Genomic DNA, 230,686 nt, shown 5'->3' with positions numbered 1-230,686 from the left:
TCGAGGACGTGCTCCGGGAGGGACGGTTCAGCGACGACCCGGCACGTGCCGAACGCGCCTGGCGGGTCGCCTCCGCCGGCTACTACGCCGAACAGGCCGGGCTGGTGGCCGCGGCGACGCTCGCCGCCGAGACCGAGGACGCGCCGCTACGGTTCAGCCTGGCTCTCGCCACCGCCGACGAGGCCCGGCACGCCGACGCCTTCTACCGGTACGCCAAGCTGGTCGGCGGTGAACCGGCCGACGCCCAGGAGACGATGCAGCCCCTCGACGACGGGCTGACCAGCCTGCCGTACATGGGACGGGCCCTGGTGCACACCATGCTGGAGGGGCTGGCGGCCGACGAGTTCATCCTGCTCGGCGAGGTCTTCGCGGGCGACCCGCTGGGGCGGCTGTACCACCACGTCCGCCGCGACGAGATCCGGCACATCGCGATCGGGCTGAACTTCCTGGCCCGGGAGACCCGCACCCCCCGGGGACGCGAGGAGTGGGCGGAACACGCCCAGGAGTGGCACGACATCGGCATCGGACTGACCGGCCTGAACGAGGTCGCGGTCGCCCTTGCCACCCACACCGGCCGGGAGCCCGCGAGCGTCCAGGCCTGGTTCCACCGGCGGCACCGGGCCCGGCTCGCCGCCGCCGGCATCCACATCGAGTTCCAGGAAGGGAGGTGATCTCCATGAAGATCACCGTCGTCAAGGTGAAGACGTCGACCCACGGCGTCTCCAAGCACTGCGTTCTCGCGCGGCGGGAGCAGGGCAACCCGGCCCCCGCCATCCGTTGACAGCGCTGCCCCAGGAAGGGAGGTGATTCCGATGAAGATCACGGTCGTCAAGGTGAAGGCGCCGACGCACGGCGTCTGCAAGTACCTGGTGCCGCTGAACCGGCCCCAGACCCAGAAGTGATCGAGTGGCCCGGGTGGAAGCCGGCCCACCCGGGCCCACCCGGCCGGCCCGAGAAAGGAGACGATGACGTGTCCGTTTGCCTGGTCGCGATGCCGTGGCAGTCGCTGGAGTCACCCTCGCTGCCGCTCGGTCTGCTCCGCGCCGCGGCGACCCGGGCTGGCCTGCCCGCCCCGGAGACGTACCATGCGAACCTGCGCTGGGCGGAGTTCCTGATGGCCCGTACCGGCGGCGACCTGGGTCCGCAGGAGTACACGGCGGTCGCCGAGGAGGGCCTCTTCGACGGGCTGGGCGACTGGGTCTTCACCGGCGCCCTGCACGACGACCCCGACTTCGGGGTGGAGACGTTGCAGGTCTACGCGGCGGAACGGGGCCTGGACATCGCACCGGTCAGCCGGATGCGCACGCACGCCGCCGACTTCGTCGAACTGGTCACCGACGAGGTGCTGGCGCGACACCCCCGCGTGGTCGGCTTCAGCACCACCTTCATGCAGAACGTGCCGAGCCTGGCCGTGGCCCGGCGCATCAAGGCCCGCCGACCGGACGTGACGATCGTCTTCGGCGGCGGCAACTGCGACGGGCCGATGGGCGTGGCGCTGCACCGCAACTACCCCTTCGTCGACCTCGTGTTGCGGGGCGAAGGAGAGAAGTCGTTTCCGGCGCTGCTGCGCGTCCTCGCCGACGGCGCCACGCCGGAGACCCTGCGCACCGTGCCCGGACTGTGCTGGCGGGACGACGCCGGGGTGGCACACCAGAACCCGCAGGCGTCGCCGCTGCCGATGACGCAGGTGCCGGTCCCCGACTTCGACGACTGGTTCACCCGGATGGAGATCTCCCCGGTCAACGCCCACATCGAGCCGAAGCTCGTGCTGGAGACCGCCCGGGGCTGCTGGTGGGGCGAGAAGCACCACTGCACCTTCTGCGGGCTCAACGGCACGCTGATGACCTTCCGGGCCAAGAGCCCGGAGGCCGTGATCCAGGAGATCGGCGAGCTGACCGGCCGGCACCGCACCCTCGACCTGATCATGGTCGACAACATCATCGCGAACAGCTTCTTCACCACGGTGCTGCCCCGGCTGGCCGAACTCGACTGGGACCTGCGACTGCACTACGAGGTGAAGTCCAACCTGAAGCCGGCCGAGATCGAGATCTTCCGGACGGCCCGGGTCAGTCACGTCCAGCCCGGCATCGAGAGCCTGGTGTCGCCGGTCCTCAAGATCATGGACAAGGGGGTGGCCGGGACGCGCAACGTCCGCACCCTGCGCGACTGCGAGTCCGCCGGCCTCACCGTCACCTGGAACTGGCTCTACGGCTTCCCGGAGGAACGCGCCGAGGACTACGAGCCCGTGCTGCGGCAGATCCCGGCGCTGATGCACCTGCAACCGCCGGCCGGGGCGTCCCGGATCCTGCTGGAACGGTTCAGCCCCTACTTCGAGAACCCCGCCCTGGGCTTCCCGAACCGGCGCACCGCGCAGGCGTACCGGCACGTGTACGCCCTGCCCGAGGCGGACCTGCACGACATGGTCTACCTCTTCGACACCGACCCGGCCGGCATCTCCGAGGCCGAGGCGAAGCGCCTGCGGGACCTGCTCGACGCGTGGAACACCGGATATCCGGACAGCACCCTGCTCCGGATCGAGGAACCGGACGCGACCGTCTTCGAGGACCGTCGGGTGGGGTGGCCCGCCACCGACCACCGGGTCACCGACCCGCTGCACCGGGCGGTGTACCGGGCGGCCGAGCCGGGCCGGACCCTGCCCGCGCTGCACCGGGAGGTGACCGCCGCCGGCTTCGCCGCCGACCAGGCCCAGGTGCGCGAGATCCTGGCCGGGTTCGTCACGCGAGGCCTGGTCTTCGTCGAGAACGGACAGTGGATCGGCCTCGCCACCAACGCCATTCCGATCAAGGTGGGGTGACCATGCCGACGACGAACCCGCCCGACACCGCCGCTGTCCGAGCTTCGGACCTCCCGCCGGTCACGCCGGAGCTCACCTACCGCACGGTGGACGCGGACACCGTGCTCCACTTCGGCCGGTCCCCGGCCGAGGACCTGGAGCTGCTGCGCTACCTGCGCGACGTCACCAGCCACGCGGTACGGCTGCGCTGGCGGCTCGCCGGACTGCCGTGCTTCCCGCTGCACACCCACGTGCACCTGGTCCCGCCCTCCGGCGGGGTGGACGCGGACAGCGCCGCCCACGCCAGGTCGTGGACCGCCGGCTACCGCTACGGCAGTTTCTTCTACCGGCGCGGCCCCGGCTTCGTCTCGATCAAGGACGTCCGCCCGGAGAGCGAGGACGCCCGGATCACCATCGACGAGGGCGCCGACCACTTCCTCGCCATGGCCGAGGCACGCACCGTGGACGACCTGGCGCCGGAGGCCCGGGAGCTGGTCGACACGGTCGCCGAGGCCGGGCTCCTGCTCCGGGTCGACCAGCGGCTGCTGGTCCTGCCCTACCGGCTGCGGCACTGGCCGGTGCCGTACCTGGCCATCTGACCGCCCGCCGCGTCGGCGTCGACCCGCGTCCGGCACGCGCGCGGACGAACCCGGAAGGAGCAGCGCGGTGCGTCCCACCGACCAGGCGCCCGACTACCCGTTCCTCGACTACGCCGAGCTCCGCATCAGCCCCCGGCTGGACGAGGCACGGCGCGGCGGCACGCTGATCCGGGTCCGGCTGCCGTACGCCGGCGAGGCGTGGCTGGCCACCCGCTACCGGGACGTCCGCAAGGTGCTGACCGACCCCCGCTTCAGCCGGGCCGCCGCGACGGCCCCGGACGTGCCCCGGCAGACCGCCGTCCCGCCCGTCGCCAGCACCATCATGGACGTGGACCGACCCGAGCACAGCCGGCTGCGCCGGCTGGTGGCGGTGGCCTTCACCGAACGACGGCTCGACGAGCTGCGGCCGTACGTACGCGAGGTGGCCGACCAGCTCGTCGACGACATGGTCCGGCAGGGACCGCCGGCCGACCTGACCCAGGCCCTCGCCCTGCCGTTGCCGATGACCGTGATCTGCCGGATGCTCGGCGTGCCGCTGGCCGACCGCACCGAGTTCCGCCGGTGGACCGAGTCCCTGGCCGCTCTGCGGAAGGTCACCGCCGAGGAGTTCCGGGCGGTGGTTGACGCGCTGGACACCTACCTCCGGGAGCTGATCCGGCAGCGCCGCGAGCAACCCGCCGACGACCTGCTCAGCGCGCTGGTGCAGGCCCGGGACGCGGGCAGCCGCCTCACCGAGCGGGAGCTGCTCGCCTTCGGGGCGACCCTGCTGGTCAACGGGTTCGAGACCGTCGCCGGTCACATCGCCTCCTCGACGTACCTGCTGCTGACCCGGCCCGACCTGTGGGCGACGCTGCGCGCGGAGCCGGCGCGGCTGCCGACCGTGGTCGAGGAACTGCTGCGGTTCGTCCCGCTCAGCGGCGGCACCGGGCTGGGCCGGGTGGCGATCGAGGACGTCCCGTTCGACGGGGTGACCGTCCGGGCCGGCGAGGCGGTCTTCGTCTCCACCATCTCGGCCAACCGGGACGAGGAGGCGTTCCCGGACGCGGACACCTTCCGGCTCGACCGAGACGATCCGGAACCTCACCTGGCGTTCGGGTGGGGGCCGCACCGCTGCCTCGGCGCGCGACTGGCCACGATGGAGCTGCAGGAGGTGATCGGCGTGTTGCGCGACCGGATGCCCACCCTCCGTCTGGCCGTACCGCCCGGTAGCGTGTCCTGGAAGACCGGCACCGTCCTGCGTGGGCCCCGCGAGCTGCCGGTCACCTGGTGACCGGGTCCACCGCCTCGGAAGGTCCGGTGCGCCCCGTGTCGACGGCTCCCTCCCCCGGCCGGTCCGCCCTCCGCCCGCTGGTGGTGGCGCAGCTCGTCAGCCTCACCGGCACCCACGTCACCGCGCTGGCGCTGCCCACCCTGGCCGTGCTGCTGCTGGACGCCGGGCCGGTCGCGGCGGCGCTGATCTTCGCCCTGGAGTACGGCGCCCGGGGACTGACCGCGCCGCTGGTCGGCGTCCTCATCGACAGCGTCCGCTCACCCCGCCGGCTGCTGGTCGCCAACGACCTGCTGCACGCGCTCGTCGTGGCGTCGGTGCCGGCGATGTACCTGCTCGACGTGCTCAGCCTGCCGTACCTGGTGGTGGTCGCGGCGTGCTCCGGCATCCTCTCCGGGGTCACCGACATCTCGATCAACGCGGTGCTGCCCCGGTTGGTGCCCGCCGACCGGCTGGTCGGTGCCAACGCCTCCCTCGCCGGGGCCCGCGCCGCCGGCCAGATCGCCGGGCCGGCGATCGGCGGGCTGCTCGTGCAGGCCCTCGGCGCGGCGCTCGCCATCGCCGTCGACACGGTGAGCTACCTCGCCTCCGCGGTCGTGTTCAGCCGGCTGCGGGGGGCCGACCGGAGCGCCCCCGAGCAGCCGGCGGTCACCGCGCCGGTGTCCCGGTGGGCCGCGCTGCGCCGCTCGGCGGCGGACCTGCGGACCTCACTGCGGAAGGGACTGGGCACCTTCCGGGAGATCCCGCTGCTGGGCCGGCTGGCCCTCGCCACCGCCGCGCTGAACGTCGGCGGCGCCGGCCTCGGCGCCCTCTACACCCTCTACGCCTACCGAACGCTGGAGCTGAGCCCGTTCCAGGTCGGGGCACTCTGGGGGGTGAACAGCGCCGCCGCGCTGGCCGCCGTGGCCACCGCCCGGCGGGTGGTCGGCCGGTTCGGGCTGGACCGCTCGATCGCCCTGTTCGCCCCGGTCGCGGCGGGCTCGCTGCTGCTCATCCCGGCCGCCTCCCTGGCCGCCCCGCTCCTGCTCTTCGTCGTCTACGAGCTGATCTTCGGGTACTGCGCGACGGTCTGGGCGGTGGCGTCGGCCACGCTCCAGCAACAACTGGTGCCCGCCGAGCGGCTCGGCCGGGTCATCGCGTTCAGCCGGACGGTGTCCATCCTGGCCGTACCGGTGGGGGCGCTCGTCGGTGGCGTCGCCGCCGACGTCTGGGGGCTGCCGGGGACCCTCACCGGCTTCGCTCTGCTCGCCCTCGCCGGCACGGCCACCGTCACCGGGCGGATCGGGCGTCGCCCGGACGCGAACCCACCCGACACCCGTTCCCAGCCCGGCCCTCCTGCCGGCCCAGCCGCCGGTGAGCCGACGGGCGGTGAGCCCACGGGCGACCGGGCCGCGCGGCACTGACCTGATCGTCTCAGCGCTCCACCTTGTGGGCGCGCAGCGCGGCCCGGAGCAGGTCGACCAGTTCCCCGCACTCGGCGCGGGAGAGGGTCAGCGGCGGCATCAGCGGCAGGAACCCCGGCGCGTAGCTGGTCAGCAGGCCGTGGTCGCGGCAGGTCAGCCGGAACCGGTTCACCTCCCGGACCGACCAGGGCGTGCCGTCGTCGTGGGCCAGTTCCAACCTCAGCATCATCCCCTCGCCCACCACCGGGCCCGCCCCCGGCTCGCCGGCCAGGCCGGTGAGCAGCTCGACCAGGTGCCGGCCGGTCTCCCGGATCCCCGCCAGGAACCCGGGCGCGGTGAGCACGTCCAGCACGGCGAGGCCGGCGGCCATCCCGATCGGGTGCCCGTCGGTGGTGGACCCGTTCGGGAAGCCCAGCCGCAACGGCGGGTCGGCGAGCGCGTCGAAGATCGGCGTGCCCACCACGAGCGCGGCCAGCGGGAAGTACCCGGCGCTCAGCCCCTTGCCGAGCACGACCATGTCCGGGGCGACCGCGAGCCGCTCGCTCACCGTCATGGTGCCGGTACGTCCGGCGCCGGTGGTCACCTCGTCCACGACGAGGTGGACGTCCCGGGCCCGGCACTCGGCGACCAGCGACTCCAGGAAGGGCAGCGAGACGGCCCCGATGTCGCTGCCGAGCACCGGCTCCACGACGACCGCGGTGACCCGCTCCACGCCGATCTCCTCGACGAGGGCGAGGATCTCCGGCAGTGTCGGCGCGGTGACGTGGCGGACGTACGCGTCCAGCGGGGCGGACCACTCGTGCAGGATCGGCTCGCCGGTCAGCGCGGTGGCCAGCGGCCCGGTGCCGTGGTAGCCGTTGTGGACGGCGACGACGTACCGCCGGTCCGGCTGCCCGGTCACCCGGCGGTGGAAGCGGGAGAGCATCGCCGCGGCCTCGGTCATCTGGCTGCCGGTGTTGCCGAACCGGACGTGCCGTAGCGGGGCCGGCATCAGCGCGGCCAGGCGGGCGGCGTACTCCACGGCCACCACGGGCGGCTGTTCGTACCGCATGACGGTGCCCGAGGGGAGCGTGTCCAACTGCCGGCGCATCGCCTCCTTCACCGGCTCGCAGGAGTGTCCCAGGGTCAGGTTCCACATGGACGACCGCGCGTCCAGGTAGCGGCGGCCGGCCGCGTCGATGACGTGGTTGCCGTCGCCCTCCACCAGGAACTGGCCCGGGTCCGCGTCGCGGAAGAAGTCCGTCATCGGCGACAGGCCGTGCCACACCGCGTAGTCCGCGGGAAAATCCGACGTCATCCTGTTCCTCCCAGTTGGTGCCGGTCCCGGCGGGCCGCCCGGCCCACGCCGGTCAGTGCGAGCCGGCGGTCGACGTCCCACCCGTGGCCGCGTACCGCCGCCGGGTGAGGGCGAGCGCTGACCCGACGACGTCGTCGACCGTCGGCAGCAGGGGCGCCAGCAGCACCGGGCTGGCGGGAGCGGGCACCGCCGCGCCGCACACGAAGGCCAGCCGGTCCGGTTCGACCGCCCCCACCTGGACCAGGTGCAGGCCGAGGTCGCAGAGCAGGGAGGAGGCGCGGGGTTCCTCGTCCACCAGCACCACCGGACCCGCCCCGGCCACCAGGCCGGCGGTGCCGTCCCGGTCCAGCGGCGCGGCGGTGCGCAGGTCGACCACCTGGCAGCGCAGTCCGTGGCCGGCGAGCCGACGGGCGGCGCGCAGGCACAGCGCGACCGTGTTGCCGATACCGACCAGGGTCAGGTCACGTCCGGCCAGGGCCCGGCCCGCCACCCCGAACGGCAGGGGCGCCGGGGTGGCCTCCGGTTCGGGCAGGTCCGCCCAGTCCGGCGTGTACAGACGCGGTGACTCCAGCACCACGACCGGGTCGGGGTGCCGCAGCGCGGTGGCGAGCAGCCCGGCTGCCGAGTTGGGCGAACTCGGCACGGCGACGACCAGGCCGGGGATCTGGCTGAGCATCGAGTGGGCGCTGTGCTCGTGCTGCGCGCCGAGGTGCTCGTCGCCCCGGGTCAGCCCCCGGATCACCAACGGCACGGAGAACTGCCCGTCGGACATGTACCGCCACTTGGTGGCCTGGTTGACCAGGGGGTCGAAGGCAGTGAAGAGGAAGGCGACGCGGGCGATGCTGACCAGGACGCGCCGCCCGACGAGCGCCATGCCGACGGCCATACCGACCATCGCGTTCTCGGCGATCGGCAGCCGGACCATCCGGTCGGGACCGAAGAGGTCGACCAGGTCGGGCTGCTGGTAGGTGCAGAACATGTGCAGGTCGGGTTGTTCGGTCAACGCCGACCGCACGGCCGTGCCCACCGGGTGACGCCGGGTCACCGGGTCACCGCCACGGGTTCCGTGGTGACGTTCCCGGCCGCCGTCGCCGGATCCGGTGGTGGGGCGGCCAGCGCGGCGGCGAAGACCTCGTCGATCTCGCGGACCGTCTCCGTGTGGAGCCCGGTCCGCCGGTCCTCGGTCAGGTCGGCGCGGGCGGCGGCGATGTCGAGCGGGTCACGTGCCAGCCAGTACGCGACCTCGTCAGCCGGCCGGTACTCGGCGGGGCGGGCACCACCGACCTGCGCGTGGTAGTGCCGCAGGTAGGTACGGGCCACCAGCACCTGGGGACGGCGGTCGCGCCGGCACCGGGCCAGCAACGTCCCGGCGGCCCGGTGGACCGCCTCGACGTCGTTGCCGTCGACCTCCACGTGGTCGATGCCGAGTCCGGCCACCAGTTCGGTCGGGGTCCGGTGCCGGACGAGGTCGCTGCGGGTGTGGTCCTGCCAGCCGTTGTCCTCGCAGACCAGCACGAGGGGCAGACCGAGGGTGGCCGCGATGGTGAGGGTCTCGAAACTGACGCCGGTGCCGAGCGCGCCGTCACCGCAGAAGACCACGGTGGCCCGGCCGGCGCCGGTGGTCTTCTCCGCCATCGCCACCCCGGCGGCGATGGAGAGCTGGCTGCCGACGATCGAGCTGGCACCGAGGAAGTGGCGGGACCGGTCGGCCAGGTGCATCGAGCCGCCCTTGCCCCCGCAGAGGCCGCCCGCGCGCCCGAGGATCTCCCGGACGATCCCGTCCAGCGGTAGGCCGGCGGCCACCGCGTGCCCGTGACAGCGGTAGAAGCTGACCACCCACTCGTCCGGACGGCGGGCCGCGAGCACCCCGGCCGCGACCGCCTCCTGCCCGGTGTACGGGTGCACGAAGCCCACGATCTCACCCCGGTTGGCGGACTCGATGATCCTCTCCTCGAGGACCCGGATCCGCAGCATCGTCCGGTACGCCGCTGTCACCTGCACAACCGTTCCCGCCTTCGCCGGACCGTCGGGTTTCCCCGGATGGTGGAGCCTGTTCGGCGTGGATCTGGCAATCTTGCCACGGCAGTGACACATGTCAATAGATCGACCGTTCGGCCGGGCGGCGGCGAGGGCGGATCGTCACGGAACTGTCATGGATCCGCGCGGAGGTCGCCAATCCCCGGCGGCAGGGTGGGGTGGTCGGTGCCCGCACCCCGATCCGGAGGAGACGACAGCAGGATGACCGTAGTGTCCGAAGACCGGCTGATGACTCTGATCTGCGACACCTGTGGCGAGTCCACCACCGGGCTCGCCTGCGTGCTGCCCGACGCCGAGGTCGTCTGGACGCTGGTCACCGACCTCGGCTGGACGGGTTCGCCGTTCGCCTCCGGGCCGCACCGCTGCCCGCACTGCAGCCTGCTGCCCGGGGCCGACGAGCGGACGGGCTGCGACGCCCACGGCCCCGGTGGCGTCCTGGGCATCGACCATGTCGAGGACGTCACGGTCGTCACCTCCACCGGCGACGTCGACCTGGACACCGGCGACACCCTCCGCGCCGCCCTGCGCCACGCCGCGGACATGGGCGGCGACGTGGTGGTGGACCTGAGTCGGGTGCACCTCGTCGACTCCACCGGCCTGGGCCTGCTGGTCCGGGCCCAACGGGAGGCCCGCGAGCGGGGTGCCACGCTCTGCCTCGCCGCCCCGTCGGCGTTCGTCCGCGCCGTCCTGCGCACCATGCGGCTGGACACCGTCGTCCCGACCTTCGCCAGCCGGGACGAGGCGGTGGCCCACCTGGCCGGCCTCCGGTCCACCTCCTCCCCCGCAGGGCGGGCGGCGGTGCCGTGCGGGCACCCCTGACCCGGACCGGCGGCAACCACCACCCGCCCGTCCCCACCCGTCCACAAGGAGCAGTCCCGTGGTCCTGCCCTGGCCGTTCCCCGACGACGACGCCCGTCCCTCCGAGCCGTCCCCGACGCCACCGGGGAACGACGACAGGCGCATCGCCGCCGAGGTGACGCAACGGCTCAACGGCAACCGGCTCACCCGCCGTCAGCGGATCGTCGTCGAGGTGCAGAACCGGGTGGTCATCCTCGGCGGCACCGTGGAGAGTCCGGACGTCCGGCTCACCGCCGGGGAACTGGCCTGGGGCGTCCACGGCGTCGCCGACGTCTGCAACACCCTCCGGCTCACCAACCGGCAGCGACCACGACGCTGACCGCGCCCCGGGTCACCCGTCGGCGGACGTCCGGTCACCCCGGCGACGGCGCAGCGTCACGACGGCCAGAATCGCCCCGAGCAGCGCCAGGCCGACCCCCGCCACACCCGGCCACCGGAACCCGCCCGACGTGCCTGCGGCAGGAGCGGCGGCGACGGCCGGGGCGGTGGCCGGGACACCGGCCGGCGTGGCACCGGGCACCGGCTCGCCCGGGTCGACCAGACGGCCGACCGTGGCGTTCCGGGGCAGCGAGAACCCCCAGTCGAGCAGCGCGGCCCCCTGCTGCCAGCCGCGCAGCGGCCGGGGCTCGGCCCCGAGCAACGTCACGACGAGCCGGCGACCGTCGCGCTCGGCCGCGCCGACGTAGGTGTGCCGGGCCAGGTCGGTGAAGCCGGTCTTGCCGCCGAGCGCCCCCGGATAGCGGTCCACGAGCGGGTTCTCGTTCTGGATCTGGAAGCCCCGCGCCAGCCGCCCCTGAGCCGGGACCTGGGCCTGCCGGGTGAGCGCGTACCGCCGGAACGTCGGGTCGGCGAAGCAGACCCGGGCGATCAGCGCCAGGTCGTACGCGCTGGTGAATTGGCCGGGGCCGTCCAGTCCGGACGGGGTCACCGCGCGGGTCTGGTACGCGCCGAGCCGGTGGGCCCGCTCGTTCATCGCGCGGACCCCGCCGGCCGCGCCCTGCGCGCCGCCGCCCAGCCGGGCGAGCACGTTGGCGGTGTCGTTGCCGGACTGGAGCAGCAGTCCGAGCCAGAGCAGTTCGACCGGGTAACGGCCGCCCTCGACCAGCCCGACCGCCGAACTGCCCGGCTCGATGTCGAGGTCGGCGCGGGTCACCGTGACCACCCGCCGCGGGTCCAGGCTGGGCAGCAGCGTGGCCGCGAGCAGCAGCTTCTGCACGCTCGCCGGGGTGCCCGGCTCGTGCGGGCCGCACCCGCCCAGCACCGCCCCGGTGTCCAGGTCCGCGACCAGCCAGGAGGTGGCGGTCACCCTCGGTGGCGGCGACGACCCGGCCGGTACGACCAGCCCGGAGGTGGCCAGCGCCGTCCCGCCCACGGCCCGCTCGGCCGGCGCGACCGGCGGCGGCACCGGTCGGGGTGGCCGGGAGACCGCCGGGGCGGGCTGCCTCGGGCACGGCACCGCTGGCGGCGGGGCTCCGGCCCCGACGGGCCGTCCGGTGGCGCTCGGCAGGGCGGCAGTCGGCGTGGAGGCCGCCCCGGCGGCGGGCACCGGGACCGCCGTGGCGACGCCGAGGACGAGGGCCCCGACGACGGCTGCCGCGCCCCGCGTCGCCGATCCGGTCATGGACCAGCAGGTTACCGGGACGTCGGCGGCCGGGAGCGGCTACCCGCCGGGCGACCGCGCCCCGGGTCGCCGCGCGGATGGCCTCGGCGGACGTCGCCGGTCGATCGGTTATGGTGGCCCGGCTCGTGGCGTGGACGAGGGGAGCGGACGATGCGTGGGGACCTGTCCCGTCGGGCGGCCGAGGAACGGGACGCGGCCGACGTCCTCGCCGGGTTGCGCGACCGCTTCGTGATCACCGACCCGGAGCTGGTCTACCTCGACGGCAACTCCCTGGGACGGCTCCCGGCGGCGACACCGGACGCCCTGGCCCGACTCGCCTGGCAGGACTGGGGCACGGAGTTGGTCCGCTCCTGGTCGACCTGGATCGACTGGGGTCGCCGGCTCGGCGACCGGCTCGCCGCGCACGTGCTCGGCGCGCGTCCCGGCGAGGTGGTCGTCTCCGACTCGACGTCGGTGAACCTCTACAAGCTCGCCGCCGCCGCGCTGGACGCCAACCCCGGCCGGCACACCATCCTGGTCGACGCCGAGGAGTTCCCCACCGACCGGTACCTCCTCCAGGGGCTCGCCGCGCAGCGGGGCCTCACCGTGCGGACCATCGCCTCGCACCTCGACGAGGGGCTCGACCCGGACGACGTCCGCCGGGCCCTGGACGACCAGGTGGCGCTGGTCGTGCTCTCGGCGGTCTCCTACCGCTCCGGCACCCTGCTCGACCTGGCCGCGGTGAACGCGGCGGCCCGCGAGGTCGGGGCGTACGTCCTGTGGGACCTGTCGCACGCGGCCGGGTCGGTGCCCGTCGATCTGACCGCCTCCGGCGCGGACCTCGCCGTCGGCTGCACCTACAAGTACCTCAACGGCGGCCCGGGCGCCCCGGCCTTCCTCTACGTCCGCGAGGAGTTGCAGGCCCGGCTGCGCCAGCCGATCTGGGGCTGGTTCGGCCAGCGCGACCAGTTCCGGATGGGAGCGGAGTACGACCCCGCCCCGGACATCGACCGGTTCCTGGTCGGCACCCCGCCGATCCTGTCGCTGGCCGCCCTCGACCCGGCGCTGGACGTGTTCGCCGAGGCGGGCATCGACCAGGTACGCGCCAAGGGCGTCGGCCTCGGCGAGTTGATGGTGGAGCTCGCCGACGCCTGGCTCACGCCGCTCGGTTTCACGCTGGCCTCGCCGCGCGACCCGCAGCGCCGGGGCAGCCACATCTGCCTGGCCCACCCGGACGCGCTGCGGATCTCCCAGGCACTCATCAGCGAGGCGAAGGTGGTGGGTGACTTCCGGGTGCCCGACCGTCTGCGGCTCGGCCCCGCCCCTCTCTACACCCGCTACGTCGACGTCTGGGACGGCATGGAACGGCTGCGCGACCTGGTGACGCGCGGCGGACACGAACACCTCCCGGTGGAGCCGCCACGGGTCACCTGACCTGCGACGACACCCCGACCATCCGAGCCGCCCGGCGTCCGCGCCGGGCGGCTCCTGCGTGTCGCACGGGTGTCGTCTGACTTTTGTCATGAGTACCCGTGCGCTGCGCACCCGGCGTCGTGACTAAGCGCACTGGAACCGACACTGTCCCGTCCACGAGACTCATTGCATCGCCGGAAACGAGGACCGGCCCGGGACACGGAAGGAGGTCAGACGGTGGACGAGCGCTACGACAGCTTCTGTGTCACGGACCGGTTGTTCTACGACTCCCTCGGCAACGCCACCGACGGGCACACCTTCGTGACCGGGCGTCCCACCCCGGACGGCTGGACCTCCGACGCCACCAGCGACTGGATGAACTACGCCCCGGAGGGCGGCTCGCTGCCCCCGCAGGGCTGGAAGATCCACGTCTCGGCCGGTGTCGACAACGCCGAGCGAGTGCTCGACGCGGTCTGGTCGTACTGCGTGCCGCGTGGCCTGGCGTTCAAGTTCCTCCGCAGCCCGCGCATCGTCCTGCTGCGCAACTCGAAGTACGCCCCCCGCGCCGCCAGCGGCAAGTTCGTCACCATCTACCCGCGTGACGAGGCGGAACTGGAACTGGCCTGCAAGGAGCTCGACGAGCTGCTCGTCGGCGAGACCGGCCCGTACATCCTCAGCGACCTGCGCTACGGCACCGGCCCGGTGTACGTCCGCTACGGCGGATTCACCGCCCGCTACTGCCTCACCCCGGACGGGCAGACCGTCCCGGCGATCGCCGACGACACCGGCACCCTGGTGCCGGACCGGCGCGACCCGGTCTTCCACGTGCCGTCCTGGGTGACCCTGCCCGACTTCCTCGCCCCGCACCTGGCCGCCCGGAGCGCGACCAGCACCAACGAGGTGCCCTACCGGATCGAGAAGGTCATCCACTTCTCCAACGGCGGCGGCCTCTACGTGGGGCGGGACACCCGCGACGACGCGCAGGTGGTGCTCAAGGAGGCCCGCCCCCTGGCCGGCCTGGACTCCGACGGAACCGACGCGGTCGCCCGGCTGGAGCGGGAGGCGGCGATGCTGCGCCGGCTCGCCGACCTGCCGCAGCTGCCCCGGCTGCACGACGAGTTCACCCTCGGCGAGCACCGGTTCCTCGCGCTGGAGTTCGTCGAGGGACGCCCGCTGAACAAGGTGCTCGCCAACCGGCACCCGCTGGTCGTCGCCGACGCCACCGAGGAGAAGCTGGCGGCGTACACCCGGTGGGCGCGGGACGTCTACACCCAGGTCGAGACCGCCGTGCAGGCGATCCACGACCGGGGCGTGGTCTACGGCGACCTGCACATGTCCAACATCATGGTGCGACCGGACGACCGGATCGCCCTCATCGACTTCGAGGTCGCCGCCGCCGAGGACGACAGCCACCGGCCGGGCCTGCGTAACCAGGGTTTCGCCGCGCCCCGCCACGTCCGGGGCAAGGCCGCCGACCGGTACGCCCTGGCCTGCCTCCGCCTGGCGCTGTTCCTCCCGTTGACCCAGCTGGTCCGGCTCTCCCCGGCGAAGGCCGCGCACCTGGCCGACGTCATCGCCGAGAACTTCCCGGTCCCCCGCTCCTTCCTCGACCCGGCGGTCGACGAGATCACCGCCGCGTTCGCCGCGGAGACCGGGTCCGACGCGACGGGTGCGACCGGCGCCGGCTCCGTACCGACCGGCGTGCCCGTGCCGGACCTGGCCGCCGACGACTGGCCGACCGTCCGGGACCGGCTCGCCCGGGCGATCCTCGCCAGCGCCACCCCGGACCGGAACGACCGGCTCTTCCCCGGTGACATCGAGCAGTTCCGCAGCGGCGGGCTCAACCTCGCGTACGGCGCGGCCGGGGTGCTGCACACCCTGGCGCAGACCGGGGCGGGCCGCCGGCCGGAACACGAGGAGTGGCTGGTCCGGCGGGCGAAGAACCCGGTCTCCGGCACCCGGCTCGGCTTCTACGACGGGCTGCACGGGGTCGCGTACGCGCTGGAGCGGCTAGGCCGCCGGCAGGACGCGCTGGACGTGGTCGAGATCTGCCTCCGGGAGCCCTGGGACCGGCTGGACCACAGCCTGCTCAGTGGCCTGTCAGGAGTGGCGCTCAACCTGGCCGACCTGGCCGGACGCACCGGGGAGTCCGGGCTGCGCGACGCCGCGTGGCAGGCCGCCGAACGGGTGGTCGACCGGCTCGCCGACGACCCCGGACCGGACATCAGCGGTGGTGTGCACCCGTACGCCGGGCTGCTGCGCGGTCGGAGCGGGCCGGCGCTGATGCTGGTGCGCCTGTACGAGCTGACCGGGGACGCGACGCTGCTGGAGCACGCCGCCACGGCCCTGCGCCAGGACCTGCGTCGGTGCGTGGTACGCCCGAACGGCGCCCTTGAGGTCAACGAGGGCTGGCGGACCATGCCCTACCTCGGACAGGGCGGCGTCGGTGTGGGGCTGGCCATCGACCAGTACCTGACGCACCGCCACGACGACGGGTTCGCCCGGGCGAGCGCTGCGGCGTACCAGGCGGCCCGGTCCCCGATGTACGCGCAGAGCGGCCTCTTCGCGGGCCGGGCGGGAATCGTCGCCTACCTCGCGGCGACCGCCCGCACGCCCGAGCAGCGGCAGGAACTCGACGCGCAGCTGCGGCGGCTGGCCTGGCACGCCATGCCGTACGCCGACGGGGTGGCCTTCCCCGGCGAGAAGCTGCTGCGGCTCTCGATGGACCTCGCCACCGGCACCGCCGGTGTGCTGTTCGCCCTGGGCGCGGCGCGGCACGACGAACCGCTGACGCTGCCCTTCCTCGCGCCGCTGGCCGGCGCACCCGAACTCCCCTCACCAACGGGGGCGAGCCTGACGACCGAGACCTCGGGGGGAGGTGATTTGACATGACGCTTCTGGACCTTCAGGGCATGGAGGCCGACCGCACCCACGGCGGCGGCGACACCAGTGGGCTGAGCCTGCTCCTCTGCGAGGGCAGCTCGCTGTCGGTCACGTCCTGCGACTGATCGAATCACCAAGCGAGCCCCGGGCGGGTAGACGTACCCGCCCGGGGCACACGCGTGTCGGGAGGACGAATGGGGACGCGGTCACCCGGGGACCGGTTGGTACGCCGGTCGGTGCGGCACGGCGGTGGCTGGACGATCGCCCTGGCCGGGGTCGCGCTGCTCGGCGCCGCCGCCCAACTGTTCCTGCCCACCGCTCTCGGTCACGCCGTGGACGCCGCGCTCGGCGACGGCTCCCGCTGGTGGCCGCTGGTCGCCGGTGTCCTGGTGGCGGTGCTGATCGCCACCGACACGCTCAGCGACCTGGCCACCGGGTACGGTGCGGCCCGGGCCACCGCCCGGCTGCGCGACCAGCTGACCCGCCACCTGTTCCGCCTGGACGTCCGGCAGGCGCGCCGGCACCCGGTGGGCGACCTGACCGCCCGGCTGGTCGCCCAGGCCGCCGACGCCGGGCAGGCCGGCAACGCGGTGGTCCTCGGCGCGGTCGCGGTGATCCCCCCGCTGGGCAGCGTCGTCGCGCTCACCCTGTTGGCGCCGGCGCTCGGCCTGACCCTGTTCGCGGGGTTGGTCCTGCTGACCGTGCTGCTGCGTGCCTTCGTCACCGATTCCTCCACGGTGATCACCGCCTACCAGCGGGTCCTCGGCGCGATCGCCGGGCGACTGTTGGAGTCGACGGGTGGGGCGCGCACCGTCGCCGCCGCCGGCACCGTCGACCAGGAGCGGGAACGGATCCTCGAACCCCTGCCCGAGCTGGCCGAACACGGCCGCCGCAGCTGGGAGCTGCTGGCCCGCGCGGGTGCCCGGACCGCCGCTGTGGCGCCGCTGCTGACCCTGGCCGTGATCGCCGTCGGCGGGTACGGGCTGACCGCCGGCTGGCTCACCCCCGGCGAGCTGGTGGCCGCCGTCCGGTACGCGACTCTCGGCGCGGGACTCGGCGCGGCGGTGGCCGCCCTCAACCGCCTGGTCCGGGTCCGCGCCGGCGCGCACCGTCTCGCCGAACCGCTGGCCCTTCCGGTGGCCCCGGTCGGCGACCGGTCCCTGCCCCGGGGGTGGGGTGAGTTGACGTTGCGCGAGGTCACCGTCCATGCCGACGACGGCCGTCCGATCCTCTCCGGGGTCGACCTGACCGTGCCCGCCGGTGGCACGGTCGCCGTGGTCGGCGTCTCCGGGTCGGGCAAGTCCACCCTCGCTGCGGTGGCCGGTCGGCTGCACGACCCGGACGCCGGTGAGGTGCTGCTCGACGGGGTGCCGCTGCACCGGCTCGACCCGGCGACGCTGCGCCGCGCGGTGGGGTACGCCTTCGAGCGGCCGGTCCTGGTCGGCGCGACCGTGCACGAGGCGGTCGGGCTGGCGTTGCCCGCCGACGCCGCGGTCCCACCACCGGACGCCCCGGCCACTCCCCCGGTGCTCGCCGCGACCCGCGCGGCGGCGGTGGACGACTGCGTGGGCCGCCTGCCGGAGGGCTTCCGCACCCCGCTGCACCGGGCGCCGCTCTCCGGAGGCGAGGCGCAGCGGCTGGGGCTGGCCCGCGCGCTCGCCGCCGAACGGCTGCTCGTCCTCGACGACGCGACGTCCAGCCTGGACACCGCCACCGAGCACCGGGTCTCCCGGGCAATCGCCGGGCGGGCCGGTGAGCGTACCCGCCTGGTGGTCACCCACCGGACGGCGACAGCGGCGGCGGCCGACCTGGTGGCCTGGCTCGACGGCGGACGGCTGCGGGCCCTCGCCCCACACCGTCTCCTCTGGTCGGACCCGGCCTACCGGGCGGTCTTCCAGGCCGGGGAGGGCACGCCGTGACCCACTCCCCTGCCCGGGACGACGCCCCGCCGACGACAGGTTCCCGACAGCCGCCCGCCGGGGTGCTCCGGGAGACCGGCCGGGCGCTGCGGGCCCGACGACGGGAACTCGGCCGGCTCGCCGGCTGGTCGGCCGCCGAGTCGGTGCCGGCGCTGCTCTCCGGTTTCCTGGTCGCCCGGGCGGTGGACCAGGGGTTCCTGGCCGGGCGGTTCGGCACCGGCCTGGTCTGGCTCGGCGTGCTGGCGGTGGCGATGCTGGTCGGCGCGGCAGCCACCGGCGGGGTGTACCGAGCGCTCGGGGCGGTGGTCGAGCCGTTCCGCGACGAACTGGCCGACCGGGTGGTGCGGAGCGCGCTGCGCGCGGCGACCACCGGCGGCATCGGGTCGGAGAGCGCGGCGGTGGCCCGGCTGACCCAGCAGGTCGAAGTGGTCCGGGACGCCTTCGGCGGGTTGCTGATGGTGGTGCGCGGTTTCCTCTTCGCCGCTGTCTCGGCGCTGCTCGGCCTGGTCGCGCTGGCCCCGCTGGTCGCCGGCCTGGTCGCCGTGCCCCTGCTGGCCGGGCTGGTGGTGTTCGTCGCCGGACTGCCGGCGATGGTCGCCCACCAACGCCGCTACGTGCGGGCCGGGGAGGCGCTCGGCGAGGCGGCGGCGACCGCGTTGGCCGGCCACCGGGACGTGCTCGCCTGCGGCGCGCAGGACCGGGTGGTCGCCGGAGTCGCGGCGCGGATCGCGACACAGGCCGACGCCGAGCGGACCGTCGCCCGGATGACCGCCCTGCGCAGCCTCAGCCTCGGCCTGGGCGGGTGGGCGCCGTTGGCGGTGCTGATGCTCGCCGCGTCGTGGCTGGTGGACCGGGGGGTGACCGCCGGGGCGGTGCTCGGCGCGCTGGTCTACGTCTCGACGGGGCTGCAACCGGCCCTGCGGGCCCTGGTGCAGGGGGTGGGCGGGGGCGGCCTGCGGTACGTGGTGGCCCTGGAGCGGATCCTGCGCACCAGCCCGCCCGGTCCCGCCGGAACCGTCCCGGCGCAGCACGGCGGCGCGACGCGGAACGGGGCATCCGCCACGGGCCCCGGGCGGAACGACGTGTTCACCACGGAACACGGCCCGGTGACCGGACGTCGGCCACCGGGGTCGGCGGACGGGACACGCCCGCCCGTGCCGGGCGGCACCCCGGCGTTGCACGTCCACCGGCTGACCTTCCGGTACGGCCCGCGCGCCCGCCCCGTGCTCGCGGATTTCTCGCTCACCCTCGCCCCCGGCGAGCACCTCGCGGTGGTCGGACCGAGCGGGGCGGGCAAGTCCACCCTGGCGGCCCTGGTCTCCGGTCTGGTGCGTCCCGAGGCGGGCTCGGTGGTGATCGCCGGTGCGCCGGTCGACACCGTTGACGCCGACCGGCTCGCCCGGTTGCGGGTGCTGGTGCCCCAGGAGGCGTACGTCTTCAGCGGCTCGCTCGCGGCGAACCTGCGCTACCTGCGTCCGGACGCGGACGACGCGGTCCTCACGGCGGCACTGGACGCGCTGGGTGCCCGGCCCCTGGCCGGCCGGCTGGGCGGGCTGGACGCGCCGGTGGTGCCGACGGCGCTCTCCGCCGGGGAGCGGCAGGTGATCGCGGCGGTGCGGGCCTGGCTTGCCCCCGCCCCACTGGCCATCCTGGACGAGGCGACCTGCCACCTGGATCCGGCCGCCGAGGCACTGGTCGAGGATGCCTTCGCCCGCCGGCCCGGCACCCTGGTCGTGGTCGCCCACCGGATCACGTCCGCGCTGCGGGCGCACCGGGTGCTGGTCCTGGACGGGGAGCTCCCGGTGCTCGGTGAGCACCGGGAGCTGCTCGCCCGGTCCGCCACCTACCGGGAACTGGTCGGGTACTGGGACGACCTGCCGGCGTCGTCACCGCCGGCCGGCTCACCCGCGCGGACCGGACCCGCCTGACGGGAAGCGCGCCAACGGCGTCCCGACCTGGTTCCGGACGCCCCCGGCCGGGACCGGGCACCGGCCGGATCGGGCCGGTGCCGTCCCGTCAGATCCACCCGGCGTCCTGGGCGACACGGACCGCCTCCACCCGGGTACGCGCGCCCGCCTTCCGGGCGATCCGGCCGAGGTGGTTGCGTACCGTCCCCGGCGAGAGGCCCAGTGAGCCGGCCACCTCCGCGACCGTCGCCCCCGCCGCGGTCAACTCCAGGATCTCGGTCTCCCGCCCGGTGAGCGGGCTGGTCGCGGTGAGCGCGGCGAGCACCAGCTCCGCGTCGACCACCGTCTCTCCCCGGGCGAGCCGGCGCACACCGTCGACCACCCGGTGAGGTGAGACGTCGTTGGCGAGAACGCCGACCGTCCGCCCGCCGGCGAGCACGTGGTGCAGTCCCCGGACCCGACGCCGGTCGGCCAGCACCAGCATCGGGCACGGTCCGACGGTGCCGGCCCCGCCGTCGTCGATCAGGTCGAGGTCGACCACCGCCACGTCGGGCAGCTTCGTCCAGAGCATGGGCTGGATCTCGTCGCCCCGATCCACCTCGGCCACCACGCTGATGTCCTGTTCGGCGGCGAGCACCAGGGCCAACGCACCGCGGATCAGCGTGCCGTCGAGGGCAAGCATGGTACGGATCACGAATTTCCTCCCGAATTGCCGGAAAGCATGGGAAGTTAACGTCGCATCACGCCGATGTAACGTCCGATCGGCATGACGAAACCCGTGGCGAAAAATGAGACTTTGACGGATTCCCCCGTACGGCCCCCCGTCCCTCCCGAATGGACAATACCGAATCAGATGTTCGGCCGGTACCGCTGTCCAGTCGGATGAGTTCCACGATGACCGATGAGGCCGGAAAGTCCTTTGCACGGGACTGAACGGCCTGGACATGCCACCGACGACTACACGCCATCGCCGTTCGGGTCCACCACGCACGGCGGCGGGCGCAACGGGGTCGCGAGGGAGTCCCGGCGGCGGGGTCAGTCGGCCCGACCCCACCACCGGCCCCGCTAGAGCCAGCCCTCGCGCTGGGCGCGGCGGATCGCCTCCATCCGGTTACGGGATCCGGTCTTGCGCAGGATCGCCGACAGATGATTCCGCACCGTCCCGTGCGCCAGGAAGAGCCGGCGGGCGATCTCCTTGAGCGGCAACCCCTCGGCAGCCGCACGCAGCACGTCCAGTTCCCGGGGGGTGAACGGACTCTTCGGCGGGCTCAGCACCGCCACCGCCGCCGTCGGGTCGATGACCCGCTCCCCGGCGGCGAGCGACCGGATCATCCGAACCAACTCCTCCAGCGGCCCGTCCTTGCCGATGAACCCCCGCGCCCCGGCGGACACCGCCGCCTCCAGCACGGAAGGACTCCACCGGTAGCTCATCGCCAGGACCGCCACCTTGGGCGCCTGGCCGGCGATCTCCTCGATCGTCCGGACCAGGCCGGGCGACTCGGGCGACTCCGGCAGCAGATCGAGCACGACGACGTCCGGCGTGGTGCGCCGCACCACGGCGGGCACCTCGCCGACGTCCGCGACCGCCGCCACCACCTCCATGTCCTCCTCGTGGGACAGCACGGCACAGAGCGCACCGCGCAGCAGCCCCATCTCCTCCACCACGACAACGCGGATCACCACGCACTCTCCGATCTCGGGTACGCGTCGCGACGGCCACCCGACCGACTCCCGGAACAGGGGGGCGGGGGCCGGTACGCACGCGGAAAAAGGGGTACGGCCCTCGGGCTCCGCCGCTTCCGAAGCGGACGAATGGAGCCCACGCGACCCGTCGTCGGCCGGACGGCTCCGGGAGCCGGGGCGGACGACGGGAGGGCGTACTCAGCCGGGGCGGGCGGCCACCGTGGGAGATCGGCCCCGGGCAGGTGCCGGCGGCACCTCGGCGAGAGCGTGCCGGACGGTACGGTCCGGGTGGGACGCCTCGGGTGGTAGGGACGCGCCGGCCCGGGGGCCGCTGTCACCGCTGACCCGGTCGTCGCCGGGCGCGACCGGCACATCGGACGAGTCGCCGGACGCCGAGCCGGAGTCCAGGGTCGGCGCGGCCGGCACCATCCGGTGGCCGGACCCGGAGCCGGGCACCCACAACGGGCTCCAGGACTCGCCGCTCCCCGCCGGACCCGACGGACCCGATACTCCATTGTGGACCCAGGGGGGCTGGACGAGCGGACCCGTGACCGGCGGACCATCCGTCGGACTGTCGGGCACGGGCACGGGCACGGGCACGGGCGCGTCGGGCACGGGTGCCGGCACCGGCGCGGCCGGCGGCGGCGATCCCGGTGGGAGCGGCGGGTCGCCGCCACCACCCGGCAGGTCGAGGATCGGAGCGAGCACCCCACCGAGGACGTCGGTGAGCAGATCGAGGATCGGCCGCAGCGCACCGTCCAGCACCCCGACCAGTCGGGGTGGCAGCGGGATCCGACCGGGAGGCGACGCGGGTTCCGGCGCGGACACGGCGGGCCCGTCCACCGGACCGGCCGGCCCGCCGTCCGGCGCCGGTCGGGGTGGCGCGACGGGAACCGGGGGCCGGGGCCGGGTGGTCACCGGCGTGGGTGCGGCTCCGTCCGGGGTGGCCGGCGGAGCGGACACGGGGGGCCGCACCGGCCCGTCGACCGGCGCGACCGGCGGCTCTGCCGGCGGCGCGGCGCGCGACGGCAGGATCCGGGAGACGATCCGGGGCACGACCGGCTCCGGCCGGGGCCGCGTTCCGGTCTCCCGGTCCGACCGGCGGGACAGTGGCGTCTCCCCGATTGCCGGCGACGTCGGGGCCGATCGGGCCGGGGCCACGGGAAGCCGCTTCCGGTCGTCGACAGCGGGCCGTCCGGCCCGCAGGGGAATCCCGGCCGGCGCGGCGGCGGGTTCACGGGACGGCACCGCGAGAATCTCGCCGCGCCCGAGCTGCCGAACGTGGGTCACCACCTCGGCGAGGCGCCCGGGCTCTCCACCAGCCTCGCCGGTCTCCGCGCGAGCCGGGGCAGCGGAGATCGCGACCGCGAGCAGGGCCGCGCCGACCCCGGTCACGACGAGGACAGCCGCGCGGGCGAGGCGGATCCACCCCGTCGAACCGGACGGGGCGTGACGCCCCTGACTCGGGGCCGAGGGGGAGGTGATCGCGGCACGGCGCAACGGGGGACGACCCTTCCGGCGGGAACGTCCGCACATCGTAGCCTCGTGTTCGGACGATCGCACTCAGCGACGTCGTAGGTGACGGAAAACCGACCGCCGCCTCCCCCGGGACATCAGATGCGGGTAATGGGCCCAGCGCGTGGACCCATGACGGCGCGGGCGTCCCGGTCCGGGACGCCCGCGCCGCCGCTCATTCGGCGGGGGTGATCCGCACGGCGGCTTCGAGGGCCGCCGCGATGCCGGCCTCCGCCGACGCCTTGTCGATCCCGAGGCGGGTGAGCACCCCGTCGCCGTCCTCCTGTTCGAGGAGGGCCAGCAGGATGTGCTCGGTGCCGATGTAGTTGTGCCCCAGCCGCAGCGCCTCCCGGAAGGTCAACTCCAGCGTCTTCTTGCCATCGGCGTTGTAGGGGATCAGGTCCGGCACCTCGGGCACCGCCGCCGGCAGCACGGCGGTCACCGCCTCGCGGACCGCCTCCGGGGTGACCCCCTGCGCGGTGATCACCCTGGCCGCCACCGCGTCCGGCTCGGCGAGCAGTCCGAGGACCAGGTGTTCCGGGCCGATCTGGGGATTGCCGGCGGCACGAGCCTCATTCTGCGAGGCCATCACGACGTTACGGGCACGTGGGGTGAACCGGCTGAAGCCCTCGCTCGGGTCCATCGGGGTCTCGCCCCCCTTCGGGACGAACCGCTTCTGGGCGGCCTGCTTGCTGACGCCCATGCTCCGGCCGATCTCGGTCCACGAGGCGCCCGACCGGCGGGCCTGGTCGACGAAGTGGCCGATCAGGTGGTCGGCGACCTCGCCCAGGTGGTCGGCGGCCACCACTGCGCTGGAGAGCTGGTCGAGGGTGTCGGGGTGCACGCGCTTGATCGCCTCGATCAGGTCGTCGAGGCGTACCTGGTTGCTCATCTGGACGGGATTCGTCATACGTCAACCATAGGTTGACGATCTAGCGAAGTCAACCTGCGGTTGACGGACCCCGGACGTCAGGTGTCCGCCGCCGGGTAGGCGCTGATCGCGGCCGGCTCGACGGCAGCCCAGACCGGCGCACCGGCGGTGAGGCGCAACCGGGCGGCGGCGGACGGGGGCACGTCGGCAGCCGCCGGGAGCGGACCGGCCAGGCGTACCCGGAGGTTGTCGCCGTGGCGCTCGACGTCGGCGACGCTGGCCGCCCAGGTGTTGCCCCGGCCCTTCCCCGGCGGCTCGGGGTGGAGCACGACCGCCGACGGCGGGAAGGCGACGAAGGCGTCCCCGTCGCCCCGGTCGGCGGTGGTCAGCGTCAGTCCCTCGCGCAGCCGGACCCGGTTACCGGCGGCGTGCCCGCGATGCAGGTTGAGTCCGACCAGCCGGGCGACGTAGTCGGTGCGGGGACGGGCGGTGACGGTGGCCGCGTCACCCTCCTGCACCACACTCCCCGCCTCGACGACGACCAGCCGGTCGGCGAGCACCAGGGCGTCCAGCGGATCGTGGGTGACCAGCAGGGTCGGCCCCGGGTGCGCGGCCAGGTGCCGCTGGAGTTCGGTCCGGGTGTCCAGACGGGTCCGGGCGTCGAGGGCGGCGAGCGGCTCGTCGAGCAGCAGCAGCGCCGGCCGGACCGCCAACGCCCGGGCCAGCGCGACCCGCTGCGCCTGCCCACCGGAGAGTTCCCGGGGCCGGCAGGCGGCGTGTCCGGCCAGACCGACCCGGTCGAGCCACTGCCGGGCCATGGCACGGGCCGCCCGCCGGTCGAGCCCCTGCCGGCGGGGCCCGAACGCCACGTTCTCCTCCGCGCTGAGGTGCGGAAAGAGCAGGTAGTCCTGGAACACCACGCCGACCCGGCGGCGCTCCGGCGGCGTCCACGACCCCTCGGCGGGACGGTCGAGGTCCCGGCCGTCGAGGGTGACGTGCCCGGCGGTCAGCGGTCGCAGCCCGGCAAGGGCCCGCAGGGCGGTGGTCTTGCCGGCCCCGTTCGGGCCCAGCAGCGCGACCACCTCACCGGAAGCGACCCGCAACCGCACGTCGAGACGGAACCCGCCCCGGTCGACGACAAGGTGGGCGTCCAGGCCGCCGCTCACCGGACGGCCCACCGGTCGCGCAACGCGGCGAGGATGGTGACCGAGACGACCAACAGCACCAGACTCAGCACGATCGCCGCCTCCAGGTCGGTCTCCAGCGCCAGGTAGACCGCCAACGGCATGGTCTGCGTGGTGCCCGGGAAGTTGCCGGCGAAGGTGATGGTCGCGCCGAACTCGCCGAGCGCACGGGCCCAGCAGAGCACCGCCCCAGCGGTCACCCCGGGCGCCACCAGCGGCAGGGTGACCCGGGTGAAGGTACTCCAGCGACCGGCGCCCAGGGTCGCGGCGGCCTCCTCGAAGCGGCGGTCCGCGCCGCGCAGGGCCCCCTCCACCGCGACGACCAGGAAGGGCATCGCCACGAACGCCTCGGCGAGCACCACCCCGGCGGTGGTGAACGGCAGCGTGACGCCGAACGTCTCGTCGAGCCAACCGCCGAGCAGGCCCCGCCGGCCGAAGACCAGCAGCAACGCCACCCCGCCCACCACCGGGGGCAACACCATCGGCACGGTGACCAGGGCGCGGACCACCCGCCGGCCGGGGAACTCGACCCGGGCCAGCAACCAGGCCAGCGGCACACCGAGCAGCAGGCACAGCAGCGTGGCCAGGGTCGCCGAGACCAGCGAGAGCCGCAGGGCGGTGAGCAGGCCGGGCTCGGTCAGCCGGCCCGGCAGGTCCGACCAGGGCGCCCGGACCAACAGTCCGACCAGCGGCAGCACCAGCAGGAGCAGGCCGAGGGCGGCCGGCACGAGCAGCCCGACCGGCACCTGCCACCGTACGGCCCGGGGGGCACGCAACCGCATCGGCGCTACGGGGACTGCAGGCCGGCGGCGGTGAGTGCCGTCCGGCCCCGCTCGGACCGTACGTGGTCGACGAAGGCGCGCGCCCCGGAGCGGTTCGGGGCGTCGGCGAGCACGACGATCGGATAGTCGTTGACCGCGCGGGCCGACTCGGGGAACTCGACGCCCTGCACGTCGTCCGAGCCCCGGACGTCACTGCGGTAGACCAGGGCGGCGTCCACCTCACCGAGGGTGACCTTGGACAGCGCGCCCCGGACGTCCTGTTCCAGGGTGACCGGGGTGAGCGCGACCCCGGCGGCGTCGAGCGCGGTGCGCGCCGCCGCACCGCAGGGCACCTGCTCGGCGCAGAGCGCGACCTTCGTCCCGGGTCTCGTCAGGTCGGCCAGCCCGGCGACCCCGGCCGGGTTGCCCTTCGGCACCGCGATGACCAACTGGTTGCGGGCGAAGACGACCGGCGTGCCGTCGCCGTTGCCCGCGTCGGTGACGGTCCGCATCGGGGCGGGCGCCGCCGAGGCGAACACGTCGGCCGGAGCCCCCTGGTTGATCTGCGTGGCCAGGGCCGAGCTGCCGGCGAAGGTCAGGCGCACCCGGGTGCCCGGCCGGTCGGCCTCGAAGTCCCCGGCGATCGTGGTGAACGCGTCGGTCAGGGACGCCGCCGCGAAGACGGTGACGGTCTCCCCGGGCGCGTCGGCGGGGTCACCGCCGCCACACCCGGCCAACACGGCCGACGCGACCACGCCGGCCAGGATGCCGCGCACCCTCACGATCCCGCCCTCCCCCGCGCCACCGACGGGCGTTCCACCACCACCGTGGTCGACTTGATCACCGCGACCGCCACCGCGCCGACCCGCAGGTCCAACTCGTCGACGGCCTCCCGGCTCATCAGCGACACGATCCGGAACGGGCCGGCCTGGATGTCGACCTGTGCCATCACCGCGTCCTTCGTCACGGCGGTGACGATGCCCCGCAACCGGTTGCGCGCCGAGGAGAACTCCGACCGGTCGTCGGGCTCGGCGGCCTGGGCCCGGACGAACGCGGCCAGCTCCACCCCGTCGATCACCCGGTGACCGTGTGTGTCCCGCCCGGCCGGCAACCGTCCCCCGTCGACCCAACGGCGAACGGTGTCGGCGCTCACGCCGAGCAGCTCGGCGGCCTCCCCGATCCGGTAGCTCGTCACCGGGACACTCTAACGCCCGCATCTGCCACCCGATGCACCTGACCACCCTTGCAGAAGTCAGCAATGAGCCCGCAAACCCCCGGCAGATGCTAGGCCGCCCGGCCCGGGTGGTAGCAGGGGTCCCCTGTTACCGCTTTCTGCCGAACAGGGGACCCCTGCTACCACAGCGAGGCACCGATGGCAGGCGGTGACAGGTCGCCACCGACCCGGGGTGCCGGAGGTCGAGGCGCAAGCCGTTCGGGATCCGTACGACCTGGGTCGACTGCTCCGGCTGCACCCCGGGGCGTCGAACCCACCCGAGCATCAGACGTTCTGCCGCTCGCACACCCTCACCGAATCGACCCGATGCTGACCACTGCGTTTCACGAACCAGAGGTAGGCCGCCACCAGAATCAGCAGAACCGACGACAGAACGAGAGAGACACCAGTCGCGACGGCCGGAACCTTCGGATCCTGGAACAGGCTGACGAAGACGTACACCTGGAACAACACGAGAGCAGCGACGCTTGCCGAGGCGTCCACCATTCTGGTCATCTGGTGCAGGCGATCGACACCCGGATGCTCGGTCGCATCGAGTCGCGTACGGCTGGCATGGGTCAGCATCGGTCCCCTCCAGGGGGTGAGCAAGGGAGACAGGCCGGACGCGTACCAGTTCGGAAGATGCCGCCTGACCACCTCCTCGAAGACCCGACGGTAGAAGGCGGACAGGCGCATGATGGCGACAGCGCGAAGCACCATCAGCATCATGGCGACCGGGACGACGAGCCGGAGCGGTGAGATGTCGTTGACCTTCATTCCCAGCAGTTCAGCTTCGAGAATCTTGCTGTGCGAAAGGAAGACGAACACCGCCGCGAGGGCGACTCCTCGGGAAATCGCTCTGGTCGCATCCCGCCCCTGGGCTTCCTGAATCTGCATGAGACGTGTCAGGAAGAGTCGTACATCCTCGTCGTCGACGTCATCGCCCTTGAGAAGCTTGCCTACCCGCTGCTCAATCGTCAGTCGATCCACAGGCATGCACGCTATCTCCCCGGCACAACGACGAATACGACGAGCCTATTTTGGTCCTGCGTGGCGGTTGGCCCGCACGACCGCGTGACGCGGGGCGGGCAGCATCGTCGACCGGCCGCGACGTCCACCCCGTCGATCATGGAGTTGTGGCGCACGATCAGCGGGCGCGCCCGTCGATCGGTCGGTCGTCGGCAGCGACGAAGGGCGAGGCGAAAATGACGTACGCCTCCGGCATGATCGCTCCCTGTGGCGAACTACACCGAACTTCTTGCGCGGATTGCCGACCGGGCTCGCGAGGACGAGCCGACGACACCGCTCACCGCCGGCCTGCCAGCCCCACTGTCCCCGGACCTGATCGACAGCGCGGAAGAGCGGCTGGGATTCCCGCTGCATCCCCTACTCGCGACGATCTACCGGGACTTCTCGAACGGTGGCTTCGGCCCCGGCGAACAGCTCTTCAGCCTGACGGACGGCCCGACCTCGGAGAAGGCGGTCGAATGCTACCTCCAGGCGCGGGCCCGGTACGCCGGCACCGAGTGGGCCTGGCCGGAAGGGGTCCTGCCGATCCTGACCTGGGGTTGCGGCATGTTCGCGTGTGTCGACTGCCGAAGCGAGCAGGGAACCGTTCTCCTGTTCGAACCCAATCCGGGGGATCCCGATGCGGCCTGGTGGATCGACTCCCCCAGCCTGGCGGCGTGGTTCGAACACTACGTCGACGACACGGGCTGGTGGGTCAAGGCCGAGGAAGGCGAGGACTTCGACGAGATGGCACCCTGGCCGGACGCACGGGAACGCGCGGCCACCTGACCGCCGAGGTCCGGTGGGCGGGCTGGACGATTCCCGAGCGAAAGGGAACGCGGCACCAGCGGAAAGCGACGGATAGTCGCTTCTCGATCGTGCAACGGTTAACGTGACGAAGCGGTGCCCCCGTGACAGGGCATCCGGGGATCGTGACGGCCAGAGAGGCAGCGACATGTCCGGCGCGCAGCTGTACGACACCATCGGAGCGACGTACACCGTGACGCGGCGCACCGAGCCGCGTATCGCCGCACGGGTCTGGGCTGCGCTCGGCGACGCGCGCACGGTGTTGAACGTCGGGGCCGGCACCGGCTCCTACGAGCCCACCGACCGGTACGTCCTCGCGGTGGAACCGTCGGCGCTCATGCGGTCGCAGCGTCTTCCGGGAGCGCCGCCGTGCCTGGTGGGATCGGCCGAACGCCTGCCGTTCGACGACCAGTCCTTCGACGCGGCGATGGCCTTCGCGACCGTCCACCACTGGCCGGACCTGATCGCGGGTCTGCGCGAGATGCAGCGCGTCGCCCGCCGCGTGGTGGTGTTCACGCACGACACCAGTGACGCCGGATGGCTCCGGCGCTTCTGGCTGACGCGCGACTACCTGCCCGAGGTCGCGGACCTCGTTGCCGGCCGACCCTCGCTGACCGAACTGGCCGACGCGATCGGGGCCCGCACGGAGCCGGTGCCCGTCCCGTGGGACTGCGTCGACGGCTTCTTCGAGGCCTACTGGCGGCGACCCAAGGCGTATCTCGACGAGAACGTCCGTCGCGGAGTGTCGGTCTGGACCAGGGTCGGTCCGGAGGCCGAGCAGCGGGCAGTGCACGACCTCCGGACCGACCTCGCCTCGGGCCGCTGGGCGGAACGCAACCGCGAACTCGTCGACCTCGACGCCGCCGAGCTCGGCCTTCGCCTGCTCGTCGCCTGATCCCGCCACGCCCGGGCACGACGTCAGCTCCCCCGCCACGGGCCCCTGGTCGCGCGTCCACGATCAGTGATTCGAGCATCTTCGGTACGGCCCGCTGCCACAATCTGCCCTGTGGTGGGTGAGGAGGACGGAACATCCGACGACAGGCCGGCGCGAGCGCCGCGCGGCGTTCGACCGCTCCGCGAGGGCGTCGGCGTAACCAGCGTGGAACTCTTCTTCGATCTGGTGTTCGTCCTCGCATTCATCCAGGTCGTCGAGTTGATGGACGACGACTTCACCGGTCACGGTGTGCTCAACGGGATGCTCGCGCTGGCCCTGCTGTGGTCGACGTGGTCCATCTATGCCTGGTTGGGCAACAGCCTCCAGACCCGGGTCGGGCTGATCCGGATCGCGCTGCTGTTCGTCACGGTGGTCACCCTGGTGATGGCGGTGGCGGTCCGGCAGGCGTTCACCGACCTCCGGGGCGCGGCAATCTCCGGTCCGGTGGTGTTCGTGGCGTGCTTCGTGGTCGTTCGGCTGGTGCACCTGGCGCTGCGTTGGTACGCCGTTCCCGACACGAGACCGCGCATCGTCCTGGTGATCGCCGCGCCGCTGTTCGTCGCTTCCGTCCTCCTGCTCTCCGCCGCCGTCGTGCCGCAGCGACTGTTCGACGACCCGTGGCTGGTCAGGGCCAGCCAGACCGGGCTCTGGGTGCTCGCCGTCATCATCGACTACGGCCGCGCGCTGGTGATGCGGTCGTGGGGGTGGCACATCATCTCGGCCCGGCACTGGGCGGAGCGGCACGGCCTCATCGTGCTCGTCGCCCTGGGCGAGACGCTCATCGCGGTTGGCCTGACCAGCAGCAGCGTGCCGATGACGGGATCGCTCATCGCGGCCCTCGTCTTCGCCATCGTCACCGCCGCCGCACTGGGCTGGACATACTTCGACGTCGTCGCGATCGCCGCCGAACGGACGCTGATCCAGAACCCCGTCCAGCGCCGGGTCGCCTACGCCCGCGACGCCTACAGCTACCTGCATCTGCCGATGATCGCCGGCATCATGCTGTTCGCCGTCGGACTGCACAAGGTAGTGGAGATCATCAAGGCCAACGAACTGGTCCGTTCGCCCGTGCAGCTGGAGGGCCTGGCCTCCTACGCCCTCTACGGTGGAGCAGCCCTGTTCCTGCTCTCCCACGTCGGCTTCCAACTGCGGATCACCCGCCTGCTCAAACGGGTCGTCTTGCCGCGACTCATCACCGCAGCGCTGCTCGTGGCGCTCGTCCCGGCCGCCGGCCAGCTGTCGGCGGTGGTGGCGCTCGGCCTGCTGGCGGCCATCTGTGTCAGCCTGGTCGTCACGGAGGTCCTCGTCGCCAGTCGGCAGCGCAGAGAACTGCGCGAGGCCGCTCTGGCCGGGGGCTTCCGGCCAGAGGGCCTCTAGATCGGACCGGCGTCGTCCGAACGGCCAGCTCGGGACCGTCGTGATCGGAATCTGGGGTCAGACGCCCGGTGTCGTCTCGGCCGGGTGGGGTGGCACTTCGCCTGCCGAAGTGCTTCGGCGGTGCGGAGAACGTCGCGGGCGGCGACGGGGAGATGAGCGACGACATGGAACGAGCCGACCCCGCCCGGGTCACGATGCTCTACGTCCTGCACGACACCCAGGAAACCCGCACCACCGCCGTCACCGAATACGAAGCCGGCGAAACCCTCGAAGCCGCCGCCACCCAGTTGGTCATCCACCTGTGGCCGTTCACCGGCCGGGAATCGCCAGATCGGCGGAGATCGCGTCGGCCAGCGCGGTCAACTGGGCGGACGGCTGCATGACACACATTGTCGGATACCGATTAAAGGGGAACCTGTGCCTGGCGGCCGTCACCGGGCTTGCCCTACCGTCGCCACATGGTCTCGCGTCGATCAATTCTGCGGTCGGTGCCACTCGCGGCCGCTGCCCTTACCGCCGCCCCAGGTCATCCCCGTCGGCCCGGCGCGCCGTCGACGGATACGGTACGCATACCCCCCGACCCCGCCACGATGCAGGCCGCCGCGGCCGCCGTACGCGGCTTCACAGCCGACCTCTACCGCACTCTGGCGTCGTCCCGCGCAGGCGGCAATGTGGTGTGCGCGCCGTACTCGGTCGGGCTCGCGCTCGCGATGACCAGGGCGGGCGCCGGCGCGACCACGGCGGACGAGATGGACACGGTGCTCCACGCGCCGTATCCGCGGCCCAGCGCGCTCGACAGCGGGTTCAACACCGTCGACCAGACGCTCACTGGCCGGTACCAAGACGGTGACGGAATCAAGCAGCCTCGGCTGACCACGGCCAACGCCCTGTGGACACGCCTCGACCTGGTCCTGCGGCCCGGGTTCCGGGACACCCTGGCCGGCTACTACGGTGCCGCGCCGCACCCGGTCGACTTCCGTGGCGCGCCGGAGGTGGCCCGCCAGGAGATCAACGCCTGGGTGTCCGATCGGACCAACGCGAAGATCCCGGAGTTGTTGAAGTCCGGCGTCGTGAGCGCCGACACCAGCCTGATGCTGACCAACACGACCTACCTCAGGGCGGCATGGAAGTACCCGTTCACCGTGACGGCCACGGCGGCGGGGCCGTTCACCCGGGATGACGGCACCGTTGTGGACGTTCCGGTCATGCGTGGGCCCTTCGACAGGATGGGGTACCTCGAAGGGGACGGGTGGCGTGCGGTCGACGTGCCGTACTCGGGCGACGGGCTTGCCATGGCGATCGTCATGCCGACCCGGGACGATCTCGCGGCGGTCGAGGCGAAGCTCGATGCGACATGGCTCGGCGCATTGCTGACCGGGTTCCGAACCACCGACGTCCAACTGCGCCTGCCCCGGTGGACGTTCCGCCTACCAGTCGAGCTGCGTGCCGCACTGGGCAGCCTCGGCATGCCCACGGCATTCACGTCACAGGCCGACTTCACCGCCATGAGCACCGAACCGGCCCTGCGCATCGACGACGTGGCGCACGAGACGTTCATCGCGGTGGACGAGAAGGGCACCGAGGCCGCAGCCGCGTCGGCCGTCATCATCCGGCCGCCGTCGATCCCGCAAGGGCCGCAGTTCTTCGTCAACCGGCCATTCCTGTACGTCGTCCACGACCGGCTCACCGGCGTACCACTGTTCCTCGGCCGGGTCCACGACCCGCTGGTCACCGGCCCCGCCTGACCGGACCGGAATCAGCCGACGCCGCCGGTTCATCCGCGCCGCGAGCCGGGGACACTCGTGACCCTCGGGACGAGCGGATCGCGGCAAGTCAGGATGTCGACGGTGGTTGGCGGTGATGACAAGGCCGAAGGTCAAGCATCAACGTAGCGCCCTGCCGGAACTCAGACAGCAGACGCTCGGGGCCAACGGCGTCTGTGATGATGCCGTGGGCAATGTGCACCGCGTCAGTGAAGCGCTCCGCCGAGACGGGCCGACCTCCCTCAACTAACCGGACATGAGGCGGCCGAAGAGCGCTGCCAGTCAAGGTCGCGAGTACATCCGTCACCCCGAAAAAGTCGGCCGTGGCATCCCGCCAGGTAGCTCTGGGCAGGATCGGAGTACGCGCCCAGTAGTCCAGGTGCCCTTGTCTTCGACGAATGGGTGAGAATCGGATCAGAGATCATAATGCTTCGTGGACATTACGGGCGAGCAGATCGGTGCTCGCTTCCGCATCTTCCTCAGGTCGGGTGGTCGGCGTTGTCCGGAGCTTGATCGCCGCGTATCCGGCGGCCACCAGGAGCGCGACTGACGGCAGCGCGATGCCCCAGCGGACACCAAGGTATTCGGCGATAGCACCCACGACGACGGCCCCGGGAGGGATGAACCCCATATACGCAGCGTTATAGGCAGCCAGCGCCGGTCCCTGCTCGCTGTCAGTGGCGCGGTGTTGGATGAAAACGACGACGGTCGTGGTGAAAAGGGAAAGCGCCATTCCAACGCCGGCCATCGCGGCACCAAACCAGACGGAATTAGTGGCCATCGCGGCGAACAGAGCCATAACTCCAAACGCAGTTGACCAGGTCACGTACTCGCCGGTGGTGGGTGCGGAACGCCGGGCCGAGACGACGCTACCAACGATCGCACCTACTGCAGTGCACATGCCGATCAACCCGTAGGTAACGGAGTCGTCATGCAAAACCGTGACAACCATCAACGGGCCGGTGATCTGGAACTGGTAGGCGAAACCGCCAAGCAGCAAGGTGAGCAGAAGCGCTGGACGGATCGCCTGGGGGATCCGGGTGAGCCGCGCCCCGCCGCTGGATCTTTGGCCGGTGACCGTCGCGCCACCGATCGAATCGCCACGCACGCGTCGCACGTAATTCAGAGAGAAGACCACCGCCAGGTACGACACGGCGTTGAGGAGAAACACCCACCCCTCGCCGATGCCGGCAATCAGGAATCCGGCCGCAGCCGGGCCGACGATACGGGCCCCGCCTACGGCCGTGGAGTAGGTGCCAACCGCACGACGCAACCGCTCAATACCGACGAGATCCTTCATGAACATTTGTCGCGCTGGAGAATCGACCACGTGGACACACCCGAGCAGCAAGGCCGTCGCGCCGATCCACCAGACACTAGCCCAGCCGAAGATGAGCAACGGCACCGCAAGCAGGACTGACACCGCCATCTGAGCAAACTGGGTGATAAGGAGCGTGCGGTGACGTGACATCCGACCGACCGCCCGCCCAACCGGTCGGCTCAACACCAGCATGGGCACGAACTGGACCGCCGCCACGAGGGACAGGACTAGAGCGTTTCCTTCCGCCACTCGGTTGACCAGCCAGTAGAGCGCGGTGTATTCCATGAACGTCCCGAAGCTCGACACCGCTTGGCCAGCGACATAGGCCCTAAAAGCCCTGTCACCTGCTAGCCCTCGGTGGGGGCTGTTCCCCGATGCTTCCATCCGCACTCCCACTGACAGCCAACCTCGGATATTTGTGATCGGAGGGTAGCAGAGAGTGTCGGCCGGCTGCGGATAGCCCGCCTGCGCCGAGCACATAGACGGAGAACTACTCGTTGCGCGCCACCCCGAGCGCCTTCCCCAGAGCGGTGTCGAAAAATGCGGCGTTCGCCAAAACGGGATCTGATCGCCCCCTTCCTGGTCCAACGACAGATCAAGTTATCGGCTCGACGCACTTCATGTAGCCCTCCGAAAGGCGCCGGGGCAGGGCCAGAAGCCCAGCCCCGGCACTCGTCATCAGACGCTCGAATGGTCGAGCAGCTGAGATGCTTTTCATAGGTCGGCGACCAGATAGAGATCTACATCCGGTGTCGTCCACCGTGACCCGGGACGCCCGCAAACGGCTCGACGATTCCCTCGGCCACCGACGTACTGCTGCACGAGCAGCAGAAAGGCCACCTCCTCGATCGGAAGTGGCCTTCGGCCTGCATGGGCGATACCGGGATCGACCCGGTGCCCCCTGTCTGCACGAACGGGTCAGCCGGTGGCCGCCGGTGCCGGGTGGGCGGTGTGAGCGAACGCGGCGACTTCGCCGATCACCGTGATGGCGGGTGGGCGCAGCCGGTGCGCGGCGGCGACCTCGGCGATCTCGTCCAGTCGGCCGGTGAGCACCCGCTGCGCCGGCGTGCCGCCGTTCTCGATGCTGGCCGCCGGGGTCGCCGGGTCCATGCCGTGGCCGATCAGCGCGGCGGTGACGTCGGGCAGGGTCTGCACCGCCATCAGCAGCACGATCGTGGTGTTGGCGCGGGCCACCCCGGCCCAGTCGACGGTGCTGCCCGGATCGCCCGGGGGCAGGTGGGCGGAGACGACGGTGAAGCCCTGCGTCAGTCCCCGGTGGGTGACCGGCACCCCGGCCAGCTCCGGTACGGAGATCGAGCTGGAGATGCCGGGCACCACCTCGACCGGGACGCCCGCCGCCTGGCAGGCCTGGACCTCCTCCATGCCCCGGCCGAAGACGAACGAGTCGCCGCCCTTGAGCCGGACCACCTGGTGGCCGGCGCGGGCCTCCTCGACGAGGATCTCGTTGATCCGCTCCTGCGGGACGAACGCGCCGCGGGGCACCTTGGACACGTCGATCACCCGCACGCCGGTCCGCAGTTCGCGCAGCAGCGCGTGCGGCACGAGCCGGTCGGCGACCACGACGTCGGCCTCGGCGAGGCGGTCGAGTCCGCGTCGGGTCATCAGGTCGGGGTCGCCGGGGCCGGCGCCGACCAGGGTCACCCGGCCGGTGGCCGGGGCGTCCGGGGTGGACGCGGGCACGTCCGACGTGGGCACCGGGACCACGGTGTCCTCCAAGGGGTGGCGCGGCACGGGGATCGACGTGCCGGTGCGGTGCCGGTGCGCGGCGGCGGCGAACCGGGCGGCCAACCGGGGGTGACCGGCCCAGTGCACGTGCAGGTAGGAGGCGTGCACACTGCCGTCGGAGCCGGTGACGAAGCCGTCCACCGCATGGCTGGTGGTGCCGTGGGCGACCGACGGGCGGGGCCGGAACCGCCAGGCGTGCGCCGGCTCGCCGACCGGGTCGACCCGGGTGCGGTGGAACTCGTGCCCGGTGACCAGGTCGTCGGCGTCGGTGAGCACGCCGGCGGTGACCGCGCGGGCCTCCCGGTAGCCGAGGACGAGCCGGTCGGTCATCCGGGCGGTGGCGTCGAGCACCCCGGTCATGGGCGCGCCGTCGAGTTCCCGGGCGAGGTAGAGCAGGCCGGCGCACTCGGCCACCACGGGCAGGCCGGCGGCGGCGCCGGCCGCCACCGCCGCGCGCATCGGCTGGTTGGCGGAGAGGTCGGCGGCGTACACCTCGGGGAAGCCGCCGCCCAGGTAGAGCCCGGCGCAGTCGGCGGGCAGCGCCTCGTCGCGCAGCGGGTCGACGGTCGCCAGGCGCAGGCCGGCGGCGGAGAGCAGTTCGTCGGTCTCGGCGTACCGGAAGGTGAACGCCGCGCCCGACGCGACCGCGACGGTCGCGTCGGCGGTGAACCCGCCGAGTTCGGCGACCGGGTCCCAGGCCGGGCCGGTCAGGGCGGGCGCGCGGCGGGCGACGGCGAGCACCGCGTCGAGGTCGACCCCGGCGGCGACGTGGGCGGCAAGCGCGTCCACGGTACGGCGGGCCGCGGCGGCCCGTTCGGCGACCGGCACCAGCCCGAGGTGTCGGCTGGGGGTGTCCAGGGCGGCGTCCCGGCGCAGCGCGCCGAGCACCGGCACGCCGGTGGAGACCAGCGCCTCGCGGATCTCCGCCTCGTGGGTGGCGGAGCCCACCTTGTTCAGGATCACCCCGGCGACGGTGAGCTGCGGGTCGAAGGTGGCGAAGCCGTGCACCAGCGCGGCGATGCTGCGGGACGTGCCGGAGACGTCGACGACCAGCAGCACCGGGGTGCGGGTGAGTCGGGCGACGTGGGCGGTGGAGGCGAAGCCGGCGCGGCCGACGGCCCCGTCGAGCAGGCCCATCACGCCCTCGATGACCGCGACGTCGGCGGGCGTGCCCACGGTCGCGCCGTGCAGCAGGAGCGGCACGATGCGCTGTTCGCCCTGGAGGAACGGGTCGAGGTTGCGGCCCCGGCGGCCGGTGGCGAGTTCGTGGTAGCTGGGGTCGATGTAGTCCGGGCCGACCTTGTGGCCGCTGACCGTCAGGCCACGCTGCCGCAGGGCCGCCATCAGGCCGGTGGCGACGGTGGTCTTGCCCTGTCCGGAAGCCGGGGCGGCGACCAGGATCCGGGGCGGCGCGGTCACCATTCGATCCCCCGCTGGCCCTTCTGACCCGAGTCCATCGGGTGCTTGATCTTGGTCATCTCGGTCACCAGGTCGGCGGCGGCGACCAGTCGCGGGTCCGCGTCGCGGCCGGTGATCACGACGTGCTGCCGGCCGGGACGCTCCGCGAGGGTGGCCACCACGTCGTCGACGTCGACCCAGCCCCACTTCATCGGGTAGGTGAACTCATCGAGCACGTACAGGTCGTGCTCGTCGGCGGCGATCCGGCGCTTGATCTCCGCCCAGCCCTCGGCGGCCTGGGCGGCGTGGTCGGCTTCGGTGCCCTGGGTGCGGCTCCAGCTCCAGCCGGCGCCCATCTTGTACCAGGACACCGGACCGCCCTGGCCGGTCTCCTCGTGCACCCGGCCGAGGGTGGTGAGGGCGTTCTCCTCCCCCACCGTCCACTTGGCGCTCTTGACGAACTGGAACACGGCGATCGACCAGCCCTGGTTCCAGCCGCGCAGGGCCAGCCCGAACGCGGCGGTCGACTTGCCCTTCATCGCACCGGTGTGGACGATCAGCAACGGCCGGTTGCGCCGCTGCCGGGTGGTGAGACCGTCGTCGGGGACGGCGACCGGTTGGCCCTGTGGCATCAGGCTGCCCCGCTTCCGTGTCGGGTGGCGGTGCGGGAGCGCACCGCCTGGGTGAGGGTGGGCGCGGCGACGTCGGACAGCGGCAGATGTTCACCGGCCAGGGTCGCGGCGAGTTCGGCGGCCAGCCGCATCCGGATGCGGCCCTGCTCGCAGTCGACCACCACGGCCGGTACGCCGTCGGCGGCGAGCAGCCGGGCGCTGCGCATGGCGCGCGACAGGGCCTCCGGGCCGGCGGTGGCCCGCCCGTCGGTGACCACGACGAGCAGCGGCCGGCGGCGCGGGTCCCGGATCGCCTCGACGCGCAGCACCTCGCGGGCGCGCAGCAGCCCCTCCGCCAGCGGGGTCCGCCCGCCGGTCGGCAGGGCCTCCAGGCGGGCCGCGGCCACGTCCACGCTGGACGTGGGGGGCAGGGTCAGTTCCGCGTCGGTCGCCCGGAAGGTGACCAGGCCCACCTTGTCGCGCCGCTGGTAGGCGTCGAGGAGGAGGGAGAGCACGGCGGCCTTGACCGCGCCGATGCGCTGCCGCGCCCCCATCGAGCCGGAGGCGTCCACGCAGAACAGGATCAGGTTGCTCTCCCGGCCCTGCCGGACCGGCAGGCGGACGTCCCCGGGCCGGACCAGGACGCCGGGGCCGCGCCGCCCCCGGGCCCGCTGGTGGGGCGCGGCAGCGCGCAGCGTCGCCACCAGGTGCGGGCGGCCGGAGGCGGGACCGTTGGGGCGTACCGTGCCGACGGTCCGGCCGACGGAGGTGACGGCGGCGGAGCGACGCCCGGCGGTGCCGGCTCCGGTGCCGGCCACGGTCAACAGCCGGGCCCGGTACGGGGCACCGGCCGGCGTCGGCGGCGTGTCGGCGGCCGGGCCGGAGCCGGACGGGGACGGCTCGCCGCCGGTGCGCTGGCCGTCCGGTGGGGTCTCGTCGCCGGTGGTGGAGTCGTCCGGGCCCGCTCCCCCGGGACCACCGGGATCCTCGGGGCCGTCCGGGTCGTCCGGTCCGCCCGGCCCGTCGGGGCCCTCCGGCGGTTCCGGGTCCTCCGGCGGTGGGGGCGGCTCGTCCAGGCCCGCCTCGTGCAGCGCGCGTTCGAGTTCGGCCTCGTCCTGCTGGGGCGGGTCGAACGGGTTACGACGGCGCCGGTGCGGCAGCGCCAATCGCGCCGCCACCCGCACGTCGCCCACCTGCACGTCGGTGCGTCCACACCAGGCGGCGTGCGCCATCGCGGTCCGGGCGATGACCAGGTCGGCGCGCATCCCGTCGACCTGGGCGGCGGCGCAGAGCGCGGCGATGCGCAGCACGGTGTCGTCGTCGAGTTCGACCTTCGGCAGCAGCGCCCGCGCCTCGGCGACCCGCTCGCCGAGGGCGGCGTCGGCGTCGGCGTACCGGGCGGCGAAGGCGTCCGGGTCGGCCTCGTACGCCAGCCGCCGCCGCATCACCTCGGCCCGCACCTGGGGGTCCCGGCTGGCCGCGACCTCGACGGTCAGGCCGAACCGGTCCAGCAGCTGCGGACGCAGCTCCCCCTCCTCGGGGTTCATCGTGCCGACCAGGACGAACCGGGCGGCGTGCGTCACCGACACGCCCTCCCGCTCCACCGTGGCGCGGCCCATCGCCGCCGCGTCGAGCAGCACGTCGACCAGGTGGTCGTGCAGCAGGTTGACCTCGTCGACGTAGAGCAGGCCCCGGTGCGCGCCGGCCAGCAGGCCCGGGTCGTAGGCGGTGACGCCCTCGCTGAGCGCGCGTTCCAGGTGCAGCGCGCCGAGGACCCGGTCCTCGCTGGCCCCCACCGGCAGCTCCACCAGCCGGGCGGGCCGCACCTGCGCGGCCACCGGCTCGGGGTGCGGGCCGTCCGGGCAGCGCGGGTCGGCCGCCGCCGGGTCGCAGGAGAACCGGCAGCCCGCCACCACCTCCACCGGGGGCAGCAGCGCGGTCAACGCCCGGACCGCGGTGGACTTGGCGGTGCCTTTCTCGCCCCGCACCAGCACCCCGCCGATCCCGGGCGAGACGGCGCAGAGACTGAGGGCCAACGCCATGTCGTCCATTCCGACGACGGCGGAGAACGGGTACGACCGCACGGTCAGCACCTTTCACCTCGCACGGGTCTCCTCGCCCGCGACCGGTCAACGACCGCGCCACCGCAAGGAGTCTCCGCCGGCGGCACGAGACGGCGAGGCGAGTGTCTGGCTCTCCGCCCGGCGACCCCGCCGGACGGATCACAGTGGCGGGACCGCCCCGGATTCGCCGACCCTCCGGGCCGACCCACCGGTGTTCCTCACCGTGCCGTCGCCGCAGATGATGTCACATCCACCCCCGCCACGACAGGTGCCGATCATCCTCGGCTACCGTTCGCCGCGTGAGCCTCTCGACAACCCTGGACCCGGTCACCGTGGTCGGCGTCGGCGCCGACGGCTGGACCGGCCTCGGCGCGGCCGGCCGGCGGGCGGTGACGGACGCCCAGGTCGTCGTCGGCGGCCGACGCCACCTCGACCTGCTCCCCGAGTCGGTCCGGGCCGAGCGGGTGCCCTGGCCGACGCCGCTGCTGCCCGCCCTGCCCGGCCTGCTCGCCGCCCACGCCGACCGGCGGATCTGCGTCCTGGCCAGCGGTGACCCGATGTGGTATGGCATCGGCACCCGCCTGGTGGGGCTGCTCGGACCGGACCGGGTGCGCACCGTGCCGCACCCGTCGGCGATCTCGCTGGCCTGTGCCCGGATGGGCTGGCCGGTGGAGCGGGTCACCGTGCACAGCGCCGTCGCGCGGGACCTGGACCGGGTCCGCCGTGACCTGGTCCCCGGCCGGCTGCTGCTGGTGCTCAGCAACGACGCGCACACCCCCGCCGCCCTGGCCCGGACGCTGACCGACGCCGGGTACGGCCCCAGCGAACTGACCGTCCTGGCCGCGCTCGGCGCGGACCGGGAGCAGCGCGTCGACGGCACGGCCGGCAAGTGGACGGCAGCCCCCGGCGACCCGCTCAACGTGGTCGCCGTCCGGGTGGTCGCCGCCGACGGCACGCGGCCCCTGTCGACGGTGCCGGGGCTGCCCGACGACGCGTTCGACCACGACGGGGCGTTGACCAAGCGGGAGGCCCGCGCGCTGGCCCTGTCCCGTCTCGCCCCCACCGGTGGTGAGCTGCTCTGGGACGTCGGCGCCGGCTGCGGCAGCATCGGCATCGAGTGGCTGCGGGCCGACCCGGCGTCGGCGGCGATCGCGGTGGAGGGGCGGCCGGAACGGGTCGCGCGGATCACCGCTAACGCCCGCACGCTCGGCGTGCCGCACCTGCGGGTGGTGCAGGGCCGGGCGCCGGAGGCGCTGGCCGACCTGCCCACCCCGGACGCGGTCTTCGTCGGTGGTGGACTCAGCGCGCCGGGGCTCTTCGACGTCGTGTGGGACGCGCTGCGCCCCGGCGGCCGGCTGGTCGCGCACGCGGTCACCCTGGAGGGTGAGCGGGAGCTCGGCGAACGGGCCGCCCGGCTCGGCGGCGACCTGACCCGTCTGGCGGTGGACCGGGCCGCGCCGCTGGGTGGGTTCACCGGCTGGAAACCGGCCCGGCCCCTGGTGCAGTGGGCGGTGGTACGGCCGTGACCGTGTACTTCATCGGCGCCGGACCGGGCGCCGCCGACCTGATCACCGTCCGGGGGCAGCGGATCCTGGCCCGCGCCCGGGTCTGCCTCTACGCGGGCAGCCTGGTCCCGGACGAGTTGCTCGCCGTCTGCCCGCCCGGGGCGCGGCTGGTCGACACCGCCGACCTGACCCTCGACGAGATCGTCGCGCAGATGACCTCGGCGCACGCCGCCGGGGAGGACGTCGCCCGCCTCTGCTCCGGTGACCCGGCCGTGTTCAGCGCCGTGGCCGAGCAGGTCCGCCGGCTCGACGCGGCCGGTGTGCCGTACGAGATCGTGCCCGGCGTGCCGTCGTACGCCGCCGCGGCGGCGTCGCTGGGCCGGGAGCTGACCGTGCCGACGGTCGGTCAGACGGTGATCCTCACCCGCACCCAGGCCCGGTCCACGCCGATGCCGCCCGGGGAGGACCTCGCCGAACTCGGCCGCAGCCGGGCCACCCTGGTGCTGCACCTGGCGGTCGCCCGGACCCGGGAGCTGGCCGCCCAGCTCGCCGTGCACTACGGCGCGGACTGCCCGGTCGCGGTGGTGGCCAACGCCAGCCGCCCGAACGAGGTGATCCTGCGCGGCACCCTGACCGACATCGCCGAGAAGGTCGAGCAGGCCGGGGTACGCCGGACCGCCGTGATCATCGTCGGTCGGGTGCTGGCCGCCGACGCGTTCCCGGACAGCTACCTCTACTCCCCGGACCGGGACCGGGCGGCGAAGCGTCGCCTGCCTGGGGCACACTGAGCGCCGTGCGGACAATCCTGATCATCGGTATCGGCGCGGGTGACCCGGGCCAGCTCACCCTGGCCGCGGCGGAGGCCCTGGGCCGGACGGATGTCTTCTTCGTCCTCGACAAGGGCGCGGAGAAGCACGACCTGATCGCCCTGCGGCAGGAGCTGATGCGTCGTTTCGCCCGGGACGACCACCGGGTGGTGGAGGTCCGCGACCCGGACCGGGACCGCACCGCCGAGGGGTACGTCCGGGCGGTGGACGACTGGCGGCGGGACCGGGCCGACCTGCTGGAGGCGGCGATGGCCGAGCACCTCGCCGACGGCGGCACCGGCGCGTTCCTGGTCTGGGGCGATCCGGCCCTCTACGACAGCACCCTCGCGGTGGTCGAGGAGATCGAGGCGCGGGGGAAGCTCGACGTCGACCACGTCGTCGTGCCGGGGGTGAGCAGCGTGTCCACGCTGGCCGCCCGGCACCGGATCGGGCTCAACCGGGTCGGTCGGCCGTTCCTGGTGACCACCGGCCGCCGGATCGCCGACGGGCTGCCGCCGGACGTGGACGACATCGTGGTGATGCTCGACGCCAACTGCACCTTTACCCGGCACGTCGGCGAGGACCTCGACATCTACTGGGGGGCGTACCTCGGCACGGCCGACGAGATCCTGGTCGCCGGACCGCTGGCCGAGGTGGCACCGGAGATCGTCGAGACCCGTCGGGCGGCCCGCGAGCGCAAGGGCTGGATCATGGACACCTACCTGCTGCGCCGCCGCGACCCGGTCACCGCCGGCTGACCGGGTCGCGCCCGGACCGCCGGGGAGCGCCCCGGCGGTCCGGCACGTGGCTCAGTCGGCCAGGCGGGTGGCCTCCCGGTCGCGCCACGCCGCCGCGAACTGGATCCGGCCACCGGTCTTCAGCAGCGACCCCTCGTAGATGCGGGCGCCGACGAACACCATCGCCACCGCGGTGACCGCGAGGATCGCCAACGACAGGAACGGCTCCCAGCCGGCCGCGTCGCCGGTGAACAGCCGCACCGGCATCGCGATCGGCGAGGACACCGGCAGGTACGACAGGATCGTCATGACGGTCGGGTTGTCCTGGAGGAACACCACCGCGAAGAACGGCAGCATCACCACCATCTGCATGGGCGTGGACGCGCCGCCGATGTCCTCCTGCCGGCTCACGAGCGCGCCGACGGCGGCCCACAACGCGGCCAGCATCACGAACCCGACCACGAAGAACGGCAGGAACCAGCCGATCGCCGGGCCGAGCAGCGACAGCACGTCGCCCGGCGCGCCGGCGATCGACGCCCCGACGTACGCGACGAGGGCGATCAGCGCGATCTGCCCGAAGGCGAGGAGGGTCCCGCCGGCCACCTTGCCGGCCAGCAACGCCCGGACCGGCACCGCCGCGACCAGGATCTCCACGATCCGGGTCTGCTTCTCCTCGGTGACGCTCTGCGCGATCTGCAACCCGAACGTCAGCGAGGTGATGAAGAAGACGAACGCGAACGCGTACGGGATGAGGAAGGCGAGCGCCGGGTCGACCGCGTTCGGGTCGAGCAGTTCGACGGCCGGGCGGACGCTGAGCGCGTCGACCACCTCCGACGGCTCGTCGTCCATGGCCAGCACCCGGGGGCCGGCGACCACCGCCGCGTCCACGTCGCCGTCACGCACCAGCCGCTCGGCCTCCGCGTCGTCGCCGACCGTACGGACGTCGAGTCCCGCGTCGGACAGGGCCGTGGCGGTCGCGCCCTGGACCACGGCCACCGACGACGGACCGCCGCCCAACATGCCCGGCAGGACCGTCGCGGCCACCGCGATCAGCAGGAAGACGACGGTGCTCCAGATGAACGTCTTGTCCCGCAGCTTGACCCGGATCTCCCGGGCCGCGACGATGCGGACGGCGTCGAACGTGGTCATCGCGTGACCTCCCGGAAGATCTCGGCCAGGGACGGGGTGAGGGGACGGAACGCGCGCACCGGTCCCCGGTCGAGCGCCGCGCGCAGCACCGACTGGTCGTCGACGCCGTCGGCCAGGTCGAAGACGGCGTGCGCGCCGTCCAGGTCGACCACGGTCACCCCCGGCTGGTCGCGCAGCCAGCCGGCGTCGCCGTCGACCCGGATCTCGTACCGGGGCAGGGCGTACGTCTGGCGCAGGCGCTCGCGTCCACCGGCGGCCCGCACCACGCCGTCGGCGATGATGACCAGGTCGTCGCAGAGCCGCTCGACCAGTTCCAGCTGGTGGCTGGAGAACAGCACCGCGACGCCGCGCTCGGTGTACTCGCGCAGCACCGTCAGCACCGTGTCGACGGCCAGCGGGTCGAGACCGGAGAACGGCTCGTCCAGCACCAGCAGGTCCGGCTCGTGCACCAGGGCGGCGGCGATCTGCGCCCGCTGCTGGTTGCCCAGCGACAGCTTCTCCAGCGTGTCGTCGGCCCGTTCGCCGAGACCGAGGCGGGTGAGCAGGGCGTCGACGTTGCTTGCGACCGCGTCCGCGCCGAGGCCGTGCAGCCGGCCCAGGTAGACCAACTGCTCGCGGACGGACATCTTCGGGTAGAGCCCGCGTTCCTCCGGCATGTAGCCGAAGCGGCGCCGGACGTCGCGGGTCAGTGGCGCGCCGCCCCAGGTCACCGTGCCGGAGTCGGCGGCGAGTGCGCCCAGGATGATGCGCATCGTGGTGGTCTTCCCCGCGCCGTTGGCGCCCACGAACCCGGTCAGGCGGCCCGGTGCCACGTCGAAGGTGACGTCCCGCAGCACCCGCCGGTCGCCGAAGTCGCGGTTCACCGCCTCGAGATGCAGAAGCGAAGTCATATCCACGACGGTAGGCAGGATCGCCCCCGGCAGCCTCCGTCGCACGATCGACCGTCGGGGTCCGTCGCGCGACGGATGATCAGGCTCCGGGGGTGACGACCCCGTGTTCGTACGCGTACACGACCGCCTGCGTCCGGTCACGCAGCCCGAGTTTGGCCAGCACCCGACTGACGTGGGTCTTCACGGTCGCCTCGCCGAGGAACAGGGCGGTCGCGATCTCCGCGTTGGTGGCCCCGCCGGCCAGCAGCACCAGCACCTCGTGCTCGCGCGGGGTCAGCTCGGACAGGCGGGCGCCGTCGGCCCGGCCGCCGGTCGGCGCGCCCGGCCGGGCGAACGTGGCGATGACCCGGCGGGTGATCTCGGGCGCGAGCAGCGCGTCGCCCCGGGCCACCACGCGCACCGCGTCGATCAGCGCCTCCGGCGTGCCGTTCTTGAGCAGGAAGCCGCTGGCGCCGGCCTGGAGGGCGGCGAACAGGTAGTCGTCCCGGTCGAACGTGGTGAGGATCAGCACGGCGGGTCCGGTGTCGGCCGCGACGATCCGCCGGGTCGCTTCCAGCCCGTCCGTGCCGGGCATCTCGACGTCCATCAGCACCACGTCGGGCCGCTGGCGGGCGGCCAGGTCGACCGCCTGCCGACCGTCGGAGGCCTCACCGACCACCTCGATGTCGTCCTCCGCCTCCAGGATGACCCGGAACCCGGTCCGCACCAGGTGGTGGTCGTCGGCGAGCAGCACCCGGATCGCGCTCACGCCGGCACCCGCACCAGGGGGAACCGGGCCCGGACGCGGAACCCGCCGCCGGGCCGCGAGTCGGCCGTCAGCGCGCCGTCGTGGGCGGTGACCCGCTCCCGCATGCCGATGAGGCCGAGCCCGACGCCGGCGGTGGCCCCCGGCGGCGCGCCGCGCCCGTTGTCGGCCACGTCGATCTCCAGTTCGGTGGCGTGGTAGCGGATCCGCACGTCGACCTCCGTGGCGCTCGCGTGCTTCAGCGTGTTGGTGATGGCCTCCTGGACGATCCGGTACGCCGCCTGCGAGAGGGACTCCGGGAGTGGCACCGGCTGACCGTACACGCCGAACCGGGCGTCGAGACCGGCGTCCCGGGCGTTGGTCACGAGTTCCTCGATCCGGTCGATCCCCACACCGCCCGGCCGCTCGTCCGAGCCGCTGGCGCGCAGCAGGTTGAGCATCCGGCGCAGCTCGTCGACGGCCGTCCGGGCGCTCTGCTCGACCGCTGCCAGCGCGGTGCGCGCCTTGTCCGGGTCCTTGTCCATCACCCGCCGGGTCGCCGAGGCCTGCACACCCATCACCGACACGTGGTGCGCCACCACGTCGTGCAGCTCACGCGCGATGCGTACCCGCTCCCCCATGACCGCGACCTGGGCGGCGTCGGCCTGCGACCGGCGGAGCTGGTCGGCCTGCACCTCCAGCTGGTGCTGCCGGCGGGCCGACGTCCACGCGGTGTCGCCGAAGAGGTACGCGAAGCCGAAGAAGAACACGTTGATCAGCACGCTGTTGACCAGGACCGCGAGCAGCGGCTCCAGTGGGCCGTTCGCGTCGGAGAACGCGTCCGGTGGGATGTCGGCCACGGTCAGCGCGACGGAGAGGGCGAGCCAGCCGAACATCGCGGCGATGATGCCGATCCGCACCCGGCGGGCCCACCCGCGGTCGGCGCTCCAGGCGCCGACCGTGTACACGGCCGCGTAGAGCGCTCCGTTGGAGACCTGCTGCTCGGGCGACTGGCGGAACTGGGCCGCGATGAACGCCACGGAGATCACGATCGCGACGGCGACCGGCCAGCGCCGGCGCACGACCAGCGGCACCGTGCAGGCCAGCGTCCAGAACACCTGCTCCGGCCAGGCGGGCGGCGGGCCGAGGACGAACTGGCCGGCGCTGTTGGCCAGGGTGAGGTTGAGCAGCGCGACCGCCGCCACGGCCACGCCGACCAGGACGTCGGTGCGCCGTTGCTCGGGCGACGGACCGGGCCGCCGCCAGGGCGTGGGATGCACTGTCATGCCGCGACGATGGCACATCGCGCCGGCCGACGGCGAACGGCCGCGGTCCGCCGGACACGGTGCGGCGACGGCCCCACGTTCGGGGGCCGGGGCGTTCCCGCCCGGCCCCGGTCGGCAGGTCGGGTCGGTGTTCCTGGCGCGGCGTGTTCCGCCTCACGTTCGGGGGCGCAGCCTGCGGGTCTTCCCAGGTCACCGAGTACCCTACTTGTCAGGTAGGGAAGATCGCCTATTCGCTCCGGGCTCCCCGGGCGACCCGATCCCCACCGGTCCGGCGACCCCGGCAGCACCCCTGACCCCGTTGGATTGACGAGGAACACCACCGTGATTCGCATCGAAGGTCTGCGGAAGACCTTCCCCACCCGGGGCGGCCCGGTCACCGCCGTGGACGGCGTCGACCTCACCGTCGCCGAGGGCCAGGTGTTCGGCGTCGTCGGCCGCAGCGGCGCGGGCAAGAGTACCCTGCTGCGCTGCGTCAACCTGCTGGAACGCCCCGACGAGGGCCGGGTGACCGTCGCCGGGGTGGAACTGACCGGGCTGCCGGAGCGCCACCTCCGGCGCGCCCGGCAGGACATCGGCATGATCCACCAGCACTTCGCCCTGCTGCACTCCCGTACGGCCGCCGGCAACGTGAGCTTCGCGCTGGAGGTGATGGGCGTGCCCCGCCGGAAGCGGGCCGCCCGCGTCGAGGAGCTGCTCGACCTGGTCGATCTCACCGACCGCGCGGACGCGTACCCCGCCCAGCTCTCCGGCGGGCAGAAGCAACGGGTCGGTATCGCCCGGGCCCTCGCCAGCCGCCCCCGACTGCTCCTGTCGGACGAGGCGACCTCGGCGCTCGACCCGGACACCACCGGAGCCATCCTCACCCTCCTGCGCGACCTCACCAGGCGGCTCGGCCTGACCATCCTGCTGATCACCCACGAGATGGACGTGGTCAAACGGCTCTGCGACGCGGTGGCGGTCATGCGGGACGGCCGGTTCGTCGAGTCCGGGCCGGTGGCCGACCTGGTCAACCGTCCCGACTCGCAGCTCGCCCGGGACCTCTTCCCGCTGGGCCCGGTGCCGACCATGCCCGACCACGTCCTCGTCGACGTGACGCTGACCGGGCGGGCCGGCGACGACGTCGTCGCCACCCTCGCCCGCCGGCACGACCTGGACGTCCGGATCGTGGCCGGCGCCGTCGAGCAGCTCGCCGCCACCCGGGCGGGCCGGCTGCGCCTCGCGCTCCCCGAGGCCGCGCCCGGACTGGCCGGCGCGCTGCACGACCTGCGCGGGGCCGGACTGACCGTGGAGGCCGCCCGATGATCGCCCCGGACCTGGTGGACCTGCTCCGGCAGGGCCTCACCGAGACCGCCTACATGGTCGGCGTCGCCACCCTGCTCTCCGGGATCGGCGGGCTGCTGGTCGGTGTCCTGCTGGTCCTCACCGACCGGGGCAACCTGCTGGCGGCCCCGGCGGTGAACGCCCTGCTCGGCCTCGTCGTCAACGTCGGCCGGTCCCTGCCCTTCATCATCCTGCTGGTGGCGATCATCCCGTTCACCCGGGCCGTCACCGGCACCACCATCGGCACCACCGCCGCCATCGTCCCGCTGACCGTCAGCGCCATCCCGTTCTACGCCCGGATCGTCGAGACCTCGATCCGGGAGGTGGGCCACGACGTGGTGAACGCGGCCCGGGCGATGGGCGCCTCCCGCTGGCAGATCATCGTCAAGGTCCTGCTCCGCGAGGCCAGGCCCGGCCTGGTGGCCGGGCTGACCATCACGGTCGTCGCGCTCGTCGGGTACTCCGCGATGGCGGGCGTGGTCGGCGGCGGGGGCCTCGGCGACCTCGCCCTGCGCTACGGCTACCAGCGGTTCGAGGACGACGTGATGATCGGCACCGTCGTGCTGCTGATCGTGCTCGTGCAGGCCGTCCAGATGCTCGGTGACCGGCTCGCCCGGCACCTGTCCCACCGATAGTCACCCACGTCGACCGCCCTGGACGACAGGGAGAAAGGCACCACCGTGCGACGCAGACTGCCCTCGCTGATCATCGCCACCCTCGTCCTGGCCCTCACCGCCTGCGGCTCCGGCACGGACGACACCGGCACCTCGACACCCACCGACGCCGCGCTCAAGGTCGGCGTCAGCCCGGTGCCGCACGGCGAGATCCTCACCTACGTCAAGGACAACCTGGCGGAGAAGGCCGGGCTGGAACTGGAGATCGTGGAGTTCACCGACTACGTGCAGCCGAACCGGGCGCTCGCCGACGGGCAACTCGACGCGAACTACTTCCAGCACGTCCCGTACCTGGACGAGGAGAAGGCCGCCAAGGGTTACCGCTTCACCGCCCTCAAGCCGGTGCACATCGAGCCGCTCGGGGTGTACTCGAAGAAGGTCGACAGCCTCACCGACCTGCCGGCCAAGGGCGTGGTCGCCCTCCCGAACGACCCGTCCAACTCGGGCCGGGCGCTCAACCTGCTCGCGGAGAACGGTGTGATCACACTCCGGGAGGGCGCCGGGGTGAAGGCCACCACCCGCGACATCGTCGACAACCCGAAGCAGTTGGAGTTCCGGGAGCTGGAGGCGGCGCAGCTGCCCCGCAGCCTCGACGACACCGCCGCAGCGGTGATCAACGGCAACTACGCCATCGACGCCGGCCTCACCCCGGCCACCGACGCGCTCGCACTGGAGAAGGGGGACGGCAACCCGTACGCGAACCTGCTGGTGGTCCGCGACGGCGGCGACAGCGACCCCCGGGTACGGAAGCTGGAGGAGCTGTTGCACTCCGCCGAGGTGAAGACGTTCATCGGCGAGCGCTACAAGGGCTCGGTGGCGACCGCCTTCTGAGCGCCCCACGCGCGGCCCACCGGGTGACGGCCCGGTGGGCCGCGCCGGCCCGATAGCGTCTGGGCGGTGCGCACCCCTTCCAAATCGACCGACCTGACCTCCGGCGAACGGGCGATCGACGCCCGCGTCCGCGCGGTCCTGGCCCGGCTGCCCCGGCGCGGGCCGCTCGCCTGGCTGACCGAGTTCCTGGCCTTCGGACTCAAGCAGGCCTGGGCGTGCGTGTTCGGCGGGGCGATGCTCGCGGTCATCATGGCGGCGCACCTGTGGTATCCGGAGGACGCGGCGCTCGCCCGCAACGACGCGTTGACCGTCGCCGCGGTCGCCATCCAGGTCGTGATGGTGGCCGGACGCCTGGAGACCCTGCGCGAGCTGCGGGTCGTGCTCCTGTTCCACCTCGTGGGCACCGCCATGGAGCTGTTCAAGACCGACGTCGGCTCGTGGTCCTACGCGCCCGACGGCGTCCTGCGGGTCGGCGCGGTGCCCCTCTTCACCGGTTTCATGTACGCCGCGGTGGGCTCCTACATGGTCCGGGTCCACCGGCTGTTCGACCTGCGTTTCGTCCGCTACCCGAAGCGGTGGGCGACGGCCGTCCTGGCCGTCGCCATCTACGTCAACTTCTTCACCAACCACTACGTCTGGGACGCCCGCTGGGTCCTCGTCGCACTCGTCGTGCTGGTGTTCGGGCGTTGTGTCATGCAGTTCCGCGTCTTCCGGCTCCGGTGGCGCATGCCGCTCCTGCTGGCCTTCCTCCTCGTCGCGTTCTTCATCTGGCTCGCGGAGAACATCGCCACCTGGTCGAACGCCTGGCTCTACCCCGGCCAGTTGGACGGTTGGCAACCCGTCTCCCCGGCGAAGCTCGCCTCCTGGTTCCTCCTCATGATCATCTCGGTCGTGCTGGTCACCTGGATCTCCCCGCCGGAGCCCCCCGACGAGGACCCGAGCCCGCGCCTCGCCGACGACGACCGGAGCCCGCGACCGCCGGACGACGTCACCGCCGTCGACCGGCGGGACGTCATCCCGGCCGCCCCGGTCCGCACCGACTGACGGACCCGGGGCTCCGGCGGCGGGGCCGAGGAGTCACGGTTCGATCGGACGGACCCGCTCGCGGTACCGCTCCTGGAGGGCCGCGTTGTGCGCGTCGCCCTGGGCGAGGTTCGCCGAGATGTAGACCGGCAGGTCGAGACCCCGGTCCAGGAGCCGGCGGCAGACCAGCTCGGTGAGCATCTGGGCGACGAAGACCCCGGTGAGCGACGACAGCGCCCCGATCCGGATTCCCGGGCTGATCTCCAGCGCCGCGTCCCCGGCCGGAGCGAGGTTGTCGATCACCACGTCCGCCAGGTCGGCCAGGTGCGGTCCGCCGGTCGCCCGTGCCCCGGCCGACCGGGTGTGGGTGAGCGAGGTGACGGCGATGATCGGGTGTCCCCGGTCCCGGGCCAGCGTCGCCATCTCGACCACGGCGGCGTTGATGCCGGAGTTGGAGACAATCAGGAAGGGGTCGTGCGCGGCGGGCGCGGCGAGCGCGTAGATCCGCTCGGCCAGGCCGGACTCCCGCTCGTACGTCGGGTCCAGGATCGGCCCCGGGTCGGCGCCGCCGAACATCACGAGGTCCTTGACCGCCAGCATGCTGACCGGGGCGAGGCCACCGGCACGCGCCGCGAGTTCGAGGGTGACGATCCGCGAGTGGCCGGTCCCGAAAGCCTGGAGCACACCACCGGCGGCGATCGAGTCGGCGACGAGCGTGGCCGCCGACTCGATCGCCGTGAGCTGGGTGGCGAGGATCTGGTCGAGCGCGGTCCGCGCGATGGCGGCGTAGGTAGGTTCAGGCACGGTTCCTCCTGGAACGACGGTCGCGGGCGGCCTCGCGGGCCGCCTCGACGGCGGTTTCGACGACGATCTCGCCGCTGCCGGCGCTGACCGGACTGGCGAAGGTTTCGTAGCAGGGCGGGGTGTCGCGGGCGGGCAGGTAGCCGAGGTAGCCGTTCGTGTAGCCGAGGACCACGACGCCACCCGCCCGGGTCCGGATCGCCTCCCCCAGCTCCAGGAACAGTTCGCCGGGCACGCCGACGACCGTCACACCGTCGAGGTCGACCGCCGCGATCTCGACCTCGTACGGTTCGCTGCGCTGGCGGGCGGCCTGTTCCCGCGCGATCCGCAGCCCCTGGTGCAGGACCCGGCGGATGCGCTCGTTCCGGACCTGGGGAATCGGGCGCGCGGACGCGTCGAGTTCCGCCGGCTGTTTGGGCCGCAGGCGCACGCTCCGCGAGACCGGCGGGCGCACCGGGGCGGCCGGACCGCCACCGACGGGTGCCGGCGGTGGCACGAACCGGTCGGCCACCCGGGCGCCGAGCCGGTCCACCTCGGGTGGTCCGTGCCCCTGGCGGGTGTGCCGGGTACTGATGTCGCCGGCGGCGCCGGTGGCGACGACCACCCACCGGTCGGGCGCGGACAGGGCCCGACGGATCCCTCCGGTCAGGTCCGCGCTCACGTGGTTGTTGGCGGCGGGGAGGATGGTCGGGTGGACCGGGGAGACCACGATCAGGCCGACCACGTCCGTACCCACGGTGACCGTGATCGTGTCGACCGGAATGTCCATCGGTGGCGGGTCCACGACGTTGCGGCGACCCGCGAGTCCGGAGACCAGGGTGCGGGTGGCGGTCAGCCGGGCTGCCCGCTCGGCCGCCACGGCCCCGCGCGCGGCCGCGAGCGACGCGGCCACGAGCCGGTCGCCGACGTGCGGTGGGGTGACCCCGCCGCCGGGGGCGCAACCCGCCTCCGGGCTCGCGTGGGTGTGCGTGGCCGCGACCCAGCAGGACGACACCCCGACGTCCCGCAGGGCGGCCCGGGTCCGCTCGACGACGTCGGTGTTCACACAGATCAGGTCCACCACCACCAGCGCGAACCGGTGACCGTCGTCAGCGAAGGTCACCACGTGCACCTCGAGCGGGTCGAGCACGTCCTGGACCCCCTGCGAGCGGTCGACGTACCCACCCATCGGTTCGCCGGGCACGACCGCGAGACACGCCGTCCCGTGTCCGACCCTCATGCGACACCGCCCGGACTCTGGTCTGCCAGCAGGCGGGCGTAGGGCCCGGTGCCGTCCAGCAGCGTGGGCCCGCCGTCGAGCGGTTCCGCCCGGGGAGCGACCAGCGGCAGCCCCCGGGCGGCGAGTTCCGCCGACAACGCCCGGTGCAGGACGTTCCCCGCAGCCAGGAGCCGTCCGCTGTACGACACCCGGCGCTCCGCCCCGTCGAGACCGAGCCGCGCGGTCGCCGCCTGCGCCGCGTCCGCGAGGTCGGTCGCCGCACCGGCGCAGATCCGGCCGGCCACCGGGTCGGCCCGGTCGGCGGCGTCGAGGACGTCGACGGCGAAGGCGGCGGTCCGGGGGACGAGATCCGGATCCCGGTAGTAGCGCTGGAGCGCCGCCAGGTCGCGGCCACCGAGCGCCGCGACGAGGCGGTCGGCCAGCTCGGTTCCCGGGCCGGTGCGGTCGTACGCGGCGGTGGCGGCGCGCATCCCGGCCAGCCCGACGGCGTACGCGCTGCCCCGGTCGCCGAGATGCGGGCCCCAGCCGTCCAGCCTGGCGTGGACGCCGTCGGCGGCCACCGCCAGGACCGTCGTCCCGGTGCCGACGCACAGGACCACGCCGGCACCGCCGAGGGCACCGGCGTGGGCGAGGACGCTGTCCTCGACGACCACGGCCGGGCCGCCGAGGAGCCCGGTGAGGGCGTGGGCGAGGCGTCGGCGCTCGGCGTCCTCGCCCGGTACGCCGGTCAGACCGGCGACCACACCCGCCACCCGCTCGGGAAGGGCGATGGTGGCCGCGGCGTCGCGGACGGCGGCCAGGATCCGGTCGACGCCGTCCTCGTGGGGCCGGTAGGAGAAGCCGGGCCCGACCCCGAGCTGACGGCCCGTGGGCGTGCGCAGCAGCATCCTGAGCTGCGACTTCCCGCCGTCGATGGTGATCGTCACGGTCATTTCGACATCCCGGCGGTCAGGCCGGCGACGATCTGCCGGGTGGCCAGCGCGAACACCACGGCCAACGGGACCAGCGCGATCACGAGCCCGGCGAACAGGGTGCCGCGATCGGCGGCGAACTCGCCGAAGAAGCGGGTCAGCCCGACCGGGATGGTGTACTTCTCGCTGCTGCGCAGCAGCACCAGCGGATAGAAGAAGTCGTTCCAGGTCGGCGCGAACTGGAAGACGGTCACCACCGCGAGCGCCGGACGCATCAGGGGCAGCACGATCGACACGAACAGGCGTCCCTCGTGCGCGCCGTCGATCCGCGCGGCCTCCTCCAGTTCCCCGGGGAGCCCCCGCATGAAGCCCATGATCACGAAGACGGAGAACGGGACGCCGCTGGCCGCGTAGAGCAGCACCAGCCCGATCCGGCTGTCGATCAGGTTCATCGACTGGAACATGTAGAACACCGGCAGCAGGCCGAGCTTCGCCGGGATCATCAGTCCCGACAGGAAGAACGCCGCCAGCAGGGCGCGCCCCCGGAACCGCCACCGGGACAGGGCGTAGGCGGCCAGCGCCGACACGCTTACGCACAGCACCACCGAGGCGGCCGTGACAGCCAGGGAGTTGAGGAAGTACGTCGAGATCGACGCGGTCTCCCAGGCACGGGTGTAGTTGCTGACGTCGAACGAGCTGGGCAGCCCGACCGGCGCGCGGAGGATGTCCGCGTTGGACCGGAACGAGCCGATCAGCACCAGCAGCAGCGGACCGAAGGCGACTGCCGCGTACGTCCAGAGCACGACCTGGACGCCGATGCTCCGGGTCAGCGACCGGGGGCGGGTGGCCCCCGGGCGTGGAGAGCCGCCGGTGGCCGGCGGCGTGCGACGGGGGGTGGTCAGCAGGGCGCTCACGTGACCTCCCGGCGACGGAGCACCCGCTCCAGGGCGACGGAGATCCCGAAGATGAGCACGAAGATGAGCATGGCCAACGCCGAGGACTCTCCGATCGCGTTGCTGCCGCCCTGGAAGGCGGTCCGGTAGTAGAGCAGGCCCAGCACGTCCATGGCGCCGCCGGGTCCGCCGTCGGATCCGCCCAGCGCGTAGACGAGGTCGAAGATGTTGAAGCAGCCGATGAAGGTCAGCACGGTGATCACCCCGACCGCCGGCATCAGCAGCGGGAACCGGACGCTCCAGAAGGTCCGGGTGGCCGACGCGCCGTCCATGGCGGCGGCCTCCTCCAGCTCGCGCGGGACACCGGCCAGGGCGGCGCCGAAGATGAGCATCGGCCCGCCGACCCACTGCCAGGCGTTGACCAGGATCAGCACCGGCAGCGCGGTGTCCGGCTCGCCGAGCCACGGACGTGCCCACGAGTCCAGGCCGACCCCCCTGAGCGCGACGTTGATCGGACCGAAGGTGGGGCTGAGCAGGAGCGACCAGATGTAGCCGACGATCAGCGGACTGATCAGGTAGGGCAGCGAGAAGAGGGTCTGGAACAACCGCTTCCCCCGGGGGCTGCGGTGCAGGAGCACGGCCAGGCCCAACCCGACGGTGTTCTGGATGGCCATGGTGCCGACGAAGAAGAGCACGTTGTGCCCGAGCGCGGCGGAGATCTGGTCGCTGAGCGGATAGCGGGTGAGGATCTCCTGGTAGTTGCCGATCCCGACGAACTCCCCCTGGCGGGTGCCCTCCCAGCGGAAGAAGCCGTAGTAGAAGGCGGTGAGCAGGGGCACCACGAGGAAGAGCCCGTAGAGGACGAAGGCCGGCAGGCAGAACGCCGCGATCCACCCCGGCGCGGTCCGTCCCACCTGGCGGCGACGCCGCCGGGTGGGACGGACGGTCAGTTCCTGGGCCGGAACCACTGGTCGACCCCCCGCTGGATGTGTCCGGCCGCGTCGGCGGCGGTGCGTCGCCCGAGCAGGTAGTCGGAGAACGCCGCCGAGGCGAGGTCCCACGCGGTCGGCGTTCCACCGGAGAAGTACGCGTAGGTGACGTACGGGCTCGGGTTCTCCTGGTACGTCCGCAACGCCTGGGCCAGGAGGTCGTCCTTCGGCTGGACGCCGGGCACCGCCGAGATCTGCCGCAGCTCGTCGGAGTACGCCCGGCCGAACTCCTCCGACGCCATCCACCGCACCAGGTCCAGCGCCGCCTCGCGCTTGGCGGACTTCGCCGAAACCCCGAACGACCCGTCGACGTAGCCGGGGACGAGGGTCTTGTCGACCGGCGCCCCGGGGGCGGGCGGCACGTTGAAGATGCCCATCTTCAGGTCGGGGTTGGCCTTCTGGAACACGGCGAGCTCCCAGATGCCGCCGGGGAACATCGCGGCCCGGCCGGCGGTGAAGAGCGCCTGCGCGTCGGCGTAGCTCATCCCGGACGACTGCGGCGCCCAGTACTTGTCGGTGCTCTTCCAGGTCTCGAGCGACTTCACCCAGGGCCCGTCGGTGAACTTCGCCCCGCCGGTGAGCATCTTGTCGAGGTAGTCGGGGCCGCCGTACGTGGTGGCCCCGAAGATCTCGTGCTGGATCGGCAGCATCCAGGTGTCGGTGACCGTGCTCGCCAGCGGGATGACCTTGGCGCTCTTCAGCTTGTCGAACGCCGCGATCATGTCCGCCCAGGTGGTGGGGGCGGTGATGCCGTTGTCCTCGAAGAGCTTCTGGTTGTAGATCACGTGCAGGGTCTGGAGGGCGAACGGGACGCCGTAGACCTTCTCGTCGCTCTCGCCCCGGGCGCCGTCGAGGACCGGTTCCGGGAAGCCGCCCAACTCCTTGACGTCGTCGAGGGGCACCAGGCCACCGGCGGCGACCAGCGGCTGGAGCAGGCCGTAGGAGCGCAGCTGCGCCACGTCCGGGCCGTTGGCGTCGGTCAGCCCGGTCTTGAGGATGGTGTCGTACTCGGTGTTCTTGTAGGGGACGTACTCCACTGTCACGCCGGGGTGGGCGTCCTCGTAGATCTGGAAGATCTTGTTGTACGCGGCGACGTCCTCCTGCCGCCATCCCCAGACCTTCAGGTTGACGGCGTCGCCGCCGTCCCCGCTGCCGGGCGCGCACGCGGCGAGGCTGACGGTGAGCACCGCCGCCGCTCCCCACACACCGTATTTCCTGGTCATCACGTCTCCGATCGTCGTCGCGACCACCCCGTCGGACCGGCGGGGAGCTCGACTGTAATACTGGTATAGACCGGCGGTCAACGGGTAGTCGGCCTCCCCCTGGGAACCACGAACTGCCCGTACGATGGCGTCAACAGCGGGGAAGGGAGAACCGAGTCGTGCCACGGACGCGACACGAGCCGAGCGACGGAACGCTCGAATCGTTGCTGGCGGAGCAGAACCGCGGCAAGGGCAAGCACATCACCGACGTGCTCACCGCCCTGGTCCTGGACTCCCGAGACGGCGCGCTCCTCCCCTCCGAACGGGTCCTCGCCGAGCGCTTCGCGGTGGCCCGGATGACCGTCCGGGGCGCCATCGACGCGTTGGAGAGCAAGGGGATGGTGCGCCGGGTGCCCGGACGCGGCACCTTCGTGCAGCACCCGACCCTGACCCACTCGGAGATCTTCCGCTCCTTCAGCGAGGACATGCGGATCCGCGGCATGACGCCGGGCGCCAAGAGCTACCGTGGCCGCACCCGCCCGGCCACCCGCACGGTCGCCGCCAACCTCGACATCGCTCCCGGCGAGCCGACCCACTACATCGAGCGGATCCGCACGGCCGACGGGATCCCGATGGCCCTGGAACGGACCAACCTCGCCGCCGCGCGCTTCCCCACCCTGCTCGACGTGCTGGGACGCGACGACTCGCTCTACGACGTCCTCGGCCGCGTCTTCGGGGTCCGGCTCGAATCCGCCCGGCAGGTCGTCACCATCGCGCGGCTGACCGCCACCGAGGCGAAGCGCCTCGAGGTCGCCGAGGACACCCCGGCCTTCCTGATCGAGCGCATCTCCGTCGACAACATGGGCAAGGTCGTGGAGTACGGGCGGTCGCTCTACCGCGGCGACCGCTACGCCATCCAGATGCACGTCAGCCCCCCGCCGCAGGGCGGCTGACGCGCATCTGGTGGGGATGGCTACCGCAGTCCGGCGAAGTAGTGCTTCTCGATCTCGGCCGCCGTCAGCGCGCGATCGTAGATCGCCGCCTCGTCGAGGTCGCCCTGGAGCCGCTGGAAGGTGTCGTCCCCGCGGCCACCGAGCTTGATGCTCGCCGTGCCGACGCCCGGGGCGACCGTCGTCGCGACGCTGTTGTCCGCGACGCCGTCGAGGTACACGGTCAGTCGCGACCCGTCGAACACGGCGGCGACGTGGTGCCAGCGGTCCGGCGTCAGCCGGGTGCGACCGGTCACGACGCCGTGCCCCTTGCCGGGAGCGCCGAGCGTCCACGCCTGCAGGACACCGTTCTCTGCCCGGAGGACGTACCCGTTGGTCGCCGGGGTGTGGTAGCTCTCGATGATCGCCTGCCCCGGCGTGGGCACGAGCAGGTCGAGCTTGACCCACGCCTCCAACGTGAACGGCCCGTTCAGGTTGGTCCGTGGGCCCCGGGGCACGTCGACGTAGCCGTCCCCGACGTCGGCCGCGCCGTCACCGGCGAGCACCCCCTCGACACCCGGCTCGGCACCCAGGTAGGTGCCGTCACGCCCGTCGGTGGCACTGTCGACGGCGGTCCGGGAACCGGCCGCGTCGCCCAACCTCCAGTAGCCGGCCGGGTCGGCCCCGGACACGAACTCCGGGTAGCTGCCGTCGCCCACGACGATCGGCAGCGACACCGTCACCGGTGTCGCGCCGTCCTTGTGGAACGTCACCGTCACCTGGTGACGCTCCTCGGCGGCGTCGGCCGGGACGGTGACGGCGACCGGCACGCTGGTGACGATGGTCCGCCCGTCCGGGCGGGCCCGGAGCACCTGCGTCGCCGGGGTGATGGTCCAGCCGTCCGGGCCGGCGGCGGTGACCCGTCCGCTCACCCCGTCCTCGGCGAACACCTCCAGCGCGACCTGGAACCGCTTGGTCGCCCCCGGTGCGACGAGCGCGCCCGACGGCTCGACCGAGAGTCGGCCACGGAGCACGTCGGAGTAGTGCGGGACGATCTCGTACACGCGCGGCGCGACGGTGCCGGGCGTCCACTGGATCCGTACCGCGCTGGCGGCCAGGTCCTTGGCGGGCACCTTGGTGAACCCCTCGGCGAGCGGCCCGAGGTTCACCCAGCTGCCGTCCACGAGCGCCTGGATCATGCCGTCCGCCGGGGCGGTCGCGTCCTGCACCACCGTCACCGCCGACAGCTTGTGCGGCTTGGTGATCGGGACCGTGACGGCGTCACCGGCCTGTGGTGCGCCGGCGGCGACATAGGCCGTGTCGTCCCGCCGGTCGGTGAGCAGCCCCAGCCCGGATCCGGCGGCGGCGGCCGGCGCGCCGGTGGGGGCGCCGAGGTCACCGAACCAGCGGTCGCCGACGTAGGCGTCGTTCTGCGCCGCCGCGAAGCTGAGCAGGTCGTCGACCGGCCCGGGGCTGATCTGGTGCCACGTGCGGTCGAGGATGCCACGGGCGGCTGCCTGGTCGCGCCGGGCCAGCCAGGCGGCTTCGCTGGCGCCCCGGTCCTGGGCCCGGAGGATGCGCACCGCCGCCCGTCCGGCCTGACCGGTCACGCCGACCCGGTCCAGCCAGGGCCCGATCTGCTTGAGCAGGAGCGGGTTGTCGAGCTTCGCCCGGAGCGCGGCGGGAAGTTCCTCCAGACGGCGCAGCTCACGGTCGACCCGGTCGAGCTGGGCGTCCACCGGTCGACCCGCCCGGTAGTCGGCGATGAGACGGTTGACGAGCGCGGCGAACTCCGGCCGCGCGCTCTGGTCGAGGACGCTGGCCCGGTTGTTGTCGGCGAAGAGCCGCAGCTCCTCGTACGCGTCGCCCCCGAGGTGTTGCAACGTGCGCGTCCACGAGCGGTCCGCGTCGTAGGCCCCCGGGTTCCAGGCGTAGTCGGCCTGGGTGCCTTGGGGGATCTGCGAGGCCTCCTGGAAGGTGACGAGCCCGTTGAAGGAGATGCCGATGACCTTGTCCGCCATGGTGGCGTCGCGGTTCTCCAGAGGGCCCAGCAGCAGCCGGTTGGGGCTGTAGTCGTTGACCGGGTAGTTGTCCCAGAGCATGATCCGGTGCCGCGACCACACGTCCTGGGCGGCCCGGAGGTCGGCTTCGGTGATGCTCGACGGGACCACGGCCGGCCCCGTCCAGTAGAGGTCGACGTCGGTGCTGACCAGCTCGTCGAAGCGGTTGGTGTACGCCGTCTTCGTCATGCCCCAGTACTCCGTCGGCACGGTCACCATGCGGCTGGCCCCGGGGCGCTTCTCGATGAACTCCTGCTGCACGAAGTTGGTGACCTCGGCCTGGGCCACCGCCAGCGGCGACGGGTCGCCCCCGTAGGCGTCCCGGTCCTCCTGACAGGCGAAGTTGCCCGACACGTCGTCCCAGGCGATGACGTAGCTGCGGACGCCGATCTCCCACATCTGGTCGAAGCGGGCCAGCAGCTTGGCCCGGTCGGTCCCGCGTACGTGGCAGATCCCCTTGTTGGGCGCCAGCGGCGCCTCCGGTGAGATCCGGTACACGAAGTCGACGTGGCGGGACTTCGCCAGGTCGACGATCTCCTTCAACCGGGCCAGTTCCGCCGCCTCGTACAACGAGTCCCAGTTCGACCCGGTACGCAGGTCGTCCGCCGGCCCGTAGAAGAACTGGTTCATCTTGTGGCGCGCCAGGAACTCGATCTGCGAACGCCGGTCCTCCTGCGACCACACCGGGCCGTAGAAGGACTCCATGCCGCCGCGGATCTTGTATCCCGGCCAGTCGCGGATCTGCACGCCGTCGACGGCTACCCGGGAGCCCTTCCGTTCGAGCAGTTGCCGGAGCGACTGCACGGCGTAGAACGTGCCGGCGGTATCCTTCCCGGACAGCACGATCCGCTGTCGGCCGTGTCCGTCGCGACCGGCGGCCAGCACGTACCCTTCACCGGGCAGCGCCTCCGGGCCGGTGACGCCGAGGGCGCGCAGCGCGTCCGCGCTCACCGGGGTCTCCCCCGGTCCGCCCAGAACGATCATCGGGCCGCGTGCCGACAGGTCTCCGTCGGGGACGACGCGGGCGGTGACGCCGTGCTCGGCGAGCAGTTCCACCAGCGCCGTCCGCGCCGCCGGGTCGGCGGACCCGCCCGCCACGACGTCGACGGCACCGGACAGCACCACGGTTCCCGGACGCGAGTCGATCTGCTGCGGCACCGGGAGGATCCGCGTCGCGCCGGTGGGAGCCGGTCGCTCGGCACCGGCCGGTAGGGGGCTCAGCACACCTGCGACGAGCGCGACCGAGACGGCGAACATGACAGGGCGGTGACGACGACCGCGAAAAGAGCGTGCCAGTAACACGCGACCTCCACTTGTCGGTCCAATAAGTGTTTTCCGCCGGTGGGGGTGCCGGCGCGGGACGCGGTGGTCTGGCCACCGCAGATCGCTGGCCGGCGCGGCCGCCGATCCGGTCGGGTCAGCAGGGGCGCGGATCGGCCGTCGGGCCCGGAGGCCTGGTAGGGGTTCTGAGGCATGGTCTATGCCAGTAACGAGAATCCCTGCCGCTCCTGGCTACGTCAAGGGCAGACCGGGGGGTCCAGAGCCCCCAAGGGCACCTTCCGCACCGCCGGAACCCTCGACGACAGCACTATTTACCCTGCTCAGGGTCGGTTTACGCGGCCCGCCACCCAGTCGGAAATACTGGTCTAGCCCTGATTACCACTCGACGCGCAGGCCGCCCTGTGGCCAGCGGACCCACGCTCCCGTCGAGCTCGTCCGCCGCCCCTCGGAACTCGACCACCCGTTGGAGCGACCTACCGTAGGGGCTCCGGTCACGGTGGGTGAGCCCGCGAGGCGAGGAGGGGACGATGAACGGTGGACCGGATCGCGGTGGCGGCCGGGTGCTCGACGTCGAGGTACGGGTACCCGTGGACCCCGAGAGGAAGCCGGGACCGGGGGCGACCTGCGGGCCAGCGGGTCGACCGCTGCCGCCGATGGTCGCGACCCTGTCGGTGGTGCTGGCCGGCTCGGTGGTGCTGGGCATCGCCCTGGGTCCGACCACCCTGCCGTTGCAGGACACGGTCCGTTACCTGGCAGCGGCGATCACCGGAGGGTCGATCCGCGCCGACGAGGTGGCCGCGTACTCCGTCGTCTGGGACGTCCGGGCACCCCGGGTGCTGCTCGCCGTGGTGGTGGGCGCCGGCCTGAGCCTGGTGGGGACGGCCACGCAGGCGATGGTCCGCAACGCGCTGGCCGACCCGTACGTGCTGGGCATCTCCTCCGGGGCCTCCGTCGGCGCCTGCCTGGTGGTGGTCTTCGGGATGTTCACCGCGTTGGGCGTCCACGCCCTGTCGGTGGCCGCCTTCGGCGGGGCCCTCGCCGCGTCGGCCCTGGTGTTCCTGGCGGCCCGCGGCACCGCCGGTCTCACCCCGTTGCGCCTCGTGCTGACCGGTATCGCGACGGCGTACGCCCTGCAGGCCGTGACCAGCCTGCTGGTCTTCCTCTCCCCCCGAGGAGACGCCGCGCGGACCGTCCTGTACTGGACCCTGGGGGGACTCGGCACCGCGAACTGGGCTTCGCTGCCGGTGGCCACCGTGGTCACCGGCGTCGCGTCCGTCCTGCTCTGGCGCAGCAGCCGGTCCCTGGACGTGTTGTCGATGGGGGACGAGACGTCGGCCAGCCTGGGCATCGACGGCACCGGCCTGCGACGGCGCCTGTTCGTCCTCACCGCCGGAGTCACCGGGGTGCTGGTGGCGGTCAGCGGGGTGATCGGCTTCGTGGGCCTGGTCGTCCCGCACATGGTCCGCATGGTGGTGGGCTCCGGCCACCGGCGGGTCCTTCTCGTCGCGCCGCTCGTCGGAGGCTGCTTCCTGGTCTGGGTGGACCTGCTCTGCCGGGTGGCCGTCGCGCCGCTGGAGCTGCCGGTCGGTGTGGTCACCGCGCTGGTGGGGGTGCCGGTCTTCATCACCCTGATGCGCCGTCGCGGCTACCTGTTCGGGGGGCGTTGATGGACCTGCTCCTCGAGAACCTGACGGTCCGCGTCGACGGGCGGGCGCTCGTGGCGGCCCTGCGGCTCACGGTCGGTCACGACGAGGTCGTCGGTCTGGTGGGCCCGAACGGCAGCGGCAAGTCCACCACCCTGCGCTGCGTGTACCGTGCCCTGGCCCCCGCCGCGGGTCGGATTTTGCTCGACGGCGCGGACCTGCACGGGATGCGCCGGCGCGACGCCGCCCGTCGGGTGGCCGCCCTGACCCAGGACCAGCGGGTGGAGCTCGACTTCACCGTCTTCGAGGTGGTCGCCATGGGGCGGGCGCCCCACCGCCGCGACCACGAGCGGTTGACCCGCGCCGAGCGGGAGCTCTGCCGGCGTGCCCTGGACCGGCTCGACGTCGCGCACCTCGCCGACCGGAGCGTGCTCACGCTCTCCGGCGGGGAGCGCCAGCGGGTGCTCATCGCCCGGGCCCTGGTGCAGGAACCGCGGGTGCTCGTCCTGGACGAACCCACCAACCACCTCGACATCCGTCACCAGCTCGCCCTGCTCGGTCTGCTGCGCCGGGCCGGGCTGACCACCCTCGTGGCGCTGCACGACCTGAACCTCGCCGCCACGGTCTGCGACCGGATCGCCGTGCTGCACGAGGGACGTCTGGTCGCGGTCGGTCCGCCGGTCGAGGTGCTCACCGCCGAACTGGTGCGGAGGGTCTTCGAGGTGGACGCCGTGGTGGTCAGGCATCCCCGGACGGGGGCGGCCCAACTGCTCTACGACGCGCCGGAGGGACCGGCGGGCGGGTGAACGTTCACCGGCCGACGGAGCGCAGGTACCCCGCGAGTTTCCGGGCCGAGGTCGCCGCCCGGGGGCCCGCCATCACGTCGGCGAACTCCAGGCGGAAGATCCTTCCCTCCCGCACGGCGGTCACGTTCCTCATCGCCGGGGTCCGCATCAGGGCGGCCCGTTTCTCCTCGTACGACACCCCGTAGTCCACGATGACGATGACCTCGGGGTCTGCGGCCACCACGGTCTCCCAGCCCACGCTGTCCCATGTCCGGTCGAGGTCGTCGGTGACGCTGCGGCCACCGGCCTGCTCGACGATCGCGGTGGCGACGCTGGCGGCGCCGGCCACGTAGGGCTTCTCCTCGTACACGTCGGACACCAGGATCCGGGCCGGGTCGGCCGGCTTCCCGGCCGAGGCGGCGGCGAAGTCCCGCCGCATGCCGGCGATCACCTCCTCGGCCCGTGCGGACACCCCGAAGATCCGGCCGAGGTTCCGGTAGTCGGTGTACACCCCGTCGAGGGGTGTCACGCGGTCGGCCGGGCCACCGGCTCCGCCGCAGGTCTCGGTGAGGACGTAACTGCCGATGCCGTGGCCGGCGAGGATCGCCGGGGTGATGCCCCGGGACTCCACGAAGCCCTGGTTGTGGCCGGCGAAGACCCAGTCGGCCCCGGCCCGGAGCACGATCTCCAGGCTGATCCGGCTGTCGCCCAGCCGGTCGACCCGCTCGAAGTCCCGCCGGTAGGCGGAGGTGTCGATGCCGCCGTAGACCCGGTTCGCCACCCAACCCCGGGTGCGGGGTGCCAGGCCCAACGAGAACATCATCTCGGACATGCCGACGTCGTACACGACCGCCCGCTCGGGGACGCCGCCGTAGGTCACCTCCCGGCCGCAGTTGACCACCGTGACCGGCGGGGCGGCCGAGCCGCGCGGGCGCTCCGGCTCGACCCGGGCACCACAGCCGGCGGCCACCAGGGTCAGCGCGACGACGAGCGCCGCGATCGTCCACCGTGGTCGGGTCATCGGGTTCCTCCGCCGCCTGTGCCGGTCCGACGGTCCGGACGGCTGTCGCGGACGCTGTCCCTCCAGTCGCTCGGCACGGCGGCCGGGTTCCCGGCGACGACGCGATTCCACCGAACGGTGGCCGTTCCCCCGCCTTCCGCAGGTGGTGACGGAGTCGTGCCCCGCTAGCCGGGCGGGCCGGCGGGACACGGTCCGGGCGACGGTCAGGCGGGCTTCTCGTAGACGGTGACGTGGGTGCCGCTGCCGAGGTAGGGCTCGCCGCGCCAGCCGCCCCAGCGATGACGGCGTTCGAGCCCGGCGAGGCGGGCCATCAGGTCGAGTTCCGAGGGCCAGGCGTACCGCATGGAGACCGGGGCGAGGCGGATCCCCTCGTCGCTGATCAGGATGTGCTGGCCGTCGAAGCGCTGGTCGACCGGGTCGTGCCGGACCGCGACCAGGCGTACGTGGTCCTGGTCGACCCGGTGGGCGTCGACGCTCTGGTTGCGCTGGTAACGGGCCATGTCCGGCACCAGGCACTCCAGGACGAACCGGCCACCGGGCACCAGTCGCCGGGCGACGTTGGCGAAGCAGCGGACCTGCTCCTCCTGGCTCATGAGGAAGAAGAAGGTGGTGAAGACGACGAAGATCATGGCGAACTGGTCGTCGGTCCCCGGGTCGACGTCGGCCATGTCGCCGATGGTGACCGGGATCCGATCGCCGCCGGGCTTGGCGCGCATGATGGCGACCATGGCCTCGGAGGCGTCGACGCCCCGCAGGTCGACTCCCCGCTCGGCCAGGGGTATGGTCACCCGGCCGGTGCCCACCGCCAGTTCGAGGACCGGTCCCGCCGGTCCCTCCTTGATCAACTCCTCCAGGCAGCGGACGGCGTCCGCCGGGTCGAGGTCGGCATGCCACTCGTCGTAGACGTCGGCGTTGGTCTCGCCGTAGGTGTCCGGTCCGTAGTTCCTCATGGTGCGCCTCCTGTCGGGGTCAGTCCAGCGGTCGCATGTCGTGGGTGACGGTGCCGGCGGCGGCCAGCGAGTGGTAGAGGCCCAGTTCGGCGGTGGCCCCCTCGGCCAACACGAGGGCGGTGCAGCCCCGCTGGTCGGCGAGGTGGACGATCCGGTCCCCGATCCGGGCGGTCGGATAGAACTCGGGCCGCCCGGGGAAGAGCCCGAGCCGTTCCGGCCCGCGCCAGCCGGCGAGGCGGCCCGGCGCCGGGGGGTGCAGGAAGGTCATGCCGTAGCCGGGTCCGGGAGACAGCGGTACGTCCAGCAGCCGGGGCCGGCGACCGAGGGCGGCGTCGATCACCGCGCGGTACACGTTGGTCCCCAGGGAGCGGCACATCATCTCCCCGATGACCGCCCCGGCGATCCGTCCGTTGACCTCCACCACCTCCGGGCCGTCCGGGGTGCGGGCGAACTCGGTGTGGGCGATCCCGGACGAGAACCCGACCGCGTCGAGGACCTTGCCGATCCAGGTCTTTAGGTGCGCGAACTCCTCGGCGGGGAAGGCCACCGGGAAGGCGACGGCCTCCTCGCGCCGGACCGGTTCCGGCGTGTGGATGTGCACCCCGACCCCGAGCAGCCTGGTGCGTCCCTCCCCGGTCACCGTCTCGGCGCTGTAGACGGGACCGGGGAAGTACGGTTCGGCGACGAGGTGCGAACCCATCAGGGTGGCGTCGGCGACCTGGCGGACGGCCCGGTCGCGTTCGTCGTCGTCGCGGATCAACCAGACCGAACGGGAGGAGGTGCCCGCCGAGTCCTTCACGATCACGGGGTGGCCGATCGCCGCGACCGCTGCGCTGACCGCCTCGGCCGTCGGCTCCACCCGGATCGCGCCGGCCCGGCTCAGTCCGGCCCGGTGCAGCAGGTTACGCACCTCGGCTTTGTCCCGCAGGGTACGGGCGGTGTCCAGGCCGAGGGTGGCCAGGCCGAACCGTTCGGCCAGCTCCGCCCCGGGCAGCATCCAGGTGTCGGTGGAGTTGACCAGCCCGGCCAGGTCGGGGATCCGGTCGAGGACCGCAGCGCAGGCCGCGACGTCGGTGGTGTCGACGTCGATCACCGTCAGGTCGTCCGGCCCCAGCCGGTCGAGTTCGTACGAGTACACCGCCCGGTTCCCGGTGAGCAGGCACAGCCGGTGTCCCTCCTCGGCGGCGGCGTCCCGCAGGTGGGCCAGTCCGAAGGTGAGGGCCTCGATGAGCGCGATGGTCACGGTGCCTCCTCGGCGTCCAGCGGGCGGATCGCCTCCACGACCAGTCGTTTCGCGTGGTTGTCGTACGGCTCTGCGGCGAACCCGCCGAAGCAGCGGATCCCGGTGAAGCCGGCGGCGGTCAGCATGGCGCGGATCTCGGCGGCGCTGTAGACGAACTGCTCGAAGAACCCGTGCCGGGCGGTGTCGCCCTGCACGAGGGTCCAGTCGCTGCGGAACCGGGTCCAGTCGTCCAGGATGGTGTCCCGCATGAACAGGGAACCGCCGTCGACGTCCACCACCTTCGGGACGCCGGCCCAGCGGGCGAATATCTCCTTGCTGAACAGGTCCAGCAGCAGGCGACCGCCGGGCACCAGGCTCCGCCGGGCGTGGTCCAGCACGCGCTGGTTCTGCGCCGGGTCGGCGAAGTAGCCGAAGGACGTGTACATGCTGATGACCAGGTCGTAGCAGTCCGGCTCGACGAACTCCCGCATGTCGGCGCGGACCAGGCGGACCTTCAGCCCGCCCGCCTCGGTCGCCTCCCGCGCGCGGTCCAGCATCGCCTGGCTGAGGTCCACCCCGGTGACCCGGGCGCCGCGTTCGGCGAGCGGGACGGCGTACGTCCCGGGGCCGCAGCCCAGGTCGAGCACCGCGGCGCCGGCCGGCAGGTCCAGCAGCGGTGAGGTCGCCACCCAGTTCGCCGCCTCCTGCCGGCGGGCGGGAGCGAACAGGGCTCCCGCGAAGTCCACCCAGAACGTGTCGTCTTCAAACCACTCCATCGGCAGCTCCGATTCGTACGGCGGCGGACGCACAACAGGTCGCACGACGGCGCGGAAAGCCCTCCACAGGAGGCCGGAATTCCGCAGCGGATGCCAATCTGAAGATCAATTCGATGGACGCACACTCATCCATACGAGTCTTAGCGTGACTGGCATGAATCCCCGTCGACTCGGAACCATACCATCACCCAGGGCACGGCATCCAATGGGCGAGGATTCAGGGTCCCGCTTCCACGAAATGCACACCTGATGTACCGCATGACGGAAAGACAGGCCACGTCCCTCCCATTATGTATCTGCTAGTGTAAATATAGTGTCTGCGCTCGCCCTAATCCGGGCACGATCGCGCCATCCACTGCTGCGGCCGCCCACCATCGCGGCCCGTCCCGACCGAGCACAGAGGAGTGATCCGTCATGCCCTTCAGCGGTGCTTCGACGAGTACGACGCTGCTGCACTCCCATGTCACCGACGCGGTCAAGGCACCGAGTTTCATCCGACTGTCCGGGAACGTGGTGCTCGCCCGTTCCGAGACCCTGAAGATCTACGCCGCGCTGGGAGCGGTACGCGCGTTGCTGAAGGCGGGGACCGTCCGCCCCGGTGACACCCTCGTCGACAGCTCCAGCGGCATCTACGCCCTCGCCCTGGCCATGGTCTGCCACCGCTACGGACTGCGCTGCCACATCGTGGCCTCGACGACGGTGACCCCGACCATCCGGGCGCAGTTGGAGATCCTCGGCGCCACCGTGGACCAGATGCCCCCCGAGCGTGACCTGCGGCTCGACCAGCACCGACGGGTGGCACGGGTGCAGGAACTCCTGCGCGTCAACCCCGGCATGCACTGGATGCGCCAGTACCACGACCCGGTCCACTACCGGGGCTACCGGGAGATGGCGGAGCTGGTGCGCCAGGCCCTGCCCGACGCGCCCCTGGCCGTGGTCGCCAGCGTCGGCACGGGCGCGTCGAGCGCCGGCCTGATCCAGCCGCTGCGGGAGCACGACCCCGCGACCCCGCTGATCGGCGTCCAGCCGTTCGGCAGCGTGAGTTTCGGCAGCGAACGCTTCCAGGACCCGGAGGCCATCATCGCCGGCATCGGCAGCGCCATCCCCTTCGACAACGTCCGTCACGAGCTCTACGACCGGGTGCACTGGATGAGCTTCCGGCACGCCATGGCCGGCACGGTGGCGCTGATGCGCGCGCACGCGGTCTTCGCCGGTCTCTCCACCGGCGCGGCGTACCTCACCGCCCTGTGGGAGGCGCGGCGCCGTCCGGAGCGGACCCACCTGCTGGTCGGGGCCGACACCGGACACCGTTACGTCGAGCAGGTGTTCGCCCGGCACCGGGAGGCCCCGGACCCCGGCACCCTCGAACCGGTCGAGATCGGCTCGCTCGACGAGCTGACCCCACCCTGGTCGACCATGCGGTGGGCACGACGTGGCCACCCGTCCCCGTCGGCGGTCGTCGTCGGGTCCCGCCGCCCCGGTCCGTCGGCGGGGAGACCGGCCGGGAGAGGGTGAGAGCCCGCCGGCAGCACGGGCGACCGCCGGGGCCGGACGCGGCCGTCCGGGCCACCGGACGCCCACGGTTCAGGCCCCCTCCCCCGTGCCGGGTGCGCGTCGGCACAGCCGGTGCGCACCCAGCACGAGCGGAGGGAGCAGGACGCACTGGGCGGCCACGACCAGCCAGAATCCCGGGAGGCGGCCCCCGCTCTCGAACAGCCCGTACACGTTGCCGCCGACCGCGCCGCTGAGGAAGGAGCCGACACCGACGGCCAGTCGTTGTTGGCCGAAGACCACGGTCGCGGACCGTCGGGACCTCGCCAACGCCTCGAGGTCGTTCTTGAGCAGCAGCACCGCGCTGCCGACGCTGATCGCGGCGACGCCGACCGCGATACCGACCTCGTCTCCGGCGGCGAAGGAGAGCATCCCCACCGCCAGGCAGCCGAACCCGATCGCCATCGCCACTGGATAGCTCGTCCGCTCGACCCGCTGCGCCACCAGCGGCTGCACGAGGACCAGGCCGAGTGAGTACCCCATCATGGTCGCGCCGAAGAACACCGTGGCCACCCGGCCCTGGGCGTAGCTCGACAGGTACTGGAAGAACTGCATGTGCACGTAGTAGGAGAGCGCGGTGACCACGAAGGGCAGCACCGCCAGGCCGGCCAGCATGCGCCGGAACGGCTCGACCGGCGGGGCGTCCTCGGTGCGTCCCTCCCGACGGAGGAAGAGATGGGCGACCGCCAGGCTGGTGTAGACGGCCGTGACGACGGCGAACATCCGGCCCGGGTGCTGGATGAGCAGAGCCCCCACCACCGGCCCGAGGGCGATACCGAGATTCCCCGCGGCGTTGCCGGCGGAGACCAACCGGGGCCGCTGCTCCGGGCTCGCCCCGTGCACGAGGTAGCTGCGGTAGGCGGGTGAGTAGAGCGAACCGCCACCGGAGACGAGGAACAGTCCCGCGATGGTGAGCGCCGGGCTGTCCGCCCCCGCGAGGAAGGCGCCACCGCCGAGGCTGTACATGACCAGGGCGCCGACCAGGGACCGTTGCAGGCCGAGCCGCTCGGCCAGCGCCGCGGTGGCCGGAGCGCTGGCGAACTGCACCAGGGTCGCCACGCCGAGCACGAGGCCGACCTGCGCCATGTCCGCGCCCATCCGCTCGCGCAGCAGTACGGCAAGGTACGGATAGACCGAGAACGAGCCGACGTTGACCAGGAAACCGCCCGTCAGCAGCGCGATCTGGGCACCGGTGAAGGAGCGACCGCGAGGCACCGGCGCCTGCCGGGGAGACCGGGGCCACGCCGTGGCCCCGGTCCGGTACCGGCCCACCGTCAGGACTCCGCAGCCGGTCCGGGCCCGGCGTCGGGGATCGGGGGGTCCTCGGGACCGGGCACGACCCCCAGACCCGGGGCGTCCCCGAGCACGATCCGCCCCTGGTCGAGCCCCAGACCCCGGAAGGGCGGATCGCGAAGGAGGAACTGGCTGTCGATGTCGATCCGGTCGGCGAGCGGAGCCAGCAGCGCAGCCTGGCTGAGCGCCAGCTCCGATTCGCAGTTGCAGCTGAGCATCACCGAGAGGCCGAGCCGCCGCGCGGCCTCCATCACCCGGCGGGTGGCCCGGACGCCGCCCGACTTGGCCAGCTTGACCACGACGCCGTCGGCGAGGCCACGAGCGGCATGGACGCTGGCGACGTCGGTGCAGCCCTCGTCGAGGAAGACCGGCAGCCGGTCGGGCAGGTCCCGGTAGCGGCGGTAGGTGTCGACCGCGTCCGTGGGGAAGGGCTGCTCGATGAGTTGGATGTCGAGGTCACGCAGGCGCGGGGTCAGGTCCCGGGCCGTCTCGAAGCTCCATGCCTCGTTGGCGTCGATCCGGATCGGACGGCTGGTCACCGCGCGGACGGCGGCCAACCGTTCGATATCCTCGGCGCTGCGCACCTTCATCTTGAACGCCCCCACGTCCGGAGCGTTCGCCACCACCTCCAGGGTCTCCGCCACGCTCGCGATACCGATCGTGTATCCCGTCGGCTGCGCGAGGGTGCGGGACAGGCCGAACAACCGCCAGGTCGGCTGTCCGGCCCTCCGGCCGAGCCAGTCGTGCACGGCGCCGTCGAGGGCCATCCGGGCACCGACGGGCGCCGCCCACTCCGCCACCCGGTCGAGCACCTCGTCAGGGTCGGACAGGTCGGGACCGAGGACCTTCGCGCCCTCCGCCGCGACCGCCTCGATGACCTCCTCGAGTGTCTCCCCGTGCGCCCAGGCCGGTGTGCCCTCCCCCTGACCCGCGACGCCGCCGTGGCCGATCGTCGCGATGCAGGTGTCGGTCGAGTCGTAGGCGAGACGTGAACTCCGGAACGTCGTGAGCAGACGCAGAGTCGTACGACGGACGCGTACTTCCATGCGGGCAACAATGCCACGAGTCAGCCAGTTAATCCATGCTCGACAATGTAATAATCTTGCCGTAATCGGGGTTCGCCGGGTCGCAGGAATGCCCGTGGCCCGTGCCGGCGCGGACGGTCGGGGCTCACGTGGACGGACGGGCGAAGCAGGTGGCCGCAACGCCGGAAAACAACTCCGGGGTTATCCCGATCGCGAAGTCCCGGGCGAGCACGTTGAACTCCAGGTAGGTCTTGGCGCGGCACTCTCGAAGTTCTTGTCGACGCCGGCGACGGTCGCGTGTCACCCGGCGGGCGCAGGATGCGGTGCCGTCGTCCGCGCGACGCCGAACGGGGCTTCCGTGGTCACGCAGGCGTGCGATCCTCTTCGATGGGTGACCACGAATCGTTCCGTCACGGGGAGACCAACTTGCCTTCATTCTCGCGAGCCCATCGCCGGACCACGGTGCTGGTCGTGGCATCGACGCTCAGCTGCGCACTGGCGGCGGGGCTGGCGGCGGTTCCGGCCGCCGCGGCGGTGACCGCGCCCACCGATCTGCGGACGGCCGACCAGCCCTGCGCCACGGCCGCGCCGGGACCGCACCTGAGCCCGAGCAGGCTCAACGACGCCCAGGCCGTCGTGCTGCGGGGCACCTTCAGCCGTACCAGCGAGGAAACCGGCCTGCAGGCCGAGTTCCAGGTGTGGGACACCACCACGCCCGAACAGCCGCAGCAGTGGCTCCGGAACGTCGGCGAGCAGAGCGACCAGGTCTACGTCCAACTCGAGGACGAGTCGAAGCAACTCGACGGTGTCACGTACGCGTGGCGGGTGCGCGTCCTCGACGGCACGGACGCGTCGCCGTGGAGCAGCACCTGCCACTTCACCGTCGACCGCACCGGTGGCCCGGCAGCGACCGTCACCTCCGCCGTGTATCCGGCGGGAAGCTGGGACGACGCCAGCGGCGCGATCGGCGTGCCGGGCGCGTTCACGCTCACCTCGGCCAGTGACGACACCGTCGGCTACCGCTACCGGTTCCACTCCGCCGAGCTCAGCGACGACTCCGACTACGCCCTGGTGGACACGGATGCCCTCGGCGGGCCGGCGACCATCGGGTGGACTCCCCGGGCGGCCGGCCACCACTCGCTGGCCGTCCACGCCGTCGACCGAGCCGGGAACTGGTCCGGGGCGGCCTACCACGAGTTCTACGTCAGGGAGACCCGCCCGGCGATCTTCTCGGCCGCGTACCCGGACTGGGGATCGAACCTCAACTACAACGTCGGGGTGCCCGGGGCGTTCGAGCTGACCGCCACCGTCACCGGCACGGCGTCGTTCGTCTGGCGGATCGACGAGGACGGGCCGTCGGGGACGGCGCCGCTCGGCGCCGACCGGACGGCGACGGTCATGATCGCCCCCACCCGCGCGGGCCGGCAGACCCTCCACGTCCACAGCGTCACCCACGACGGCACGGCACACGCTCCCCGCGCCTATGCGTTCACCGTCGACAACGGTCCCAGGCTCACCGGGGACACCGACCGGGGCGTGACGATCGGCTCGTCGCTCACGTTCCACCTCGCGCCCCGGGCACCCCAGGTCGAGGCGTACCTCTACTGGCCGCAGCACTCGGGCCTGACGGAACCGCCCGTCGAGAAGATCACCGTGCCGGCCCGCGCGGACGGCACCGCCGACCTCACCTGGACGGCCACCGGAACCAGTGTCATCGGCCTCCGCTTCCAGAGCCGGAGCACGGACGGCACCCTCTCCGAACCGCGCTGGACCTCCGTCTCGGTCGACGGAGCGGCGCCCACGGTGACCCGCACCGGCGGCACCGACGTGGGAACGCCGGCCACCTTCACGGCCCGCACCCGGATGGCGAACGTCGTCGAGTACGTGGCCACGCTCAACGGCGACGAGGCCACGAAGCAGGTCCTCGCACCGGCCGCCGACGGCAGCGTCACCTTCGGATTCACCTCGACCAAGGGTGGCTACCACTACGTCACCGTCGTCGCGCGCGACGCCGCCGGGGTGCGGACCGAGCAGGGCGGCACGTCCTGGTCGGTCGTGGACGGACCCCGGGTCACCTCGACCGACTTCCCGGCCACCGGCAGCGGCCCCCTCGCCACGGGCACGTTCAGCTTCACGCCGCGCCTGACCGGCACGACGGCGTACGAATACTCGATGAACTACGGCCCGTACGTCACGATCGCCGCCCAGCCCGACGGCACCGCCACGCTGACCTGGACGCCGACGGGAACCGGCACGAACCGACTGGCCGTTCGCAGCGTCACGGCCGCCGGCACCCGCTCCATGAGCACGCAGTACACCTTCACCGTCGAGGCCGGGGCCAACCGGGTCACCTCGACGGCACCGACTCCGCGGCCGAGGGGCGGCGTCCGGACGACCGCCGGCCACCGCTGACGAGAAGGGGCCCCGTCCTCCACCGGTGACGGCAGGACGGGGCCCCTTCGGCCAGCCTCAGAAGTCGTCGGGGGTGCGGATCCGGTCCCGGATCCAGGCGCCGGCCGGCTTGAGGCGGCTGGTGCCGCCGAACTGACCGCTGCCGCAGGTGCCGGTGGTGAAGACGGCACCGGAACGGAAGTCGTCGGAGAAGTTCCAGTTCGTCCAGCTGATCTTCTTGCTGGCCATCAGGTCGAGGTACCGCTGGGACATGGTGAAGTTGTTGGGGCCGTCACCGGTGTACTCCTGGGTGCCGAACTCGGTGACGAAGAGCGGCAGCCGGTCGGCGGCCTGGGCGAAGGTGTTGTAGTACAGGTCGCCGTGCGAGGCGGCGTAGAAGTGGAAGACGTACATCAGGTTGCCGCCGGTGACCGGGTTGGCCGCGATCGTGTCGACCCCGCCGCCGCTGCCGGAGACGCCGAGCGAGGACCAGTCCGGGGTGCCCACCAGGACCACGGCCTCCGGGTCACGGCTGCGGATCACCGGGATGACCTGCTCGGCGTAGCTCTTGATGCTGCTCCAGGAGACCCCGTTGGGCTCGTTGGCGATCTCGTAGAGCACGTTGACCTTGTCCTTGTGCCGCTCGGCGATCTCGGCGAAGAAGGTGCGCGCCCGGGTGAGGTTGTGGTTCGGGTCGCCGGGGCTGAGCATGTGCCAGTCGACGATGGCGTACATGCCCCGGGCGGTGGCCAGCTCGATGTAGTTGTGCACCATGTCGGTGAAGCGGCGGGGGTCGGTCTCGTAGCCACCCTCCTGGATGTACATCGAGATCCGCAGCACGTCGGCGTTCCACTCCCGGGCGAGCACGTCCAGCGAGGCAGGGGTGGCGCAGTTCGCGTACCACTGGATGCCGTGCGTGCTCATGCCGCGCAACTGGATCGCCTTGCCGTTGCGGTTGCAGAGCTGGCGACCGCAGACCCGGAGCTGGCCGTTGGCCGCGACCGGGGTGCCGGCGGTCGGCGGCGGTGTGGTCGGCGGGGCGGTGGTGGACGGCGGCGGCGTGGTCGGCGTGGTGCCGCCGCCGCAGGGCTGACCGTTGAGGGTGCAGCCGACCGGGGCGCCGGAGCCGTTGCCGACGAAGCCGAAGGTCACCGAGGCGCCCGGGGCGACCGTGCCGTTCCAGGACCGGTTGGTGAACGTGTGGTGCTGCCCGCTGCTGGTCAACAGCGCGTCCCAGTACGAGCCGACCGTGGTGCCGGCCGGCAGGTCGAACTCCAGCCGCCAGGAGGTGATCGAGGTGGTGCCGGAGTTGGTGATCGTGTAGCGACCCTCCCACCCGGCGCCCCAGTCGTTGACCTTGGTGAAACTCGCGGTCGGTGTCGTTGCCGCACCGGCGGTGGTGGACAGGGCGAGCGGCGCCAGCGCCACCGCCGCGATGAGGCCGGCCACCAGGATCGGTCTGCCGCGAAGTCGCACGAGCACCTCCAGGAACGATGACGGTATTTATTGCCATCGAACTATAAAGAAGGTTAAGTGTTACTGCAACGCGCGGAGCCCCGGCACGACCGTCCACCACCGCCGGAAGCGACGGCTCAGAGGACGATGGTGGGGTTGTAGTACCCGAGCCAGAGCGAGAGGTCGATGACCCGCTCCAGGCGCAGCCGGTGACCCCACCCGAGCTTCTCCGGCGGCACCTCCAGCGCGGGCCGGACGCCGTCGACGTCCACGATCTCGCGCAGCACGCTGTGCGGGTCCTTCAACGCGTCGGCGGCCTGCTGCTGGACCCCCCGGTTGTAGCGGACGTCGTGCGTGGAGGGGTAGTGGTTCTTCAGCCGGTCCAGCACCGACTGCGGCACCAGGCCGTGGGCGACCGACCGCAACAGGCTCTTCTCCCGCCCGTCGTACGTCTTCATCGCCCACGGCGCGTTGAAGACGTACTCGACGAGCCGGTGGTCGCAGTAGGGCACCCGGACCTCCAGACCCACCGCCATGCTGAGCCGGTCCTTGCGGTGCAGGAGCTGCCGCAGCCAGCGGGTGAGGCTCAGGTGCAGCAGTTCCCGGACGCGCCGCTCCTCCGGCGACTCCCCGTCGTGCACCGGGACCGCCGCGAGGGCGTCCCGGTAGGTGTCCGCCTGGAACTCGCGCAGCCGCAGCTTGGCGGAGAGGTCCGGGTGCAGCGGCATGGCCTGCCGGTCGTTGGTGACCAGCAGCCAGGGGAAGGTGTCGGCGGCGAGCGCCTGCGGCGAGTGGAACCAGGGGTATCCGCCGAAGACCTCGTCGGCCGCCTCCCCGGAGAGCGCGACGGTGGAGGTCCGCCTGATCTCACCGAAGAGCAGGTAGAGGGACGTGTCCATGTCGCCGACACCGATCGGCGAGTCCCGGGCGATCACGACGGCCTGCCGGTTCGCCGGGTCGAGGAGCCGGTCGGGGTCGAGCAGGATCGTGTGGTGGTCCGAGCCGATGAACTCGCCCGCCTCACGGGCGAACGGCGCGTCCGGGCTGGAACGCAGGACGTCGGCGGTGAACTGTTCCTGCTGGTCGTGGTAGTCCACGGCGAACGAACGGATGCGCTCTCCGGGACCCTCCCGGTGCTGGATCTCCCGGTTGAGCAGCGCGGTCAGGACGGTGGAGTCCAGACCGCCGGAGAGCAGGGTGCACCGGGGCACGTCCGCCTCGAGCTGCCGGTGGGCGCTGTCGACGAGCAGGTGCCGGACGTTCGCCAGGGTGGTCGGCAGGTCGTCGGTGTGCGGCCGGGCCTCGATCCGCCAGTACGTCCGCTCGGTCAGGCCCGACCGGTCGAACCGGACCACCGACCCCGGCAGCACCTCCCGGATGCCCGACCAGACCGACGGGCCGGTGTTGAACAGCAGGCTGTACGCCTCGCGGATGCCGTCCAGGTCCACCCGGGGCTCGACCTCCGGGTGGGCGAGGATCGCCTTCGGCTCCGAGCCGAACAGCACCCCGCCGGCGGCCTGGCTGTAGTACAGCGGCTTGATGCCCAGCCGGTCCCGCACCAGGATGAGCGACTGGCGGCGCTGGTCCCACACGGCGAAGGCGTACATGCCGTTGAGGCGGTGCACCACCTCCTCGCCCCATTCGAGGTAGGCACGGAGCAGCACCTCGGTGTCGCTCTGGGTGTGGAAGGGGTGGCCGAGGCGGCGCAGCTCATCGCGCAGCTCCACGAAGTTGTAGACCTCACCGCTGTAGGTGAGCACCACCTCGGCGCCGGCCGACTCGGCCACCATCGGCTGCTGCCCGCCGATGATGTCGATCACGGCGAGGCGGCGGTGCCCGATGGCCGCGTGCGCGTCGAGCCAGCGCCCGCCCGCGTCCGGACCCCGAGGGGTCATGGTCGCGACCATCGCCTCGATGACCTGGTGCTCCGACCGCAGGTCGCGGTCGAAGGAAGCCCAGCCGGTGATTCCGCACATGTCGTCCCCTCCACTCTCGGCGCGGCCCGGCATCGCGGGCGTACCGCATCGGACCGACGGCCCACGAACACCGCGAGCCGGCCGCGTGGGGTTGAAGGTAATCCCTATCGGCTTTGAAGGCATTAAGTCGATCTCCATGACCGAATCGCCCACCGGACCACGAGGTCCGGGCGCGCCGCCGGACACGGCACGGCGCGCGCCGGGCAACGTACCGCATTGACGCATGTCTTTGCTGGTGTCGGCTCCGCCCGGACCGGAGGAAACCGGCCTCCGACACGCGCCGCGAGACGGGGCGCATGGCGACGATCGGTCCGCACTGCGGCAATTGCGTGTTGCGAAAAAATGTCCGGGAACCATTCGGGCCGTCCTGGCGACCGGGCACGCCGGGCCGGCGGCGACCAGCACATGAGGGCCGACACCGGCGGAATCGCCGACGCGGCCGACTGCGAGCCACCTACCAAGGAATTGACATCTGTAACATTGTTTCCGGGAACCGCAGGCTGGCGCGGAGCGACCAGTAGCGTATGGGATTCGACGCGGAAGATGCTCGGGGCCGGGCGGTCGGCCATTCCGGGGCGACCACCCCGACGCGCGACAGGTGGCTGCTCGTCTACGCCGCCGGAGCGGTGGTGTTCGTCGCGATGCTCGAGACGAGCATCGTCAACGTGGCGCTTCCCGCCATCCGGGACGACCTCGGTGGCGACCCGGCGACCACCCAGTGGACGGTCCTGGCGTACCTGCTGCCGGTGGTGGCTCTGGTGCTACCCGCCGGGCGCTGGCTGGACCGGGTGGGCAAGCGCGCCGCCCTCGTCGCGTCGGTGGGTGGATTCGCCGTCGCCAGCACCGCGGCCGGACTCGCGCCGGGCGTCGGGTTCCTCGTGGCGGCCCGGGTGGCCCAGGGCGCCTGCGCCGCGGTGATGTTCGCCCTGATGCCGGTGCTGGCCACGGTCGCGGTCCGGCCCGAGGCACGCGGTCGGGCGATGAGCGTGCTGGCCACGCTCGGGCCGCTCGGCGCGGTCGCGGGTCCACCCCTCGGCGGGCTGCTGCTCGGGGTGGTCGGCTGGCGGCCGGTCTTCTTCGCGGTGGTCCCGGTCGCCGTCGGGATCGTCCTGGTCGGGCTCCTCGCCATGCCCGACGACGGTCCGCTCCGGGCCCCCGACCGCCGGTGGCTCGCCGAGGCGGCGCTGACGGCGCTGGGGCTCGGGGTGCTCCTGGTGGCGCTGACCAGGACGGCGGAGGCCGGCCCGGAGTGGCTGCTGCTGGTGCTTCCCGCCGTGGTGGTCCTCGGCGTCTGGTGGCGGCTGCCGGCCAGCCGGCCGGTGTTGGCCCTGCTGCGCGTGCCCGGCGTCCGCGCCGGTCACGTCGCCGTCCTGCTGCTCGCCCTCGGCTTCGCGGTGATGCAGTTCCTGCTGCCGTTCCACCTGGTCGACGTGGTCGATGTCAGCACGGAGGTCACCGGCCTGACCATGCTCGCCTTCGCCGCCGGCATGGGCCTGGCCGGCCCGGTCGGCGGGGTGCTGGCCGACCGGTGGGGCGCGGGGCGGACCGGCGCGCTCGGCGCGGTCGTGGTGACCGTCGGCCTGTTGCTGGTCCAACCGCTGCCGTCGGGGTGGGAGCCGCTCGACGTGGCGTGGCGGCTCGCCGTGGCCGGCGTCGGGATGGGCCTGTACGGCGGGCCGGTCCAGGCCATGGTGATGACCGCCGCGCCGCACGGCCTGACCGCGACGACCGGTGGGACCGTCCAACTCGCCCGGAACCTGGGGTTCGCCCTCGGCCCGGCCGTCGCCACCGCCGCCTGGGCCGCCGACGGTTACTCCGTCACCGGCATGCGGGGCGCGTTGGCCGCCGGGGTCCTCGCCGCGGCTCTCGGTGCGCTCGCGCTGGTCCGGCACGGTCGACGCGCCGGGCGCGCAGGCCCGGCCGGGACGGCCCGGACCCAGCCGGCGTCCGCCCCCGGCCAGACGGCCACCCGTTGACCGGGGACCGACGCCGGCGGACCTGTTGCCGGCCCGGCGTTGACCGGGCGACCGTCGGGCCGGTGTTGTGCAGACCTTTCCCGCGCTGCCTCCCGAATCGCGATCTGGGATGACGTTTCCGCTGGCAGCCCCTATGTGGGAAGTGCCGCTTCTGGCGTCAAGCTGTCGATCGAGGAAATCGTCGCGAGGGCGCTCGCGGAACGGGCGAAGATGCTCGGGCACGCCAACTCTCCCCCACCTCAGGAGGCGCGATGTCCGCATGGCGTAGCACCGTTTCCGCTCTCGCCGTCGCCCTGACCATGGTGCTCCTCGCACCCGCCGCCCCGGCCTCGGCCGCCGTCGGCTCCTACAGCGTCTCGCCGAGCGGAGGCTCGGTCTACCGCACCAACACGGTCTACTCCAGCGGGTTCGCCAGCAGCCCCGGCACGGTGCCCGCCGGCGCCACCGTCACCGGCGTCAGTTGGCAGTTCAACCTGTCCAGCTACCCGTCCAACCTCACCCGGCAGCTCTGCAACGTCCAGCGCTGCGAGACCCTGTGGACGTTCGGCGGGAACACCGGGACCTCGACGTACTTCACCGGGGACCCGGCCAACAACAGTTGGTACTTCCGGTTCGTCCTGGTGTTCGGATCAGGCTCCAGCGTGATCAATCCACCGGTGTACGCGTACACCCACAACGTGACCGTGACCTACCAGTACTGAGACGCCCACCCGTCGGGGTCGCCGCCACCCGGCGGCGACCCCGACCGTCTCTCGCGGGTCGGGTCGGGGTCAGCAGCTCCGCACCCGGGCGGCGCCGACCCGACCGTCGGTGCCGCCGGCGTCCCCGCGTCACCCCGCGCCAGCGGGTGAGGCGGCTCCAGCCCGGCGGGGACGGGAACGGACAAAGCTCGGGGTGTCGAGCGTGGCCCCGGTTACGCTCGGCGGATGAGCCGTCAGACCGTCGGCGTCACCAGGGTCCCCACGTTGGGTCTGGTGGTCCACCCCAGCCGGACGGTGGGCGAATCCGTCTCGACGATCCTCGGCTGGGCCCGTACCCACTCGGTCCGGGTCGTCGCGCGCGACCAGGACCGCGACCGGATCGTCCCGGAGGTCGAGACGGTGCCGGACCACCGGTTCGTCGCCCAGGTCGACGGGGTCGTCGCCCTGGGCGGTGACGGCACCATGCTCGGCGCGATGCGGCTGGTCGTCGGGCACCCGGTACCCGTGCTCGGCGTCAACCACGGCAACCTCGGCTTCCTCGTCGAGGTCACCCCCGACGCGCTGGAGGAGGCGCTGGCCCGCCTGGTCGGTGGCGACTTCACCGTCGAGTCGCACAGCTGTCTGGTCGCCGACCACACCGGTGGCACGCCGTTACGGACCGGCACCGGCTTCAACGACATCGTGCTAGCCCGGCACGGCCGGACCGGCACCGTCTCGGTCGACCTCACCGTCAACGACCAGCAGTACGGCTACTACCGGTGCGACGCGTTGGTCGTCGCCACACCCAGTGGCTCCACCGCCTACAACTACGCCGCCGGAGGGCCGGTCGTCTCGCCGTCGGCGCGCACGATGGTGATCACGCCGGTGGCGCCGATGGCGGGCATCGGCCGTTCCGTCGTGCTGGGTGCCGGTGACCAGGTGTCGTTGCGGGTCGCCCCGGACAGCGCCCCGGTCGCGGTCGACGTCGACGGCACCCCGTCGGCGGAGCTGAGTCCCGGCCGGACGCTGACCGTCCGGCTGCGCGAGGACGCCGGTCACGTCGTCCGATTCTCGGCCAGCCGGCACGTCAAGCGCAGCCAGCTCAAGCTCAGTCTGCTCGACCTGCCGCTGCGCCGTGACCAGCTTCTGGAGCTGATCCCCGAGCACCTCCGTCCGCCCTCGCCCGGCCCCGACGCGGGCTGACCCACGCTGCCGGTACGGTCGTGCCGAGCGTGGGAACGGAGCACCCCCACGTCGTGGGTCCGACCGATCCGGCACGCGCCGGTTGCATCCGAGGGAGCCAGCATGCCGCAGGTGTCGACCGGTCCGACCGCCACCACCTCGCGGTCGCCGGCCCCGGCGGCGCGGTGGTCCGCGTGGCGGGTCGTGGTCGGTTTCGGGACGGTCAGTCTGGCCGCCGACATGGTCTACGAGGGCGCACGGTCGATCACCGGCCCGCTGCTGGGCGCCCTGGGCGCGTCGGCCCTGGTCGTCGGCCTGGTGTCCGGGGCCGGCGAGGCCATGTCGCTGCTGCTGCGGCTGGCGTCCGGGCCGTTGGCCGACCGCACCGGCCGGTACTGGTCCCTGACCCTGGTCGGGTACGCGTTGACCGCCGTCTGCGTCCCCCTGTTGGCCGTGACGCCCTTCCTCGGTGGGGCCGGTCTGGCGGTCGCGGCGGTGCTGATCCTGACCGAACGCGCCGGCAAGGCCGTGCGCAGCCCGGCCAAGTCGGCGCTGCTGGCGCAGGCCGCCGGGGCGGTCGGTCGTGGTCGCGGTTTCGCGGTCCACAAGGCGCTGGACCAGGTCGGCGCCTTCGCCGGTCCCCTGCTGGTCGCGGCGGTCCTGGCGGCCACCGGCGTGATCTGGCCGGCCCTCGCCCTGCTCGCCGTCCCCGGGGCGCTGGCCATCGGCCTGCTGCTCCGGATCCGTCGGCGGGTGCCCGACCCGTCCGTCTTCGACACCGCCCCCGCGGAGCCCGCCACCTCCCGGCCCGACGGGGGCGGTCGCGCGCCGAGCGCGCTGGGCCGCTGGGTCGGGGCCGACCTGCCCCGTCGCTTCCTGCTGTTCGCCGCGGCGGCCGGAGCCGCCACCGCCGGGCTGGTCACCTTCGGGATCATCTCGTTCCACGCCAGCCGGACCGGCCTGATCGCCGTCGCGGGCATACCCCTGCTGTACGCCGCCGCGATGGCCGCCGCCGCCCTGGCCGCGCTGGTCAGTGGTCAGCTGTACGACCGGTGGCACGCGCGGGTGCTGTTCGCCCTGCCCCTGCTCGGTGCCGCCGTGCCGGCGCTGGCGCTCTCCGGCAGCCTCGTCGCCGTCGTGGCGGGGGCACTGCTGTGGGGCGCTGCCGTCGGGGTGCAGGACTCCACCGTCAAGGCCCTCGTGGCCGACCTCGTCCCCGCCGCCCGTCGGGCCACCGCCTACGGCGTCTTCGCCGCCGTCCAGGGTGGCGCGGCGCTGGCCGGCGGCGGCCTGGTCGGCGTCCTGTACGCCCGCTCGCTGCCGGCGCTGATCGCCGTCCTCGGCGCGACCCAGCTCCTCGCGCTGGGCCTGCTCGCCGCCAGTCTCGCCGGCCGTCGGCCGTCGGCGGCGCGGTAGCCGGCGTCCGCGACGGGAACCGCGCTGGCCCGCGCCCGCCGCCGGTCACGACGGGTCGCGGGCCCGCGCCGGTCAGCAGATGGGCACGCCCGGTAGCTGCGCGGCCGGGTGGTCGATGTAGATGTTGGTCATGTAGCCGTTCTGGTCCCGGAGCCGGGCCCACCAGTTGTTGGTGTAGCCGTCGGCGGTGACGGTGTCACCCTGCTTCTGGCAGAGCACGTACACCAGGGTGGGGCCGGGCAGGGTGGTGACCACCGGCGCCGAGAGCCGCACGTCGCTGCGGACCCGGATGCCGGAGCCCCAGGTCCAGAACGCGGTGCCGCCACCGCCGCAGCCGTTGTCGCTGGTCAGGTAGCGCTGGTGGTAGCCGCCCGGGTACGGGGCGAGCGAGGCCCCGTTGATCACGATGTTCTGGCCGACACCGTTGAAGAGCTGCTCGTAGTGGATGTGCGCCCCGGAGGAGTTGCCGGTGCTGCCGGTGGTGCCGATCTGCTGCCCCTGGTTGACCCACGCGCCACTGGCGACGGAGAACGCGGCGAGGTGGAAGTAGTAGGTCTTCCAGCCGCCGCCGTGGTCGATGACCACGTAGTTGCCGGCACCGCTGGCCTGGTAGTGGCGGGTCGCGGTGCCGGCGGCGGAGGCGAGGACCGGGGTGCCGGCGGTGCCACCACCGTCGGCGCGGACGAAGTCGAGGGCCAGGCGCACCTCGGCGCTGTGGTGACTGTAGGTCCACCGTTGTCCGCAGGGGTACGGCGCCTTGAACAGCGGGGCGGCCTGGGCGGGGGTGGCGACGACGAGAGTGGCGGTCAGGGCGGTGGCGAGGGCGGCCAGGAGCGTGGCGACGTACCTGATTGATCGCACGGTTCATCCTTGAGGCTTGGGATAGAACGCTGTCGATGCGCGCGCAGTATCGGAATCGTAGGCGCGACATCGATCAATGTAAATATCTATCCCGAGCTGCCACTCCTCGGTAGCTTTCCTGCGATCACCGCCTCCGGCCGCTCCCCGTCGCGCCTCAGGACGACGGTGGGCGCGCCATCGCCTCCCGCAGCTCACGCTTGCGCACCTTGTGACTCGGCCCGAGCGGCAGGCTGTCGACGTAGCGAACCACGCGGGGGTACTTGTGCCGCCCCAGGCGCTGCCGGCACCACTCGACCAGGTCCCGCTCCCCGGGGGGCGGCGGTCCGCTCGGGTCGGGCACCACCACCGCGCAGACCTCCTCGCCGTGCACCGGGTCGGGCAGGCCGACCACCGCCACCTGCCCGACCGCCGGGTGCCGGGCCAGCACCTCCTCCACCTCCCGGGGATAGACGTTGAACCCGCCCCGGATGATCACGTCCTTGGTCCGGTCGACGATCGTGACGAAGCCGTCGGCGTCCTTGCGGCCCAGGTCGCCGCTGCGGAACCAACCGTCCACGAGGGCCCGCGCGGTGGCCTCCGGTTGGTGCAGGTAACCGGCGAAGACGTTGTGCCCCCGGATGACGATCTCGCCGAGTTCCCCGGTGGGCAGCAGCTCGATCCGGTCGTCCAGCTCGGCACGGGCGATCTCCACCTCGACGCCCCAGACGGGATGTCCCACCGTCCCGGGCCGGGTGCCGAACGCCGGCTGGTTGGTGGTGGCCGTCGGGGAGGTCTCGGAGAGGCCGTACCCCTCGAAGACGGTGGTGTCGAAAGCGGCCTGGAAACGTTCCAGCACGGCCACCGGCAACGACGCCCCGCCGGAGACGCACAGCCGCAGCCGGGGCAGGGTGTCCCGCTCCCGGGCCGCGTCGAGCAGCGCGACGTACATGGTGGGCACGCCGTGGAAGACGTCCACCCCCTCGCGGAGCATGAGGTCGATCGCCGCCGGACCGGTGAAGCGGCTGAGCAGCACCAGGGTCGCGCCGACCCGGAAGGTGCCGTTCATCGCCACGGTCTGCCCGAAGCTGTGGAACAGCGGCAGGCAGCCGAGCACCACGTCGCCGCCGCGCGCGTCGTTGGCGTCGAAGACGTTGACCGTGGCGTTCATGACCAGGTTGAGGTGGGTGAGCAGGGCGCCCTTGGGCGCACCGGTCGTCCCGCTGGTGTAGAGGACCACCGCGACGTCCTCGGCCGACCGGGTCACGTACGACGGCAGCGGCGCCCGCGCCCCGCCGACGTCCTCCAGCCGGGGCGCGTCGACCCCCGGGGACGCCGGGCCCACCGTCACCACCGGGACACCGGCGCGGGCCGCCGCAGCCGTACCCGTCGCGAGCTGGGAGGTGTGGCAGACCAGCAGCTTCGCGCCGCTGTCCCGCAGCACGTACCCCATCTCGTCGGCGGTCATCAGCAGGTGCACCGGCACGAGCACCGCCCCGGCGGCGAGCACGCCGTAGTACACCCGGGGGAAGTCGACCACGTTGGGGGCGAGCAGGGCCACCGGGTCACCGGCCGCCACCCCCAGCTCCCGGAGGGCGGCGGCGTGGCTGCGGGCCTCCAACCACAGTTCGGCGTACGTCACCCGGACGTCGCCGTCGATCACGGCGACCGTGTCGGGGTGCCGGCGGGCGGCCTCGGCCAGCACCATGGCCAGGGACAGGGCGGTCACCCGTCCGCCCCGGGGTAGAGGCGGCTGACCGTCTCGGCGACGCAGACCGGCTTGCCGCCGGAGTCGCTGTGCACGGTGACCGAGACGACCACCTGCGCCCCACCCTCGACCGGGGACACCCCGACGATGGTGGCGGTGGCCCGCACCGCGCCTCCCACCCGCAGCGGGGCCGGGAAGCGGACCCGGTTGAGCCCGTAGTTCACGCCCATCCGCAGCCCCTCCACGTGGTACAGGCGGCCGACCAGCGCCGGCAGCAGGGCGAGGGTGAGGTAGCCGTGGGCGATGGTGCCGCCGAACGGGCCGGACGCCGCCCGCTCGGCGTCCACGTGGATCCACTGGTGGTCGTCGGTGGCGTCGGCGAAGAGGTCGACGCGGCGCTGGTCGACCGGCGTCCAGGGGCCCGGTCCGAGGGTCTCCCCCACGGCGGCGGCCAGGTCGTCGATGTCGGCGAAGATCCTCATGCCAGGTGTCCGCCGATCTTCGTGTAGCCGCGCAGCAGGTCACGGGAGATGATCAGTCGTTGCATCTCGTCGGTCCCCTCGAAGATCCGGTAGAGCCGTACCTGTCGGTACCAGCGTTCGATCGGCAGCTCGCGGGTGTAGCCCATGCCGCCGTGGATCTGGAGCGCCCGGTCCACCACCCGGTTGACCATGCCGGCGCCGTAGAGCTTGCCCATCGAGGAGGCGTGCCGGGGGTCCATGCCCTGGTCGACCGTCCAGGCGGAGCGCAGCACCAGCCAGCGGGCCGCCTCCAGTTCGGTCTCCGAGTCGGCGATCATCCACTGGATGGCCTGGTTGGTGCCGATCTTCGCGCCGAAGGTCTCCCGGGTGTTGGCGTGGTCGATCGCCATCTGGAGCACCCGTTCGGCGATGCCGATGGCGTGTGAGGGGATGGTGTAGCGCCCCTTGCCGATCCACCGCATGCCCAGCTCGAAGCCCTGGCCGACCTCGCCGAGGACGTTGCGGTGCGGCACCCGTACGCCGTCGAAGACCAGGGACGCCGGGCCGCCCTCCCCCATCGTCGGGATGAACTCCGAGCGCCAGCCCATCGCCCGGTCCACCAGGAAGGCGGTCGCGCCGCCGTGGCGGGCGCCCTTCTCCGGGTCGGTGACCGCGACGACGATGGCGAAGTCGGCGTCGTTGCCGTTGGTGATGAACGTCTTCTCGCCGTCGAGGATCCAGTCGTCGCCGTCGCGGCGGGCCCGGAACCGGATGTTGGCCGCGTCCGAGCCGGCACCGGGCTCGGTGATCGCGAAGCAGGAGACCCGCTCGCCCTCGATGGTGGGGACCAGGAACTCCGCCTTCTGTTCCGCAGTGGCCGCGAAGAGGATGTTGTCGGCCTCGCCGCCGAAGCGGAACGGCACGAAGGTGCGACCGATCTCGGTCCAGATCAGCGACTGGGTGACGGCGGGCAGGTCCATGCCGCCGTACTCCTGGGGGGTGTCCAGCCCCCAGAACCCGAACGCGCGCGCCTTGAGCTGCAACTCGCGCAGCTCGGTCCGGTCCAGTCCGGGACGGTGCGCCCGTTCCCGGCGCAGCACCTCCTGCTCCAGCGGCACGACCTCCCGGGTGATGAAGTCGCGGGCCGTGTCACGGATGGCCCGCTCCTCGTCGGAAAGCGCGAAGTCCATGTCTCCTCCGGGTCCTCGGGTTGGCGTGCGGCGGGTCAGCGGGCCCCGCCGTTGACGTACAGGGTCTGGCCGCTGACGTACGAGGCGTCGTCGCTGGCCAGGAAGGCGATCACCGAGGCGATCTCCGCCGGCTGGGCGACCCGCCGCAGCGGGGTCTGGTCGGCGACCATCCGCTGGTGCTCCTCGGGGCTGCTGCCGACCCGCTCGGCGGTGGCGGCGGTCATCGCGGTGGCCACGTAGCCGGGGGCGACGGCGTTGACCGTCACGCCGAACGGGCCCAGCTCGACCGCCAGGGTGGCGGTGAGCCCCTGCACGCCGGCCTTGGCCGCCGCGTAGTTGACCTGGCCCCGGTTGCCCAGCGCGGAGCGGCTGCTGAGGTTGACGATCCGGCCGTAGCGGGCTGCCACCATGTGCCGTTGGGCCGCCTGGCAGCAGAGGAACATGCTGGTCAGGTTGGTGGTCAGCACCGCCTCCCACTCCGGCAGCGCCATCTTGAACAGCAGGTTGTCCCGGGTGATCCCGGCGTTGTTCACCAGCACGTGCAGGCCGCCGTACGTCTCGACGACCCGGTCGGTCGTCGCGGCCACCGCGTCGGCGTCGGTCACGTCGCAGCCGAGGCCGACGGCCCGGCCGCCGGTGGCGACGATGTCCTCGGCGACGGCCCCGGCGCGCTCGGCGTCGAGGTCCACCACCGCGACGGTGGCTCCCTCGGCGGCGAGCCGGCGGGCGGTGGCCGCGCCGATGCCCTGGCCTGCGCCGGTGACGACGGCGATCCGGTCGGCGAATCTGGTCACGGTTCCCCCTGGCGGGTCTAGAAGGCGGCGACGCCGGTGAGCGCACGTCCGATGAGGAGTTGCTGGATCTGGCTGGTGCCCTCGTAGAGGGTGGCGACGCGGGCGTCGCGCAGGTACCTGCCGACCGGGTACTCGTCGACGTAGCCGTACCCGCCGAAGACCTGGACCGCGTCGTTGGCCGCGCGGACGGCGGCCTCGCTGGCGAAGAGCTTGGCCATGGACGCCTCGGTGGCGAACGGCTCGCCCCGCTCGATCAGGTCGGCGACCCGCCAGACCAGCAGCCGCGCGGCGGCGGTGTCCACCGCGATCCGGGCGAGCAGCTGCTGCACGAGCTGGTGCCCGGCGATGGGCTTGCCGAACTGGGTGCGCTGACCGGCGTACCCGACGGCCGCGTCCAGGCAGCCCTGGGCGATCCCGACGCAGCCGGCGGCCACCGACATCCGTCCCTTGGCCAGCGTGGCCATGGCCAGCCGGAAGCCCCGGCCCTCCTCGCCGAGGCGGGCGGAGTCGGGCACCCGGACGTCGTCGAGGACGAGTTCGGCGGTGGCCTGTCCGCGCAGGCCGAGCTTGCCGTGGATCTCCCGGCGGGAGAACCCGGAGGCGTCGGTGGGCACCAGGAAGGCGGTGATTCCCCGGTGGCCGTCGCCGCCGGTGCGGGCGAAGACCAGTGCCACGTCGGCGGTGGTGCCGTTGGTGATGAACACCTTCCGGCCGGTCAGCAGCCAGTCGGTGCCGGCCCGGCGGGCCCGGGTGGTCAGCGCGGCGGCGTCCGAGCCGCTGCCCGGTTCGGTCAGCGCGAAACAGCCGAGGGCGGCGCCGGCGCAGAGGCGGGGCAGCCACTCGGTCCGCTGGGCCGGGGTGCCGTGGCGGGCGATCGTGGTCGCGACCAGGCCGAGGGAGACCGAGACGATGCCGCGTACCGACGAGTCACCACGCCCGAGTTCCTCCAGGACGAGGCAGTAGGAGAGGTGGTCGCCGCCGGAGCCGCCGTGCTCCTCGGCGACGGTGAGACCGAGGAAGCCCAGCTCGCCGAGGCGGCGGACGACGCCCGGGTCGACCGACTCGCGGCGGTCCCACTCGGCGGCGTGCGGGGTCACCTCGCGCGCGACGAAGTCGGCGGCGAGCCGGCGGACCGCGGCCTGCTCGGCGGAGAGGTGAAGGTCCATGGCCAATCAAACTAGCGGTGGAAGTTTAATTGGTCCAGACCCGGCTGTGGCAGAGTTCTGCCCGGGTCGCCAGAGTCGGCGCCACCGAGCGCGAGGAGGAACGGATGCCCCGGCCACGGCAGCCCCTGCTCAGCCGGCAGCGGATCGTCGAGGCCGCCGCCGCGCTGATCGATTCGGACGGCCTGGCGGGGTTCTCCACCCGCCGGCTCGCCGCCGAACTCGGCGTCCGGGGCCCGTCGCTGTACAACCACTTCGCCACCAAGGACGAGATCCTCGACGCGGTCGCCGACAGCATCACCGCGCAGGTGGACGTGTCGTTCTTCGGCGCGCTCGACTGGCGGGAGGCGCTGCGCCGGTGGGGGCACTCGTACCGGGCCGCCCTGGCCGCCCACCCGCACATCGTGCCGTACCTCGCGCAGGGCCCGGGACGCCGTCCGGCCGCCCTGGCCATGGCCGACGCCGTCTACGGCGGACTCGTCGACGCCGGCTGGCCCCCGGCGCGGGCCACCCACATCGGGGCGCTCATGCGCTACTTCGTCGCCGGGTCGGCGCTGGGCTCGTTCGCCCGGGGCTTCGTCGAGGACCCGGTGCTGTACGCCGAGCAGTATCCGCACCTCACCCAGGCCCACCGGCTCGCCGAACACCAGCAGCGGGTGGACGAGGGCGCCTTCGCCCTGGGTCTCGACGCGCTCGTCGACGGCCTGGCCCGCACCTACGAGCGGACGATCGGTCCGCTGCCGCCCCTCCCGCCGACCGCCGACACGCACTAGAGTCCAAACTTGCACTGCTAGTTTGGCGACGTACGTGAGGGGCGCCATGGAGCTCGCACGGTCCGACTTCTACCTCGACGGCCACTGGGTCCCCGCCACCGGCGGCGAGACCATCCCGGTGTGGAACCCGACGACCGAGCAGGTCGTGGCGACCGTGCCGGCCGGCACGGCGGCCGACGTCGACCGGGCCGTCCGGGCCGCGCGGGCCGCGTTCGACGGCTGGGCCACGGCCGCGCCGGCCGACCGGGCGGCCTGCCTGGACCGGCTGCACGCCACGCTGACCGCCCGGGTCGAGGACATCGCCCGGACCGTCGCCCTGGAGTTGGGCACCCCGCTGAAGGTGGCCACCCGGGTGCAGGCCGGGCTCCCCCTCACCGTGCTGCACGGCTACGTCGACCTGGCCGCGCACCCGCCGGCCGAGCAGACCGTCGGCAACTCCCTGGTGGTCCGCGAACCGGTCGGCGTGGTCGGCGCGATCACCCCGTGGAACTACCCGCTGCACCAGGTCGTCGCCAAGCTCGCCCCGGCCCTCGCCGCCGGCTGCACGGTGGTCCTCAAGCCGAGCGAACTGACCCCGCTGACGGCGTACCTGCTCTTCGACGCGATCCACGCGGCCGGCTTCCCGCCCGGGGTGGTCAACCTGGTCACCGGCACCGGACCGGTGGTCGGCGAGGCCGTCGCCGCCCACGTTGGCGTCGACATGGTCTCCTTCACCGGCTCCACCGCCACCGGCCGGCGCATCTCCCACCTGGCCGCCGACCGGATCGCCAAGGTCGCGCTGGAACTCGGGGGCAAGTCGGCCAACGTGGTGCTCGACGACGCCGACCTGACCACCGCCGTCAAGGTGGGGGTGGCCAACGCCTTCCTCAACTCCGGGCAGACCTGCACCGCCTGGACCCGGATGCTGGTGCACCGGTCCCGCTACGACGAGGCGGTGGAGATCGCCGCGCAGGCCGCCGCAGGCTACCGGCTGGGCGACCCGTTCGACCCGGCCACCCGGCTCGGCCCGCTGGTCTCGGCGGCCCAGCGGCAGCGGGTGCGCGAGCACGTCGAGAAGGGACTCGTCGACGGGGGTCGGCTGGTCGCCGGTGGACCGGACGCCCCGGTGCCGGACCGGGGCTGGTTCGTCGCGCCGACGGTGATCGCCGACGTCGACCCGGACAGCGCGCTGGCCCAGGAGGAGGTCTTCGGGCCGGTGCTCGCGGTGATCCCGGTCGACGACGACGACCACGCCGTCGCGGTGGCCAACAACTCGCGCTACGGCCTGGCCGGCGCGGTCTGGTCCGGCGACGAGGACCGGGCGCTGCGGGTCGCCCGGCGGCTGCGCACCGGCGCGGTCGACGTCAACGGCGCGCCGTTCAACCCGCTCGCCCCGTTCGGCGGCTACAAGCAGTCCGGCCTCGGCCGGGAACTGGGCCGACACGGGTTGGAGGAGTTCTACGAGACGAAGGCGATCCAGCGGTGAGGGCACTGGTCGCCCGGGGCGTCGCGGAACCGCTGCGGGTGGAGGACATCGAACTGCCGCCCTGCGGCCCCGGCGAGGTCCGCGTCGAGATCCGGGCCGCCGGGGTCTGCCACTCCGACCTGTCGATGGTCGACGGCACCCTGGCCCCGCCGTACCCGCTGGTGCTCGGGCACGAGGCGGCGGGAGTGGTCGCCGAGGTCGGCGACGGCGTCGACCGGGTCGCACCCGGTGACCACGTGGTGCTCAACTGGGCTCCGCCGTGCCGCGACTGCTGGTACTGCGGACGCGGCGAGCCGTGGCTGTGCGAACGGACCGGCGCTCCCGCCACCGCCCGGGGACGCACCCCGGCCGGCGAGCCGCTGCACGTCACCCTCGGCCTGGGCGCTCTCGCCGAGCAGGTGGTGGTGCCGCAACGGGCGGTGATCCCGGTCCCGGCCGACCTGCCGGCGGAGTCGGCCGCGCTGCTGGGCTGCGCCGTGCTCACCGGCGTCGGCGCGGTCCGGCGTACCGCCGGGGTCGCCCCCGGCGAGGCGGTGGCCGTCGTCGGCCTCGGCGGGGTCGGGCTCTCGGTGGTCTCCGCCGCCCGCGCGGCCGGCGCGGGCCCGGTGCTCGCCGTGGACGTCTCCCCGGCCAAGGCGGAGCTGGCCGCCGCCGTGGGCGCCACCGACTTCCTGCTGGCCGACGACACCCTCAACCGGGAGATCCGGGCCCGCACCGGCGGGCGGGGCGTCGACCACGCCTTCGAGTGCGTCGGACGCAGCGCCACCATCCGCACCGCCTGGCGGGCCACCCGCCGGGGCGGCCAGGTGACCGTGGTGGGCATGGGCGCGAAGGACGACGTGGTGGGCCTGAGCGCCCTCGACATCTTCCACTCGGCGCGGACGCTGCGCTCCTCGGTCTACGGGTCGTCCGACCCGGACCGGGACGTTCCCGGCCTGGCCCGGGCCGTCCTCGACGGCGCCCTGGACCTGGGCCCGCTGATCACCGACCGGACCACCCTGGACGGCGCGCCGGAGGCGTTCGCCCGGATGGCCCGGGGCGAGGGCGCCCGTACCGTCGTCCTGCCCTGAGGAGTGGTAACGAGGACGACGTCCGCCCGCGCCCGTGCCCGGCTGCGGCGCCGGCCCGCAGAAGGGCGCGGCGGGCCAGGTAGCGCGAGGGTGGCGGACGGCCGCCGGTCAGCTGCCTGCTATCCGTGCGCTACCGCTGGGCGGCGGCCCGCTGACGTGCCGATTCGTACAGCACGACAGTCGCGGCGGTCGCCGCGTTCAGGGAGCTGGCGGACCCGGACATGGGGATCCGGACGAGCTGGTCGCATGCCTCGCGCCAGCCGGAGCTGAGGCCGGTGGTCTCGTTGCCGATCAACGTCAGGGTGGGTTGCGTGAAGTCGTACTGGGCGGCGTCCAGAATGCCGCGCTCATCGGTTCCCATGATGCTCATGTCGACGCCGTCGGCGCGGACGTCAGCGACCCAGGACAGAACGGCCTGGTGGGAGGGCACCCGGATCACGGGCAAGGCGAACAGCGAGCCGGTGCTCGCCCGGACCGCCTTCGGGTCGTACACATCGGCGGCGTGGCCGGTGACGATGACGCCGCTGGCGCCGAAGGCGTCCGCCGACCGAACAAGGGTCCCGATATTGCCGGGGCTGGTGGGCCGATCGAACACGACGGTGAGCATGGTCGGGCCGACCGGGATACGGCGCAGATCGTCCTCCGGCAACGCGACCACGGCCAGCAGTTCTGGCACGGTGTCTGCCTTACCTCCCAGTTCGTGGATCAGTTCACGCGAGACGGCGAACTTCTCGGCCCGGACTGTCTCCATGGCCTCGCGCGCCCAGCCGGACAGTTGAGCGCTGGTGTCGTAGAGCAGCTCCCGGATCTGCCAGCCGTGTTCGACCGCCATGGTGATGGGGCGCACGCCCTGCACGAGGAACTCACCGCGTCGCTGCCGCTTGGTCCGGTTGCCGAGGAGAGCTTTCCACTGCTGGAACCGCGCGTTGCGGCCACTCACTCGCAGAACCACTGCCACCTCCGCCGGTCGGTGCCGTCCCCGTCCGGACCGAGGGCGTCCTGTCCGAGACCCCGGCGGATCGCGATCTCTACGGGTGAGTACGCGCCGTCGGCCCGCTCCAGTTCGTACGGTGCGGCCGGCATCAGCGGCGGTTGGGCCATGAAGCGAGGCCGCGCTCCGTGGTGCGGTTGCGCCGCGTGCACCAGGAATGGGTGGCAGAGGAAGACGTCGCCGGGAGATCCGGTGGCGAGGGCGAGCGGCCGGTGCTCGGAGGCCGCCACCAGGTCGGGCGCAAGGGCCAGTCCGCTCGCTCCGTTCTCCCCGTACTTCTCCAGCACCTTCGGCACGTCGAGGTGTGAGCCGACCCGGATCCGGGTCGGGGCGTCCTTCTCCCCGACCTCACTGAACAGGAACAGCATCAGCAGTGCCCGGCCGCGGGAGCGCACATTGGTGAAGTACCAGCTCTCGCCCTCCGGTAGGTAGCTGCCCTCGATGTGCCAGCCCGCGTCGTCCGGCTCCTCTTCGTGCGGGAAGCGCAGCGGGAACGTGCCCAGCGAGTAGCGCGGCTCCCAGCGTCCCGCACCGACGAGCAGGTCGTACGCGCGGTGGAGGAACGGGGAGTTGGGAGCGGCGGCGAACGGTCCCTGCGCCATGCCGGGCACCCAGTGCACGGGCTGCGTCCACGTCGCTGGATCGTCCGGGTCGCAGCCCGTCTCCCGCCACAGCAGCCGCGCGCAGTCCGCTGCCACGCGCGGCGCGACGGCGCCCTCCAGCTTGACGAAGCCGTCGCGAAGAAAGCGGGACACCAAGGTCGTGTCATCCATGCCCCCATCGTGCGGCGGCGCCAGTCTCGATCACCCGACATTTTCCGCGCGGCTTCTGTCGCGTGCTGCCCGGTGCGCAGCGACCAAGGTTGACGTCGAACGGTGGCTTGATGACCTTGGCACTCGGTCTGACCGTCAGAGGGAGGGGAACACGTGGACGCCCGCATCGTCGACCATCCCGAGTTCCGGCTCGTGGGGCACGCGGCCCGCGTCCGGCTCGTCCACCAAGGCATCAACCCATACATCCAGCGGCACATCACCGCACTGCCGACCCAGGAGCACCTGCGCTTGAAGGCTCTCGGCAACACTGAGCCGAGCGGCCTGCTCGCGGTCAGCGACGACCTTCACCCCGACTACGCCGAGGGCAGCGAGCTGACCTACCTTCACGGGGTCGCCGTGTCCCCGGATACGCCGATCCCCGACGGTCTCGACATCATCGAAGTTCCGGCCGGCAAATGGGTGGTCATCCGGACCACGGGCCCGCATCCGCAGACCCTGCAGAAGGCCTGGGCCACGGCCGCAGCCGCGTGGTTCCCGTTCAACCCGTGGCGTCTGCGGCCGGGGCCGGAGATCGTCGCGGTGCGTGAGGCGATGAACGACCTCAGCACCGCGACCTGTGAACTCTGGCTGCCCGTCGAACCGGCATAACGATCTGGCGGACATCCAGACAGCATCTGAGCATGTCGGCGCCCGCCGGTACGCTGGCCCGGTGCCCCGGCTGATCCTGCTGAACGGGCCGCCGGGCTGCGGCAAGTCGACGCTGGCCCGCTGATACGCCGAGGACCACCCACTCACCCTCGACCTCGACATCGACCGGATCCGTGACCTGGTCGGGGGGGGTGGCGGGAGCAGGCCGGGACCGCCGGCCTGCTCGCCCGGGCCGCCGCGCTCGCCGCCGCCCGGGTGCACCTGTCGGCCGGACACGACGTGATCGTCCCGCAGTTCCTCGGCCGGATCGAGTTCGTCGACCAGGCCGAACGGGTGGCCCACGAGGTCGAGGCCGACTTCCACGAGGTCGTCCTGCTGGCGCCCCGGGACGAGGCGCTGCCGCGCTTCGTCGAACGCGGCCGGATCACCGGCGACCCGGCGCACCTCGACGCCGAGCGGATGCTGCGCCGGCACGGGGGCACCGCCGAACTGGCGGCGATGTACGACCGGCTCGCGGAGGTCGTCGCCGCCCGCCCCGCGACCCGGATCGTCCGCAGCGTGGACGGCGACGTGGACGGCACCTACCGCGACCTGCTCGCCTGCCTCGTCGCGCCACCCGGGCGGTAGGCCCTTGACCCTCACACCGTGTCAGGCGGTCGACTGGGAGACATCATGTTCACCATCGGAGAGTTCGCCCGGCACGGCCGCGTCTCGGTGCGGATGCTGCGCCACTACGACGCGACCGGCCTCCTGCGCCCGGCCCACGTCGACCCGCTCACCGGCTACCGCCGCTACAGCGCCGCCCAGCTCGCCCGCCTCAACCGGGTCGTCGCGCTCAAGGATCTCGGCTTCACGCTCCAGCAGGTCGCCGAGATTCTGGACGGCAGCCTCACCACCGAGGAACTGCGCGGCATGCTGCGACTGCGGCGGGCCGAGCTGGAGAGCGCGGTGGCCGTGGCGACCGCTCGGCTGGTCCAGGTCGAGGCGAGACTCCGAGCAATCGAGAGTGAGGGGCAGATGCCCACGAACGACGTCGTCGTCAAGAATCTCCCGGCGGTCCGGGTCGCCGAGCTGACCGCGACCGCCGCCAGCTTCGCGCCGGAGGACATCGGCCCGGTGATCGGGCCCCTGTACGACGAACTCTTCCGGCGCCTCGACGCGGCCGGGATCGTGCCGACCGGACCCGGGATCGCCTACTACGAGGACGAGCCGGACGGGACCGGCCGGATGATCGTGCACGCCGCCGTCCAGGTCTCCGCCCCCTGCCAGGACGGCACCGTCCGGGTGTGGGACCTGCCGTCGGTCGGCCCGGCGGCGACCGTGGTGCACCGGGGCCCGATGGACGCCGTCGTGCCCACCGTCCAGACCCTGGCCCGCTGGATCGACGGCAACGGGTACCGGGCCACCGGGTACCCCCGTGAAGTCAACCTGGAGTGCCCGGCGGACCGCGACGACTGGGTGACCGAACTCCAGGCGCCGGTGACCCGCGTCTGACCCACCGCACCGGCCCGGGTGTCAGAGCACCCGGGCCAACTGGGTGCGGGAACGGATGCCGAGCCGGTGGAAGATGTTGCGCAGGTGATGGTCGACCGTGCGGGTGGAGAGGAACATCCGGTCGGCGACCTCCCGGTTGGTGGCACCCTCCGCGACCAGCTGCGCGACCCGGAGCTGCTGGCCGGTCAGCAGCTGGGCCGCCGACCGGTCCGGACCGCCGACCGATTCCCCGGCGGCCCGCAGCTCCGCCGCCGCCTGCTCGGCCCAGGCAGCCACGCCCAGCCGGGTGAAGGTCTCGCAGGCGTCGTGGAGATACCGGCGGGCGTCGCGGGGGCGACGACTGCGGCGCAGTTCCCGGCCGAAGAGGAATTCGGTACGGGCCCGCTCGAACGCGCCGGCTCCCGGCGGGTGCCACCGCAGCGCGGCGCGGAAGCCCTCCTCCGCCGCCTGGCTGCCCCGGGGGGCGAGCAGCGCGTGACACCGCGCGGAGAGGGCCCGGCGGGACGGGCTGGCCGTGCTGTGGGCCCAGCGGTCGAAGACGGCGAGCGCGGCGACGGCCGCCGGCCGGTGCACCGACGCGGCGGCGGCCTCCACCAGGTACGGCGTGGCCATCACCTGCACCGTGACCTGCCCGCGTCCGGTGCCGGGGCAGGCCAGGGCCGCGAGCCGGGCGGCGGCGTCCTCGGGCCGCCCGTCGAGCAGGTCGAGCACCGCGAGGGCCCAGCGGGCCAGGGCGTCGGGACGGCTGCCGGGCGCCGGTTCCTCTCCGAGCTCCCGGATCAGCCGCAGACTGCTCGCCCGGTCGGCGCGGACGGCGGCCAGCACCGCCAGCATGCCCCGGTGGACCCCGGCCCAGGTGGTCTGGCCGGCGTCCCGGGCGGCGCGCAGCCCCTCCCGGGAGGTCTCCGCCGCCGTCTCGTGCCGACCCAGCCAGTACTCGGCGACCGCCCGCAGCTCCAGCGCCCGGGGCAGGTCGCAGACTTCCCTCCGCACGCGGGCCAGTGCCACCGCCCGGTCGGCGAGCCGGTGCGCCGGGCCGTCCTCGGCCACCAGCAGGGCGGCCACCGCCGCGCCGGTCAGGGCGGTCGGCGTGAGGTCCGGCCCGGTGAGACGGTCGCCGAGGACGACAGCCCGGCGCAACGTCGGCCCGGCCGCCTCGTGGTCGCCCCGCAGGGTCGCCGCCACACCGGCGAGGTGCGCGGTCACCAGTTCCGTCCGGGGTGACGCCCCGGTCTGGCACAGTGCCCGTGCCCGTCGTGCCACGTCGGCGTACCGGTACTGGTCACCGGCGAAGCAGACCGCCTCGCCAGCCCGCAGCAGTGCCTCCAGGGCCAGGTCCGGAGCGGTGCCGGCCCACGCGTCCGCGGCAGCGAGCAAGGCCGTCAGCGCGGCCGGGGTCCGCCCGCAGCGCAGTTCCATCTCGCCGCGCAACAGCTCCACCCGGCCGGTCACCGCCGGCCCCGGCAGGCCGGTGGGCAGGTGCTGGACGAGCAGCCGGGCCCGGTGCGGGCGCCCCGCCGACCAGGCGTGGTGGGCGGCTGCCACCAGTCGGGCGGCGGCACGGGCCGGGTCGACGCTGAGCTCGGCGGCGCGGTGCAGTGCCGTCGAGCGGGCGTCCGGGTCGCCGTCGTCGCGGGCCGCCGCCTCCAGTTCGGTCGCCAGGGCGGGATCGCGGCCCTCGGCGGCGGCGGCGAGGTGCAGGGCCCGGCGGAGCCGGTGGTCACCGTCGTCGAGCAGGGCGGCGAGCACCAGGTGCGCGGCGCGGCGCGCGGCAAGGGGCGCCGTGGCCACGACCATCGCCCGGACCAGGGGTTGCGGGAACGTCACGCCGTGCGCCTCGACGCGGACCAGGCCGGCGACCTCGGCCGGGGCGAGTGCCTCGATCGCCGTCCCGGTGGCGCGCGCGGCCCGGACGAGCGTCGCCGCGTCCACGTCGTGGTCGAGGGCGGCGAGCAGCAGCAGGTGCCGCGCGTCGTCGGTCAACCGGTCCAGCCGGGCCCGGTAGTCCCGGCCCAGGGCGCCGTCGGGCGGTGGCGTGGTGGGCAGGTTTTCCTCTCCCCGGCACTGGGCGGGAGTCAGGGCTTCGGCCAGGTCCACGAGGGCCTGCGGGTTGCCGGCGGCGACCGCGCCAAGGGTGGTGACGACCGGGTCGGAGGCGGGCACCGGCAGCCGGTCGGTGAGGACGGCGCGGCTGTCGTGCTCGTCGAGGGGACGGAGCCGGCGGGTGGGGATCCCGCCGGGAGCGGTGTCGACGGCTCCGGTGAGGAGGACGACGACCGGCAGGTGGCACAGGCGGCGCGCCACGAAGGCCAGTGCCTCGGCGGTCGGTCGGTCTCCGAGGTCGACGTCGTCCATGGTGCAGAGCAGGGGACGGTCCCGGGCGGTCACGGCGAGCAGCCCGAGCACGGCCATCGACAGGGTCAGCCGCTGGCCGGCGGGGCAGCCCGCACCGGCCAGGGCACGCCGCAGCACACGTCGTTGGGCGACGGGAAGCGCGCCGGCCCGGTCCCGCACCGGGTCGAGAAGGCGTTGCAGCCCGGCGTAGGGCAGCGCCGCCTCGTCGGTGAGCCCGGCTCCGGCGAGGATCGTCCGGTCAGCGGCGTGCCGGTGGGCGTAGCCGACCAGGGCGCTCCGACCCGACCCCGGCTCGCCCTGGAGCAGCAGCGCTCCCCCACCGGCGCCGTCGAGCAGGTCGCGGATCGCCCGGCGCTCGTCGTCCCGGCCCCGCAGCACGGTTATATGCACTGACGATGCAGTAACCATGTATTTAGTGTTACCTATCGGTAACGGGATGGAAAGAGGTGACGGTCAGCGGGCGGCAGGGTCGGCCAGCAGGGCGGCCACCGTACGGGCCATCACCGCACGGGCCTGGTCGACGCCCAGCCCGAGACCGTCGCGCAGCATCGACCAGGCCGGCCACATGCTCGCCGCCACCAGGGCGTGCACCAACTGGTCCCGGCCCGGCCCGGCCTGCGCCAACTCGGCGGCGAAGAGGTGCTCGACCTCGTCGCGGACCCGGTCGACGTGCTTGAGCCGGTTGCGGTGCAGTTGCTCGGAGACCGGCTCGCGCATCTGCGCGGCCCGGGCGGACGGTGCGATGAGCTGGAGCAGCCGAGCCCGCTGCCGGCAGAACGCGTCGACCCGTTTGGCCAGCGGCAGGGTGGCCGGAATCGGCCGGTAGGCGGCGTCCTGCTGGCGGAGCACCTCTTCACCGCTGGCTTCGAAGAGGGTCTCCATGTCCTTGAAGTTGGTCCAGAGGGTCCGCAGCGAGATGCCGGCCCGCTCGGCGATGCGTTCCCCGGTCGGCCGCAGGTCGCCCTCGGAGATGAGCGCCAGGTGCGCCTCGACGATGGCCGCCCGGGTGCGTTCGGCCCGGGCGGTGCGCCCGTCGACCCGCCCCGGTGCCTCGGCCCTGCCCATCCCGCCCGCTCCCTCCCTCACTGCCGGTCGCCCGCGAGTCTAGACGTGCGACATCCCGGGGTTTCGGGGCTGGTGGCGGCGCAGCTCCCGGCGGGCCAGCGACTGCCGGTGCACCTCGTCCGGCCCGTCGGCCAGGCGCAGGGCGCGGGCCCTGGTCCAGAGGCGGGCGAGTGGGGTGTCCTGGCTGACCCCGGCCGCGCCGTGGGCCTGGACGGCCCGGTCGATGATCCACTCGACGGTCTCCGGCACCACGATCTTGATGGCCTGGATCTCGGTGTGCGCCTGCCGGTTGCCGACCGTGTCCATCAGCCAGGCGGTCTTGAGCACCAGCAGCCGGGCCTGTTCGAGGCGGACCCGGGACTCGGCGATCCAGTCCCGGACGACGCCCTGCGCGGCCAACGGCCCGCCGAAGGCGTGCCGGTCGGCGACCCGCCGGCACATCAGTTCGAGCGCCCGCTCGGCCATGCCGACCAGGCGCATACAGTGGTGGATCCGGCCGGGGCCGAGCCGGGCCTGCGAGATGGCGAACCCGGAGCCCTCCTCGCCGACCAGGTTACCGACCGGCACCCAGACGTCCACGAAGTCGATCTCGGCGTGTCCGCCGTGGTCGCTGTCGTCGTACCCGAAGGTGCGCATGCCGCGCCGGACGTGGACGCCCGGGGTGCCCCGGGGGACGAGGATCTGGCTGTGCTGCCGGTGCCGTGCAGCGGTCGGGTCCGTCCGGCCCATCACCACGAAGAGTGCACAGCGCGGGTCCATCGCGCCGGTGACGAACCACTTCCGGCCGTTGATCACGTACTCGTCGCCGACGCGTTCGATCCGGGTGGCGATGTTGGTGGCGTCGGACGAGGCCACCGCCGGCTCGGTCATCGCGAACGCCGACCGGATCCGGGCCTCCAGCAGCGGGGTGAGCCAGCGCTCACGCTGCTCCGCCGTGCCGAACTCGGCCAGCAGCTCCATGTTGCCGGTGTCCGGTGCCGCGCAGTTGAGCGCCACCGGGGCCAGGCTCGGGGACCAGCCGGTGATCTCGGCGAGCGGAGCGTACCGGAGGTTGGTCAGGCCCGCGCCGTGCTCGCCGGGGAGGAAGAGGTTCCACAGGCCCCGTCGACGGGCCTCGGCCTGGAGCTCGGCGACGACCGGTGGGGCCGTCCACGGGTCGGTCCGGTCGAGGAGCTGCCGCTCGAAGACCGGTTCGGCCGGGTACACCCACCCGGTCACGAAGTCGGTCAGTCGTTCCCGCAGCCGTTCGGTCGTCTCGTCGTAGCCGAAGTCCATCAGCGCCTCCGTATCCTGGTCAGACCCTGGGCGACCAGCGGTGGCACCCGCGCGCCCACGTCGCCGAACCCGCTGCCCACGGTCTGCCCGCGCACCCAGCGGTAGTGCACGCCCTCGAGGATCACCGCGAGCTTGAACGCGGCGAAGGCGAGATACCAGTCGAGGTCGTCCACCCGCCGGCCGCTGCGGTCGGCGTACCGGGCGGCGAGCTCGTCGTCCCCGGGGCGGCCGGGCAGGTCGGTCCGGCCGGCGTAGACCAGGAAGAGCGCCAGGTCGGTGAGGGGGTCCCCCAGGGTGGACATCTCCCAGTCGAGGACCGCCCGCACCGTACGGTCGCCGCCGACGAGGACGTTGTCCAGGCGGAAGTCGCCGTGCAGGAGCACCCCGGTCCGGCTCTCGGGGACAGCCGCCGCGAGCCGGTCGTACAACTCCTCGACACCGGGCAGGTCCCGGCTGCGGGACGCGTCGAGCTGGCGCTTCCAGCGCCGCACCTGCCGACCGGTGAAGCCCTCCGGGCGCCCGAAGTCGGCCAGGCCCACCCCGGCCGGATCCACCGCGTGCAGCGCGGCGAGGACGTCCACCAGGGACAGGAACAGCGTCCGGACGCCCACCGGCCCCCATCCCACCAGCTCCGCCGGCTCCCGGTAGGCCCGTCCCGGCACGTGGCGCATCAGGTAGAAGGGCGCCCCGAGGACCGCCGGGTCCGGGCAGAGGTACACCGTCCCGGGCACCGGAACGGGCGTCCGGGCGAGGGCCCGCATCACCCGGTACTCGCGGCCCATGTCGTGCGCGGTCGCCAGCACGTGGCCCAGGGGTGGGCGGCGCACCACCCACCGGGACCGGCCGTCGGTCACCGCGTAGGTCAGGTTGGACCGTCCGCCGGTCAGCAGCTCGCCGCGCAGCTTCCCGGCGAGCAGACCGGGCACGGCCCGGTCCAGGTGATCGGCGAGCCGGTGCAGGTCCAGGCCGGGCAACTCAGCCATGCCGTTCGCGCTCCGCGTCGCGCTGGGTCCGGTTCATCGCCCGCAGCCAGCGGTCCGGGTCGTCGGCACGCCGGGCGTACCAGCCGGCGACCTGCGGGTGCGGCAGCACCAGGAAACGGTCGTCGGCCAGCGCCTCGACGACGCAGTCGGCCACCTGCTCGGGCGTGACCGCCGTGGCGTCCAGCAGGGCAGCGCTCAGCCCGTCGGCGTCGGCCAGCATCGGGGTGCGGACCCCCTGGGGGCAGAGGGCCTGGACGGTGACGCCCCGGTGGGCGTAACTGGCCCGCAGCCACTCGGCGAAGCCCACGGCCGCGTGCTTGGTCACCGAGTACGGGGCGTTGCCGAGCAGGGTGAGCAGGCCGGCGGCGGAGGCGGTGACCAGCATCCGGCCGCGCCCGGCGGCGAGCCAGTGCGGCAGCAGCGCGCGGGCGGCGTACACGTGGGACATCACGTTCACCCGCCAGGCGCGGGCCCACGTCTCGTCGGAGGCGTCGGGGCCGCCGCCGGACGCCACCCCGGCGTTGGCGCAGAACAGGTCGACCGCGCCGAACCGGTCCCGGGCGGCGTCCACCAGCGCGGTCACCCCGGCGGGATCGGCCGCGTCGGCGGGGTGGGCGTGCCCGCCGATCCGGGCCGCGACCGCCCGGGCCGCCGGGGCGTCGACGTCGTTGACCACCACCCGCGCGCCGGCGGCGGCGAACCGGGTGGCCAGCGCCGCGCCGATGCCGGACCCCGCTCCGGTCACCACCACGCCCGCCTCGGCGAGCGTCAGGCCGGTCATCAGGCCGGCCGACCGGTGAGGGTGAGTCCCCCGTCGAGGACGAGCGTCTGCCCGGTGATCCAGGCCGCCTCGTCGGAGGCGAGGAAGGCGACCGCCGCGGCGACGTCGCCGGGCTCCCCGAGCCGTCCCAGCGGGTACGCCCCGGCGACCTCGTCCTCCCGGTCCGCGTAGAGGGCCGCGGCGAACCGGGTCCGCACCACGGCCGGGGCGACCGCGTTGACGCGTACCGTCGGGGCGAGCTCGACGGCGAGGCAGGCGGTGAGGTGGTCGACGGCGGCCTTGCTCACGCCGTAGAAGGCGATGCCGGGCGACGGGGTGTGGCCGGCGATCGAGGAGACGTTGACGACGCAGCCGCCGCGCGCGGTCAGCCCGGCGGCGCAGACCTCCTGCGTCCAGCCGAGGGTGCCGAGCAGGTTGACGTCGAGGATCTTGCGCGCGGCGGCCAGGTCGAGGGTGGCCAGCGGCCCGTGGACGGGGTTGATGCCGACGTTGTTGACCAGGATGTCGACCGGCCCGAACGTCTCGGTGACCCGGCGGACGGTCTCGGCGCGGTGCGCCGGGTCGTCGGCCCGGCCGGCCACCCCCACGGCGTGCGCCGGCCCGCCGAGGGCGGCGACCGCCTCGGCCAGCGCCTCCGGGTGCCGGGCGGTGACGCCCACCCGGGCCCCGTCGGCGACCAGCCGCCGGGCGACGGCCAGCCCGATGCCACGGCTGGCTCCGGTGACGACGGCGACCCGCCCCGCGAGCGACCCTGAATTTGCATTCATAGTGCAGATACTAGGAGCGGGACGGATCGCACGTCAACGCCCGTCAGGAGCCCGTCGGCACACCGTTGGCCGGGGGCGTGACCGGCGGCGCGGTGTACTCCCTGACCGGACCGTCGCCCTCGTCGGTCTCGTACGTCGGACCGAAGTAGCTCTGCGTTCCCTCGCTGACCCGGTTCAGCCGCAGACCGCCGTAGCCGGAGTGGTCGGTGTCGGAGAAGCGCAGCGGGGCCAGCCCCGGGCCCGCGAAGCCGCCCCGGCCGACGGCGGCGAGCAGCGAGTCGCGGGTGAGGTCCTTCCCGGCGGCGGCGAGCGCCTGCACGAAGAGATAGCCGACCGCCATCCCGTAGACGGTGTTGCCGTCGAACGGCGCATCCCCGTTGTGCTCCTTGTTCACCTTGCTGAAGAGTTGGATCCACGGGTTCGCGGTGTCGTGCTGCATCGGCAGGTAGTTGGCGCCGATCATCCCCTCCAGCAGCGGCGTGGCGGCACCGAGTTGCTGGGCCAGGGTCGGATGGTCCCCGCCGACGTTGGAGACCAGCCACTGCGGGGCGAACCCGAGCCGCTTGGCGGTGCCGACGGCCAGCGCGGTGAACCCGGGCACGGTGGCGAGGATGACGACCTGGCAGCCGGCCGCCTTGAACGCGCCCACCTGGGGTGCGACGTTGGGGTTGCTGGTGACGTACGTCTGCCGGGAGACGACCGCCTCCGCGCCGAGGACCTTCTCCACGCCGACCAGGCTGTCCCGGCCGAAGTCGTCGTCCTGGCCGAGGAAGCAGACCTTCCGGCCGGGCAGCTCGGTCTTCACGTGGTGGGCCAAGATCTTGCCCTCCACGGTGTAGTCGGGGTTGAACCCGAACGTGCCCGGATACTTGTCCGGCTGGTCCCAGCTCCGGCTGCCGGAGGCGACGAAGAGGTCGGGCACCCGGTTGCTCTTGAGGAAGTCGAGCACCCCGGTGTGGGTGGGCGTGCCGAGCCCGTTGAGGAGGGCGAAGACCCGGTCCTGGAGGACCAGCTGGCGGACCACCTGCTGGGTGTTCGCCGGGTTGTAGCCGTCGTCCATCACCTTGTAGGTGATCTTCCGGCCGTGCACGCCGCCGTTGGCGTTGACGTAGTCGAAGTACGCCTTCGTGGCTGGGGCGATCTTGGAGTAGCCGGCCGCGGCGGGCCCGGTCAGGGGCATGTGGGTGCCGACCACGATCTCGGTGTCGGTGACGCCGGGCACCGACGCGCGGCCGGAGTCGGAGTCGCCGTCGCCGCATCCGGTGGCGACGAGCAGGCTCATGGAGGTGGCGATCGCGAGACCGCATCGGGTGAGGCGTCGCATCAGGACACCGGCCTTTCCTTGTCGGGGGGACGGGTGGGGTGGGGCGTCAGCCGCCGGGACGGCGTTCAGGACCGCCGCGAGGGCAACCGGGCGAGCAGCGGCCGGACCAGGCGGGAGAGGAGACCCTGCACGCCGCCGGGCGCGGCGATCATGACGACGACCAACGTGATCCCGAAGATCGCCAGCGGAAGGTTGCCCTCCAGCCGCTGGGCCATGGCCGGCGAGAGGGCGAGTCGCTCGGTGAGGGTGTGTGTCAGGTCCGGCAGGGCGACCAGCAGGACAGCGCCCCAGAACGCGCCGGCGAGGCTGCCCAGACCACCGACGACCACGGCCATCAGCAGGAAGAGCGAGAGCGTCAGGGAGAAGGCGCCGGGTGACGCGCTCTGGGCCAGCACCGCGAGCAGGGCCCCGCCGAGCCCGGCGCAGGCCGCGCTGACCACGAAGGCGAGGACCTGGGTACGCGCGACGTGGATGCCGGCCAGCCGGGCCGCCACCTCGTCGTCGCGGACCGCCCGGAACGTCCGGCCGAACCGGCTGCGCACCAGGTTGCCGAGCAGCAGCAGGGCGAGCAGGCTGGCCGACCCGGCGACCCAGAGCTGCCACCGTTCGTAGGGGAAGTCGAGGCCGAGCGCCGCCGGCGGCGGGTCGACCGGGACGGACAGCCCCTGCTCGCCGTTGAACACGCCGTCGAAGGTGACGGTCAGCGCCGGCACCACGACCGCGACGGCCAGGGTGACCCCGGCCAGGTACGGGCCCCGCAGCCGGGCCGCCGCCACCCCGACGACGGCGCCGACCGCGACCGTGGTCAGGATCGCCGCCCCCAGCGAGACCGGGAGCACCCAGCCGCCGGTGATCCCCCGGTCGAGAAAGGCGGTCTGGCAGAGGGCGACGGTGTAGGCGCCGGTGGCCATCAGCGCGCCGTGTCCGAGCGAGAGCTGCCCGTTGAGTCCGGTGAGCACGGTCAGCCCGGCGGTCGCGCAGAGGTAGGCGGCCACGGTGGCGAGCTGGAAGCTGCGGAACGGTTCCAGCTGGTAGCTGACGACCAGCAGGGCCAGCGCGCCGACCACGGTCCAGGTCAGGTGACGCAGCAGGGTCGAGCCACGGGGCCCGTCGGACGGCCGGACGCCCGGACCGGCCGGCGGGCGCGTCGGTGGGGCCGCCGCCCGGGTGGCGCTCACACCCGCCTCGCGGTGACCGGGGCGAAGAGACCGCCGGGACGGACCAGCAGCACCGCGAGCAGCAACCCGAGCACCGCGAGGGAGGTGACGTCGCCACCGGCGTAGCCGCTGACGTACGACAGCAGCAGCCCGACGACGAGACCACCGACGACCGCCCCGGGCGGACTGTCCAGCCCGCCGACCACGGCGGCGGTGAACGCCGAGACGAAGACCAGGTCCATCGCGTGCGGATGCAGGCCCAGCTCGGTCGGGATGACCAACATGCCGGCCAGGGCGCCGACCCCGGAGGCGAGCGCCCAGCCGAGGGTCAGCATGCCGCCGACGTTCACCCCGAGCAGGCGGGAGACCTCGGGGGCGAAGGCCGCCGCCCGCATCCGCAGGCCCACCGCGGTGCGGGTGAAGGTCCAGGCCAGCGCGACGACCACCACCGCGACCGCCAGGAACACGAACAGGTCGTACGGCGAGAGCAGGGCGAGCCCGCCGACGGTCAGCGCGCCCCGGTCGAACGGCGTCCCCACCGGGCGGAACTCGTTGCCGTAGAGCATGCCGAGGACGGCCTGGATCAGCAGGACCAGCCCCAGCGCGACGATCACCGGGTTGAGCGGGGAGCGGTGGTCGACGAAGCGCATGACGGCCACGTCGACGAGCGCGCCGAGGAGCAGTCCGGCGACCAGCGCGGCCAGGAAGCCAAGCCAGTAGGAGCCGGTGGCGGTGGAGACGCTGTAGGCCACGTAGGCGGCGGCCACCGCCATCGCTCCCTGGGCGAAGTTGACGATCCGGGCGGCCCGCCAGATCAGCACCAGGGACAGCGCGAACGCGGCGTAGACCGCGCCCCTCGACAGGCCGTCGAGGGTGAGGAAGAGGAAGCGGTCCAACGGTCCTCCCTCCGGGGGACACGGGTGGGTCAGAATCCGAGGTAGGCGTGGCGCAGCTCGGCGTCGTCCCGGAGTCGGGCGGCCGGCGCGGTGGTGACGACCCGGCCGAGGGCCATCACCACCCCCTGGTCGGCGATCCGGAGCGCGCTGCGCACGTTCTGCTCGACCAGGAGCACGGTCAGCCCGGTGTCGTCGCGGAGGCGCCGCAGCAGCGCCATGGTCTGGGCGACCACCCGGGGCGCCAGCCCGAGGGACGGCTCGTCCAGCAGGAGCAGCCGGGGACGGCCGACGAGCGCCCGGCCGAGGGCGAGCATCTGCCGTTCGCCGCCGGAGAGCTGATGGCCGAGGTGCCGACGGCGCCGCGCCAGGGGCGGGAAGAGCTGGTAGACCTCGTCGAGGGCTCGGGCGGCGTCGGCGCGGTCCCGGCGCCACAGCCCGCCGAGGCGCAGGTTCTCGTCCACGGTCAGCTCGCCGACCACGCCCCGTCCCTCCGGCACGTGCGCCATGCCGCGCCGGACGAGCTGCTCCACCGGCACGCCCCGCAGGTCCTCCCCGGCCAGGGTGATCCGACCGTCGCTCGGGCGGAGCATGCCGGAGAGGGCGCGCAGCAGGGTGGTCTTGCCGGCGCCGTTGGCGCCGACCACGGCGACGATGGTGCCCGGCGCCACCGTGAGGTCGACCGCGTGCAGCACCGGCGCGGCTCCGTAGCCGGCGACCAGACCATCGACCGCGAGCAGGGCGTCGGTGGTCATGTCGCGGATCCGTCGACGGCCGCGCCGAGGTACGCGTCGGTGACGGCCGGGTCGTCGCGGATCTGCTCGGGGGTGCCGCTGGCGATGACCTTGCCGAAGTCGAGCACGGTCACCTCGTCGCAGACCGCCATCACCAGGTCCATGTGGTGCTCGACCAGCAGAACCGCGCAGGGGTCCGGGTCGCGCCGGGGCAGTCCCCGGACCAGCTCCGCCAGGTCGTCGATGTCCTCGGCGCCGAGGCCCCCGGCGGGTTCGTCGAGCAGGAGCAGCCGGGGTCGGGCGGCGAGCGCGCGGGCCAGCGCGACCCGCTGCCGTACGGCGAAGGGCAGGGTCGCCGGCGCGGCGTCGGCGTGCCCGGCGATGCCCAGCTCGTCGAGGACGGCGAGGGCGTGCCGCCGCAGCCGGCGCTCGTCGCGGTCGCTGCGTGGCAGGCCGAACAGGGCCGACAGGAAGCCGGCGCGGGCGGTGTGCGTGGCGCCGGTCATCACGTTCTCCAGCACGGTGAGCCCGGGGAAGAGTCCGGTGCCCTGGAGCGTGCGGGCGATGCCGAGCCGGTTCAGCCGGTGCGGTCGCGGACGCAGCGGCCGACCGTCGAGCGTCAGCGAACCCGACTCCGGCGTCACGAATCCGCAGACCACGTTGAAGAGGGTGGTCTTGCCGGCCCCGTTCGGGCCGATCACGCCGAGGACACCGGTGGCGGGCACCCGGAGCGAGACGTCGTCGAGGGCGGTGAGGCCGCCGAAGCGCACCCTGACCTGGTGCAGTGCGAGCCCTTGCTCCATCACCCATCCCTCGGGTCGGCGGGAGACTATTTACACGGGGAGTGTACTTTTCTCGCGCTCCCCGTCAACACCTTCGATACGTCGTATTTCCGGACCGGAAACGGCCAACGGCCGACGGCCGTCCGCCGACGGAGGTCAGGGTCGGGGCGCACCGGGTGGTGGCGCGGGCAGGTCGGCCAGGTCGGTCAGGACCGCCCGGTGCCGGTCGGCGGCGCCGAAGGCGACCGCCGCGCTCCTCGCCCGCTTGAGCAACAGGTGCGCCGGATGTTCCCAGGTGAACCCGAGGCCACCGTGCGCCTGCACGCAGACCTCGGCGGCGGTCGTCGCGACCGTCCCGCAGTACGCCTGGGCCAGTGACGCGGCCAGGGCGGTGTCCGGGTCGCCGGTGGCGAGGCAGTCGGCGGCGTACCGGGCCACCGCCCGGGCCTGGGAGACCGCCACCCAGACGTCGGCCAGCCGGTGCTTGACCGCCTGGAACGAGCCGACCGGACGGCCGAACTGGTGCCGGGTCCGCACGTGCGCGACCGCCAGGTCGAGACAGCGCTGGGCCACGCCGACCTGCTCCGAGGCGAGCAACGCCGCGCCTGCGGTCAGCGCGTCGGTCACCGCCCCGGTGGCCGTCGCGCCGGCGGCGACCCGTCGGGCCGGCGCGTCGGCGAACCCGACGTCGGCCAGCGGGCGGGTGACGTCGAGGGAGACCACCGGGGTCCGGCGCACCCCCGGTCCCCGGGCGTCCACGGCGTACAGTCCGTCTCCGGCCGGCACCAACAGCACGTCGGCCGGGAGCGCGTCGACGACACCGGCCACCCGGCCGGTGAGAGCCGGACCGGTGGACACCGCGACCGGGTCCGGAGGTGTTCCGGGGGACGTGCCGAACGGAACCACCAGCGTCGCGACGCACCGCCCGGCGGCGAGCGGCCCGAGCAGCCGGGTCTCCCCACAGGCGAGCAGCGCCCGGGTGGCCAGCACGGCGCTGCCCAGGAACGGCACCGGCGCGACCGCCCGGCCCAACTCCTCCAGCACCACCGCCACCTCGCGGAAGCCGACGCCCGCGCCGCCGTGCTCCTCGGGCACCGGCAGGCCGGCGACCCCGAGCTCACCGACCAGCCGCGCCCAGAGCGCCGGGTCGTACGCCTCGCCGCCGTCCACCCGGGTCAGGGTCCGCTGCCACGGGGCGTGTGTCGTCAGCAGCGCCCGGACGCTGTCCCGGAGCGCCTCCTCGACGTCGTCGTAACACAGGTCGGTCATCGGTCCGCCCCGGGCTCGCCCGGCGGTCGGTCCGGCCCGGGCTCCGACGGCGGTCGGTCCGGCCTCGGCCCGGGCGGCGGTCGGTCCGGCCCGGACTCCGACGGCGGTCGGTCCACGCGGGGCTCGGGCGGCAGGCCGAGGACCCGCTCGGCGATGACGGTGCGCAGGATCTCCGAGGTCCCACCCTCGATCGAGTTTCCCCGGGCCCGCAGGTAGCGGTACGCGGCGGTGCGGCCGAGCAGGTCCGGCTCCTCCGGACGGCGCATCGTCCAGTCGTCGTACCGCAGCCCCTCGTCGCCGAGCAGGTCCAGCTCCAACGCGCTGATCCGCTGGGCCAGCTCGGCGAAGGTGAGCTTCACCGCCGACCCCTCCGGCCCCGGCTCGCCGGCGGCGAGCTGTTGGCGCAGCCGCAGGGCGGTCAACCGGGCGGCCTCGGCCTCCACCCAGGCGCGTAGGAGGTCGGCGTGCAGGCCGTGTGTGCGCAGCTCGGGTCGCGCGCGCCAGGCGCGCGCCAGCAGGCCGATCATGCCCCCCTCGCGGGGCAGCGGTCGCCCACCGATCGCGACCCGCTCGTTCATCAGGGTGGTCCGGGCCACCCGCCAGCCGTCGCCGACGGCCCCGAGGCGCAGCGTGTCCGGCAGCCGGACGCCGGTGAGGAAGACCTCGTTGAACTCCGCCTCGCCGGTGAGCTGGCGCAGCGGCCGCACCAGCACCCCCGGTGCGGTCATGTCACAGACCAGGTAGGTGAGCCCCCGGTGTTTGGCGACCCCGGGGTCGGTGCGGGCGAGCAGGAGGCCCCACCGCGCGCGGTGGGCCAGCGAGGTCCACACCTTCTGGCCGTCGACCACCCAGTCGTCGCCGTCGCGCACCGCACGGGTGGTCACGGCGGCGAGGTCGGAGCCGGCGTCCGGTTCGCTGAACAGCTGGCACCAGACCTCCTCGCCGGTCCAGAGCGGCCGCAGCCACCGCTGGCACTGGGCCGGGGTGCCGTGCCGCAGCACGGTCGGAGCCGCCATACCGAGACCGATGCTGTTGCGCCGTGGGCGATGGTCCGGCACACCGGCCCGGGCCAGCGCCTCGTCGAGCACCGGCTGGAGGCGGCGGGGCAGACCCAGCCCGCCGAGCCCGACCGGATGGTGGACCCAGGCCAGTCCGGCGTCGAACCGGGCACCGAGGAACGCGGTCGCGCCGCCGGCCGGATCGTGTCGCCGGAGGAACTCGGCGACCAGGCCGCGCAGCCGGTCGGCGTCGTCGTCGGGCATGCCGATCCTCCGGGAAGTAATTGCACTATGGATGCAATATAGGCTTCCGCCCGACCTAGCGGAAGACCACCGGACCGGACGGAGCGCCCCGCCGACAGAGCCGGTCCGGGGCGCCCCGATCACGGATCAGGAACTGGGGCAGGTGTTGCGGTACTCCTCCACGTCCAGGCCGCTCGGGCCCGGGCAGAGGAACGGCTCGTAGCGGGTGTCGTTGTCGACGAACCGCTTCAGCCAACTCACCATCTGCTTGCCGACCAGCGCGTCGGCCGACTGGGGGAAGAAGTGGCTCTCCCCGTTCAGCTCCAGGTACGCCTTCTCCGACGCGGCCGGGATGCTGCTGTAGAACGGCTCCGAGTGCGACGACACCGGGGCGACGGTGTCGTACTCGCCGCCGATGATCAGCGTGGGAACCCGTACGCTCGACCAGCTCTTGGTCGTGTTCCAGGGCGCGAGCGGAATCGCGGCCTGCAACGACGGGCGCGACACGGAGGCTTCGAGGCTGCCCCCGCCGCCCATCGAGTGTCCGGCCACGGCGAGCCGGGTGCCGTCGATCCGGGTCCGGACGGAGCTGCGCTGGACCAGGTAGTCGAGCGCGGCCAGCAACTGCCGACCACGGCTGTCCGGCTGGTCGAGGGTGCTGTTGGTCTCGATGCCGATGACCACGAAGCCGTGCGAGGCCAGTCGCGGCCCGAGCCAGCTGATGCTGGACCAGTAGGCGGTGAAACCGGGCGAGATGGCGATGGCGCCGAAGGTGCCCTCGCTGGTGCTGGTCGGGTAGTAGATGACCCCGCCGCCGAAGCCGCTGACGCTCAGCGAGGAGACGGTCTGCGAGGCGGTGGCGAAGGGGCCACGGCTGGCCTCCAGGATGGCGGTGGTCGGGTTGGGGCCGCGCTCGTACGGGTTGTCCGCGGCCTGCGCGCCGGACGCCGCCGCCAGGACACCCCCGGTGGCCAGGAGGACGGCCGTGGTCAGCCCGGCCACGGCACGGACGAGGGAACGGGGACGGATGGTGGTGGGTGATGGCATGTCGGGTTCTCCCTGCCGGTAGCGGGTAAATCGACATGTGTCAGTCTTGGGGCAGGGCTGACCGGCCCGCATCGGCAAAATCACCGGTCACCACCGCCGGCCGACGCCCACCTCCCTCGCGACGCCCCCGGCGGGCGTGGCCGCCACGGCTCCCGGCCCACCGCCTCGACCGGGGAACCGATGGTTCCGGGCAGCTTGACCTACCGTCCAAACCGGATGGACGTCCGGCGGAACCGGCGCAGGTGACCCCGAGAGGCACGACGGCGAACGCGGGTCGGACAAGCGCGGGTGGACGCTGTGGTGTCACAGTGGAGACAGAAGGGGGAACCTCCTCGGTGTTACGTTCCGGCGCATGCCGAACGAGCTCTTTCCCCGCTGTGGCACCTACGACCGGGACTGGGCGGAGGAACACTCGCTGGGCGAGAACGTGCTGCACTTCGTCGAGTCGCTGACCCAGGTGATGAAACTGCGGCCGGGCATGCGGATCCTGGACCTCGGCTGCGGCCACGCCATCAGCTCGATCTTCCTGGCCCGGGAGTTCGGGGTCCGGGTGTGGGCGGTCGACTTCGGCGTCGACCCCTCCGCCAACCAGCGCCGGATCGAGGAGTTCGGCTGCGCCGACCTGGTCCAGCCGCTCCGCGCCGACGTCCGCGCGCTGCCGCTGCCGCAGGACTTCTTCGACGCGGCGGTCGCCTTCGACTCCTACCGGTACTTCGGGACCGACCAGCGCTTCCTCACCGGGATGCTGCGACACCTGCGCCCGGACGGCCGGCTCGGCATCGTCGACGCCTGCACGAGCCGGGACATCTCCAGCGCCGAGGACCTCGGGCCCGACCTGCGCCAGGAGTGGCTCGACGGCGGCTGGTACCTGGTGCACTCGATCGAGTGGTGGCGTCGGCACCTGACCCGGACCGGCCTGCTCGAGGTCACGCTGGCCGAGCCGCTGCCGGGCAGCGACGCCATCCGCACGCGGTACCTCGACCGGTTCCGGGACGATCCGGCGGAGGCGGAGATGGTCACCTTCATGGAGGCCGAGGAGGGCGGGTTCACCGGCTCGTTCCGGCTGGTCGCCCACCGGACCGGGCGCCAGCCACTGCTGGAGGAGGACGGTGAGACGCCGTACTGACCCGGTTCCGCCCCGTGGGCCCGTCAGGCGGCCCGACCGTCAGGCCGACCTGACCCCGATCGCCCCGTCCACGGTGCGCAGGACGAGACGGAGCACCTCATGCCGGGAGGCGCCGGTCTCGGCGAGGTAGGACCACCCGGCGTACAGCTGGGACCAGACGATGCTCTGCACCCAGCCCGCCGGCAGTTCCGGGTCGATGCTGCCGTCGCGGTGACCGCGCTCGACCAACGCGGTGAACTCCGGGTCGCACCCGGCCGAGCCACCGGCGGTCGGGTCGACACAGAGTTCGGGCTCGCTGAAGATCAGCGAGAGCAGGTCGCCGAGGTCGAAATACTCCTGACAGAGCCGGCGTACTGCCGATGCGCCGGTCCCCTCGGCTGGTCGCGCCTGGGCGGTCGCGCGGGCCAACCGGGCGGTCGCCTCGGCACCGACCGCACTCAGCAGGTCGGTGCGCTCGGCGAAGTAGCGGTGCAGGGTCGTCCGTCCCACGTCGGCAGCGGTGGCGATGTCGCCCAGGGACGCGGCGGGGTTGCGCCCCAGCACCTCGATCGCCGCGTCGACGATGGCCTGGCGGGTCCGGGCCCGGCTGCCGGAGACCTGCGCGTCTGTCACGGGGGCAAGGATAGCAACATGCCTTTCCGGTATATCGGTTGACTGTATTGGAACAGCTATGTTCCATTAAGGGAATGGAATCATCCAATCGGCCGCTCCCTCGGCTGCGCACGCTCACCTCGTTCCTCGCCCCGCACCGACGAACGATGCTCCTCGGCCTCCTGCTGGGTCTCGCCGCGAACGCGGCCGGACTCGCGACGCCGATGGTCACCAAGTGGGTCCTGGACACCCTCGGCGACGGCGCGTCGATGGCCCGCCCGATCGCCGTCCTCCTGGGGCTCGTCGTCGTCGGCGCGGCGATCGGGCTGTGGCAGTGGCGGCTGCTCGGGACACTCGCCGAGCAGATCGTGCTCGACGCGCGGACCGCGATGGTCGCGCGCTACTTCCGGGCCCGCGTCGGCGAACTGCAACGCCGGCCCACCGGTGAGCTGGTCACCCGGGCCACCTCCGACACCCAGCTGCTGCGCGAGGCGTCCAGCAGCATCGTGGGCCTGGTCAACGCGGGCATCGCCCTGCTCGGCACGCTGGTGCTGATGGGGGTGCTCGACCTGTTCCTGCTGGGTTGCACGCTCGCGGCCGTGCTGGTGGTCGCGGCGGTCATGGGCGTCCTCATGCCCCGCATCGCGGCGGCGCAGGTCACCGCCCAGGAACACATGGGTCGGCTCGGCGGCGCGCTGGAGGGAGCACTGCGCGCGGTCCGGACGGTCAAGGCCAGCCGGGCCGAGGCCCGGGTCACCGAACGCATCGTCGACGACGCCCGGCAGGTCGCGACGCACAGCGTACGGGCAGCGCTGGTGACCGCGTCGGTCTGGACGATCGCCTGGACGGGCATCCAGCTCGCGGTGATCATGATCCTGGGCATCGGCGCCTGGCGTGCCCAGCGTGACCTGCTGGAGATCTCCAGCCTGATCGCCTTCCTGCTGTACGTGTTCCAGCTGATGGGCCCGATCACCGAGCTGACCCAGAACACCACGGCGTTGCAGGCCGGGATCGCCGCGGCCGGACGGATCCGCGAGGTCGAGACGATGGCGACCGAACCGGCGGGTCCGGCGTCCACGTCGACGTCGCGTCCGGACACCGTCGATCCGGAGCAGCCGGTGCTGGTGTTCCGTGGGGTCACCGCCCGGTACGGCCCGGACGCCGACCCGGCCGTGCGCGACGTCGACCTGGTCATCCCCCGGCGTGGGCACACCGCGATCGTGGGACCGTCAGGGGCCGGCAAGACCACCCTCTTCTCGCTCGTCCTGCGCTTCCTCGAACCCGAGCACGGGCAACTGCTCCTCGACGGCCGTCCGTACGCCACGTACCGGCCCGACGAGGTGCGGGCCCGGCTCGCCTACGTCGAGCAGGAGACGCCGGTGGTGCCGGGCACCATCCGGGACAACGTGCGGTTCACGCACCCCGACGCCACCGACGACGAGATCCGGGCGGTGCTGCGGGCCGTCCGGCTGGACGAGAAGGTCGACTCGCTTCCGGAGGGCCTGGACACGCCGCTGTCGTCCACCGAGGTGTCCGGCGGGCAGCGGCAGCGCATCGCGCTGGCGCGGGCGATGCTGCGTACCCCCCAGGTGCTGCTGCTCGACGAGGCGACCGCGCAGGTCGACGGCCTGACCGAGGCCGCGTTGCAGGAGTGCGTCCGGCAGCGTACGGCGGCCGGCGCGGTGGTGACCATCGCGCACCGGCTCTCCACGGTGCTCGACGCCGACCGGATCGTGGTGCTGGAGGACGGGCGGGTCCGCGCCGAGGGCACGCACGCCGAACTGCTGGCCGGCGACGACCTCTACCGCCGGCTGGTCGAGGCGCTGCGCATCGCGGCCGAGGAACCCGTGGCCGCGGCGCGCTAGCGGCGGCCCGGTGGGCCGGCGTGCCCGGCCCACCGGCGGGTCGCGGAGAACGGCGGCGCGGCGTGCCACCTGTACGGAGCCCGGCACCTCGCCGAGGTGCGCCGGCTGCTCGGGGCACGTCAGGCCCCGGACGCGGACGGACGTCGACGGCGGCTGGACGCGATGGAGGCGCTGGTCAGGTGGCTGGTCGAGGCCGCCGAGGAGGTCGGGCCGGACTGATCACCGCAACTGTTCGGCCAGGCCGAGGAACACGTAGAGGTTCGGGACGCCGGCGCTGACGACGGCCGGCAGCACGTGGCGACCCGCTTCCTTCTCGAAGTACACCTGCCCGTGCACCAGCCGGATCTCATGGAGGTCGGCCCAGCGGCAGGTCTTCTCCTTCACCGACACGGTGTGGCGGTCCACGGTGACGTCGCCGAAGGTCAGCCGTTCGCCCGCGTTCAGCCGGGCCAGGGCGGCGGGCAACTGGGCGGCGGTCACCCGGCGCTGGATCTCCGGGCCCCACCGCATCGGGTCGACGAAGACCGGTCCCCGGGTGACCGAGGTGACCCCCACACGTTGCAGGTGGCGGCCGAGCAGACCGTGGTGCCCCGGCCCGAGGCTCAGCGCCGTACCGTCGCCGTCGATCAGGGTGTAGACCGCCTCCACCAGCCCTCCGTTGACCCGGGTGTGGTTCTGGAGGACCCGGACCGACTCCCACCGGTAGGTCCGTCCGAACCCGTCCGGAGCGGTGACCCGCAGTCCGCCGGTGAACAGGTGGAGTTCGGCGCCCCGCCACCGTCGACCGAAGAGGCTCTTGCGGGGCGCGGCCGTCATGACCGGGCTGCCCAGGTCCTGCTCGCCGCCCGGTACGGCCGCCGGGTCGCCGGGTCGTGCGCCGTTGTCGTTCACCTGGAACTCCGAGGGGTCGCGGACGGACAGGTCCACCCGGTCGGGGTGGGGACCGACGGCCGCCCGGCGCTGCCCGGGAACGGTCGCTGGACGATGGGGCACTCTACGCGACCTACCTCGTGGCCGTTCCACTCAGGACATGACGTCGGGACGCGGCCGGGCCCACCGGTTCGGCCGGGACGTCACAGGGCCCACCGTGTGACCGGGACGTCGCGACGTGCGCCGTGCGGCGCCTGGCCCGTCGCGCGCCGGACCGGTCACGGGGACGGTCGCCCCGGCGCGTACCGACGGACCCGGAGGACCCGTCCGGCCAGCGGACGATGGGGTCGCTGCCGAGCGGACACCGACACGGCGGCCGGGGCGAGCGTCACGTCGTGGTGGAGGATCGCGACCTCGATCCGCCGCAGGGCCGGACCCGGGTCCGCGCCGAGCTGCTCGGCCAGGGTGCGGCGGGCACGCCGGAGCACGGCGAGCGCGTCCCCCTGTCGGCCGGCCCGGTAGAGCGCGGTGGCCAGCAGCTCCCACCCCCGCTCGCGCAGGGGCTCCTCGATGACCAGCGCCTCCAGCTCACCGACCAGGACGGCGTGCCGTCCCGCCTGGAGCAGCGCCGTCAACCGCAGCTCCACGGCGGCGGCGCGGGCCGCCGCCAGCCGGGTCACCGCCGGCAGGACGAAGGGCACGTCGCCGAGATCGGCGAAGGCCGGGCCCCGCCAGAGGGCCAGCGCGGTGTCGAGGGTGGTGGCCGCCTCGACGGGTCGGCCCCGGTCGAGCAGCACCCCACCGGTCTCCACCAGCGCCGTGAACCGTTCCGCGTCGACCCGGCCCGGGCGCAGTCGGAGCGCGTAGCCGGTCCCCGCGTGGACGAGCACGTCACCCCGGCGGGCCGCGTGCTCCGGCTCCAGCACCCGCCGCAGGCCGGCGACGTACCCGTAGAGCGTGGCGCGGCTGGCGACCCGGTCGCCGTCACCCCACACCAGCTCCCGCAACCGGTCCACCGGCAGCATCCGCCCCTGGGCGACCAGCAGCGCCGCCAGCACCATCCGCTGCCGGCGGCCACCGAGCGCCACCGGCCGCCCGGCGCGCACGGCCTCGACCGGACCGAGCACCCGCAGGTCGACGTCGGTCTCCGTACCGGTCACCGGTCTGCTCTCCGCCCCCACCGTCATCCTCCTCCGCCACCGGTGCCGGCGCATCGGATCACGACGGCTCCCTGTCGATCACAGGAGACGCCGTCGGTCGTCGGGAAGGTTGGGGCGTCGGCCAGTCGGGTAGCCGACTGTCCCGACGGTTTCCCAGACGGATCCCAGACCGGGCCGATTCGCTGCCCACATGAGACGTTTCCTCACGGCCCTCGCCGGGGCGGTGTTCGCGGCCACGGTCGCCGTCGCCGCTCCCGCCTCCGCCGCGCCCGACTGCGATGTCCCCGTGCCGCCGCCGATCTGCAACCCGATCGAGGACCCACCGCCGCCGGAGGGCAGCGACAAGTCGCCCACCGGCCGGGTCGAGTCGTACGGCTTCGCCAACGGCACCTTCCACGTCCGGGGGTGGGCCCGGGACGTCAACGGTGGACCGGTGACGATCTGGGTCAACGTGGACGGGCCGTTCGTCGGCGCGTACCCCGCCGGGCTGTGGCACGCCGGGCAGGGCGCCAACGTCGGCTTCGACATCACCGTGCCCGCGCCGTCGAGCGTCGGCACCCACCAGGTGTTGATCACTCTGGTCAACGTGCCCGACGGCACCCAGCCGGAGGCGCCGTACTCGAGCCTCCTGAACTACCTGACGTACACGGTGGAGCCGACCCCGCCCGCCAACCTGAGTCTCACGCCCGTCGTCACCAACGGGCAGGACGCGATCGTCGTGGGCTTCACCGACCTCTCCACCGCCGAGGAGGGTTACCAGATCACCTACGACTGGATGGCCCGCCGGATGAACGACGATGGGCACTGGGTGCTCACCCCCGAGTCGCGCACCGTGCACGTCGGCCCCAACCCGGGAACCGGGTGGTACAGCCACACCATCTCCGGGCTCGTCTCGAACACCTTCTACCGCTTCTACATCCGCACGAAGGAGAACGGCCGGATGTCCACGCCGACGACCGGCGGGGTCTCCACCCTCGACTGATCTGCCGATCCCGACGACCGTCGGAGCCGGTGAGCCGTCCGAACGGCCAGTCAGCGCCGTTCGGGCGGCTCAGGCGCGGCCCGGTTCGTCACCCACGTCCGCCTGCCCGCCGGCAACCGTGCGTGACCGTGAACCGGGCCGCCGCCCTCGTGGGCCTTCTCACCCGCGTCCGAACCACGATGTCGGTCGATGACGGGACTATCCTCGGACGCAGGGAGCGCCGGATGGCGCGCACTCCCGGTCGTGTGGCGGCGGAAGGCGGCGGACATGCCCGAGATCCCCGGGACGCGCGAGGAGTTGGAGAACGCCGCCCGCTTCCTCCGCGACCGTATGCTGTCCCTGGCCAAAGACCTCGAACCGGGCCAGCACCCCGACATCACCATGCTGCCGGAACCGGCCATCCTCGACTGGCGGGAGCCGCTGCGGCACGCCTACAAAGCCACCCTGCGCCTGGTCGCGAGGGAGCAACCGTCCGCCACGCACGCCGTCCGGTACGGCGGTGACCTGCTCACCGCACGCGGCTGGAGCGTGGAGAACGACACCAGCCCGGCCGAGATCCGTGCCGTCGCCCGCCGCGACGGATTCGTGATCACCCTGTACGCCGTCCACCAGGAACAGGGCGTCAGCCAGTACGGTGACGGCTACGGCATCGGTGGCGAGACCCCGCACGTCCTGCTCCACGAGCCGGTCGCGTTCGTCCCGCCCGAGCCGGTCGTCACCACCGAGTCCCTGCCCGCCGGGGCGCTCCTCTGCTACGAGTGCGACGGCCTCGGCTGGTGCCCCGGCTGCCTGGGACGCGGCTTCACGCTGAACGACGACCGACGCCGACAGCGGTGCAACCTCTGCTTCACCAGGCGGCTCTGCCCGATCTGTGAAGGCGCCGGGCTCAAGTGGATCCACGCGATGAACCACTGGGATCGGACGCAGTACCCCGAGCTGCGGCCGGACTGACCGCAGCGGATCTGCCATAGGCGGCCGGGCCTCTCCCTTCGGCACAATGGCCGGCGTGACCGATCCCGAGGTACGTCCGAACGAGACCACCGTGCCGCTGCTGCCCTGCGTGTCCGCCGAGGAGACACTCGCCTTCTACCAGGCGCTCGGTTTCCGGGTCACCTACCGGCAGACCCGCCCCTACCTCTACCTCGCCTTCGCCTGGAGCGGCTTCGAGCTGCACTTCGGCGGCGCGCCGGCGGGACTGGACCCGAGCCGGGAGACCAGCGGGGGGTGCCTGGTGATGGTGGACGACGTCGCGCCGTACCACGCCGCGTTCACCGCCGGCCTGCGCGCCGCGTACGGCAGGGTGCCGGCCCGGGGTCTCCCCCGCATCACCCGCCACCGGCCCGGCGCGAGCCGGTTCACCGTCGTGGACCCGTCCGGCAACTCGATCATCTTCATCCGGCGGGACGAGGAGAAGGAGTTGGAGTACGGCGGGTCGAAGACGCTGAAGGGCATCGCCCGGGCGCTCGACAACGCCCGGATCCTCCGGGAGTTCAAGAACGACGACCGGGCGGCGGCGCGGGCGCTCACCTCGGCGCTGCGCCGGCACGGCGACACGGCGACACCGGTCGAACGCGCCCTGGCCCTGGCGACCCTGGCCGAACTGGCGGTCGCCCTCGACGAGCCCGACCGGGCCGAGGAGTGGATCGCCCAGCTACGGGCGGTCGAGTTGACCGACGCCGACCGGCGGCGGGTGGAGAGCGAGGTCGCCAACGTGACGCGACTGCACGAGTGGCTGTCCTAGCGTCGATCATGGAGTTGTGGCGCGCGGTCTGCGGCCTTTGTAGCGGTCCGGTTGGTGCCCGAACTCCATGATCGACGGGGCGATGCCGGCCGGACCGGGGGTGACCGGTCCGGCCGGCAAGCGGCCGGCGGGGTGGGGCAGGGGGCAGCCTCAGCCGGTGCGCCACTTCTGGTTGGCGGTGCCGGCGCAGTCCCACAACTGCAACCGGCCGCCGTCGCCGCTGACCCAGTCCTTCATGTCCACGCACTTGTTGGCCTGCGGGTTCACCAGGTCACCGGCGGCGGAGAGGACGAACTGCTGGGCCGGGTTGCCGCTGCAGTTGGCGATCTGGATGACCGCGCCGTTCTCGCGGGAGCCCCAGGCGACGTCCATGCACTTGTTGTTCTGGGTGCGCAACGTGCCACCGGTGAAGGTCCAGCTCTGCGCGGACGTGCCGTTGCAGGTCCAGGTCTGCAGCGGTACGCCGTCGGAGAAGTTGGAGCTCGGCACGTCGATGCACTTGTTGTTCCAGTTGCTGATGATCCGGGTGCCCGGTCCCCCACCGCCGGTGGTGACCAGCGACAGCCCGTAGACACCGAGGATCTCGTTGACCGGCTGGAACCACGTCGTCCCGCCGCTCGTGCAGTTGCCGGAACCGCCGGAGGTGACGCCCTGCGCCTGGTTGCCGGCGAGCCACGCGCCGCCGGAGTCGCCGCCCTCGGCGCAGGCGTTGCTGCGGTGCAGACCCGACACCGCGCCCTGCGGGTAGTTCACCGTCTCGTTGCGGCCGAGGAGCGTGCCGCAGCGCCAATGGGTCGTCCGGCCGGACCGGCACACCCCGCTGCCGATCACGGCCTCGGTGGAGCCGGCGACCGAAACGTTGCCACCGGCATAGTTGTTGACCCACGGGCGGGGCGTCCAGTTGCCGTTGGTCCGCACCCAGCCGTAGTCGTTGCCCGGGAACGACGACCCGGCGAAGGTGCCCTGGGAGACGTTGTTGTAGCCGAGGGTGGGGCTCCCGGTGCCTCCGCAGTGGCCGGCGGTCACGAAGCCACCCGCGACGGCGAAGCCTACCGAACAGAGCGTGTTGCCGTTGATCACGTACTGGTCGCCGCCCCGGATGTCGTACAGCGGACGGGGTGCCTCCGCCTGCACGACGTAGCGGACGAGGGCGGCGGGGATCCCGCTGCGCGCCACGAAGTCCCGGGCCGACGCGGTGCCGCCGGGGGCGACCGTCACCACGAGGCTGTTGTCGGCGACGTCGGTGTACCAGCTCCGTACCGCGGTGCCCGGGCGGTGGCGGGCGGCGTACCCGTCGAGGGCGTTCTGGGCGGCGGTGAGCGCGGCCAGGCTCCGGGAGACGAGCCGGGGCTCGGCCCCCTCGGCCCGGACGGCGTCCGCGACGGACTCGTCGGTGACCGCCACCGTGAGCCGGTCCCCGGCGGTCAGCCAGGACCCGGCGTACCGTGCGCCCAGCCCGGTGCGCAGTCGCTTGTCGACCACGGCGGCGGCGGCCTCGACCCGCAACCGGTCGGCGAGCTGCCGGTCGGTCAGGCCGAGGTCCCGGCGCATCGCCTCGGCCATGCCGGCGGGCAGGTCGGGAGTGTCGACACGGGCCGCGCCGGTCCGGTCGGTCGCGTCCGGGTCGGGCGGGGGCGCGGCAGTGGCGGGCACGGTCAGCCCGACGACCGCCACACCGGTGGCGAGCAGGGCGAGGAACGACTTCATCGGTGTCCTTTCCTACGGGGGATCTGGTGCTGCCCGGCGGCGGGGCGGCCCCGCCGCCGGGTGGAGGGGCTGGCCGAACCGGCGGCGACTCAGCCGGTGCGGAACTTCTGGTTGGCGCTGCCGGCGCAGTCCCAGAGCTGCAACCGGGCGCCGTCGCCGCTGTTCCAGTCCTTGATGTCCACGCACCGGTTGCTGGCCAGGTTGAGCAGGTCACCGGCGGCGGTGAGGGTGAACTGCTGTGCGCCGGTGCCGTTGCAGGCGTAGAGCTGGACGACCGCGCCGTTGCCGGTCGCGCCGCCGTCGACGTCCATGCACTTGTTGTTCTGGCTCCGCACCGCGTTGCCGGAGAAGGTCCACTTCTGGGCGTTGGTGCCGTTGCAGGTCCACATCTGGAGCGGCACACGGTCGGCGAAGTTCGAGCTCGGCACGTCGATGCACTTGTTGTTCCAGTTGCTCAGCACCGGCACGCCGGTCGGCGCCGGGGCGCCTCCCCCGCTGAACGGGCTGAGCACCACACCGGCGGCGCGCGGGTCGCCGTCGTGCACCAGCGACTCGAAAGCCCCGACGTCGTCGAAGGCGAACGCGTACGCCTTGCCGTCGACCATGTTGGCGTGGATCAACCGGGCGTACTGGTTGGTGGGGTTGCTGCGGTAGAACTCGGCCGGGTTGAGGCTGGGCTGCGTGTCGATGGTGCCGAGGGTGCCCCGGTTGAGAGCGGCGCAGAGCGTCCGGGCGATCGGGCCGACGACCTGGTCGTTGGGGGCGTGCAGTTGGCCGTCGCAGCCCCAGACGCTGGCCGACGAGGGCCGTTGGAACGACGCCACCACCTGCCCGGACCCGTTGGTGAAGGTCATCGTGCTGCCGGAGGTCCGGCCGAAGTAGCGGATGCCGGGCTGGTCGGCGAAGGGCACCACGGTCAACGTCTTCGTGGTGTACGCGTTCCACGCCGAGGCGATGTACGGGTCGAGGTAGGTGGGGCTGAACAGGCCCGCGCCGGCGGCCTTGCCCGGGGCCAGGACCCGCAGCACCGTGCCGTCCGACCGGGTGTACACCGAGTTCCCCCAGCCGGCCTGCGCCCGGATCCCGTTGATGATGTTGGCGCGGCCGTTGGTGACGACGTCCCCGGTCCGCTTGGTGACCCCGTTGGCGCCGGTGACGGTGACCGCGTGCGGCACGGCGAACATGTCCACCTGGGAGCTGTTCAGCCAGAGTCCGGCGTCGTTGTAGGTGAACTCGCTCCAGTCGAACAGGATGTTCCGGTTCGGGTCGCCGGCCGCCCAGGGCGCGGGTTGCACCAGGCCGTCCGGGGTGAGGAAGAACTTCAGCTTCTCGCCGAAGGAGAAGTAGACCCGTCCGGAGAAGCCCCGGGGGAACTGGATGGTGGTGCGGCCTCCGTTGCCGGGGCCCGGGATGGAGGCGTCGGGCGCGGGTGACGGCGGGATCTGACCGCCGGTCCACGGCACGAACGAGCCGCCCGCGGTCACGTAGCCGAGCCGGCCGCTGGAGAGCTGGGTACCGATGACGTACAGGTGCACCGCCTCGCCACGGCCGGTGTTGTTGGTGATCGTGACGGGTAGCAGGGCTGGCCCGACCGCACGCGCGGGCGTCGCGTGGACGGTCGCCGCCACGGTGACGAGGAGGGCGGAGACGATGGCGAACAGGTGTCGTCGAACGCTCATAGGACCACCTCAGGCGTGGGGGAACAGTTGAGAGAGCGCTCTCACAGGCTGCAACTGGAAACAAAGTTTGTCAATACTTAACAGGGAGTCGGCAGGCGCCGTCGGGTCCCGCGCGTCCACCTCGGGCGGTGCGACGCGCTCCGGACCGCCGCGTCCACGGTCGACGATCCCGCTCGCCGTTCGGCGGCCCGGTCCGATTCCGCACCGCTCCACTCCGTTCCGGCGACATGGGGGTGTCCGGGCAGCAGGACACCCCCACATCGGCGATACGCAGTGGTCCGGCCCGGTTCTGCGCGGCTGGGTGGGGAGTTCGTCGGCACGCTGTGGAGCTGCCCCGTCCATGCGCCCACCGGTCACCGGCACCTCCCGTCGCGCCCGACCGGCAGCAGACAGCCGGTTGCGGATCTGCGCCAGGGACAGGAACGGCGCGGTCACCGTTCAGCCCACCCCGAGCGTCGCGGCGAGGTGGCTGAGCGTCGTCGGGGCGGCAGGGTCGCGGGCGACCTGGGCGAGGATTTCTCGGCCGGCCGGTCGGTGACGGATCTCGGCCGGTGCGATCCGCTCGGCCTCCGTCAGGACCCGGCCGGCGCTGACCGGGTCGTCGGCGTGGAGGTAGGCACGGGCGACGTCGACCAGATACGCGGCGCGGTGTTCGGCGGCCAGCCACCGCCAGCCGTCCCGCCTGGTCACCTTCTCGTGCCGGGCCATGGCCTCCTCCGCGTCACCCGACTCCACGGCCACGGCGATCCGGGCCAACTCCACCGCCGTCGCCCCGAACCCGGTCCGGTAGAAGTCGTGCCCGTCCCCCACTCGCGCCGCCATCTCGGCGGCTTCGTCGATCAGCTCGACGGCGGTGCCGTCGTCCCCGTCACGGGCGGCGGCCAGGGCGGCCTGCACCAGCAGCGTTCCGCACAGGGACAGCTCCGACGGGTCGCCGAACTCGATCATTGGCGGGGCGATGCGGTACGCCGCCGTCAACGTCACCGACTTCGCCACCCGCGCCCGCCCTGACGCGCGCAACACCTGACCGAGCTGCACGGCAGCGGCAGCCACCGACACCCGGTCACCGGTAGCGGCGGTCATCGCCCGGTCGACGGCCAGCCACGCCACGTCGGGGGCACCGAGCTTCACCAGCAGCGCGGCCGTCACCCGGTACGCCTCCACCAACGGCACCCGACCCCTGTCGGGATCGTGGGCGTGGGTGCGCTGCACGCTGGCCACCAACTGCGGCAGCAGATCGACGACCTGCGGGTAGCGGGCGTGCTGGAAGGTCGTCCACACATGCGCGACCTCCCGCGCCAGCCGATCGCCCGGCAGCACCCGGCGGGCCGACGGGCGCTCCAACGCGATCTCGTACGTCGACAGCGCCACCCGGATCCGCTCCACACCCTCGACACGCTCGATCAGCCCGGCCGGCTGAGCGTCCCGACCGAGCAGCACCGCCGTGTCGATCCGCAGCACGGCAGCGATGCTCTGAAGCGTCGACACCTTGTCGAGCGACCGGACACCCCGCTCGACCTTGTCGACCCAGCTCTTGGACTTGCCCAGCCGATCCGCGAGCACCTGCTGAGACAGCTTCCGCCGCCCTCGCCAGTACGCCACCCGACGACCGACCGGCAGCAGATCACCGCTGTCCACGACGCCACCGCCGATCCGGCACCGCGCGGGTCGTCTCCTCGACCGGCACCCGATCCGCCTCGGCCTGCGCAAGAATCCGCCGCTTCGCCGCCTCCCGCTCGGCCGCCTGGACCTGCTCGCCCGGCCTCACCGCCGGGTCGTCGCCCTCGCCCTGCATCCCCACCTCCGTCAGCAGAAGCACGGCGGCAAGCCCGGCCGTCGCGCGCCATCCACAATGACGCCGAGATGTCACCGACTGCGACGACACTGGATACGGCAAACCGGTCACATGACTGGCGACATTCAGGCGACATCACGCTATGGTGGCGGTCATGACCGTCCCGAACACCGCCCTGCGCTCCGTCCGCATCGGAATGCGCATGAGCCAGGACGATTTCGCTCGCGCGCTCCAAGCCGCCGGCCACCGCGTCGGCGAGCCCAACGACGCCAACAAGAGACTCGTCCAGCGATGGGAGTCCGGCGCGATCGCCGCGCCGCGGCCCGTCTACGCCCGTGCGCTGGAAGTCGTCACCGGCCTACCCATTTCGCTGCTCGGTTTCGCCGCAGTGCCCGACGGCCAGGTCGCCGACGACCAGCACGGTGGGCACGACCTGACATCCCCCATGTCCAACCTGGCCACGCCCACGCCCAAGTCCAGGCCAGCCACGGTCCACCGGTCGTACGAGGGCGTATGGCTCAGCCGCTACCAGTACTACTCCAGCGGCCGGGGGGAGTCCTTCGCCGGGCAGCACTTCCTGGTCGTGCTTCAGCACGGCGACCGGTTGACCGCCCGCAGCCTGCCCGGGTCGGCGGCATCGTCGCTGTCGCTGGATCTGACCGTGGACGGCGCTGTCGTCACCGGCACCTGGGTGGAGCAGACCGACCCGGCCGGCTACTACCGGGGCGCCCGATACCACGGCGCGATCCAGCTTCTGGCCGAGCCCACGGGTCGACGGATGGCCGGAAAGTGGGTGGGCTTCGGCAAGGACATGGACGTCAACACCGGCCCGTGGGAGCTCGTCTTCCAGGACGCTTCGACGTCCAAGGCGACGCTCGATCGGTACAACACGTCGACGACGTAGCGCCCGGCTCGCGGGGGCAAGGCGGCCTGTCGGGCACGCGCACGTCTCCGCCGTCGCATCCACGACGTTGGTTCACGCCGTCACCCGGGCGACGAACGCGGCGAGGTTCGCCACCGTCCGTTCGATCTTCTCCTCCAGGGTGAGCGACTCGTGGAGCCGGGCGCCGGCACCGGCGTCCCTCTTTCCCCGCACGTACAGCGAGCAGGCGAGGTCGGCGCACAGGTAGGTGCCGACCGAGTTGCCCTGCTGCCCGGCCTTGCCGGCCTTCGGCGCGACCATGAGGGAGACGTCGCTGTGGGTGGTCAGACAGATCGAGCACATGCCGCGTCGCGCCTGCCCGGCGACGGGGCTGGGACGGCGCAACGCGAGGGCGCTCGGGTGGCCGTCCAGTTCGGCGACGAGGTAGGCGCGGTCGGGGGCCTGGGGGTCGTGCCAGCCGAGGAAGTCCAGGTCGTCCCAGGGGCGGTCGGCGAGGTCGCGCGGAACGTACAGCCGCTTCGCCTGGCCCTTGGTGCAGTTCACGAAGGCGGTACGGATCTCGTGTTCGGTCAACGGCTTCACGACAGGCCACGCTAATTTGCCTAAAGGCATTAGGCAAATGCATAATCTCATGAGGCAGGCGGGAGGAGTGGCATGGCACGTGTGGGGCTGAACGCGGAACGCCTGACCCGGGCGGGAGCGGAGCTGGCCGACGAGGTCGGCTTCGAGCAGGTGACCGTGTCGGCGCTCGCCCGGCGGTTCGACGTCAAGGTCGCGAGCCTGTACTCACACGTGCGCAGCTCCCAGGACCTCAGGACCAGGATCGCCCTGCTCGCCCTGGCGGAGATGGCCGACCGGGCCGCCGACGCCCTGGCCGGTCGGGCCGGTCGGGACGCGCTCACCGCCCTCGCGAACGTCTACCGCGACTATGCCCGGGAGCACCCCGGCCGCTACGCGGCGGCCCAGCTCCGACTCGACCCCGAGACGGCGGCGGCCAGCGCCGGCGGCAGACACGCTCAGCTGACCCGGGCGATCCTGCGCGGCTACGACCTGACCGAGCCGGCCCAGACGCACGCGGTCCGCTTGTTGGGCAGCGTCTTCCACGGGTACGTCAGCCTGGAGATGGGCGGCGCGTTCAGCCACAGCGCCCCGGACACCCAGGAGACCTGGACGCGCGTCCTGGACGCCCTCGACGCCCTGTTGCGGAACTGGCCCGCGCCCTGACCGGGACGCCGCACCGCACCGGGTGACGGAGCATCAGGACACCGTCACCGGCGGCACCCCACGTCGCCGGGAGCCGCCGCCCGGGTGCTCCAGCGGTACCCGACCTGGACACCGAGCCAGGTGAAGGCGTACCTGACGGCCCAGGCGACCCCGGTCAACAACCTGCGCCTGCTGTACGTGGACCCGCTGCTCTGACCCGGGCGGCACCCGCCGGAACCCGTCGGCGTCGGGACGCAGCGCCCCGACGCCACGCTCCGCCGGGTTGCTCACGCCGTTCCGCGACGCGCCGCCGGTCCGCCGTCCCACACTGAGGGGACGGACGAGGAGGGCTGGCCGGGCCGGGGCGACGGCCGGACGGGGGGCGAGGGGCGGCGTGGAAGGTCTCGTGCTGATCGCGGTGCTGGCCACCACCGTGCTGGTCGGGACCACGCTCGGTGGGCGGTACCGGGTCGCGCCGCCGGTCCTGCTCATCGGCATGGGTGCGCTGCTGGCGCTCGCCCCGCCGCTGTCGGACGTGGTGCTGGAGCCGGACGTGGTGCTGCTGCTGTTCCTCCCGGCGATCCTCTACCGGGAGAGTCTCAGCATCAGCCTGCGGGAGATCCGCACCAACCTGCCGGCCATCGCGTTGCTCGCCGTCGGGCTGGTGGCGATCACCATGGTCACGGTGTGGTGGGTTGCGCAGACGCTCGGCGTCGACCCGGCCGTGGCCTGGGTGCTCGGTGCCGTGCTCGCCCCCACCGACGCCGCAGCCGTCGCCGGCCTGGCCAAACGGATGCCCCGCCGCTTCCTCACCATCCTCCGCGCGGAGAGTCTGATCAACGACGGCACGGCGCTGGTCCTGTTCGCCGTCGCGCTCGGCCTGCTCGAAGGGGACGGCGCACCGGGAGCACCGAGGCTCCTCGGGCAGATCGTCGGGTCGTTCGCCGGCGGGGTCGCGGCCGGCGTGCTGGTCGGCGGTGTGGTGATCCTGATCCGGCGACGCCTCGACGACCCGCTCCGGGAGGGCGCGCTGAGCGTGCTCACCCCGTTCGTCGCGTTCCTGCTCGCGGAGAAGGTCCACGCCAGCGGGGTGCTGGCGGTGGTCGTCGCGGGGCTGCTGCTCTCCTACGCCGCACCCCGGATAATCCGGGCCCCCTCCCGGCTGATGGCCTACGCCTTCTGGGACCTCACCACGTTCCTGATCAACGGCGGGCTCTTCGTCCTGCTCGGCATGCAGATCCCCCGCATCGTGGAGAGCGAGACCAGCACGTCGCTCGGGCGGGCGATGATCATCGGGCTGGTGGTGGCCGGCACGGTCACCGCGACCCGGATGGCGTGGGTGCACCTGTCGACGTACGTCCTCCAGGTGGTCGACCGCCGACGCTCGCAGCGTGAGCTCCGGGTGGGCTGGCGGGTCCGCACGGCGGCCGGGTGGGCCGGTTTCCGGGGCGCGGTGTCACTGGCCGCGGCGCTCGCGGTGCCGCTGGTCACCGCCAACGGCAAGCCGGTCGGCCAGCGCGACCTGATCATCTTCTGCACGACGCTGGTGATCGTGCTGATCATGTTGATCCAGGGCACCACGTTGCCGCTGGTCGTCCGGTGGGCGGGTCTCGTCGGCGACGAGCCGCGCGTCGAGGAGACCCGTCAGGCCCGGGTGAGCGCCACCCGGGCCGGCCTGGCGGCGCTACCCGACGTGGCGCGGGGTCTCGACGCGACGGCCGACATCGTCGACCGGGTACGCGCCGAGTACGAGGACCACCTCGAAAGCATCCAGGCCCCCGAGGACGAGGAGTCCGGACGGAACCGCGACGTGGAGCGGCAGCTGCGGCTGGAGGTGCTCGCCCGCAAGCGCCGCGAGATCACCCGCCTGCGCGACGCGAACGAGATCGACGACACCGTGCTGCGGGAACTCCAGGCGGTGCTGGACATCGAGGAGATCCGTCTCCTGGGCCCGCAGACGCCGGACTAGACGCCGAAGCCGGCCCCGAGCGGGACAGGCGTCCGCCGGAGTTCGTGAACCCCCGCCCGCCGGAGCCCGCCCGCTCGGTCACCGCTGCGGCGTCCTGCCGCCTGCCTGCCAGCCCGAGGTCAGGAGAACTGCGCGAAGAACCGCCAGATCTCGCCCTTGGTCCAGGTCGTCACACCACTTTCGGCGTACGTCCCGTCGACCGGGGCGGGCAGGTGCCCGTTGTCGAACGCGGCCCACTGCACCGGGTACCCGGCTCGACAGCCGGCGTAGCCGGTGGTGACGTGCGTCCGGCTACCGGCCGCCGGCTCGGGCGGGTTCTGCTGGGCACAACCGTTGTTCCGGACGAACGTGTCGCGCAACGCCCGCCCCTGGGCGATGGTGAGCACGTTGTCCGAGATCCCGTGCAGACCGAAGTACGCGACGGGCTGGGTGCCGCCGCTGCATCCGCTGATCTGTCCGCCGGCGATGACCGCGACGGCCCGGAAGACGGTCGGCCGGGCGCAGGCGAGGGCATAGCTCATGCCACCGCCCCAGCTGAAGCCAGTCGCGAACCGCTGCACCGGGTTGACGCAGAGGTCGCCCTCGATCCGCCGGAGTATGTCGTCGACGAAGGTGACGTCCTCGCCACCGGAGTTGGCCCAGCCGTTGCCCAGGCCCTGCGGCGCGACCAGGATCGCGTTGTTGCCCGACTGCTCCCACTGGCCGTAGTAGGACCAGGCCTGCCCGCTCGTCCCGCCGGAATCGATCTCGTTGGCGGTGCCGCCCCGCCAGTGGAACGCGAAGATCAGCCGGTACCGGTGGTTGTTCGCGTAGGTGGCGGGCATCCGCAGGATGAACGACCGGCTCTTGCCGTTGCTCTGGATCTGGTGGGTGCCGTTGCGCAGCGTCGGAGTCCTGCCACACCCGTCGTTCCCCGGAGGACCGGTGGTGGGCGGTGGGGTGGTGGGCGGTGCGGTGCCACCGTCGACGCGGACGAGTTGCCACTGCTGGTTCGCGCCGTTCCAGTCGTCGTACTGCACGATGTTGCCGCCGTCGGCGGTCGAGGCGCCCTGCACCTCCAGCACCTTGTTGCTGTTGCGGTTGGTCAACCGGACGTGCCCGCCATCGGAGTCGGTCAACCGCCACTGCTGGTTCGCCCCGTTGTGGTCGGTCCACTGCTGGACCGTCGCCCCGTTGGCCGTCGACCAGTTCGCCACGTCCAGGACCTTGCCGGAGTGCCGGGACGCGAGCCGGTAGTAGCCGCCCCCGGAGTCCACGAACTTCCACTGCTGGTGGTCACCGTCGTTCCGGGACCACTGCGTGATCCGCGCGCCGTCGCCGGTCGCCCGGTCGTACACGTCGAGCGCCTTGCCGCTGTTGCGGTTGACCATGACGTACCAGGCTCCGGTGTCCACCGACGCCGCGTCGGCGGGAACGGTGTTCACCGCGACCAGCGTGCCGGTCGCGACGACGGCCGCCGCGACGACGGCCAGTCCGGACCGCCAGCGGCGTCCCGGGGTGGAGGTGGGACGAGTCTCGTCCATCGTTCTCATCATCTGCTCCTCTGGGCCTCGTCCGGTGGGACGGGTTCTCCCGGGTGCCGACGCCGACAGCGGCGTCGACACGTCGAAGGGTCTGCGGGCGCGTCACCCCGGTCGCCGGCATGCGCGGCCGGGTCGGCCGACGGGTGACGTCCGGTCGGTTCAGGCGAGCGCGCAGGGCGCGCCGTTCAGGGTGAAGGCGCTCGGCCCGGCCGCGTCACCGGTGTGCGTGGCCTGGAAACCGACGGTGATCGAACCGTTGACCGGGATGGCGGCGTTGTGGGCCACGTTCCGCGCCGTCACCTGCCCCGAGGACGGCGTATAGGACGCGTTCCACCCGGAGGTGATGACCTGACCACCGGGCAGGGTGAAGACCAGGGACCAGCCGTTGACGGCGCTGGTGCCGGTATTGGTGATGGTGAGGTCCTCGGTCAGCCCGTTGTTCCAGGCGTTGACGCCGACCGCCACCCGGCAGGCGCCGGAACCCGGCGGCGGCGTGGTCGGCGCAGGAGTGGTCGGCGTGGTCAGGCCGAAGAACTGGACGGCGGCGGCCGCCATGCCGCCGGAGGGCAGGCTGTGGCCGGCGCCCTGGACGGCGTACGCCTCCACCTGGACGGTGTCGTGCGAGTCGGCGTACCGGCGGCGGTTCCAGTTGGACTGGGGCGTGTCGATGGAGGTGGGAGTCTGGCCGAGACCGAACACGTCGGTCCACTGCTCGATCGACTCCTGCAACAACTGGTACGGCACCAGCGTGTCGTTGGTGCCGTGCCAGAGCTGCACCCGTGGGCGCGGGCCGGAATAGCCGGGGTATGCCTGCCGGACCGCGTCACCCCACTGTTGCGGCGTCCGGTTCATGGTTCCGCCGGTGCACTGGCTGGCTCCGGGCGGGTAGTCGGCCGCGTTGGCGAAGCAGTTGTACGGAACTCCCATGAAGGCGGCTCCGGCCCTGAACACGTCGGGGTAGACGGCCAGCATGTGATTGGTCATCATGCCGCCCGACGAACTGCCGGTGGCGTAGACCCGGTCGAGGTCGCCGCCGTGCTGACGGTGCACAAAATTGATCATGGACACCAGCGACACGGGGTCGCTGCCGCCACCACGCCGCTTGGCGGCGTCCGACCAGGTGTCGAAGCAGTTGCCGAACCCGGCCTGCTGGGTCGCCGTCGGGTAGATGACGACAAATCCGTACCGGTCGGCCAGCGAGGCGAACTCGCTGCCGGAGTGGAAGCCCGGGCCCGACCCGCCGCAGCCGTGCATGGCCAGCACGATCGCCGGCCGGGCCGGACGGGAGTCGGGCAGATAGAGGTGCATCCGCATCCGTCCCGGGTTGTCACCGAAGCTGGTCACCTCGACCAGCGACGCCGCGTGGGCCGGTCCGAACGCGGGGACCACGAGTCCGACCATCGCCAGGGACACGGCCAGGGCGAACAGCAGACTCCGTCTGATTCTCGTACGCACGATCTCCTACCTCTACAGGTCGAGATGGGCCGCGCACCCTGACACGGGTACACCCGGCTCCCCGCGCTGGCACGTCCCGGCCCACGACATCTGGGGTTGCCCTGCCCGGCCCACGCACGTCGTATGACAAATAGTCTCCCCCTCGGACCAAGAAGTGTCAATTGAGATAGCTCGATGGGGCGGGTGTCGTCGACGGTCCACTGTCCGTCGGCCGGCGAGGACGCCGTCTACAGTCGATGCACCGTCCCCGAACCGCCCCGGAGCGTCCCCGTGAACAGCCCCTTCCACATCGAGGAGATCTTCCCCGAGGACGAGGACCACGCGGTGCGGCTGCCCCGACGGCAGGCCGGGAACTCGCCCCAGGGGCTGGCGGTGACGCTGCTGGCCGACTACACGCTGCGGGACCTGGCCTGGCTCCCGTCCGCAGCCATCGTCGCGTTGCTCACCGAAGCCCGGGTCAGCCCCACCGGTGCCCGTGCCGCCATCAGTCGGCTGGTCCGCCGGGGCGTGCTGGAGGGCAGCCGACAGGGACGGCACAGCTTCTACCGGCTCAGCCGGGCCGCCGCCGTCGACCTGGCCAGCGGTGGCCGGTGGATCCTCACCGCCACCGCCGCGGCGAAGCCGTGGGACGGTCGCTGGACCCTCGTCGCCTTCTCGCTCCCCCAGGAGCGGGGCACCCAGCGGCGGGCCCTGCGTGGGCAGCTCCGGTGGCTGGGTTTCGCGCCGCTGTACGACGGCCTGTGGATCTCGCCGCACGAGCTGACCCCGCAGGACCAGATCCGACTCGGCCAGGTCACCGGCACCGTCACGGTGTTCCGCGGACGACCCGCCGACCTCGACACCGTCACCAACCGCCGTCCTCTCGACGCCTGGGACGTCGCGGCGATCGCCCGGCACTATGAGACCTTCCTCGAACGCTGGCGGCCGCTCCTGCCACAGGTGGAAAGCGGCCAGGTCAGCGGCGCGGAGGCGGTACGGGCCCGCACCGAGGTCATGGACACCTTCCGGCGCTTTCCCACGCTCGACCCGCAGCTACCGATCCAGCTCCTTCCCCCCGGATGGCTCCGGGAGCCGGCCCGGGAGGTGTTCGCCACCGTCTACGACGGCCTCGCCGACGCCGCCGAGCAGCACGTCCGCACTGTCGTCGCACGCTTCGGCGACAGCGGGCAAGCCGGCATCCGCGCCCACCTCACCACCGACATCCTGGCCGGAACGGTCGTCCCCCCGGCGGCACCGTCCGCGCTCGTACCCGGGTAGGCGACGACGCTCCACCTCGCCGGCAGCGACCGGGCCCGAGGTCGGGCGAAGAGGCGCTCGGCCGATGGGCCCCGCCCCGCGCTGTGGCATGATGTCGCGACGGTCGGCCCGCCGTCAGGACGATGCGACGTACGGACGGTGAGAGGGAATGCTGCGCCCTGGCCAACGACTCGGCGACCGGTACCGACTCGACGCCCGGATCGGCGCCGGCGGCATGGGCGAGGTGTGGCGGGCGGTCGACGTGCTGCTCGACCGGACGGTCGCGGTGAAGGCCATGCTGCCGGGCGTGGCGGACGATCCGGATTTCGCCCGCAGGTTCCTCGTCGAGGCGAAGGCGATGGCGAGCGTGAACCATCCCGCCGTGGCGTCGATCCACGACTACGGGCACAGCGACGGGCTGACCTTCCTGGTGATGGAGTTCGTCGACGGGCAGTCGCTGTCCCAGATCCTGGCCCGACACGGGCGGCTCTCCCCCGCCGACACCATGCACCTGGTCGCCCAGGCGGCGGACGGACTCCAGGCGGTCCACGAGTGCGGCATCGTGCACCGCGACATCAAACCGGCCAACCTCCTGGTCCGGCCGAACGGCACGCTGCTGATCACCGACTTCGGCATCTCCCGCCGGCACGACGCGTCACTGCTGACCGCGTCCGGCGCGGTTCTCGGTACGCCCACCTACCTCTCGCCGGAACAGGTGCTCGGTCGGCCGGCCACCGCGCTCAGTGACGTCTACTCGCTCGGGCTCGCCGCCTACGAATGCCTGACCGGGCAGCGTCCGTTCACCGGGGACAACCCGTACGCGATCGCCCTGCAACGGGTGCAGTCGGTCCCCCGGGCCCTCGGTGACGACGTACCGCAGCCGGTGCGGGCCGTCGTCGAGCGGGCCCTGGCCACCGAGCCGGCGGACCGTTGGCCGTCCGCCGCCGCGCTGGCCGCTGCCGCGCGCTGGTCGTCCGGCACGGTCCCCCACCCGCCCGCGCCCGTCCCGGTCGCGGGCCCAGCGGTGCCGGCTCCACCGGTCCCGGGCCCGTCGGTCGCGGGCCCACCTCTGTCGGCTCCGCCGGTCGCGGGCCCGTCGGTCACCGTTCCACCACCGGGATCGGTGACGCCGGTCCGGGGCCGGTCGACGCAGCGGCGGTGGGCGGTGCTGACCGGAGCGGTCGTCCTCGTCCTGGTCGCCGGTCTCACGGCGTTGCAGGTGGTCGGCGACGGCACCGGGTCACCGGCCGACGCCGACCCGACCCGGCCGAACGCCACCCCGTCGGCGGTGCCGGACGGGTTCACCGCCTGCGGCGCGGAACTCTGCCCCACCACGCCGCTGTGCTGGGGCGGCCTGGTCGCCATCAGCGGCACCGCCATGCCGCCCCGGAAGGCGAACTGCGCGGGCGAACACTCCTGGGAGACGTTCGCCGCGATCCGGCGGCCTGACGACGCGGCCGACCTGCCGCAGGACGAACTGCTGGCCCACCCCACCATCGCGGTGGCCTGTTCGTCGTCGGTCCTGGCGGCCCGCAGCGCCGAGCCGGCCGGCACCCGCGCCTGGGTCCGGGACGCCTGGCCGATCGAGCTGCCCGCCGACCAGGGTTGGTTGGTGCACTGCCTGGCCCGCCCGGAGTCCGGCGGCTCGAAGGGTCCGGCCTTCCGTCCCGCCTGAGCGCGTCCGCCCGAGCCGGTCGGGACGCGTCGGTCCGGACGGCGTCGGTGTCCACGCCGGGCTGGTCCCGCGCCCGCGCCGCCGGCACCCGCCCCTGAGCGCTCGCCGCCGGGGCAACCCGCGCCGCTCCGGAGCCCGGCCGGTCACCGCTGCTGGACAGCATCCGCCGGGCCGCCGCCGACGACCGTCCGTTCAACCGGGAGCGCTCCGTCGGCCGGTCCGGCACGCATGACAAGTTCCCACACGTTCGATAGCCTTCGGTGACCAGTCTCGGTCGACGGACCGCCGGGAAACCCTCTCGGCCCCACGTCGTCCGATCGGCACCCCTCACCGCTTTCGGCTACCGCTCGTCGAGGAGTGCCATGCGTCAGATCGTACGAGGGCTCGGCCTGTTGGCGGCCGTGACCGCGCTGGCGTCCTGCGGGACCGTCACCGTCGCGCAGTCGCCGACCGACCAGGGGGCACGATCCCCGGTGCGGGTGACGGGCGCACCGACTGTTCACGCCGAATGGGCCTCCTGCGCCGTTGACGCGCCGATGGACTCGGAGCCGCCCCGAGTAGCACTCACCCTGCCGCGCCTCGACGGCGGTTTCCCCGCGACGGCCGCGATCCACTGTCAGCTCGACCACCGGTGGCGCGCCGACGGTGGCCTCGACCTGGTTCTCACCGAAGGTCGGGCCACTGACCTGACAGTCCTGCTCACCGCGCTGCGCCGACCCGACACGTCGACCGGTCCCGAGGCTTGCACCCTGGAAATGCCCTGGGTGCCGAACCTGCTGCTGCTCGACGGGCGGGGCCGGTGGATCCGGCCCGGAATCCCGGTGGACGGTTGCGGCACGCCGCTCCCCGAACTGGTGACGGCGGTGCGAGGGCTGCGGCTGACCACTATCTCGGAGCGGGTCGTCCGCGAGATCGAGTCGGCCGGCGCGGCCAGGTCCGGCTGTTCGCAGGATCACCGGAACGTGGTGGCCTCCGAGACCGGCCATCCCGACTCCTCGGTACGGCTGGGCCGGGGATCGGTCCCGTTCATGTCTGCCGCTCCGGTGCGGCTGTGCGGGTACCGCGTCCCCGCCGAGGAGATCGGGCTCACGGATCCCGTTGGCGACTTCGCGTACGGACGGACCCTCTCACCGCAGCAACGGAAGTCCGTGGAGCTGGCGCTGACCACGCTGCCCCCTGCGAGGGACTGCGCGGATAGCGCGCACCGGTTCGCCGTGCTCGCCAACCCTGGTGGAGCGGGTGGAACCGTGTACGTCGAACTCGACCACTGTCGACGGGTCCTGGTCTCGCCGCTCTACGGTCCGCCGACCCTGGCCCAGGCCGACCGTGCGTTCCTCGGACTTGTCGAGGATCTCGACGAGTCCGTCCGGTCGACGCCAAGCTGAACAGCGGTTCGGAAGAGGATCTGCGCCCGGTCTGGAAACCTGTGCCACTATGTCGCGGCGGTCGGCCAGCCGTCAGGACGACGCGACGCACGGACGGTGAGGGCCCGGGTGGTCCGCCCGGTCGCGGGCGAGCTGGCAGACGTCCTCCCAGATCCGGGCGAGTTGGAGCTCGGTCCACGAGTAGGTTCGCTGGTAGAGGCGGAAGTTACTGCTTCGCACCCTCCAAGAGGCTTTGCAGCGTCGTCTCCTGTGCCGTGGCCATCCCGCACCCCGTCCTTTGTAGACCCGCGCCCGTGAGCCCGGCAAGACAATCAGATCGACAACACGCACAGCAACCTTGACAGGCCAAACAGAACCGGTTGTCACTCCCGGCCAACTGTCGGTCGGGCCATGACTGAGAAACGGACGCACAGCCTGGACTCGGTCGTGGTGGACCTCGGGTGGACGGATCAGGACGGAACGGGCGACTCCTGCCGGTAGAAGATGTCGATGTCGACCTCTTCCCCGCCGACGGTCAGCGTGTCCCAGGCTCCGCTGGCCAGCAGGGTCCGCACGGTCTCGCTCTTCAGCGTCCGCAGGTGATCCCGGAGAACCTGGTCGTCGGGCAGGCCGGTGAGGCGGGACGACAGCCGGGCGCGGATCTCGCGCATCCGCTCCATGAGCGTCTCGATGTCCGCTTCGCGGTCCGGACCGCCCGTCGTCGGTGCGCCGCCGCTCTCGGCGATGACGTCGGCGATGACGTCCTTGATCGCGCAGTTGACGCCCTGATCATCGGTCGTCACCATCGCGTTCCACGCACGGCTCTTGTGCCGGTACTGGAGCATCGACATCGCCGCTTCGTGCCGGACGAAGTCGGCGTCCCGGAAGGGTCTGCCGTTCCAGCCGCTGGCGAGCGACCGGGCCAGGGAGATGGCGGACGCCAGCCCGCTGTTGAGCCCACGCCCGGGCCAGAAGTGGATCGAGTTGGCGGCGTCCCCGAGCAGGAAGCCGTAGGTGCCCGGAGTGGTCGACGTGGGGGCGTACAACCGGGCGGTGAAGCGTGGTCGCTGCACCATGTCCAGGCGGAACGCGGTGACGGCGCTCAAATTTTCCGGGGCGACGCCGAAGAACGCCAACCCCTCCATCACCCGTTTCCACAGCGGCGAGGCTCGGAGCAGGGCGGGCAGGAACAGTGTGCCGTGGGTGGAGCACTGGAAGTCGCCGTCGTCCTCCCTCGCCATCAGACACGGTCGGGAGGCGATGCAGTCCTTGAATTCACGACGCACCGGGTCGAGCCCGACGACCTCGGCGGCCTCGGCGTCGGTGAGGCGCATGTTCAGGAAGCCCTCGCCGCCCAGGGAGTTGAGCAGGAAGCGGTTCTGGGCCACGGTCAGCAGGACACTCATCGCATCCGGCAGGTCGGACTTCACCCGCAGGCCCAGGACGACGTCCTGTAGGTGTCGGCCGTCCAGGGAGTAGATCGAACTGTCGGCGATGCCGAACTTCGTGGTGAAGTGCTCGCGGGTACGGGATCGCGCTCCCTCGCAGATGGCGAGCACATGATCCTTGGTGACGGTCTGGTGCTGCTCGGCCGCGTCGAATCTGGCCGGCACCAGCCGGATCCGCTCGGACTTCTCGTTCGCCAACTCCAGGAGCTTGTCCTCGATGTAGGCGATCCGGATGTTTCGCGGGCCGTAACCGCGGATCGAGTCGGGACCCGACGGCCACATCTCGGAGTACGCCCCGGGGACGAAGAGCCGATCCTGCACATCCTCGGGGAGGTTCAGGTACTGGCGACTCTGGACGGTCACGACCTGCTGCCGCCGTACGTTGCCCTGCGCCTCGTTCTTCCACACGACCCGCGAACCGTCCTGGGTCCAGCGGCCGTCGTACACGGTGACGGCGACCCGGTCTCCCAGGAGACGTTCGAGGAGCAGCGCCAGGCTCAGCCCGACCGGCCCACCACCCGAGACGGTAACCCGCAGGACGGGACCCGGGTCGACCACCACGGCCGGCTCGGTGCGAGGCTGGAAGAGGGTCAGGTCGGAGATCATCGTGGTCACGTCGGCCGTCACCTCGAAACAGAACGTCTCGTCGGTGATGGTGATCAGGTCGCCGTGCTGGAGGAGGTGCGAGTTCACCCGTCGGCCGTTGACCAGCGTGCCGTTGCGGCTGCCCCGGTCGTACAGCACGTAACCGCGCTCCTCGCGCACCACCTCCGCGTGGAAACGGGAGACGCCCCCGCTGGCGATCACCACATCGTTGTCGCTCAGGCGGCCGAAGGTGAACCGGGTGTCGCCGACCGGAATCCGTCGCCCGGCAAGGGGACCCTTGCGTCCCACGATCTCAGGTACCACTCGGTCCGGGCCTTTCTGCGGGCGTTCACGAGGTCACGGCTTACGGCAGAGGTCGCCTCATGGAACGTGAGAGCCATGATCCTCCGGAAGCATGTGCACTTTAACCACCCCACCCGCAACGGGTAAGTCGGCCTACGGGCTCATTCGGATCGGGTTGCCGACACGGTGAATCGCTTGCAGGACAAGGCAATCCGCCCGTACAGCCGTCCAGGCTCTCCGGCTCCGCGCCCGCCCCGTGGTGCACCTCCTCGGCGATCTTGCCGATAGACCGTCGGGACTCCTCCGGGTCGAGGGCGAGGGAGTCGAGGCTCGCCCACACCCGCTCGAAGGCGGCCAGCTCCGCCGGCCGGTCCAGATAGAGCGCCCCGGTCACCAACTCCTGGTAGACCACCGGCGGCTCCGGCACGGCCCGGTTGCCGTCGCGCGGGAAGTCCAGCAGCACGAACGACCCGGCCTCGGCCCCGACGGGCAGCCCGGCGGCGAGCGGCAGCACCCGCACCGAGACGTGCGGCAGCGCGGTCACCTGCCGCAGGTGCCGGAGTTGCCCGGCCATGGTCGCCGGGCCGCCGGCCACCCGCAGCAGCACCGCCTCGGAGAGCACCACGTCCAGCCGGGGCGGCGGTGGCAACCGACGCCGCAGCAGAGCCTGGCGGTCGAGCCGGGCGCGCTCCAGCCGTTCCCGGTCGTCGTCGGTCAGCTCCGGGTCGACGTCGTGCAGCGCCCGCGCGTACCCCGGGGTTTGCAGCAGCGCCGGCACCAGCGTGTCGGCGTACTCGCTGAGCCGCCGGGCCGTCGCTTCCATTCCCGCGTACAGGCCAAGCCAGGCCGGCACCTCGGCGTACGCGTGCCACCAGCCCCTGGCCCGCGTCTCGCCGGCCAGGGCGACCAGCGCGGCGGTCAGGTCGGCGGCCACGCCGTACAGCTCGCACATCCCCCGCACGTCGACCCCGCGCACGGTGCCACCGCCGGTCTCGATCCGCCACGCCTTCTGCCGGCTGCACTCCAGCGCCTCCGCCGCCGCGTCCAGCGTCACCCCGGCGGCGAGCCGCAGTTCCCGCAGCATCCGTCCGAGCTGCCGGCGCGGCACCGTCGACACCGTCACCTCCGCCATTGGCCTCCCCTTCCCCTCGCCGTCCGGCCCGCCGCGCCGACCGTCACGGCACGTCATGCCGTCGGTAGCGGCCCGCCCGCTGGTTGACCCCGGCCAGGGGCGTCCGTCGCGCCCCGGGCCGCGCCGCCCGCCCCGCGCCGTCGTCCGGCCCGGTCGCTTCATCGGGTACGCCCTGAGCACCCGCCCGCCGCCGGCACCGCCCCGGGATGCCCCGGTCCGGACACACCTGCCCGACCACGTCGAGCACGACCTCCCCCGGCCGCAAGAACCACTTCCACCGACTGGACACCCTGCCTCGCCTCCCTCATCGATCAACCGAGAAGGTGAACAGTTGAACAGCCTACTCGCTAAGGGAACATGTGAACAGAGCGTTCGATCAGAGAGCAGGTGTTCAGATCGCATGCTCTTAACGTGACGTCATGGGGAAGCTTCGGCTCGTGGCGAGCCAGGAGGTGCAGGAGATGCTGGGCGTCTCCCGTACGCGCGCTTACCAGATCACCAACTCGAAGACCTTCCCCGACCCGGTCGCCGTCCTGTCGGTCGGCCGGATCTGGCGCACGGAGGACGTCGAACGCTGGATCAAGGACCACCGCCCCGACCTCCACGACCCCGCGCAGTAGGCCCAAGCCTCCGTCGGGTCATGCCCTACGCTGCCCCGCTTTTGAGATCGGTCCGCGAGGACCTCCAAGACGGCAGCGATGCCCCGTGCCTCGGCCACTGTCCCAATTCGACACGACTCCGTGGCGCGGACCGGATGGTTTCCGCCCGACCCGCGCCACCACCGCCTGCGCACCGATGCCGCCGTTCCTTCTCGGCAGACCGTCCGACGGGTGCCCGTGGCCGGTCCAGCCGGAGGTCAGCGAACGACGGTGAAGGTGGCTCGCAGCAGGTGCTCGTCCCGGGAGGACGCCCCGACGAGCAGGTCGAACGCGCCGGGCTCGACGACCCGCGCGCCGTGGGCGTCGACGAGCGTGCAGTCCGCCACCGGCAGGGTCAGCTCGACCGTACGGGCCTCGCCGGGGGCGAGGGAGACCTGCCGGTACGCCTTCAGCTCCTTCTCCGCCCAGGTGACCGAGGTGATCGTGTCGCTGACGTACACCTGCACGGTTTCCCGGACCGGCCGCCGCCCGGTGTTGCGGACCTCGACCCGGGCCCGCAGGGTGTCCCGCACGGTGACCGTCGGGGTCAGCACACGCAGGTCGGTGTACTCGACGGTGGTGTAGCTCAGGCCCTCGCCGAAGGCGAACGCCGGGCTCTGGGTGAGGTCGGCGTAGCGGGTACCGTGCTGGCCCCGGATCTGGTTGTAGTAGGTGGGCTGCTGGCCGGCGTGCCGGGCGAAGGAGATCGGCAGCCGGCCCGCCGGTTCGGTGAGTCCGAGCAGCAGTTCGGCGATCGCCCGTCCGCCGCGCATGCCCGGGTTGGCGGCGAAGACCACGGCGGCGGCGGAGAGCGCGGCGGGCGGCAGCACCAGGGGCTTGGACGCGATCAGGACGACGATCAGGGGCCGGCCGGTGGCGGCGAGCGCGTCGAGCAGGGCGACCTGGGCGCCGACCAGTTCCAGGGTGGCGGTCGACTTGCCCTCGCCGACCAGTTCGATGCGGTCCCCGACGACCGCGACCACGTAGTCGGCGTTCCGGGCCGCCTCGACGGCCTCGGCGATCAGCCGCTCGTCGGGCGCGGCGGGGACGACCACGGGAGGTCGGGGCTGCCCGTCGGGGAAGAACGCACCGGCGGGGTCGGGCCCGAGGGTGAGGATGTCGGCTCCACGGGCGTGGGTGACGGTCCAGTCCGTCGGCACGTGCGCGCGCAGCCCGTCCAGGACCGTCTGGGTCAGGTCGCGCGGGTGCCCGTCGGGCAGCCAGTCGGCCTGTCCGGAGGCGCCGGCCCAGTCGCCGAGCTGGGTGTGCGGGTCGTCGGCGTTCGGGCCGACCACCGCGATCCGGCGGGGCGTCGGGTCGTCCCCGGCGACGGCGCGGCCGGTGTCGTCGGCGGTGAGTCCGCCGGCCAGCGGCAACGTGCCGTCGTTGCGGAGCAGCACCAGGCTGCGGCGGGCGACCTCCAGGTTGAGCGCGGCGTGCGGGGCGCTGCCGATGACCTGCGCCTGGCGCGCCGGGTCCGGCCGGCGTGGGTCCTCGAAGAGTCCCAGCTCGAACTTGAGGGTGAGGATGCGGGCGACCGCCCGGTCCAGGTCCTTCTCGTCGAGCAGCCCGCGGGCGATCGCGTCCTGGGCCCCCTGGAAGAAGCCCGGTGTGGTCATCACCATGTCGTTGCCGGCCCGCACCGCCGCCGCCGAGGCCTCGGCGTGGTCGGCGTGGATGTGCTGCTCCCAGACCATCCGACCGACGTTGTCCCAGTCGGTGACCAGGGTGCCGGAGTAGCCCCACTCGCCGCGCAGGACCTCGTCGAGCAGCCAGCCGTTCACCGTGACCGGCACGCCGTCGATGGACTGGTACCCGAGCATGAACGTACGGCAGCCCTCGCGGGCGACCCGTTCGAACGGCGGCAGGAACCAGGAGCGCAGCTTCCGCCGGGAGATGTCGGCCTCGCTGGCGTCCCGGCCGCCCTGGGTCTCGGAGTACCCGGCGAAGTGCTTCGCGCAGGCCAGCACCGCCGTCGGGTCGGCCAGGCCGGCGCCCTGGTAGCCGCGCACCATCGCCGAGGCGAACTCGCCGATCAGGAAGGGGTCCTCGCCGAATGTCTCGTCGACCCGACCCCAGCGCAGGTCCCGGGCGATGCACAGGACCGGGGAGAAGGTCCAGTGGACCCCGGTGGCGGCGGCCTCGACGGCGGTGGCCCGGGCGACCCGTTCCGCCAGCGACGGGTCCCAGGTGGCGGCCATGCCGAGCTGGGTGGGGTAGATCGTCGCGCCGGCCCAGAACGAGTGGCCGTGGATGCAGTCCTCGGCGACGAGCAGCGGGATGCCCAGCCGGGTCCGGGCGGCCAGGTCGACCGCCTCGACGACACGCTCGGGTGAGGCGTGCAGGATCGATCCCACGTGCACCCGCTCGACCATGTCGCGCACCCCGTCCTGGGCCGAGAGCTGGAGCATCTGGCCGACCTTCTCCGGCACGGTCATGCGGGCGAGCAGGTCGGTGACACGGTCGGCGACCGACAGGGCGGGGTCGCGGTACGGCGCGGTGGGCACGCGGTTGTTCCTTCCCGGACGCCGGGGGCGTCACGATCGCGGTGGTCCGGGAGCGACTGGTCGTCGCGACACCCGTTCGACACCTCCGACTGTGGACCGGGGACGCCGTCTCCGGCAACCGCCGTCGTCCGCGCTCGTCGACGACGCCGACGACGGCCACCTGGGCGGCGCACGGCGTCACCGAGTTCACCCTGGCCACCGAGGCGCTGCTGCAGGCGTTCAGCGAGGTGTCCGGGGTGGCGCGCACCCCAGGCTGGTCACCAACTCCCACGGCCGCTGCCTGCCGGGTTACCTGCGCACGCCCGGCCTCTTCTCGCACGGCGTCCCGGTGCACCGCGCCCCGGCCGGGGACGGGAGCTGGGGCGGACGGTCGACCTGGTCCTCACCGGCGGCTGAGGGGGTCCGGCGTGGGACGTCGGGCAGCGGGACCGGCCCGGGTACGCGGTGACCGCGTACCCGGGCCGGTGAGCACGGCTCCGGCTGGCCGTCAGGGGACGGCCGCGGGCGCCTGTCCGGTCAGGACCTGCCGGCCGCATCGCGGGGGTCGTCGTGACTGCCGGCGGCCGACAGCGCACCGCCCTGCAGCATGTAGAAGCACCCGCTGAGTCCGGTGAAGGTGGTCTGGATGCCGGTGACCGACCTGCTGGCGACGACACCGGAATATGTCGTCTCCGAATTGTTGAAGGTGAACGTCAACATGCCGGCGACGGACACCCACGGTCCCGAGTAGCCGGAACCGTCACTCCACGTTCCATTAGCGTTGAAAACGATCGGGGTGGTGCTGTAGCTGCCGTCGCAATACCAGTCGAAAGCGAGAGTCCAGTTGCCCGGCACCGCCTGGACACCGATCCCCTGTGCGGAGACACCGGCCGGCACGGTCGCCGCGTTCTTGCTGGTGACCGCAGACGGCTTGGCGGTGGCCACGGCGGTGAACGACCCCACGCCGGCGACGGCCAGCAGCAGGCTCAACGCGCCCGCGAGAATTGCCCGACGACGCCGTGGTGAATGCGAGAATTGCTCAGTCACGGTTGTTCCCTTCGATTGTCTGTGCGACCGGACCAATGCCGTCGATGCTACGAACCAGGCGAGATCAGCAATTTCGGAATGTCAAGAAGCCGTCATTTTCCGACTGTCGTCTGCCTTCTTCAGTGGGTATGGACTCGGCCCTCCGAAGTGCGCAAGTCAGCACATAGGACCCATAAGGCAGGCAGGTGGGGGCGACTCAGCGGTGCGGACGGAGCACGCCGTGCACGGCGGGCGCGGACGGCACCCGCTCCGGCACGACGGTGAAGGCGTCCCGCACCCGGTCCACCGGCACCGGCCCGGTACCCCGGTGGTGCACCTGCGCCAGGGGCTCACCGGCGACGACCCGGTCACCGACCCGCTTGTGCAGGGTCACCCCGACGGCGTGGTCGATCGGCGCGTTCTTGACCTGCCGGCCGGCTCCACCCAGCGCCGGAACGCCGCGCGGGCGCGGCCGTCGGCCAGCACCGCGCGGACCTACTCGCGGGCCCGGTCCTGGTCGGTCTCGGCACCGGAGAGCAGCACCGCCTCGGCGGCCAGGGTGACGCACAGCTCGGTGAGCCCCGGCACCTCCGCTACCCCGAGCACGTCCACCGCCTCCCGGATTTCCAGGGCGTTCCCCGCCGATCAGCCCAGCGGCTGGTCCATGTCGCTGATCATGGCATGGCAGCGCAGTCCGAACGCGGCCCCGATCTCGATCATCAGGGTGGCCAGTTCGGTGGCGCTGGCCACCTCGTCGACGACGAGCAGGGTGCCGTGCTGGTCGCACAGCGCCGGATCCGGGCCAGCAGTCCAGCGGGCAGTACGATGCCGCCGCCGACGTTGAGCAGCGGTTCCACCAGCACCGCGGCGGGCGGCGGCCCCGCCGCGAACGCCTCGGCGAAGCGGGCGGCCAGCGCGGCGCCGTCGGCGGCGGTCCGCGCCGAGCGCGGTGTCGGGCAGCGCCACCCGGTGGACCGGGAACGGGTCGGCCCAGCCGCTGTGGGTGTAGGGCAGGCCGGACAGCGCGAGCGCCAACGCGGTCGAGCCGTGGTAGCCGGCGGCGAAGGTGACCACCCGGTCGCGGGGCTCGCCGACGTTGCGCCAGTGGTCCAGGGCGATCCGGACGGCGGCCTCGGTGGCCTCCGAGCCGCTGTTGACCAGCAGGGTCTGGCCCAGGTCGCCGGGCAGCAGCGCGGCCAGCCGTTCGGTGATCCGTTCGGCGGGCGGATGGGCGGCGTTGACCAGGTCGTAGTGCGCCAGGCGGGCCATCTGCCGTCGGGCGGCCTCGATCAGCCGGGGATGGCCGTGGCCGCAGGAGGCGTTCAGCGCGCCGCGCCGAAGCCGTCGACGATCATGGGTACCCCGTACAGCCTGCTGTCGCGGATGCGCAGGCGGACACAGGTGTCGTTCTCCACGCCCGGCCGGGCCACGCACACGAAGGCCCGCGCGGCGGTGAGGTACGCGTCGCGGTCCCGGTGCGTCACGGGTCGGCGCACCACCGTCACCAGGTCGGCCACGGCACGCTCGGCGATCCGCTTCTCCAGCGCCTCGACGATCTCCCAGGTGTCCGGGATGCCGCCGGTCCACAGCACGTCGGCGAGCGGCTCGGGCGTGGTCCGCTCGGCGACCAGCCGGCTGTGCCGACTGAAGCCGATCGGCACGGAGGTCACCAGGTGGTCGAGGGTGGCCGACCCGGTGAGGTCCCGCACGCCGACCCGGCCGGCGGTGACCAGGCTGGTCAGGGTCGTCGCGCGTTCCACCCGGGAGTGACCGCGAACCCGTCGCTGAGGGTCTCGGCCAGTTCGGCGATCCGAACGGCCAGCCCGGACGCGGCGGCCTGGGACACCGGGTAGTCCCCGGCGTCGAAGAGCAGTCGCCTGCGCGCCCCGGTCACAGGTCGTCCACCCGGTTGACGTTGTGGAACCCGTCGACCAGCACGGCCGGCGAGTCGACCAGGGCGGCGGCGCCCGCGCCGAGCACGATCCCGGGCAGCCCGTCCCGGTGGCGCGCCGCCGCGAAGACCGTCGCCCAGGCGGCGTTGAAGCCGGAGGGGTCCGGCGGCTTGTCCGCCGCGTCCTCGATGATGCGGACCGGACCGTCGCCGCGCAGCCGCAGGGCGCCGTCGTTGGCGAGCCGGACCGGGTCGTCGATCATCGCCGCGAGCACCGCGTACGGGTGCCGGTCCAGCAGGTCGTGCGCCTCGGCGAAGCGCTGGGCGACCGTGTCGCCGGTGACGACCTGGTCCGGCAGCACGACGGCCGTGGGACCGGGGGCCCTTCCCCGGGTCCCCCGTACCCTTGTCGGGGTGAGTATCGCCCCGCCACCGACCGGCGCCCTCGACGGCCGCTTCGCCCGTGAACTCGCGGAGATGGCCGTGCCCTGGCAGGCCGAGGAGGCCCCCGACCCGCGACTGCTGGTGCTCGACGAGCCGCTCGCCGTCGAACTGGGCCTCGATCCCGGGTGGCTGCGCAGCCCCGACGGCGTGCGGCTGCTGGTCGGCACCGCCGTCCCCGGCGGCGCGAACCCGGTGGCGCAGGCCTACGCCGGGCACCAGTTCGGCGGATACTCCCCACGGCTCGGCGACGGGCGCGCGCTGCTGCTCGGCGAACTGGTCGACGCGGACGGCCGCCTCCGCGACCTGCACCTCAAGGGCTCCGGCCGCACGCCGTTCGCACGCGGCGGCGACGGCCTGGCCGCGGTCGGCCCGATGCTGCGCGAGTACGTCGTGAGCCGGGCCATGCACGCCCTGGGCATCCCCACGACCCGGTCCCTCGCCGTGGTGGCCACCGGGCGTACGGTGCACCGCGAGACCCCGTTGCCGGGGGCGGTGCTCGCCCGGGTCGCCGACAGCCACCTGCGCGTCGGGAGCTTCCAGTACGCCCGGGCCACCGGCGACGTCGACCTCCTGCGCCGCCTCGCCGACCACGCGATCGCCCGGCACCACCCCGGCGCCGCCGGGGCCGAGCGCCCGTACCTCGCCCTCTTCGAGGCGGTGGTCGCCGCCCAGGCGTCGCTGGTGGCGCGGTGGATGCTCGTGGGGTTCGTCCACGGGGTCATGAACACCGACAACATGACGATCTCGGGCGAGACCATCGACTACGGGCCGTGCGCCTTCATGGAGGCCTTCGACCCGGCCACGGTCTACAGCTCGATCGACCACGGCGGGCGCTACGCCTACGGCAACCAGCCGACGGTGGCCGAGTGGAACCTCGCCCGGCTCGCCGAGGCCCTCCTCCCCCTCCTGCACGACGACGAGGAGCGGGCAGTCGCCCTGGCGACGGAGTCACTGGGTAGTTTCCGCCGCCGCTACGACGCGGACTGGACCGCCGGCATGCGGGCCAAGCTCGGCCTGCCTGACGGCCTCGACCCGGCGGTCGTCCCGCCGCTGGTCGAGGAGCTGCTCGTCCTGCTGCGGGCAGGCCAGGTCGACTTCACGTCCTTCTTCCGCACGCTCGCCGTCGCCGCCCGGGGCGAGGCCGGGCCCGTGCGCCGCCTGTTCCCCGACCCCGCCCCGGTCGACGACTGGTTGACGCGCTGGCGTGCCCTGGGGCCGGACGCCGACGCGATGGACCGGGTCAACCCGGTCTACATCCCCCGCAACCACCTCGTCGAGGAGGCTCTCGCCGCCGCGACCGACGGCGACCTGGCTCCGCTCGAACGGTTGCTGGACGCCGTGGCCGCCCCCTACGACGAACGCGCCGGCCTCGACCGCTACGCCGCTCCCGCCCCACCGGACTTCGGCACCTACCGGACGTTCTGCGGCACGTGACGGCCTGCCCCGCCGCTGCGGGCGGCCGGTCGATCCGCGCTGCCCACGACCGGTGGGTTCAGGCGGGCGAAGCCCTCCTGACGGTGGTACGGGAAGTGCGGGTAGGGCGCTGTTCGTGTGCTCGCCGCGTCGAGTCTGGCCATCTGGGCAGGGGTCAACGTCCATCCGACGGCACCGAGGTTCTGGCGGAGCTGCGCCTCGTTGCGAGCGCCGATGACGACCGATGAGACCGTGGGCCGTTGCAGCAGCCAGTTGAGGGCGATCTGCGGGATGGCCCTGCCGGTTCCCTGAGCTATCTCGTCGAGGACGTCGACAACCCGGAAGAGGTCGTCGTCCTGGACCGGTGGGCCGTAGTCGGCGGTTCGGTGCAGCCGGCTCTGCGCCGGTAGCGGCTGTCCGCGGCGCACCTGGCCGGTGAGCCGGCCCCACCCGAGCGGGCTCCAGACGACCGCGCCGACACCCTGGTCGAGCCCCAGGGGCATCAAGTCCCACTCGTAGTCGCGGCCGAGGAGGGAGTAGTAGACCTGGTGGGCGACGTAGCGCTGGTGGTTACGCCGTTCCGCGATGGCGAGCGACTTCATCAACTGCCAGCCTGCGAAGTTCGAGACACCGAGGTAGCGGACCTTGCCCGCCTGCACGAGGCCGTCGAGTGTGGACAGCACTTCCTCGATCGGCGTGCCGGCATCGAAGGCGTGCAACTGGAAGAGATCGATGTAGTCGGTACCGAGTCGACGCAGCGCGTCCTCGCACGCCCTGATCAGCCGCAGGCGGGAGGAGCCGGCGTCATTGGGTCCGTCGCCCATCGGCAAGCCGCTCTTGGTGGACAGGATGACCTCGTCCCGGCGGCCCTTGATCGCCTGTCCCAGCACCTCCTCCGACGCGCCGTCGGAGTAGACGTCGGCGGTGTCGAACATCGTGACGCCGTTCTCCAGACAGATGTCCACGAGGTGGCGTGCCTCCCGAGCATCCGTGGTCCCCCAGGCGCCGAACAGTGGTCCTCGGCCGCCGAAGGTGCCGGCACCGAAGCTCAACGCGGGGACTTTGAGCCCGGATGCACCCAACCGTCGGTATTCCATGGTGCCTCTTCCCGTGGCCACGGGACTGCCGTGGCTCATCAGCCGGGACCACTAACGGTTCCAGCGTTCCATTAAGACGCTGGCTACGATAGCAGCCGCGCGAGCCCTAAACGAAACGGGAGGCCCGTTATGAGTGCTGACGAGACCGCAGCCGGAACCGTTCGTCCCGGCGGGCGCACGGCGCGGGTACGCGCGGCGGTCCTGCGGGCCGCCGGGGACGCGCTCGCCGAGCATGGTTTCGACCACCTGGACCTCGCCGACATCGCCCGTCGGGCGGATGTGGGCAAGACGACCCTCTACCGCCGCTGGCGATCACCGGCTGGCCTGGTCGCGGACCTGCTCATGGACATGGCCGAGCAGTCGCTCCCCCGCACCGAAACCGGCGCACTCCTCACCGACCTGCGAGCCAACGCGCGGCTCGTGCAGCGAACCCTCACCGACCCACGCCAAGGCGCGCTGTTCAAGGCGGTCATCGCGGCAGCCACCTGCGACCCCCGAACGGCTGACGCGCTACGCCGGTTCTACGACATCCGCATCAGGGAATGGGCACCCTGCGTGGAACAGGCCGTCAGCCGCGGTGAAGTACCCGACGGCACCGACAGCCATGAGGTCATACGCGCGGTGTCGGCACCGCTCTACTACCGCCTGCTGATCAGCGGCGACCCCCTCGATGTCGCCACCGCCGACCGGGCCGCCGAAGCTGCCGCGACCGCCGCCCGGGGAGGAGCGTACGTACGAGGGAAGATGGAGGTAGCGCACTGAGCCTGGTCGTCGGGCTCGCCGCCGGCACGCTGACCCGCGCGGAGCCGCCGGAGCAGGCGGCGCCGCAGGTCGGGGTCGGCCAGAAGATCACGTGGGGCAGGGGCATTCCACCGGGACGGGTTGGTCAACCGGGTTGCTGCGTCCCCTGTTGCTCCTCGTTCCGCCGAAGGGCTTCCTCGAGCTGGTCTTCGAGGATGATGATCCGGCAGGCGGCCTCGAGAGCGGTGCCCTGGTCCACCATCTCTCGGGCTCGGGCGGCCAGACGCAGCTGATAACGGGAGTAGCGGCGGTGGCCACCGGCGGAGCGGTGCGGGTCGATCAGTTTCGCCTCGTCCAACCGACGCAGGAAGTCCTGGGAGGTGTCGAGCATCTCCGCGGCCTGGCCGATGGTGTAGGCGGGGTAGTCCTCGTCGCCGAACATGTCATCGGGGTTTTGCCCCATGTCACCTCCATGTCGAGGGCCCCGGCGCTTACGCGCCGGGGCCCAGGGTTACGGGTCAGAACACCATCTGCCGACAGGAGTGTCGGCTAGTCGTTTCCGCACCGGCCTGATATGACGGCTTCGGGTGCGGGGATCGCATAAGCGTGACCGGAGACCACCTTTCGTTCGATGGAAACTACGGTGTCCGCCCAGCCTGCTTCACGGCTGACGGCGGGCGATCCAACGGTGTAAGGCCCTCCCTTTCCTCTTCTTTCCCTTGCTGAACGGTCCACCGGCATCGGTGTGCCGCTGGTTTGTGCGATGGAAGACGGCAGAAGGTGCTTCCGTCCCCCGCGCCCGTCGTGACCTCACGGCCGGGCGGTGCGTCTGCGTCGTGGTGGTTCTCTGTTCTCGACTTGAAGAACGCTACCCCATCCCACCGAGAAAATCTAGCTAACAACGCCTAGGTTTCCTCGGCCGGCGGCCTGCGGTGTCCCGCGGGGTCGGTGACGCGTGGGGCGTACACGACCGTCCACGGGTCCGGTGCCTCGGGTGCCCGCAGGACCGCCGGCGCGGGAGCCGCCTCGGCAAGCGTCTCGGCGGCGACGTCGGCGAAACGCTCCGCCGCCGGGTGTGGTGCCTGCGCCGGCCAGGCGGCGGAGGTGGTCCGGATCAGCGGATGTCCGGCGAGGGGTCGCCAGACCACGCGCGGCTCCCGCCGGGCGGTGCTCTCCGGCACGAACGCCACGCCCCGCCCGGCGAGCACCAGGCCGATGAGGAACTCGGGATTGTCGGCGTGCCGGACCCGGGCCGGCGCGAAGCCGTGCTGTCGGCACACGTCCAGGACATGGTCGTGCCAGCCCGGGGCGGTGACGCGGGGCGGCAGGACGAGGTCGTGGCCGGCGAGATCGGCGAGGGTCGGTTCGGGCAGGCGGGCCAACGGCGACACCCGGGGCAGCACCACCCCGAGCCGCACCCGCACGGCGGGGCCGAACCGCAGGTCCGGGACGTCGACCGGGTGGTGGAGCAGCCCGACGTCGAGCCGGGCGTCGGCGAGCATCCGCACCTGCTCGCCCGTGGTCAGTTCCTGAAGGTCGACGTCGAGACCCGGCACCCGGTCGGCCAGGCGGCGCAGGAGGGCCTGGAGGGTGACCGCGGGCGTCTCCGGCGGCACTCCGGCACGAAGCGTACCCAGCGTGCCCTCACGCACCATCCGCATGAGCGCGCGCATCCGCTCCTCGCCGGCCAACAGCCCGCGCGCCTGGTCCAGGAGCAGCCGGCCGGCGGGGGTGGGCTCGACCCGACGCCGGGAGCGGTCGAACAGCTCGACGCCCAGCTCCCGCTCCAGCCGCTGGATCGCCTGGCTCAGCGGGGGTTGGGCGATGCCGAGCCGTTCGGCGGCGCGGCCGAAGTGCAGCTCCTCCGCCACCACGACGAAGTAGCGCAGATGCCGGAAGAGATCCACCGGACCGACGATAGCTATTGCCTCGTCTTTGAATGTTGATCGGGTAATCGGTCGGTTGTGAAAATTGTCGTACCCGTGGTGTTGGCTGGGTCTTATGCCTCGTCGTCGGGATCCGGGTGCGCCACGGGTGGTGCATCGCACTGCCCGCGTCGGGTTGCGGGTGACGTCGGGGCAGCGGCGGCGGTGTTTCGGGTTGCTGCGTTCCGCCGGGGACGTGTGGGCGTGCGTGTTGGAGGTCAACACGTGGCGGCGCCGCCGTCAGGACGCGCCGTTGACGAGTTACCAGGAGTTGTGTCGGGAGTTGTCGGCGTCCGGGCCGGGCACGTTCGGCGAGCTGGACTCGACCGGCGGGCGGTCGGTGTTGCGGCGGTTCTCGGATGCGTGGTTCGCGGCGGCGGGACGCCGCAAGGCTGGTGACGTGTCGGCGAGGTTCCCGCGTCGTCGGCGGGGGTTGGTGCCCGTGCGGTGGTATCACGGCACGTTCACCCTCGACGGCCGCCGCGTGCGCATCCCCACCGCACGAGGCACCGGGCCTTTGTGGGTGCGTCTGGCCCGTAAGGTGCCGTACCCGGTCGATCAGGTCCGCTCGATCACTCTGCTGTGTGAGGGCGGCCGCCTGTTCCTCGACGTGACCGCCGAAGTCCCGATCACGGTCTACCCGCCTGGTGAGGAGCCGGACCCGACCAGGGCGGCCGGGGTGGACGTGGGCATCATCCATCCGTACGCGGTGGCCGGTCCTGGCGGGGAGGCGTTGTTGGTGTCGGGGCGGGCGATCCGCGCCGAGCACCGCATGCACCTCGCCGACACCAAAGCCCGCCAACGGGCCGCCGCCCGCCGTGCGCCGAAACCGGGCCAGCGTGGGTCACGGCGGTGGCGGAAGTATCGGGTTCGGGTCCGGCGGGTGGAGGGCCGGCATCGGCGGCGGGTGCGGCAGGCCCAGCACGAGGCCGCTCGCACCGTCATCGGTTGGGCCGTCGACCAGCGGGTCGGGATGCTCAAGGTCGGTGACCCGCGCGGCGTCCTGGACCTGTCGGCGGGGCGGCGGCACAACCTGCGGCTACGGCAGTGGCAGATCGGCCGCCTCCTGCAGATCCTCACCGACAAGGCCGCCCTCGCGGGTATCACCGTGCACCTGGTGGACGAGCGTGGCACGTCGTCGACCTGCCCCGCATGCCGCAAGCGGGTGTCGAAGCCGCGTGGGCGGACCCTGTCGTGCCCGCATTGCCAGTTCTCCGGTCACCGCGACATCGTCGCGGCGGCCAGCATCGCCACCCGCACACCGGGCGGCGGATCCACCACCCCCACGGCTGTCGTATTGCCTGGGGTGGTCACGCACCGTCGAGTCGGCCGGCACCTACCCGGTGCCGGCCGGTCCCGACGTGACCCCCGCCGCCCACCCGGCGACGTGAGAGTCAGAATGGCCCGCTGTGGCCCGCCCCACCCATTGGTGGGGAGTCGCTCGCCCAACCAGCGAGGATCCACAACAACCCACCGGACACCCGGTGAACGTTAGTGGACACAGCACTAGGGTGACGCCATGTCACCGGAGGACGTCTTCGCACGGGTGGGGGTCGACGCGCGGCTGCACGCGGTCGACGTCGACACCGGCCACGAGGTCGGTGTCGACGCGGACGAGCAGGTCGTGATCGCCTCCGTGTTCAAGATCCTGCTGGTGCTGGAGTTCGCCCGGCAGGCCGCGAACGGGCAACTGGACCCCACCGAGCGGGTGGTCGTACGCGCCGGGGACCGGCTGGGCGGCTGGGGCACCGCCGGCTGCGCGGACGACGTGGAGCTGTCCCTGCGGGACCTGGCGTACTTCGCCATGTCGGTGAGCGACAACACCGCCGCCGACCTGCTCATGCGTCGGGTCGGCCCGGACCTGCTGCCGCTGCTCGCCGCCGAGTTGGGGCTCACCCGGACCCGGGTGATCGGCGGACCCCGGCAGCTCCTGGAGACCATGTTCGCCGACGTCGGGGCGCGCGACGCCGCCGAGTTCGCCCGGACCTTCGCCACGCTGTCCGAAGATCGGATACGCGCGCTGCGGGTGTTCGATCCCGAGCAGACCACGTCCAGCACCGCGCGGGAGATCACCCGGCTGTTGACCATGATCTGGCGGGACGAGGCCGGGCCGCCCGCCGCCTGCGCGATGGTCCGCGACCTGATGTCACGGCAGTTGTTCTGGACGCGGCTGCCGTCCGGCTTCCCGCCGGACGTGCCGGTGGCCGCCAAGACCGGCACCCTGCCGGGGCTGCACATCGAGGCCGGCGTGGCGCAGTACCCCGACGGCGGCCGGTACGCGATCGCCGTGTTCGCCCGGACCCAGCGGTTGGCCACCCGCCGCATCGACGTCGACCTCGCCATGGGCGAAGCCGCCCGGGCCGCAGTCGAGACGCTGCGCGCGATGTGATCGTCGCCTCGTCCGGCCCCGGCACGGCCGTGCCGGGCAGGGACGATATGCGATCGGATATCGCGGCTGCGCCCCGCGCATCTTGGACGCGCCACGCCGGGTGGTGGTTGGCTGCGCGCCATGACCGACTCACCACTCGGCCGCCGCCGGTTCCTGGGTACCGCCGCCGGAGCGGCCCTGGCCACGGTGGCCACCACCTCCGCGATTCCGTCCGCCGGCTCCGCCGCGCCCCGTCGGCGCAGCTCGTCCGGTCCGGGCACCACCTTCCGCTGGCTCGGCACCTCCGGCTGGCGCGTCGACGTCGGCGCGACGACGGTGCTGGTGGATCCGTACCTGAGCCGCTACCACACCGGGCTGTTCGACGGGGCGTTCGATCCGGCCACCGCGCTGACCGTCGACACCGCCCGCATCGCCGACCACCCGGGCAGGCCGAAGACGATCCTGGTGACGCACACGCACTGGGACCACTTCAACGACGTGCCGCACATCGCGGCCCGCTCGGGCGCCCGGGTGTTCGGCACGCTCACGGCGTACCACCTCGGGATGGCCTACGGCCTGCCCACCTCCCAGCTGAGCCCAGTGTCCGGTGGCGAGGTGCTGGACTTCGGCGACCACACCGTCGAGGTGGTGGCCGCGCTGCACAGCCGCAACAACGGATACTCGATGGCCTTTCCCGGCGTCCGCGTCGCGGTGCCGGCCCGACCGGAGAAGGTCGAGGACCTGCCGGAGGGGGGCACTCTGGCGTTCCTGCTGACACCGAGGGGCGGACCGTCGGTGTTCTTCATGGGCGCGAGCGACTTCGTCGAGCGGAACCTCGCCGGACTCGCCCCCGACGTCGCGATGATCGCGGTGCCGAACACCGACGTCACCTCCGAGTACGTGCCGCGTCTGCTGGCCGCGCTCGACTGGCCGGCCACGGTGGTGCCGGTGCACTGGGACCATTTCGAGGTGGCGCTGCGGAACCCGCCGACGGTCACGCCGGGTGACCGGGACCGGCTCGACTCGTTCCTCGCCGCCGTGCGCCGGGCCGCGCCGCGTACCCGGATCGTGGTGCCGGAGTACCTGACGCCGTACACGTTCGCCTAGTTTCGCCCCGCGGAGCGCGGCGGCGGGGCTCCGAGCCATGCGCTCGGCGCCCCGCCGCCCCGGTGCGGGCGGTGCCACCTCGGCAGTGTCGGTGGCACCTGGTTCAATGCCGCGAACGATCGGGCACGCGGGAACGAGGATCAATGGGCACCTGGGGTAGCGGCAACTTCGACGACGACACGGCGGCCGACCACCTGGCGGCCCTGACCGACCGGCTGATCGCCGAGGTCGCCGAGGCGATGTCCGACGACCCGACCGGCATCGAGCCCGACGAGTACTGGGGCGTCGCGGTGCCCTGCAACCTGGAGCTGCTCCACCTGCTCGCGCAGCAGAGTTACGTGGGGGCCCGCCTGCCGGCCCCGGAGACGATCGCCGACTGGAAGAGCAGGTTCCTCGCCGTCTGGGACCGGACGATCGACGGGCTGGAGCCCGGTCCGGAATACCGGGAGCAGCGGCGGGCGGTCCTCGTGCGCACCTTCGACCAGCTGGCCGAGCTGGCGGCAGGCTAGGCAGGCGCAGGAGTCCGCCCGGGCGACCTGCGGACCGTGTTCGACCTGTACGCCGACCCGCGCGTGTGGGGGCCCGACCCGCTAACGCGCCACCACCACGTCGGGCAGACCGCTGCCATGATCGAGAACTGGCGTGCCGCCTGGCACCGGGACGGCCTCGGCATCTGGACCGCCTGGGGCGCGGAGCCGGACACGGCGGACGCCTTCGTCGGGATCGGGGGGTGCTTCCTCCGCCACGGCGTCGCGTGGAACCTCGGCTTCCGCCTTCTCCCCCGGTTCTGGGGACGGGGCTACGCGCAGGAGATCAACGCAGCAGCCGCCACCTGGGCGCGTCACCTGCGCCCGGATCTGCCGCTGACCGCCTACCTGGTGGAGGGCAACGACCGCTCCCGGCGGACGGTGGAGCGCGCCGGGCTCGAACTGGTCTGGCGGGGCCCCGACGCGGGCAACCCCGACCCCTCGGCCGTCCGGCTGCTCTACAGCGACCGACCGCTGTCGCCGGACACGGTGGAGCTCCTGGTCGCGCGGTGAACGGCGTGGCTCTGGCCGGCTGCGGCGTTCCGAAGGGCACCTCGCCGCCGTGAAATCCTCGCCATCGACTGTCCTGGATTGAGCGGATAGCGTCGTCGGTACCGTCCGCACCACCGCCCGGCCCGTGCGTGCCGTGGCGGCCAGAGCAGGGAGGACCGAACCATGACATCCCTCATTTCCCGTCGACGCCGATCGGGTGTCGTCGGCGTGCTCGCGGTATCGGCCATGGTCGCCGCCACGGTCGGCGGTCCGGCGAGCGCGGCACCCGCCGTCGGTGAGATCCTGCGGGACGGCGGCGCCACCGCCGTTCCGGGGAGCTACCTCGTCGTCCTCCGGGACAGCGCCGTCGGTGGGCCGGCCGGCACCCGGCTCGCCGCCGTCGCGCAGCAGGCCGACCATCTCGCCGACCGCTACGGCGGAACGGTCGGCCACCGCTACGGCCACGCCCTCAACGGCTTCGAGGTACGGCTGCCGGAACCGGCCGCCCGCCGCCTCGCCGCCGACCCGGCGGTCGCCTTCGTCGAACAGAACCACACCGTGCGGACGGCCACCACGCAGGTCAACGCGCCGTGGAACCTCGACCGCATCGACCAGCGGACGACGCCGCTGCCCGGGTACAGCTACACCAGTACGGGTCGTGGGGTCACCGCGTACATCATCGACAGCGGTATCCGCCTCACCCACGTCGAGTTCGGTTGGCGGGCCGGTCAGGGCTACGACGCGGTCGACGGCGCGCTCCCCGCCGACGACTGCAACGGCCACGGCACCCAGGTCGCCGGCATCGTCGGCGGCCGGACGTACGGGGTGGCCAAGGAGGTGCGCCTGGTCCCGGTACGGGTGATCGACTGCGCCGGAAGCGGCACGTTGGCCGGGCTCATCGCCGGTATCAACTGGGTGACCGCCGACCACGATCCCGGCGAGCCGGCATCAGCCAACATCAGCCTCGGTGTCGGCATGAGCACGTCGCTGAACGCGGCGGTGGTCAACTCGATCGCCGACGGGGTGACCTATTCGATCGCCGCCGGCAACAGCAACACCGACGCGTGCAACTTCTCACCCCAGTCCGTCCGCGAGGCGCTCGTCGTCGGGGCCACCCAGAGCAACGACACCCGGGGCAGTTTCTCCAACTGGGGTAGCTGTGTGGACATCTACGCCCCGGGGGTGAGCATCCTCTCGCCCTCGTACGGCAGCGACACCGCGACGGTCGTCGTGAGCGGCACGTCGTTTGCGGCGCCCCACGTCACCGGCTCGGCCGCCCGGGTGCTGCAGAACAACCCGGCCTGGACGCCGGCCCAGGTGGCGGCGTACCTGGTCGCCCAGGCGACCCCGGTGAACAACCTGCGGCTGCTCTACATGGATCCGCTGACCTGACCCGGCGGCTCCTCTCGTCGAGACGTCCCCGGTGGAATACCTGTGTGGAGGTCCGCCGCCGTCGGCGCGGTCGCTTCCGGCGCCGTCGGTGGCCGTGCCCGGCCTCACGGTTCCCGGGCGCGGAGGTACGCGTCCAGGGCGGCGGCGCCCCTGAGCATGGCGCGGCCCCGGGCGGACAGGCGGGCCTGCCAGTCGCGCAGGGTCGACTCCAGCGGAGCGACGCCTCCGGCGGAGCGGACCTCGGCGATCAGCGGGGCGATCTGCTCCAGCAGGTAGCCACCCCGCCTGAGCTGGTGGGCCAGCCGGACGTCCCGGACGTCGGCCGCGTCGTACACCCGGTAGCCCGTCCGCGGATCACGGCGCGGCCGGACCAGGCCGGCGCTCTCCCATTTGCGGAGAGTGGCCGGGCGGAGGCCGAGCCGGCGGGCCAGGGGGCCGATGAACGTGTCGCCGCGCTCCTGCGGCACCGGCGCCAGATCACGGAGCGCGGCCTCGACGGCCTGGACGGTACGGCGGTCGTCGAGCAGTTGGCCGTGGCTCTCGTCGACGAGCCGCAGCGCGTCCTCGGTGGCGCCCCGGTTGACGGCCTGCATGATCGACGTGGCCGTCCGGTGGCCGTGACCGGACGCGAGGGCGAGGAACGCGCGCAGCGCCTGCGCGTGCCGCGGCGTGTAGGTGCGGTAACCGTGGACGGTGCGTTCGGCGGTGGGCAGGATGCCGACGTCCTCGTAGTTCCTGATCGCCTGGGTGGACAGGCCGTGTTCACGCGCCAGGTCCACCGGCCGCATGGATGCACCACCATTTGAAGGTCTGCCGCGATGAGAGGGGACATTCCCGGCACAAGTTTACACCGGGTGTTCAACGATAGCGTTGAAGGAATGGATATCAAGGACACGGCCCGGCCGCTCGACGGCGCGTCCGTCTCGACGTTCCTCCGGTCGCTTCCCGCGCGGCCCCTGCTGCTCGGCCTCGGTGAGGCCCGGCACTTCGTGGAAGAGCTCGGCGACCTGCGCAACGAGATCTTCCGGCATCTGGTCGAACATGAGGGCTACCGGTCGTTCGCCATCGAGAGCGACTGCCTCATGGGCCTCGTGGTGGACGACTACCTCACGACGGGCGAGGGCACGCTCGACGACGTCATGGAACGCGGCTTCAGCCACGGCTTCGGCGCCTCACCGGCCAACCGCGAACTCGTGCGCTGGATGCGGGCGTACAACGAGAAACATGACGATAAGCTACGGTTCTTCGGGTTCGACGGCCCGCTGGAGTACTGGGCGGCGAGCCCGCGCCAGGCGCTCACCGGCCTCTACGCACTCCTCGACGGCCCACTCCCCCGCACCGTGGTGACCAGCGAGACCCTCGACACGCTGCTGGGCCCGGACGACCGGTGGTCGAACGAGGCCGCGGCCTGGGAACCGTCCCGGTCGATCGGCCGGTCCGCCGACGCCCAACGGCTGCGGCTGATCGCCGACGACCTGGTGGCGCTGCTCGACACGCAGGCACCCCAGCTGAACGCGGAGGACCGGGAACGGGCGGCACTGTACGGGCGCACCGCCGTCGGCCTGCTCCGCTACCACTACTGGATGGCCGACGCGTCCCCGGCACGGTGGTCCCGGCTGTCGGCCCTGCGCGACGGGATGATGGCCGCCAACCTACGCGCCGTCGCCACGCACGGCCCGGCCCTGGTCTACGCCTCCAACCTTCACCTCCAGCGGAACAGGAGCTTCATGGCGCTCGGCGACCAGCAGCTGGAGTGGTGGAGCGCGGGCGCGATCGTCGCGACCCACCTGGGCGACCGGTACGCCTTCCTGGCCTCGGCCCTCGGCACGGTCGGCGAGAACGTCCCGTCCCCGGACACCGTCGAGGGCATCCTGTCCACGCTCCCGTGGGACCACTCCCTCGTCGACGTCCGCCGCCTGGCCCAGGCCGTTACCGAACCCGCCCCGCGCGTCTCCCCCGACTTCGCCTACTTCCCGCTGGACCCGACCCAGCTCGACATGATCGACGGCGTCGTCTTCCTCAAGCAGGCCGTCCGGCTGGGCCCGCTGGCTTGACCGCACGGCCCCACGCGGGAGCCGGCGTCTCCACCCCGTCGATCATGGAGTTTGAGCACCAGCCAAACCCCCACGAAGGGCAGGACTCGGGCGCCACAACTCCTTGATCGACGGGGTGGAGGGCGGGTGGTGGTGCCCGACCACGCACACGGTCGCTAGTCGAGTAGCCAGGTGCGCAGTTGCGCACCGTACGGGGTCAGCATGACCACGGTGACCGCCGCGCAGAGCAGCGTGCCGACCAGCAGCGCCACGAACCGGCCCCGGCCCGCTCCCCGGCGGGCGAGCCGGACCACCCCGGCAGCGACGCCGACGAGACCCAGCAGGGTGATGGCAGAGAGCATGACGGTCACCCTGCTGAACGCGAAGATCCACAGTAGCGGGTTCCAGAACGTCTCGGGGCCGGGCGGCAGGGCCCACTCCTTGGGGTCGCCGTAGCGTTCGAGGCTGGGGTCGGCCAACCCGGCCCAGTCGCCGGTGCCGGCCGCGGCGGCCAGCAGCGGGTAGGCCGCGCCGAGCAGGAACACCGCCACCGTGGCGTACTGGAACACCAGAGTGCCGCGTCCCGCGCGGCGGGGCGGCACCGTTCCGGCTACCGGTTCGTCCATCCGGGACACCGTACGGCACCGCGCGGGGCGGCGGTGGACCACCGCGACCGGACGGGCGCGTTGCGTCGTCGACCGCCCTTGCGTACCGTTCTGCACGAGCCGGGTCGTCCTGTGACGTCCACACACCGGGCCGACCGACGACCGTCTGGGCAACGGGTCGTCGGGCCCGCACGCCTGTGACCCGGCGCTCGCCCGGTCTCGGGCCTCCCACCCCAGAGGTAGGCATGAAGAGACGACTCACCCTTCTCGGTACCGCGTTGCTGACGCTGGTCAGCGCCGTCCTGATGGTCGTACCCCCCGCCCACGCGGCGGTCGGCCTGCACGTCGAGGGCACCGACATCGTCGAGGCCAACGGCCAACCGTTCGTCATGCGCGGGGTGAACCACCCGCACGTGTGGTTCACCGGCCAGACCGACTCCTTCGCCGACGTCAAGGCGCTCGGGGCCAACACGGTCCGGGTGGTGCTCGGCACCGGCAAGCGCTGGGGCCCGTCGAACGACGTGGCCGAGGTGGTCTCGCTGTGCAAGGCCAACCGGCTGATCTGCGTCCTGGAGGTGCACGACACCACCGGCTACGGCGAGGAGGGCGCCGCCGCCTCGCTGGACGAGGCGGTCGACTACTGGATCAGCCAGAAGAGCGCGCTGGCCGGCGAGGAAGACTACGTCGTGATCAACATCGGCAACGAGCCGATCGGCAACGTGAACGCCGCCCAGTGGACCGACGCCACGGTCGCCGCGATCCGGAAGATGCGGGCCAACGGCTTCGCGCACCTGCTCATGGTCGACGGCCCGAACTGGGGTCAGGACTGGCAGAACGTGATGCGGGACAACGCGCAGGCGGTGCTCGACGCGGACAGCCAGCGCAACACGGTGCTGTCGATCCACATGTACGCGGTGTACAGCACCGCCGCCAGCATCGTGAGCTACCTCGACCGGTTCGAGGCCAACGGCTGGCCGCTGGTGATCGGGGAGTTCGGCTGGCGGTTCCGCGACGGTGAGGTCGACCACGAGACCCTGCTGGCCGAGGCGGACGCCCGGAGGCTGGGCTACCTCGGGTGGTCCTGGAGCGGCAACACCGACCCGATCCTGGACATGGCGGTGAACTTCGACCCTGACCAGCTCACCACCTGGGGTGAGCGGATCTTCAACGGCGCCCACGGCATCCGGGCCACCGCCCGGGAGGCCACCGTCTTCGGCGGCACCCCGCCCACCACGCCCCCGCCCACCACCGTCCCGCCGACCACCCCGCCCCCCACCACGCCGCCGCCCACCATGCCGCCGCCGAACCGGTGCGCCGCCACCTACTCGGTCGTCGGGCAGTGGCAGGGCGGCTTCCAGGGTGAGGTGACGGTGACCGCCGGCACCTCGGCGATCCGGGACTGGACGGTGGTCTGGACCTTCGCCGACGGGCAGACCGTCTCGCAGGCCTGGAACGCGACGGTCACCAGCAGCGGGGCGACGGTGTCCGCCCGCAACATGAGCTACAACGGCTCGCTCGGTGCCGGCGTCAGCACCACCTTCGGTTTCATCGGCACGTCCAACGGCACCAACAGCAGGCCGATGCTCTCCTGCACGGCGACCTGACGCCGGCCGTACCAGGACCGGGAGCCGCCACCGTCACCGGCGGCTCCCGGCCACCGGCCGGCACGATGTGGCACGATTTCGCAGGTGACCAGCACATCCGCCGCAGCGCAGCGCCTACGCGACCTCGCGCGGCTGCGTCGCGTCCGTGACCGGATCGACCGGGAGTACGCACAGCCGCTGAACGTCGAGGCCCTCGCGCGCCGCGAGCACATGTCGGCCGGGCACCTCAGCCGCGAGTTCCGGCTCGCCTACGGTGAGTCGCCGTACGCCTATCTGATGACCCGGCGCATCGAGCGCGCCATGGCGTTGCTGCGTCGCGGCGACCTCAGCGTCACCGATGTCTGTTTCGCGGTCGGGTGCTCCTCGTTGGGCACCTTCAGCACCCGCTTCACCGAGTTGGTCGGCGTGCCGCCCAGCGTCTACCGGCAGCGGGCGGCCCGCGCGACGGCGGGGATGCCGTCCTGCGTGGCGAAGAAGGTGACCAGACCGATCAGGAATCGAGAAGCCCCGGCCCCGAGCCTCACCTAGCGTGACTGCCATGGACATCACCATCAACGCGAGTTTCCTCCCGCACACCGACCCGGCGGCCTCCCTGGCCTTTTACCGCGACGCCCTCGGCTTCGAGGTCCGCAACGACGTCGGATACGACGGCATGCGCTGGATCACGGTCGGTCCCGTCGGCCAGCCCGACACGTCCATCGTCCTGCACCCGCCGGTCGCCGACCCCGGCGTCACCGACGACGAGCGCCGTACCATCACCGAGATGATGGCCAAGGGCACCTACGCCATGATCCTGCTGGCCACCCCCGATCTCGACGGTGTCTTCGCACGGCTTCAGGCCGGCGACGCCGAGGTCGTCCAGGAGCCCACCGAGCAGCCGTACGGCGTTCGCGACTGTGCCTTCCGCGATCCCGCCGGCAACATGGTCCGCATCCAGGAACAGCGCTGAGCCGTCCGGCGACCAGCGGTCAGGACGCCGACGGGGGCCGCGACGGCGGCCCCCGCGTAACACGATTGGACACGATGAGCATGGCCACGAGCACGGGCACGTCCTCGCCCGCGCCGCATTCCGCCGACAGTCACGACCTGATCCGCGTGCGGGGCGCGCGGGAGAACAACCTCAGGGACGTCAGCATCGACATCCCGAAGCGCCGGCTGACGGTGTTCACCGGGGTCTCCGGCTCGGGCAAGAGCTCGTTGGTGTTCGGCACGATCGCGGCGGAGTCGCAGCGGTTGATCAACGAGACCTACAGCGCCTTCCTCCAGGGCTTCATGCCGACCCTGGCCCGGCCGGACGTCGACCTGCTGGAGGGGCTGACCACGGCGATCATCGTCGATCAGGAGCGGATGGGCGCGAACGTCCGCTCCACCGTCGGCACCGCCACCGACGCCAACGCGATGCTGCGGATCCTCTTCAGCCGGCTCGGGCAGCCGCACATCGGCTCGCCCAACGCGTTCTCGTTCAACACTCCCTCGGTGAAGGCCAGCGGTGCGATCACCGTCGAGCGCGGCGCCGGGAGGACGAAGACCGAGAGGGCGACCTTCACCCGTCTGGGCGGCATGTGCCCGCGCTGCGAGGGCATGGGCTCGGTCACCGACTTCGACCTGTCCGCGCTCTACGACGACACCAAGTCGCTCAACGAGGGCGCGCTCACCATCCCCGGCTACAGCGTCGAGGGTTGGTACGGCCGCATCTTCAGCGGCTGCGGCTTCTTCGATCCGGACAAGCCGATCCGGAAGTTCACCAAGAAGGAACTCCAGGATCTCCTCTACAAGGAGCCGACCAAGATCAAGGTCGACAACGTCAACCTGACGTTCGAGGGGCTGATCCCGAGGATCCAGAAGTCGTTCCTGGCCAAGGACCGGGAGGCGATGCAGCCGCACATCCGGGCGTTCGTGGACCGGGCGGTCACCTTCACCACCTGTCCGGAGTGCGGCGGCACCCGGCTGGCCGAGGCGGCCCGGTCGTCGCGGATCCGGGGCGTCAACATCGCCGACGCCTGCGCGATGCAGATCAGCGACCTGGCCGACTGGGTCGACGGCCTCGACGAGCCGTCGGTGGCGCCGCTGCTCGCGAAGCTCAAGCACACCCTCGACTCGTTCGTCGAGATCGGGCTGGGCTACCTCTCGCTCGACCGGCCGGCGGGCACGCTCTCCGGCGGCGAGGCGCAGCGCACCAAGATGATCCGCCACCTCGGCTCCTCGCTCACCGACGTCACCTACGTCTTCGACGAGCCCACCATCGGCCTGCACCCGCACGACATCCAGCGGATGAACGACCTGCTGCTGCGGCTGCGGAACAAGGGCAACACGGTGCTCGTCGTGGAGCACAAACCGGAGACGATCGCGATCGCCGACCACGTCGTCGACCTCGGCCCCGGCGCCGGTACGGCGGGCGGCACCGTCTGCTTCGAGGGCACCGTCGAGGGACTGCGGGCCAGCGGCACCCTCACCGGTCGCCACCTCGACGACCGGGCCACCCTGAAGGAGAAGGTGCGGACGCCCACCGGCATGCTGGAGATCCGTGGCGCGGCGACGCACAACCTGCGCGACGTCGACGTCGACATCCCGCTCGGCGTGCTGGTCGTCGTCACCGGCGTCGCCGGGTCCGGCAAGAGCTCCCTGATCCACGGTTCGGTGGCCGGGCGGGACGGGGTCGTCTCGATCGACCAGGGCGCGATCCGTGGCTCGCGGCGGAGCAACCCGGCGACGTACACCGGGCTGCTCGACCCGATCCGCAAGGCGTTCGCGAAGGCCAACGGTGTGAAGCCGGCCCTGTTCAGCGCCAACTCCGAGGGCGCCTGCCCCACCTGCAACGGCGCCGGTGTCATCTACACCGACCTGGCGACGATGGCCAGCGTCGCCACCACCTGCGAGGACTGCGAGGGGAAGCGGTTCCAGCCGGCGGTGCTCGAATACCACCTCGGCGGCCGGGACATCAGTGAGGTGCTCGCGATGTCGGTGACCGAGGCCGAGGAGTTCTTCGGCGCCGGCGAGGCGCGCACGCCGGCCGCACACGCCATCCTCGACCGGCTCGCCGACGTCGGGCTCGGCTACCTCAGCCTCGGCCAGCCGCTCACCACGCTCTCCGGCGGCGAACGGCAGCGGCTGAAGCTGGCCACCCACATGGCCGAGAAGGGCGGGGTCTACGTCCTCGACGAGCCGACCACCGGTCTGCACCTCGCCGACGTCGAGCAGTTGCTCGGCCTGCTCGACCGGCTCGTCGACTCCGGCAAGTCGGTCATCGTCATCGAGCACCACCAGGCGGTCATGGCGCACGCCGACTGGATCGTCGACCTCGGGCCCGGCGCCGGCCACGACGGCGGCCGGATCGTCTTCGAGGGCACCCCCGCCGACCTCGTCGCCAAACGTTCCACCCTGACCGGGGAGCACCTCGCGGCCTACGTCGGCAGCTGAACGAATCCGGATCGCGGGACGGCGCCGTCGGGCCGTGGCAGCGCGGCGCCGGCACCCGCCCGACACGGGTCCCACGGCGAACTGACGCCGGGCCCGTAGGAACACCGGGAGCCGCCGTCGACACACGTCGACGGCGGCTCTGCCGTCGCGCGCCGCATGCCGCTGGCACGACCGCCCGGTATGGATCGGCCCTGTCACCCCTCTGACGTCCGGTCACCTTCTTCGCCAAGACGAACCTGCAGGAAAACCGGTGCAACGGTTCTGCCGGTCCTTCCCTGTCGGTCGACCCGCCCTGCCCGGAGCCTTGTCATCGGGTCTGCGGCAGGTACGGCCGCGACCGGTGACGGCGGAAGGTGGCTCGGGTGGGCGGTCGCGGCGACCAGGCAACGGAAGGCGTCCGGGTGACCTGTCCCGCCCGGCGTCGAGCCCGGATCACCCCCGGCACCGCGACCATCCGGCCGCCACCGGCGCGGCGGGCTGGCCCCGCCGACGGTCACGGGGGCCGCCGGCGCTCACCGGCCGATGGCGACGCGTCCGAACGGTCGGCCCCGTCGCGGCGCACCAGCGCTCGGATTCCCACGGCGCGGCGCGAGCGCCGTGCTCCCCCTCGCCGCACCGGAATCTCTCCTTGTGACGGTCCACGTACTGCACGTCGTTGGTGGCGCGTGTCCGGGCTGTCGAACGAGCAGAACAAGAAGGAAGGCCAGTCGTGAGATCAACGATCAGATCAACCGTCCTGGCGGCCGCCGTGCTGGCGGTCACCGTGGTCGCGGCTCCAGGTGCCGTCGCGTGGCCGAACGGGTCCAGCGCGCCGACGGCGGCGGGGCTGCCCGTGGAGGTGACGGACCTCGGCGCGCTGGCCCCCAAGCTGGCTCCCGCGCTGCTCGACGCGAGCGGGCCGCAGACCGTCTTCGTCGAACTGGCCGAGCAGTCCGCAACGGATCTCTCGGCCACCGGCGCGGACCGCGCCGCGGTGCAGTCCGCCCGCCGCGACGTCGAGAGGACGGCGCGGGAGCTGGTGGGCCGGATGGCCGGTGCCCGACTCTTCTCCGTGACGTCGAACGCGGTGTCCGGGCTCATCGTCTCGGCGGACGCCGCGCAGCTTCGGGAGCTCGCCGGACGGCCGGACATCGTCTCCGTCCGGCGGATCGTCGAGCACGTCAAGAGCAGCACCAACTCGGTGCAGTTCACCAACGCGCTGAACGCCTGGCGCCACACCGGCAGGACCGGCAAGGGGGTACGCATCGGCATCATCGACGACGGCATCGACTACACCCACGCGGCCTTCGGCGGACCCGGCACCAAGGAGGCGTACCGGAGCATCGACCACGAGGTGGTCGACCCTCGCTACTTCCCGAGTGCCAAGGTGGTCGGCGGCACCGACCTGGTGGGTGACGACTACGACGCCTCCGGCGCGATCGGCTCGCCGGTTCCCGTCCCGGATCCGAACCCGATCTCCTGTGGGCACCACGGCACCCACGGTGCCAGCATCATCGGCTCGATGGGCGTGAACGCCGACGGCACCACGTTCACCGGCGACTACGCGAAGCTCACGCCGCAGCAGGTCGAGGCCATGAGGGTGGCTCCGGGCATGGCACCCGAGGCGACGCTGTACGCCATCAAGGTGTTCGGCTGCCACGGCCTCACGTCGGCGCTGACGCCGAAGGCGATGGACTGGGCCCTCGACCCCAATGGCGACGGTGACCTCGGTGACCGCCTCGACGTCCTCAACCTCGCTCTGAGCAGCAACTACAACGCCGTGGACGACCCGGTGTCGCTGTTCGTCCGTAAGCTGGCCGAGCACGACGTGCTGTCGGTGTTCTCCGCCGGCAACGGCAACGACCTGTACGACGTGGCGGCCTCACCCGGATCGGTCGCTCCCGAGGCGCTCACCGTGGCCAGTTCTCGCGACGGATACGTTCTCCGTGACGTCGCGCAGGTGCACGCCCCCGTGCCGGGGGTGAGCGCCGGCCAGTTCAGTCTCGCCTTCACCGGTTGGGACACCCTCGACGTGCGGCGTCCGGTCGTCGTCCTGCCGGCACCGAACACCACCGGGTGCAGCGTGTACGGCGCGGCCGAGAAGGAGCTGGTGAAGGACCGGATCGTCTGGATCGAAATGGACGACCAGGCCACGTTGGAGGGACGCGAGTGTGGCTCGGCGGCCCGCGCGAACAACGCCCAGGCGGGCGGCGCGGCGGGGCTCGTGCTGTCGTCCACGCAGGACCATTTCGCGTCCCGGATCACCGGCAACAGCATGCTGCCGATGTTCCAGTTCACCGCGACGGAGACGCGCCGGCTGCGTCCCACGGCCGCCGCGGGCACGCTCGAGATCTCGCTGCGCGGCGTGGACAAGGCCAGTCTGCCCACGCAGGATCCGCTGTTGGTCGACACCGCGAGCAGCTTCACCTCGCGCGGCGTCCGGGCGCCCACGGTAAAGCCGGACATCTCCGCGCCCGGTGACACCATCGCGGCCGCCTGGGCGGGCAGCGGCTACGACCGTGCCGTCTACTCCGGCACGTCGATGTCCACTCCGCACGCCACCGGCATCACCGCCCTCATTCGCCAGGCCCACCCGGACTGGACGTACGAGGAGGTCAAGGCCGCGGCCATGAACACCGCCGGGCACGACCTGCGGAACGAGGCCGGGCTGCGGTACGCCCCGCAGCGGGTGGGCGCGGGGCGGATCGACGCCGCCGCGGCCCTCACCACGAACGTCCTCGCCTACGTGCAGGACGATCCGGGCGCGGTCAGCGTGACCTTCGGGGTCGTGGCCGCGTCCCGGCCCACCCGACTGACCAAGACCGTCAAGGTCGTCAACAAGGGGACCACACCCGTGGTGTTCACGGCGCGGTACGAGGGCATCACGGTCACGCCGGGCGTCCGGTACACGGTGGACCGGGACACCGTACGGCTCGCGCCGCGCGACACCGCCCAGGTCAGGGTGACGCTGCACATCGACGACGTCGCCGCGTTGCGCAAGACCATGGATCCGACGATGGAGGCGGTCCAGGGCGGGCTGGCCCGGCAGTTCGTCGCCGACGCCGCTGGGCGCCTACTGCTCACGCCGGTGCGCGGAGCGACCGTCGGCCTGCGGGTGCCGGTGGCGGCCTCTCCCAAGCCCGCCGCCGCGGTCACCGTTCCACCGGTGCTCCGGATGGGCGACCGTTCCCAGGGCACCCTGCGGATCGCGGGACGCGGGCTGCACCAGGGCAGCGGCGCGGCGGCGTACCGCAGCCTGATCAGCGTGCTGGAGCTGCACGCCCGCTCACCGCAACTGCCGAGCTGCGGTGGCCCGATCGTCGCCGGGTGCACCGTGAACGACACGGCTCGCGGCGGTGACCTGCGCTTCGTCGGTGCCGCTTCCACCGCGCCGGCGGCCCGGGCAAAGGGCCGACCGGAGGAGGCCATGCTCGGCATCGGTCTGGCCACCTGGGGCGACTGGGCGAACCTGGGTAGCAACACCGTTCCGGTCGTCCGCTTCGACACCACCGGCGACGGGCGTGCCGACTTCGAGTCGACGGTGGTGAAGGCGCCCCGCAGCGACGTGCTGTTGGTGTCCACGGCCGACCTGAACCGTCCGCAGCCCAACGTGGTGGACGTCCAACCGGTGAACGGCCGATTCGGCGACACCGACACGAACATCTTCGACACCAACGTCGTCCTGCTGCCGGTGAAGCTCGCCGCACTCGGGGTGGACCCGGCCGGGCCGGCCCACCGGATCGGTTACGAGGTCGCCGTCAGAGGTTTCTACCGGGCCCCGGGCGATGCCGTGGTCGACCGGGTGGGCGGTCTGACGTTCGACCCGATCCGTCCCGGGACGTGGGTCGTCGGCGGCACCGAACCGGCGCTGACCTATCTGGCCCGCCCCGGTACGGCGCTGTCCGTCGGGCGGGATCCGGAGCAGGTCACGAACGACCTGCTCGTGCTGCACCATCACAACACCGTCGGCGCTCGCGCGGCCGTGGTGACCGTCGAGGCCCGCGCACCCCGCGGGAGCTGAGTACATGCCTGCGGGCGTCGCGCCTCCCGATGCGGGAGCCGGCGCCCGCAGCGCCCGGGGAGGAGGCTCGATGAGGTACGACTTCCGCCTGCTCGGCGACCTGGAGGTACGTGTCGGCGGGGACCGACAGCGACCCCTGCCGCTCAAGCCGCGCCGACTCCTCGCCGCGCTGCTGCTCGAACCCCGCCGTCACGTGACCCGCAGCCGTCTCGTCGACGCCGTCTGGGACGGCGAGCCACCGCGCAGCGCGCACGGCGCCCTACAGGTGTACGCCTCCCAGGTGCGCGCCGCCATACGGGACGTACGCCTCGTCCACCGGGCCGGGGGTTACCTGCTCGACATCGATCCGGAGTCGGTGGACCTGCACCGCTTCCGGGCGCTCGTGGGGCACGCGACGGGCGCGGCGCCAGCGGCCGGGGCGGAACTGTTGCGCCGGGCCCTCGCGGCCTTTCGCGGGAACCCGCTGGCCGACCTGGGTCCGGGGCTGCTCCGCAGGGAGTTCGAGCCGGTGGTCACCGAGGAACGGCTCACCGCCTGGGAGCGCCTCGCCGAGTTGGAGTTGACGCTCGGCCGCAGCGCCGAACTGGTGCCCCAGCTCGTCCAGCTCACCCGGGAACATCCGCTGCGCGAGCGCTTCCACGAACTGCTCATCGTGGCGCTGGCCCGGCAGGGCCGGACCGCGGACGCGTCCGCGACGTACCGGCGGGCATACCGGCTGCTCCGCGACGAGCTGGGGGTCGACCCCGGCCCGGGCCTGCGCGCGGCACACCGCCGGGTGCTCGGCGCCGAGCCTGGCCACTCCGACCAGCCTGGCTCGAACATGCTGCCACGGGACCTGACCGATTTCGTCGGCCGGGCGGCGGAACTCACCGAGGCGACCCGCGTGACGGCGGGACCACGGTCCGCTCCGGCGCTGTTGCAAATCTCCGGAATGGCCGGTGTCGGAAAGACCGTGCTGGCGACTCGTCTCGCGCACCAGCAGCGCGCCGCATACCCCGACGGGCAGCTCTTCGTGGATCTGCACGGCTGCACCCAGGACCGGGAGCCCCTGGCCATGGAGTCCGCGCTGGGGCTCCTGCTCGGCATGCTCGGCGCGGAGGCCGGCCCGGACCCGGCGCTGAACGCGGCGCGCTGGCGCGCGTTGCTGGCCAACCGACGGATGATCGTCGTGCTGGACAACGCGGTGGACGCCCGCCAGGTGCAGCCGCTGCTGCCCGGGAACTCGGCCAGTCTCGTCATCGTCACCAGCCGCACGGCGGCTACGGTGGACGGCGCCCACCCGATCCGTCTGGGCGTGCTCGATCCGGCCGACGCGGTGGAACTGTTCACCCGGGTCGCCGGTGCTCCGGCGGCGACGGATCCGGCCTCCGTGGCCCACGTCGTCCGGCTGTGCGGACATCTGCCGTTGGCGGTTCGACTCGCGGCGGCCCGGTTACGGCATCGCCCGGCGTGGCCGATTCGGGAGTTGGCGCGCCGGCTCGACGACGGGCTGCGGTTGGAGGAACTCGCCGCTGGTGACCGCAGCGTGGAAGGAGTGTTCGAGGCATCCTACCGGGCCCTGCCGGAACCCGAGCAGCGAATGTTCCGCCTGCTCAGCCTCGTCCCAGGTGACGAGTTCGACGTCCCGGCGGCCTCCGTCGCCACGGGACTGCCGGTGCCGGCGGTACGCCGCCTGCTGGAGAACCTGCTCGATCGGAACCTGCTGGAGCAGCATCGTCCACACCAGTTCCGGTTGCACGGCCTGATGCGCCTGTATGCCGCGAAGCTGTGGCTTCTGGACCGGGCGGCACCGCTCTGGACGGCCCCGGTCACCCCTCTTCCGGCAGGCCGAGCGCTGCCGCGTCCCTGACCGCGGCGGCCAGCGGCCGATCCCCGTCGAGCGGCCCGATCGCCGCCCGCAGACGCGCCCACAGACCGGTGGTGGCAGCCGGACGCAGATGGGTGTGCTGGTTCACGGCCACCAGCAACGACCCGGCGATCCACCGTACCCGCTCCAGCATGTCGGCGACCGCGTTCGCGCCGTTGAGGGCCAGCGGGGTGTGGTCCTGGTTCTCCAGGTTGACGGGGATCGTGGTGGTGGAGGCGGGATGCGCTAGCTGTCGCAGCCTGGCCAGGTGCGACGCCGCCGCGATCTGCACGCCGGCCAGACCGCTGGCGGCACCGGGCGCGGGAGTGAGCATCGGGGGCAGGCCACCGTTGACGGTCGGGTCGATCAGCAGCGCGAGCTGCCGTTCCATCAGGAGTGCGACCTGGTGGGCACAGACCGCGTGCGCCTCCGTGGCGAGCGCCACGGGCGCGGCGTGGAAGTTGCCGCCGTGGTGTACGTCCCCGTCGACGATCACCGGGTTGTCGGTGCAGCCGTCGGCTTCGCGAGACAGGATCGTGCCCTGCGCGTCGAGCTGGTCGAGGACCGCGCCGAGCACCTGTGGCGCGCAGCGCAGCGAGTACCGCTCCTGGAGGGGCCGGCTGTCGGCACGCACACCGTCCGGGGGCAGCGCGGCGCGGATCCAGGCGGCGACGCTCCGCTGACCAGGCTGGTTGCGTACCCGCGACAGGGGCTCGCCGTAGGGTGCCGGATCGGCGCCGAGCAACGTCACGATCCGGGCGGTGGCCGCCGCGGCGAGCCGTACGGACGCGCGCAGGGTCCGGTGGTTGTGCAGGGCCTGCGCAAGGCTGGCACTGGACCCGTTGACGAACGCGAGCGCGGTGCGCGCCTCCCACACCACCGGGGACAGGCCCAGAGCCCGCAGCCGCCCGGCCGCGCGCACCTGCGCGTCGTCGTGCCACGCCAGCTCGGTGCCGGAGCCGCCAGCGGCCAGCGCCGCGTGTGCCAGCGGCACCAGGTCGCCGCTGGCGCTGAGGCTGCCCTCACGCGGCACGACGGGCGTGAACCCGGCGTTCCACTGATCGGCGAGTGCGACCCACAGTGCCGGGTCCACAGCCGAGTGCCCGAGAGCCATGCTGCGCAGTCGTAGCCACACCATCGTGCGGGTGACGCCGGGTGACAGCGGCTCGCCCTGCCCGACGGCGAGATGTGAGACGAGTCCGAGCCCCTGTCGGCGCGGGTCCGGGTCGGCCGGATAGGCCGCCAGAGGGCCGAAGCCACGGGTGGTGCCGTACACCTCGGTGGTGGCGGCGGTGAGGACCGCACGGCTGTCGGCCATCGCGCGCAGTTCGTCCGGCGACGCCTCGATCGGGGCGGCGGCCCGCGCCAGCACCTCCTCGACGCGGTCGGTCACGGCGTCGGTACCCGTCGTACGAGGCGCGGGGCCGGCAGGTCGGCGTCCACCGCCGCCAACATCCGGCGCAGCTCGGCCGGTTCAGGCCCGGTGGAGTAGTACAGGTCGTAGTGCTCGCCGCGGATCGGGTCGGTCACCGGCACGCAGCGCGCGTCGCACCCGGGCGCCATGCGGCTGACCAGCGCGGCGACGGCTTCCGTGTCGCACCGGCGGCCGTTGACCTTGACCAGACCGCCGGACCGTCCGAGGTGCCGGAAGGTACGCGCGCCGGTGAACTCGACGAGATCGCCGGTGCGGTGGCTGGTGAGGGACGCCGCCAGTCGTGGTCCGCTCACGTGCAGCCGGCCGTCGGCGGCGGGCAACGGCTCGACGTCGGGCAGCAGTGTCCAGTCGCACCCGTCACGGGTGATCGGCCGGGTGGCGACCGCGCCGGTCTCGGTCGACCCCAGCACCTCCACGGCGTCGAGACCGAGAAGATCGACGACATCGTGTGTCGCCGGAGTCGTACATGCCGTGCTGTGCACCGCCACGAGGTCGTTGCCGCGCAGCCTCCCGACGTGCCGGCGCAGCAGCGGCCAGGTCGACGGCAGACAGACCACCAGGCACCGGATGCCGGCGGTCAGCGGGGGCAGCACCAGCGGGTCGGTCCACGCCGTGACGACCGGCACGCCGGCCAGGCGTGGCAGTTCCACGCCGAAGATCCGGCCGTAGAGGTGGTGGGAGGGCGCGAAACTCAGCACCCGGTCGACCCGGCCGAGCAGCGGCAGCAACAGCCGCGCCTCCGCGTCGAGCTGGTCCTGTCCGCGCCACCAGGTGACCGCGGGTCCGGTCGTGCCCGACGTCCGGAACGGGATCATCGGACGACGCGCAGTACGGCGGCGTCTTCGAGCCGGCGGGTGACGAACGCGGCCATCCGGTCGACGGTGGCGAACCAGTGACGGACGTCGTCGGCGACGAGGTCGACCTCGATGCCGAACTCCTCCTCCACGGCGGTGACACACTCCAGCGCCGACATGCTGTCGTACGCGTCGCCGAGCGCCTCCCGCAGCAGGTCGGTGTCGGCCACGCCGGTGAAGGCGTCCCCGAGGCGCGCGGCGAGGGTCGCGCGGAGTCGGGATGTCACGTCGGTGGTCATGCTGTCTCCTCTCGGACGGGGTCCGGCTGATCGGCCCGGACGAGTTGGTGGCCCACGCGCACGTACACGTCGGCGGGCGGGGTGGTGCGGCACTCGACATAGAGGAATCCCGTGCCGCCGAGCGTGGCGGCGACATGACCAGCCAGCGCCGCCCGGAAGTCGCCGTCGCGGTCCGGACCGACGCAGCAGGTCACCGTCGTGTGCCCGGAAACCGGCCAACCGCCGGCGTACAGGTCCGGGGCCGGGTCGAAGCGCACGACGACCCGCTCCGGCCGGACGCCCCGGTCGACCAGCCAGCGGGTCAGCCGCAGCACGACCGCGCGCTGGCGGGCCGACGGAAGCGGCGGCGAGGCGGCGATGGCGATGGTGGGCACGACAGAGCCTCCAGGGACGGTGGTCAGGACAGGACGACGGCCGGCAGTGGACGCCGCCGGCGGGAGAGCCGTGTGCGGAGCAGCCCGCCGAGACAGTCGGCCAGCATGCCGCCACCGGTGGGTGCCAGTGGTGTCCAGGCGGTGCTGCCGTCCCGGTCCGTGCTGTCCAGGAACCGGGCAACGGGCGAACCGTCGAGTGGCAGGCCCAGACGGTCCGTGGTCAACACCGCCTCGTACGTGGAGAGCAGGTCCGGCATCCGGTTGCCCTCGTTGGCCCAGCCGCCGCCGCGCACCCGGTGGGCGGCGAGCAGCCGGGTCACCGCGGACGCGTCCGGGTGGCCGAGCGCCGCCAGCAGCCGGTGCGCCTGAAGGCCGGAGCGGAGCGTGGGACGGCCGCCCGGCACGGGGGCGTGCCCGGCCCCGGACGCGCACGAACGCACGAAGCCGAGCAGCCGCTCCGCGTCGAGGCCGCGGCGCGGCGCGACGCCGAGCAGCCGCAGGATCTCCGCCGCCGACACCGTGGACACCAGGTCGGACCCACGGCCCGACCAGTGTCCGAAGCCGCCGTCCGGATTCTGGAGGTCGACGATCCACCGAGCGATCCGCGACCGGCCCACGGCGTCGCCGGCGAAGGCGCCGGCGGCCAGCGCCCACAGGGTGCACCGCACCTCCGCACCGCGACCGGGCATGTACATGACTCCGCCCTCGTTGGGCAGTTGACAGCCTTCGAGCCAGGTCCTCGCCGCCGCGTCGCCGCCGCCGCCGTTCGACAGGATCACCGCGGCGGTGGTCAGCGCGTCCGCGGCCAGCGACGCCTCCCGGTAGGTGTAGCCACCGGGGCAGGCGACAGCGCGGATCCGGGCCACGACCGGCGCCTCGACGAGCCCGGTCGGTGCCCCCAGGGCGCGCAGGGTGCCGACCGCGCAGAAGGCGGCCCACACGTCCTCGACGGGGTAGCCGGCCCAGCGCACGAACGCGCCGCTACCGCCCCGCATCCCGAGCAGCCAGAAGATCACGGCGGCCGGGTCCCGGGGGGCCGCCCCCAGGGCGGCCAGGGCAGCCGTCGCCCGGTACGTCGCCCAGAGACAGGGCACCTCCGCAGCCTCGGTGAACCGGAATCCGCCGTCCCGGTCCTGCCTCCGGCGCAGCCAGGCCACCAACCGTGGCACGTCCCACGGCGGCGGGTCGCCGCTCCCGGCCTCCAGCCACGACATGACGCCGTAGTAGCACGCGCGCACGTCGGCGTCGCCGTGCTCCGCGTCGCCGGGCGTCCAGCAGAGGCCGCCGTCCGGCGACTGCAGGGCACGCAGCCAGCCGGTCAGCGCAGCCCGGTCCGGCACCGTGTCACCGCAGATCGTGCGCGCGGTACGGGTGGAGAAGTGGGTGGCCCAGACGTCGGGAGCCTGGCCGGGCGTCATGCCGTACGCCTCGCCGGACCAGGTGTCCCGCAGCCAGTCCCGGGTGCGGTCCGCCTGCGGTACCGCCTCCCCCAGCTCGGCGAGCGCCTGGGTGCAGTAGTAGGTGGCCCACGCGTCGGATGCCATGCCCCTGCTCCACGCGTACCCGCCGTCGGCGTTGCGTCGGCCGGTCAGGCAGGCCCGCACACCGGCGCGGTCGTCCACCGCGTCGGTGCGGCCGAGCCACGCCAGGGTGCGCACGGCTGCGTACGTGCACCACAGGTCGGCCTCGCCGCTACCGGCCGGGCCGCTGGCGACGCGGGTCATGCCGACTCCAGCACGCGCACGTTCGACCGCTTCCAGCTCTTCTGCGCGGCTCCGCTCTTGGTGTTGACGGGCAGGGTGTTGACGAAGGCCACCTGGTCCCAGGCCAGCCCGAGGCTCCGTTCGAAGACGTTCTGGAGGGCCTGGACCATCGCAGGCTCGCCCGCGCGATAGCCGTCGACCTCCCGTTCGAGCAGCAGGCGGGCCCAGGTGCCGGCGGCGTCCACCTCGATCAGGTAGCCGGTGGCGGTGGTGGCGGCGTACACGATCTCCTCCACCTGCCCCGGTGCGAGCGCCACACCCCGCACCTGCGTGGTGTCGGAGGCGCGGCCGTGTACCCGTACCAGCGGTGTGCGCCGGCCGCACGGGCAGCCGGTGGTCAGGGTCACCACGTCCCCGGTGTTGAGCCGCAGCAGCGGCCGGGCGTACGCGTTCAGCGGCGTCACCACCAGTTCGCCCGTCCCCGAGGCGGTGCCGGCACAGGCGCCCGCTCCGGCGGGGACCAGACCCTGCCCGGTCATCAGCTCGAAGTACGCGGCGGTGGGCAGCAGGTGCTGGTTGCCGGCCGTGCACGCGGCGGCCAGGGTGCCGGTCTCGGTGCTGCCGTAACTACCGTCCAGCGCCGTGGCGCCCCACCACCGGCCGAGCCGGGCCCGCAACGCCGGGGTGTTGACCTCGCCGAGCAGCATGAGTCGCCGTACGGAGTCGCTGAGCTTGTCCAGCATCCGGCGCTGTTTGGCCAGCCGGGTCCATTGCAGTGCGACCCCGGGAGCCACGAAGACCGTCGTGGGGGCGACGTTGCACCACAGGTCGGCAAGTCGGTCCCAGTCGAGGATGCCGGTGGTGAACGGGTACGCCCGGGTGTGCGCCACGTCGAGGTAGTCACACGCCTGGGCCACCAGGTCGCCGACCGGCACCACGTCCGAGGGCAGCAGGTTCAGCACCCGTTCGTCCGGCCGGTCGAGCAACTCCCGCCACGCCTCCGCCACCGAGACCGTGTTCCAGATGACGTCCTCGGCCAGCCTCGGCGTCGGCGTGGGCGCGCCAGTGCTTCCCGTGGTCTCGTAGTAGCGCAGCGCCGCGTTCGGCGCGACGGCGAGGAAGTCGGCGGGGCGGGCCTTGAGCTCCTCCCTGGCGGTGACGGGCAGCGCAGCGAACGCCGCCGGACTGTACCCGCCGATTCCCGCGTACGCCGGACTGTTCCCGGCTCGCCGCCAGACCTCGGCCAACTTACGCTCGTAGAAATGTGCGTCGGGAATCCGTCCGCCACTGCCGCACATTTCCCGGCGGGCCTGCGCCAGCACGTCGATGCGTTCCTCGTGATGCCAGATCATCTGCATACCTCGCTATTCCGCGTCGGTCCGGTGCGGACATTAACAGCGGCCACGACAGGTCGTCCACGATGCTTAAGAAATCGACCGCTGTCACGTAGCCACTTTGGCCAGCCTTAAGCGTTCCTTAAACGCCGGCCGGCATGCTGTGCGGGTCCCCGACCCAGACGGTGAGGTGTCATGGCTGACCAGCGCATCCTCTACCTTTTCCCCGATCGCAGCTCGGAGCTGCTACGGGCGTACGAGGAACAGGAATTCTGGCCCGACTACGCTGCCGGAGCAGCACGCGCCGGCCTCGACTTCGTCGTGGCGCCCCCGGATCACGTCGCGATTTCCGACGGGGTCGCCTACTACCGCGACGATGCGCTCTCCCCGGACCGCGACATCGTCGTCTACGGCGTACGTACCGGCCCGACCCACATTTCTGACCTGTGGACCGGAATTTCCGTCGCGACCTGCCTGGAGGCGATGGGTTTCTGGCTTCCCATTCCCATCGGCGCCGGCATCCTGCTCAACGACAAGTACGCCACGTTGGCCTCCTTCGCCGATTCCCCGGTGCCGGTGATCCCGACGGTGCGGCTGACCGCCGACCGGGACGTGCACCGCATCGGCCAGCACCGGCTGGTGCCGGACGAGTGGTTTCCGGTCTTCGTCAAGCCGACCGCCTGGAGCGGCGGGCAGGGCTGCGTGCCGTGCGCCGACCGGGCCTCGCTGGAGGCGGTGCTCGGGCTCGCGGCGGGCAGCGGCACCGGCATCGTCGTCCAGCCCTGCCTGGCCGACGTGGTCGCCGACACCCGGGCCATCGTCGTCGAGGGGAGGATCGTGGCGGCCGTCGACCGGCGGCCGAAACCCGGGTCGCACGTGGCCAACGTCAGCCGGGGCGGCTCGTTCACCGTACGGCGAGACCTCGAACCCGCCGTACACGAGTTGGCCCGCATGGTGTCCGACCGCCTCGACCTGCCCTACGTGTGCATCGACATTCTCCGCACCGCCGACGGTGGACTGTGGCTGTCCGAGCTGGAGGCCGACGGCGCGGTGTCCCGTCTGCTGTTCCCCCCGGACACCGTGCACGAGGTGGTGGCGACGCGCTTCGCGGCGTACGCGCGACGTCACGAACTCCAGGCGGCCCGATGAGCAGGGCGGCGGCGCTGCGCTACCTCGACCGCGCCCTGGTCGCCCCGCCCGACGAGCGGGCCGTGCCGTTGCTGCTCGGCCCGGTGGCCGGACGGGACACCGCGCTCGCCGACGCCGGCCTGGACCGGGCCACCTGGTCCGAAGCGCGTCGGGCGTGGGTCGCGCACGCGGACCGGCTCACCCGCGCACTGCGGTGGGTGGACCCGCTGGCCGACCACGGCGGCTGGACGGTGACCGTCAAGGACACGATCGACGTGGCGGGAGTGCCGACCAGCCTCGGTCACGCCGTCCACCGTCACCACCCTGCCGTCACGGCGGACGCCGCCGCGCGGCTCAGGGAGATCGGGCTGTCCGTGGTCGGCAAGGCCTACGCGACGGAGCTGAACATCGGCCCACCGGACCAGGCGCTCAATCCGGCCTTCCCGGACCTGTCGCCGGGCGGATCGAGCACCGGCTCCGCCGTCTCGGTGGCCGCGGGGATCAGCGACTACGCCCTCGCCACCGATGTCCTCGGATCCGCCCGGTGGCCGGCGGCGAACTGCGGGATCGCCGGGCTGCGCGTCTCCTGGCATCCGGCGCGCCTGGCCGGGGTGCTGCCGGTGTCGCCCACCCAGGACTCCATCGGTCTGATGGCCCGCACCGTCGAGGACCTCCGACTGCTGTGGCTGCGCGCACCGGTGGCCCCTCTGCCGCACCGCGGGCACACGGGCCGACCGGTGGTGGCGACGGTGCGGAACGCCGCCTCGGCCGCCCCGCCCATGGCAGGCGCGCAGGAACGGGTCGTGGACGTGCTACGCGACCTCGGCTTCACGGTCAGGGAGATCGAGCTCCCCGAGGCGATGTGGAGCGCCCGCGAGTTGGCCTGGGAACTCTGTGCGGCGGATGTCGCCGAGGTGGTCGCGGAGACGGAGGCCCGGCTCGGGATGACCATCTCCGCGACCGCCCGCGCGTCCCTGCGCGAGGCCGTCACCGCCGGCCGCCACCGTGAACTGCACGACGCGCAGCGGGAGTTCCGCGCGGCGATGCCCACCTTCCTCGACAAGACCGGCGTCGACGTCATGCTGCTGCCTGTGAGTCCGTCGCCGCCGAAGCGGGTGGTCGATCGGGCGGGTCGGCCGACGCTGCCGAAGCCCGCCGACGCCGACTACACCGACCGGATCGGCTACACGCCGATCGCCAGCTTCGCCGGGATGCCGGCGCTGGTGCTGCCGGCCGTCGTCGACGACGAACTCGGGCCGCTCGCCGTGCAGTTCGTCGGCCGAGCCGGCGGGGAAGGCGCCCTTCTCGACCTGGGCGTGGCCGTGGAGCACCGGTTGGGTGTGTCCGCGACGATCGCGGCCCGGGTCGCCACGACACTCACCGGGAGGTGGCCATGCTGATCGGATCAGCCCCCGTGCCGTTCGTCGCCGAGACCGGCCCGGGCGACGTCGCCGCCCTCAGTCGCGCCGCGACGGCCGGCAGCGGCGGCCAACTGGTCGCGAGCGGAGGCACCACCGGGCGGATCAAGGTGACCTCGATCGCACATCACCAGGGTGTCCCCCGGTTGCTGCGTGACTGGCGTCCGCTGGGCCCCGGGGACGTGCTGCTCAATCTGTTCCGCCCCGGCCGGCTGTGGGGCGCGCACTACTTCTACAACGCCCTGGCGGCCGGCTGTGCGGCGTCCGTGCTGCCGATGGGACCGGTGGCGGCGCACGACCTGCCCGACTGGTGGGACACTCTCGCGGACACCGGCGTGACCGCCTTGGCCGGGGCACCGAGCGTGCTGGCCGAGTTCGCCGCGGCCGCCGCGCCGTTGCGCCCCACCCTGCCGGTGCGCACCGTCATCTGGGTCGGCGAACCACTGACCACGGCCCGGCGGGACGCGATCCGGGCGGCCTTCCCGGACGCCGGGCTGTGGGGCAACTACGGCTCGATCGAAACGTACGTGATCGCGGTCAACGATCCCGCCTGCGACCCGGCCGTCCTGCATCTGCTGCCCGACCAGGTGCTCGAGGTCGACTGCGACGGCACCCTGCTCAGCCGGCACGGCGAGGGTTGGCCGGCGCCGGCTCAGCGGTACCGGCTCGGCGACCGGGTGACATCCGCCGCCTGCCCGTGCGGCCGGGGCGACGGCCTACGGGTGCTCGGCCGGGCCGACGATCGCGTCAAGTTCTTCAACACCCTGCTGTGCCTCGGCGACCTGCTCGAGGCGGCACGCGAGGCGCCCGGTGTCGCCGACGCGCAGCTCGCGCTGACCATGGACCCACGCGACGCGTCCAGCCTCGCCGCCGTCGAGATCCGCTACCGCGGCGGTGCGGCGCCGGGTCTGCGCGAGTACGTCCTGCGTCGGGTGTACGCCCTCGACGCCATCGCCGGTGCCCAACCGGATGCCGTGCGGTTCGTCCGCGTCGACCGGCTCGCCCACAACGACCGGACCGGAAAGATCACCCCCTACCTGACCCTGGAGCATCCCTGATGACGACCACCACCGTCGCCGGGACACCCCTGGCGGAGAACGCGCTCACCCGCGACCTTCTCGCCGATGTCGGCTCGATCGACACGGCCGCCCCCGCGTTCGGCGGTACCCACGCCTGGCTCGGCCGGCCCATCTTCAACCGCCCGGCGTTGCTCGAGGCGGACACCGCCGCCTCTCTCGGACGTGACCTCCGGGTCTTCCTCGACGTCCTGCGCTCGCTGCCCGACCGGCTCTTCGACGGCGAACCGGCGGCGCTGGCCCGAGCGCTGGGTCTACCCGAAGCGCAGGCTGCCGCGTCGGACGTGTCCGCTCGGGAGCTGCCGTCGATCGGACGGGCCGACCTCGTCCAGGACGCCGCCGGTTTCCGCCTCGTCGAGTTCAACACCAGCAGTTCGCTCGGCGGCTGCGAGATCGCCGAGATGAACCGGGCCATGCTGGCGGATCCGGCCTTCGCCGTGTTCGCGGCCCGTCACGACCTCACCTACCGCGACCCGATCGCCGGGATGCTCCGGACGTACCCGCCCTCGGCGCACCCGATCGCGGTGCTGACCTGGCCCGGCGGGAGCCACGACCATCTGACGCTGTTCCTGGCCGCACTGGCGGCGGCCGGACACGAGGCGTTCGCCTGCCGGGCCGGGGAACTGGCCTATCAGGGCGGGGTCCTGACCGCCGGTGGACGACGCGTCGACCGGGTCTTCCGTACCTTCCAGCTCGGCCGGCTCGACGGCTCGCCCGAGGCGGACGCGCTCGTCCGGCCCCTGCTGCGCGCCGCCGACGACGGCGCGGCGACCCTGCTCGCGCCGTTCGCCGCAGACCTGTACGGCATCAAGGAGTGCCTGGCGCTGCTCGCCGAGGACGCGTGCCGGCAGGCCCTCACCGCCGACGAACGGGAGGTGGTGGACCGGCTGCTGCCGTGGACCCGGCGGCTGGACCGGGGTCTCCTCGACCACGCCCGTGAACACCGGGAGGAGCTGCTCCTCAAGCCCAGCACCGGGTACGCCGGCCGGGGCATCACCGCCGGCTGGATGGTCGACCCCACCACCTGGAACGAGCGTCTCGAGGCGGCCCTGTCCGCACCGCACGTCGTGCAGCGCCGGGTGCGGCCGGTCGCCGAACGCTTCCTCGACGCCGACGGGCGGGCGGTGCCCTGCCTCCTGAGCTGGGGGGTCTTCCTCACCGACGGCGACTACGGCGGGGCCTTCGTCAAGGGCATCCCCGGCGCCGGTCAGGACATCCGCTTCCTCGGCGACGGTTCGTACGTCGGCTGCGTGTTCCACCGGAAGGCCCGATGAGACGCCCCGTCGGCGTGGTGGTGGACGCCTACACCACCGGGAACCTGCTGCCCGCCGCGTTCGCCGCGCACGGTGTCGATCTCGTGCACGTGCAGGCCGCGGAGCAGATGCACGACGCCCTGCCCGGCCCCGACCTGACCGCCTTCGCCGACAACATCGTCTTCTCCGGTGACGCGCTCCCCCGCCTCCGAGCCCTCGACCCGATCTGTGTCGTGGCGGGGCAGGACTCCGGGGTGGCTCTCGCCGACCGGCTCAGCGAAGAGCTCGGCCTGCCGACCAACGGTTCGGCGTCCTCGCCGCTGCGCCGCGACAAGTACCGGATGGTCGAGCAGCTCCGCGCCGACGGGCTGCGTTGCGCGCGCCAGTTCCGCGCGGCGGACCCCGCCGACCTGGTGTGCTGGATCAAGGAGAACACGACGTACCCGGTGGTGGTGAAGCCCGTGCGGTCGGCGGGGACCGACCGGGTCCGGATGTGCCACGACGACGCCGCCGTCGAAGCCGCCGCCCGCGCGGTGCTCGCCGCGCCCGACGTGTACGGCGCCGCCAACACCGATGTTCTCGTGCAGTCGTACCTGCCCGGCGAGGAGTACATCGTGGACACGGTCAGCCGCGACGGCCGGCGGTTCGTCTGCGGGGTGTGGCGGTACCACAAGCGTCTCGTCGCCGACGGGCGGCCGGTCTACGACCGGGACGTCCTGCTCGACCCGTCCGAACAGCCGGTGCCCGAGCTGATCGCGTACGTCGACGACGTGCTGGCCTCGCTCGGCGTCCGCCACGGATCGGCGCATGCCGAGGTGATCGTCACGCCGGACGGTCCGGCGTTGGTGGAGATCGGCGCGCGGATGAACGGCAACATGAATCCCGGGTTCCACGACGTGTGCCTCGGGCACAACCAGGCGTCGCTGACCGCCCTGGCGTACGTGGACCCGGAGCGTTTCCATGCCCGGCACGCCGGCCGGGTCTACTCCCCCACCCGGCCCGCGATGGTGTGCAACACCAGCACCGATCGGGCCGGGTTGGTGGCGTCGGTCGACGACGGCGTCCTGGCCCGGATAGCCGCCCTGCCGACGGTGCACGCCGTCGCGGTCAAGCTACGTCCCGGCGACCTGATGCGTCCCACCCGGGACCTGCTCACCTCTCCCCTGCGGATCTTCCTGACCGGGGACGGCATGGCCGAGGACTACGCCGTGATCCAGGACCTGAAGGACGAGGTGTTCACGCTGCGATGACCACCTCGACCACGCCCAACCTGTGGCGACACGCCGACTTCGTCCGCTACTGGACCGGGGAGAGCATCGCGCGCCTCGGTGTGCAGATCACCGCTCTGGCCCTGCCGCTACTCGCCGTGGTGGACCTCGGTGCCACCCCCGTGCAGGCCGGTCTCCTCAACGGCGCGCAGTTCGCGCCCTACCTGCTTGTCACCCTGTTCGCCGGTGTGTGGGTGGACCGGGTACGTCCCCGGCCGTTCCTGATCGCCACCAACATCATCCGGGCGGGGCTGCTCGCGCTCGTGCCCGCCTTCTTCGTCGCCGGGGTGCTCACGATCCACCAGCTGTACGTCGCCGGCTTCGTCATCGGCACCCTCGCCGTCCTGTACGACCTCTCCTCCTCCACCTACCTGCCGTCGCTCGTGGAACGTGACCTGCTCACCGCCGCGAACAGCCGGGTCCAGGGCAGCGTCTCGGCGGCGCGCATCGGGGGTCCCGGTCTCGGTGGCCTGCTCGTGCAGGCGGTCTCCGTACCGGTGACCCTGTTCGCCAACGCCGTCGTGCACCTGATCTCCGCGCTGGTCCTGGTGACGATCCGGCACCGGGACCCGGCACCTCCGGCGCGGACGCGCACCGGGGTCGTCGCGGAGATCGGCGCCTCGCTACGGTTCGTGCGCGCCGACCCGTACCTGCGCGTCTGCGCGTTCCGTGCCGGCTTCAACAACCTGTTCTTCATGGCGATGCAGACGGTCTTCCCACTCTTCGTCATCCGCTCGCTCGGCGCGGACGCGGCGACGGTCGGGCTCGTCCTGGCGGTCGGCGCGGCCGGATCGCTGATCGGTGCCGTCCTCGCGGCGCGCGTCGGCAACCGGCTGGGTCCCGGGCCGGCCATCGTCGCCGGTTTCGGGGTCGGCTCGTTCGCGCAGGCGCTGATCCCTCTCGCGGGTGGCCCGGACTGGCTGGTACTGACGGTGCTCTTCGGGTCGTTCCTGCTCGGTGGCATCGGCACCACGATCGGCAACGTGCACCTGGCGACGCTCACCCAGAGCGTCACACCGCGTGCCCTGCTGGGACGGACCACGGGTGCCCTGCGCTTCCTCACCTGGGGAACGATGCCGCTCGGCGCGCTTCTGGGAGGTTGGCTGGGAGACCTGGTGGGTCTGCGCCCGACGCTGGTGATCACCGCGCTCGGCTTCACCGCCTCACTACTGCTCGTCCTGAACTCCCCGGTCGCCCGGCTGCGTACGCTCCCACAGCCGTCGGTCCCGCAGGACGCCGCCGTCGCCGGACGAGACTGACGGACGTCCGGCCGGGATTGAAGAAAATGCGTGTCGAACACTCATGCCCTTCGACCGTCCCGGCCAGGACGATGAGCGGGTGAGTACGGGGCCGCTTCCGGAAACCGCGAATATCCTGCCCGACCAGGACCTCACGGTCCCGGCATCGAAAACGGTCGAACTGGCTGCCGACGGCGCGACGGCCGGGTCGGGTTCGCCCTGCACCGGCCCGCCGCCGCACCGGCGTCGGAGCGGTTACGGCCGGTGGACTCTTCCGGCACGGGTGAGACCGGCTAGTGCGGTGGCGCGACAGGGCGGCTGGTCGCTCAGACCGTAGCGCGGAGGTCCTGTTCTCGCCGTTAACGGACCCACCGATGTGTCCGAGCTCCGACCGTCAGGTCAGGCCGTGCCCCCATCACGTCAGGAGGAAGTTCGATGTCCGCCAAAGACTCGTTCGCCGGCCAGGACGACGCGGTCGACTCGCCGGGTCGACGCCCGAACGGCCGTACCGGCCTCCCCTTCGGGCTGCGCGCCGCCGTGCTCGCCGGTCTGATCGTGGCGACCGCGCACGGCGTACCGGCACAGGGACCCACCGACGCTCCCGTACGGGTGTTCATGGAGACCGGGACGGGCTGCTGCCCCGAGCACTAGATCGCCGCCCAGCCATGACGGGAGGGGCCCGACCGCTGGGCCCCCCATCGCCGTCCGCACGGCCGTGGACACGCAGCGTGCCACGACACTAACGTCTAGCTGTGGGGCTACGTTCATCGACCATCGTGGGCCGCGACAACGAGCAGCGAGTCATCAAGTCAGGACTTCTGGCTGCCCGGTCGCGCCGTGGCAGCGCCGTGTTCCTCGTCGGCGAAGGCGGCATCGGCAAGTCGCGACTCGCCGCGGCGGCCGCCGACGCCGCCTACGGCTCGAACATGCGCCTGATGCGCGGACGTAGCAGCACGACCGGGCCGTTGGTGCCGTACCGACCGCTGACCGAGGCGGTCCTGTCCCTACTACGGGCCGGCGATCCCGTCGACATCGATGCGCTGGGTCCGTATCGACCGGTCCTGGGTCGCCTGGTGCCGGATCTGCGCCCCGCTTCCACCGAGCACGGTGACGCCTCGCTGGTCATCCTCGCCGAGGCCGTGCTCCGCCTGATGGCGCTGGCCGGCGGGGAGACCGGGTGCCTGCTGACGCTGGAGGACCTGCACGACGCCGACCCGGAGACGCTCGGGGTGACCGAGTACCTCGTCGACAACATGTCCGACCTGCCGGCGTTGCTGCTCGGCACCCTCCGGCGCGACCCCTGTCCGGCGCTCGACCTGGTGCGGTCGATGGCCCAACGCGGGCACTGCGTGCTGCTCGAACTGGACCGGTTGGACCGGTCGCAGGTGCATCAGATGATCGCCTCCTATCTCGCCGCGCGCCCGCAGGACGTTCCCGACGCCGCCACCGACCTGGTGTGGGCCGGCAGTACCGGCAACCCGTTCCTGGTGGAGGACCTGCTGACCGGCATGTGCGACACCGACGTCCTGGTCGAGACTTCGACGGGGTGGCGGATCTGCACGGACGCCCTGGCCAACCGGCCGGACACGTTCGTCCGTAGCGTGCGGCGTCGGATCGAGCAGCTCTCCGAGCGTGCCCGAGAGCTGATCATGGCGGGTGCCCTGCTCGGCTGCCGGTTCCCGCTCACCGTGGCGCAGGCGGTCACCGGGATGCCCGATCGCGAACTGCTCACCCACCTCCAGGGACCGTTGGCGGCGCAACTGGTGGTCGCCGACGAACAGATGCCCGACTGGTACCGGTTTCAGCACCCGCTCATGCAGGAGGCGTTGACCAGCCTGCTGGAGCCCACCGAACGGGCGCGGCTGGCCCGGCGGACAGCCGATGCGGTCACCGAGGTACATCCCGGTCTGCCGGGCGAGTGGTGCCAGGTCTCTGCCACGCTGCGTTTGGCTGCGGGCGAATTCCTCACCGCGGGAAGGCTCTTCGCCGAGGCGGGGCGGAGATGCCTGGCCGAGGGGGCCGCCGGCTCGGCCGTCGCTTTGCTGGAACGCGCCTGGGAACTGCTCACCGACGACGATCCGGGGAGCCGCGCGGACGCGTTGGAGTCGCTGATCCACGCATTGGCCGAGGCTGGCCGGATCGACCGGGCGCTGGCCTTCGTGGAAGCCGTCGAGCAGGTGTCGGGGGTCCTCGACCACCGACGACTCGCCCGCTTGCACACCCGGCTGGCCTGGGCCGCGATGCTGGCCGGCCAGTCCGCGGAGGGACTCGCCCGGGTCAGGGCCGCTCGCGCTCTGCTCGGCCCGGACCCGCTGCCCGCAGACGTCGTGACCGTCGACGTGGTGGCCGCCCACCTGGAGCTGGACCTGCCGGGCACCGACCGTCTCGACCGTGTGGAGGCGATGACCCGGCAGGCGGCGGCCGTGGCCGAGGAGGTCCCTCTGCCGGTGGTCGCCTGCCAAGCCTGGCAGCTGCTGGCCGCGCTGGTCCGCCAACGGGACCCGGACGACGCCACCGCGTGCCTCGAGCGCAGCAGGGCCATCGCGGCAGAGCACGATCTGCCGATCTGGGACATCCACGCGCTGGTGCGCCTGGGAAACGACGACGCGCTGCGCGGCGCCAACACGGATCGACTCGAGCAGGCCAGGGTGCAGGCCACCCGCATCGGCGCGGTCACTGCCCGCTATCAGGCCGAGGCGAGCATCGCCCTGCAGGCCATCCTCCGCCACGAGTTCGACCGGGCGGAGGCCCTCATCGACGAGGTGTGGACAGCGACCAGCAGGCTTCGCCTGCTGGAGACCGCCGAGTACGTCCAGCTGCTGCGCGCGGTTCTGCACGCCCACCGGGGCCGACGCAAGGACATGGACGCCGCTCTGGACGAACTGGCCGGCGTGCACGGCGACCAGAGCCGGAACCGCCCACGCATCCACGGGCTCGCCCGCGCCTTCTGCGCACTGCTCGAGGAGAACCGGCCCCGGGCGGTGGAGGAGATGTCGCGGGCTCTCTCGGCGGCGGACCGCAACCCGACCACCTTCCTGCTCTTCGGGCGGAACGGGCTGCACCTGCTGCTCATGGCGCTGCACACCCGGCCACGCGAGGCCGGGTCGGTCGAGCAGGTGCCGTTGAGCGCGTTCGGGTGGGACCGCCAGTTCGCCCTCTTCGCTCGGGCTGTCCGGGCGGGGCAGGCCGGAGACGTGCAGCGGGCCTGCGCCGCCGTTGACGAGGCGGTGCGGGTGGGAGAGCCGTATCCGATGGGCCGGCACCTGGGCCTGCGGTTGTGCGCGGAGGCCGCCCTGGCGGACGGGTGGGGTGACCCGGTCGACTGGCTGCGCACCGCCGAGGAGCACTTCCACCGCACCGACGTGCCCGCTGTGGCCGGCGCCTGTCGTACCCTCCTGCGCGCCGCCGGCGTCCGGGTGCCGCAACGCCGGGTGGGCACCCACCAGGTGCCCGGGGCGCTACGCGCTGCCGGGGTCACCGTTCGTGAGTTCGAGGTGCTGCAACTGCTCGTCGAGCGGCTCAGCAACCGGGAGATCGCCGGCCGGCTCCACCTGTCGCCGCGGACGGTGGAACGACACATCTCCAACCTGATGATCAAGACCGGGCTACCGAACCGGCTCGCTCTCGGCGAGTTCGTGGCCCGGGGATACCAGGATTGAGGCCGAGATCCCGCCGGGCTCACACCAGACCGGTGCGTACCGCGCGGGCCACCGCCTGGGCCCGGTTGCGGGCCTGCAGCCGGGCCATCAGCTCGTAACCGGCGTTCTTGACGGTGTGCTCCGAGCAGCCCAGTCGCCGGGCGATGGCGGCGTTGCCGTGTCCCTCCGCCATCAGCGCCAACACGTCGACCTGCCGGGCGGTCAACCGCGACGACACCGACGGACCGGCCGACGCGCCCAACAGCCGGACGACGGCCTCCGACGGCAGCCGCGCCTCCCCGTTCAGTGCCGCCCCGAGCGCCGTGACCAAACTCCTCGGACTCGCGTCGGATCGCCGCAACATGGTCCGCACCCCAGCGTCGACGGCGGTGCGTACCGCCGCCGGGTCGAACACGTCGGCCACGAGCAGCACGGGCCGATCCGGCCGGTTCGCGTCGTGGTGTCGGCACAGCGCCAGGGCCCTGTCGACCGTCGCGGCGGCAGTGACCAGAACCTGCACCGGACCATCCACCGCCTGCGGAGCGACATCCGGTCTGGCGCACAGCGCCGCCAGCAGTCTCCGGCCCGCGCCCGGGTCGTCGGCCAGCAATCCCACTCTCAGCCGGCTCCCCGGTCCGTTCACAGCAGCCCCGACCGGAGCGCGTACGCCACGGCGTGCGCACGGTTGCGCAGCCGGAACCGGCGGGTGATGTCGTGCACCACGCCGGACACCGTACGGATGGAGTAGCTCAACTCCCGGGCGATCTCGCCGGTCGCGCGGCCCTCGGCCACCAGGTGCAGAACAGCTCGTTCCCGCTCGTCGAGGCCGACACCGTCGGAGGTTCCGCGCACTGCCCGGACGGACGGGCGGCCGGGGTCCGGTTCGAGCAGCAGGGCCAGCATGTCCGGCGGCATGGAGCAGTCGCCGTCGGCGGCCGCGAGGACGGTACGGGCGAGGCGAGCTGAGCTCGCCTCACGTCGCCGGACCAGCCCCCGGGCACCGGCCGCAACCGCGTGCAGCGCCTGAGCCTGCGTGAAGTCGCTCGCCACGAGTACCACCTCGGACCGTCCGCCGGTGTCGCGCACCCGACGGACCGTGTCCAGGGCGAGCGGATCCACCTGGTCGACGAGCACCACCGCCACGTCGGCCGGGCCGTCCCCGGACACCAGAACCAGATCCGGATCTTCACGCAACGCGGCCGTTGCCCCGGCCGCCAGTACCGGATCCGAAGCGAGGACGCTCACATACACCGGATCACCCATGGCCCCCTCCACCCGCCCGCACACCACTTGTCAGTGGATCCAGCGTCGTCGGCGACGCGACCGACCGCATCGGGCGGTCCTTCGCACATTCCGCCGAGCGCGCTGAGCCGCGCCGATGCCCGAACACCACCCATCCGTCGACGCGGTCAGGCCGTGGCGACAGCGCGGGCGTGGAGAAAGTGGGGGACGGACCCGCACCTGGCGGGCGGCACCCCGAGGGCACGCCGCGCCGCCGCCCGCGCCTGCGGTCAGACCGGCGTCGTGGGAGCGGCGACGAAGCGCAACTCCGAGCTGTGCCGGCGACCGTCGGCGTCGGTGAGCCAGAGCTGCCCCGGGTCCGGCAGCATCTCGGTCACGGTGACCTCGGCGGTGGCCCCGCCGGCGCGTCGCGCCCGGCGGACCGCCCGGCAGAACACCTCCACCGACGCCAGGCTGGCCAGGTCGACGTGGACCGGCTTGCGCTCACCGGTGCAGCGGAGGAAGACGTGCCGGGGCAGGCCGAGCCGGTTCGCCCAGGACCGCGCCCGCACGAAGCGCCGGGCCTCGTCCGGGTCGCCCGCGAAGTCCACGTCGCCGGCCGGGACCGTCCAGGACTCCCGGCTGACCACCAGGCGGTCGATGGTCACCCGGGGCAGGTGCGGTGCCGGCGAGAGCAGCCGGAAGTGCGGCATCAGGTTCGCGGCCACCAGGTCCGCGAAGACCTCCACCAGGTCGTGGCCCTCGCCGCCGGAGCGGCGACGGACCAGCAACCGACCGTCGGTGTCGACCACGTCGCAGTCGCCGACCACCAGGTCGTGGTCGGGGTCGTGGCCGCAGGTGTCCGGGGCGAAGACCAGCCGCCGGTGGCCGGGGGCGAGCAGTCGGGGCGAGAACCGGGTGGCGCTGCCGCCCTGGCTGCCGGTGGCGGCGATCCGGACCACCGCGGCGGGCAGGTCGGCGGCCATCGCCCCGGCCAGCGCGGCCGGGTCCGGATGGCAGTCGACCCAGCTGGCGTAGCGCATGGTGTGGTAGCCCGGGTGCAGCTCGCCGAGGACCCAGTCGACGTCACCGGCGACGATCGCGGCCAGATCGGGGGCGGCGACCATCAGGTCCGGGCTGTGCTGGACGGCCGTGGCCCAGCCGGGCGGGCCGGCGGGGAACACGGCGGCAGCGGCGGCGCGCAGGTCGGCGACGCGGCGTCGCACCCGCCGGTCGTCGGCCCCGACCGCGAGCAGCCGTTCCCACCGGTGGTGCAGGGCGCGGGTCAACGGGCGGACCACCGGACCCGGGTCGTCGATCAGCACGTCCCGGGCGGCGAGCCACAGGTCGGCCAGCGGCACCGGCGTGCCCGGTCGCCGGGCCGCGAGCTGGTCGTACCGGGCGCGCAGCGCCCGCCGGTAGAGCGCCGCACCGGCCGCCGTGTACCAGCGGGCGCTGTCCAGCAGCAGGGTCAGCGGCGCGGCGAGGGTGTCCAGGGCCGCCCGGCCGAGGCGGATCGAGTCCGGCCGTCGGCACTCCTCGAAGACCAGGGTGCGGCCGGCGTAGAGCTGACCGGCCGCGCGGACCGGGGCCGCGCCGGTGAGGTCGGTGAAGGTCGCGCCGAGCCCGGCGAGGGCGTCGCGCACCGCCGTGGCGTCCCCCCGGGCCGCCGTCACGGTCGCCGCCGCCGAGGTCAGCCGGTCCAGCGCGGCCAGCGCGGGTGCGCGTACCGCCGGGTCGTCGACGGTGGCCACGACGGACCGCAGGGTGGCGGCGGGGTGCAGGTCGTCGGGGGCCGCCTCCAGGGTCCACTCGATCCGGCGGTCGGCGTGCAGCCGGTCCAGGGCCGCCCACACCCGGTCCGGGTCTCCTCCGGCGTCGGCGCGGACCGTCGCGACGACCTGCCGCGCGGTACGCCCCGGTCGCAACGCCCGCAGGACGGCCGCCTGCACCGGGTCCAGTGGCACCGGGTCGGCCGACGGCACCCGCAGAGTGTTCCCGTCGACGCCGAGCAGCGGCAGCAGCCGGGGCACCAGCCAGGGCCGCAGCGGCGGCGCGAGGGCCCGGCCCAGAGCCGCGAGGGCCCACCCCTCCAGGTAGAGGGTGCGGTCCCCGGCGGTGCCGTCGTGCACGGCGCGGACCGGTTCCGGCTGCTCCGGGTCGATCCGCGCCCAGCGCAGCGGCCCGAAGAAGCCGATCGTGTCGTTCTTCGCGGCGTACCGGTGCAGGTAGCTGGTGACCAGGGCCTCGGTCTTGCGGTGCCGGCCGGTGCGCGACACCGTCTCCGGGTCCCGGCGCAGCAGGGTGTCGAAGCCGCTGTCCAGGGCCGCTGGGTTCTGCCAGGCCACCGCCTCCCGGATCCGGGGGTCCGCGGCGGCGGCGTGCAACGCCCGGGCGAGAGCCCGTTCGGCGTGCCGGAACCGGGCCCGGTACGCGCCGTCGTCGGCCCCGGCGCCGACCGCGTCGGCGAGGGCGGCCAGGTCCGGATCGGCCAGGGATTCGAGCAGGTCGACGGGGAAGCCGGCGGCCCGGACGCAGAACGAGCGCCACAACCCCCACCCGCCGCCGAGCGGGACCAGGTGCGGGGACATCAGCCGGCCAGCACCGCGGTCACCAGGTGGTCGGTGTCGGAGCCGGTCAGCATGTGCTGGCGGACGTCGACGAAGCCCGCCTCGCCCAGCAGCGCGACGAGTTCGTCGTAGGCGTACGCCCGGCCGCCCTGGGTGTGGAAGAGGTTCAGGCTGAACATCCGGACGAACGCCTCCCCCGGCCCGGCCGGACGCTCCGGCACCTCGGCGAGGGGTTCGAGCAGGACGACCCGGCCGCCGGGACGCAGCGCGGCGGCGGCCCGACGCAGCAGGGTGCCGACCGCCTCCTGCTGGTAGCCGTGCACGATGTTGAAGAGCAGCACCAGGTCGTGGCCGGTGCCGAGGTCGGCGGTGAACAGGTCACCCGGACGCAGGGTGACCCGGTCGGTCAGGCCGGCGTCGGCCACGGTCCGCGCGCCCTGGGCCAGCGCCCCGTCGAGGTCCACCACGGTGGCCCGCAGTTGCGGGTGGGCGGTGAGAAGGGCGACCGGGTACGCGGCGTGCCCGCCGCCGACGTCGAGCACGCTGCGCGCCTCGGCCGGGACCGGCACCAGTTCGACGATCTCCGGGCCGAGCGCGTCGGCGAGGCCACGCAGCATGGTGTGGAAGTCGGCCAGGGCGTCCGGGTGCTTCTCCAGCCAGGCATAGAAGTCGCCGGTCGGGCCGCCGGAGCGGATCGACGACTCCAGGTCCTGCCACCAGCCGGTGAGCACGGTCGACCAGAAGGAGAGCGCCGGGGCGAAGCTCCCCGGGGCGTCGCGCAGCAGCCAGCGGGCGGTGTTGACGCTGTTGGCGTACTGCCCGTCGGCGCGGGTGAGGTAGCCGTACCCGGCCAGCGCGTCGAGCAGGATCCGCAGCCCCAGCGGGTCGGTGCCGGTGCGCCCGGCGAGCCGGTCGACCGGCAGCGGCCCGTCGGCCAACGCCTCGAACACCCCCAGCCGCAGGCCGGCGGCGGCGCTGCGGAAGGAGACCGCGTCGAGCAGGTCGAGGTACGCGGCGGGGGCGGCGTCGGAGGCGAGGAACAGGTGGGCCTCGTCCGGGCTCAGCGGCACCGGCATGGCGGGGCGCTCCTTCGGGTCGGTTACGGGTTCGGGGACAGGGTCAGCGGTTGGCGGGAACGGTCTCGGGGCCGGCGGCCCCGTCGGCGGAGCCGGTGTCGGGGCCGGCACGGTCCTCGGAGCCGGCGTCGGAGCCGACCGGGTCGTCGGGGAGGGCGTCGGGCAGGTCGTCGACGCCGCGCAGCGCCGGCCACGCCCACGCGGCCCCGGCGAGCAGCACCATCAACGCGCCGGTGACCGCGAAGACCAGGGCGACACCCCGGCCGTCGCCGGTGCCGATCACCTGACCGACCGAGCCGGCGAGCGCCCCGTCCGCGCGCAGCAGCGGCTCGACGCCGTCGGCGATCGGCCCGGCCAGCACGTACGCGACCGGGATGCTGGCGTCGCCGATCACCCGGGCGGTGGCGAGCACCCGGCCCAGCACGGCCGGCTCGGTCTTGGTCTGGATCAGCGTCATGGTGGAGCTGTTCACGATCGGCAGGGTGAACAGGAACAGCGGGGCGACCACGCCGATCAGCCACACGGACGGGGCCGCCGCGTGCAGCACCAGCGCCACCCCGCCGATCGCGAGCCCGCCGCACACGGCGGTGATCCGCCGCGCCGGCCCACCCCACGCGCCCATCAGCAGGCTGCCGGCGAAGAGTCCGGCCCCACCGGCGAACATCAGCACGCCGAGGGTGTCCGCCGAGGCGAACGAGAGGACCAGCGGCTGGACCAGCACCCCGGCGATGCCGAAGAGGAAGTTGAACGCCCCGAAGACCAGCATGAGCCGGAGCAGGCCGGGGCGCTGCCGCAGGTGGTGCCAGCCGGCGGCGGCCCCGCGCAGCACCGGCTCGTCGGCGGGGGCGTCCCCGGCCGGGCGGGTCACCTCGGCGGGCAGCCGGACCAGCAGCAGCGTGCCGGCCGCGACGACGAAGGTGCCCAGGTCGACGACCATCACCCCGCCGACCCCGATGGTCACCACCAGCACCCCGGCGACCAGCGGCGCGGCGATCTGCACCGCCCGGGAGACCTGCATCAGCCCGTTGAACCGGCCGAGGTTCCGCTTGCCGACCAGCGCCGGGGTCATCGCCTGGTAGGCGACCTGGTGCACGGTGGACGCCCCGGCGCTGAGCACCGTCGCCAGGTAGATGTGCCACACCTGGAGCGCGTCGGCGGCGACCAGCGCGGCGAGCGCGGCGGTGCCCACCGCGGCGAGGGTGTCGCTGGCCAGCATCAGCCGGCGGCGGTCCCGGCGGTCGGCGAGGGCCCCGGCGAACGGCGCCACCAGCACCGCCGGCAGGGTGGCGGCCAGGAAGATCATCGAGAACTGGGTGACGGAGCCGGTGCGCTGGTAGACCCAGACGCCGAGGACGAACGCGGTCAGGCTCGACCCGATCAGGGAGACGAGCTGGCCGAGCCAGATGGCCACCCATCGGTGGGTGGGCAGCGTACGGTCAGCCACGGGTCCTCCCCGGCGGGTCGAGGAACCCGGCGGCGACGAACGCCGCCAGGTAGGTGTGCAACAGGTGCGCGTCGGCCGGCGGGCAGGTGACGCCGGCCGCCGCGAGGGCGTTCTCGGTGGCGGTGCAGTCGAAGTCCGGTTGGGTGCGGACCGGGGTGTCCGCGCCGAACAGCGGGGTGAACCGGGCCAGGGCGACGTCCGGCCGGGCCAGCAGCGCCGCCCGCCAGCGCGGGTACGGCACCAGGTCCACCGGGTGCCCGAAGTCGGTGACGGCCTCGGCGAGGTCGGCGTAGCTGACGGTGCGGTTGTTGTAGTAGTGGTGGTCACCGGTGGATCCGGTCCGGGTCAGGTGACCGATGCCGGCGCCCACGTAGTCCACCGGGGCGAGGTCGGCGGGGTCGTCGATGTCCGGCACGGCGCCGAGTTGCACGCAGGTCTTCAGCAGCCGGCTGAAGAAGTCGTCGACGTTGCCGACCCCGGTACGGGCGTCGCCGGTGATCCGGGCCGGCCGGTGCACGCTGACCGGCAGGCCCCGCTCCCGGGCGGCGCGGACCAGCGCGTCGGCGACCCACTTGCTGGCGTTGTAGCCGTCGTAGAGGCCGTCGCAGTCGTCCGGCACGTCCCCCTCGCGGACCAGGGTGCCGGTGCGCGACGGCGTGACGAAGACGCCGAGGGTGGAGACGAAGTGCACCGCGCTGGGGCGGGCCGTGGTGGCCAGCCGGAGCACCTCGTACGTGCCGTTGACGTTGGCCGGGCGGAGCACCGGGTACGGCTGCACGAAGTTGACCACGCCACCGTTGTGGACGACGGCGTCGAGCCGTTCGCCGAGGTCGGCGAAGGCCGGATCGGTCAGCCCGAGCCGGGGCGCGCCGAGGTCCCCGGGAAGGCCGACGAGGCGGTCGGCGTACTCCGGTTGCCAGAGGCCGTACCGGCGCAGGTTGGCGCGGACCCGGTCGACAGCGGCGGCCGGGGTGTCGGCGCGGACCAGGCAGTGCGCGGTGGCCCGGGTGTGGGTGAGCCAGTCGGCGAGCAGGTACGCGCCGAGGAACCCGGTGGCCCCGGTGAACAGGACGTGCTCCGGCACCTCCGCCACGGTGCCGGCCGGCACGGTCAGGTCGTCGGCGCGGCGTGCCTCGGCGCGCAGCAGGTCGCCGTGGTCGACCGGGGTCGGCCCGTCGCCGTCGAGGACGGCGGCGAGTCCGGCGAGGTCGGCAGACTCGAAGAGCGCCCGCAGCGGCAGGTCCGCGCCGAGGGCGGCCCGGATCCGGGTGACCACGGTGGCGGCGAGCAGCGAGTGCCCGCCCAGGTCGAAGAAGTTGTCCCGCCGGCCGACCGGTCCGGTGCCGAGCAGGTCGGCCCAGATGTCCGCGAGGGCCTTCTCGGTGGGGGTGTCCGGCGGCTCGTGCGCGGGCCGGTCGGTGGCGTCGGCAGGGGCCGGCAGGGCGGCCAGGTCCAGCTTGCCGTGCCGGTTGGTGGGCAGTTCCGGCACCTGGACGAAGGCCGCCGGGATCAGCTGCTCCGGCATCCGCCGCCGGAGCGCGGCGCGCGCCGACGCGCCGTCCGGGGCAGTGTCCCCGACGAGGTAGGCGACCAGGCGGGAACCGGTGGCGGAGTGGTCGACCACCACGGCGGCCCGGCGCACCCCGGGCAGGGCCGCGCAGGCCGCCTCCACCTCGCCGACCTCGATCCGGTATCCACGGATCTTGACCTGCCGGTCGGTGCGCCCGAGGAACTCCAGTGTCCCGTCGGCCCGGTGCCGGGCCAGGTCGCCGGTGCGGTAGAGCCGGGCCCCGAGCGGGCCGTACGGGTCGGGCACGAAACGGGCGGCGGTCTCGGCGGGTCGGCCGAGGTAGCCCCGGGCCGGCGCGGTGCCGCCGACGTACACCTCGCCGGACAGGCCGACCGGCACCGGCCGCAGGGCGGAGTCGAGGACGTGGACCCGCACGTTCGGCACCGGACGCCCGATCGGCAGCCGGGTCAGACCGGGCAGTTCCCTCCCGTCGACGGTGGCGTGGGTGGTGGCGCAGACGGTCGCCTCGGTCGGGCCGTAGTGGTTGTACACGGTCACCCGGCCGTCGGTGAGTCGCGCCCACCGCCGGACGGTGTCCAGGTCGACGGCCTCCCCGCCGACCATCGTGCCGCGCAGCGGGCCGACGTCGACCGGCCCGGACCGGCCGGCCAGGTCGTCCACCCAGCGGGCCCAGAGCGGCGCGGCGGTGTCGACGAGGGTGATCCCGTGGGTGCGGCACAGCTCGGCCAGGCCGGGACCGGTGATCGCCGCCGGCTGCCGGTGCACCACCAGCGCCGCCCCGCTGGCCAGCGCCGGGAAGAGGTCACCGACGCTGGCGTCGAAGCTGAGCGGGGGCAGCATGAGCAGCCGGTCGCCGGGACCGATGCCGTGCAGGTCGGCGAAGGCCAGCGCCAGGTTCACGGCGGTGCGGTGACCGACCATCACGCCCTTCGGCGTGCCGGTGGAGCCGGAGGTGTGGATGACGTAGGCGAGCTGGTCGGGGTGGGTCGCCGGGGCGGTCACCTCGCCCGCCGTCACGCCGGGGTCGCACCCGTCGGCGTCGGGGTCGACGACGAGCAGCGTGCCGGCGTACGGCCGGTCGTCGGGGTCGGCGTCCTCCGGCGGGGCGGCCAACGTCCGGGCGAGGTCGGCGTCGGTGAGGCAGACCGTGGTGCCGGCGGCGGTGAGCAGGGCACGCAGCCGGGCCGGCGGGTGGCCCGGGTCCAACGGCAGGTAGCCACCGCCGGCGGTGAGGATCGCCAGGATGCCGGTCAGCGCGGCGGCTCCCGCCGGCAGGACCAGCCCCACCGGCTGGTCCGGCCGGACGCCGAGGCCACGCAGCCGGGCGGCGAGCCGGTCGGCGTCCGCGACCAGCCGGCCGTAGGTCAGCGGCGGCCGGGCGGGGGCGTCCGGGCTGACGTCCAGCATCGCGGGCGCGTCCGGGTCGAGCGCCGCGCGGGCCCGGACCAGGTCGTGCAGGCCGCCACCCGTCGGGTACGCCCGGCCGGTGGCGTTCCACCGGGCCAGGTCCCGCCGCTCGGCCGGGCCGGTCAGGTCGAGGTCGGCGAGCCGGCGCTGCGGTTCGGTGGCGAGCGCCCACAGCACGGCGGTGAGCCGGTCGACGAAGCGCGCGACGGTCACCTCGTCGAACAGGTCGGTGTTGTAGTCGACCAGACCGGCCAGGCCGGACCCGGCGGCGCGCACCGCCACGGTCAGGTCCAGACGGGAGGTCTCCCGGACCACCGGGACCGGCCGGACGGTGAGGTCACCGCGCGGGCCCTCCGAACCGTCCTGGTTGACCACCAGCATCACCTGGTACAGCGGGTTGCGGCTCGGGTCGCGGGGCAGCCGGGCGGTCTCGACGATCCGCTCGAACGGCAGCTCGGCGTGGGCCAGCGACGCCACGCAGGTGGCCCGGACCCGGTCCACCACCTCGGCCAGCGTCGGGTCGCCGGAGAGGTCGGTCCGCAGCGGCAGGGTGTTCACCAGCAGACCGACGATGTCCTGCTGGGCCGCGTCGGCGCGCAGCGTCACCGGCGAGCCGACGCAGACGTCGTCGGTGCCGCCGAGCCGGGCCAGCAACACCTGGAGCCCGGCGAGCAGCACCATGAACCGGGTGCAGCCGGTGCGCCGGCCCAGCGCGTCGAGGGCGGCGGTCAGGTCGGCGGCGACGGTGAAGCCGTGGGTGCGTCCGGCGAAGGTCTGGGTGGCCGGTCGGGGCCGGTCGGTGGGCAGGTCGAGCAGGCCGGAGCTGCCCGCCAGCCGGGTGGCCCAGAACTCCCGCGCCCGGTCGGCGGCCCCACCGGCGAGCCGCTCGCGCTGCCACAGAACGTGGTCGGGGAACTGGGCGACCGGGGCGGGAGCCACGCCGGCGCCGGTCCGGTGCCGGTGGTGCCCGTCGAGCAGTCCGGTCAGGACGATGTCGACGGACCGCTCGTCGGCGACGATGTGGTGCAGGCTGACCACCAGCAGGTGCTCGTCGTGGTCCAGCCGGCCCAGCCGGACCCGCAGCAGGGGTGCCCGACCGAGGTCGAAGGGGGTCTCGGTCTCCCGCCGGACGACGTCGGCGACCGCCGCGTCGCGGTCCACGACGGAGCCGCCGGTCAGGTCCTCGACGACCACCACACACCGCGCTGCCGGATCGTCAGCGGGGAGCACCTCCTGCTCGACCCGCCCGTCCCGGTCCACGAACCGGGTCCGCAACGCCTCGTGTGTGGCGACCAGGTCGTCCAGCGCGGCCTGCACCGCGGCCGGCTCCAGCGGCCCGGTGAGCCGGACGGCGTGGCTCATCACGTACGCCGGGCTGCCCGGTTGGAGCCGGTCGAGGAACCACATCCCCTCCTGCGTCGAGGAGAGCGGCACCGGGGTGCCCGGGGCACGGCGGGGAATCCCCGGCGGCGCGGTCGCGGTGCCCAGCCCCCGGCGGGCCATCAGCTCCCGGATCAGCCGTTCCCGGTCGGTCATGACGGTCCCTCCACCAGTGCCCGCAGTTCCTCGTCGGAGAGGCCGGCCATCTCCTGCCGGAAGGCGGCGACGGCGTCGACGTGACCGGGCGTCGGCTCGGCGGCGCGCAGCGCGTCGGCCATCGCGGCGACCGTGGGAGCGGCGAAGAGCAGCGGGATCGGCACTTCCATCTCCACCGCCGCGCCGATCCGGCCCAGCGCCCGCACCCCGAGCAGGGAGTGTCCGCCAAGACGGAAAAAGTCGTCGTGCACACCGACCGCGTCGACCCGCAGCACGTCCTGCCAGATCTCGGCGACCAGCCGTTCCACCGGGTCGCGGGGAGCGACCGGGACGGCGGCGGAGTCGGTCCACCGGGGAGCGGGCAACGCCTTCCGGTCGACCTTGCCGCTGTCGGTCAGCGGCAGGGCGGCCAGCGGCACCAGGGTCGCCGGGACCATGTACTCGGGCAGCCGGCAGGCCAGCGCGGGCCGGACCCGCTCCCAGAGGCTGTCCGGGTCGGTCCCGGCGGCCGGCACCGCGTAGGCGACCAGCCGGACGTCGCCGTCTCCGCCGGTCCACGCGGTGACCACGGCGTCGGCGACCTCGTCACGGGCCCGCAGCAGCGTCTCGATCTCGCCCGGCTCGATCCGGAAGCCGCGTACCTTGACCTGGTGGTCCGCGCGACCGAGGTATTCCACCGTGCCGTCGGGTCGACGGCGGGCCAGGTCGCCGGTGGCGTAGAGGCGGGCCCCGGGCCGGTCGGCGAACGGGTCCGGCACGAACCGGTCGGCGGTGAGGCCGGGACGGCCGTGGTAGCCCCGGGCCACCCCGGTCCCGCCGACGTACAGTTCGCCGACCACGCCCACCGGCACCGGCTGGAACGCCTCGTCGAGCAGGTGGAGTCGGGTGTTGGCGATCGGCCTGCCGATGGTGACGACGGCCGGGGCGGGCGGCACCGGTCCGGCGGACGAGTAGACCGTCGTCTCGGTCGGCCCGTAGCAGTTCCACAGCGACGCCCCGTCGGCGAGGAGCGCGTCGGCGAGGTCCCGGGGCAGCGCCTCGCCGCCGGTGAGCCGCAGCCGCACCGTCGGGGGCACCCCACCGGCGGCCAGCAGGAGCCGCCAGGTGGCCGGGGTGGCCTGGAGCACCGTCGTCCCGCTCTCGGCCAGCCGGCGGCGCAGGGCCGGCCCGTCCGCCGTCTCGTCGGCACCGACCACCAGCAGCGGGACGTCGCACATGAGCGGCAGGACCAGCTCCACCACGGAGATGTCGAACGAGAGGGTGGTGACCGCCGCGAGCAGGTCACCCGGCCCGAGGTCGAGATCGGCCCGGAAGGAGGTGAGCAGGTTGAGCACGGCCCGGTGCGGAACGGCCACGCCCTTCGGGCGGCCGGTCGAGCCGGAGGTGTAGAGCAGGTACGCCAGCGCGTCCGGGTGCGGGGCCGCCGGATCCGGCTCGTCGGTCCCGGCGGCGTCGTCGACCGTTCCGGAGGTTCCGGTGTGGGCTCCGGTGTCGTCCAGCAGCAGGACGGTCGGAGCCGCGTCCAGCACCCCGGCCAGCCGGTCGGCGACCGCGCGGCTGGTCAGCACCACGCGGGCGCCGGAGTCGGCGAGCATGAAGCGCAGCCGTTCCGCCGGCAGGGCGGGGTCGAGCGGGAGGTAGCCGGCTCCGGCGCGCCACACCCCGAGCACCGCGGCGACCATCCCGACGCCCCGGTCCAGGCAGATGCCGACCGGCGTGTCCGGGCCCACCCCGGCGGCGCGCAGCCGGCGAGCGATCCGGCCGGCCCAGCGGTGCAGGTCAGGCCGGTCGAGCTGTCCGTCCGGGCCGGTGACCGCCGGCGGGGAACCCGGGGCTGCCGGGCCGGTGGGCAGCAGGTCCAACACCGAGGAGACCTCGGGCAGCGGGCGGTCGGTGGCGTTCCACTCCACCAGGGCCTGCCGCAGCTCCGCCCCACCGAGCAGCGGGATCCGGTCCAGGGGGCGGTCGGGGTCGGCGACCGCCGCCGCCAGCAGGGTGCACAGGTGCCGACCGAGCCGGTCCACGGTGGCGACGTCGAACAGCGCGGTGTCGTACTCGAACGCCAGCCGCAGCGCGCCGTCGCCGGTCCGCTCCCCGACCAGGGTCAGGTCGAACTTCGCCGAGCCGCTGTCCACCTCCAGGGTGCTGGCCGTGCAGCCGGTGAGCCGGAACCCGTCGTACGGCGCGTTCTGGAGGACGAGTTGGGCCTGGAAGACCGGCGCGTGGGCCAGGCTGCGGTCCGGCTGCAACTCCTCCACGAGCTTCTCGAAGGGCAGCTCGGCGTTGCCGAGGCCGGTGAGGGCGACCTCGCGTACCCGGCCGACCAGTTCCCGCAGCGACGGCGATCCGGCCGTCGACACCCGCAGGGCGACGGTGTTGACGAAGAACCCGATCAGCCCCTCCAGGTCGGGGTGGTCCCGGCCGGCGACCGGGGTGCCGACGACGATGTCGTCCTGCCCGCTGTGCCGGGACAGGACCGCCTGGAACCCGGCGAGCAGGGTCATGAAGAGGGTGACCCCGGCCGTCCGGCCGAACTCCTCGACGCGGCTGGTGACCTCGGCCGGGAGGGTGAGGTAGTGGGCCGCGCCCCGCTGGGAGCGACTCGTCGGGCGGGGCCGGTCGGTGGGCAGGGAGAGCAGGGCCGGAGCACCACGCAGGTGGGCCAGCCAGTGGTCGAGCTGCCCGCGCAGGGTGTCCCCGGCCAGCCGGTCCCGCTGCCAGACGGCGAAGTCGGCGTACTGGGTGGGCAGCTCGGGCAGGCGGGCCGGCTCGCCGGCCAGCGCGGCGGCGTACGCGGTGTCCAGCTCCCGGAACAGCACACCCAGCGACCACGCGTCGGAGACGATGTGGTGCAGGCAGAGCGACAGGTGGTGCCGGTCGGTGTCGGTCCGGACCACCACCACCCGCAGCAGCGGGCCGGCGGTGAGGTCGAACGGCGTCCGGGCCTGCTCCCAGACCAGCCGGGTGGCCTCGGCGTCCCGGTCGGCCGCCGGCAGCCCGGTCAGGTCGACCACGGCCAGGTCCGGCACGCCGGTCGGGTGGACCACCTGCACCGGTTCCCCACCGGACTCGGCGAAGGTGGTCCGCAGCGCCCCGTGCCGGGCCACGATCGTGGCCAGGGCGGTGCGCAGCGCGTCGACGTCCAGCGGGCCGCGCACCCGGAACGCCACCGGGATGTTGTAGACCGGGTCGGCGCCGGTGAGACGGTCCAGGAACCACAGCCGACGCTGGCCGAAGGAGGCCGGGTGCCGGCGGGGCGCGCGGGCCCGTTCGGCGAGCAGCCGGGCGAGCAGGGCCCGCTTGTCCCCGGCGGCGGCCCCGGCGGCTCCGGCGTCGGCGGCGTCGGCCGTGCTCATCCCACCTCCTGACTGAGCAGCCGGCGCAGCGCCGGCGCACCGGCGGGGGTCTCGGGCACGACGAGGCCGTGCCGGGCGGCCGCCGCGGCGATCTGCTGGCGCAGCGCGCCGGGCGCGCTGTGCGCGAAGTACCGCAGGTACGCCGCGCAGGTCACCGGGTCGTCGACGAGGAACGGCAGGTCGCTGGCGACCATGTGCCGGACCACCAGCATCGGCACCGGGCTGTGCAGGGGCCGGAACTCGGTGTTCCACAGGCCGCCCTTGTCCGGCGGCCCGTCGTGGAACTCGCCGAGCATCAGACCCTGTTCGGTGTACGCCGGCTTGAGCCGCGCCTGGGTGCGGTCCACCGTCTCCCGGGCCACGTCGGCGGGCAGGTCGGGCAGGGTGAGCAGGATCGTCTTGAACTGGGCGGCCGGTCCGGCCAGCGGTTCCAGGCCGGCGAACCAGTCCCGGTACCCGGCGAGCACCGTGTCCAGCTCGACCGGGTCGACGCTGCCGCCCCGGTGCACGGCCAGGTAGAAGGTGTCCCGGTCCAGCGAGCCCTGGGCGTAGGGACAGACCGGTCCCTTGCGGCCCAGCTCCGGGTGCGGCTCGCAGAGGTACTCCCGGGCCCAGGCGACGACCGCCCGCAGCTGGTCGACCGCGCCGTCGAGCAGCGGGTGCGGCGGGTCGGCGGAGAGGTCGGCCGCGGTGAACAGGATCTGTCCGGGAAGGAGCGAATGAGTCAGCACGATGTCCCCCGCCCCCCGGTCCGGCGCCCGGCGCGCAGCCCGGCGGCGAGGGCGACCACGGCGCCCAGGGCGAGACCGGCGCCGGCGCCGCGCAGGACACGCTCCTGGCGGCGGGCCCGGGCCAACGCGTCGGCGTACGGGGTGGTGGTGTGGGCGACCATCGTGTACAGCGGCACCCAGCGCCCCGGCAGCAGCCGGGACAGCACCCGGTCGGCGGCGGCGGAGAGGGTGTACCCGGTTCGGTGCACCCGGTCCCGCAGGTCGACGAAGTTGGCGGTGGAGAGGTCGGCGAGCACGTCGGTGTGCGGCTTGCGGGCCGCCTCGTACGCGGCCAGCGCCGCCGCCCGGTCCGTCGGATGGTCGGCGAGGCAGCCGTCGAGCACCAGGCAGTCCTCGAACGCGGAGTTCATGCCCTGGCCGTAGAACGGATAGACCGCGTGCGCGGCGTCCCCGATCAGCACCACCCGGTCGGCGTGCCGCCAGGGGGCGGTGCGCACGGTGACCAGGTGCCCGGTCGGGTGTCCGGCGATCTCGTCGACCAGGTTCGGCATCAGGTCCCCCGCGTCGGGGAAGTGCCGGCGGAAGAAGTCACGCACCGCCGCCGGGGTGTCCAGCGCGGCGAAGCTCACCGGCCCCTCGTGGGCCATGAACAGCGAGCAGGTCAGCGAGCCGTCCCGGTTGGGGTGCGCCACCATCAGCGCCTCGTGGCCGGGCCAGACGTGCAACGCCTCCAGCCGGACCCGGGGCCGGCCGTCCGGGCCGACCGGGATGGTCAGCTCCTTGTACCCCCAGGGCAGGAACTCCTGGGCGTAGTCGCTGCGCAGTCCGTGCTGCATCTGCTGCCGGACGGTGGAGAACACCCCGTCGGCGCCGACGACCCAGTCGGCGGTGATCCGGATCGGCTCCCCGCCACCGGTCGGGGCGACCTCGACGGTCGCGGTGTCCCGGTCCAGCCGCAGCAGCCGGCTGCCGAAGTGGAACCGCACCCCCGGTTCCGCCTCGGCGGCCTCCACGACCAGTGAGATCAGCTCGTCCCGGAGCACCGAGTGGAGGATCTCGTGTTCCCGCACCCCGTACGGCTGGAAGCGCACCGAGCCGTCCGGGGCGTGCACCACCCGGCCACGCATCGGCACGCTGCGCTTGAGCACGTCGTCGAGGAGACCCACCCCGTCGAGGGCACGCATGCCCCGGGCGGAGAGGCCGAGGTTGATCGACCGGCCGCCCGCGCCGGGCGGGGCGGTGCGGGGGTCGGGCCGTCGCTCGTGGACGTCGACCGTGTGGCCCCGCCGGGCGAGGTAGAGCGCGGCGAGTGAACCGGCCAGGCCGGCTCCGATGACGACCACCCGTTCCCGGTGCGGGGTCACATGTCCTCCTCGGCGATCAGGGTGTCCAGCAACGCGTCGACCTCGCTGTCGGAGAGGTCGTCGAGTGAGGCGAGCAGGTCCTGCGGGGTTGGCCCGGCGGGACCGATGCGGTCGGTGCCGGCGGGGGCCTCGACCCCGGCGGCGACGATGACGGCGAGTTCGGCGATGGTGGGCGCGGCGAAGAGGCTGCGCAGCGCCAACTCGGTGCCGAAGGTGGTGCGGACGCGGGCGATCAACCGGGTCGCGGTGAGCGAGTGCCCGCCGAGGGCGAAGAAGTTGTCGTGCACGCCCACCTCGTCCCGGCCGAGCACGTCCCGCCAGAGCGCGGCGAGCTGCTCCTCGACCGGGTCGCGCGGTGCGACGGGCCCGTCGCCGCTGGTCTCCCGCCAGGTCGGCTCGGGCAGCGCCCGCCGGTCCCGCTTGCCGCTGGCGGTGCGGGGCAGCGCGTCGAGGACGACCAGGGTCGCCGGCACCATGTACTCGGGCAGGCGACGGGCCAACGCGGCGCGCACCGGCGGCCAGAGCGAGGCGGCGTCGGCGCCGGCCGGCTCGGTGACCGCGTAGGCGGCGAGCCGGACGTCCGCCCCCGTACCCCAGGTGGTCACCACGGCGTCCCGGACGCCGGGCTGGTCGCGCAGCGCGGCCTCGATCTCGCCCAGCTCGATCCGGAACCCGCGCACCTTGACCTGCTGGTCGGCCCGGCCGAGGTATTCCAGCCGCCCGCCGGGCAGCCGCCGGGCCAGGTCGCCGGTGGCGTAGAGCCGCCCGCCGGGACGGTCGCCGAACGGGTCGGGCCGGAACCGGTCGGCGGTCGGTCCCGGCTGGCCGTGGTAGCCCCGGGCGACCCCGGCGCCGCCGATGTGGATCTCACCGACCACCCCGTCGGGCACCGGCTCGCCGGCCGCGTCGAGCAGGTGGACGCGGGTGTTCGCGCAGGGTCGCCCCAGGTCGACCGGACCGGTGGCGTCGACCGGACCGGCCGAGGAGTAGATCGTGGTCTCCGACGGGCCGTACCCGTTGAGCACCCGCGCTCCGTCGGCGCGCAGCCGGTCGGCCAGGTCGCGGGTGAGCGCCTCGCCGCCGCTGATCCGCAGCCGCACCCCGGCCGGTACGCCCCCCGCGGCGACCAGCATCCGCCACGTCGCCGGGGTGCCCTGGAGCACGGTGACGCCCCGGTCGGTGAGGGCGGCGTGCAGGGCGGTGGCGTCGAGCGCGGTGTCCGCGTCGAGCATCTCGATCCGGGCGCCGGCCAACAGCGGGAGCACCAGCTCCACCACGGAGATGTCGAACGCCGGGGTGGTGATGGCGGCGACCCGGTCGGCGGGGGTCAGGTCGAGCAGCCGGTGGAACCCGACGAGCAGGTTGACCACCGCGCCGTGGGTGACCGCGACGCCCTTGGGACGGCCGGTGGAGCCGGAGGTGTAGAGCAGGTAGGCCAGCGCGTCCGGGTGACCGGCGACCGGCGGCGGGTCGGCGGGAAGCCCGGTCGGGTCGAGCTGGTCGAGGCGGAGCACGACCGGCGCGGTAGTGCCGGCGGCGACCGCCCCGGCGGCGTGGGCAGCGCCGGTGGCGTCGGTGAGCACCACCGGCGGGGCGGCGTCGGCCAGCATGGTGGCGAGGCGGTCGGTCGGCAGCCCCGGGTCGAGGGGCAGGTAGCCGGCGCCGGCCCGCCAGACGCCGAGGACCGCCGCGACCAGGTCGGTGCCCCGGCCGAGGCAGAGCCCGACCGGGGTGTCCGGGCCGACGCCGTGGCGGCGCAGCAAATGGGCGATCCGGTTGGCGCGTACGGCGAGGTCCCGGTGGCTGATCGTGCCGCCCGGCGCGGCGACCGCCACGGCGTCGACGTCGACGGGCGGGTAGCGGTCGAGCAGCTCGGCGACCGTCGCCACCGGGGGCAGCGGCAGGTCGGTGTCGTTGCCGGCGCGCAGCAGCCGCTCCCGCTCCCCCGCGTCGAGCATCGGCAGCTCGCCGACGGGGGTGCCGGGCCGGTCCAGGGCGACGGCGAGGAGGGTGAGGTACCGGTCGGCGAGGCCGGCGACGCGGGCGGAGTCGTAGAGGTCGGTGCGGTAGGTTATCCGGCCCGTCAGGCCGTCCGGCCGGTCCTCGACGGTGAACGTCAGGTCGAACTTGACCGTGCCGTTCTCCCACAGGCGTGGGGTGATCCGCAGGCCGGCCGCCTCGACCGGGGCGGACGGTTCGTCCAGGGCGAACATCACCTGCACCACGGGGGCGTGGGCGAGGCTGCGGCTGGGGGCCAGCCGGTCCACGATCCGGTCGAAGGGGACGTCCTGGCGGGCCTGGACGGCGGTGGCGGAGGCCCGGGCCTGGGCGAGCACCCCGGCGAAGTCCGGCCGGTCGGTGAACCGGGCCCGCAGCGCGAGGGTGTTGGCGAAGAAGCCCACCACGTCCCGGGTCTCCGGTCGGGTCCGCCCGGCCACCGGCACCGCCACCAGCAGGTCGTCGGCGCCGGTGAGCCGGTGCAGCAGCACCTGGAAGCCGGCCAGCAGCCGGGTGAACAGGGTGCCGTCCCGGCCGGCGCGCAGCCGGGCGGTCAGCGTCTCGGGGAAGCCGAACCGGACCTCGCCGCCGGCGTCGGTCTGCTCGGCCGGGCGGGGCCGGTCGGCGGGCAGCTCCAGCAGGGTCGGCGCGCCGGCCAGCTCGGCGTGCCAGAAGTCCAGGTCGGCGTCGAAGGCGCCCTGCTCGTCCTGCTCGCGCTGCCAGACGGCGAAGTCGGCGTACTGCACCGGCGGTGGGGGCAGGTCGGGGTGGGCGCCAGCGGCCAGGGCGGCGTACCCGGCGGCGAGTTCACGGAAGACGACCCCGAACGACCAGCCGTCGGCCACCGCGTGGTGCACCACGACGGTGAGCACGTGCGCGTCGGCGGACCGGCGGATCAGCCCGAACCGGGCCAGCGGGCCGGTGTCCAGGTCGAAGGGCTCCCGGGCGGCGGCGTCCACCAGGTCGGGCCAGTGCTCGCCGCCGTCGACGACGGGCAGCCGGACCGGCGCGGCCGGGGCGACCACCTGGGCGGGTTCCCCGTCGACGGCGGTGAAGTGGGTGCGCAGCGCCTCGTGCCGGTCCACCAGCCAACTCAGGGTGGCCTCCAGCGCGGCCACGTCGAGCGGGCCGTCCAGTTCGACCGCCCAGGCGATGTGGTAGGTCACCGCGCCCGGGGCCATCTGGTCGATCATCCACAGTCGACGTTGGGTGAACGACGACGGCAGGACATAGGTTTCGGTGTTCATACTCCCGCCTGGGTGCGGTGGGGACGGTCCGACCGCCGGTCGGCGGCCGGAGTGCCGGGCACGGTCTTCTCGACCGGGCCGGGGGTACGCGTGTCGACGGCGACCAGGCGCAGTTCCGCCGTCCGGTGCCGGCCCTGCGCGTCGGTGAGCCAGGCCTGCTCCGGACCGGGCAGCATCTCGGTGAGCCGTACGGTGGACTCCGGGTCGTGGCCTGCGGCGCGACGCACCGCGCGGGCGAAGACGTCCACCGCGGCGAGGCTGGCGAAGTCCAGGTGGAAGGGCTTCTCCTCGGCCGGTGTCTTGACGAAGACGTGCCGGGGCAGGGCGTGCTCCCGCTGCCAGCGCCGGACGTGGTGGAACCGCTCGCCCTCGTCGGGCAGCCCGGCGAAGTCCAGCCCGGCGGCGCTGAACCGCCAGCTCTCCCGGGCCAGCACCACCCGGTCGACGGTGATCCGGGGCTGGTGGTCGGCCGGCCGCCGGATGTCGAAACGCTGCACCAGCTGCACCATCAGCGCCTCCCCCAGCACCTCGGTCAGCGGCAGCCGGTGCCGGCCGTCCCGGCTGTGCACGGTCAGCACGCCGTCGACCGGCCCCAGGAGGCAGTCGGCCACCGGCAGCGACGTGACCGGGTCGAGCCCGCAGCTGTCGTGGCCGAAAACCAGGTGCAGGTCCCGGTCGGTGACCAGCTTGTCGGTCAGCCGGGACGACGCGCCGCCCTCCTCCCCCGTGGCGGCCAGGGTGATCCGGCCGTACGGCAGGTCGGCGGCCATCGCGGCGCGGAGCTCCTCCGGCGCGGGGTGCTGGGCGACGAACAGCGCCGACCGCAGCGTGTTCACCCCCGGGTGCACCTCGCCGACCACCCAGTGGAAGTCCCCGCGCGCCACCGCGTCCGGCCCGTCCGCGGCGAGCAGCACGTCCGGACTGTGCTGGTACGCGCCGACCCAGCCGGGGCGGGGCGCGGCGAACGCCTCCGCCACGCGGTCCCGCAGGTCGGCGGAGACCGCGGTGATCCGGTGGTCGACGGCTTCGGGCAGGATCTTCGCCCACCGGTCCTGGAGCGCGCGCACCACCGGCGCGATCAGCTTCTCCGGCGGGTCGAAGAGCAGGTCGTTGGCCCAGAGCCAGAAGTCGGCGAAGGACACCGTGTCGCTGCCGACGCGGGCCACCAGTTCCCGGTACCGCTCGGTGAAGGCCCGCCGGAACAGCGCCGCCCCGGCGGAGGTGAACCAGCGGACGCTCTCCAGCAGCAGGGTCAGCGCCGGCCAGCAGGTGGCGACGAGGTCGGTGGAGAGGGTGACCTCGGTGCCGGACCGGCAGTCCTCGTAGACCAGGGTCCGCCCGGCGTAGGTCCGGCCGGCGCGGCGGGTCGGGGCGGTGCCGGTGAGCGAGGTAAACCTCTCCTCCAGCGCCTCGATCGCCGCACCGAGTCGGTCGGCGTCCCCGGCTGCCGCGGTCACCTCGTCGCGGGCCCGTTCGAGGTCGTCGAGGGCGGCCAGGGCCGGTTCCCGTACGGCCGGATCGCCGATCGCGGCGAGTCGGGCCCGCAGCGCGCGTTCCGGGAAGAGGTCCTCCTTGGGCACCTCCAGCGACCACGAGATCCGGCGTTCCCGGCGCAGCTCGTCGAGCATCCGGTAGACCTGCTCGCTGGTGGCGATCCCGGTGGCCGGGTCGGCGACCAGCGCGGCGGCGATCTCGCCGGCCGGCCGGGTGCCGTCGCAGGCGCGCAGCAGCCGGGCCGTCGCCGGCGGCAGGTCGACCGGTGGGGTCAGCGGCATGCGCAGCTCGTCGCCGAGGACGGCCAGGAAGGGCATCCGGCGCGGCACCAGCCACGGCCGCAGCCCCGGGTCACGGGCGGCGAGGGCCTCGGCCACCTCCACCACCGCCCAGTTCTCCAGGTAGACGGTGCGACGGGCGAGCGGTGCGGCACCGTGGTGGACGGCGAGCGCGGGTGGGGCGTCGGTGATCCGGGCCCAGCCGACCGGGCCGAAGAAGCCGATGGTGTCGTTCTTGACGCAGTAGCGCTGGAGGTAGGTGGCGACCAGCGCCTCGTGCTGGCGGTGCCGGGAGTCGCGCCGGTCCCCGGCGGCCCGGACCGGGTCGACGCCGGTGCGCAGCGCGTGCCGGTTCTGCCAGGTCACCGCCTCGCGGAACAGCGGGTCGGCGGCGGTGGCCCGCAACGCCTCGGCGCGGGCCGCGCCGGCCCGGTCGTACGCGGCCCGGTACGCCGCGAGCGCGACGTCCCGTGCGTCGTGAGCGGCGCGGAGCGCCGCGTGGGCGTGGACGAGCACCCCGCCGTCGACCGACGCGGCACCGGCGGGCAGCGGCTCCGGTGGGGTGTCCCGGCGGAGCTGACGGACCGCCCGGTTCCAGCCGGTCCGCTCCCCCGCCGGGCTGGCCGCCCGCGCCCGGCGCAGCCGTTCGGCCAGGTCTCGTCGGGCCCCGGTGAGCCGTTCCCCGGCCGTCAGCAGCGCGTCGGCGGCCTGGACCAGGTCCCCGTCCCCCAGGGCGGTCAGCGTCTCGATCGGGAAGCCGGCGGCCCGCAACCCGACCCAGCGCCACAGCGCCCACGGCCCGGGGACCGGACGGACCAGGTGGGCCGGTCCCCCGGCGCGGCCCGCCCCGGGTGGCGCGGACGGCGTGACCGGCTCCGTCACGGGCGGGACGGCCGCCACGGGCGGGACAGCCGACGCCGGCACGCCGGCCGACGTGGGCGGGGCAGCCGACGCCGGCACGCCGGCCGACGTGGGCGGGGCAGCCGACGTGGGCGCCGGGGCCGGCGGCGGGACAGGGGCGCTCCGGAGCGGTGTGGCGGCGCCGGTCGGACTCTGCGTCGACCGGTACCCGCGCCGGTCCCGGCGGACCACCCCGGTGGACGCGGCCCGCACGCCGGAGGCGTGGTGGGCGACGGCGTCGGCCAGCGCGGCGAGTGTCGGCCGCTCGTAGACCAGGCGGACCGGCAGGTCGACGCCGAACCGGTCGGCCACGACGAAGGTGAGCCGGGTGGCCAGCAGCGAGTTCCCGCCGAGGAGGAAGAAGTCGTCGTCGGCGCGGGCCGGCGCGGCGCCGAGCAGCTCGGCCCAGACCTCGGCCAGCCGGAGGTGGGCCGGATCGGTCAGGTCGGCGGGCGGCCGGTCCGGCGGCGGTTCCGGCAGCGGCAGGGCCCGGCGGTCGACCTTGCCGTTACGGGTCAGCGGCAGGGCGGGCAGGACCAGGTGGGCGGCCGGGCGCAGGTGGACGGGGAGCCGCTCGGCGGCGTACCGGGCCAGGTCCTCGGGGATCGGCACGGCCTGGCCGGGTCGAGGGGTCAGGTAGGCGAGCAGCCGGCGTCGTTCCCCCTCCCCGTCGACGACCACGACCGCGTCCCCGACGTCCGGGTGGGTACGCAGCACCGCGGCCACCTCGCCCGGCTCGACCCGGAAGCCCCGGATCTTGACCTGCCCGTCGATGCGCCCGAGGAAGTCGAGGGTGCCGTCGGGCCGCCAGCGGACCAGGTCGCCGGTGCGGTACATCCGGGCGCCCGGACGCGGGTCGAACGGGTCCGGCAGGAACGCCGCCGCGGTCGCCCCCGGACGGCCGAGGTAGCCCCGGGCCAGCCCGACGCCGCCGGTGTACAGCTCGCCGGGCACCCCGACCGGCACCTCGCGTCCCTGCGGGTCGAGGACGTACACCGTGGACCGGGGCACCGGACGGCCGATCGGCACCGGGTCCGGCACCGCCTGCGGGTCGGTCATCGGGTGCACGCAGGTGAAGGTGGTGTTCTCGGTCGGACCGTACCCGTTGACCAGGGGCGCGCCGCCGCGCACCCGGAGCGCCCGGCGGACCGCCTCCGGGGCGAGCACGTCCCCACCGGCGAGCAGTTGGCCGACCCCGGCGAGGCACTCCGGGTCGAACTCGACCAGTTGGTGGAAGAGGCCGGCGGTCAGCCAGAGCACGGAGATCCGTTCCCGGCGCAGCAGCCGGGCCAGGTCGGCGAGGTCGGGCGCGCCGGCCGGGGCCACCACCAGCCGGGCGCCGTTGGCCAGGGCGCCCCAGATCTCCAGGGTGGCCGCGTCGAACGCCACCGGGGCCAGGTGCAGCACGGTCTCGTCCGGGCCCAGGCACAGGTAGCCCGGCTGGTGGACGAGGCGGACCACGGCGGCGTGCGGGACCGCGACCCCCTTCGGGGTGCCGGTGGACCCGGAGGTGAAGCTGACGTAGGCCAGCCCGGACGGGTGCAGCCGCCGGGCCGGCACCGCACGGTCGGTGGCGGGGACCGGGACTCCGGACGACTGACCGGCGGCGGTGGGCGCGTCGGGGGCCGACCGGTCGACGGCGGGCTGGTCCAGGCGGAGCAGTCGGGTCGCGCCGGGCACGTCACCGGTGGCCAGCACCAGCGGATCCCCGGCGACGGCGAGCAATTGCCGGATCCGGGCCGGCGGGTCGTCCGGGTCCAGCGGCAGGTACGCGCCGCCGGCCTTGAGCACGGCGAGGAGCGTGACGACCAGGTCCACCGAGCGGGGCAGGGCCACCGCCACCGGCTCGTCCGGTCGCACGCCGGCGGCCACGAGCCGGTCGGCGAGACGGTCGGCGCTCTCCTCCAGCTCGCGGTAGCGCAGGGTGGTGCCGTCGGCGCCGACCAGGGCGACCGCGTCGGGCTGTCGGCGGGCCACGGCGGCGACCAGCGCCGGCACGGTGGCGTCGGCCGGGTACGCCCCGGCGGGGTCAGCGGTGGTGTGGAAGCCGGCCAGCAGGGCCCGGTCGGTCGGGTCGGTCAGGGGCAGCGCGGACACCGGCCGGTCGGTTCCGGCGGCCAGCCCGGTGAGGACGAGCAGGAACTGGCGCAGCATCGCGTCCGCACCGGCCTCGGAGAGCCGGCGGCGGTCGTGGTAGAGGAGCACGGTCAGCGTCGGCTCGCCGTAGACGCAGACGGTGACGGGCGGACCGGGGTGCCGGTGGACACGGGCGACCCGCTCGCCCCAGCCGGGCACCGATCGGCTCAGCGCAGTCTGGAGGTCCTGGTGCTCGTACATCAGGAGGCTGTCGAAGAGCGGGGTGCTGGCCGGCACGCCGCTCCAGCGCTGGATCTCGCCCAGCGGGGCGAGCTGGTGCGGGCGGACCTCGTCGATCTGCCGCCGGACGTCGAGCAGCCAGTCGCGTACCGGCCGGTCCGGCTCGACCCGGATCCGGGTCGGCACCGTGTTGATCAGAAGGCCCAGCATCCGGTCGGCCCCGTCCACCGTGTCCCGGCGGCAGGTGCGGGTGGAGCCGAACACCACGTCGTCTGTTCCGGCGTAGCGGTGCAGCAGCACCGACCAGGCCGCGGTGACCAGGGTGCCGAGGGACACTCCGACGCTCCGGGCCGTGGCGACGAGGGCGGCGGAGGTCCCGGCGTCGAGGGACCGGGTCGTCTCGCGGACCGACGACGTGTCACGGGGTGGGGCGTCCGGACGGCCGGTCAGCGGCAACGGGGTCGGCAACCGCGCCCCGGCCAGCCGGGTGCTCCAGAACCGCCGGTCGGTGTGCAGTGGTCGGCTGGCCGCCCACACCGCGTAGTCGCGGAACGGCGGTCGCTGCGGGGCCACGTACGGGCGACCGGCAACGAGCGCGTCGTGCTCGGCGCAGACCTCGTCGAGCAGCATGTGCACCGAGCGCCCGTCGAGGATGGCGTGGTGCAGGGTGACCGCCAGGGTGTGCCGTTCCGCCCCGTGCGTGATCAGGGTGACGCGGGCCAGCGGCGCGGTCGAGGAGTCGAAGCCGGCGGCCCGGTCGTCGGCGAGAAAGCGGGCCAGCCGCTCGGCACGGCCGGCGGGCGACCGGACGGACCAGTCGTGGTGCACCACCGGCAGACTCGCCCGCGCGCGGACCTCCTGCGCCGGTTGGCCGTCACCGGGCCAGACGAAGGCGGTGCGCAGCACCGGATGCCGGGCGGTGGCGTGCTGCCAGGCGGCCCGCATGGCGGTCGGATCCAACGGCGCCGGCCAGTCGACGACCACCTGGAGGATGTCGATGCCCGACCCGGGCTGGTGTTCCTGGGTGAAGAGCATGCCCGGTTGCAACGTGACCGTGCCGTACCGGCCGTCGGTGTCTGCGTCGGAGGACATTGCCGGCACCTGTACTCCTTCACATCCGGCGAACCGGACAAGAAACACCCTAGAAACCAGAGATGACCTTGGGGAATGCGGAATTCTGCCGCCCGTTATCCGCCTTGCTCAGCAGGATTTCCGGCGGCGGCTACGGCAGACAAGAAGCTACGAGGGCGATTCAGGTCTGTCAACAGTCACGATCCCGGTTCGCCGGTCGTCGGTCACCATCGGACGGACCACCACCGGTCCGCCCGACAGGAGGGAAACCGGCACGATTCCCGGAAGGACCGGAAGCGTTTGTTCCACAATGGATTTCGGTGGGCGGGGAAGCCGATCGCGGCGCGGGCGGGGATCCCGGGTCGCCCACCGGCGACCCGGGGCGCGCCGGAGCACCGGCACGCCCCATCCGGCGGCGGGACCGTCAGCCGACCCGGTCCCGGTCGGCCAGCCAGTTCCGCAAGCTGCGTGGACGCATGTCGGTCCAGACCTCGTCGATGTGCGCCAGACAGCTGGCCCGGTCGCCGCTTACCCCGACCGGCCGCCAGCCGGCCGGAATGTCCGACCCGTCCGGCCAGATCGAGTACTGCTCCTCGTCGTTGACGACGACCTGGTACCAGCGCCGGTCCTCGGATTCTTCCATCGCCACTCTCCCGGTGCGGTGGTGCCCACGAATTAGAGCGCGACTCTACCGTCCAATACGACCGGTCACAGTTGACCGATCGGTGATGCCCACCCGTCCGATCGATTGTCGAATATTGACTGATCGCGCACCGACGTCCGACCGGTAATGCGAAGGGTCAGACGACCAGAAAGCACCACGGCAGTGACGTCCGCACCTCGTACGGTAACCGTTCCCGCCATTGCCCCGGCCGGCCCCGCGCCAGGCGGTCCGGTCCCGGGGCCGGGGGTCCTTCGGCCCGGTCGAACGTTGTCGGGGTGACCGGGAAACGCGAGGCCGCCGGGGCGGACCACCACGATCGCCGTCACGCCCCCCGGACGTGCCCGCCGGTGGCGCACCCGGCACCGGCGCCCTCCACGACGTCGAGGACGCCGAGCAGGCGGGCCAGGGCGATCGCCTCGGCGCGGGTCAGGGCCAGGCTGCAGGCGCTGTCGGGGTCGACGCCGTCGTCGTGTACGAGGTCCCGACGGCCACCGACGTGGTGGACCACCACGCCGATCCGACGGCCCTCCTCGGTGACGAACGAATGCCGGAGCCCGATGCCAGGCAGCGGGGTCGACTCGAGGTCCATGACAACTCCACAGCGGTGACGACGACAGGGGTGCGCCAGGGTGGACGGCCCGCCCGCGACGTCGCGCCGGTCGGCGTCGACCCGGCCGCCGGTGATCCGGACGGGGCGGACGGATGCGGCAGTGGCCCGCCACGCACCCGACCGGCCCGCACGCGATCCACCGGACGGGCACGCGGCACCGTCCGCCCGCGCCGGTGACCAGGGTTCCGGCGGGGAGGTCCGACACGCGACGCGATCCGGTCGGGTGGACGACGTCTCAGACGCGGGCCACCGGGACCGGCGGGGCCCGGTCCGCGGACCAGGCCGGCACACAGCCGGGAACGGCCCGCCGGGTCAGCCGGAACACGATGCACAGGCCGACCGTCCGGGTGGCGCAGAGCACCATCACCAACGCGGCCAGCACGGCCAGCGCCGACAGCGGCTTGCGCTGGGCGACGCCGAAACGGGCCGGCCGGGTCTGCATGGGGCCACCATAGCCGGGCCGGCCGGACGACAACCATGACAAACCAATGTCAAACCCGTGGCCGGGCGCGACGCCGGGACGCCACGGCGACCAGCGCCGCCGGATGCTCCCGGTCACCTCGACACGGGTGCGGGCGGCAGCGGGTGGCGGGGCGTCGACGCCCCGCCACCGTCGGCGAACCGTGGTCAGTGGCCGTGCTTCTGCTGGCACGGCACGCAGAACCGGGCGTGCGGTAGTGCCTGCAGGCGCTCGACGGGGATCGCCCCGCCGCACTTCTCGCACACCTCGTAGCGCCCCTCGGCGATCCGTCGCAGCGCGCCGGTGATCTGCTCCAGGCTCTGCCGGGTGGCCGCCACCAGGGCCGCCTGGGTGTGGGCCTGCTGCGGGTCACCGGTGTCCGCGGTCAGTTGAGTCAGTCTGGCGCTCTGCTCCTCGAACTGGGAGACCAGCGTGGCGTGCAGCGCGGTCAGCCACTGCGGCTGGGTCGCGCCGGACGTCTGGATGCTCATGTCGATGCCCTCTTGTCTGGAAAAAAGAAAAGGGCCGAAGCGGTATGCCGCTTCGCCCTGGGGAGATGACCTTGTGGACTACTGGATCGTCATCTCCGGGAGGGCCACGACCGGCCGGCACCGGGCTCGGCAGCCCGCTGGGGCCCGCTGCGGGAATGACCCCGGCGCTCCGCCCCGCTCCCCCGCGCAGCACCGGACGCGCCACCGGGGTGGTGACGGTACGGGCCGGACGGACGGGCAGACGCATCGGCCCACCATAGGCCGTCCGCGCGCACAAACCAACCGACATCGGCGACTCTGACCGGGCAGGGCGCCCGACAGATGCGATATATCTTGGGCTGGTTTGCCACCATTTGAGGAGATACGCGCAACGTCGAGGCGGGCGTCACCACGTTGTTGCGGTACACCCAGCCGGGGCCGACGATCCTGGTCTCGGATGGGTTCCACTTGTCGCAGATGGCCGCGCCGGTGAGCGCCGGCCCGCTGGTCAGGTAGATGGTCAACCGGTTCCAGTAGGCCTGCCCGGGTGAGGCCACCCCGTCGCCGGCGGAACCGATGGTCGCCCCACCGGCCACGACACCGCCAGATCGAAAATACGAATGAGCCTGGATATGAATGCTTCTCATTACCTATTTCCATAAATATCGCAATACTTACCACGTCGAGTAACCCACTCTCCGTGACGTACCGGCAGGTGGAGGCCGGTTCGCGGAGGCGGCCCCGCCGGGGTGCTCCGATGCCGTTCCCTCCCGCCCACCGGCGAGGTTTCAGGCCCGGAGGCGAAGGGCACCTCGTCGGTGGTCCGACGGAGACGCCGGCAAGGCGTCGAGGCGGCCCGGGAGCGGTCCCGTGGATTGACCCGGGAGCGGTCCGGGGGCGGCCCCGGGTACGAAGAGGCAGGTGGACGCGGTGGTGGGACGCCGGAAACGAGGGTGGACGCGGCGGACGACGTTCGCTCTGGCCGGTGTCGTCCTGCTGCTGGCGGTGTCCGGCTGCCGATGGCCGCGGGACGCCGGCACCACGTTGGACGACGTCCGCGGCGGGGTGCTGCGGGTCGGGGTGAGCGAGGCGCCACCCTGGACCCGGGTCGCCGACGACGGCACGGTCACCGGAGCCGAGGCACGGCTGGTGCAGCGCCTGGCGGAACGGCTGGACGCCCGGGTCGAGTGGTACCCGGGTTCGGAGTCCACGCTGATGGCGGCGCTGAAGGACCGGGTCCTCGACCTGGTCGTCGGTGGACTCGACGCGAAGGCGCCCTGGACGAAGCAGGCCGCGCTGACCCGGCCCTACGTCACCATGCGTACGGTCGTGGCGGTGCCCGACGGGGTGGCCGCGCCGCCGGATCTGGCCGGTGCCCGGGTGGCCGCCCCGGCCGGCACCGCCGAGATCGCCGCGTTGCGCGGCGAGGACGCCGTGCCGGTGCCGGTCCCCGAGGTGACCGGCCGGGAGGGGCTGCCGGTGGTCGTCGGCCAGTGGCGACTGGCCGAGCTGGGACTGCGGGACGGCGGACACGACCTCGCCAAGCACGACCACGTGTGGGCGGTGCCGCTGGGCGAGAACGGCTGGCAGGTCGAGGTGGAGCGGTTCCTGCTGGCGCTGTCGCACGGCGAGGTCGAGGAGCTGCTGGTCGACGCCGAGCGGGAGGAGGCGGCGGCGTGAGGGTGTACGACCGGTTCGAACTGCCACCGGAACAGGCCGCCCTGCACCGGCGGGCGGTGCGGCTGGAGTGGTGGACCATCGGGTTCTTCGTCGTGGCGATCACCCTGCTGGCCCTGACCCTCGGCCAGTCCCAGGCGATGAAGGCGGCCTGGATCGAGGACATGCTCGGTCTGGTGCCGCCGCTCGCCTTCCTGGTCGCCGCCCGGTTCCGCAACCGCCGGCCCAATCCCCGCTTCCCGTACGGCTACCACCGCTCGGTCAGCATCGCCTTCCTGGCCGGCTCGGTCGCCCTGCTCGGCCTCGGCGGGTACGTCGTCTACGACTCCGCCGTCCGCCTGCTCGCCCGGGAACGCCCGCCGATCGGGTTGATCGAGGTGTTCGGTCACCGGTTCTGGCTGGGCTGGCTGATGATCGTGGTGCTGTTCGCCACGATGGTGCCGGCGATCCTGCTCGGCCGGATCAAACAGCGCATCGCCCGGCAACTGCACGACAAGGTGCTCCACGCCGACGCGGAGATGAACCGGGCCGACTGGCTGACCGCCGGTGCGGCGATCCTCGGCGTCCTCGGCATCGGTGCCGGCCTGTGGTGGGCCGACGCGGTGGCCGCGCTGATCATCGGTGGCGACATCGTCCGGGACGGGATCCGCACCCTGCGCAGCGCGGTCGCGAACCTCATGGACAGCCGACCCCGCGTGGTCGACGGCAGCCGGCCGCACCCCCTGCCCGACGAGCTCCTCACCGCCGTCCGCGACCACGACTGGATCGCCGACGCCTGGCTGCGGCTGCGCGAGGAGGGCCACGTCTTCGTCGGCGAACTGCTCGTCGTGCCGGTGCCCGGCACCGATCGGCTGGTCGAACGGCTGGAGGACCTCGGCGCCTGGGTCCGCGACCTCGACTGGCGGATCCACGACCTGGTGGTCGCCCCGGTCACCCGCATCGAAGGCCCCGCCGACGACCACGACCGGCAGGACGCGGACCGGAGGCGACCGCGTCCCCGGACGGAGGGCAGGTCGTCCGCGCGGGAGTCGACCGACGTCCGCACCGGGTGACGCGCGCCGGTACCCCGTACCGGGTCCGGTGGTCAGTGGGCCGGCGAGGGCGCTTCGGCGGGACGACCGGCGGCGTGCCGGGCGTCGGCGAGCGCGACGCCGAGCAGCACGACCGCCGCGACCACCGAGGCGGCCAGTGGCGGGGCGAACGCGAGGGGCAGGGCCACCGCCGCCAGGACGGCGATGGCGACGACCCGGCGTCGGGACAGGCGGTCGAACACGACGCGTTCCAGCCGGATGCGGCCGTAGAGGAAGAGGGCGGGACCACCGAGGATCACCGCCAGCCAGGACGGCTCGGGCCGGCCGCCCGGGTACTTCAGGGCGACCTCGAAGCCGACCGCGATGGCGACGATGCCCACCACCATCACCAGGTGTGCCACCCCGGTCGCCCGGCCGGCCGCGACGCGGTCGCCGGACGCGGTGACCGCCTCGGCGAGCACCTCTCCGGAGCGGTAGAAGTAGATCCGCCACAGCAGCACCGTCGACAGGAAGGCCACCACGAGCGCCGTCCAGGTCGGTAGATCGAGACGCTGGTTGGTGAAGGTGATACCGGCGGCCAGCACGCTCTCGCCGAGGGCGATCAGCAGCAGCTGCTGGTAGCGCTCGGGAAGGTGGTAGCCGCTGTCCATCGCCCACGCGCTGACCGGCGGGCGCCTCATCCCCGGAACCGGCCACCGCACCTGTGCCGCGACGAGGTCCACCGTGACGGCGAGCCCCCAGACAGCGGCCCGCGCCCCACCGGTGACGGCCACACCGGCCAGCCAGATCGTTCCGGACATGACGCACCACAGCACCGACCGCACATAGAGGTCCCGCAGCGCGAGCCCGCGCAGGGCGGGGATCAGGATGAGCGGCCGTACGACGCGCAGGAGCACGTACGGCAGGACGAACGCCCACGCCCGCCCGTCGAACGCCGCCGGCAGGGACGACGACATGACCAGCAGCCCGAAGGCGCTGGCCAGCACCATCCACTGGATCGTACGGCGACGGGGGTCGAACCAGCTGGTGATGTGCGCGGTGGTGATCCACAGCCAGATCAACGGCAGCGCCAGGACGAGCAGGTAGCCCAGCGACCGGATCCGCACGAGCGCCTCGTCGTCGGTGATGTCCCGGACCACCCGGTTGACCACCCCGGAGAGAGCGAAGACCAGCACCAGGTCGACGAAGAGCTCCAGGAAGTTCGCCTGCCGCACGTCCTCCCGGCGGTGCAGCAGGTCCTGCCCCCACTTCCCGGTCCGGCGTAGCCCCATACCCGCCATGCTCGCCGGTGGCTCCCCGGTCCATCGGCAGGATGACCGCCCCGCCATCCGACGGAGTTCGCACGCCGAGCGACCCCTGGATTCCGCGATCCCGACGGGGCACCCGAGGTGGTCTCGTTTGCCGGAACCCGGGAGAAGCGCGGGGCCGTCACCTTACGGTGGGGGCATCGGCACCGGCGGCACCAGCGGGCGGAGGAGTCAGACCATGCAGTTGACCCTGACCGACAACCACGCCGTCGCCCAGGCGGTCCACGACGTCGGATCGGCGTTGTGGTTCGGCGGCACCGTCATGGGCGTCGCCGGGGTGAACAAGTCCGGCAGCGACCTGGCGCAGGGCATCGACCGCATCCGGGTGGCGGAGTCGGCGTGGAGGCGGTTCGGTCCCGTCCAGTGGGCGGGCATCGGCGCGACCCTGCTCGCCGGGCTCTACCTCGCCCGCACCGGTGGTCGTCGACTGGCGTTGCAGAAGGGTTTCGCGTCCGTCGGGATGGCCAAGGCGGGTACGGCGGTGCTGGGGGCGGCCGCCACCGGCTACGCCGCCTACTGCGGCACCCGAATCGGACAACTCGCCGAGGAGGCCCGCCAGCGTGGCAGCCAGGTGGACGTCAAGGACGCCACCCTGCCCACCACGGGCACCCCCGAGGAGATCGCGGTGTGGCAGCGCCGCCAGCGCGTCGCCCAGTACGTGGTGCCCGCACTGGCCGGCGCGAACATCGTGCTCGGCTCGTACCTGGTGCAGTCCTACCGCAGCGTCGCCACCGCCCGGGGCGTTCTGCGTCGTCTGCTCCCGGGATGAGACAGGGCCAGCGGTTGGTCGGAAACGGAAGGAACCTGGAGATGACCGAACCGGAGGAAGACCAGGAGAAGACCCCGAAGACCGACCGGGTGCTGTTCTCCCCGGACGGGGATCCCCACCACACCATGGCACAGGCGCCCCAGCCGGACGAGCACCTCCCGGCCACTGTCACCCACGACAACCAGACCGACGTCGTCGACGACGAGCAGTGACGGGTGGTCGCCGGGCATGACCGCTGCCCCCGGGTGTTTGCCGGTCCCGGAGCCGGGAAGCCACCGGCATCGACCGCCCGAGCAGGTTGCTCGGGCGGGAACGGACACGGGGAGGTTGACATGGCAGACCGGGAGCAGATTCACGACCTGCGCCGCCAGGCCCACCAGGCCGGCATCGAGGGGAACTCCAAGATGACCGAGCATCAGTTGCGTGACGCTCTGCGCAAGGTCGGCCGGGGTGCCGAACCGCAGATGGCCAAGCGGGAGGCCAAGGGCTGACCGACGTCCCCGCCGACCCGACGCCAGCACCCGCAGCGGGTGCTGGCGTCGCCGTTGCGGCGAGTTGGTCTTCCGGGCGGGAATGCTGCTTCCCGTTGCGTCAGGCGACAGGAAACAGCTACCGACGGCGCTCACTCGCCGCGGCGCTGGACCGGATCACGTCGGCCCTGTCAGCGTCCCCCGGGCCGCGTCGCCGGCCCACCTCAGACCGGTGACGGATCGGGCTCCCGGGACGCCGGTTCGAGGCACCAGCGGCAGCCCTCCCGCTCCGACCAGCTCCGCCGGTCCAGGTCCGCCGGTTCCAGCACGACCTGGTCGAGGTCCGCCCGCGCCGCCATCCTGAGCTGCCAGACCGCCTCGGTGAACGCGTGGTAGGCCTGGTGGTACTCCCTCGACTGGAGGGTCGCGCCGGTGCGTACCGCGTTGCGGACGGCGATCAACCGGTCGTAGGCCAGTTCCCCGGCCTTGACGAGATCCACCGTCCCGGCCACGAGCAACCGCTCCCGGGTGGCGAAGACACCCGCCCGGTGGACCGCCCGGTTGGCGGGCCGGAGGCGGTCCCGGGAAACGTCATGGTCCTGGGCCACCTCACGCAACGCGCTGTGCGCCGAGTCGAGCGCCAGGGCGAACTCCAGACAGTAGCGAACCCGCTCCGCCTCACGATGCTGGCGACGCTGGGCGCGATTGTGCTGCGCCTCCACCATCAACGCACTGGTCAGAGCGATGACCGCCCCACAGACCACACCGACAACCGGGATCCATTCCACACACCCAGTTTCCCTCCGGCGTGACGCGATCACCACGGACCGTCGTATCCAGTTGGGACCGACGAGGAAACACCGTGGAAACCGTCGGGCAACGGCGACCGGCGGATCACCGACCGGCACCCACGCCGCACAGTCCGGCCCACTCGAACGGGCCGAGGTCGGGATGCTCCGTACGAATCTGCCGTTGCGCGTGCCGCAGTGCTGTGATCACCGGAACGCCCCGGCCGACCTGCCGGACGAGGTGCGCGCCGACGTGCGCCGACGCCACGCTGCCGATCCGTCCGATGCCGGCGACCACCGTGTCGGCACCACCGAGCAGCGCGCCCACGGCCAGGCTCAACGGGTCGTACCCGTACCGGCTGGACGCCGTGCCGCTCCAACAGCCGTTCAGGACGACCAGCGGCGGCAGTTGCCGGGGAGCGAGGGCGTCCATCGTGACACCGTCCGGCCCCAGCAGGGCGTCGGCTCCCGCACGGTCGCCGTGCCCCGAGACGTACAGCAGTGCGGGATCCACCACCTCGTCGACCTGCGGCAGCCGGGCGACCGCACGGTGGTCGCCCGGCCAGTCGTCGAGGGCGGCCCGCTCCACCCGGTGACCTCCCAGGCCACGGTCGAGCAGGCTCACCGCCGGACCGGCCGGCGTCGGGCCGGGACCGGTGGACGCCGAACGGGCCAGCAGCAGTTCCAGCGTCCGCAGGCTCGGCGTCAGACTCACCTCGGCCACGTCACAGAGGTACGTGCCGTCCCGGATCAGCGCCGCGTGCGGCAGATGCCACAGCCGGGGGTCCGGGGCGATCGCCACCGACCGGGGTTGCTCCGGTGTTCCGGCCCAGACGGCCGGATCGGGCAGCAGGAACGCGCCGAGTTCCGCCCACACCGCCCGGGACACGCCCCGGGGCGGCAGTTGGACGCCGGCTACCAGGCTGTCGAGCCGGGCGGCCAGCTCCGTGGAGGCGGTACGCAACGCCGCCCGCCACGCGCCGTGCCGGGGCCGGGTCAGCACCGACGACCACCAGCCGTCGGGGCCGCGACCAAGGTTGACGACCACCACGACGTCGGCCATCGTGTCGAGAACGGCCGGGGCCGGCAGGCGACCCGGCAGCGGCGGCGGCGCCACCCGGTCGGGTGCCCGCCCGGAGCGGATCGACCCGGCGGCGAGCCGGGCCACCGCGAAGACCTCGTCGGCCAGTCCGGGATCGGCGGGCGGCACGTCGATCCGGGACTCGGCGATGGTGCCGGCGGCCCCACCGGAGCGGGTCACCAGCAGTTGGTTCAGCAGGTCGGCGCGGCCCGTCTCGGCCACCCGCGCGGTGCTCTCCGGTTCGTCCGCGACGGTGTGGGCCAGCACCGCCGCCTGGTACACCTCCTCCCGGTGGGCGTGGTTCGCCCAGCGCACGTCCGGTTCGTGCAGCGAGTCACGTTGCAGGTCGGCGGCGAGCAGCGCGCCCCGCCCCGCCGCGTGCCGCAGCGACGGTGACAGGACGTCGGTCTCCGGGATCCGGTGCAGGTCGTGGAGCGCGAGCATGGTCCGGTTGAGGTCCCGCCCGCCCGGGCGGCCGGCCCGGTCGAGCACCACGGCCAGATGCCGGGCGGCGGTCGCCCCGTCGCCACCCGAGGCGATCAGGGCGCGGGCGACGTGCCGGTGCCAGCGCAGCGCCTCCAGCGTGTCGACCCCCTCGTAGTACGACCTCGTCTCCTCCAGGGTGGCCGCGACGGCCACCGTGTCCCCCCGGCTCTGCAGGACCTCGGCCCGCTCCAGCAGGACCTGGCCGAGCCGGTACGCGTCGCCACGCGCCCGGAACCGGTCCGCCAGGTCGTCGGTGATCCGCAACGCGGCGTCGAGCCGCCCCAGCTCGCGCAACGCCGCGACCTCGCGTAAGCGGGTGTACAGGAGGTTGTTCTCGCTCACCCGCTCGAACGCCGTCGCGGCGCGCCGGTACGCGCTGAGCGCCATCTCCGGCCGCCCGAGGACGATCTCCAGGCCACCCTCCCGGAGCGCGACCAGTCCCCGGGTGAACGCGTCGACGCCCCGGGCCTCGGCGAGCTCGCGGGCCTCGCGCAGGAGGTCCCGGGCGGTCACCAACTCGCCCCGGAGCCGTCGGATCGTCGCCGTCTGCACCAGGGCCCGCACGTGTCGCCCGGCGACCCCCGGCGCGTCGGCGTACCGGCGGCACACCGTGAGAGCCCGCTCGCAGCAGGACAGGCCCTCGTCGTAGCGGCGGGTCACCTCGCGCAGGGCCGCCAGCTCCCGCCACGCGTGGGCGTGGAACCGGGCGGTGTCGACGTCGAGGGGCGCCCGCAGCAGGACCCGGTTCCACGCTTCGGCCGCGGTGGATCCCCCGGTCAGCCGGTGCCGCTGGCCGAGGATGAGGAGCGTCTCGCCGAACCGCTGCCGGTCGTCCGTCCGCAGCGCCACCCGGCTCTCGGCCAACAGGAGCCGGAGCGCCAGGGCCGGACGGTGTTCCCGCCAGGCCACCTCCGACTGCTGCTGATAGAGGTCGGCCAGGAGCCGCCAGCTACGCTCCGCGTGCAGACGCACGGCGGCGGACCGGTGGGGATGGTCCGACGGCAGCGCGGCCACCGGGTCGACGAGGTGGTCGAGGAGGTCCGACCGTCCGGAAAGGCTCACCGCGCCACCATCCACTCCCACCATCGACTGTGGACTGTCATCATGGTGCCCATGGCACACTCAGCCCCGGGGCAGGCGGTCGTCAAGTTCGCCGAGGACGTCGACGACTCCGTCCGGGCGCAGTTCACGGCCCGGCTGGAGGACCTGGGGCTGTCGGCGCGGACCGGGTTCGACCTGGGCGACCGGGGTCCCCTGTGGGGGCGACGCGACCCGGTGGCGGTGGTCACCCTCCTCGACGACCTCACCGCGACGGGCACGCACCTCGTCACCGGGGTCGCCCGGATCGCCCGGGACTGGCTGACCGCCATGGCCGAGCCGGGTTTCGTCGAGGTGGAACTGCGCGCCACCGACCAGGTGGTCCGGGTCCGGGCCCGCGATCCCGAGGCGGCGGCCCGACTGCTCGCCACCGTCCTGCCCACCGCCGCCACCGGCCCGGTGGGATGGACCGGGAACGGGTGGGGCCCGGAACCGGCGGGGACGGCCGACCCCGCCGGGGGCCCGTCGCCACGGGTGCTGACGCTGGACACCCACTGGTTCTCCGCCAAGGGCGGGCTGAGCACGTTTAACCGCGCCCTGTGCGCCGCGCTCGCCCGCGCCGGCGCGGACGTCGTCTGCGTCGTGCTCCGGCCGTCCCCGGAGGAGACCGCCCACGCCCAGGCGGCCGGGGTCACCCTGGTGGCCGCTCCCCCGGCAGCCGCCGACAGCGCCGAACGGTACGCGCTGTTCCGCCGTCCGCCCCTGCCCGACGGCTGGAAGCCGGACCTCGTCGTGGGCCACGGCCGGATCACCGGCACGCACGCCCGGATCATGGTCGAGGACCACTTCCCCACGGCAGCCCGCGCGCACGTCGTGCACACCTGGTCGGACCACATCGAGTGGCAACGCGGTGACCGTCCGGACGCCGGCGCCATCGCCGAGCAGCGCTGGAAGGAGGACATCGAACTGGCCCGTACCGCCACCCGGGCCTTCGGGGTGGGCCCGCTGCTGCACGGCCTGCTCGAACGGGACCTGTCCGTCCATCCCGACGTCACCGCCCCGGGACGGATCGACCCGGGCTTCGACCTCGACGACGACACCCCCCGGACGGCGCCCCGCTGGCACCAGCGCCAGGTCATGCTCTCCGGACGGCTCGACGACTGGCAGGTCAAGGGCCTCGACCTGGCGGCCCGCGCGGTGGGGGCCGCCGTGGAACTGCTCAGTCCGGGCGGCACCGAACTCGAACTGCTGCTGCGCGGCGTGCCGCCAACCGAACACGGCCGGCTTCGGGAGACGGTCCTGCGGTGGGCGGACCGACCCGGGTTGCAGGTCACTCCCCGGACCTACTCCACCGACAGCGCCGACGTCCGCGACGACCTGCGCCGGGCCAGCCTGGTGCTCATGCCCTCCCGGGTCGAGGGCTTCGGCCTGGTCGGGCTCGAAGCCGTCGTCGCCGGCACCCCGCTCCTGGTCAGCGCGAACAGCGGACTGGGGATGCTGCTGCGCGAGGTCCTACCGCCGGACGACGCGGCGCTGGCCGTGCTGCCGATCGACACCGACGACGCGGCCACCACCCGGCTCTGGGCCGCCCACACCGCCCGGGTCCTGCGCGATCCGTCGGCTGCCTTCGCCGCGACCGAGCGGATCCGCCGGACCATGGCCGAGCGGGTCACCAGCGCGAACGCAGCGGCAGCCGTGCTGGGAACGCTGTCCTGACGGGAAGCGCATCCGGCATGACCGCGTCCAGCGCCGGGGAAAGTGGCACCGCGACGCCGTTGTCCTACTGGCAGGTGTTCACCAGTCGCAACGTCCCACAATTGCTGCTGGCAGCGTCGTTCTCCCGGCTCGCCGGAAGCATGCTGCTCTTCGCCGTCGTTCTCTACGTGATCGCGGAGTTCGGTTCCGCCTCGATCGCCGGCCTCGGCGCGTTCTTCCTGACCCTGCCCGGGTTCCTGGTGAGCCCGGTCGCCGGCGCCGTCCTCGACCGGCTCGGCGTGGTCCGCGCCGTGGTCCTGGACACCCTGTCGAGCGCCGTCCTCATCAGCCTGGTCGCCGTGCTGTCGGTGCTGGACACCCTCCGCCCGCCGGTCCTGTTCGCCCTGCTCACGCTCTACTCGCTGACCAGCCCACTCACCTCGGGTGGGATCCGCACGCTCTTCCCACGGTTCGTCCCCGAGGCCGCCTACGACAAGGCGAACGCCCTCGACCTGAGCACGTTCTCGGTGATCGACGTCGTCGGGCCGCTGATCGCCGGCACGCTCGTCGCCTGGATCGGCCCCGATCCGACGCTGCTCTGCGTGGCCGTGATGTACGCCCTGGCCTCGGCCAGCATCGCCCTGCTGCGGGAGAGCAACGCCGGGGCGGACGCGCCCGTCCGGCAGCACCTGCTCCGGGCTGCCGGCGAGGGCATCGTCCACCTGGTCCGCAACCCCACGCTGCGCGGACTCGCGGTCTCGTACTCGGTGTACCAGGCCGCCTCCGGCATGCTGGTCGTCATCGTGCCGGTCACGGTGGGCCGATGGCTCGGCGACGCCGACGCGACCGAGCGGTACGTCGGTGTGCTGTGGGCGGGGGCCGGCCTGGCCGGCGCGATCGGCGCGCTGATCGCCGGCAAGCTGGTCGGTGCGGGGCGTGAGCGCTCCTCCATGGTGGCCGCGACCCTGGTCGGCGCGGTCGCGATCTTCCCGGTGAGCGCGCTCGGCTCGCTCGTCACGCTGGGAGCGGGTCTCGCCCTGGTCGGCCTCACCGAGGGCGTCGTCAACGTCAGCCTGCTCTCGCTGCGGCAACGTCGTACCGAGCCGGCGTGGCTCGGACGGATCATGACGGTGTCGATCAGCGTCAACCTGATGGGCTTTCCGGTCGGCACGCTGCTGGGCGGTCTGGTGGTGAGCCACTCGGTGACGGCGGCGCTGGCCCTCGCCGCGGCGTTGGCGGTCGGCTCGGCCGCGTTCGCCCGCTTCCTCATCCCCCGGGAGGCGTGAGTGGCGCTCGCCCTGCGACCGGGTCGGAAAACCGCCCCGCGAAGCCCCCACGATGGCCGAACCTGCCGTACCGTGCAGGGTCGACGGGCCAGCCAGGTTGGTCTCCCACGCCGACGCCGACGGTGGTCACGGCCCGACCACGTGCGGCTACGCCCGCTCCATCCGTCATCAGGAGTGGGCCACACGGCCGACGCGGCGGTGTCCAGTGATGGAGCCGAATTGCAGGGCCCCTTCGGGGGGTCGATTTCCGAACCCCTAGAACAATCGCAAAGCCTTGCCTCTACCGCAATTGTCAAGCTAATTTCTCCGAGTTTTGCGCAACCTGTGCGGAGGAGAGCGCCCGTGGACCTCACCTTGACCTTCGACGCCGCGTACGCGGCGCACGCCGCGGTCGTCGTGTCGACCGTCGCCGAGTCGAACCCGGGCCAGCCGCTCCGGTACTGGCTGATCGCCGCCGACGACGTGCCGGCCTCCTCCCGGGCCGCTCTCGCCCGGGCGGCGGGGCCGCACGCCTCGATCGAGTACCTGAAGGTGGACACCTCCTCGGTGGACCTGCCCAAGGGGAACGACCCGGTGATGGCGTACCTCTCCCCGGCGATGTACCTGCGCCTGCTGGTGCCCGCCGCGCTTCCGCCGGAGGTGGAGAGGCTCCTCTACATCGACTGCGACACCCTGTGCACGAACAGCCTCCAACCCCTGTTCGAGTTGGACATGGGGGGCGTCCCGCTCGCGGCGGTCCGCGACCCGTTCAACCGCCGGCTCTACGACATGGGAGGCATCCCCGGCCTGGGGACGTACGAGCACCTCGACCCCCGGAAGGACTACTTCAACTCCGGGGTGCTGCTGATCGACGTGCCCCGGTGGAAGGAGTGCGAGGTCTCCGAGAAGTCGTTGGCCTACCTCGTCCGCCACGCGCACGAGTCGCGCTACCCGGACCAGGACGCCCTGAACTACGCCACCTACGACAACTGGCTGCGCCTGCCCCACCGCTGGAACGACCTGATGGCCTGGCGGCTGGAGCCGGAGTTCGGCGGCAAGCTCAGCGATTCGGCCATCCTCCACATGGCCGGACCGGTCAAGCCCTGGCAGCCCGGCTTCCCCAAGGGCGCCCGGCGGGACATGTACTGGCGGCACCGGCGCAGCGGCGGCCTGACCCGGACCTTCGGCCGGTGACGGCCGGTCGTACCGTGGACGGCCACCCGTAGCCACCCGTAGCCACCCGGAAGGCCACCGTTGGACCGGAGGGGTGATCCTTCCCGCCGGTGCCCGGGAGCCGGCGCCCGGCACTGGTCCGCGCCGGGCGCCGGCTCCCGGGCTGCGTGGCTACTCGGCGATCCGGGTCCGACCGCTCCACCGGAAGACCAGTGGCGCGGCGTCGGCGACGCCTGCGGCGTCCCGTTCGAAGTGCTCGTACCCGCCGTGGTGGGGAACCTTGATCTTGTGTTCCCGCAGGGGAACCCGGTGGCTGCGCTGGTCGGCCCGCAGGGTGGTCGGCCCACCCTCCAGCACCGCGTCGACGATACCGCCGGCCTCCCGGCCGATGTCGTTTCGTACCTCTGCTGCGAGGGTGGCCCGGTCGTCACCGTTGACGACCGGATCCACCATCCGGACTGTCGGGGCGGGATCGAAAGAACCTGTCATCGCACGACCTCCGTCGCTCGTCGTTCCGCCTCGCCGTGCGCCGGGCCGGGCCGCGACGCGTGTGCCGGCGAAAGGGGCCGCAGCGTTCCCGTGGCCGGGGAACACGAACGGCGGGACCGATTGGTCCCGCCGCAGGTGAGACGGCCCCTCGTCCGCCACGAACGTAATCCAGGTCACACTCGGCAAGAACCCTTAGTCGCCCCCTAGCGTGGGTTCCACCACGGCGACGGAACCGGCGCCGGCCACCCGACGCCGAGCCGTCTCACTCCCAGCGGAAGAAGCGGACCGCCAGCAGGCTGCCGAGCACGGCGGTCACCGCCAGGGCCACCAGCTGCGGTACGGCCGGAGCGTCTCCCGCCCACGCCGCGGCGACGGTGTCCACCGTGGCCCCCAGCGGCGAGTAGTCGCCGATCTTCGCCAGCACGGTCGGCATCTGGTCGCGCGGCAGCCAGGCCCCGGCGAGGAAGAGCAACGGGAAGAAGAGCGTCGGGCCGATGGACTGGGCCGAACGGGCCGACGGGGCGAGCGCGGCGATGAGCAGACCCAGGCCGAAAAGGCAGGCCACGCCGAGCAGGAAGGCCAGCACGAAGCCCGGCACGTTGGCCGGGGCCGGCTGGTCCAGCAGGAACCGGACGCCGATGGCGGTCACCACCGCACCGGCCACGCCCATCGCCAGGTTGACCACCACCTGCGCGACGAGCAGCAGGGCCGGGTTGACCGGCGTGGTGGCGAGCCGCCGCAGCACCCGTCGCTCCCGGTAGATGCCCAGCGCCATCGGCAGGGTGAACAGGGCGAGCATCCCGATCGTCAGGGAGAGCGCGAGGGCCGGCAGGAAGGTCAGCTCGCCGTGCTGACCGGTGCCCGCCTCGGTCGATCCGCGTGAGGGCAGCCCGAACACGAGCATCAGCCCCAGCGGCAGGGCGAAGACGAAGAACAACGACACCGGCTCGCGCAGGAACAGCTTGGCCTCGACCGCGACGAGCTTGGACAGGGCGTTCACGATGACCTCTCGTCGATCGTCCGGGTGGCACCGGTCTGGGCGGAACGACCGGTCAGGGAGACGAAGGCGTCGTCCAGGGTGGGCTGCTCCACGCGGAGCCCGCCGTACCGGACCTTCCGGTCGGCCAGCGCCGAGAGCACCGCCTGGGCCACGCCTTCGGGGCCGGTCACGGTCACCTCGTCGCCGTTGCGGCGCACACCGGTCACCTCCGGCAGCGCGTCGAGCACGGCCTCGTCGAGCGGGTCCAGGGGACGGAAGTGCACCTGGTGGGCCGAGCCGACGCGGGCGAGCAGACCGGACGGGCTGTCGATGGCGACGACCCGACCGGCGTCGATCACGGCGAGCCGGTCGCAGAGCCGCTCCGCCTCCTCCATGAAGTGCGTGACCAGCACGACCGTCACACCCCGGTCCCGGATCCGGTCGACCAGGTCCCAGGTGTCCCGCCGGCCCTGCGGGTCCAGCCCGGTGGTCAGCTCGTCCAGGATCGCGATCTCCGGCTGGCCGACCAGCGCCAGGGCCACCGAAAG

189 protein-coding genes and 5 pseudogenes (2 of these 194 running past the window's edge) are annotated in these 230,686 nt (G+C 73.0%); 83 read left to right on the top strand and 111 right to left on the bottom strand.

From position 1 onward, the window contains the following. The 5 genes from GA0070618_RS25445 to GA0070618_RS25430 all read left to right on the top strand — a co-directional run. Window positions 1–671, top strand: the 3' portion of a protein-coding gene (locus GA0070618_RS25445) for a ferritin-like domain-containing protein (protein WP_088983880.1). Its footprint begins 88 nt before the window's first position; the window shows 671 of its 759 coding nt (coding positions 89–759); its start codon lies beyond the left edge, outside the window; the stop codon is at window positions 669–671. Between the two features lie 299 nt (window positions 672–970). Beyond that, window positions 971–2,815 (top strand): RiPP maturation radical SAM C-methyltransferase, encoded by a 1,845-nt coding sequence (locus GA0070618_RS25440; RefSeq protein WP_088983879.1) that lies wholly within the window; start codon window positions 971–973, stop codon window positions 2,813–2,815. Window positions 2,816–2,817: 2 nt separating this feature from the next. After that, complete coding sequence (locus GA0070618_RS33685) at window positions 2,818–3,393, top strand: DUF5825 family protein (protein ID WP_143740302.1); 576 nt, start codon at window positions 2,818–2,820, stop codon at window positions 3,391–3,393. Between the two features lie 67 nt (window positions 3,394–3,460). Further along, on the top strand, window positions 3,461–4,663 hold the full coding sequence (locus GA0070618_RS25435; protein ID WP_143740303.1) for a cytochrome P450: 1,203 nt from the start codon (window positions 3,461–3,463) through the stop codon (window positions 4,661–4,663). 35 nt (window positions 4,664–4,698) lie between these two features. Continuing rightward, on the top strand, window positions 4,699–6,063 hold the full coding sequence (locus GA0070618_RS25430; RefSeq protein ID WP_157749012.1) for an MFS transporter: 1,365 nt from the start codon (window positions 4,699–4,701) through the stop codon (window positions 6,061–6,063). A gap of 10 nt (window positions 6,064–6,073) precedes the next feature. Here the strand turns inward: GA0070618_RS25430 and GA0070618_RS25425 are convergent, their stop codons facing one another. From GA0070618_RS25425 to GA0070618_RS25415, 3 genes are read right to left on the bottom strand one after another with little or no spacing between them, the layout of a single operon-like run. After that, window positions 6,074–7,360, bottom strand: coding sequence for an aminotransferase class III-fold pyridoxal phosphate-dependent enzyme (locus GA0070618_RS25425; protein WP_088983876.1), 1,287 nt, complete (start codon window positions 7,358–7,360; stop codon window positions 6,074–6,076). A 52-nt stretch (window positions 7,361–7,412) separates the two neighbouring features. Beyond that, on the bottom strand, window positions 7,413–8,405 hold the full coding sequence (locus GA0070618_RS25420) for an alpha-ketoacid dehydrogenase subunit beta (RefSeq protein ID WP_088983875.1): 993 nt from the start codon (window positions 8,403–8,405) through the stop codon (window positions 7,413–7,415). Beyond that, window positions 8,402–9,355 (bottom strand): thiamine pyrophosphate-dependent dehydrogenase E1 component subunit alpha, encoded by a 954-nt coding sequence (locus GA0070618_RS25415; protein WP_157749011.1) that lies wholly within the window; start codon window positions 9,353–9,355, stop codon window positions 8,402–8,404. The genes GA0070618_RS25420 and GA0070618_RS25415 overlap by 4 nt, the downstream gene beginning before the upstream one ends. 243 nt (window positions 9,356–9,598) lie before the next feature. On the opposite strand from GA0070618_RS25415, the gene GA0070618_RS25410 reads away from it, so the two are divergent. Together GA0070618_RS25410 and GA0070618_RS25405 are read left to right on the top strand one after the other, a co-directional pair. Next, window positions 9,599–10,216, top strand: coding sequence for an STAS domain-containing protein (locus tag GA0070618_RS25410; protein ID WP_088983873.1), 618 nt, complete (start codon window positions 9,599–9,601; stop codon window positions 10,214–10,216). A 58-nt stretch (window positions 10,217–10,274) separates the two neighbouring features. Beyond that, window positions 10,275–10,574, top strand: coding sequence for a BON domain-containing protein (locus GA0070618_RS25405; protein WP_088983872.1), 300 nt, complete (start codon window positions 10,275–10,277; stop codon window positions 10,572–10,574). A 12-nt stretch (window positions 10,575–10,586) separates the two neighbouring features. Here GA0070618_RS25405 and GA0070618_RS25400 read toward each other — a convergent pair whose 3' ends face one another. Next, the gene (locus tag GA0070618_RS25400; RefSeq protein WP_088983871.1) at window positions 10,587–11,876 is read right to left on the bottom strand and encodes a D-alanyl-D-alanine carboxypeptidase family protein; all 1,290 of its coding nucleotides are present in this window, start codon (window positions 11,874–11,876) and stop codon (window positions 10,587–10,589) included. Between the two features lie 150 nt (window positions 11,877–12,026). Here GA0070618_RS25400 and kynU point away from each other — a divergent pair, with 150 nt between their 5' ends. The 5 genes from kynU to GA0070618_RS35245 all read left to right on the top strand — a co-directional run bounded on the left by kynU (window position 12,027) and on the right by GA0070618_RS35245 (window position 19,998). Then, window positions 12,027–13,289, top strand: coding sequence for a kynureninase (kynU, locus tag GA0070618_RS25395; protein ID WP_088983870.1), 1,263 nt, complete (start codon window positions 12,027–12,029; stop codon window positions 13,287–13,289). Between the two features lie 216 nt (window positions 13,290–13,505). Further along, window positions 13,506–16,160, top strand: a complete 2,655-nt coding sequence (lanKC, locus tag GA0070618_RS25390; RefSeq protein ID WP_088983869.1) for a class III lanthionine synthetase LanKC — start codon at window positions 13,506–13,508, stop codon at window positions 16,158–16,160. Continuing rightward, window positions 16,157–16,276 (top strand): SapB/AmfS family lanthipeptide, encoded by a 120-nt coding sequence (locus GA0070618_RS25385; protein WP_088983868.1) that lies wholly within the window; start codon window positions 16,157–16,159, stop codon window positions 16,274–16,276. The genes lanKC and GA0070618_RS25385 overlap by 4 nt, the downstream gene beginning before the upstream one ends. 69 nt (window positions 16,277–16,345) lie before the next feature. Further along, on the top strand, window positions 16,346–18,070 hold the full coding sequence (locus GA0070618_RS25380) for an ABC transporter ATP-binding protein (protein ID WP_088983867.1): 1,725 nt from the start codon (window positions 16,346–16,348) through the stop codon (window positions 18,068–18,070). Further along, on the top strand, window positions 18,067–19,998 hold the full coding sequence (locus GA0070618_RS35245; protein ID WP_269148440.1) for an ATP-binding cassette domain-containing protein: 1,932 nt from the start codon (window positions 18,067–18,069) through the stop codon (window positions 19,996–19,998). The genes GA0070618_RS25380 and GA0070618_RS35245 overlap by 4 nt, the downstream gene beginning before the upstream one ends. An 88-nt stretch (window positions 19,999–20,086) precedes the next feature. On the opposite strand, the gene GA0070618_RS25370 is transcribed toward GA0070618_RS35245, so the two are convergent. From GA0070618_RS25370 to GA0070618_RS25330, 9 genes are all read right to left on the bottom strand, one after another. Further along, a complete protein-coding gene (locus GA0070618_RS25370) occupies window positions 20,087–20,671 on the bottom strand; it encodes a response regulator transcription factor (protein ID WP_088983865.1) in 585 nt (194 codons plus the stop codon). Window positions 20,672–21,042: 371 nt separating this feature from the next. Then, the gene (locus GA0070618_RS25365) at window positions 21,043–21,660 is read right to left on the bottom strand and encodes a response regulator transcription factor (protein ID WP_088983864.1); all 618 of its coding nucleotides are present in this window, start codon (window positions 21,658–21,660) and stop codon (window positions 21,043–21,045) included. 198 nt (window positions 21,661–21,858) lie between these two features. Beyond that, a complete protein-coding gene (locus GA0070618_RS25360) occupies window positions 21,859–23,196 on the bottom strand; it encodes a hypothetical protein (RefSeq protein ID WP_143740304.1) in 1,338 nt (445 codons plus the stop codon). A gap of 154 nt (window positions 23,197–23,350) precedes the next feature. Further along, entirely contained in the window at window positions 23,351–24,085 is a 735-nt protein-coding gene (locus GA0070618_RS25355) for a Clp protease N-terminal domain-containing protein (RefSeq protein WP_088983862.1), read from the bottom strand. A gap of 59 nt (window positions 24,086–24,144) precedes the next feature. Further along, window positions 24,145–25,212 (bottom strand): ABC transporter ATP-binding protein, encoded by a 1,068-nt coding sequence (locus tag GA0070618_RS25350; RefSeq protein ID WP_088985828.1) that lies wholly within the window; start codon window positions 25,210–25,212, stop codon window positions 24,145–24,147. After that, entirely contained in the window at window positions 25,209–26,012 is an 804-nt protein-coding gene (locus tag GA0070618_RS25345; protein ID WP_088983861.1) for an ABC transporter permease, read from the bottom strand. The genes GA0070618_RS25350 and GA0070618_RS25345 overlap by 4 nt, the downstream gene beginning before the upstream one ends. A 5-nt stretch (window positions 26,013–26,017) precedes the next feature. After that, window positions 26,018–26,773 carry a molybdate ABC transporter substrate-binding protein gene (gene modA / locus GA0070618_RS25340; RefSeq protein WP_088983860.1) on the bottom strand — a complete coding sequence of 252 codons (756 nt, stop codon included), beginning with the start codon at window positions 26,771–26,773 and terminating at the stop codon, window positions 26,018–26,020. Continuing rightward, window positions 26,770–27,186 carry a TOBE domain-containing protein gene (locus GA0070618_RS25335; RefSeq protein ID WP_088983859.1) on the bottom strand — a complete coding sequence of 139 codons (417 nt, stop codon included), beginning with the start codon at window positions 27,184–27,186 and terminating at the stop codon, window positions 26,770–26,772. Before GA0070618_RS25335 ends, modA begins: the two co-directional genes overlap by 4 nt. Window positions 27,187–27,489: 303 nt before the next feature. Next, the gene (locus tag GA0070618_RS25330; RefSeq protein ID WP_088983858.1) at window positions 27,490–28,194 is read right to left on the bottom strand and encodes a hypothetical protein; all 705 of its coding nucleotides are present in this window, start codon (window positions 28,192–28,194) and stop codon (window positions 27,490–27,492) included. Window positions 28,195–28,440: 246 nt separating this feature from the next. Between GA0070618_RS25330 and GA0070618_RS25325 the strand changes: the two genes are divergently transcribed. From GA0070618_RS25325 to GA0070618_RS25305, 5 genes and pseudogenes are all read left to right on the top strand, one after another. Next, complete coding sequence (locus GA0070618_RS25325) at window positions 28,441–29,001, top strand: SMI1/KNR4 family protein (RefSeq protein ID WP_088983857.1); 561 nt, start codon at window positions 28,441–28,443, stop codon at window positions 28,999–29,001. A 172-nt stretch (window positions 29,002–29,173) separates the two neighbouring features. Then, window positions 29,174–29,914 (top strand): annotated as a pseudogene (locus tag GA0070618_RS25320) (class I SAM-dependent methyltransferase); the annotation flags it as partial. A gap of 204 nt (window positions 29,915–30,118) precedes the next feature. Further along, a complete protein-coding gene (locus GA0070618_RS25315; RefSeq protein ID WP_157749010.1) occupies window positions 30,119–31,330 on the top strand; it encodes a low temperature requirement protein A in 1,212 nt (403 codons plus the stop codon). Window positions 31,331–31,476: 146 nt separating this feature from the next. Continuing rightward, window positions 31,477–31,605 (top strand): annotated as a pseudogene (locus GA0070618_RS35655) (HD domain-containing protein); the annotation flags it as partial. A 315-nt stretch (window positions 31,606–31,920) separates the two neighbouring features. Continuing rightward, window positions 31,921–33,075 carry a serpin family protein gene (locus GA0070618_RS25305; RefSeq protein WP_157749009.1) on the top strand — a complete coding sequence of 385 codons (1,155 nt, stop codon included), beginning with the start codon at window positions 31,921–31,923 and terminating at the stop codon, window positions 33,073–33,075. Between the two features lie 439 nt (window positions 33,076–33,514). On the opposite strand, the gene GA0070618_RS25300 is transcribed toward GA0070618_RS25305, so the two are convergent. The 5 genes and pseudogenes from GA0070618_RS25300 to GA0070618_RS25285 form a co-directional block, all read right to left on the bottom strand. Next, window positions 33,515–34,798 carry an MFS transporter gene (locus GA0070618_RS25300; RefSeq protein ID WP_269148439.1) on the bottom strand — a complete coding sequence of 428 codons (1,284 nt, stop codon included), beginning with the start codon at window positions 34,796–34,798 and terminating at the stop codon, window positions 33,515–33,517. Between the two features lie 534 nt (window positions 34,799–35,332). After that, window positions 35,333–36,076 carry a uroporphyrinogen-III C-methyltransferase gene (cobA, locus tag GA0070618_RS34890; RefSeq protein ID WP_269148509.1) on the bottom strand — a complete coding sequence of 248 codons (744 nt, stop codon included), beginning with the start codon at window positions 36,074–36,076 and terminating at the stop codon, window positions 35,333–35,335. 114 nt (window positions 36,077–36,190) lie between these two features. After that, a pseudogene (locus tag GA0070618_RS34885) lies at window positions 36,191–37,582 on the bottom strand (cobyrinate a,c-diamide synthase); the annotation flags it as partial. After that, a complete protein-coding gene (cobO, locus tag GA0070618_RS25290) occupies window positions 37,576–38,190 on the bottom strand; it encodes a cob(I)yrinic acid a,c-diamide adenosyltransferase (protein WP_088983851.1) in 615 nt (204 codons plus the stop codon). The gene cobO and the pseudogene GA0070618_RS34885, both read right to left, overlap by 7 nt. Next, window positions 38,190–40,220 (bottom strand): magnesium chelatase subunit D family protein, encoded by a 2,031-nt coding sequence (locus GA0070618_RS25285; RefSeq protein ID WP_088985827.1) that lies wholly within the window; start codon window positions 40,218–40,220, stop codon window positions 38,190–38,192. The genes cobO and GA0070618_RS25285 overlap by 1 nt, the downstream gene beginning before the upstream one ends. A 311-nt stretch (window positions 40,221–40,531) precedes the next feature. On the opposite strand from GA0070618_RS25285, the gene cbiE reads away from it, so the two are divergent. Genes cbiE through cobF form a run of 3 tightly spaced genes read left to right on the top strand, consistent with a single transcriptional unit; the run spans window position 40,532 to window position 43,301 of the window. Beyond that, entirely contained in the window at window positions 40,532–41,758 is a 1,227-nt protein-coding gene (cbiE, locus tag GA0070618_RS25280) for a precorrin-6y C5,15-methyltransferase (decarboxylating) subunit CbiE (RefSeq protein ID WP_088983850.1), read from the top strand. Further along, on the top strand, window positions 41,755–42,525 hold the full coding sequence (gene cobM, locus GA0070618_RS25275) for a precorrin-4 C(11)-methyltransferase (RefSeq protein WP_088985826.1): 771 nt from the start codon (window positions 41,755–41,757) through the stop codon (window positions 42,523–42,525). Before cbiE ends, cobM begins: the two co-directional genes overlap by 4 nt. Window positions 42,526–42,530: 5 nt before the next feature. Further along, a complete protein-coding gene (gene cobF / locus GA0070618_RS25270; RefSeq protein WP_088983849.1) occupies window positions 42,531–43,301 on the top strand; it encodes a precorrin-6A synthase (deacetylating) in 771 nt (256 codons plus the stop codon). 51 nt (window positions 43,302–43,352) lie between these two features. On the opposite strand, the gene GA0070618_RS25265 is transcribed toward cobF, so the two are convergent. The 4 genes from GA0070618_RS25265 to GA0070618_RS25250 form a co-directional block, all read right to left on the bottom strand. Next, window positions 43,353–44,429 (bottom strand): ABC transporter permease, encoded by a 1,077-nt coding sequence (locus GA0070618_RS25265; protein ID WP_088983848.1) that lies wholly within the window; start codon window positions 44,427–44,429, stop codon window positions 43,353–43,355. Continuing rightward, window positions 44,426–45,319 carry an ABC transporter ATP-binding protein gene (locus GA0070618_RS25260; protein WP_088983847.1) on the bottom strand — a complete coding sequence of 298 codons (894 nt, stop codon included), beginning with the start codon at window positions 45,317–45,319 and terminating at the stop codon, window positions 44,426–44,428. Before GA0070618_RS25260 ends, GA0070618_RS25265 begins: the two co-directional genes overlap by 4 nt. A 79-nt stretch (window positions 45,320–45,398) precedes the next feature. Further along, complete coding sequence (locus tag GA0070618_RS25255; RefSeq protein ID WP_088983846.1) at window positions 45,399–46,067, bottom strand: response regulator; 669 nt, start codon at window positions 46,065–46,067, stop codon at window positions 45,399–45,401. Further along, entirely contained in the window at window positions 46,064–47,329 is a 1,266-nt protein-coding gene (locus GA0070618_RS25250; RefSeq protein ID WP_088983845.1) for a sensor histidine kinase, read from the bottom strand. Before GA0070618_RS25250 ends, GA0070618_RS25255 begins: the two co-directional genes overlap by 4 nt. Window positions 47,330–47,650: 321 nt before the next feature. On the opposite strand from GA0070618_RS25250, the gene GA0070618_RS25245 reads away from it, so the two are divergent. From GA0070618_RS25245 to GA0070618_RS25230, 4 genes are all read left to right on the top strand, one after another. Next, window positions 47,651–48,631, top strand: coding sequence for a methionine ABC transporter ATP-binding protein (locus GA0070618_RS25245; RefSeq protein ID WP_088983844.1), 981 nt, complete (start codon window positions 47,651–47,653; stop codon window positions 48,629–48,631). After that, on the top strand, window positions 48,628–49,284 hold the full coding sequence (locus GA0070618_RS25240; protein ID WP_088983843.1) for a methionine ABC transporter permease: 657 nt from the start codon (window positions 48,628–48,630) through the stop codon (window positions 49,282–49,284). Before GA0070618_RS25245 ends, GA0070618_RS25240 begins: the two co-directional genes overlap by 4 nt. A 45-nt stretch (window positions 49,285–49,329) precedes the next feature. After that, on the top strand, window positions 49,330–50,154 hold the full coding sequence (locus tag GA0070618_RS25235) for a MetQ/NlpA family ABC transporter substrate-binding protein (protein ID WP_088983842.1): 825 nt from the start codon (window positions 49,330–49,332) through the stop codon (window positions 50,152–50,154). 66 nt (window positions 50,155–50,220) lie between these two features. Beyond that, window positions 50,221–51,198, top strand: a complete 978-nt coding sequence (locus GA0070618_RS25230; protein WP_088983841.1) for a DUF817 domain-containing protein — start codon at window positions 50,221–50,223, stop codon at window positions 51,196–51,198. Between the two features lie 33 nt (window positions 51,199–51,231). Here the strand turns inward: GA0070618_RS25230 and GA0070618_RS25225 are convergent, their stop codons facing one another. The 6 genes from GA0070618_RS25225 to GA0070618_RS25200 are packed head-to-tail and all read right to left on the bottom strand — an operon-like array spanning window position 51,232 to window position 57,213. Next, entirely contained in the window at window positions 51,232–51,981 is a 750-nt protein-coding gene (locus GA0070618_RS25225; protein ID WP_088983840.1) for a sugar isomerase domain-containing protein, read from the bottom strand. Then, the gene (locus GA0070618_RS25220) at window positions 51,974–53,197 is read right to left on the bottom strand and encodes a hypothetical protein (protein WP_143740306.1); all 1,224 of its coding nucleotides are present in this window, start codon (window positions 53,195–53,197) and stop codon (window positions 51,974–51,976) included. Before GA0070618_RS25220 ends, GA0070618_RS25225 begins: the two co-directional genes overlap by 8 nt. Beyond that, the gene (locus GA0070618_RS25215) at window positions 53,194–54,129 is read right to left on the bottom strand and encodes an N-acetylglucosamine kinase (RefSeq protein WP_088983838.1); all 936 of its coding nucleotides are present in this window, start codon (window positions 54,127–54,129) and stop codon (window positions 53,194–53,196) included. Before GA0070618_RS25215 ends, GA0070618_RS25220 begins: the two co-directional genes overlap by 4 nt. Then, entirely contained in the window at window positions 54,126–55,022 is an 897-nt protein-coding gene (locus GA0070618_RS25210; protein WP_231931451.1) for a carbohydrate ABC transporter permease, read from the bottom strand. Before GA0070618_RS25210 ends, GA0070618_RS25215 begins: the two co-directional genes overlap by 4 nt. Beyond that, window positions 55,019–55,969 (bottom strand): carbohydrate ABC transporter permease, encoded by a 951-nt coding sequence (locus tag GA0070618_RS25205; RefSeq protein WP_231931450.1) that lies wholly within the window; start codon window positions 55,967–55,969, stop codon window positions 55,019–55,021. The genes GA0070618_RS25210 and GA0070618_RS25205 overlap by 4 nt, the downstream gene beginning before the upstream one ends. Further along, window positions 55,948–57,213: an ABC transporter substrate-binding protein gene (locus GA0070618_RS25200; protein ID WP_143740307.1), complete on the bottom strand. Its 1,266-nt coding sequence runs from the start codon at window positions 57,211–57,213 to the stop codon at window positions 55,948–55,950. The genes GA0070618_RS25205 and GA0070618_RS25200 overlap by 22 nt, the downstream gene beginning before the upstream one ends. Window positions 57,214–57,371: 158 nt before the next feature. Between GA0070618_RS25200 and GA0070618_RS25195 the strand changes: the two genes are divergently transcribed. Next, window positions 57,372–58,145 carry a GntR family transcriptional regulator gene (locus tag GA0070618_RS25195; protein WP_088983836.1) on the top strand — a complete coding sequence of 258 codons (774 nt, stop codon included), beginning with the start codon at window positions 57,372–57,374 and terminating at the stop codon, window positions 58,143–58,145. Window positions 58,146–58,165: 20 nt separating this feature from the next. Here GA0070618_RS25195 and GA0070618_RS25190 read toward each other — a convergent pair whose 3' ends face one another. Beyond that, the gene (locus tag GA0070618_RS25190) at window positions 58,166–61,438 is read right to left on the bottom strand and encodes a beta-N-acetylglucosaminidase domain-containing protein (protein ID WP_088983835.1); all 3,273 of its coding nucleotides are present in this window, start codon (window positions 61,436–61,438) and stop codon (window positions 58,166–58,168) included. A 551-nt stretch (window positions 61,439–61,989) separates the two neighbouring features. Between GA0070618_RS25190 and GA0070618_RS25185 the strand changes: the two genes are divergently transcribed. Both GA0070618_RS25185 and GA0070618_RS25180 read left to right on the top strand, forming a co-directional pair. Further along, the gene (locus GA0070618_RS25185) at window positions 61,990–63,129 is read left to right on the top strand and encodes a FecCD family ABC transporter permease (protein WP_231931449.1); all 1,140 of its coding nucleotides are present in this window, start codon (window positions 61,990–61,992) and stop codon (window positions 63,127–63,129) included. After that, window positions 63,129–63,911 (top strand): ABC transporter ATP-binding protein, encoded by a 783-nt coding sequence (locus GA0070618_RS25180; protein ID WP_088983834.1) that lies wholly within the window; start codon window positions 63,129–63,131, stop codon window positions 63,909–63,911. Before GA0070618_RS25185 ends, GA0070618_RS25180 begins: the two co-directional genes overlap by 1 nt. 4 nt (window positions 63,912–63,915) lie before the next feature. Here the strand turns inward: GA0070618_RS25180 and GA0070618_RS25175 are convergent, their stop codons facing one another. The 4 genes from GA0070618_RS25175 to GA0070618_RS25160 all read right to left on the bottom strand — a co-directional run bounded on the left by GA0070618_RS25175 (window position 63,916) and on the right by GA0070618_RS25160 (window position 67,859). Next, complete coding sequence (locus tag GA0070618_RS25175; protein WP_088983833.1) at window positions 63,916–64,911, bottom strand: ABC transporter substrate-binding protein; 996 nt, start codon at window positions 64,909–64,911, stop codon at window positions 63,916–63,918. Window positions 64,912–65,114: 203 nt separating this feature from the next. Continuing rightward, a complete protein-coding gene (locus tag GA0070618_RS25170; RefSeq protein ID WP_088983832.1) occupies window positions 65,115–65,861 on the bottom strand; it encodes a class I SAM-dependent DNA methyltransferase in 747 nt (248 codons plus the stop codon). 19 nt (window positions 65,862–65,880) lie between these two features. Further along, window positions 65,881–67,104 (bottom strand): ATP-grasp domain-containing protein, encoded by a 1,224-nt coding sequence (locus GA0070618_RS25165; RefSeq protein ID WP_088983831.1) that lies wholly within the window; start codon window positions 67,102–67,104, stop codon window positions 65,881–65,883. Further along, complete coding sequence (locus GA0070618_RS25160) at window positions 67,101–67,859, bottom strand: class I SAM-dependent methyltransferase (protein ID WP_088985822.1); 759 nt, start codon at window positions 67,857–67,859, stop codon at window positions 67,101–67,103. Before GA0070618_RS25160 ends, GA0070618_RS25165 begins: the two co-directional genes overlap by 4 nt. Before the next feature lie 414 nt (window positions 67,860–68,273). Between GA0070618_RS25160 and GA0070618_RS25155 the strand changes: the two genes are divergently transcribed. Beyond that, complete coding sequence (locus tag GA0070618_RS25155) at window positions 68,274–69,374, top strand: cysteine synthase family protein (RefSeq protein WP_088983830.1); 1,101 nt, start codon at window positions 68,274–68,276, stop codon at window positions 69,372–69,374. A 69-nt stretch (window positions 69,375–69,443) separates the two neighbouring features. Here GA0070618_RS25155 and GA0070618_RS25150 read toward each other — a convergent pair whose 3' ends face one another. Both GA0070618_RS25150 and GA0070618_RS25145 read right to left on the bottom strand, forming a co-directional pair. Further along, on the bottom strand, window positions 69,444–70,625 hold the full coding sequence (locus GA0070618_RS25150; protein ID WP_197701637.1) for an MFS transporter: 1,182 nt from the start codon (window positions 70,623–70,625) through the stop codon (window positions 69,444–69,446). A 59-nt stretch (window positions 70,626–70,684) separates the two neighbouring features. Next, window positions 70,685–71,749: an enolase C-terminal domain-like protein gene (locus GA0070618_RS25145; RefSeq protein ID WP_088983828.1), complete on the bottom strand. Its 1,065-nt coding sequence runs from the start codon at window positions 71,747–71,749 to the stop codon at window positions 70,685–70,687. 450 nt (window positions 71,750–72,199) lie between these two features. Here GA0070618_RS25145 and GA0070618_RS25140 point away from each other — a divergent pair, with 450 nt between their 5' ends. After that, window positions 72,200–74,140: a hypothetical protein gene (locus GA0070618_RS25140; RefSeq protein ID WP_143740308.1), complete on the top strand. Its 1,941-nt coding sequence runs from the start codon at window positions 72,200–72,202 to the stop codon at window positions 74,138–74,140. A gap of 57 nt (window positions 74,141–74,197) precedes the next feature. Here GA0070618_RS25140 and GA0070618_RS25135 read toward each other — a convergent pair whose 3' ends face one another. Both GA0070618_RS25135 and asnB read right to left on the bottom strand, forming a co-directional pair. Next, a complete protein-coding gene (locus GA0070618_RS25135) occupies window positions 74,198–75,574 on the bottom strand; it encodes a cellulase family glycosylhydrolase (RefSeq protein ID WP_172900414.1) in 1,377 nt (458 codons plus the stop codon). 137 nt (window positions 75,575–75,711) lie between these two features. Continuing rightward, window positions 75,712–77,550, bottom strand: a complete 1,839-nt coding sequence (asnB, locus tag GA0070618_RS25130; protein ID WP_088983826.1) for an asparagine synthase (glutamine-hydrolyzing) — start codon at window positions 77,548–77,550, stop codon at window positions 75,712–75,714. 524 nt (window positions 77,551–78,074) lie between these two features. On the opposite strand from asnB, the gene GA0070618_RS25125 reads away from it, so the two are divergent. The 4 genes from GA0070618_RS25125 to GA0070618_RS25110 all read left to right on the top strand — a co-directional run bounded on the left by GA0070618_RS25125 (window position 78,075) and on the right by GA0070618_RS25110 (window position 82,804). Beyond that, window positions 78,075–79,526 carry an MFS transporter gene (locus GA0070618_RS25125; RefSeq protein ID WP_088983825.1) on the top strand — a complete coding sequence of 484 codons (1,452 nt, stop codon included), beginning with the start codon at window positions 78,075–78,077 and terminating at the stop codon, window positions 79,524–79,526. Window positions 79,527–79,777: 251 nt separating this feature from the next. Further along, window positions 79,778–80,227: a flagellar protein FlhE gene (locus tag GA0070618_RS25120; RefSeq protein ID WP_088983824.1), complete on the top strand. Its 450-nt coding sequence runs from the start codon at window positions 79,778–79,780 to the stop codon at window positions 80,225–80,227. A 225-nt stretch (window positions 80,228–80,452) separates the two neighbouring features. Beyond that, window positions 80,453–81,409, top strand: a complete 957-nt coding sequence (locus tag GA0070618_RS25115; RefSeq protein ID WP_088983823.1) for an NAD(+)/NADH kinase — start codon at window positions 80,453–80,455, stop codon at window positions 81,407–81,409. A gap of 102 nt (window positions 81,410–81,511) precedes the next feature. Next, complete coding sequence (locus tag GA0070618_RS25110) at window positions 81,512–82,804, top strand: MFS transporter (RefSeq protein ID WP_088983822.1); 1,293 nt, start codon at window positions 81,512–81,514, stop codon at window positions 82,802–82,804. 291 nt (window positions 82,805–83,095) lie between these two features. Here GA0070618_RS25110 and GA0070618_RS34875 read toward each other — a convergent pair. The 6 genes and pseudogenes from GA0070618_RS34875 to GA0070618_RS25080 form a co-directional block, all read right to left on the bottom strand. Continuing rightward, a pseudogene (locus GA0070618_RS34875) lies at window positions 83,096–83,614 on the bottom strand (M23 family metallopeptidase); the annotation flags it as partial. Between the two features lie 205 nt (window positions 83,615–83,819). Continuing rightward, the gene (locus GA0070618_RS25100) at window positions 83,820–85,370 is read right to left on the bottom strand and encodes a long-chain-fatty-acid--CoA ligase (RefSeq protein ID WP_088983821.1); all 1,551 of its coding nucleotides are present in this window, start codon (window positions 85,368–85,370) and stop codon (window positions 83,820–83,822) included. Then, window positions 85,367–85,831, bottom strand: a complete 465-nt coding sequence (locus tag GA0070618_RS25095) for a MaoC family dehydratase (RefSeq protein ID WP_088983820.1) — start codon at window positions 85,829–85,831, stop codon at window positions 85,367–85,369. Before GA0070618_RS25095 ends, GA0070618_RS25100 begins: the two co-directional genes overlap by 4 nt. Next, window positions 85,828–87,000, bottom strand: coding sequence for an acyl-CoA dehydrogenase family protein (locus tag GA0070618_RS25090; protein WP_088983819.1), 1,173 nt, complete (start codon window positions 86,998–87,000; stop codon window positions 85,828–85,830). Before GA0070618_RS25090 ends, GA0070618_RS25095 begins: the two co-directional genes overlap by 4 nt. 35 nt (window positions 87,001–87,035) lie before the next feature. Further along, on the bottom strand, window positions 87,036–87,794 hold the full coding sequence (gene fabG, locus GA0070618_RS25085) for a 3-oxoacyl-ACP reductase FabG (protein ID WP_088983818.1): 759 nt from the start codon (window positions 87,792–87,794) through the stop codon (window positions 87,036–87,038). Between the two features lie 17 nt (window positions 87,795–87,811). Further along, the gene (locus GA0070618_RS25080; protein ID WP_088983817.1) at window positions 87,812–88,960 is read right to left on the bottom strand and encodes an acyl-CoA dehydrogenase family protein; all 1,149 of its coding nucleotides are present in this window, start codon (window positions 88,958–88,960) and stop codon (window positions 87,812–87,814) included. 104 nt (window positions 88,961–89,064) lie between these two features. Between GA0070618_RS25080 and GA0070618_RS25075 the strand changes: the two genes are divergently transcribed. The 3 genes from GA0070618_RS25075 to GA0070618_RS25065 are packed head-to-tail and all read left to right on the top strand — an operon-like array spanning window position 89,065 to window position 92,265. Further along, complete coding sequence (locus tag GA0070618_RS25075) at window positions 89,065–89,730, top strand: TetR/AcrR family transcriptional regulator (protein WP_088985819.1); 666 nt, start codon at window positions 89,065–89,067, stop codon at window positions 89,728–89,730. A gap of 46 nt (window positions 89,731–89,776) precedes the next feature. Next, window positions 89,777–91,195 carry an aldehyde dehydrogenase family protein gene (locus GA0070618_RS25070; RefSeq protein WP_088983816.1) on the top strand — a complete coding sequence of 473 codons (1,419 nt, stop codon included), beginning with the start codon at window positions 89,777–89,779 and terminating at the stop codon, window positions 91,193–91,195. Further along, entirely contained in the window at window positions 91,192–92,265 is a 1,074-nt protein-coding gene (locus tag GA0070618_RS25065; RefSeq protein WP_088983815.1) for an alcohol dehydrogenase catalytic domain-containing protein, read from the top strand. The genes GA0070618_RS25070 and GA0070618_RS25065 overlap by 4 nt, the downstream gene beginning before the upstream one ends. A 130-nt stretch (window positions 92,266–92,395) precedes the next feature. Here the strand turns inward: GA0070618_RS25065 and GA0070618_RS25060 are convergent, their stop codons facing one another. Together GA0070618_RS25060 and GA0070618_RS25055 are read right to left on the bottom strand one after the other, a co-directional pair. Then, complete coding sequence (locus tag GA0070618_RS25060) at window positions 92,396–93,223, bottom strand: TrmH family RNA methyltransferase (RefSeq protein ID WP_088983814.1); 828 nt, start codon at window positions 93,221–93,223, stop codon at window positions 92,396–92,398. Further along, a complete protein-coding gene (locus GA0070618_RS25055; RefSeq protein ID WP_088983813.1) occupies window positions 93,202–94,029 on the bottom strand; it encodes a phytanoyl-CoA dioxygenase family protein in 828 nt (275 codons plus the stop codon). The genes GA0070618_RS25060 and GA0070618_RS25055 overlap by 22 nt, the downstream gene beginning before the upstream one ends. A gap of 153 nt (window positions 94,030–94,182) precedes the next feature. Here GA0070618_RS25055 and GA0070618_RS25050 point away from each other — a divergent pair, with 153 nt between their 5' ends. The 3 genes from GA0070618_RS25050 (at window position 94,183) to GA0070618_RS25040 (ending at window position 96,171) form a co-directional block, all read left to right on the top strand. Next, window positions 94,183–94,677, top strand: a complete 495-nt coding sequence (locus tag GA0070618_RS25050) for a GyrI-like domain-containing protein (RefSeq protein WP_088983812.1) — start codon at window positions 94,183–94,185, stop codon at window positions 94,675–94,677. 279 nt (window positions 94,678–94,956) lie between these two features. Then, the gene (locus GA0070618_RS34360) at window positions 94,957–95,304 is read left to right on the top strand and encodes a hypothetical protein (protein WP_197701636.1); all 348 of its coding nucleotides are present in this window, start codon (window positions 94,957–94,959) and stop codon (window positions 95,302–95,304) included. 45 nt (window positions 95,305–95,349) lie between these two features. Further along, the gene (locus tag GA0070618_RS25040) at window positions 95,350–96,171 is read left to right on the top strand and encodes a MerR family transcriptional regulator (RefSeq protein WP_088983811.1); all 822 of its coding nucleotides are present in this window, start codon (window positions 95,350–95,352) and stop codon (window positions 96,169–96,171) included. Between the two features lie 21 nt (window positions 96,172–96,192). Here GA0070618_RS25040 and GA0070618_RS25035 read toward each other — a convergent pair whose 3' ends face one another. From GA0070618_RS25035 to GA0070618_RS24970, 14 genes are all read right to left on the bottom strand, one after another. Next, window positions 96,193–98,934: a helix-turn-helix transcriptional regulator gene (locus GA0070618_RS25035; protein ID WP_088983810.1), complete on the bottom strand. Its 2,742-nt coding sequence runs from the start codon at window positions 98,932–98,934 to the stop codon at window positions 96,193–96,195. A gap of 45 nt (window positions 98,935–98,979) precedes the next feature. Next, window positions 98,980–99,591 (bottom strand): TetR/AcrR family transcriptional regulator, encoded by a 612-nt coding sequence (locus tag GA0070618_RS25030; RefSeq protein WP_088983809.1) that lies wholly within the window; start codon window positions 99,589–99,591, stop codon window positions 98,980–98,982. A gap of 39 nt (window positions 99,592–99,630) precedes the next feature. After that, window positions 99,631–100,866, bottom strand: coding sequence for an acyl-CoA dehydrogenase family protein (locus tag GA0070618_RS25025; protein WP_088983808.1), 1,236 nt, complete (start codon window positions 100,864–100,866; stop codon window positions 99,631–99,633). Beyond that, window positions 100,866–101,849 (bottom strand): phosphotransferase family protein, encoded by a 984-nt coding sequence (locus tag GA0070618_RS25020; protein ID WP_088983807.1) that lies wholly within the window; start codon window positions 101,847–101,849, stop codon window positions 100,866–100,868. Before GA0070618_RS25020 ends, GA0070618_RS25025 begins: the two co-directional genes overlap by 1 nt. Further along, the gene (locus tag GA0070618_RS25015; RefSeq protein WP_414467612.1) at window positions 101,842–102,621 is read right to left on the bottom strand and encodes an SDR family NAD(P)-dependent oxidoreductase; all 780 of its coding nucleotides are present in this window, start codon (window positions 102,619–102,621) and stop codon (window positions 101,842–101,844) included. Before GA0070618_RS25015 ends, GA0070618_RS25020 begins: the two co-directional genes overlap by 8 nt. An 8-nt stretch (window positions 102,622–102,629) precedes the next feature. Beyond that, on the bottom strand, window positions 102,630–103,397 hold the full coding sequence (locus GA0070618_RS25010) for an SDR family oxidoreductase (protein WP_088983805.1): 768 nt from the start codon (window positions 103,395–103,397) through the stop codon (window positions 102,630–102,632). 43 nt (window positions 103,398–103,440) lie between these two features. Next, window positions 103,441–104,721, bottom strand: coding sequence for an ABC transporter substrate-binding protein (locus GA0070618_RS25005; RefSeq protein ID WP_088983804.1), 1,281 nt, complete (start codon window positions 104,719–104,721; stop codon window positions 103,441–103,443). 65 nt (window positions 104,722–104,786) lie between these two features. Next, entirely contained in the window at window positions 104,787–105,899 is a 1,113-nt protein-coding gene (locus GA0070618_RS25000) for a branched-chain amino acid ABC transporter permease (RefSeq protein WP_088983803.1), read from the bottom strand. Continuing rightward, entirely contained in the window at window positions 105,896–106,774 is an 879-nt protein-coding gene (locus GA0070618_RS24995; RefSeq protein WP_088983802.1) for a branched-chain amino acid ABC transporter permease, read from the bottom strand. The genes GA0070618_RS25000 and GA0070618_RS24995 overlap by 4 nt, the downstream gene beginning before the upstream one ends. Window positions 106,775–106,803: 29 nt before the next feature. Further along, window positions 106,804–107,526, bottom strand: coding sequence for an ABC transporter ATP-binding protein (locus tag GA0070618_RS24990; protein ID WP_088983801.1), 723 nt, complete (start codon window positions 107,524–107,526; stop codon window positions 106,804–106,806). Then, window positions 107,523–108,308 (bottom strand): ABC transporter ATP-binding protein, encoded by a 786-nt coding sequence (locus GA0070618_RS24985; RefSeq protein ID WP_088983800.1) that lies wholly within the window; start codon window positions 108,306–108,308, stop codon window positions 107,523–107,525. Before GA0070618_RS24985 ends, GA0070618_RS24990 begins: the two co-directional genes overlap by 4 nt. Window positions 108,309–108,443: 135 nt before the next feature. After that, window positions 108,444–109,556: an acyl-CoA dehydrogenase family protein gene (locus tag GA0070618_RS24980; RefSeq protein ID WP_088983799.1), complete on the bottom strand. Its 1,113-nt coding sequence runs from the start codon at window positions 109,554–109,556 to the stop codon at window positions 108,444–108,446. Continuing rightward, window positions 109,553–110,818 carry an acyl-CoA dehydrogenase family protein gene (locus tag GA0070618_RS24975; RefSeq protein ID WP_088983798.1) on the bottom strand — a complete coding sequence of 422 codons (1,266 nt, stop codon included), beginning with the start codon at window positions 110,816–110,818 and terminating at the stop codon, window positions 109,553–109,555. The genes GA0070618_RS24980 and GA0070618_RS24975 overlap by 4 nt, the downstream gene beginning before the upstream one ends. A 126-nt stretch (window positions 110,819–110,944) precedes the next feature. Then, the gene (locus tag GA0070618_RS24970) at window positions 110,945–111,844 is read right to left on the bottom strand and encodes an alpha/beta hydrolase family protein (protein WP_088983797.1); all 900 of its coding nucleotides are present in this window, start codon (window positions 111,842–111,844) and stop codon (window positions 110,945–110,947) included. Between the two features lie 352 nt (window positions 111,845–112,196). Between GA0070618_RS24970 and GA0070618_RS24965 the strand changes: the two genes are divergently transcribed. Continuing rightward, on the top strand, window positions 112,197–112,970 hold the full coding sequence (locus GA0070618_RS24965) for an SAM-dependent methyltransferase (protein ID WP_088983796.1): 774 nt from the start codon (window positions 112,197–112,199) through the stop codon (window positions 112,968–112,970). A gap of 39 nt (window positions 112,971–113,009) precedes the next feature. Here the strand turns inward: GA0070618_RS24965 and GA0070618_RS24960 are convergent, their stop codons facing one another. Further along, window positions 113,010–113,582, bottom strand: coding sequence for a TetR/AcrR family transcriptional regulator (locus GA0070618_RS24960; protein WP_088983795.1), 573 nt, complete (start codon window positions 113,580–113,582; stop codon window positions 113,010–113,012). Between the two features lie 74 nt (window positions 113,583–113,656). Between GA0070618_RS24960 and GA0070618_RS24955 the strand changes: the two genes are divergently transcribed. Together GA0070618_RS24955 and GA0070618_RS35240 are read left to right on the top strand one after the other, a co-directional pair. Next, on the top strand, window positions 113,657–115,426 hold the full coding sequence (locus GA0070618_RS24955; RefSeq protein ID WP_231931448.1) for an ABC transporter ATP-binding protein: 1,770 nt from the start codon (window positions 113,657–113,659) through the stop codon (window positions 115,424–115,426). Between the two features lie 96 nt (window positions 115,427–115,522). Beyond that, window positions 115,523–115,645, top strand: a complete 123-nt coding sequence (locus tag GA0070618_RS35240) for a hypothetical protein (protein ID WP_269148438.1) — start codon at window positions 115,523–115,525, stop codon at window positions 115,643–115,645. Here GA0070618_RS35240 and GA0070618_RS24950 read toward each other — a convergent pair whose 3' ends face one another. Both GA0070618_RS24950 and GA0070618_RS24945 read right to left on the bottom strand, forming a co-directional pair. After that, window positions 115,646–116,419, bottom strand: a complete 774-nt coding sequence (locus GA0070618_RS24950) for a DUF6585 family protein (protein WP_143740309.1) — start codon at window positions 116,417–116,419, stop codon at window positions 115,646–115,648. Between the two features lie 155 nt (window positions 116,420–116,574). Beyond that, complete coding sequence (locus tag GA0070618_RS24945) at window positions 116,575–117,456, bottom strand: AfsR/SARP family transcriptional regulator (protein WP_157749007.1); 882 nt, start codon at window positions 117,454–117,456, stop codon at window positions 116,575–116,577. A gap of 190 nt (window positions 117,457–117,646) precedes the next feature. Between GA0070618_RS24945 and GA0070618_RS24940 the strand changes: the two genes are divergently transcribed. From GA0070618_RS24940 to GA0070618_RS24930, 3 genes are all read left to right on the top strand, one after another. Beyond that, the gene (locus GA0070618_RS24940) at window positions 117,647–118,438 is read left to right on the top strand and encodes a hypothetical protein (protein ID WP_088983792.1); all 792 of its coding nucleotides are present in this window, start codon (window positions 117,647–117,649) and stop codon (window positions 118,436–118,438) included. Between the two features lie 267 nt (window positions 118,439–118,705). Continuing rightward, window positions 118,706–119,389, top strand: coding sequence for a DnaJ-like cysteine-rich domain-containing protein (locus GA0070618_RS24935; protein ID WP_143740310.1), 684 nt, complete (start codon window positions 118,706–118,708; stop codon window positions 119,387–119,389). A 55-nt stretch (window positions 119,390–119,444) separates the two neighbouring features. Beyond that, window positions 119,445–120,179: a VOC family protein gene (locus tag GA0070618_RS24930; protein ID WP_088985817.1), complete on the top strand. Its 735-nt coding sequence runs from the start codon at window positions 119,445–119,447 to the stop codon at window positions 120,177–120,179. Window positions 120,180–120,329: 150 nt separating this feature from the next. Here the strand turns inward: GA0070618_RS24930 and GA0070618_RS24925 are convergent, their stop codons facing one another. From GA0070618_RS24925 to GA0070618_RS24910, 4 genes are all read right to left on the bottom strand, one after another. Then, window positions 120,330–121,886, bottom strand: coding sequence for a ricin-type beta-trefoil lectin domain protein (locus GA0070618_RS24925; RefSeq protein WP_231931447.1), 1,557 nt, complete (start codon window positions 121,884–121,886; stop codon window positions 120,330–120,332). Window positions 121,887–121,975: 89 nt separating this feature from the next. Then, the gene (locus GA0070618_RS24920) at window positions 121,976–123,565 is read right to left on the bottom strand and encodes a glycoside hydrolase family 64 protein (RefSeq protein WP_088983790.1); all 1,590 of its coding nucleotides are present in this window, start codon (window positions 123,563–123,565) and stop codon (window positions 121,976–121,978) included. A 438-nt stretch (window positions 123,566–124,003) separates the two neighbouring features. Further along, window positions 124,004–125,203: a helix-turn-helix domain-containing protein gene (locus GA0070618_RS24915; RefSeq protein ID WP_231931446.1), complete on the bottom strand. Its 1,200-nt coding sequence runs from the start codon at window positions 125,201–125,203 to the stop codon at window positions 124,004–124,006. Beyond that, entirely contained in the window at window positions 125,190–125,384 is a 195-nt protein-coding gene (locus tag GA0070618_RS24910; protein ID WP_088983789.1) for a hypothetical protein, read from the bottom strand. The genes GA0070618_RS24915 and GA0070618_RS24910 overlap by 14 nt, the downstream gene beginning before the upstream one ends. A 118-nt stretch (window positions 125,385–125,502) precedes the next feature. Between GA0070618_RS24910 and GA0070618_RS24905 the strand changes: the two genes are divergently transcribed. Further along, window positions 125,503–126,264: a helix-turn-helix domain-containing protein gene (locus GA0070618_RS24905; protein ID WP_088983788.1), complete on the top strand. Its 762-nt coding sequence runs from the start codon at window positions 125,503–125,505 to the stop codon at window positions 126,262–126,264. Window positions 126,265–126,336: 72 nt separating this feature from the next. On the opposite strand, the gene GA0070618_RS24900 is transcribed toward GA0070618_RS24905, so the two are convergent. Then, entirely contained in the window at window positions 126,337–126,825 is a 489-nt protein-coding gene (locus tag GA0070618_RS24900; RefSeq protein WP_088983787.1) for an FBP domain-containing protein, read from the bottom strand. Window positions 126,826–126,897: 72 nt separating this feature from the next. On the opposite strand from GA0070618_RS24900, the gene GA0070618_RS24895 reads away from it, so the two are divergent. Both GA0070618_RS24895 and GA0070618_RS24890 read left to right on the top strand, forming a co-directional pair. Continuing rightward, window positions 126,898–127,467: a TetR/AcrR family transcriptional regulator gene (locus GA0070618_RS24895; RefSeq protein WP_088983786.1), complete on the top strand. Its 570-nt coding sequence runs from the start codon at window positions 126,898–126,900 to the stop codon at window positions 127,465–127,467. A 373-nt stretch (window positions 127,468–127,840) separates the two neighbouring features. Beyond that, window positions 127,841–129,415 (top strand): Na+/H+ antiporter, encoded by a 1,575-nt coding sequence (locus tag GA0070618_RS24890; RefSeq protein WP_172900327.1) that lies wholly within the window; start codon window positions 127,841–127,843, stop codon window positions 129,413–129,415. A 119-nt stretch (window positions 129,416–129,534) separates the two neighbouring features. Here the strand turns inward: GA0070618_RS24890 and GA0070618_RS24885 are convergent, their stop codons facing one another. Then, window positions 129,535–130,938: an RICIN domain-containing protein gene (locus GA0070618_RS24885; RefSeq protein WP_414467533.1), complete on the bottom strand. Its 1,404-nt coding sequence runs from the start codon at window positions 130,936–130,938 to the stop codon at window positions 129,535–129,537. 159 nt (window positions 130,939–131,097) lie between these two features. Continuing rightward, complete coding sequence (locus tag GA0070618_RS24880) at window positions 131,098–132,339, bottom strand: extracellular catalytic domain type 1 short-chain-length polyhydroxyalkanoate depolymerase (protein ID WP_088985813.1); 1,242 nt, start codon at window positions 132,337–132,339, stop codon at window positions 131,098–131,100. A gap of 324 nt (window positions 132,340–132,663) precedes the next feature. On the opposite strand from GA0070618_RS24880, the gene GA0070618_RS24875 reads away from it, so the two are divergent. The 3 genes from GA0070618_RS24875 to GA0070618_RS24865 all read left to right on the top strand — a co-directional run bounded on the left by GA0070618_RS24875 (window position 132,664) and on the right by GA0070618_RS24865 (window position 136,689). Further along, a complete protein-coding gene (locus GA0070618_RS24875) occupies window positions 132,664–133,650 on the top strand; it encodes a PaaX family transcriptional regulator (protein ID WP_088985812.1) in 987 nt (328 codons plus the stop codon). A 148-nt stretch (window positions 133,651–133,798) separates the two neighbouring features. Beyond that, entirely contained in the window at window positions 133,799–135,304 is a 1,506-nt protein-coding gene (locus tag GA0070618_RS24870) for a serine/threonine-protein kinase (protein WP_088983784.1), read from the top strand. Window positions 135,305–135,666: 362 nt separating this feature from the next. Further along, a complete protein-coding gene (locus GA0070618_RS24865) occupies window positions 135,667–136,689 on the top strand; it encodes a hypothetical protein (RefSeq protein ID WP_088983783.1) in 1,023 nt (340 codons plus the stop codon). 72 nt (window positions 136,690–136,761) lie between these two features. On the opposite strand, the gene GA0070618_RS33675 is transcribed toward GA0070618_RS24865, so the two are convergent. The 3 genes from GA0070618_RS33675 to GA0070618_RS24855 all read right to left on the bottom strand — a co-directional run bounded on the left by GA0070618_RS33675 (window position 136,762) and on the right by GA0070618_RS24855 (window position 140,136). Continuing rightward, window positions 136,762–136,908 (bottom strand): hypothetical protein, encoded by a 147-nt coding sequence (locus GA0070618_RS33675; protein ID WP_157749006.1) that lies wholly within the window; start codon window positions 136,906–136,908, stop codon window positions 136,762–136,764. Window positions 136,909–137,138: 230 nt separating this feature from the next. After that, window positions 137,139–139,010, bottom strand: a complete 1,872-nt coding sequence (locus GA0070618_RS24860) for an FHA domain-containing protein (protein ID WP_197701635.1) — start codon at window positions 139,008–139,010, stop codon at window positions 137,139–137,141. 115 nt (window positions 139,011–139,125) lie between these two features. Further along, entirely contained in the window at window positions 139,126–140,136 is a 1,011-nt protein-coding gene (locus GA0070618_RS24855) for a helix-turn-helix domain-containing protein (RefSeq protein WP_088983781.1), read from the bottom strand. Window positions 140,137–140,555: 419 nt separating this feature from the next. Between GA0070618_RS24855 and GA0070618_RS24850 the strand changes: the two genes are divergently transcribed. Continuing rightward, window positions 140,556–140,756: a helix-turn-helix transcriptional regulator gene (locus tag GA0070618_RS24850; protein WP_088983780.1), complete on the top strand. Its 201-nt coding sequence runs from the start codon at window positions 140,556–140,558 to the stop codon at window positions 140,754–140,756. A 236-nt stretch (window positions 140,757–140,992) separates the two neighbouring features. Here the strand turns inward: GA0070618_RS24850 and GA0070618_RS24845 are convergent, their stop codons facing one another. From GA0070618_RS24845 to GA0070618_RS24820, 7 genes are all read right to left on the bottom strand, one after another. Beyond that, window positions 140,993–143,281, bottom strand: a complete 2,289-nt coding sequence (locus GA0070618_RS24845; protein WP_231931445.1) for an exo-beta-d-1,3/1,6-glucosidase — start codon at window positions 143,279–143,281, stop codon at window positions 140,993–140,995. Window positions 143,282–143,797: 516 nt separating this feature from the next. Beyond that, complete coding sequence (locus GA0070618_RS24840) at window positions 143,798–144,250, bottom strand: hypothetical protein (RefSeq protein WP_088983779.1); 453 nt, start codon at window positions 144,248–144,250, stop codon at window positions 143,798–143,800. A gap of 253 nt (window positions 144,251–144,503) precedes the next feature. Then, entirely contained in the window at window positions 144,504–144,734 is a 231-nt protein-coding gene (locus tag GA0070618_RS34870; RefSeq protein ID WP_269148508.1) for a hypothetical protein, read from the bottom strand. A 197-nt stretch (window positions 144,735–144,931) separates the two neighbouring features. Next, the gene (locus GA0070618_RS24830) at window positions 144,932–145,720 is read right to left on the bottom strand and encodes an aminotransferase class III-fold pyridoxal phosphate-dependent enzyme (RefSeq protein ID WP_197701634.1); all 789 of its coding nucleotides are present in this window, start codon (window positions 145,718–145,720) and stop codon (window positions 144,932–144,934) included. Then, window positions 145,609–146,046 (bottom strand): hypothetical protein, encoded by a 438-nt coding sequence (locus GA0070618_RS24825; protein ID WP_088983777.1) that lies wholly within the window; start codon window positions 146,044–146,046, stop codon window positions 145,609–145,611. The genes GA0070618_RS24830 and GA0070618_RS24825 overlap by 112 nt, the downstream gene beginning before the upstream one ends. Beyond that, complete coding sequence (locus GA0070618_RS33665; protein WP_157749004.1) at window positions 146,025–146,180, bottom strand: hypothetical protein; 156 nt, start codon at window positions 146,178–146,180, stop codon at window positions 146,025–146,027. The genes GA0070618_RS24825 and GA0070618_RS33665 overlap by 22 nt, the downstream gene beginning before the upstream one ends. Continuing rightward, window positions 146,177–146,539: a hypothetical protein gene (locus GA0070618_RS24820; RefSeq protein ID WP_088983776.1), complete on the bottom strand. Its 363-nt coding sequence runs from the start codon at window positions 146,537–146,539 to the stop codon at window positions 146,177–146,179. Before GA0070618_RS24820 ends, GA0070618_RS33665 begins: the two co-directional genes overlap by 4 nt. Window positions 146,540–146,591: 52 nt before the next feature. Here GA0070618_RS24820 and GA0070618_RS24815 point away from each other — a divergent pair, with 52 nt between their 5' ends. Then, complete coding sequence (locus tag GA0070618_RS24815) at window positions 146,592–148,055, top strand: protein adenylyltransferase SelO (protein WP_088983775.1); 1,464 nt, start codon at window positions 146,592–146,594, stop codon at window positions 148,053–148,055. Here the strand turns inward: GA0070618_RS24815 and GA0070618_RS24810 are convergent. Beyond that, on the bottom strand, window positions 148,031–149,131 hold the full coding sequence (locus GA0070618_RS24810) for an aldo/keto reductase (protein ID WP_088983774.1): 1,101 nt from the start codon (window positions 149,129–149,131) through the stop codon (window positions 148,031–148,033). The genes GA0070618_RS24815 and GA0070618_RS24810 overlap by 25 nt on opposite strands. A 129-nt stretch (window positions 149,132–149,260) precedes the next feature. On the opposite strand from GA0070618_RS24810, the gene GA0070618_RS24805 reads away from it, so the two are divergent. Further along, window positions 149,261–149,893: a TetR/AcrR family transcriptional regulator gene (locus GA0070618_RS24805; RefSeq protein ID WP_088983773.1), complete on the top strand. Its 633-nt coding sequence runs from the start codon at window positions 149,261–149,263 to the stop codon at window positions 149,891–149,893. 124 nt (window positions 149,894–150,017) lie between these two features. Here the strand turns inward: GA0070618_RS24805 and GA0070618_RS24800 are convergent, their stop codons facing one another. Both GA0070618_RS24800 and GA0070618_RS24795 read right to left on the bottom strand, forming a co-directional pair. After that, window positions 150,018–150,335, bottom strand: coding sequence for a helix-turn-helix domain-containing protein (locus GA0070618_RS24800; RefSeq protein ID WP_088983772.1), 318 nt, complete (start codon window positions 150,333–150,335; stop codon window positions 150,018–150,020). Window positions 150,336–150,777: 442 nt separating this feature from the next. Then, entirely contained in the window at window positions 150,778–151,779 is a 1,002-nt protein-coding gene (locus tag GA0070618_RS24795; protein ID WP_088983771.1) for a LysR family transcriptional regulator, read from the bottom strand. A 127-nt stretch (window positions 151,780–151,906) separates the two neighbouring features. On the opposite strand from GA0070618_RS24795, the gene GA0070618_RS24790 reads away from it, so the two are divergent. The 6 genes and pseudogenes from GA0070618_RS24790 (at window position 151,907) to GA0070618_RS24765 (ending at window position 157,683) form a co-directional block, all read left to right on the top strand. Continuing rightward, complete coding sequence (locus GA0070618_RS24790) at window positions 151,907–153,292, top strand: RNA-guided endonuclease InsQ/TnpB family protein (RefSeq protein ID WP_170107849.1); 1,386 nt, start codon at window positions 151,907–151,909, stop codon at window positions 153,290–153,292. A 24-nt stretch (window positions 153,293–153,316) separates the two neighbouring features. After that, window positions 153,317–154,186, top strand: coding sequence for a serine hydrolase (locus GA0070618_RS24785; protein WP_088983769.1), 870 nt, complete (start codon window positions 153,317–153,319; stop codon window positions 154,184–154,186). Between the two features lie 120 nt (window positions 154,187–154,306). Next, window positions 154,307–155,272: an MBL fold metallo-hydrolase gene (locus tag GA0070618_RS24780; protein WP_088983768.1), complete on the top strand. Its 966-nt coding sequence runs from the start codon at window positions 154,307–154,309 to the stop codon at window positions 155,270–155,272. 143 nt (window positions 155,273–155,415) lie between these two features. Continuing rightward, window positions 155,416–155,781 carry a DUF4259 domain-containing protein gene (locus GA0070618_RS24775; protein WP_088983767.1) on the top strand — a complete coding sequence of 122 codons (366 nt, stop codon included), beginning with the start codon at window positions 155,416–155,418 and terminating at the stop codon, window positions 155,779–155,781. 24 nt (window positions 155,782–155,805) lie between these two features. Beyond that, window positions 155,806–156,312, top strand: a pseudogene (locus tag GA0070618_RS24770) (GNAT family N-acetyltransferase); the annotation flags it as partial. 162 nt (window positions 156,313–156,474) lie between these two features. Next, entirely contained in the window at window positions 156,475–157,683 is a 1,209-nt protein-coding gene (locus GA0070618_RS24765; RefSeq protein WP_088983765.1) for a S8 family peptidase, read from the top strand. Window positions 157,684–157,787: 104 nt separating this feature from the next. Here the strand turns inward: GA0070618_RS24765 and GA0070618_RS24760 are convergent, their stop codons facing one another. Beyond that, window positions 157,788–158,471: a TioE family transcriptional regulator gene (locus GA0070618_RS24760; RefSeq protein ID WP_088983764.1), complete on the bottom strand. Its 684-nt coding sequence runs from the start codon at window positions 158,469–158,471 to the stop codon at window positions 157,788–157,790. A 90-nt stretch (window positions 158,472–158,561) separates the two neighbouring features. On the opposite strand from GA0070618_RS24760, the gene GA0070618_RS24755 reads away from it, so the two are divergent. Beyond that, window positions 158,562–159,737, top strand: coding sequence for an erythromycin esterase family protein (locus tag GA0070618_RS24755; protein WP_088983763.1), 1,176 nt, complete (start codon window positions 158,562–158,564; stop codon window positions 159,735–159,737). A gap of 155 nt (window positions 159,738–159,892) precedes the next feature. Here the strand turns inward: GA0070618_RS24755 and GA0070618_RS24750 are convergent, their stop codons facing one another. Continuing rightward, on the bottom strand, window positions 159,893–160,342 hold the full coding sequence (locus GA0070618_RS24750) for a hypothetical protein (protein WP_088983762.1): 450 nt from the start codon (window positions 160,340–160,342) through the stop codon (window positions 159,893–159,895). 224 nt (window positions 160,343–160,566) lie between these two features. Between GA0070618_RS24750 and GA0070618_RS24745 the strand changes: the two genes are divergently transcribed. The 6 genes from GA0070618_RS24745 (at window position 160,567) to GA0070618_RS24720 (ending at window position 171,191) form a co-directional block, all read left to right on the top strand. Continuing rightward, complete coding sequence (locus tag GA0070618_RS24745) at window positions 160,567–161,925, top strand: cellulase family glycosylhydrolase (RefSeq protein WP_088983761.1); 1,359 nt, start codon at window positions 160,567–160,569, stop codon at window positions 161,923–161,925. 84 nt (window positions 161,926–162,009) lie between these two features. Continuing rightward, the gene (locus tag GA0070618_RS24740) at window positions 162,010–162,453 is read left to right on the top strand and encodes a helix-turn-helix transcriptional regulator (protein ID WP_088983760.1); all 444 of its coding nucleotides are present in this window, start codon (window positions 162,010–162,012) and stop codon (window positions 162,451–162,453) included. Window positions 162,454–162,463: 10 nt separating this feature from the next. Beyond that, entirely contained in the window at window positions 162,464–162,874 is a 411-nt protein-coding gene (locus tag GA0070618_RS24735) for a VOC family protein (RefSeq protein WP_088985810.1), read from the top strand. Between the two features lie 74 nt (window positions 162,875–162,948). Beyond that, on the top strand, window positions 162,949–165,342 hold the full coding sequence (locus tag GA0070618_RS24730; protein WP_197701630.1) for an ATP-binding cassette domain-containing protein: 2,394 nt from the start codon (window positions 162,949–162,951) through the stop codon (window positions 165,340–165,342). A 709-nt stretch (window positions 165,343–166,051) separates the two neighbouring features. Continuing rightward, window positions 166,052–169,342 (top strand): S8 family serine peptidase, encoded by a 3,291-nt coding sequence (locus tag GA0070618_RS24725; protein ID WP_088983759.1) that lies wholly within the window; start codon window positions 166,052–166,054, stop codon window positions 169,340–169,342. A gap of 70 nt (window positions 169,343–169,412) precedes the next feature. Continuing rightward, window positions 169,413–171,191 carry an AfsR/SARP family transcriptional regulator gene (locus tag GA0070618_RS24720; RefSeq protein WP_170107850.1) on the top strand — a complete coding sequence of 593 codons (1,779 nt, stop codon included), beginning with the start codon at window positions 169,413–169,415 and terminating at the stop codon, window positions 171,189–171,191. Here GA0070618_RS24720 and GA0070618_RS24715 read toward each other — a convergent pair. Genes GA0070618_RS24715 through GA0070618_RS24690 form a run of 6 tightly spaced genes read right to left on the bottom strand, consistent with a single transcriptional unit; the run spans window position 171,151 to window position 177,145 of the window. Further along, a complete protein-coding gene (locus GA0070618_RS24715) occupies window positions 171,151–172,581 on the bottom strand; it encodes an aromatic amino acid ammonia-lyase (protein ID WP_088983757.1) in 1,431 nt (476 codons plus the stop codon). The two genes, GA0070618_RS24720 and GA0070618_RS24715, sit on opposite strands and share 41 nt — an antisense overlap. Then, window positions 172,578–173,438 carry a class I adenylate-forming enzyme family protein gene (locus tag GA0070618_RS24710; protein ID WP_088983756.1) on the bottom strand — a complete coding sequence of 287 codons (861 nt, stop codon included), beginning with the start codon at window positions 173,436–173,438 and terminating at the stop codon, window positions 172,578–172,580. The genes GA0070618_RS24715 and GA0070618_RS24710 overlap by 4 nt, the downstream gene beginning before the upstream one ends. Continuing rightward, window positions 173,435–173,716, bottom strand: coding sequence for an acyl carrier protein (locus GA0070618_RS24705; protein WP_088983755.1), 282 nt, complete (start codon window positions 173,714–173,716; stop codon window positions 173,435–173,437). The genes GA0070618_RS24710 and GA0070618_RS24705 overlap by 4 nt, the downstream gene beginning before the upstream one ends. Next, a complete protein-coding gene (locus GA0070618_RS24700) occupies window positions 173,713–174,090 on the bottom strand; it encodes a hypothetical protein (RefSeq protein ID WP_088983754.1) in 378 nt (125 codons plus the stop codon). The genes GA0070618_RS24705 and GA0070618_RS24700 overlap by 4 nt, the downstream gene beginning before the upstream one ends. Before the next feature lie 23 nt (window positions 174,091–174,113). Then, window positions 174,114–175,814 carry a prenyltransferase/squalene oxidase repeat-containing protein gene (locus GA0070618_RS24695; protein WP_088983753.1) on the bottom strand — a complete coding sequence of 567 codons (1,701 nt, stop codon included), beginning with the start codon at window positions 175,812–175,814 and terminating at the stop codon, window positions 174,114–174,116. Then, window positions 175,811–177,145: a phenylacetate--CoA ligase family protein gene (locus tag GA0070618_RS24690; protein WP_088985808.1), complete on the bottom strand. Its 1,335-nt coding sequence runs from the start codon at window positions 177,143–177,145 to the stop codon at window positions 175,811–175,813. The genes GA0070618_RS24695 and GA0070618_RS24690 overlap by 4 nt, the downstream gene beginning before the upstream one ends. Before the next feature lie 177 nt (window positions 177,146–177,322). Here GA0070618_RS24690 and GA0070618_RS24685 point away from each other — a divergent pair, with 177 nt between their 5' ends. From GA0070618_RS24685 to GA0070618_RS24650, 8 genes are all read left to right on the top strand, one after another. Beyond that, a complete protein-coding gene (locus GA0070618_RS24685) occupies window positions 177,323–178,276 on the top strand; it encodes an ATP-grasp domain-containing protein (protein WP_088983752.1) in 954 nt (317 codons plus the stop codon). Further along, on the top strand, window positions 178,273–179,655 hold the full coding sequence (locus GA0070618_RS24680; protein ID WP_088983751.1) for an amidase: 1,383 nt from the start codon (window positions 178,273–178,275) through the stop codon (window positions 179,653–179,655). Before GA0070618_RS24685 ends, GA0070618_RS24680 begins: the two co-directional genes overlap by 4 nt. Beyond that, the gene (locus tag GA0070618_RS24675) at window positions 179,649–180,731 is read left to right on the top strand and encodes an AMP-binding protein (RefSeq protein WP_143740313.1); all 1,083 of its coding nucleotides are present in this window, start codon (window positions 179,649–179,651) and stop codon (window positions 180,729–180,731) included. Before GA0070618_RS24680 ends, GA0070618_RS24675 begins: the two co-directional genes overlap by 7 nt. Then, window positions 180,731–182,023, top strand: a complete 1,293-nt coding sequence (locus GA0070618_RS24670; RefSeq protein ID WP_088983749.1) for a hypothetical protein — start codon at window positions 180,731–180,733, stop codon at window positions 182,021–182,023. The genes GA0070618_RS24675 and GA0070618_RS24670 overlap by 1 nt, the downstream gene beginning before the upstream one ends. Next, a complete protein-coding gene (locus GA0070618_RS24665; RefSeq protein WP_088983748.1) occupies window positions 182,020–183,252 on the top strand; it encodes an ATP-grasp domain-containing protein in 1,233 nt (410 codons plus the stop codon). The genes GA0070618_RS24670 and GA0070618_RS24665 overlap by 4 nt, the downstream gene beginning before the upstream one ends. Next, a complete protein-coding gene (locus GA0070618_RS24660) occupies window positions 183,249–184,529 on the top strand; it encodes an MFS transporter (RefSeq protein WP_088983747.1) in 1,281 nt (426 codons plus the stop codon). Before GA0070618_RS24665 ends, GA0070618_RS24660 begins: the two co-directional genes overlap by 4 nt. A gap of 414 nt (window positions 184,530–184,943) precedes the next feature. Continuing rightward, window positions 184,944–185,159 carry a hypothetical protein gene (locus tag GA0070618_RS24655; RefSeq protein WP_088983746.1) on the top strand — a complete coding sequence of 72 codons (216 nt, stop codon included), beginning with the start codon at window positions 184,944–184,946 and terminating at the stop codon, window positions 185,157–185,159. A 101-nt stretch (window positions 185,160–185,260) separates the two neighbouring features. Further along, the gene (locus GA0070618_RS24650; protein WP_088983745.1) at window positions 185,261–188,167 is read left to right on the top strand and encodes an ATP-binding protein; all 2,907 of its coding nucleotides are present in this window, start codon (window positions 185,261–185,263) and stop codon (window positions 188,165–188,167) included. A gap of 19 nt (window positions 188,168–188,186) precedes the next feature. Here GA0070618_RS24650 and GA0070618_RS24645 read toward each other — a convergent pair whose 3' ends face one another. The 15 genes from GA0070618_RS24645 to GA0070618_RS24575 form a co-directional block, all read right to left on the bottom strand. Continuing rightward, on the bottom strand, window positions 188,187–188,666 hold the full coding sequence (locus GA0070618_RS24645) for a helix-turn-helix transcriptional regulator (protein ID WP_197701629.1): 480 nt from the start codon (window positions 188,664–188,666) through the stop codon (window positions 188,187–188,189). A gap of 119 nt (window positions 188,667–188,785) precedes the next feature. Beyond that, a complete protein-coding gene (locus GA0070618_RS24640) occupies window positions 188,786–189,409 on the bottom strand; it encodes a response regulator transcription factor (RefSeq protein ID WP_088985806.1) in 624 nt (207 codons plus the stop codon). Window positions 189,410–189,657: 248 nt separating this feature from the next. Continuing rightward, the gene (locus GA0070618_RS24635) at window positions 189,658–191,958 is read right to left on the bottom strand and encodes a lantibiotic dehydratase (protein WP_231931442.1); all 2,301 of its coding nucleotides are present in this window, start codon (window positions 191,956–191,958) and stop codon (window positions 189,658–189,660) included. Continuing rightward, window positions 191,958–193,013, bottom strand: a complete 1,056-nt coding sequence (locus tag GA0070618_RS24630; RefSeq protein ID WP_088983743.1) for a methyltransferase — start codon at window positions 193,011–193,013, stop codon at window positions 191,958–191,960. The genes GA0070618_RS24635 and GA0070618_RS24630 overlap by 1 nt, the downstream gene beginning before the upstream one ends. A 43-nt stretch (window positions 193,014–193,056) precedes the next feature. Beyond that, window positions 193,057–194,457, bottom strand: a complete 1,401-nt coding sequence (locus tag GA0070618_RS24625; protein WP_088983742.1) for an MFS transporter — start codon at window positions 194,455–194,457, stop codon at window positions 193,057–193,059. Further along, the gene (locus tag GA0070618_RS24620) at window positions 194,450–198,931 is read right to left on the bottom strand and encodes a non-ribosomal peptide synthetase (protein ID WP_088983741.1); all 4,482 of its coding nucleotides are present in this window, start codon (window positions 198,929–198,931) and stop codon (window positions 194,450–194,452) included. The genes GA0070618_RS24625 and GA0070618_RS24620 overlap by 8 nt, the downstream gene beginning before the upstream one ends. Next, window positions 198,928–202,287, bottom strand: coding sequence for a non-ribosomal peptide synthetase (locus GA0070618_RS24615; protein ID WP_088983740.1), 3,360 nt, complete (start codon window positions 202,285–202,287; stop codon window positions 198,928–198,930). Before GA0070618_RS24615 ends, GA0070618_RS24620 begins: the two co-directional genes overlap by 4 nt. Continuing rightward, a complete protein-coding gene (locus tag GA0070618_RS24610) occupies window positions 202,284–203,018 on the bottom strand; it encodes a DUF6875 domain-containing protein (protein ID WP_088983739.1) in 735 nt (244 codons plus the stop codon). Before GA0070618_RS24610 ends, GA0070618_RS24615 begins: the two co-directional genes overlap by 4 nt. Continuing rightward, the gene (locus GA0070618_RS24605) at window positions 203,012–204,382 is read right to left on the bottom strand and encodes an FAD-dependent oxidoreductase (RefSeq protein WP_088983738.1); all 1,371 of its coding nucleotides are present in this window, start codon (window positions 204,380–204,382) and stop codon (window positions 203,012–203,014) included. The genes GA0070618_RS24610 and GA0070618_RS24605 overlap by 7 nt, the downstream gene beginning before the upstream one ends. Beyond that, the gene (locus tag GA0070618_RS24600; protein ID WP_088983737.1) at window positions 204,379–207,627 is read right to left on the bottom strand and encodes a non-ribosomal peptide synthetase; all 3,249 of its coding nucleotides are present in this window, start codon (window positions 207,625–207,627) and stop codon (window positions 204,379–204,381) included. The genes GA0070618_RS24605 and GA0070618_RS24600 overlap by 4 nt, the downstream gene beginning before the upstream one ends. Continuing rightward, window positions 207,624–213,707 (bottom strand): non-ribosomal peptide synthetase, encoded by a 6,084-nt coding sequence (locus GA0070618_RS35580; RefSeq protein ID WP_088983736.1) that lies wholly within the window; start codon window positions 213,705–213,707, stop codon window positions 207,624–207,626. The genes GA0070618_RS24600 and GA0070618_RS35580 overlap by 4 nt, the downstream gene beginning before the upstream one ends. Window positions 213,708–214,110: 403 nt before the next feature. Further along, on the bottom strand, window positions 214,111–214,329 hold the full coding sequence (locus tag GA0070618_RS24590) for an MbtH family protein (protein WP_088983735.1): 219 nt from the start codon (window positions 214,327–214,329) through the stop codon (window positions 214,111–214,113). Window positions 214,330–214,672: 343 nt separating this feature from the next. Then, window positions 214,673–214,939 carry a potassium transporter TrkA gene (locus GA0070618_RS24585; protein WP_088983734.1) on the bottom strand — a complete coding sequence of 89 codons (267 nt, stop codon included), beginning with the start codon at window positions 214,937–214,939 and terminating at the stop codon, window positions 214,673–214,675. Window positions 214,940–215,195: 256 nt separating this feature from the next. Then, window positions 215,196–215,402 carry a hypothetical protein gene (locus GA0070618_RS24580; RefSeq protein ID WP_088983733.1) on the bottom strand — a complete coding sequence of 69 codons (207 nt, stop codon included), beginning with the start codon at window positions 215,400–215,402 and terminating at the stop codon, window positions 215,196–215,198. 185 nt (window positions 215,403–215,587) lie between these two features. Next, window positions 215,588–215,911 (bottom strand): TraR/DksA family transcriptional regulator, encoded by a 324-nt coding sequence (locus GA0070618_RS24575; protein WP_088983732.1) that lies wholly within the window; start codon window positions 215,909–215,911, stop codon window positions 215,588–215,590. A 900-nt stretch (window positions 215,912–216,811) separates the two neighbouring features. On the opposite strand from GA0070618_RS24575, the gene GA0070618_RS24570 reads away from it, so the two are divergent. Beyond that, the gene (locus GA0070618_RS24570; RefSeq protein WP_088983731.1) at window positions 216,812–217,570 is read left to right on the top strand and encodes a substrate-binding periplasmic protein; all 759 of its coding nucleotides are present in this window, start codon (window positions 216,812–216,814) and stop codon (window positions 217,568–217,570) included. Next, window positions 217,567–218,619, top strand: a complete 1,053-nt coding sequence (locus GA0070618_RS24565) for a cation diffusion facilitator family transporter (RefSeq protein ID WP_088983730.1) — start codon at window positions 217,567–217,569, stop codon at window positions 218,617–218,619. The genes GA0070618_RS24570 and GA0070618_RS24565 overlap by 4 nt, the downstream gene beginning before the upstream one ends. A gap of 32 nt (window positions 218,620–218,651) precedes the next feature. Here the strand turns inward: GA0070618_RS24565 and GA0070618_RS24560 are convergent, their stop codons facing one another. After that, window positions 218,652–219,869: a low temperature requirement protein A gene (locus tag GA0070618_RS24560; protein WP_157749003.1), complete on the bottom strand. Its 1,218-nt coding sequence runs from the start codon at window positions 219,867–219,869 to the stop codon at window positions 218,652–218,654. Window positions 219,870–220,083: 214 nt separating this feature from the next. Between GA0070618_RS24560 and GA0070618_RS24555 the strand changes: the two genes are divergently transcribed. From GA0070618_RS24555 to GA0070618_RS34355, 3 genes are all read left to right on the top strand, one after another. Next, window positions 220,084–220,674 carry a hypothetical protein gene (locus GA0070618_RS24555; protein ID WP_088983728.1) on the top strand — a complete coding sequence of 197 codons (591 nt, stop codon included), beginning with the start codon at window positions 220,084–220,086 and terminating at the stop codon, window positions 220,672–220,674. A gap of 41 nt (window positions 220,675–220,715) precedes the next feature. After that, a complete protein-coding gene (locus tag GA0070618_RS34095; RefSeq protein WP_170107851.1) occupies window positions 220,716–220,886 on the top strand; it encodes a hypothetical protein in 171 nt (56 codons plus the stop codon). 120 nt (window positions 220,887–221,006) lie between these two features. Next, window positions 221,007–221,165, top strand: a complete 159-nt coding sequence (locus tag GA0070618_RS34355) for a hypothetical protein (RefSeq protein ID WP_197701628.1) — start codon at window positions 221,007–221,009, stop codon at window positions 221,163–221,165. 203 nt (window positions 221,166–221,368) lie between these two features. Here the strand turns inward: GA0070618_RS34355 and GA0070618_RS24550 are convergent, their stop codons facing one another. Then, the gene (locus tag GA0070618_RS24550) at window positions 221,369–221,932 is read right to left on the bottom strand and encodes a hypothetical protein (protein WP_143740314.1); all 564 of its coding nucleotides are present in this window, start codon (window positions 221,930–221,932) and stop codon (window positions 221,369–221,371) included. Between the two features lie 106 nt (window positions 221,933–222,038). Beyond that, window positions 222,039–224,561 carry a CHAT domain-containing protein gene (locus GA0070618_RS24545; RefSeq protein ID WP_143740315.1) on the bottom strand — a complete coding sequence of 841 codons (2,523 nt, stop codon included), beginning with the start codon at window positions 224,559–224,561 and terminating at the stop codon, window positions 222,039–222,041. A 51-nt stretch (window positions 224,562–224,612) separates the two neighbouring features. Here GA0070618_RS24545 and GA0070618_RS24540 point away from each other — a divergent pair, with 51 nt between their 5' ends. From GA0070618_RS24540 to GA0070618_RS24530, 3 genes are all read left to right on the top strand, one after another. Next, complete coding sequence (locus tag GA0070618_RS24540) at window positions 224,613–226,253, top strand: glycosyltransferase family 4 protein (RefSeq protein ID WP_143740316.1); 1,641 nt, start codon at window positions 224,613–224,615, stop codon at window positions 226,251–226,253. A 17-nt stretch (window positions 226,254–226,270) separates the two neighbouring features. Beyond that, the gene (locus tag GA0070618_RS24535) at window positions 226,271–227,518 is read left to right on the top strand and encodes an MFS transporter (protein WP_088983724.1); all 1,248 of its coding nucleotides are present in this window, start codon (window positions 226,271–226,273) and stop codon (window positions 227,516–227,518) included. Between the two features lie 342 nt (window positions 227,519–227,860). Next, a complete protein-coding gene (locus GA0070618_RS24530; RefSeq protein WP_157749002.1) occupies window positions 227,861–228,691 on the top strand; it encodes a glycosyltransferase family 8 protein in 831 nt (276 codons plus the stop codon). 150 nt (window positions 228,692–228,841) lie between these two features. Here the strand turns inward: GA0070618_RS24530 and GA0070618_RS24525 are convergent, their stop codons facing one another. From GA0070618_RS24525 to GA0070618_RS24515, 3 genes are all read right to left on the bottom strand, one after another. Further along, the gene (locus GA0070618_RS24525) at window positions 228,842–229,159 is read right to left on the bottom strand and encodes a DUF5988 family protein (RefSeq protein WP_231931441.1); all 318 of its coding nucleotides are present in this window, start codon (window positions 229,157–229,159) and stop codon (window positions 228,842–228,844) included. A 262-nt stretch (window positions 229,160–229,421) separates the two neighbouring features. Continuing rightward, window positions 229,422–230,159: an ABC transporter permease gene (locus GA0070618_RS24520; RefSeq protein WP_088983721.1), complete on the bottom strand. Its 738-nt coding sequence runs from the start codon at window positions 230,157–230,159 to the stop codon at window positions 229,422–229,424. Next, window positions 230,156–230,686, bottom strand: the 3' portion of a protein-coding gene (locus GA0070618_RS24515; protein ID WP_088983720.1) for an ABC transporter ATP-binding protein. 411 nt of this gene lie beyond the right edge of the window; the window shows 531 of its 942 coding nt (coding positions 412–942); its start codon lies off the right edge, out of view; its stop codon occupies window positions 230,156–230,158. The genes GA0070618_RS24520 and GA0070618_RS24515 overlap by 4 nt, the downstream gene beginning before the upstream one ends.

The sequence above is a fragment of the Micromonospora echinospora genome, from assembly GCF_900091495.1.
Taxonomy (GTDB): Bacteria; Actinomycetota; Actinomycetes; order Mycobacteriales; family Micromonosporaceae; genus Micromonospora; species Micromonospora echinospora.
The sequence above is the reverse complement of the archived record's forward strand: the minus strand, read 5'-3'. Positions and strand labels throughout refer to the sequence as shown.

Excerpts from the sequence above, each read along its gene's own strand:
- GA0070618_RS33685 (WP_143740302.1), top strand. The coding sequence starts at position 2,818 with ATGCCGACGACGAACCCGCCCGACACCGCCGCTGTCCGAGCTTCGGAC.
- GA0070618_RS25425 (WP_088983876.1), bottom strand. The coding sequence starts at position 7,360 with ATGACGTCGGATTTTCCCGCGGACTACGCGGTGTGGCACGGCCTGTCG.
- GA0070618_RS25410 (WP_088983873.1), top strand. The coding sequence starts at position 9,599 with ATGACCGTAGTGTCCGAAGACCGGCTGATGACTCTGATCTGCGACACC.
- GA0070618_RS25400 (WP_088983871.1), bottom strand. The coding sequence starts at position 11,876 with ATGACCGGATCGGCGACGCGGGGCGCGGCAGCCGTCGTCGGGGCCCTC.
- kynU (WP_088983870.1), top strand. The coding sequence starts at position 12,027 with ATGCGTGGGGACCTGTCCCGTCGGGCGGCCGAGGAACGGGACGCGGCC.
- GA0070618_RS25385 (WP_088983868.1), top strand. The coding sequence starts at position 16,157 with ATGACGCTTCTGGACCTTCAGGGCATGGAGGCCGACCGCACCCACGGC.
- GA0070618_RS25380 (WP_088983867.1), top strand. The coding sequence starts at position 16,346 with ATGGGGACGCGGTCACCCGGGGACCGGTTGGTACGCCGGTCGGTGCGG.
- GA0070618_RS25360 (WP_143740304.1), bottom strand. The coding sequence starts at position 23,196 with ATGTGCGGACGTTCCCGCCGGAAGGGTCGTCCCCCGTTGCGCCGTGCC.
- GA0070618_RS25355 (WP_088983862.1), bottom strand. The coding sequence starts at position 24,085 with ATGACGAATCCCGTCCAGATGAGCAACCAGGTACGCCTCGACGACCTG.
- GA0070618_RS25345 (WP_088983861.1), bottom strand. The coding sequence starts at position 26,012 with ATGCGGTTGCGTGCCCCCCGGGCCGTACGGTGGCAGGTGCCGGTCGGG.
- GA0070618_RS25305 (WP_157749009.1), top strand. The coding sequence starts at position 31,921 with ATGCAGGCCGCCGCGGCCGCCGTACGCGGCTTCACAGCCGACCTCTAC.
- GA0070618_RS25300 (WP_269148439.1), bottom strand. The coding sequence starts at position 34,798 with ATGGAAGCATCGGGGAACAGCCCCCACCGAGGGCTAGCAGGTGACAGG.
- cobO (WP_088983851.1), bottom strand. The coding sequence starts at position 38,190 with ATGCCACAGGGCCAACCGGTCGCCGTCCCCGACGACGGTCTCACCACC.
- GA0070618_RS25285 (WP_088985827.1), bottom strand. The coding sequence starts at position 40,220 with ATGGACGACATGGCGTTGGCCCTCAGTCTCTGCGCCGTCTCGCCCGGG.
- GA0070618_RS25265 (WP_088983848.1), bottom strand. The coding sequence starts at position 44,429 with ATGACCACGTTCGACGCCGTCCGCATCGTCGCGGCCCGGGAGATCCGG.
- GA0070618_RS25260 (WP_088983847.1), bottom strand. The coding sequence starts at position 45,319 with ATGACTTCGCTTCTGCATCTCGAGGCGGTGAACCGCGACTTCGGCGAC.
- GA0070618_RS25250 (WP_088983845.1), bottom strand. The coding sequence starts at position 47,329 with ATGACAGTGCATCCCACGCCCTGGCGGCGGCCCGGTCCGTCGCCCGAG.
- GA0070618_RS25240 (WP_088983843.1), top strand. The coding sequence starts at position 48,628 with ATGATCGCCCCGGACCTGGTGGACCTGCTCCGGCAGGGCCTCACCGAG.
- GA0070618_RS25220 (WP_143740306.1), bottom strand. The coding sequence starts at position 53,197 with ATGAGGGTCGGACACGGGACGGCGTGTCTCGCGGTCGTGCCCGGCGAA.
- GA0070618_RS25215 (WP_088983838.1), bottom strand. The coding sequence starts at position 54,129 with ATGACCGTGACGATCACCATCGACGGCGGGAAGTCGCAGCTCAGGATG.
- GA0070618_RS25200 (WP_143740307.1), bottom strand. The coding sequence starts at position 57,213 with ATGACCAGGAAATACGGTGTGTGGGGAGCGGCGGCGGTGCTCACCGTC.
- GA0070618_RS25190 (WP_088983835.1), bottom strand. The coding sequence starts at position 61,438 with ATGTTCGCCGTCTCGGTCGCGCTCGTCGCAGGTGTGCTGAGCCCCCTA.
- GA0070618_RS25185 (WP_231931449.1), top strand. The coding sequence starts at position 61,990 with ATGAACGGTGGACCGGATCGCGGTGGCGGCCGGGTGCTCGACGTCGAG.
- GA0070618_RS25180 (WP_088983834.1), top strand. The coding sequence starts at position 63,129 with ATGGACCTGCTCCTCGAGAACCTGACGGTCCGCGTCGACGGGCGGGCG.
- GA0070618_RS25175 (WP_088983833.1), bottom strand. The coding sequence starts at position 64,911 with ATGACCCGACCACGGTGGACGATCGCGGCGCTCGTCGTCGCGCTGACC.
- GA0070618_RS25170 (WP_088983832.1), bottom strand. The coding sequence starts at position 65,861 with ATGAGGAACTACGGACCGGACACCTACGGCGAGACCAACGCCGACGTC.
- GA0070618_RS25160 (WP_088985822.1), bottom strand. The coding sequence starts at position 67,859 with ATGGAGTGGTTTGAAGACGACACGTTCTGGGTGGACTTCGCGGGAGCC.
- GA0070618_RS25155 (WP_088983830.1), top strand. The coding sequence starts at position 68,274 with ATGCCCTTCAGCGGTGCTTCGACGAGTACGACGCTGCTGCACTCCCAT.
- GA0070618_RS25145 (WP_088983828.1), bottom strand. The coding sequence starts at position 71,749 with ATGGAAGTACGCGTCCGTCGTACGACTCTGCGTCTGCTCACGACGTTC.
- asnB (WP_088983826.1), bottom strand. The coding sequence starts at position 77,550 with ATGTGCGGAATCACCGGCTGGGCTTCCTTCGACCGCGACCTGCGGTCG.
- GA0070618_RS25125 (WP_088983825.1), top strand. The coding sequence starts at position 78,075 with ATGGGATTCGACGCGGAAGATGCTCGGGGCCGGGCGGTCGGCCATTCC.
- GA0070618_RS25120 (WP_088983824.1), top strand. The coding sequence starts at position 79,778 with ATGTCCGCATGGCGTAGCACCGTTTCCGCTCTCGCCGTCGCCCTGACC.
- GA0070618_RS25115 (WP_088983823.1), top strand. The coding sequence starts at position 80,453 with ATGAGCCGTCAGACCGTCGGCGTCACCAGGGTCCCCACGTTGGGTCTG.
- GA0070618_RS25110 (WP_088983822.1), top strand. The coding sequence starts at position 81,512 with ATGCCGCAGGTGTCGACCGGTCCGACCGCCACCACCTCGCGGTCGCCG.
- GA0070618_RS25095 (WP_088983820.1), bottom strand. The coding sequence starts at position 85,831 with ATGAGGATCTTCGCCGACATCGACGACCTGGCCGCCGCCGTGGGGGAG.
- GA0070618_RS25090 (WP_088983819.1), bottom strand. The coding sequence starts at position 87,000 with ATGGACTTCGCGCTTTCCGACGAGGAGCGGGCCATCCGTGACACGGCC.
- GA0070618_RS25080 (WP_088983817.1), bottom strand. The coding sequence starts at position 88,960 with ATGGACCTTCACCTCTCCGCCGAGCAGGCCGCGGTCCGCCGGCTCGCC.
- GA0070618_RS25075 (WP_088985819.1), top strand. The coding sequence starts at position 89,065 with ATGCCCCGGCCACGGCAGCCCCTGCTCAGCCGGCAGCGGATCGTCGAG.
- GA0070618_RS25070 (WP_088983816.1), top strand. The coding sequence starts at position 89,777 with ATGGAGCTCGCACGGTCCGACTTCTACCTCGACGGCCACTGGGTCCCC.
- GA0070618_RS25055 (WP_088983813.1), bottom strand. The coding sequence starts at position 94,029 with ATGGATGACACGACCTTGGTGTCCCGCTTTCTTCGCGACGGCTTCGTC.
- GA0070618_RS25040 (WP_088983811.1), top strand. The coding sequence starts at position 95,350 with ATGTTCACCATCGGAGAGTTCGCCCGGCACGGCCGCGTCTCGGTGCGG.
- GA0070618_RS25035 (WP_088983810.1), bottom strand. The coding sequence starts at position 98,934 with ATGGTTACTGCATCGTCAGTGCATATAACCGTGCTGCGGGGCCGGGAC.
- GA0070618_RS25030 (WP_088983809.1), bottom strand. The coding sequence starts at position 99,591 with ATGGGCAGGGCCGAGGCACCGGGGCGGGTCGACGGGCGCACCGCCCGG.
- GA0070618_RS25025 (WP_088983808.1), bottom strand. The coding sequence starts at position 100,866 with ATGGACTTCGGCTACGACGAGACGACCGAACGGCTGCGGGAACGACTG.
- GA0070618_RS25020 (WP_088983807.1), bottom strand. The coding sequence starts at position 101,849 with ATGGCTGAGTTGCCCGGCCTGGACCTGCACCGGCTCGCCGATCACCTG.
- GA0070618_RS25010 (WP_088983805.1), bottom strand. The coding sequence starts at position 103,397 with ATGAATGCAAATTCAGGGTCGCTCGCGGGGCGGGTCGCCGTCGTCACC.
- GA0070618_RS25005 (WP_088983804.1), bottom strand. The coding sequence starts at position 104,721 with ATGCGACGCCTCACCCGATGCGGTCTCGCGATCGCCACCTCCATGAGC.
- GA0070618_RS24990 (WP_088983801.1), bottom strand. The coding sequence starts at position 107,526 with ATGACCACCGACGCCCTGCTCGCGGTCGATGGTCTGGTCGCCGGCTAC.
- GA0070618_RS24985 (WP_088983800.1), bottom strand. The coding sequence starts at position 108,308 with ATGGAGCAAGGGCTCGCACTGCACCAGGTCAGGGTGCGCTTCGGCGGC.
- GA0070618_RS24980 (WP_088983799.1), bottom strand. The coding sequence starts at position 109,556 with ATGACCGACCTGTGTTACGACGACGTCGAGGAGGCGCTCCGGGACAGC.
- GA0070618_RS24975 (WP_088983798.1), bottom strand. The coding sequence starts at position 110,818 with ATGCCCGACGACGACGCCGACCGGCTGCGCGGCCTGGTCGCCGAGTTC.
- GA0070618_RS24970 (WP_088983797.1), bottom strand. The coding sequence starts at position 111,844 with ATGCCATCACCCACCACCATCCGTCCCCGTTCCCTCGTCCGTGCCGTG.
- GA0070618_RS24965 (WP_088983796.1), top strand. The coding sequence starts at position 112,197 with ATGCCGAACGAGCTCTTTCCCCGCTGTGGCACCTACGACCGGGACTGG.
- GA0070618_RS24955 (WP_231931448.1), top strand. The coding sequence starts at position 113,657 with ATGGAATCATCCAATCGGCCGCTCCCTCGGCTGCGCACGCTCACCTCG.
- GA0070618_RS24940 (WP_088983792.1), top strand. The coding sequence starts at position 117,647 with ATGAGACGTTTCCTCACGGCCCTCGCCGGGGCGGTGTTCGCGGCCACG.
- GA0070618_RS24935 (WP_143740310.1), top strand. The coding sequence starts at position 118,706 with ATGCCCGAGATCCCCGGGACGCGCGAGGAGTTGGAGAACGCCGCCCGC.
- GA0070618_RS24925 (WP_231931447.1), bottom strand. The coding sequence starts at position 121,886 with ATGAAGTCGTTCCTCGCCCTGCTCGCCACCGGTGTGGCGGTCGTCGGG.
- GA0070618_RS24920 (WP_088983790.1), bottom strand. The coding sequence starts at position 123,565 with ATGAGCGTTCGACGACACCTGTTCGCCATCGTCTCCGCCCTCCTCGTC.
- GA0070618_RS24905 (WP_088983788.1), top strand. The coding sequence starts at position 125,503 with ATGGTGGCGGTCATGACCGTCCCGAACACCGCCCTGCGCTCCGTCCGC.
- GA0070618_RS24895 (WP_088983786.1), top strand. The coding sequence starts at position 126,898 with ATGGCACGTGTGGGGCTGAACGCGGAACGCCTGACCCGGGCGGGAGCG.
- GA0070618_RS24885 (WP_414467533.1), bottom strand. The coding sequence starts at position 130,938 with ATGGACGAGACTCGTCCCACCTCCACCCCGGGACGCCGCTGGCGGTCC.
- GA0070618_RS24880 (WP_088985813.1), bottom strand. The coding sequence starts at position 132,339 with ATGGTCGGACTCGTGGTCCCCGCGTTCGGACCGGCCCACGCGGCGTCG.
- GA0070618_RS24870 (WP_088983784.1), top strand. The coding sequence starts at position 133,799 with ATGCTGCGCCCTGGCCAACGACTCGGCGACCGGTACCGACTCGACGCC.
- GA0070618_RS24865 (WP_088983783.1), top strand. The coding sequence starts at position 135,667 with ATGCGTCAGATCGTACGAGGGCTCGGCCTGTTGGCGGCCGTGACCGCG.
- GA0070618_RS24855 (WP_088983781.1), bottom strand. The coding sequence starts at position 140,136 with ATGGCGGAGGTGACGGTGTCGACGGTGCCGCGCCGGCAGCTCGGACGG.
- GA0070618_RS24850 (WP_088983780.1), top strand. The coding sequence starts at position 140,556 with ATGGGGAAGCTTCGGCTCGTGGCGAGCCAGGAGGTGCAGGAGATGCTG.
- GA0070618_RS24810 (WP_088983774.1), bottom strand. The coding sequence starts at position 149,131 with ATGGAATACCGACGGTTGGGTGCATCCGGGCTCAAAGTCCCCGCGTTG.
- GA0070618_RS24805 (WP_088983773.1), top strand. The coding sequence starts at position 149,261 with ATGAGTGCTGACGAGACCGCAGCCGGAACCGTTCGTCCCGGCGGGCGC.
- GA0070618_RS24800 (WP_088983772.1), bottom strand. The coding sequence starts at position 150,335 with ATGGGGCAAAACCCCGATGACATGTTCGGCGACGAGGACTACCCCGCC.
- GA0070618_RS24785 (WP_088983769.1), top strand. The coding sequence starts at position 153,317 with ATGTCACCGGAGGACGTCTTCGCACGGGTGGGGGTCGACGCGCGGCTG.
- GA0070618_RS24780 (WP_088983768.1), top strand. The coding sequence starts at position 154,307 with ATGACCGACTCACCACTCGGCCGCCGCCGGTTCCTGGGTACCGCCGCC.
- GA0070618_RS24775 (WP_088983767.1), top strand. The coding sequence starts at position 155,416 with ATGGGCACCTGGGGTAGCGGCAACTTCGACGACGACACGGCGGCCGAC.
- GA0070618_RS24765 (WP_088983765.1), top strand. The coding sequence starts at position 156,475 with ATGACATCCCTCATTTCCCGTCGACGCCGATCGGGTGTCGTCGGCGTG.
- GA0070618_RS24760 (WP_088983764.1), bottom strand. The coding sequence starts at position 158,471 with ATGCGGCCGGTGGACCTGGCGCGTGAACACGGCCTGTCCACCCAGGCG.
- GA0070618_RS24755 (WP_088983763.1), top strand. The coding sequence starts at position 158,562 with ATGGATATCAAGGACACGGCCCGGCCGCTCGACGGCGCGTCCGTCTCG.
- GA0070618_RS24750 (WP_088983762.1), bottom strand. The coding sequence starts at position 160,342 with ATGGACGAACCGGTAGCCGGAACGGTGCCGCCCCGCCGCGCGGGACGC.
- GA0070618_RS24745 (WP_088983761.1), top strand. The coding sequence starts at position 160,567 with ATGAAGAGACGACTCACCCTTCTCGGTACCGCGTTGCTGACGCTGGTC.
- GA0070618_RS24735 (WP_088985810.1), top strand. The coding sequence starts at position 162,464 with ATGGACATCACCATCAACGCGAGTTTCCTCCCGCACACCGACCCGGCG.
- GA0070618_RS24730 (WP_197701630.1), top strand. The coding sequence starts at position 162,949 with ATGAGCATGGCCACGAGCACGGGCACGTCCTCGCCCGCGCCGCATTCC.
- GA0070618_RS24720 (WP_170107850.1), top strand. The coding sequence starts at position 169,413 with ATGAGGTACGACTTCCGCCTGCTCGGCGACCTGGAGGTACGTGTCGGC.
- GA0070618_RS24710 (WP_088983756.1), bottom strand. The coding sequence starts at position 173,438 with ATGATCCCGTTCCGGACGTCGGGCACGACCGGACCCGCGGTCACCTGG.
- GA0070618_RS24705 (WP_088983755.1), bottom strand. The coding sequence starts at position 173,716 with ATGACCACCGACGTGACATCCCGACTCCGCGCGACCCTCGCCGCGCGC.
- GA0070618_RS24695 (WP_088983753.1), bottom strand. The coding sequence starts at position 175,814 with ATGACCCGCGTCGCCAGCGGCCCGGCCGGTAGCGGCGAGGCCGACCTG.
- GA0070618_RS24690 (WP_088985808.1), bottom strand. The coding sequence starts at position 177,145 with ATGATCTGGCATCACGAGGAACGCATCGACGTGCTGGCGCAGGCCCGC.
- GA0070618_RS24685 (WP_088983752.1), top strand. The coding sequence starts at position 177,323 with ATGGCTGACCAGCGCATCCTCTACCTTTTCCCCGATCGCAGCTCGGAG.
- GA0070618_RS24680 (WP_088983751.1), top strand. The coding sequence starts at position 178,273 with ATGAGCAGGGCGGCGGCGCTGCGCTACCTCGACCGCGCCCTGGTCGCC.
- GA0070618_RS24675 (WP_143740313.1), top strand. The coding sequence starts at position 179,649 with ATGCTGATCGGATCAGCCCCCGTGCCGTTCGTCGCCGAGACCGGCCCG.
- GA0070618_RS24670 (WP_088983749.1), top strand. The coding sequence starts at position 180,731 with ATGACGACCACCACCGTCGCCGGGACACCCCTGGCGGAGAACGCGCTC.
- GA0070618_RS24665 (WP_088983748.1), top strand. The coding sequence starts at position 182,020 with ATGAGACGCCCCGTCGGCGTGGTGGTGGACGCCTACACCACCGGGAAC.
- GA0070618_RS24660 (WP_088983747.1), top strand. The coding sequence starts at position 183,249 with ATGACCACCTCGACCACGCCCAACCTGTGGCGACACGCCGACTTCGTC.
- GA0070618_RS24655 (WP_088983746.1), top strand. The coding sequence starts at position 184,944 with ATGTCCGCCAAAGACTCGTTCGCCGGCCAGGACGACGCGGTCGACTCG.
- GA0070618_RS24640 (WP_088985806.1), bottom strand. The coding sequence starts at position 189,409 with ATGGGTGATCCGGTGTATGTGAGCGTCCTCGCTTCGGATCCGGTACTG.
- GA0070618_RS24635 (WP_231931442.1), bottom strand. The coding sequence starts at position 191,958 with ATGTCCCCGCACCTGGTCCCGCTCGGCGGCGGGTGGGGGTTGTGGCGC.
- GA0070618_RS24630 (WP_088983743.1), bottom strand. The coding sequence starts at position 193,013 with ATGCCGGTGCCGCTGAGCCCGGACGAGGCCCACCTGTTCCTCGCCTCC.
- GA0070618_RS24620 (WP_088983741.1), bottom strand. The coding sequence starts at position 198,931 with ATGACCGACCGGGAACGGCTGATCCGGGAGCTGATGGCCCGCCGGGGG.
- GA0070618_RS24615 (WP_088983740.1), bottom strand. The coding sequence starts at position 202,287 with ATGAGCACGGCCGACGCCGCCGACGCCGGAGCCGCCGGGGCCGCCGCC.
- GA0070618_RS24600 (WP_088983737.1), bottom strand. The coding sequence starts at position 207,627 with ATGAACACCGAAACCTATGTCCTGCCGTCGTCGTTCACCCAACGTCGA.
- GA0070618_RS35580 (WP_088983736.1), bottom strand. The coding sequence starts at position 213,707 with ATGTCCTCCGACGCAGACACCGACGGCCGGTACGGCACGGTCACGTTG.
- GA0070618_RS24590 (WP_088983735.1), bottom strand. The coding sequence starts at position 214,329 with ATGGAAGAATCCGAGGACCGGCGCTGGTACCAGGTCGTCGTCAACGAC.
- GA0070618_RS24585 (WP_088983734.1), bottom strand. The coding sequence starts at position 214,939 with ATGGACCTCGAGTCGACCCCGCTGCCTGGCATCGGGCTCCGGCATTCG.
- GA0070618_RS24580 (WP_088983733.1), bottom strand. The coding sequence starts at position 215,402 with ATGCAGACCCGGCCGGCCCGTTTCGGCGTCGCCCAGCGCAAGCCGCTG.
- GA0070618_RS24575 (WP_088983732.1), bottom strand. The coding sequence starts at position 215,911 with ATGAGCATCCAGACGTCCGGCGCGACCCAGCCGCAGTGGCTGACCGCG.
- GA0070618_RS24560 (WP_157749003.1), bottom strand. The coding sequence starts at position 219,869 with ATGGGGCTACGCCGGACCGGGAAGTGGGGGCAGGACCTGCTGCACCGC.
- GA0070618_RS24555 (WP_088983728.1), top strand. The coding sequence starts at position 220,084 with ATGCAGTTGACCCTGACCGACAACCACGCCGTCGCCCAGGCGGTCCAC.
- GA0070618_RS34095 (WP_170107851.1), top strand. The coding sequence starts at position 220,716 with ATGACCGAACCGGAGGAAGACCAGGAGAAGACCCCGAAGACCGACCGG.
- GA0070618_RS34355 (WP_197701628.1), top strand. The coding sequence starts at position 221,007 with ATGGCAGACCGGGAGCAGATTCACGACCTGCGCCGCCAGGCCCACCAG.
- GA0070618_RS24540 (WP_143740316.1), top strand. The coding sequence starts at position 224,613 with ATGGCACACTCAGCCCCGGGGCAGGCGGTCGTCAAGTTCGCCGAGGAC.
- GA0070618_RS24535 (WP_088983724.1), top strand. The coding sequence starts at position 226,271 with ATGACCGCGTCCAGCGCCGGGGAAAGTGGCACCGCGACGCCGTTGTCC.
- GA0070618_RS24525 (WP_231931441.1), bottom strand. The coding sequence starts at position 229,159 with ATGACAGGTTCTTTCGATCCCGCCCCGACAGTCCGGATGGTGGATCCG.